At 59.6% G+C, this 230,686-nt stretch carries 186 protein-coding genes, 2 tRNA genes, 7 pseudogenes and 1 riboswitch (2 of these 196 cut by a window edge); of the genes and pseudogenes, 83 read left to right on the top strand and 112 right to left on the bottom strand.

The features are described 5' to 3' along the window. The 7 genes from urtE to ureC all read left to right on the top strand — a co-directional run. A protein-coding gene (urtE, locus tag C7534_RS08110; RefSeq protein ID WP_046033030.1) for an urea ABC transporter ATP-binding subunit UrtE crosses the window boundary here: on the top strand, window positions 1–291 show its 3' portion. The gene continues 408 nt to the left of window position 1, outside the view; 291 of the gene's 699 nt are visible here — the last part of the coding sequence; its start codon lies beyond the left edge, outside the window; it ends in the stop codon at window positions 289–291. Between the two features lie 30 nt (window positions 292–321). Continuing rightward, window positions 322–1,161, top strand: a complete 840-nt coding sequence (locus C7534_RS08105; protein ID WP_109785475.1) for an urease accessory protein UreD — start codon at window positions 322–324, stop codon at window positions 1,159–1,161. Between the two features lie 142 nt (window positions 1,162–1,303). Then, entirely contained in the window at window positions 1,304–1,606 is a 303-nt protein-coding gene (ureA, locus tag C7534_RS08100; protein ID WP_007907366.1) for an urease subunit gamma, read from the top strand. 9 nt (window positions 1,607–1,615) lie between these two features. Further along, window positions 1,616–2,149 carry a GNAT family N-acetyltransferase gene (locus C7534_RS08095; protein WP_109785474.1) on the top strand — a complete coding sequence of 178 codons (534 nt, stop codon included), beginning with the start codon at window positions 1,616–1,618 and terminating at the stop codon, window positions 2,147–2,149. Between the two features lie 6 nt (window positions 2,150–2,155). After that, window positions 2,156–2,689, top strand: coding sequence for a GNAT family N-acetyltransferase (locus C7534_RS08090; protein WP_109785473.1), 534 nt, complete (start codon window positions 2,156–2,158; stop codon window positions 2,687–2,689). Next, on the top strand, window positions 2,689–2,997 hold the full coding sequence (locus tag C7534_RS08085) for an urease subunit beta (protein WP_046033034.1): 309 nt from the start codon (window positions 2,689–2,691) through the stop codon (window positions 2,995–2,997). The genes C7534_RS08090 and C7534_RS08085 overlap by 1 nt, the downstream gene beginning before the upstream one ends. A 169-nt stretch (window positions 2,998–3,166) precedes the next feature. Further along, on the top strand, window positions 3,167–4,867 hold the full coding sequence (gene ureC, locus C7534_RS08080) for an urease subunit alpha (RefSeq protein WP_046033035.1): 1,701 nt from the start codon (window positions 3,167–3,169) through the stop codon (window positions 4,865–4,867). An 83-nt stretch (window positions 4,868–4,950) separates the two neighbouring features. Here the strand turns inward: ureC and C7534_RS08075 are convergent, their stop codons facing one another. After that, the gene (locus C7534_RS08075) at window positions 4,951–10,143 is read right to left on the bottom strand and encodes an NEL-type E3 ubiquitin ligase domain-containing protein (RefSeq protein WP_158283920.1); all 5,193 of its coding nucleotides are present in this window, start codon (window positions 10,141–10,143) and stop codon (window positions 4,951–4,953) included. After that, window positions 10,079–11,008, bottom strand: coding sequence for a dermonecrotic toxin domain-containing protein (locus tag C7534_RS08070; RefSeq protein WP_146206162.1), 930 nt, complete (start codon window positions 11,006–11,008; stop codon window positions 10,079–10,081). The genes C7534_RS08075 and C7534_RS08070 overlap by 65 nt, the downstream gene beginning before the upstream one ends. Window positions 11,009–11,252: 244 nt before the next feature. Between C7534_RS08070 and C7534_RS08060 the strand changes: the two genes are divergently transcribed. Next, a complete protein-coding gene (locus C7534_RS08060; protein WP_109785469.1) occupies window positions 11,253–12,380 on the top strand; it encodes a sensor histidine kinase in 1,128 nt (375 codons plus the stop codon). A 141-nt stretch (window positions 12,381–12,521) separates the two neighbouring features. On the opposite strand, the gene C7534_RS08055 is transcribed toward C7534_RS08060, so the two are convergent. Beyond that, on the bottom strand, window positions 12,522–12,827 hold the full coding sequence (locus tag C7534_RS08055; protein ID WP_109785468.1) for a chaperone modulator CbpM: 306 nt from the start codon (window positions 12,825–12,827) through the stop codon (window positions 12,522–12,524). 27 nt (window positions 12,828–12,854) lie between these two features. Further along, complete coding sequence (locus C7534_RS08050) at window positions 12,855–13,802, bottom strand: DnaJ C-terminal domain-containing protein (RefSeq protein WP_109785533.1); 948 nt, start codon at window positions 13,800–13,802, stop codon at window positions 12,855–12,857. A gap of 297 nt (window positions 13,803–14,099) precedes the next feature. On the opposite strand from C7534_RS08050, the gene C7534_RS08045 reads away from it, so the two are divergent. Next, window positions 14,100–15,374, top strand: coding sequence for an Hsp70 family protein (locus tag C7534_RS08045; protein ID WP_109785467.1), 1,275 nt, complete (start codon window positions 14,100–14,102; stop codon window positions 15,372–15,374). 158 nt (window positions 15,375–15,532) lie between these two features. Here the strand turns inward: C7534_RS08045 and C7534_RS08040 are convergent, their stop codons facing one another. From C7534_RS08040 to C7534_RS08030, 4 genes and pseudogenes are all read right to left on the bottom strand, one after another. Further along, on the bottom strand, window positions 15,533–16,543 hold the full coding sequence (locus C7534_RS08040) for an AI-2E family transporter (RefSeq protein WP_046033041.1): 1,011 nt from the start codon (window positions 16,541–16,543) through the stop codon (window positions 15,533–15,535). 138 nt (window positions 16,544–16,681) lie between these two features. Further along, window positions 16,682–16,774 (bottom strand): annotated as a pseudogene (locus tag C7534_RS33145) (PsiF family protein); the annotation flags it as partial. Between the two features lie 54 nt (window positions 16,775–16,828). Continuing rightward, window positions 16,829–17,134, bottom strand: a pseudogene (locus tag C7534_RS33140) (PsiF family protein); the annotation flags it as partial. Between the two features lie 72 nt (window positions 17,135–17,206). Continuing rightward, entirely contained in the window at window positions 17,207–17,995 is a 789-nt protein-coding gene (locus C7534_RS08030; protein ID WP_109785466.1) for an AraC family transcriptional regulator, read from the bottom strand. A 96-nt stretch (window positions 17,996–18,091) separates the two neighbouring features. On the opposite strand from C7534_RS08030, the gene C7534_RS08025 reads away from it, so the two are divergent. Next, the gene (locus C7534_RS08025; protein ID WP_077432391.1) at window positions 18,092–18,967 is read left to right on the top strand and encodes a DMT family transporter; all 876 of its coding nucleotides are present in this window, start codon (window positions 18,092–18,094) and stop codon (window positions 18,965–18,967) included. 42 nt (window positions 18,968–19,009) lie between these two features. Here C7534_RS08025 and C7534_RS08020 read toward each other — a convergent pair whose 3' ends face one another. The 3 genes from C7534_RS08020 to C7534_RS08010 all read right to left on the bottom strand — a co-directional run bounded on the left by C7534_RS08020 (window position 19,010) and on the right by C7534_RS08010 (window position 20,953). Beyond that, on the bottom strand, window positions 19,010–19,900 hold the full coding sequence (locus C7534_RS08020; RefSeq protein WP_109785465.1) for a lipase family alpha/beta hydrolase: 891 nt from the start codon (window positions 19,898–19,900) through the stop codon (window positions 19,010–19,012). A gap of 108 nt (window positions 19,901–20,008) precedes the next feature. Beyond that, complete coding sequence (locus tag C7534_RS08015) at window positions 20,009–20,314, bottom strand: DMT family transporter (protein ID WP_046033046.1); 306 nt, start codon at window positions 20,312–20,314, stop codon at window positions 20,009–20,011. After that, window positions 20,315–20,953 carry an FMN-dependent NADH-azoreductase gene (locus C7534_RS08010; RefSeq protein ID WP_109785464.1) on the bottom strand — a complete coding sequence of 213 codons (639 nt, stop codon included), beginning with the start codon at window positions 20,951–20,953 and terminating at the stop codon, window positions 20,315–20,317. It abuts the gene before it with no gap. Window positions 20,954–21,061: 108 nt separating this feature from the next. Here C7534_RS08010 and C7534_RS08005 point away from each other — a divergent pair, with 108 nt between their 5' ends. Continuing rightward, entirely contained in the window at window positions 21,062–21,988 is a 927-nt protein-coding gene (locus C7534_RS08005) for a LysR substrate-binding domain-containing protein (RefSeq protein ID WP_177412225.1), read from the top strand. A gap of 131 nt (window positions 21,989–22,119) precedes the next feature. Here the strand turns inward: C7534_RS08005 and C7534_RS08000 are convergent, their stop codons facing one another. Then, entirely contained in the window at window positions 22,120–24,195 is a 2,076-nt protein-coding gene (locus tag C7534_RS08000; protein ID WP_109785462.1) for an AsmA family protein, read from the bottom strand. Window positions 24,196–24,584: 389 nt separating this feature from the next. Here C7534_RS08000 and C7534_RS07995 point away from each other — a divergent pair, with 389 nt between their 5' ends. From C7534_RS07995 to C7534_RS07965, 7 genes are all read left to right on the top strand, one after another. After that, complete coding sequence (locus C7534_RS07995; RefSeq protein WP_109785461.1) at window positions 24,585–24,971, top strand: hypothetical protein; 387 nt, start codon at window positions 24,585–24,587, stop codon at window positions 24,969–24,971. Between the two features lie 157 nt (window positions 24,972–25,128). Next, window positions 25,129–25,761 (top strand): TetR family transcriptional regulator, encoded by a 633-nt coding sequence (locus C7534_RS07990; RefSeq protein WP_109785460.1) that lies wholly within the window; start codon window positions 25,129–25,131, stop codon window positions 25,759–25,761. Between the two features lie 193 nt (window positions 25,762–25,954). Further along, window positions 25,955–26,455: an urease accessory protein UreE gene (gene ureE / locus C7534_RS07985; protein ID WP_109785459.1), complete on the top strand. Its 501-nt coding sequence runs from the start codon at window positions 25,955–25,957 to the stop codon at window positions 26,453–26,455. After that, complete coding sequence (locus C7534_RS07980) at window positions 26,452–27,126, top strand: urease accessory protein UreF (RefSeq protein ID WP_046033053.1); 675 nt, start codon at window positions 26,452–26,454, stop codon at window positions 27,124–27,126. Before ureE ends, C7534_RS07980 begins: the two co-directional genes overlap by 4 nt. Before the next feature lie 23 nt (window positions 27,127–27,149). After that, window positions 27,150–27,764, top strand: coding sequence for an urease accessory protein UreG (ureG, locus tag C7534_RS07975; RefSeq protein ID WP_109785458.1), 615 nt, complete (start codon window positions 27,150–27,152; stop codon window positions 27,762–27,764). A gap of 29 nt (window positions 27,765–27,793) precedes the next feature. Then, entirely contained in the window at window positions 27,794–28,366 is a 573-nt protein-coding gene (locus C7534_RS07970; protein WP_109785457.1) for a HupE/UreJ family protein, read from the top strand. Between the two features lie 168 nt (window positions 28,367–28,534). Beyond that, window positions 28,535–29,662, top strand: coding sequence for an AGE family epimerase/isomerase (locus C7534_RS07965; protein WP_109785456.1), 1,128 nt, complete (start codon window positions 28,535–28,537; stop codon window positions 29,660–29,662). A gap of 120 nt (window positions 29,663–29,782) precedes the next feature. Here C7534_RS07965 and C7534_RS07960 read toward each other — a convergent pair whose 3' ends face one another. The 9 genes from C7534_RS07960 to amaB form a co-directional block, all read right to left on the bottom strand. After that, the gene (locus C7534_RS07960) at window positions 29,783–30,550 is read right to left on the bottom strand and encodes an SDR family oxidoreductase (protein ID WP_046028444.1); all 768 of its coding nucleotides are present in this window, start codon (window positions 30,548–30,550) and stop codon (window positions 29,783–29,785) included. Window positions 30,551–30,858: 308 nt separating this feature from the next. After that, entirely contained in the window at window positions 30,859–31,095 is a 237-nt protein-coding gene (locus C7534_RS07955) for a hypothetical protein (RefSeq protein WP_109785455.1), read from the bottom strand. A 204-nt stretch (window positions 31,096–31,299) separates the two neighbouring features. Beyond that, window positions 31,300–32,016, bottom strand: a complete 717-nt coding sequence (locus tag C7534_RS07950; RefSeq protein ID WP_109785454.1) for an ABC transporter ATP-binding protein — start codon at window positions 32,014–32,016, stop codon at window positions 31,300–31,302. Further along, window positions 32,013–32,885 carry an ABC transporter ATP-binding protein gene (locus C7534_RS07945; protein WP_046028440.1) on the bottom strand — a complete coding sequence of 291 codons (873 nt, stop codon included), beginning with the start codon at window positions 32,883–32,885 and terminating at the stop codon, window positions 32,013–32,015. Before C7534_RS07945 ends, C7534_RS07950 begins: the two co-directional genes overlap by 4 nt. Continuing rightward, complete coding sequence (livM, locus tag C7534_RS07940; protein WP_046028439.1) at window positions 32,882–34,165, bottom strand: high-affinity branched-chain amino acid ABC transporter permease LivM; 1,284 nt, start codon at window positions 34,163–34,165, stop codon at window positions 32,882–32,884. Before livM ends, C7534_RS07945 begins: the two co-directional genes overlap by 4 nt. Before the next feature lie 3 nt (window positions 34,166–34,168). Further along, the gene (locus tag C7534_RS07935) at window positions 34,169–35,083 is read right to left on the bottom strand and encodes an ABC transporter permease subunit (RefSeq protein ID WP_046028438.1); all 915 of its coding nucleotides are present in this window, start codon (window positions 35,081–35,083) and stop codon (window positions 34,169–34,171) included. 239 nt (window positions 35,084–35,322) lie between these two features. Continuing rightward, window positions 35,323–36,456: a branched-chain amino acid ABC transporter substrate-binding protein gene (locus tag C7534_RS07925; RefSeq protein ID WP_109785453.1), complete on the bottom strand. Its 1,134-nt coding sequence runs from the start codon at window positions 36,454–36,456 to the stop codon at window positions 35,323–35,325. A 364-nt stretch (window positions 36,457–36,820) separates the two neighbouring features. Continuing rightward, complete coding sequence (gene amaA, locus C7534_RS07920) at window positions 36,821–38,104, bottom strand: L-pipecolate oxidase (RefSeq protein WP_077432380.1); 1,284 nt, start codon at window positions 38,102–38,104, stop codon at window positions 36,821–36,823. Window positions 38,105–38,264: 160 nt separating this feature from the next. After that, window positions 38,265–39,755 carry an L-piperidine-6-carboxylate dehydrogenase gene (gene amaB / locus C7534_RS07915; RefSeq protein WP_109785452.1) on the bottom strand — a complete coding sequence of 497 codons (1,491 nt, stop codon included), beginning with the start codon at window positions 39,753–39,755 and terminating at the stop codon, window positions 38,265–38,267. Between the two features lie 175 nt (window positions 39,756–39,930). Between amaB and C7534_RS07910 the strand changes: the two genes are divergently transcribed. The 3 genes from C7534_RS07910 to nadE all read left to right on the top strand — a co-directional run bounded on the left by C7534_RS07910 (window position 39,931) and on the right by nadE (window position 42,968). Next, window positions 39,931–40,839, top strand: a complete 909-nt coding sequence (locus C7534_RS07910; protein ID WP_109785451.1) for a LysR family transcriptional regulator — start codon at window positions 39,931–39,933, stop codon at window positions 40,837–40,839. Window positions 40,840–40,909: 70 nt separating this feature from the next. Continuing rightward, a complete protein-coding gene (gene pncB / locus C7534_RS07905; protein WP_109785450.1) occupies window positions 40,910–42,136 on the top strand; it encodes a nicotinate phosphoribosyltransferase in 1,227 nt (408 codons plus the stop codon). Window positions 42,137–42,140: 4 nt separating this feature from the next. Beyond that, window positions 42,141–42,968: an ammonia-dependent NAD(+) synthetase gene (gene nadE, locus C7534_RS07900; RefSeq protein WP_077432378.1), complete on the top strand. Its 828-nt coding sequence runs from the start codon at window positions 42,141–42,143 to the stop codon at window positions 42,966–42,968. 648 nt (window positions 42,969–43,616) lie between these two features. Here the strand turns inward: nadE and azu are convergent. Next, a complete protein-coding gene (gene azu / locus C7534_RS07895; RefSeq protein WP_109785449.1) occupies window positions 43,617–44,063 on the bottom strand; it encodes an azurin in 447 nt (148 codons plus the stop codon). A gap of 343 nt (window positions 44,064–44,406) precedes the next feature. Here azu and C7534_RS07890 point away from each other — a divergent pair, with 343 nt between their 5' ends. Both C7534_RS07890 and C7534_RS07885 read left to right on the top strand, forming a co-directional pair. Beyond that, window positions 44,407–44,994 (top strand): TIGR00730 family Rossman fold protein, encoded by a 588-nt coding sequence (locus C7534_RS07890; protein ID WP_109785448.1) that lies wholly within the window; start codon window positions 44,407–44,409, stop codon window positions 44,992–44,994. Between the two features lie 68 nt (window positions 44,995–45,062). Further along, window positions 45,063–45,251 carry a hypothetical protein gene (locus C7534_RS07885; RefSeq protein ID WP_046028429.1) on the top strand — a complete coding sequence of 63 codons (189 nt, stop codon included), beginning with the start codon at window positions 45,063–45,065 and terminating at the stop codon, window positions 45,249–45,251. Between the two features lie 238 nt (window positions 45,252–45,489). Here C7534_RS07885 and C7534_RS07880 read toward each other — a convergent pair whose 3' ends face one another. From C7534_RS07880 to rnr, 11 genes are all read right to left on the bottom strand, one after another. Continuing rightward, the gene (locus C7534_RS07880) at window positions 45,490–46,380 is read right to left on the bottom strand and encodes a transglutaminase family protein (protein ID WP_046028428.1); all 891 of its coding nucleotides are present in this window, start codon (window positions 46,378–46,380) and stop codon (window positions 45,490–45,492) included. Next, a complete protein-coding gene (locus C7534_RS07875; RefSeq protein ID WP_046028426.1) occupies window positions 46,380–48,866 on the bottom strand; it encodes a circularly permuted type 2 ATP-grasp protein in 2,487 nt (828 codons plus the stop codon). The genes C7534_RS07880 and C7534_RS07875 overlap by 1 nt, the downstream gene beginning before the upstream one ends. 88 nt (window positions 48,867–48,954) lie before the next feature. Further along, the gene (locus tag C7534_RS07870; protein WP_109785447.1) at window positions 48,955–52,230 is read right to left on the bottom strand and encodes a transglutaminase family protein; all 3,276 of its coding nucleotides are present in this window, start codon (window positions 52,228–52,230) and stop codon (window positions 48,955–48,957) included. 308 nt (window positions 52,231–52,538) lie between these two features. Next, window positions 52,539–54,842: a YgiQ family radical SAM protein gene (locus C7534_RS07865; protein ID WP_109785532.1), complete on the bottom strand. Its 2,304-nt coding sequence runs from the start codon at window positions 54,840–54,842 to the stop codon at window positions 52,539–52,541. Between the two features lie 225 nt (window positions 54,843–55,067). Beyond that, a complete protein-coding gene (dnaB, locus tag C7534_RS07860) occupies window positions 55,068–56,462 on the bottom strand; it encodes a replicative DNA helicase (RefSeq protein ID WP_007947521.1) in 1,395 nt (464 codons plus the stop codon). 109 nt (window positions 56,463–56,571) lie between these two features. Then, window positions 56,572–57,018 carry a 50S ribosomal protein L9 gene (gene rplI, locus C7534_RS07855; protein ID WP_046028423.1) on the bottom strand — a complete coding sequence of 149 codons (447 nt, stop codon included), beginning with the start codon at window positions 57,016–57,018 and terminating at the stop codon, window positions 56,572–56,574. A 19-nt stretch (window positions 57,019–57,037) separates the two neighbouring features. Then, the gene (locus C7534_RS07850; RefSeq protein WP_109785446.1) at window positions 57,038–57,931 is read right to left on the bottom strand and encodes a hypothetical protein; all 894 of its coding nucleotides are present in this window, start codon (window positions 57,929–57,931) and stop codon (window positions 57,038–57,040) included. A gap of 36 nt (window positions 57,932–57,967) precedes the next feature. After that, window positions 57,968–58,198: a 30S ribosomal protein S18 gene (rpsR, locus tag C7534_RS07845; protein WP_002551829.1), complete on the bottom strand. Its 231-nt coding sequence runs from the start codon at window positions 58,196–58,198 to the stop codon at window positions 57,968–57,970. Window positions 58,199–58,226: 28 nt separating this feature from the next. Further along, complete coding sequence (gene rpsF / locus C7534_RS07840; protein ID WP_008035342.1) at window positions 58,227–58,649, bottom strand: 30S ribosomal protein S6; 423 nt, start codon at window positions 58,647–58,649, stop codon at window positions 58,227–58,229. Window positions 58,650–58,954: 305 nt separating this feature from the next. After that, entirely contained in the window at window positions 58,955–59,722 is a 768-nt protein-coding gene (rlmB, locus tag C7534_RS07835) for a 23S rRNA (guanosine(2251)-2'-O)-methyltransferase RlmB (RefSeq protein ID WP_109785445.1), read from the bottom strand. Next, window positions 59,719–62,355 (bottom strand): ribonuclease R, encoded by a 2,637-nt coding sequence (gene rnr / locus C7534_RS07830; protein WP_109785444.1) that lies wholly within the window; start codon window positions 62,353–62,355, stop codon window positions 59,719–59,721. The genes rlmB and rnr overlap by 4 nt, the downstream gene beginning before the upstream one ends. 226 nt (window positions 62,356–62,581) lie before the next feature. On the opposite strand from rnr, the gene C7534_RS07825 reads away from it, so the two are divergent. The 4 genes from C7534_RS07825 to C7534_RS07810 all read left to right on the top strand — a co-directional run bounded on the left by C7534_RS07825 (window position 62,582) and on the right by C7534_RS07810 (window position 65,849). Further along, window positions 62,582–62,668 (top strand) — tRNA-Leu (locus C7534_RS07825). A 166-nt stretch (window positions 62,669–62,834) separates the two neighbouring features. Then, a tRNA-Leu gene (locus C7534_RS07820) sits at window positions 62,835–62,921 on the top strand. Between the two features lie 355 nt (window positions 62,922–63,276). Then, on the top strand, window positions 63,277–64,287 hold the full coding sequence (locus C7534_RS07815) for an extracellular solute-binding protein (RefSeq protein ID WP_109785443.1): 1,011 nt from the start codon (window positions 63,277–63,279) through the stop codon (window positions 64,285–64,287). After that, complete coding sequence (locus C7534_RS07810) at window positions 64,287–65,849, top strand: ABC transporter permease (protein ID WP_109785442.1); 1,563 nt, start codon at window positions 64,287–64,289, stop codon at window positions 65,847–65,849. The genes C7534_RS07815 and C7534_RS07810 overlap by 1 nt, the downstream gene beginning before the upstream one ends. A 118-nt stretch (window positions 65,850–65,967) precedes the next feature. Here the strand turns inward: C7534_RS07810 and C7534_RS07805 are convergent, their stop codons facing one another. From C7534_RS07805 to C7534_RS07750, 12 genes are all read right to left on the bottom strand, one after another. Next, window positions 65,968–67,902 (bottom strand): methyl-accepting chemotaxis protein, encoded by a 1,935-nt coding sequence (locus C7534_RS07805; protein WP_077432373.1) that lies wholly within the window; start codon window positions 67,900–67,902, stop codon window positions 65,968–65,970. A gap of 150 nt (window positions 67,903–68,052) precedes the next feature. Continuing rightward, window positions 68,053–69,345 carry an adenylosuccinate synthase gene (locus C7534_RS07800; RefSeq protein WP_010464193.1) on the bottom strand — a complete coding sequence of 431 codons (1,293 nt, stop codon included), beginning with the start codon at window positions 69,343–69,345 and terminating at the stop codon, window positions 68,053–68,055. 53 nt (window positions 69,346–69,398) lie between these two features. Continuing rightward, on the bottom strand, window positions 69,399–70,586 hold the full coding sequence (locus C7534_RS07795) for an ATP phosphoribosyltransferase regulatory subunit (protein ID WP_109785441.1): 1,188 nt from the start codon (window positions 70,584–70,586) through the stop codon (window positions 69,399–69,401). A gap of 314 nt (window positions 70,587–70,900) precedes the next feature. After that, window positions 70,901–71,770, bottom strand: coding sequence for a protease modulator HflC (gene hflC / locus C7534_RS07790; RefSeq protein WP_046028408.1), 870 nt, complete (start codon window positions 71,768–71,770; stop codon window positions 70,901–70,903). Beyond that, a complete protein-coding gene (gene hflK / locus C7534_RS07785) occupies window positions 71,770–72,939 on the bottom strand; it encodes an FtsH protease activity modulator HflK (protein WP_109785440.1) in 1,170 nt (389 codons plus the stop codon). Before hflK ends, hflC begins: the two co-directional genes overlap by 1 nt. A gap of 96 nt (window positions 72,940–73,035) precedes the next feature. Beyond that, the gene (gene hflX / locus C7534_RS07780; protein WP_077432371.1) at window positions 73,036–74,337 is read right to left on the bottom strand and encodes a ribosome rescue GTPase HflX; all 1,302 of its coding nucleotides are present in this window, start codon (window positions 74,335–74,337) and stop codon (window positions 73,036–73,038) included. Window positions 74,338–74,349: 12 nt separating this feature from the next. Next, a complete protein-coding gene (gene hfq / locus C7534_RS07775; RefSeq protein WP_007902656.1) occupies window positions 74,350–74,610 on the bottom strand; it encodes an RNA chaperone Hfq in 261 nt (86 codons plus the stop codon). 93 nt (window positions 74,611–74,703) lie between these two features. Continuing rightward, window positions 74,704–75,675 (bottom strand): tRNA (adenosine(37)-N6)-dimethylallyltransferase MiaA, encoded by a 972-nt coding sequence (gene miaA / locus C7534_RS07770; protein ID WP_109785439.1) that lies wholly within the window; start codon window positions 75,673–75,675, stop codon window positions 74,704–74,706. Further along, entirely contained in the window at window positions 75,675–77,585 is a 1,911-nt protein-coding gene (gene mutL, locus C7534_RS07765; protein WP_109785438.1) for a DNA mismatch repair endonuclease MutL, read from the bottom strand. Before mutL ends, miaA begins: the two co-directional genes overlap by 1 nt. Then, complete coding sequence (locus C7534_RS07760) at window positions 77,582–79,024, bottom strand: N-acetylmuramoyl-L-alanine amidase (protein WP_109785437.1); 1,443 nt, start codon at window positions 79,022–79,024, stop codon at window positions 77,582–77,584. The genes mutL and C7534_RS07760 overlap by 4 nt, the downstream gene beginning before the upstream one ends. Continuing rightward, window positions 79,025–79,495 carry a tRNA (adenosine(37)-N6)-threonylcarbamoyltransferase complex ATPase subunit type 1 TsaE gene (gene tsaE, locus C7534_RS07755; RefSeq protein ID WP_109785436.1) on the bottom strand — a complete coding sequence of 157 codons (471 nt, stop codon included), beginning with the start codon at window positions 79,493–79,495 and terminating at the stop codon, window positions 79,025–79,027. Next, window positions 79,483–80,982: an NAD(P)H-hydrate dehydratase gene (locus tag C7534_RS07750; RefSeq protein ID WP_109785435.1), complete on the bottom strand. Its 1,500-nt coding sequence runs from the start codon at window positions 80,980–80,982 to the stop codon at window positions 79,483–79,485. The genes tsaE and C7534_RS07750 overlap by 13 nt, the downstream gene beginning before the upstream one ends. A gap of 63 nt (window positions 80,983–81,045) precedes the next feature. Between C7534_RS07750 and queG the strand changes: the two genes are divergently transcribed. Further along, the gene (queG, locus tag C7534_RS07745) at window positions 81,046–82,110 is read left to right on the top strand and encodes a tRNA epoxyqueuosine(34) reductase QueG (protein WP_046028396.1); all 1,065 of its coding nucleotides are present in this window, start codon (window positions 81,046–81,048) and stop codon (window positions 82,108–82,110) included. 107 nt (window positions 82,111–82,217) lie between these two features. On the opposite strand, the pseudogene C7534_RS07740 reads toward queG, so the two are convergent. Continuing rightward, window positions 82,218–82,830: pseudogene (locus C7534_RS07740) on the bottom strand (trimeric intracellular cation channel family protein). A gap of 181 nt (window positions 82,831–83,011) precedes the next feature. Then, window positions 83,012–83,554, bottom strand: coding sequence for an oligoribonuclease (gene orn / locus C7534_RS07735; RefSeq protein ID WP_046028395.1), 543 nt, complete (start codon window positions 83,552–83,554; stop codon window positions 83,012–83,014). A gap of 108 nt (window positions 83,555–83,662) precedes the next feature. Here orn and rsgA point away from each other — a divergent pair, with 108 nt between their 5' ends. The 4 genes from rsgA to C7534_RS07715 all read left to right on the top strand — a co-directional run bounded on the left by rsgA (window position 83,663) and on the right by C7534_RS07715 (window position 86,761). Then, entirely contained in the window at window positions 83,663–84,694 is a 1,032-nt protein-coding gene (gene rsgA, locus C7534_RS07730; protein ID WP_046028394.1) for a small ribosomal subunit biogenesis GTPase RsgA, read from the top strand. Window positions 84,695–84,906: 212 nt separating this feature from the next. Next, on the top strand, window positions 84,907–85,314 hold the full coding sequence (locus tag C7534_RS07725) for a TIR domain-containing protein (RefSeq protein ID WP_046028393.1): 408 nt from the start codon (window positions 84,907–84,909) through the stop codon (window positions 85,312–85,314). Between the two features lie 2 nt (window positions 85,315–85,316). After that, window positions 85,317–86,276 (top strand): caspase family protein, encoded by a 960-nt coding sequence (locus tag C7534_RS07720; protein WP_046028392.1) that lies wholly within the window; start codon window positions 85,317–85,319, stop codon window positions 86,274–86,276. Further along, window positions 86,276–86,761 (top strand): toll/interleukin-1 receptor domain-containing protein, encoded by a 486-nt coding sequence (locus C7534_RS07715; RefSeq protein WP_109785434.1) that lies wholly within the window; start codon window positions 86,276–86,278, stop codon window positions 86,759–86,761. Before C7534_RS07720 ends, C7534_RS07715 begins: the two co-directional genes overlap by 1 nt. A gap of 42 nt (window positions 86,762–86,803) precedes the next feature. Here the strand turns inward: C7534_RS07715 and motB are convergent, their stop codons facing one another. Then, window positions 86,804–87,838, bottom strand: coding sequence for a flagellar motor protein MotB (motB, locus tag C7534_RS07710; protein ID WP_109785433.1), 1,035 nt, complete (start codon window positions 87,836–87,838; stop codon window positions 86,804–86,806). 3 nt (window positions 87,839–87,841) lie between these two features. Next, entirely contained in the window at window positions 87,842–88,693 is an 852-nt protein-coding gene (gene motA / locus C7534_RS07705) for a flagellar motor stator protein MotA (protein WP_046028389.1), read from the bottom strand. A gap of 166 nt (window positions 88,694–88,859) precedes the next feature. Here motA and C7534_RS07700 point away from each other — a divergent pair, with 166 nt between their 5' ends. Genes C7534_RS07700 through asd form a run of 3 tightly spaced genes read left to right on the top strand, consistent with a single transcriptional unit; the run spans window position 88,860 to window position 92,134 of the window. Continuing rightward, on the top strand, window positions 88,860–90,398 hold the full coding sequence (locus C7534_RS07700; protein WP_046028388.1) for an HDOD domain-containing protein: 1,539 nt from the start codon (window positions 88,860–88,862) through the stop codon (window positions 90,396–90,398). 42 nt (window positions 90,399–90,440) lie between these two features. Further along, on the top strand, window positions 90,441–91,256 hold the full coding sequence (locus C7534_RS07695) for a rhodanese-like domain-containing protein (protein WP_046028386.1): 816 nt from the start codon (window positions 90,441–90,443) through the stop codon (window positions 91,254–91,256). Window positions 91,257–91,273: 17 nt separating this feature from the next. Beyond that, window positions 91,274–92,134, top strand: a complete 861-nt coding sequence (gene asd, locus C7534_RS07690) for an archaetidylserine decarboxylase (protein ID WP_046028385.1) — start codon at window positions 91,274–91,276, stop codon at window positions 92,132–92,134. Window positions 92,135–92,285: 151 nt separating this feature from the next. Here asd and serB read toward each other — a convergent pair whose 3' ends face one another. Beyond that, on the bottom strand, window positions 92,286–93,500 hold the full coding sequence (gene serB, locus C7534_RS07685; protein ID WP_046028383.1) for a phosphoserine phosphatase SerB: 1,215 nt from the start codon (window positions 93,498–93,500) through the stop codon (window positions 92,286–92,288). Between the two features lie 135 nt (window positions 93,501–93,635). On the opposite strand from serB, the gene C7534_RS07680 reads away from it, so the two are divergent. After that, window positions 93,636–95,171, top strand: a complete 1,536-nt coding sequence (locus C7534_RS07680) for an AhpA/YtjB family protein (RefSeq protein WP_109785432.1) — start codon at window positions 93,636–93,638, stop codon at window positions 95,169–95,171. Between the two features lie 305 nt (window positions 95,172–95,476). On the opposite strand, the gene C7534_RS07675 is transcribed toward C7534_RS07680, so the two are convergent. The 10 genes and pseudogenes from C7534_RS07675 to C7534_RS07625 form a co-directional block, all read right to left on the bottom strand. Next, window positions 95,477–96,190 (bottom strand): PqiC family protein, encoded by a 714-nt coding sequence (locus tag C7534_RS07675; RefSeq protein WP_046028381.1) that lies wholly within the window; start codon window positions 96,188–96,190, stop codon window positions 95,477–95,479. A gap of 176 nt (window positions 96,191–96,366) precedes the next feature. Next, window positions 96,367–98,634, bottom strand: a complete 2,268-nt coding sequence (parC, locus tag C7534_RS07670; RefSeq protein WP_109785431.1) for a DNA topoisomerase IV subunit A — start codon at window positions 98,632–98,634, stop codon at window positions 96,367–96,369. A 7-nt stretch (window positions 98,635–98,641) separates the two neighbouring features. After that, the gene (locus tag C7534_RS07665; RefSeq protein ID WP_046028379.1) at window positions 98,642–99,166 is read right to left on the bottom strand and encodes a retropepsin-like aspartic protease family protein; all 525 of its coding nucleotides are present in this window, start codon (window positions 99,164–99,166) and stop codon (window positions 98,642–98,644) included. Next, the gene (locus tag C7534_RS07660) at window positions 99,163–100,152 is read right to left on the bottom strand and encodes an esterase-like activity of phytase family protein (protein ID WP_109785430.1); all 990 of its coding nucleotides are present in this window, start codon (window positions 100,150–100,152) and stop codon (window positions 99,163–99,165) included. Before C7534_RS07660 ends, C7534_RS07665 begins: the two co-directional genes overlap by 4 nt. Next, window positions 100,152–102,056 (bottom strand): DNA topoisomerase IV subunit B, encoded by a 1,905-nt coding sequence (parE, locus tag C7534_RS07655; protein ID WP_109785429.1) that lies wholly within the window; start codon window positions 102,054–102,056, stop codon window positions 100,152–100,154. Before parE ends, C7534_RS07660 begins: the two co-directional genes overlap by 1 nt. A 41-nt stretch (window positions 102,057–102,097) precedes the next feature. Next, window positions 102,098–102,706, bottom strand: coding sequence for a YqiA/YcfP family alpha/beta fold hydrolase (locus C7534_RS07650; protein ID WP_046028375.1), 609 nt, complete (start codon window positions 102,704–102,706; stop codon window positions 102,098–102,100). A 188-nt stretch (window positions 102,707–102,894) separates the two neighbouring features. After that, window positions 102,895–103,113: pseudogene (locus C7534_RS07645) on the bottom strand (DUF6124 family protein); the annotation flags it as partial. A gap of 969 nt (window positions 103,114–104,082) precedes the next feature. Beyond that, window positions 104,083–104,898: a 3',5'-cyclic-AMP phosphodiesterase gene (gene cpdA, locus C7534_RS07635; RefSeq protein WP_109785428.1), complete on the bottom strand. Its 816-nt coding sequence runs from the start codon at window positions 104,896–104,898 to the stop codon at window positions 104,083–104,085. 99 nt (window positions 104,899–104,997) lie between these two features. Then, window positions 104,998–105,450 (bottom strand): DUF1249 domain-containing protein, encoded by a 453-nt coding sequence (locus C7534_RS07630; RefSeq protein ID WP_046028368.1) that lies wholly within the window; start codon window positions 105,448–105,450, stop codon window positions 104,998–105,000. After that, complete coding sequence (locus tag C7534_RS07625) at window positions 105,441–106,058, bottom strand: NUDIX domain-containing protein (protein ID WP_109785427.1); 618 nt, start codon at window positions 106,056–106,058, stop codon at window positions 105,441–105,443. Before C7534_RS07625 ends, C7534_RS07630 begins: the two co-directional genes overlap by 10 nt. 228 nt (window positions 106,059–106,286) lie before the next feature. On the opposite strand from C7534_RS07625, the gene C7534_RS07620 reads away from it, so the two are divergent. Continuing rightward, window positions 106,287–107,033, top strand: a complete 747-nt coding sequence (locus C7534_RS07620) for an RsiV family protein (RefSeq protein WP_109785426.1) — start codon at window positions 106,287–106,289, stop codon at window positions 107,031–107,033. Here C7534_RS07620 and cytX read toward each other — a convergent pair. Both cytX and thiC read right to left on the bottom strand, forming a co-directional pair. Beyond that, entirely contained in the window at window positions 107,002–108,294 is a 1,293-nt protein-coding gene (gene cytX / locus C7534_RS07615) for a putative hydroxymethylpyrimidine transporter CytX (protein ID WP_046028362.1), read from the bottom strand. The two genes, C7534_RS07620 and cytX, sit on opposite strands and share 32 nt — an antisense overlap. 158 nt (window positions 108,295–108,452) lie before the next feature. Continuing rightward, window positions 108,453–110,342: a phosphomethylpyrimidine synthase ThiC gene (thiC, locus tag C7534_RS07610; protein ID WP_046028360.1), complete on the bottom strand. Its 1,890-nt coding sequence runs from the start codon at window positions 110,340–110,342 to the stop codon at window positions 108,453–108,455. A gap of 163 nt (window positions 110,343–110,505) precedes the next feature. Beyond that, window positions 110,506–110,611: riboswitch (TPP riboswitch) on the bottom strand. A gap of 193 nt (window positions 110,612–110,804) precedes the next feature. Between thiC and C7534_RS07605 the strand changes: the two genes are divergently transcribed. Continuing rightward, window positions 110,805–112,247 (top strand): TolC family outer membrane protein, encoded by a 1,443-nt coding sequence (locus tag C7534_RS07605; protein ID WP_046028358.1) that lies wholly within the window; start codon window positions 110,805–110,807, stop codon window positions 112,245–112,247. A gap of 36 nt (window positions 112,248–112,283) precedes the next feature. Here C7534_RS07605 and waaA read toward each other — a convergent pair whose 3' ends face one another. Further along, complete coding sequence (gene waaA, locus C7534_RS07600; protein ID WP_109785425.1) at window positions 112,284–113,561, bottom strand: lipid IV(A) 3-deoxy-D-manno-octulosonic acid transferase; 1,278 nt, start codon at window positions 113,559–113,561, stop codon at window positions 112,284–112,286. Window positions 113,562–113,572: 11 nt separating this feature from the next. Beyond that, the gene (locus C7534_RS07595; protein ID WP_046028353.1) at window positions 113,573–114,469 is read right to left on the bottom strand and encodes a LysR family transcriptional regulator; all 897 of its coding nucleotides are present in this window, start codon (window positions 114,467–114,469) and stop codon (window positions 113,573–113,575) included. A 103-nt stretch (window positions 114,470–114,572) separates the two neighbouring features. Between C7534_RS07595 and C7534_RS07590 the strand changes: the two genes are divergently transcribed. The 4 genes from C7534_RS07590 (at window position 114,573) to C7534_RS07575 (ending at window position 118,063) form a co-directional block, all read left to right on the top strand. Beyond that, a complete protein-coding gene (locus tag C7534_RS07590) occupies window positions 114,573–114,905 on the top strand; it encodes a DMT family transporter (protein WP_008027887.1) in 333 nt (110 codons plus the stop codon). A 171-nt stretch (window positions 114,906–115,076) separates the two neighbouring features. Continuing rightward, window positions 115,077–116,252, top strand: coding sequence for an NAD(P)/FAD-dependent oxidoreductase (locus C7534_RS07585; protein ID WP_109785424.1), 1,176 nt, complete (start codon window positions 115,077–115,079; stop codon window positions 116,250–116,252). After that, window positions 116,249–117,061: an aldo/keto reductase gene (locus C7534_RS07580; protein WP_109785423.1), complete on the top strand. Its 813-nt coding sequence runs from the start codon at window positions 116,249–116,251 to the stop codon at window positions 117,059–117,061. The genes C7534_RS07585 and C7534_RS07580 overlap by 4 nt, the downstream gene beginning before the upstream one ends. 33 nt (window positions 117,062–117,094) lie before the next feature. Next, window positions 117,095–118,063 (top strand): metal ABC transporter ATPase, encoded by a 969-nt coding sequence (locus C7534_RS07575; protein ID WP_077432358.1) that lies wholly within the window; start codon window positions 117,095–117,097, stop codon window positions 118,061–118,063. Between the two features lie 37 nt (window positions 118,064–118,100). Here C7534_RS07575 and hldE read toward each other — a convergent pair whose 3' ends face one another. Next, a complete protein-coding gene (gene hldE, locus C7534_RS07570) occupies window positions 118,101–119,522 on the bottom strand; it encodes a bifunctional D-glycero-beta-D-manno-heptose-7-phosphate kinase/D-glycero-beta-D-manno-heptose 1-phosphate adenylyltransferase HldE (protein WP_046028345.1) in 1,422 nt (473 codons plus the stop codon). Window positions 119,523–119,818: 296 nt separating this feature from the next. After that, the gene (msbA, locus tag C7534_RS07565) at window positions 119,819–121,621 is read right to left on the bottom strand and encodes a lipid A export permease/ATP-binding protein MsbA (RefSeq protein WP_109785422.1); all 1,803 of its coding nucleotides are present in this window, start codon (window positions 121,619–121,621) and stop codon (window positions 119,819–119,821) included. A 156-nt stretch (window positions 121,622–121,777) separates the two neighbouring features. On the opposite strand from msbA, the gene C7534_RS07560 reads away from it, so the two are divergent. Further along, on the top strand, window positions 121,778–123,640 hold the full coding sequence (locus C7534_RS07560; protein ID WP_109785421.1) for a bifunctional O-antigen ligase/aminoglycoside phosphotransferase family protein: 1,863 nt from the start codon (window positions 121,778–121,780) through the stop codon (window positions 123,638–123,640). Then, window positions 123,640–124,863 (top strand): acyltransferase family protein, encoded by a 1,224-nt coding sequence (locus C7534_RS07555; RefSeq protein ID WP_109785420.1) that lies wholly within the window; start codon window positions 123,640–123,642, stop codon window positions 124,861–124,863. Before C7534_RS07560 ends, C7534_RS07555 begins: the two co-directional genes overlap by 1 nt. A gap of 160 nt (window positions 124,864–125,023) precedes the next feature. On the opposite strand, the gene C7534_RS07550 is transcribed toward C7534_RS07555, so the two are convergent. From C7534_RS07550 to glnE, 16 genes are all read right to left on the bottom strand, one after another. Further along, window positions 125,024–125,908 carry a glycosyltransferase gene (locus C7534_RS07550; RefSeq protein ID WP_109785419.1) on the bottom strand — a complete coding sequence of 295 codons (885 nt, stop codon included), beginning with the start codon at window positions 125,906–125,908 and terminating at the stop codon, window positions 125,024–125,026. Next, a complete protein-coding gene (locus tag C7534_RS07545) occupies window positions 125,905–127,059 on the bottom strand; it encodes a glycosyltransferase family 4 protein (RefSeq protein ID WP_109785418.1) in 1,155 nt (384 codons plus the stop codon). The genes C7534_RS07550 and C7534_RS07545 overlap by 4 nt, the downstream gene beginning before the upstream one ends. Next, entirely contained in the window at window positions 127,056–128,498 is a 1,443-nt protein-coding gene (locus tag C7534_RS07540; protein WP_109785417.1) for a PIG-L deacetylase family protein, read from the bottom strand. Before C7534_RS07540 ends, C7534_RS07545 begins: the two co-directional genes overlap by 4 nt. Before the next feature lie 8 nt (window positions 128,499–128,506). Further along, on the bottom strand, window positions 128,507–129,403 hold the full coding sequence (locus tag C7534_RS07535; RefSeq protein WP_046028338.1) for an antimicrobial resistance protein Mig-14: 897 nt from the start codon (window positions 129,401–129,403) through the stop codon (window positions 128,507–128,509). Next, window positions 129,403–130,533: a glycosyltransferase gene (locus C7534_RS07530; RefSeq protein ID WP_109785416.1), complete on the bottom strand. Its 1,131-nt coding sequence runs from the start codon at window positions 130,531–130,533 to the stop codon at window positions 129,403–129,405. Before C7534_RS07530 ends, C7534_RS07535 begins: the two co-directional genes overlap by 1 nt. Further along, a complete protein-coding gene (locus C7534_RS07525) occupies window positions 130,517–132,274 on the bottom strand; it encodes a carbamoyltransferase family protein (protein WP_046028335.1) in 1,758 nt (585 codons plus the stop codon). The genes C7534_RS07530 and C7534_RS07525 overlap by 17 nt, the downstream gene beginning before the upstream one ends. 227 nt (window positions 132,275–132,501) lie before the next feature. Continuing rightward, a complete protein-coding gene (locus C7534_RS07520; protein ID WP_109785415.1) occupies window positions 132,502–133,380 on the bottom strand; it encodes a DUF3800 domain-containing protein in 879 nt (292 codons plus the stop codon). Window positions 133,381–133,408: 28 nt separating this feature from the next. Beyond that, a complete protein-coding gene (locus C7534_RS07515; protein WP_177412224.1) occupies window positions 133,409–133,744 on the bottom strand; it encodes a YceK/YidQ family lipoprotein in 336 nt (111 codons plus the stop codon). A 188-nt stretch (window positions 133,745–133,932) separates the two neighbouring features. After that, window positions 133,933–135,384, bottom strand: coding sequence for a lipopolysaccharide kinase InaA family protein (locus C7534_RS07510; RefSeq protein ID WP_109785414.1), 1,452 nt, complete (start codon window positions 135,382–135,384; stop codon window positions 133,933–133,935). After that, window positions 135,384–136,136 carry a lipopolysaccharide kinase InaA family protein gene (locus C7534_RS07505; protein ID WP_109785413.1) on the bottom strand — a complete coding sequence of 251 codons (753 nt, stop codon included), beginning with the start codon at window positions 136,134–136,136 and terminating at the stop codon, window positions 135,384–135,386. Before C7534_RS07505 ends, C7534_RS07510 begins: the two co-directional genes overlap by 1 nt. Then, window positions 136,133–136,867 carry a lipopolysaccharide kinase InaA family protein gene (locus tag C7534_RS07500; RefSeq protein ID WP_046028331.1) on the bottom strand — a complete coding sequence of 245 codons (735 nt, stop codon included), beginning with the start codon at window positions 136,865–136,867 and terminating at the stop codon, window positions 136,133–136,135. The genes C7534_RS07505 and C7534_RS07500 overlap by 4 nt, the downstream gene beginning before the upstream one ends. After that, window positions 136,867–137,673, bottom strand: a complete 807-nt coding sequence (gene rfaP, locus C7534_RS07495) for a lipopolysaccharide core heptose(I) kinase RfaP (protein WP_046028330.1) — start codon at window positions 137,671–137,673, stop codon at window positions 136,867–136,869. Before rfaP ends, C7534_RS07500 begins: the two co-directional genes overlap by 1 nt. Next, window positions 137,670–138,794 (bottom strand): glycosyltransferase family 4 protein, encoded by a 1,125-nt coding sequence (locus C7534_RS07490; protein WP_046028328.1) that lies wholly within the window; start codon window positions 138,792–138,794, stop codon window positions 137,670–137,672. The genes rfaP and C7534_RS07490 overlap by 4 nt, the downstream gene beginning before the upstream one ends. Continuing rightward, on the bottom strand, window positions 138,794–139,855 hold the full coding sequence (gene waaC / locus C7534_RS07485; RefSeq protein WP_109785412.1) for a lipopolysaccharide heptosyltransferase I: 1,062 nt from the start codon (window positions 139,853–139,855) through the stop codon (window positions 138,794–138,796). Before waaC ends, C7534_RS07490 begins: the two co-directional genes overlap by 1 nt. Before the next feature lies 1 nt (window position 139,856). Next, the gene (waaF, locus tag C7534_RS07480) at window positions 139,857–140,891 is read right to left on the bottom strand and encodes a lipopolysaccharide heptosyltransferase II (protein WP_109785411.1); all 1,035 of its coding nucleotides are present in this window, start codon (window positions 140,889–140,891) and stop codon (window positions 139,857–139,859) included. A gap of 131 nt (window positions 140,892–141,022) precedes the next feature. Beyond that, the gene (gene glnE / locus C7534_RS07475) at window positions 141,023–143,962 is read right to left on the bottom strand and encodes a bifunctional [glutamate--ammonia ligase]-adenylyl-L-tyrosine phosphorylase/[glutamate--ammonia-ligase] adenylyltransferase (protein WP_109785410.1); all 2,940 of its coding nucleotides are present in this window, start codon (window positions 143,960–143,962) and stop codon (window positions 141,023–141,025) included. A gap of 383 nt (window positions 143,963–144,345) precedes the next feature. Here glnE and aceE point away from each other — a divergent pair, with 383 nt between their 5' ends. The 5 genes from aceE to msrA all read left to right on the top strand — a co-directional run bounded on the left by aceE (window position 144,346) and on the right by msrA (window position 154,220). Beyond that, complete coding sequence (aceE, locus tag C7534_RS07465; RefSeq protein ID WP_046028319.1) at window positions 144,346–146,991, top strand: pyruvate dehydrogenase (acetyl-transferring), homodimeric type; 2,646 nt, start codon at window positions 144,346–144,348, stop codon at window positions 146,989–146,991. Between the two features lie 11 nt (window positions 146,992–147,002). Further along, window positions 147,003–148,952, top strand: a complete 1,950-nt coding sequence (gene aceF / locus C7534_RS07460; RefSeq protein ID WP_109785409.1) for a dihydrolipoyllysine-residue acetyltransferase — start codon at window positions 147,003–147,005, stop codon at window positions 148,950–148,952. Between the two features lie 269 nt (window positions 148,953–149,221). After that, on the top strand, window positions 149,222–150,616 hold the full coding sequence (locus C7534_RS07455) for an alkaline phosphatase D family protein (RefSeq protein WP_109785408.1): 1,395 nt from the start codon (window positions 149,222–149,224) through the stop codon (window positions 150,614–150,616). Window positions 150,617–150,806: 190 nt separating this feature from the next. Further along, entirely contained in the window at window positions 150,807–153,500 is a 2,694-nt protein-coding gene (locus C7534_RS07450) for a putative bifunctional diguanylate cyclase/phosphodiesterase (RefSeq protein ID WP_109785407.1), read from the top strand. Between the two features lie 69 nt (window positions 153,501–153,569). Beyond that, complete coding sequence (msrA, locus tag C7534_RS07445) at window positions 153,570–154,220, top strand: peptide-methionine (S)-S-oxide reductase MsrA (protein ID WP_109785406.1); 651 nt, start codon at window positions 153,570–153,572, stop codon at window positions 154,218–154,220. 128 nt (window positions 154,221–154,348) lie between these two features. Here the strand turns inward: msrA and C7534_RS07440 are convergent, their stop codons facing one another. From C7534_RS07440 to putP, 7 genes and pseudogenes are all read right to left on the bottom strand, one after another. Then, window positions 154,349–155,188 carry a 23S rRNA (adenine(2030)-N(6))-methyltransferase RlmJ gene (locus C7534_RS07440; protein WP_109785405.1) on the bottom strand — a complete coding sequence of 280 codons (840 nt, stop codon included), beginning with the start codon at window positions 155,186–155,188 and terminating at the stop codon, window positions 154,349–154,351. A 262-nt stretch (window positions 155,189–155,450) separates the two neighbouring features. Further along, window positions 155,451–155,774, bottom strand: a complete 324-nt coding sequence (locus tag C7534_RS07435) for a hypothetical protein (protein WP_109785404.1) — start codon at window positions 155,772–155,774, stop codon at window positions 155,451–155,453. Window positions 155,775–156,126: 352 nt separating this feature from the next. Continuing rightward, window positions 156,127–156,852 (bottom strand): DUF4123 domain-containing protein, encoded by a 726-nt coding sequence (locus C7534_RS07430; protein WP_109785403.1) that lies wholly within the window; start codon window positions 156,850–156,852, stop codon window positions 156,127–156,129. Continuing rightward, window positions 156,842–157,336 carry a hypothetical protein gene (locus C7534_RS07425; RefSeq protein WP_109785402.1) on the bottom strand — a complete coding sequence of 165 codons (495 nt, stop codon included), beginning with the start codon at window positions 157,334–157,336 and terminating at the stop codon, window positions 156,842–156,844. Before C7534_RS07425 ends, C7534_RS07430 begins: the two co-directional genes overlap by 11 nt. 22 nt (window positions 157,337–157,358) lie before the next feature. After that, a complete protein-coding gene (locus C7534_RS07420; protein WP_109785401.1) occupies window positions 157,359–157,751 on the bottom strand; it encodes a hypothetical protein in 393 nt (130 codons plus the stop codon). Between the two features lie 1,048 nt (window positions 157,752–158,799). Beyond that, window positions 158,800–160,809 (bottom strand): annotated as a pseudogene (locus tag C7534_RS07415) (type VI secretion system Vgr family protein); the annotation flags it as partial. Window positions 160,810–161,164: 355 nt separating this feature from the next. Then, window positions 161,165–162,649, bottom strand: coding sequence for a sodium/proline symporter PutP (putP, locus tag C7534_RS07410; RefSeq protein WP_046031125.1), 1,485 nt, complete (start codon window positions 162,647–162,649; stop codon window positions 161,165–161,167). A 461-nt stretch (window positions 162,650–163,110) separates the two neighbouring features. Between putP and putA the strand changes: the two genes are divergently transcribed. Continuing rightward, window positions 163,111–167,061 (top strand): trifunctional transcriptional regulator/proline dehydrogenase/L-glutamate gamma-semialdehyde dehydrogenase, encoded by a 3,951-nt coding sequence (gene putA / locus C7534_RS07405; protein ID WP_109785400.1) that lies wholly within the window; start codon window positions 163,111–163,113, stop codon window positions 167,059–167,061. 257 nt (window positions 167,062–167,318) lie between these two features. After that, window positions 167,319–169,121: an acyl-CoA dehydrogenase gene (locus tag C7534_RS07395; RefSeq protein ID WP_109785398.1), complete on the top strand. Its 1,803-nt coding sequence runs from the start codon at window positions 167,319–167,321 to the stop codon at window positions 169,119–169,121. 106 nt (window positions 169,122–169,227) lie between these two features. On the opposite strand, the gene C7534_RS33260 is transcribed toward C7534_RS07395, so the two are convergent. From C7534_RS33260 to C7534_RS07380, 4 genes and pseudogenes are all read right to left on the bottom strand, one after another. Then, entirely contained in the window at window positions 169,228–169,959 is a 732-nt protein-coding gene (locus C7534_RS33260; RefSeq protein ID WP_408980990.1) for a methyl-accepting chemotaxis protein, read from the bottom strand. Window positions 169,960–170,091: 132 nt separating this feature from the next. Further along, a pseudogene (locus tag C7534_RS33255) lies at window positions 170,092–171,120 on the bottom strand (HAMP domain-containing protein); the annotation flags it as partial. Between the two features lie 145 nt (window positions 171,121–171,265). Beyond that, the gene (locus tag C7534_RS07385; protein WP_046031129.1) at window positions 171,266–171,568 is read right to left on the bottom strand and encodes a cell division protein ZapA; all 303 of its coding nucleotides are present in this window, start codon (window positions 171,566–171,568) and stop codon (window positions 171,266–171,268) included. Continuing rightward, window positions 171,565–171,795: a hypothetical protein gene (locus tag C7534_RS07380; protein WP_027922060.1), complete on the bottom strand. Its 231-nt coding sequence runs from the start codon at window positions 171,793–171,795 to the stop codon at window positions 171,565–171,567. The genes C7534_RS07385 and C7534_RS07380 overlap by 4 nt, the downstream gene beginning before the upstream one ends. A gap of 210 nt (window positions 171,796–172,005) precedes the next feature. Here C7534_RS07380 and C7534_RS33250 point away from each other — a divergent pair. The 6 genes and pseudogenes from C7534_RS33250 to trxC all read left to right on the top strand — a co-directional run. Beyond that, a pseudogene (locus C7534_RS33250) lies at window positions 172,006–172,842 on the top strand (MCP four helix bundle domain-containing protein); the annotation flags it as partial. Then, window positions 172,825–173,697 (top strand): methyl-accepting chemotaxis protein, encoded by an 873-nt coding sequence (locus tag C7534_RS33245; RefSeq protein ID WP_371916747.1) that lies wholly within the window; start codon window positions 172,825–172,827, stop codon window positions 173,695–173,697. The pseudogene C7534_RS33250 and the gene C7534_RS33245, both read left to right, overlap by 18 nt. 285 nt (window positions 173,698–173,982) lie before the next feature. Further along, complete coding sequence (locus tag C7534_RS07370; protein WP_109785396.1) at window positions 173,983–175,725, top strand: potassium/proton antiporter; 1,743 nt, start codon at window positions 173,983–173,985, stop codon at window positions 175,723–175,725. Window positions 175,726–175,759: 34 nt separating this feature from the next. Then, window positions 175,760–179,110: a mechanosensitive channel MscK gene (gene mscK / locus C7534_RS07365; protein ID WP_046031131.1), complete on the top strand. Its 3,351-nt coding sequence runs from the start codon at window positions 175,760–175,762 to the stop codon at window positions 179,108–179,110. A gap of 48 nt (window positions 179,111–179,158) precedes the next feature. Continuing rightward, the gene (selO, locus tag C7534_RS07360; RefSeq protein ID WP_077432335.1) at window positions 179,159–180,622 is read left to right on the top strand and encodes a protein adenylyltransferase SelO; all 1,464 of its coding nucleotides are present in this window, start codon (window positions 179,159–179,161) and stop codon (window positions 180,620–180,622) included. A gap of 402 nt (window positions 180,623–181,024) precedes the next feature. After that, window positions 181,025–181,459 (top strand): thioredoxin TrxC, encoded by a 435-nt coding sequence (trxC, locus tag C7534_RS07355; protein WP_077432334.1) that lies wholly within the window; start codon window positions 181,025–181,027, stop codon window positions 181,457–181,459. 64 nt (window positions 181,460–181,523) lie between these two features. Here trxC and C7534_RS07350 read toward each other — a convergent pair whose 3' ends face one another. Beyond that, complete coding sequence (locus C7534_RS07350; protein ID WP_046031134.1) at window positions 181,524–182,294, bottom strand: ParA family protein; 771 nt, start codon at window positions 182,292–182,294, stop codon at window positions 181,524–181,526. Between the two features lie 353 nt (window positions 182,295–182,647). On the opposite strand from C7534_RS07350, the gene C7534_RS07345 reads away from it, so the two are divergent. The 21 genes from C7534_RS07345 to queC all read left to right on the top strand — a co-directional run bounded on the left by C7534_RS07345 (window position 182,648) and on the right by queC (window position 201,769). Beyond that, window positions 182,648–183,373, top strand: coding sequence for a beta-ketoacyl synthase chain length factor (locus tag C7534_RS07345; protein ID WP_109785395.1), 726 nt, complete (start codon window positions 182,648–182,650; stop codon window positions 183,371–183,373). Continuing rightward, complete coding sequence (locus C7534_RS07340) at window positions 183,349–184,158, top strand: lysophospholipid acyltransferase family protein (RefSeq protein WP_109785394.1); 810 nt, start codon at window positions 183,349–183,351, stop codon at window positions 184,156–184,158. Before C7534_RS07345 ends, C7534_RS07340 begins: the two co-directional genes overlap by 25 nt. Continuing rightward, a complete protein-coding gene (locus C7534_RS07335; protein ID WP_046031137.1) occupies window positions 184,139–184,399 on the top strand; it encodes a phosphopantetheine-binding protein in 261 nt (86 codons plus the stop codon). The genes C7534_RS07340 and C7534_RS07335 overlap by 20 nt, the downstream gene beginning before the upstream one ends. Before the next feature lie 9 nt (window positions 184,400–184,408). Next, window positions 184,409–184,663, top strand: a complete 255-nt coding sequence (locus tag C7534_RS07330; RefSeq protein ID WP_109785393.1) for an acyl carrier protein — start codon at window positions 184,409–184,411, stop codon at window positions 184,661–184,663. After that, window positions 184,660–185,202, top strand: coding sequence for a hypothetical protein (locus C7534_RS07325; protein WP_109785392.1), 543 nt, complete (start codon window positions 184,660–184,662; stop codon window positions 185,200–185,202). The genes C7534_RS07330 and C7534_RS07325 overlap by 4 nt, the downstream gene beginning before the upstream one ends. Next, on the top strand, window positions 185,202–186,884 hold the full coding sequence (locus C7534_RS07320) for an acyl-CoA synthetase family protein (RefSeq protein ID WP_109785391.1): 1,683 nt from the start codon (window positions 185,202–185,204) through the stop codon (window positions 186,882–186,884). The genes C7534_RS07325 and C7534_RS07320 overlap by 1 nt, the downstream gene beginning before the upstream one ends. Then, the gene (locus C7534_RS07315; protein ID WP_109785390.1) at window positions 186,877–187,611 is read left to right on the top strand and encodes a glycosyltransferase family 2 protein; all 735 of its coding nucleotides are present in this window, start codon (window positions 186,877–186,879) and stop codon (window positions 187,609–187,611) included. The genes C7534_RS07320 and C7534_RS07315 overlap by 8 nt, the downstream gene beginning before the upstream one ends. Further along, window positions 187,608–188,555, top strand: coding sequence for an LpxL/LpxP family acyltransferase (locus C7534_RS07310; RefSeq protein ID WP_109785389.1), 948 nt, complete (start codon window positions 187,608–187,610; stop codon window positions 188,553–188,555). Before C7534_RS07315 ends, C7534_RS07310 begins: the two co-directional genes overlap by 4 nt. Further along, entirely contained in the window at window positions 188,536–190,080 is a 1,545-nt protein-coding gene (locus tag C7534_RS07305; RefSeq protein WP_046031142.1) for an HAL/PAL/TAL family ammonia-lyase, read from the top strand. Before C7534_RS07310 ends, C7534_RS07305 begins: the two co-directional genes overlap by 20 nt. After that, window positions 190,073–190,498: an acyl-CoA thioesterase gene (locus tag C7534_RS07300; protein ID WP_109785388.1), complete on the top strand. Its 426-nt coding sequence runs from the start codon at window positions 190,073–190,075 to the stop codon at window positions 190,496–190,498. The genes C7534_RS07305 and C7534_RS07300 overlap by 8 nt, the downstream gene beginning before the upstream one ends. A gap of 167 nt (window positions 190,499–190,665) precedes the next feature. After that, entirely contained in the window at window positions 190,666–191,244 is a 579-nt protein-coding gene (locus C7534_RS07295; protein ID WP_109785530.1) for an outer membrane lipoprotein carrier protein LolA, read from the top strand. After that, window positions 191,228–193,570: an MMPL family transporter gene (locus C7534_RS07290; protein ID WP_109785387.1), complete on the top strand. Its 2,343-nt coding sequence runs from the start codon at window positions 191,228–191,230 to the stop codon at window positions 193,568–193,570. Before C7534_RS07295 ends, C7534_RS07290 begins: the two co-directional genes overlap by 17 nt. After that, window positions 193,567–194,727 (top strand): sodium:proton antiporter, encoded by a 1,161-nt coding sequence (locus tag C7534_RS07285; protein ID WP_109785386.1) that lies wholly within the window; start codon window positions 193,567–193,569, stop codon window positions 194,725–194,727. The genes C7534_RS07290 and C7534_RS07285 overlap by 4 nt, the downstream gene beginning before the upstream one ends. After that, window positions 194,714–195,961: an NAD(P)/FAD-dependent oxidoreductase gene (locus C7534_RS07280; RefSeq protein ID WP_109785385.1), complete on the top strand. Its 1,248-nt coding sequence runs from the start codon at window positions 194,714–194,716 to the stop codon at window positions 195,959–195,961. The genes C7534_RS07285 and C7534_RS07280 overlap by 14 nt, the downstream gene beginning before the upstream one ends. Window positions 195,962–196,010: 49 nt before the next feature. Continuing rightward, a complete protein-coding gene (locus C7534_RS07275) occupies window positions 196,011–196,493 on the top strand; it encodes a hypothetical protein (RefSeq protein ID WP_046031147.1) in 483 nt (160 codons plus the stop codon). Then, on the top strand, window positions 196,490–197,686 hold the full coding sequence (locus C7534_RS07270) for a beta-ketoacyl-[acyl-carrier-protein] synthase family protein (protein ID WP_109785384.1): 1,197 nt from the start codon (window positions 196,490–196,492) through the stop codon (window positions 197,684–197,686). Before C7534_RS07275 ends, C7534_RS07270 begins: the two co-directional genes overlap by 4 nt. Next, entirely contained in the window at window positions 197,683–198,144 is a 462-nt protein-coding gene (locus C7534_RS07265; protein WP_109785383.1) for an ApeP family dehydratase, read from the top strand. Before C7534_RS07270 ends, C7534_RS07265 begins: the two co-directional genes overlap by 4 nt. Continuing rightward, window positions 198,141–198,869 (top strand): 3-oxoacyl-ACP reductase FabG, encoded by a 729-nt coding sequence (gene fabG / locus C7534_RS07260; protein WP_046031150.1) that lies wholly within the window; start codon window positions 198,141–198,143, stop codon window positions 198,867–198,869. Before C7534_RS07265 ends, fabG begins: the two co-directional genes overlap by 4 nt. After that, entirely contained in the window at window positions 198,869–200,095 is a 1,227-nt protein-coding gene (locus C7534_RS07255; RefSeq protein ID WP_046031151.1) for a beta-ketoacyl-ACP synthase, read from the top strand. The genes fabG and C7534_RS07255 overlap by 1 nt, the downstream gene beginning before the upstream one ends. 26 nt (window positions 200,096–200,121) lie before the next feature. Beyond that, window positions 200,122–200,913 carry a hypothetical protein gene (locus C7534_RS07250; protein WP_109785382.1) on the top strand — a complete coding sequence of 264 codons (792 nt, stop codon included), beginning with the start codon at window positions 200,122–200,124 and terminating at the stop codon, window positions 200,911–200,913. A gap of 160 nt (window positions 200,914–201,073) precedes the next feature. Next, a complete protein-coding gene (gene queC, locus C7534_RS07245) occupies window positions 201,074–201,769 on the top strand; it encodes a 7-cyano-7-deazaguanine synthase QueC (RefSeq protein WP_109785381.1) in 696 nt (231 codons plus the stop codon). 47 nt (window positions 201,770–201,816) lie between these two features. On the opposite strand, the gene C7534_RS07240 is transcribed toward queC, so the two are convergent. Together C7534_RS07240 and C7534_RS07235 are read right to left on the bottom strand one after the other, a co-directional pair. Continuing rightward, window positions 201,817–202,695, bottom strand: a complete 879-nt coding sequence (locus C7534_RS07240; RefSeq protein WP_256594754.1) for a queuosine precursor transporter — start codon at window positions 202,693–202,695, stop codon at window positions 201,817–201,819. Continuing rightward, on the bottom strand, window positions 202,692–203,282 hold the full coding sequence (locus tag C7534_RS07235) for a helix-turn-helix transcriptional regulator (protein ID WP_109785380.1): 591 nt from the start codon (window positions 203,280–203,282) through the stop codon (window positions 202,692–202,694). The genes C7534_RS07240 and C7534_RS07235 overlap by 4 nt, the downstream gene beginning before the upstream one ends. Window positions 203,283–203,741: 459 nt before the next feature. Here C7534_RS07235 and C7534_RS07230 point away from each other — a divergent pair, with 459 nt between their 5' ends. Next, a complete protein-coding gene (locus tag C7534_RS07230; RefSeq protein ID WP_109785379.1) occupies window positions 203,742–204,116 on the top strand; it encodes a DUF6124 family protein in 375 nt (124 codons plus the stop codon). Between the two features lie 37 nt (window positions 204,117–204,153). Then, on the top strand, window positions 204,154–204,444 hold the full coding sequence (locus C7534_RS07225) for a hypothetical protein (RefSeq protein WP_046031157.1): 291 nt from the start codon (window positions 204,154–204,156) through the stop codon (window positions 204,442–204,444). A gap of 81 nt (window positions 204,445–204,525) precedes the next feature. On the opposite strand, the gene C7534_RS07220 is transcribed toward C7534_RS07225, so the two are convergent. Continuing rightward, window positions 204,526–204,969 carry a DUF2846 domain-containing protein gene (locus C7534_RS07220; RefSeq protein WP_046031158.1) on the bottom strand — a complete coding sequence of 148 codons (444 nt, stop codon included), beginning with the start codon at window positions 204,967–204,969 and terminating at the stop codon, window positions 204,526–204,528. A gap of 305 nt (window positions 204,970–205,274) precedes the next feature. Beyond that, window positions 205,275–206,171, bottom strand: coding sequence for a LysR family transcriptional regulator (locus tag C7534_RS07215; RefSeq protein WP_109785378.1), 897 nt, complete (start codon window positions 206,169–206,171; stop codon window positions 205,275–205,277). Between the two features lie 119 nt (window positions 206,172–206,290). Between C7534_RS07215 and C7534_RS07210 the strand changes: the two genes are divergently transcribed. Beyond that, a complete protein-coding gene (locus C7534_RS07210) occupies window positions 206,291–207,565 on the top strand; it encodes an MFS transporter (RefSeq protein ID WP_109785377.1) in 1,275 nt (424 codons plus the stop codon). Between the two features lie 152 nt (window positions 207,566–207,717). On the opposite strand, the gene hemE is transcribed toward C7534_RS07210, so the two are convergent. The 11 genes from hemE to C7534_RS07150 form a co-directional block, all read right to left on the bottom strand. Continuing rightward, window positions 207,718–208,785: a uroporphyrinogen decarboxylase gene (hemE, locus tag C7534_RS07205; RefSeq protein WP_077432322.1), complete on the bottom strand. Its 1,068-nt coding sequence runs from the start codon at window positions 208,783–208,785 to the stop codon at window positions 207,718–207,720. 244 nt (window positions 208,786–209,029) lie between these two features. After that, window positions 209,030–210,448, bottom strand: a complete 1,419-nt coding sequence (locus C7534_RS07200) for an FAD-dependent oxidoreductase (protein WP_109785376.1) — start codon at window positions 210,446–210,448, stop codon at window positions 209,030–209,032. 33 nt (window positions 210,449–210,481) lie between these two features. After that, window positions 210,482–214,927: a glutamate synthase large subunit gene (gltB, locus tag C7534_RS07195; RefSeq protein ID WP_109785375.1), complete on the bottom strand. Its 4,446-nt coding sequence runs from the start codon at window positions 214,925–214,927 to the stop codon at window positions 210,482–210,484. A gap of 350 nt (window positions 214,928–215,277) precedes the next feature. After that, entirely contained in the window at window positions 215,278–216,867 is a 1,590-nt protein-coding gene (locus C7534_RS07185; RefSeq protein WP_109785374.1) for an AAA family ATPase, read from the bottom strand. Between the two features lie 10 nt (window positions 216,868–216,877). Further along, on the bottom strand, window positions 216,878–217,978 hold the full coding sequence (aroB, locus tag C7534_RS07180; protein WP_046031167.1) for a 3-dehydroquinate synthase: 1,101 nt from the start codon (window positions 217,976–217,978) through the stop codon (window positions 216,878–216,880). A 150-nt stretch (window positions 217,979–218,128) separates the two neighbouring features. Further along, window positions 218,129–218,647, bottom strand: a complete 519-nt coding sequence (gene aroK, locus C7534_RS07175) for a shikimate kinase AroK (protein WP_046031168.1) — start codon at window positions 218,645–218,647, stop codon at window positions 218,129–218,131. 4 nt (window positions 218,648–218,651) lie between these two features. Next, entirely contained in the window at window positions 218,652–220,715 is a 2,064-nt protein-coding gene (pilQ, locus tag C7534_RS07170) for a type IV pilus secretin PilQ family protein (RefSeq protein ID WP_046031169.1), read from the bottom strand. Between the two features lie 13 nt (window positions 220,716–220,728). Continuing rightward, window positions 220,729–221,256, bottom strand: coding sequence for a pilus assembly protein PilP (locus C7534_RS07165; protein ID WP_046031170.1), 528 nt, complete (start codon window positions 221,254–221,256; stop codon window positions 220,729–220,731). After that, entirely contained in the window at window positions 221,253–221,876 is a 624-nt protein-coding gene (pilO, locus tag C7534_RS07160) for a type 4a pilus biogenesis protein PilO (RefSeq protein WP_109785373.1), read from the bottom strand. The genes C7534_RS07165 and pilO overlap by 4 nt, the downstream gene beginning before the upstream one ends. Beyond that, on the bottom strand, window positions 221,873–222,439 hold the full coding sequence (locus C7534_RS07155; protein ID WP_046031172.1) for a PilN domain-containing protein: 567 nt from the start codon (window positions 222,437–222,439) through the stop codon (window positions 221,873–221,875). The genes pilO and C7534_RS07155 overlap by 4 nt, the downstream gene beginning before the upstream one ends. Beyond that, window positions 222,439–223,503: a pilus assembly protein PilM gene (locus C7534_RS07150; RefSeq protein WP_109785372.1), complete on the bottom strand. Its 1,065-nt coding sequence runs from the start codon at window positions 223,501–223,503 to the stop codon at window positions 222,439–222,441. Before C7534_RS07150 ends, C7534_RS07155 begins: the two co-directional genes overlap by 1 nt. Before the next feature lie 216 nt (window positions 223,504–223,719). On the opposite strand from C7534_RS07150, the gene C7534_RS07145 reads away from it, so the two are divergent. Next, window positions 223,720–226,161, top strand: coding sequence for a penicillin-binding protein 1A (locus tag C7534_RS07145; protein ID WP_371916746.1), 2,442 nt, complete (start codon window positions 223,720–223,722; stop codon window positions 226,159–226,161). Between the two features lie 244 nt (window positions 226,162–226,405). Here the strand turns inward: C7534_RS07145 and C7534_RS07140 are convergent, their stop codons facing one another. The 3 genes from C7534_RS07140 to rpmE form a co-directional block, all read right to left on the bottom strand. Beyond that, window positions 226,406–227,674 (bottom strand): malic enzyme-like NAD(P)-binding protein, encoded by a 1,269-nt coding sequence (locus tag C7534_RS07140; RefSeq protein ID WP_046031175.1) that lies wholly within the window; start codon window positions 227,672–227,674, stop codon window positions 226,406–226,408. 178 nt (window positions 227,675–227,852) lie between these two features. Continuing rightward, window positions 227,853–228,656 (bottom strand): thermonuclease family protein, encoded by an 804-nt coding sequence (locus C7534_RS07135; protein ID WP_109785371.1) that lies wholly within the window; start codon window positions 228,654–228,656, stop codon window positions 227,853–227,855. Window positions 228,657–228,670: 14 nt separating this feature from the next. Continuing rightward, window positions 228,671–228,901 (bottom strand): 50S ribosomal protein L31, encoded by a 231-nt coding sequence (rpmE, locus tag C7534_RS07130; RefSeq protein ID WP_007899231.1) that lies wholly within the window; start codon window positions 228,899–228,901, stop codon window positions 228,671–228,673. A gap of 201 nt (window positions 228,902–229,102) precedes the next feature. On the opposite strand from rpmE, the gene C7534_RS07125 reads away from it, so the two are divergent. Further along, a protein-coding gene (locus C7534_RS07125) for a primosomal protein N' (RefSeq protein WP_109785370.1) crosses the window boundary here: on the top strand, window positions 229,103–230,686 show its 5' portion. Its footprint extends 636 nt past the window's final position; 1,584 of the gene's 2,220 nt are visible here — the first part of the coding sequence; its start codon is at window positions 229,103–229,105; its stop codon lies beyond the right edge, outside the window.

Below are 230,686 nucleotides of genomic sequence, written 5' to 3'. Positions count from 1 at the left end.
GGGCAACAGCAGCAGCTGGCTATCGGCAGGGCCTTGGCCAGCCGCCCACGGTTACTGATTCTCGACGAGCCCACCGAAGGCATCCAGCCGTCGGTGATCAAGGAGATTGGCGCGGTGATCAAGAAACTCGCGGCCCGCGGCGACATGGCGATTTTGCTGGTGGAGCAGTTTTACGATTTCGCCGCTGAACTGGCCGATCAATATTTGGTGATGTCCCGGGGCGAGATCGTGCAACAAGGTCGCGGCGAAAATATGGAAGCCGAGGGTGTACGCGGTCTGGTTACAATCTAATCTGTAGCGTCCTAACGATAATTAGACATCATGAATTCACCTCTTCCCACTGCCCCGTTTACCCCGAGCTGGCACGCCGAACTGGAGTTGGGTTACGCCCGATTCGGCGACAGCACGCGCCCGGTTCAGCGCCGCCACAAAGGCCCGCTGCGAGTGCAAAAGCACCTGTATGCCGAAGGTCCCGAGGTGTGCCAGCACATTATCGTTCATCCGCCGGGCGGGATTGCCGGCGGTGATCGGCTGGACATTTCGGCCAGTGTCGGCACCGATGCCTGGGCGCAAATCACCAGCCCCGGCGCGGCCAAGTGGTATCGCGCGGCGGGGGCCGCCTATCAGACGCTCGACTTGAAAGTAGGCGCTGGCGCGACACTGGAATGGTTGCCGCAAGAGACGATTATCTTCAGCGATGCACAGGCCGAACTCAGCACCTCGATTGACCTGCAAGGCGACGCCCGGTTGTTCTACTGGGACGTGGTGGCGCTGGGTCGTCCGGCCAGCGGCGAGCGTTTTGACCTTGGGCATTTCCAGGCACAGCTGGACATCCGTCGCGACGGTCAGTTGCTCTGGCACGAACGCCAGCGCATTGTCGGCAATGACGGCTTGCTGGATTCACCGATCGGGCTGGACGGGCAACCGGTGTTTGCGACGTTGCTGGTGACGGGGGAGATCGACAGTGAGCTGCTGGAATCCTGTCGCTCGCTGCCCAATGCCGTGCGCGGGGATTTGACCCAGTTGCCGGGGCTTTTGGTGGCTCGGTGCCTGGCCAGTGAAGCGCTGTTGGCGCGCGGTTGGTTGATTGATTTGTGGCGACTGCTCCGGCCTGCCTTGCTTGGCCGGGAAGCGGTCCCACCGAGAATATGGAGCACCTGAAACACAATCCCCCTGTAGGAGCATGGCTTGCCCGCGATGAACGATAACGCGGTGCATCTGATACACCGCAGCGTATCAATCGCGGGCAAGCCTTGCTCCTACAGGTTGAGTGACCTTTTAACTGCCGATATGGATTCCAACGATGGACCTGACCCCACGCGAAAAAGACAAGCTGCTGATCTTCACCGCCGGCCTCGTGGCCGAGCGGCGTTTGGCGCGCGGCGTGAAACTCAATTACCCGGAAGCCATGGCCTACATCTCCGCGGCCCTGCTCGAAGGCGCCCGTGACGGCCAGACCGTGGCCGAGCTGATGCACTTCGGCACCACGCTGCTCAGCCGCGAACAAGTCATGGAAGGCATCCCGGAAATGATTCCGGAAATCCAGGTGGAAGCGACGTTCCCCGACGGCACCAAACTGGTCACCGTCCACCAACCCATCGCCTGAGGAGCCGCCATGACTTACCACATCCGCGATGCGGTATACGCCGACCTGCCGGCGATCCGCGATATCTACAACGATGCCGTGCTCAACACCACGGCGATCTGGAACGAACAAGCCGTCGACCTGGGCAACCGTCAGGCCTGGTTCAGCGCCCGGCAAGTCCAGAATTACCCGATCCTGGTGGTCGTCGACGCTGAAAACAACGTGCTCGGCTACGCTTCCTTTGGTGACTGGCGGCCATTCGACGGCTTCCGCCACACCGTCGAGCACTCGGTTTATGTGCGCAGCGACCAGCGTGGCAACGGCCTCGGTCCGCAATTGATGAGCGTACTGATCGAGCGCGCCAAGGGCTGCGACAAACACGTGATGGTTGCGGCCATCGAAAGCGGTAACGCGGCGTCCATTCGCCTGCACGAACGCGCCGGTTTCATCACCACCGGGCAGATGCCGCAAGTTGGTACCAAGTTCGGTCGCTGGCTGGACCTGACCTTCATGCAACTGACCCTCAATCCTGGCGCGGAGCCGCCTGTCGCCAGCAAGGAGTAACGCCCGATGAACGCCGCCCAACTGCGACGCGTCAATGTTGAAAGCTTTGCGCACTACCGCCAGGGTTTGATTGATCTGCTGCTCGACGCCGTCGGTTATGGCGCCAGCGTCGGCTTCATGGCGAATCTGGATGCCACCCAGGCACGCGCCTATTTCGATGACGTTCAGGAGAACCTGAACAAGGACAACGTGCTGCTGTGGGTGGTGGTCAAGGACGAACAAGTGCAGGCCAGCGTGCAGCTGACCTTGTGTCAGAAAGCCAATGGCCTGAACCGCGCCGAAGTGCAAAAACTGCTGGTGCGTGAGCACGCGCGCCGTCGCGGCTTGGGTCAGCAATTGATGAGCGCGCTTGAGGCGGCGGCCTTGCAGCACAAGCGCGGCATGCTTTACCTCGACACCGAAGCGGGGTCGCCGGCGGAAGATTTCTACAAGGCGCTGGGTTACACCCGGGCGGGGGAAATCCCCGACTACGCCTGCGATCCGAGCGGGCGCTACAAACCCACCGCCCTCTACTACAAGATTCTCCAAGGAGCCCATTGATGATCCCCGGTGAATACCAGATCCAGTCCGGCGACATCGAACTCAACGCGGGTCGTCGCACCGTCAGTTTGAAAGTGGCTAACAGCGGTGACCGGCCGATCCAGGTCGGCTCGCATTACCATTTTTTCGAAACCAACGACGCCCTGACCTTTGACCGCGCCGCCAGTCGCGGCATGCGCCTGAACATCCCGGCCGGCACCGCCGTGCGCTTCGAACCGGGGCAGAGTCGCGACGTCGAACTGGTCGACCTGGCCGGGCATCGCCGGGTGTTCGGGTTTGCCGGGCGGATCATGGGTGATCTCGACTGACATTTGCAGTGCTTTCAAAAGATCGCAGCCTCGCTTCGCTCGACAGCTCCTACAGGGACCGCGTGCGCACAGGCTGCGTGAACACCTGTAGGAGCTGTCGAGCGCAGCGAGGCTGCGATAGCGAGCTATGCAAGCGGTCTCAAAAACAATTGAATCCCAAGGCAAGCCCATGAAAATTTCTAAACAGGCCTACGCCGACATGTTCGGCCCCACCGTCGGCGACAAGGTCCGCCTGGCCGATACCGAACTGTGGATCGAGGTCGAAAAAGACTTCACCACCTACGGCGAAGAAGTGAAGTTCGGTGGCGGCAAAGTCATCCGTGACGGTCAGGGCCAGAGCCAACTGCTGGCCGCGGACGTCGTCGACACCGTGATCACCAACGCACTGATCATCGACCACTGGGGCATCGTCAAAGCTGACGTCGGTCTCAAGGACGGCCGCGTCGCGGGAATCGGCAAGGCCGGCAACCCGGACGTGCAACCCAACGTCACCATCGCCATCGGCGCCGGCACCGAAGTCATCGCCGGTGAAGGCATGATCCTCACCGCTGGCGGCATCGACACGCACATCCACTTCATCTGCCCGCAGCAGATCGAAGAAGCCCTGATGAGCGGCGTCACCACCATGATCGGCGGCGGCACCGGCCCGGCGACGGGCACCAACGCGACAACCTGCACCTCCGGGCCGTGGCACCTGGCGCGCATGCTTCAGGCCGCCGACGCGTTCCCGATGAACATCGGCCTCACCGGCAAGGGCAACGCCAGCCTGCCGGAACCGTTGATCGAACAGGTCAAGGCCGGCGCCATCGGCCTCAAGCTGCACGAGGACTGGGGCACGACCCCGGCGAGCATCGACAACTGCCTGAGCGTTGCCGACCAATACGACGTTCAGGTGGCGATCCACACCGACACGCTCAACGAATCCGGCTTCGTCGAAACCACCCTCGCCGCGTTCAAGGGCCGCACCATCCACACCTATCACACCGAAGGCGCGGGCGGCGGTCATGCACCGGACATCATCAAGGCGTGCGGCTTTGCCAACGTGCTGCCGAGTTCGACCAACCCGACCCGGCCGTTCACCCGCAACACCATCGACGAACACCTCGACATGCTGATGGTCTGCCACCACCTGGACCCGAGCATTGCCGAAGACGTGGCCTTCGCCGAAAGCCGCATCCGTCGCGAAACGATTGCCGCCGAAGACATCCTCCACGACCTCGGTGCGTTCTCGATGATCAGCTCCGACAGCCAGGCCATGGGCCGCGTTGGCGAAGTCATCACGCGCACCTGGCAAACCGCCGACAAGATGAAAAAGCAGCGCGGCCCGTTGCCCGGTGATGGCGAGGGCAACGACAACTTCCGCGCCAAACGCTACATCGCCAAGTACACCATCAACCCGGCGATCACCCATGGCATCAGCCATGAAGTGGGCTCGGTCGAAGTGGGTAAATGGGCCGACCTGGTGCTGTGGCGCCCGGCGTTTTTCGGGGTCAAGCCGACGCTGATCCTCAAGGGCGGCGCCATCGCGGCCAGCCTGATGGGCGATGCCAATGCCTCGATCCCGACACCGCAACCGGTGCACTACCGTCCAATGTTCGCCAGTTATGGCGGCTCGCTGCACGCTACCAGCCTGACCTTCATCAGCCAGGCTGCTTCGGACGCCGGGTTGCCCGAAGCCTTGGGCCTGAAGAAGAAAATCGCCGTGGTCAAAGGCTGTCGCGAGGTGCAGAAAACCGACCTGATCCACAACGACTATCTGCCGAACATTGATGTCGATCCGCAGACGTATCAGGTCAAGGCCGACGGCGTTTTGCTGTGGTGCGAACCCGCCGATGTGCTGCCGATGGCCCAGCGGTATTTCCTGTTCTGATGAGTTGAGCCGCACAAAAAAGGCCTGGATGCTCGCGCAGATCCAGGCCTTTCTTTTTATGGTTTGTCAGACATTACTGTCCGTCAGTACGGGTGTTTGGCCAACGCCTCACGAGTGAATTGCTCGATCAGTGCAGCCTCTTCAATTTGCAGTTGAGCACCCAGGTCTTCGGACTGCGTCTTGTATTGCGCCTCGGACAGCAGGCCCTTCTGCTGGCTTTCACGCAGACTGGCCAGGCGGTCCTGATAGGGTTCACGCTGCGCTTCGAATTGCGGCCGGTAGGTGTTGGTCACGTAGTCTTTCCAGAAATCTTTCGCCACCAGTGACTGGAATTCCGCGGCAGAGTCATTGAGTTTGACGACGCTATCGTAGGCCTTGTTCAGCATTGTTGGCGTGACGTTACCCAAGCCAATGAACCTGACTTGGCGAGGTTGCCCTGGCAGATCGAGCCGGTCCTTGAGACCAAACCGGTAGGCCAGTTTTATTTCGACATCTTCCAGCCGGTCGATCAGATCGGTTTTTTGCGCCGCCGACAGATCCCTCCTGGCATTGATCGCAGCGACTCGTTTGTTGATATCGGCCAGGGCGATTTTTTCGACCTCGTCCAGCCGGAACAAGCCTCTGGACAGTTTCAGCAGGGCCGCGCCCTGCTCCGCGTCCAGTGCCAGCGTGCGGGCCCGGTAGACCAGCGCCATAATCTCCAGATTACTGAATGACAATGCCGCACGATCACAACAGGCCGGTCTTCCTGCCCACTCGAACATCTCCCCTCGCAGGGCTTCGGACTCGGGGCTGCCTTCGGTGATGGTGTCGATGACTTCCCAGACGCGACGTTGCAGGTCGGCGTGACCGGCACCGGCAGCTTCGAGGTCGTTGAGCACCTGGAAAAAGCCATTGGCCCCCTCTTGCGCGGACAGGGCCTGCCACTGTGATTGCCGGGACACAGCCTGGTCAGGGGGCAGGTCCGTGACCCAGCGCTGCACGCCCGATTGTCGTTGGGCGATTCCGAGCCTGACCCGTTCAGTAGGCATGGCCGGGGCTTGATACTCGAAGAAACCCGGCCGCCTGAGCCCCCACACATCCGGACGCTCTTGCTCAAGGCGACTCCAGTAAGCGCTCAGCTGTTGTTGCGCGGCCTCGGACAACGGGTTGCCGCTGATAATCGTGAAATTGTTGCGGCGGGCCACATGCTCCAGACGTTCGGCGGAAGGCGTGATAACGGATTCCGGAAACGTTGTGATCTGGTTACTACGCAAATCGATGACGTCCAGCAGAGGTTGCGCATCCAGCCCTTGTGGCCAGGTATCAATGCCGATGGTGTTCAATTGGAGCGAGCGCATATCTGCAATCTGAGAGAAGTCCGGCGTCATACCCAGCGGGTTCTGAGACAGGTTCATCGCCCGCAGCGTCGTGCGTCGTGCCAGTATCCCGGCCGTTTCAGCCGTCAGGCGAATGCGGTTGCGTTGCAGAAACAGACGCGTCAGGCCGTTCATTTCGTCCAGCGCTGGCGGTATGGCGGTCAGTTGGTTGTTCGACATATCCAGCCAGCGCACGCCCCTGAAATGCGCAAGAAATCCCTCTGGCGAAACACTCAGCCCCATGCCGCTGAGCTTGAGCGAACCCACATGGCTGAAGTCGGCTTCCAGATCCGGCACGCTGTCGAGTGTCTGGCCACTTAAATCGAGCTCAAACCCGATCGGGCTGCCGTCGACGGCATTTCTTTGCGGAGCTTGGCGTCGCCAGCATTCGCGGATGCGGTCAGCGGCGGTGTATCGCTCTCCCCGCTCCGATACCCCCTCCGAAATCTGGCCCGCCCGAACGTAGCGTTGACGCGCGCCGCCTCCCGAAAAAGCCCACGCCGACAATTGCCGATTCAGCGACTCATACTCGCGTTCAAGGCGTTCAAGCTCCACTTCGACCCCGCTCCCATGGGTTTGCAGGAATTCGGCCACTTCAAACTCGTCGAAGGCCGGGTAGAGGTAGCGAACCCGGGTGCTCAACGTGTCCTGCCCCTTGAACGCCCCCGGCAGACTTCCTTCCAGCAGGTCGGGCCTGATCGCTTGCAGTCGCTCTCGGTAATCCATCAGCCGCTGCCTGCCCTGACGGGTAAACGGATTACCCTCCAGAAGCGTGACCCGATTGACCCTGGCGTTCGATTCGAGCTGATCGGCCTCCGTAGAGAGTAATGCCTGAGGCACTTCGGTCAGCGCGTTATCGCGCAAGTCCAGCAATTGCAGATCAGGAAGACGGTCGGTGCCGAGTGGCCACTCGTCTATGCCCGTGCCGCTGAGGTTGATTTTTTTCAGTCGAGTCATTGCACTGAAGTCCGGCGTGATCCCCAACGGAGTATTCAGCAAGTTGAGTTCCTCAAGGGCACTCAACTTTTCGAGCAGTGCGCCATTGTGAGCGTTAAACCCGATACGACTGCCCCGCAGGCTCAGGCAAGTCAGGGTCTGCATATCGGCGAATGCCTCAGGCACCTGACTCAGCCGGGACATCCCCTCCAGGCTGAGCGTTTTTAACCCGGTGAAACACTTGAGGAAGGCATTGAGATTGCGTACGCCCGACCACGTCAGCGCCAATGTCTGGACATGACTGAACTGTGCACTGAGCACTGGCAGCTCAACGGGCGAATCTATGCTCAGCTCCGAGCCGCTCTGCCGGCGCCAGCAGCGCTTGAGGGTGTCGGCTATCTGACGTTCGCGCGCGCCCGGAATTTGCCCCGCGACAACCTGGCTGCTTTCGGCGGTGACGCGGCCTTGCACCCAGGAATTCAACTCGTTTTTGAGCGTCGTGTACTCGGCTTCGGTGCGGGTCAATCCGCCGCGTACATCGTCACCCAATGAATGCAGGAACCCTTCAACCTCGGCTTCGCTGAAGTCGGGATACAGCTTGAGTACCCGTGCGCGCGGCGTTCGGAAAAAATTCGCCACCTGTTGGCCCGCGGGCAGTGAAGGGCCAACACCACCGAGCAGTTTCATGCCTGGCTCGAGGCTGGGCTTGAGCACTCGATGCCGCTGCAGTACGGCCCGGAACACCCCTCGCGACAGCGGCCGCTGTTGCACCGTTTGCTTCATTCGCTCGGCCTCTTCGAGTGTGAAGCCCATCGCCTGGCGCTCCCCGGACGACAGCGCTTGCAGGACGGATGTATAGAGACTGGAGGACGATGCCCCGGTGAACCCCGAGTTTTCATCCACCACCAGCACCGCACGCGCCGGGGTCTGCGACGGGCCGATCGCCTCCAGCAATTTGCCTTGCGGCCCGTATTCGCGCAGTTCCAGGCGCACATCCTTCGGCCAGCCAGGCAACGTTTCAAGACTGCGCAGGGCCAGGCGTTCGCTGTCGATACCCGATGAGTTCTCCAGATAGAGCCCTTCGTAGGCGTGGGTCAGCCGTCGTTCCTGGCGGGCCCATTCGGCCTGCTCGTAAACGCGCTGGGGCAATGGCCCGGGTTTACCCAGTGCCAACCGTTCCGATTGTGTCGCGCCTGCCAGAATTTGCTCCACCACCACGCTGGGCAGCGAAGGGGAAAATACCTTGATTCGGCCTACGGCACCGTCGGTACCGCCGTCCTGTTCCCGGTACAAGGATTCGAACAACGAGCGCTGTTTGATCGTTACGGTTCGAGCGATTTCCTTGCGCAACTCGCTGGCGCGTTGCTCCAGCGTCATGTCCGATGTACCCGGCACATTGTCGAGAGAGAACGGGGGGGCCTGGTAAATGTCCAGCAGTGACTTGAGCATCGTGCCGTTTGCGCCGTCCTGTTCACTCATGACGAACGCCACCCTGGAAGACTGTTTGCCGACGGCTTCGGGATCTTTCCAGATGAGCTTCGCCTTGCTGTCCAGAACATTGATCGCCGGATTGGCCGGCAACAGTTCCTGGCTGCGCATGACCCTGAACTGCATGGACACATCAGCCCTGGCGTAGACCTGCGGGTCCGGGCTGCTGATCTGTGCCTTGAAGGTTTCGAGGTTCCGGTTGAGTCGAAACCGGGTCAGGGTGTCGGTCAACTGCGCCGCGGGTGGCTGTTGGTCAACATGCAGCTGCCGCAACTGGTCGGGTTCCATGCCGCTGGCAATTCGTACCTGTTCCAGCTCGGCATCGGTGAACGCATCGGTGCGATAGCCCAACCTGCGCATCAGGATCGGCCCGTCCCAACTCAAGGGTTCTTCACCCTCGTGGCTCCAGGCACCCGCACCGTTGTGCTCCAGTTTCGGTGCATAAGCCTCTGGACGGGTCGGATGCTGGATACGGTGCTCCCCGCTGGCCGGGTCTTGTCTGACGACATAATCATTGTTGTCCAGCGTCAGGATGTCCTGACCGTTGAAACGGTGCAGCCCCAGCTCATTGGGCGGTGAGTCCGCCGGCAGCCGGACCGCGCTTTTGTACGGTTCGATATCCGGTTTCCACAGGCGCTGCTTGCCGGTCGGTAGCGTGACGGGTTTCAAGGCCTCGATCACGGGTTCGGGTTTGACAGCCCTCAGCCCGGCGACGCCCTTGCCCACGCCATGCATGACGGCAATCAGTGCCAGGTTTTCCGCAACATCGACCAGGTGCGACAGGGCCGCCCTTCGATCCCCCTCGCTCCATTCGATCGCGCCTTCGAATGCCTCGTTCAAAAGCTGACCGGCCATGACACCGATCATGATTTCACCCAGCACCGGCACGAACATCGAGACACCATTGAGCACCAGCATCCCGACACTCATTAACACGGCGATTTTCTGCGCGCGAACCTTCGCATCCACATCCGCCGTGGGCACCGCATGGGCCCGGGCATCCTTGATGATCTTATCGAGGTTCTTCTCAAACAGATGCGCCCAAAGGTCGGGGTTCGGCGCCCAAAGCCCATGGTCGCTGAAGCTTGAGGTGCTCACGTACGGATCGTCGACCGGCTCCAGTTTTGGCGGCTGCTCAGGTGGCAGCTCCTGGGGTGTGACCAGCGCCGAAAACGGGTTGAGGGCTTCAAATACTTTCGCCCCGGGGGAACGCAATGTGGCAAACGGGTCCGAAGGCGAGTCCGCCGCGGCACGGGTGAACTGGCTGAAATAATAGGGACGATCGGCATAGGCCACAAACTGACTGAAAAAGCGTTGGTACGCCGTCGGGCGGCCATCTGCGGGTTTCGCAGCCTCCCTGGCGGTGAACTGGCGCTTGAGCTCCTCGTCCATCGCCTGCCCCCTGTAGCGTTTGAACGGGTGCTGCGGATCATTGGGAACATAAAGAATGATCTCGTCGGAGTAACGATACTTTTCGCCAATAAGAAACAGCACACAGCCCGTCATTCTTTTTTTTTTTTATCAGGCCCAGGTCACGAAACCAGACCGGCTTGCCATCGACCTTGGGATTCATCTCCCCGCCGATCACCGACAGAATCATCGCGTAGTCGTTCGGCTCGATGTCTTTTTGCAACAAGGCCTGCTCGGCCGCCGCGCGCATTGCAGCTTTTTGACTGGCTACAAACCGGTGACGCAGCATGGCCACCGCAACCGGATTCGCCGGTCGCAAAAAGTCCTTGAGGTAAACCTGATACTGCGCGCCGATGTCCAGCTCCCGGCACAGGTTCAGAAGTTGCACCACGGTCAACGCCGTGGTCACTTTGCTGAATTGACCCGGCGCCGATTCAACAACGAAGCCCGACGAGGAATGAAAGTGGCCGATCGCGCACTCGTCCTCCTCGAAGTTGTGCAATGCGGCTTGCAGCAGCGGCAGTTTCAACACTTCGAAGGTACTGACCTCGACTTCAAAAACCCCCAACGCCAGAGGCTTTTTAAGCTGCACAAATGTTTTGTTGACGTCCAGGTCCACGGCGAATCGATCCTTGAGCGCCTTGACCAGCAAGGGCGCTGCAAAAGCATCGATGTCCTGCAGGCGCGCCATGGTTTTATCCAGCAGGGTCTGGGACGCCAGGCTGGCTTCAAAGCCTTCGTTCACGCACTGGCGCTGCGCCGGGGATGCCGTCAGATACCAGTTGGAAAGCCTGAACGGCGCCTGTTTGATGGCCTCTCGCCGTTCGGGCAAGGCATCCACCAGCCAGGCCGGGATGGACCCGGCAATGAATTCGGCGTGAACACCGGGTTGATCGGCGGCGGTCAATGGCGCTGCCGTTTCTTGGGGAGACGCGTTTGGGTTTCGCAAGGTACATATCCTTATGTACGACTTATTTGGACCCTCAGCTTATTCACCCCCGGCTAAAACAAAAACTCAGTAAAACTGCTGAAAAATCGCAATAAAACCGCAAACAGCATTCAACTTAAGAACCTGAAAAATAATTAAATACCACCCGCCCCCACGCAACACCTGATCCGGATTCCCGGCGGTAGTGTTTACCCCACCGCTAAAGAGGCTAAGATCCCCTGACATTCCTGGCAGGACACTGGACATGCGCCTCCCCGAATTCATCAGGCAAAACGTGGACCGCATCGTCGATGAATGGGAGCAGTTCGCCAGCACGATTACCCCGGCTGCCGACCACATGGACAGCATCACCCTGCGCGATCACGCCAAAGCGATTCTGCTGGCGGCCGCTCGGGACATGGCCACGGCGCAAACTGCCACCGAACAGGTCGCGAAGGCGAAGGGTGAAGGCGCGGAAAAAACCCCGAGTCTCGATGAGGCCGGCGCCAGCCATGGCGAGCTGCGCCATACCGTAGGGTTTGATCTGGTGCAGATGACCAGTGAGTTTCGCCATTTGCGCGCCTGTGTGATTCGGTTGTGGGTCAACAGCCTGGATTCGCCGGACCTGGCCTACTTCCAGGACATGATCCGCTTCAATGAAGCCATCGACGAAGCGCTTGCCGAGTCGACTGCAGCCTATGCCGAACAGGTCAATCACTCGCGCGATCTTTTTCTGGCGATACTCGGCCATGACCTGCGCGCCCCCTTGCAAGCCGTGACCATGTCCACCGAGTTACTGCTGCGCAAAACCAGGCTGGAGGGCGACGCATTGGCCTGCGCGATCAATATCAAGCGCGGTGCACGGCACATGGCGGTGATGGTCAGCGATTTACTGGAACTGGTTCGAAGTCGCCTGGGTAAAAGCCTGCCGATTGAACCCAAGCCGATGAACCTGGCCGATGCCGTGCAGGAAGCCATCACTCAGGCGTGCGTCGGGAACCCTGAATGTGATCCGACCTTAAGGGTCGAGGGCGATACGCAAGGCGTTTGGGATGGCGCAAGGCTTGATCAGCTATTACAGAACCTGATTGGCAATGCGTTGCAGCACGGGGCGAATAAACGGGATGTGACCGTCGTCCTCAGTGGCGAGCCCGATGCGGTTCGCCTGACGGTGCATAACTTTGGCGTGCCTATTCCCGAAGAGGCGATCGGCACAATCTTCGATCCACTGGTGCGCAGCGCCGATGAAGAACTCGGCCAGCCGTCGACCAGCCTGGGATTGGGTTTGTTTATCGTCAAGGAGGTAGTTGACGCGCACGGCGGGATGATCGAGGTCAGCTCGAATGAGACGGATGGGACGCTGTTTACGGTGATGTTGCCTCGTAGGCGGTAGATCTGGAAACCGCGTTATCGTTCTTCGCGAGCAAGCCCGCTCCCACATTCGACCGAGTTCTTCCAGTTGGAATGCAGTCGAATGTGGGAGCGGGCTTGCTCGCGAAGAGGCCTTGCCAGGCAACACAAAAACCTCAGAAAACTACTCGACCACCAACCGTCCCAACCGCTGCTTGAGCATGCGATTCTCGGCCCGCAGTTGCTGGACTTCTTCCAGCAGGTCCAGCGCCAAAGCAACGCCTTCCCATTCCAGTTCCAGGTCGCGCCGCAGCTTGGCGGCGCGCTTGGCCAGGGCCAGTTCGTAATCGTTGAAACGCCAATCCTTGGGCTGCTGGCCCTGAGGTTCGAGGATGCCGTGTTCGACGATTTCGATCACGTTGACGTCCGACAGGTCGGTCGCCTCACAGAATTCTGTCAGGTCCAGTTGAACGATCAGGGGACTGCTCATCGTCAGTAACTCCTTGGTGCCAAGCGATCAAAAATGTTCTCTGGGATCAAATGCCGCTTTTTTTGCCAGTTCCTGCCACAGGGCCTTGACGTCATCGTCCGATTTCTTCGGCATGACCGCCTTCAGTTGAACAAACAGATAACCGCGCTCACCGGCCTTGTTTAGCAAACCATGGCCCTTGGCGCGCATGCGCTGGCCGTTCTGGCTGCCTGCCGGCACCTTGAGGTTGATCTTGCCGGTCAAGGTCGGTACGGCGACTTCGGCGCCCAGCGCCAACTCCCACGGTGCCAGTGGCAAGGTGATGATCAGGTTCTCGCCTTCGACATCGAATTTAGGGTGCGGCGCAAAGCGGATGGTCAGGTACAGGTCGCCATTGGCACCGCCACCTACGCCCGGCGCCCCTTGGCCCTTGAGGCGGATGCGCTCGCCGTCGGTCACGCCGGCGGGGATCTTCACGTTCAGGCTTTTGCTGGTATTGCTGACGTGCTGGCCGGCAGCGTTGTACTGCGGCACCTGGAAGGTGACCTTCTTCGATTCGTTCGAGAGGGTTTCTTCCAGAAATACCCCGAGTTCCATTTCCACGTCTTGCCCTCGACGTCCGGTACTGCGACGCGACTGTCCACCACCAAAACCAGGGCCACGGTTGCCGAAGATCGAACTGAAAAAGTCCGAAAAATCGCCCGAGTCCTGACCACCACCGAAACCGCCTGCGCCACGCCCTTGCCACCCTGGCGGGCCCTGGAACGGCTGGCCGTGCTGGCCGTACTTGCGCAAGTCGTCATATTCGGCGCGTTTGTCGGCGCTTTTCAGTGCTTCATAGGCTTCCGAGGCGTCCTTGAACTTGGACTCGGCGTCCTTTTCCTTGCTGACATCAGGGTGGTATTTGCGCGCCAGCTTGCGATAGGCGGCCTTGATTGCCTTATCGTCAGCCGTCGGCTCCACACCGAGAATCTTGTAATAGTCTTTGAAGTCCATCGCGGGAATCACCATCCGTTATCAAAGTCGCGCCACCCGCCACAGCATGCGCTTGTTCGCAGCATTGAGGTTGACCGATCTCAAGGTTGTGACCGGGCGTCGCATCAGAAGTTTATCGGCAGCGGGCGGGGCTTCTTGCGACGGCCCCGCGGCTGTCCGGTTGATGCAGGGTAGTTTGGGGGTGATGGGGCGTCTTTCAAGACACAGGCGAGCGAGATTTAGCAGATAGTCGGCCTTCGAATATTCGCCTTCCTGACATACACTGCGCGGCCGTTTTTTAACCGGAACTTGAAAGACATGAAAAACGCATCTCCAGCCCGTGCCTGCGGTATCGACTTCGGCACGTCCAACTCCACCGTCGGCTGGCTGCGCCCCGGCATGGAAACGCTGATCGCGCTGGAGGACGACAAGATTACCCTGCCCTCGGTGGTCTTCTTCAATATGGAAGAACGCCGCCCGGTGTACGGCCGGCTGGCGCTGCACGAGTACCTGGAAGGCTACGAAGGCCGGCTGATGCGCTCGCTCAAGAGCCTGCTGGGTTCCAAGCTGATCAAGCACGACACCAGCGTCCTGGGCACGGCGATGCCGTTCAAGGACCTGCTCGGGCTGTTTATCGGGCAGTTGAAGAAGCGTGCTGAAACCACCGCCGGTCGGGAATTCGACGAAGTCGTGCTGGGCCGTCCGGTGTTTTTCGTCGATGACGATGAACTGGCCGACCAGGAAGCGGAAAACACCTTGGTCGACGTGGCTCGCGCCATTGGCTTCAAGGATGTCTCGTTCCAGTACGAACCGATTGCAGCGGCATTCGACTATGAGTCGACCATCGAAAAAGAAGAGCTGGTACTGATCGTCGACATCGGCGGTGGTACGTCTGACTTCTCGCTGGTGCGCCTGTCGCCTGAGCGCCGCAACCACGACAACCGTCACGACGACATCCTCGCCACCGGCGGCGTGCACATCGGCGGTACCGATTTCGACAAGCAGTTGAGCCTGCAAGGCCTGATGCCACTGTTCGGCTACGGCAGCCGCATGAAGAGTGGCGCCTATATGCCGACCAGTCACCACATGAACCTGGCGACCTGGCACACCATCAACTCGGTGTACTCGCAAAAGTCGACCCTGGCCTTGGGCAGCATGCGTTACGACATCGAAGACACCGGCGGCATCGATCGCCTGTTCAAGCTGATCGACCAGCGCGCCGGGCACTGGCTGGCCATGGAAGTGGAAGAAACCAAGATCCAGCTGACCCACGCCGACAGCCGTCACGTGCCGCTGGACCGTATCGAGCCGGGGCTGAGTGTGGAATTGAGCCGCGCGCTGTTTGAATCCGCCATCGAAGCACTGCTGGAGCGCGTGCGCACCAGCGTGAGCCAGATGCTCAACGACGCCGATGTGCGAGTCGATCAGGTGGATACGGTGTTCTTCACCGGCGGTTCGAGCGGGATTCCGGCGCTGCGTAACAGCGTTTCGGCGATGTTGCCCAATGCGCGGCATGTCGAAGGGAACATTTTCGGCAGCATTGGCAGCGGTTTGGCGATTGAAGCGTCCAAACGTTACGGCATGATGGACTGATCCGAAAACCCTGTGGCGAGGGAGCAAGCTCCCGATGATCGTTCCCACGCTCTGCGTGGGAATGCCGCCATGGACGCTCTGCGTCCGCTGTTGAAGCTGTGACGCGGAGCGTCACGGGATGCATTCTCACGCAGAGCGTGGGAATGATCGGGTGGTAGTTAAACCATCCCGATCTGCTTCAACTCACTCTTCAAATACGCGTAGTAAATCGGCCCCGCCACTACCCCCGGCAGGCCGAACGCGGCTTCGAACACCAGCATCGCCAGCAGCAACTCCCACGACTTGGCACTGATCTGCCCGCCGACAATGCGCGCGTTGAGGAAGTATTCGAGCTTGTGGATAAAAATCAGATAACCCAGCGCTGCCAAGGCGACCCAGATCGACAGTGACAAACCGACAATCGTGATCAGGGTGTTCGACATCAGGTTGCCGATCACCGGCAACAGGCCGAGCAGAAAGGTCAGCACGATCAGGGTTTTGGTCAGCGGCAACTTGATCCCGAACATCGGCAGCACCACCGCCAGGAATATCCCGGTGAAGAAGGTGTTGAGCAGGGAAATCTTGATCTGTGCGAACACGATGTTGCGAAAGGCCTGGACCAGCAGGTGCAACCGGTCGAACAGTGCGGCGGCAAGTGGTTTGCGCTTGGTCAGGTCGGGGATGCGTTGCAAGGCGATGATCGCCCCCAGCACCATGCCGATCAGCAGCGTCACGAACATATGCGCCGCGTCCTTGCCCACCAGTTGCAGATCACTCAGGTGTTTGCTCACCCACTCGCCGATCGCCACACGAAACTCGGCGGCACTGGCGGGCAAATAGGCGTCGATGAACGGCGGCAATTGCCCTCGCGCCCGATCAACCACGCCCATGAACTTGTCGAGGGAAGCCCCGGGGTTTTCCGCTTCGTGCAGCAGAAAACTGAAAGCACCGGCAAAAATCAGAGTCAACACGCTGACCACCAAAGTGCCCAACAGTGCGACCGCCAACCAGCGCGCACGCCGTCCTTCGATCAGACGCTGCAATTGTGGCGTGAGCATGTTGACCAGCTCGAACACCAACAAACCGGCCAACAGGCTCGGCAGCAGTCGCAGAGGGAGCACCAACAGCAAACCACCAAAAATGATGATCCAACTGGTGAACAGCAAGTGGCGTTGAGAAAACGTTGGCATACAGCCTCAAAACGAACGACGTAAAAAGGATTGGCAGTCTGCCAGCGTTCCGATGTCAGCACTAGGGATTGTGTAGGTCGACCTTAGTGGGGGCACCGGCCATTTTTTTTGCTGAGCCCCTACCCGGTTCATTGCTTGTTATTTCTTCAGGCAATTGCTCATAAACACTTTACGCGCATCACCCTTCATAGCCTGAGTGGTGGCTGTTTCATTGCAGGTTTTCATCTTCTCTTGCTGGGAGGTCATCGGTTTGGCGGCTTCGGCGGCCGGGGCGGCCGGTTCAGCTTTCAGGCAATTGCTCATAAATGCTTTGCGTTCATCGCCCTTGAGGCTTTTGGTCGTAGCGTCAGCATTGCAACGGGTCATCTTCTCTTGCTGAGGGGTCTTGGGTTTGGTCACATCGACCGCATCGGTCGCCGGCTTAGCTGACAGGCAGGTGCTCATGAATGCATTGCGTTCATCGCCCTTGAGGCTTTTGGCCGTAGCGTCGGCATTGCAGGTGGTCATTTTGTCCTGCTGCGCAGTGGCAGCGAAGCCTTGGGAGCAGAGCAGCAAACCGATCATCAAAAAAGGGACACGCAACATTGTCATGGAGTTTTCTCCTTGTTGCCGTACCGATGGGCACGGCCATGTTTTGCAGTGTAGACAATGCCTGTTACACCTTCACCGACTCTCGAGGTGACTGCGCCGGTATTGCTCCGGCGTACACCCGGCCTGGCGTTGAAACATCGCGATAAAAGCCGAGCCGGTGCTGTACCCCATGTCGAAGGCGATGTCCTGAACGCTGCGGTGACTGTCCAGCGCTTCGATCGCGGCCAGAAACCGCAAGCGCTGCCGCCACTCCCCAAAGCTCATCCCCAGCTCGCGGACACACTGGCGCGCCAGCGTGCGCTCGCTGACATGGATTTGTTCCGCCCAGTGGGCCAGTGGCCGGTTATCCCCAGGCGCGGCTTGCAAGGCGTCCAGTATTCCAAGCAAGCCCGGGCTGCTGGCGTAGGGCAAGTAACACTCTTGCACCGGCGCCTGTTGCAGTTGATGCACCAGCACTTGGGCCAGGCGCTTGTCTGCCTCTTGCTCGGGGATCTTCACATCGCGCGCGGCGAAGTCCTTGAGGATGGCTTTAAGAATGTCGCTGATGGCCAGGGTGCAGGCCTGCGCAGGCAAATCCTGGCACAGCGACGGCGCGAGACAGACCGCACGATAGTTGATCGGCTGGTTGCTGTAGAAACTGTGCTCGGTGTGCGGCGGCACCCACACCGCGTATTGCGGCGGCGACATGAAACGGCTGCTGCCGATTTCCATGTGCAAGACACCGTTGGCCGAATACTCCAGCGTGCCCCACGGATGACGGTGGGCCGAGGCGTATTCATGGGTGTTGAAATCGGCGTAGCGAAAATAGACCGGGGCCGGCAGTTCGCTGAATGCCAGCAGGTCGATGTGTTTACTGCTCATGCTGTCCGGAATCCGCAGTGTGTTGTCTGGATCAAAGTATAGGCTTGCATCCAGACAGAGGATAATTGCGCTTCATTAACGTTCTGGTTTTTCCTGATGCAATACGCTTATCCCCTGCTGGCCATTTTCATTTGGGCTGGCAACACTGTGATCACCAAAATGTCAGCCGGGGCGATCTTCCCCGCCGAGATCGGTTTCTACCGCTGGCTGCTGGCCGCCATCCTGTTCACGCCATTCATGCTCAAACCGGTGATCGCACATTGGCCGCAGATCCGCCCGAACCTGGGCAAGATTTTCGTCCTCGGCGTGCTGGGCATGGCGGTCTATCAGAGCCTCGCCTACTTCGCCGCCTCCCTGACCTCGGCCACCAACATGGGCATCATTCTGTCGCTGATGCCATTGATGTCCTTGGCCATGGCGATAATCAGCCTCGGCCAGCGCCTGACCCTGGGGGCCTTGGCCGGTGCGGTGCTGTCGTTTGCTGGGGTGGCAGTGGTGGTCTCGTCCGGCAGCCTTGGCGCGCTGCTGGAGCATGGGGTGAACCTGGGCGATGCGATGATGCTGATCGCCACGTTGGCCTACGCGATCTACAGCACCTTGTTGAAAAAATGGCAGTTGCGGCTGCCACCATTGGTGTTGCTGTATTTGCAGGTGTTGGTCGCCGTGCTGGTGCTGTTTCCGATGTTCCTCGCCTCACCGAAGATCGGCCCGACGCTGCAGAACATTCCGCTGGTGTTGTATGCCTGCCTGCTGGCCTCGATGGTTGCACCGCTGGCGTGGATGCAAGCGGTGGTGCGCCTGGGGCCGAGCCGGACCACGCTGTTTTTCAATCTTTTGCCGTTGATTACCGCACTGATTGCGGCGGTGGTGCTGCATGAACAGTTGGCGCTGTATCACTTGGTGGGCGGGGTGTTGACGCTGGGCGGGGTGATTGTTTCGGAGCGTTGGACCACCGTTTTGGGCCGCGCATAGTCCTTTGTGGTGAGGGAGCAAGCTCCCTCGCCAGAGGGCGGCTTACACGCCGGCTGCTTTTAGCCGTGCCGCATGCTCGACAAACAACCGGATCGGCTCGGCGCCCTTGCCCACCCATCCCAGCGATTGATTGACGATGTCGAAGTGGTCCAGCGGATACTCATCGCCAATCACCGTGCCCAGGTGCGAACTGTACCGCCCGACCATCCCGTCGCAATACCCGGCCTCGTTCACAAACGTTTGGGCAAATAGCCGGCAACTGCGATTGGTCCCGTCAAACAGATTGCGCCCACGATCGGTCTTGCCCGGCTGTAACGTCCCGGACCACGAGTAATAACGCACGCCGTAGACCTCCTCCGGTCCATGCCCGCCCCAGGTTTCAGGCAGGCCTTGTGGATAACGCTGATTGAACAGCGCCACGCCTTCGCAGGTGAGTGAGTGATGGGACGCAGGGATATCCACCGGCAGTTTCGGCCCGCGATAGCCGGTGTCGAGCAGGCACATCAAGGCGTTGATCAACCGCAACAGACAGCTCAACAGGCGGCCCTTTACGCTGTCGTGCGGGTAGTGCTTGTGCAGGTAATCGGCCAGTTCCGAACCGTGATTCGGCCCGGCCACCGAGGTCACCGACGCCACCAGGTCCGGTCGTTTGGCAGCAGCGTAACGTGCGGTGAGCGAACCCTGGCTGTGGCCGATCAGGTTGACCTTCGCGGCCCCGGTCTCGTGCAGGATTTGTTCGATACGCGCCAGCAGTTGCTCGCCGCGCACCTCATTGGAATTGAGCGGCGAGACCTGCACCGCAAACACGGTCGCCCCACCCTGGCGCAGGGCCGAGACGATGCCGTACCAATACGGATAGAGCACAAGTCGGATAAACCCGAGCATTCCCGGGACCAACACCAGCGGGTAGCGCGTAGCGGAACCTTGCGACATGGGCGAACGTCCTTGTGGTCGAGGAGATGAAGCAAGGCGCGAGGCAAGACGTCAGCCAAGCATCGTCACCGAACATGACAACTCGACGACCAGTTTATGACATCCACCCTACTTCAACCCCACCACGCCCGCCACGATCAGCCCGACCGACACCACTTTGATCGCCGTCAGGCTTTCGCCCAGCAGCGCAAACCCGAGAAACACCGTGCCCAGTGAACCGATGGCGGTCCAGATCGGATACGCGATGCTCACCGGCAACTCGCGCATGGCCAGGGTCAGGAAGTAAATCCCGCCCACTGCCGCCACGACTGTGATCAGCGACGGCCAGGGCCGGGTGAAACCTTCGGCGTACTTCATGCCCATCGCGAAGGTGACTTCGAACCCGGCGGCGATCAGCAGAAACAGCCAGGCCATCTAAAACTCCCTGGCCAGCGCCAGCAAACGCTGCTCGGCCTCGGCGGCAGAGACCTGGAACGTACGCGCCTCGGACTCTTCGCCCTCGGCGGCGACCACGGTGATGTCGGTAATACCGATGAATCCCAGCGCCGTGCGCAACAACGGATCGGCATGGTTCATGGCTTCCAGCTCACCGCCCGGGCCGAACCCGAAGCCGCCGCGACTGGTGACGATCAAGGCTTTTTTGCCTTGAACCAGCGGCTCGTATTGGGCCACGCCATTGTCCAGCGTGTGATTGAACGTCAACCCGAGCCGCACAATTTGATCGATCCAGGCCTTGAGGCCACTGGGTACGCTGAAGTTGTGCATCGGCGTGGAAATCACCAGCAGGTCGTGCCCGAGCAATTCGCCGACCAGTTCATCGCTGAACGCCAGGTCGGCCTGCATCGACAGCGGTCGTGCCTGGGGTTCGGGGTAAAACGCGGCGGCCACAAAGGCTTCATTGACCGGCGGAATCAGCGCCCGCCCGACTTCACGCCGGGTCAACCGGGCCTGCGGATGGTGCGCCTGCCAGGCTGCAAGAAACACTTCGGCCAAACGCCGGGAGTGAGAACGATCGCCACGGGGGCTGGCGTGAACGGCAAGAATTTTACTCATCTGAATCTCCTTGGGATTACACTCAAACGGCTTGTGGCTTGCAGCTTGATGCTCCCAGCCAACCGCTTCAAATGAGCAGAAATCAGTCGGGATGAATCCATTTCATCCATGGAGTTCTCAATGTTTGCTTCGCTGCCGTTGACCGCCCTGCGCGCCTTCGAATCCGCCTCCCGCTTGCTGAGCTTCAAGGCGGCTGCGCAAGAACTCTCGGTGACGCCGACGGCGGTGTCCCATCAAATTCGCTCGCTGGAAACCTGGCTCGGCGTGCCGCTGTTTGAACGCCTGCCACGGCAAGTGCGCCTGACCGACGGCGGTGAGCGGTTGTTCCACAGCCTGCACGGTGCTTTTCTGGACGTGGCGCAAAGCGTCGACACCTTGCGCCCGCAACACAGCGGCACACACCTGACCCTCTCCACCACCGCCGCCTTCGCCGCGTTGTGGCTGGTGCCGCGCCTCGGACGCTTTTACGCGCGCCACCCCGGCATCAGCCTGCGCCTGGACACCCATTGCGAAGTCATCGATTTGCATCAGGACGCCAGTGTCGATCTGGTCCTGCGCTACAGCCTCGACGACTACCCCAACCTGTATGGCTTGTGCCTGTTTGATGAGTCCTTCGGCGTGTATGGCTCACCCGAGCAAGTGGCGCTGGCGGCCCAGCGGACACCCGCGCTGATCAGCGTGCGTTGGCACAATTCCAAGTTGTATGCCCATGGCTGGGAGGCCTGGTGCGCCAAGTCCGGCGAAACCTGGCTGAAGGAACAACCTGCGGTGCGTGAATACGACGAAGAGCATTACGCCCTGCAAGCGGCGATTGCCGGGCAAGGGCTGGTGCTCGCGAGCAATATTCTGGTGTCAGAAAGCGTGGCCAGCGGTTTGCTGGTGCCCTACAAGGGCGACATTCAAGTCGACGGGGCCGGGTATAGCGCACTGTGTGTGCCGGGTCGCGAGCGTCATCCGCCGGTACGGGCATTTTTTGCATGGTTGCGTGAGGAAGCGTTGTTGTCCGGGCATGCGGGCATACTGAAGGACCTGTAGCGCCCGACATACCGCCATCGCGGGCAAGCCCGGCTCCCACAGGTTGTGCGGTGAAATCGACTGCTGTGATCGACTCAAATCCCTGTGGGAGCATGGCTTGCCCGCGATGACGTCTTTACAGACGCCGCAATTCACTTGGTGGGTTTGACGGTCACCGGCGCTTTCCCCGCCTTCATCTGTTCCAGCAACGGCGCACACTGGTTTGGCGCGTCACCACTGGGTGCCACCAACGCCAGCAACCCCGCCGCCGGAGCGGCGATCACGCCCAGGGCGACCATTCCCGCCCCGCGCAGCATCAGCGGCACCGCTTTCACCCCGGCATCCGGCTTGATGAACGGGCCCCGCACATACAGTGGCGAGCGCAACGAAATCAGGCGCCACCCCTTCGACTCCGGCGTGATGGTCAGGTCCAGTTGTTCCGTGGCCATGTTCGCGGTGCCATCGATATAGATGATTGCGTTCTCGGTATCGAAGACGAACAGCCGCGTGGTCGCCAACCCGGTCTTGATATCGAAGTCGGCCGCCGCGCAATTGATCTTCACTTCCTTGTCGCCAAAGATTTTGCCGACCACATAGTTACCGACGTTCAGCCCGGCCAATTCCATCAACTCGCGGCTGATCGCCCCGTCATTGATGAGCATTTTCAGATTGCCGTTGGCACTGCCCAACAGCTTGGCCACCGAGTTGCCGCGCCCCGAAATGTCGGCATCGCCATTGAGCTCGCCGAAACTGGTTTTCATCGGCTCGAACGTCGGGAACAGTTGCTTGAGTTTGAACTTGCGGGCCGTGAGTTTCGCTTGGCCTTCCAACGGTTCGGTCCGGCCATTCAAGCGAATCTGCGCCTCCAGGTTGCCCCCGGCCACGCCAAAACGCAGGGGCTCAAGTCGCAGCTCCCCGTCGGTCAGGACCAGGTGCGTATACAGGTCGTTGAACGGCAGTTTTTCGCTGTGGACGATGCGCTTGCCGGTGAATTCGACATCGGCGTCCATGTCACGCCAGCGCTCGGTCTTGAACTCTTCGACCGGCAGCACTTTGTCCGGCGGCTGTTTACTGTCGCCACCGCGCTCCTTTTGTTTGGCGTTGGAGTCGGCGCCAATCAACGGTGCAAGGTCGGCAAACAGCAATTGATTGGAGAGCAATGAACCGCTGAGTTTCGGCCGAGGCTGGCTGGCGACATAAGCCAGGCTGCCATGGATGTCGCTCTCACCGATCTTGCCGTTGAATTCTTCATAGCGGAACACTGCGCCGCTGGGCTCATGCAGCCTGGCGATCAAGTGCCCGTCGGTGGCGTAAGGCGGTGTATCCGGCAGCGTCACGCCGGTCAGCGGATACAAATTGCCCAGGCTGGTGCCAGCCAATTTCAGTCGCAGATCCAGCGCGCCGAGGTTCAGGGGATCGGTCAACGTGCCGGCCAACTCGACGCTGGTATCGGCAATTTTCACCTGGGCCTGCAGGGGAAACGGCTTGGCCGCATCCTGCAGGGCCAGCAACCCACCGATCTTGCCGGAGCCTTCGAGTTTCTGCGCGTGGTACTGGCCTTTGACCTTGAGCGCGAAGGCGTAGTCCTGTGGCGCGGCCCCCTTTTCCTGTGCGGTTTTCGCCGCTTTGTCACCGACGATGTCACTGAACGGAACGGGTTTGCCCAGCGGGTCGATCAGCACATCCAGTTGAGTCTTCAAGCTCTGATCGTCGAGGGTGACATGGCCTTTGTCGAAGCCGATCGCGCCGATGTCCACCCCCCAGTTCGAAGGTTCGGCGTTCGGGTCCTTGGGGTCGAATTTGAACGTCCAGTTGGCGCGACCATCGGCCAGGCGCTGCAGGTTGGCGTTCGGCTCGGTCAGGTCGATTCGCGGGATCACCACCCGCTGCGCCAGCAAGGCGAGCGGTGAAATACGTAGCTCTACGCGTTTGAGGGTGACCATCTGCGGCTGCTTCAACCAGTCCGGGTTGCCCAGGCTCAAGTCTTCGGCGACCACATGCGGCCACGGCACCCAGGCCCGCCAGCCAGCCTCGTCGAGCTCGCGCTGCCAGACCACCGCGAGGTTGCCATTGATGGCGAATGCTCGGTGCAGTTCTTCGGTGACTTTGTTGTTTATCGCGGGTTTGATCCGGTTCCAATCGAAGAACACGATGACCAGTACGAGTATCGCCAGCAGAACAACCAGGCTGGCAAAGATCCAGGCAACAATTTTAGGGGGGCGCGTCATTGCACAGGGCTCCTTGAAACGACTGAGCGTCCTGACCGCGACGCACGTGTGAAACGTTAGGCCAGAACCGGCCTGCCATGAAATCTAGGACTGGGAAAAGGTGCGCAGGTTTAACCGAAAAGCCAATTAACGTTCAAATAATCGGGCGCGATCAACCTGCGCGCTCTAAACGGCGTTACCCCACCCGCACTTTTGTGCGGCGCGAGTGAGTCGGAAATACCCACCTCGGTGCAAAAACACTCGCCGAAAACGCCCGGTTTAGAGGCTCTCAGCAGAACAATCAATTCTGTTGATTATTACCATTGCGGTTATGAACTTTCATATCGATTTATCGAGAGTAGCATTGCCCTCGTACCCACTTTATCGCCCCCCCCAAGGAGCAACCCATCATGAAACGCCAATTACTGCTTAGCCTGACCCTCTCGATGCTAGCCAGCACCGCTTTCGCTTTGCCAGCCGCGGATCAGGCCACTCCGCAAGTCAAAGACAACCAATCGGTGTTCAGCCAAACCGTTGCCGCCGATGGTTCCAGCCGCACCCCACAAGGCCAGACACTTGCCGAAGGCGGTAACGATCGCCTGAAAGAAAAAGGCTTGATCACCCAAGATGGTTCGGACCGTACTCCACAAGGCCAAACCCTGGCTGAAGGTGGCTCCGACCGTACCCCACAAGGCCAGACCCTGGCTGAAGGCGGTTCCGACCGCACCCCACAAGGCCAAACCCTGGCTGAAGGCGGTGGTGACCGTGTGATCGAACGCAACAGCGCTGTGAGCTAAGCCCATGGCGGCCCTGAAAAAAAGCCCAATCCCCGGATTGGGCTTTTGACTTATAGAGAAGCCATGTTTCCCCGCTTGATCCCCCGATAGTCGTTCGACGCCAGCGAAGCCGATTTGCTAGAGTGCGCCGCTGTCTTGTCCAGAAAACACCCTTGCGATGCTGCCCCGCGCCGAACAGAAACAACAGACCCGCAACGCCCTGATGGACGCTGCACGCCACCTGATGGAATGCGGCCGAGGATTCGGCAGTCTCAGCCTGCGCGAAGTAGCGAGAACCGCCGGCATCGTGCCCACCGGTTTCTACCGGCATTTCGCCGATATGGACGAACTGGGGCTGGTGCTGGTGAGCGAAGTCGGTCAGACCTTCCGTGAAACCATTCGCCTGGTGCGCCATAACGAATTCGTCATGGGCGGCATTATTGATGCGTCGGTACGGATCTTTCTCGACGTGGTCAGCGCCAATCGCTCGCAATTCCTGTTTCTGGCCCGCGAGCAGTACGGCGGATCACTGCCGGTACGCCAGGCCATCGCACGTTTGCGCGAAGACATCAGCTCGGACCTGGCAGCCGACCTGTCCTTGATGCCCAAGCTGCAACACCTCGACATTGGCGGCCTGAGCGTCATGGCTGATCTGATCGTCAAAAGTGTGTTTGCGACCTTGCCCGAGATCATTGATCCGCCGGCCGAGGCGCTGCCTGAACATTTGACACCTCAAGCGAAAATCACTCAGCAACTGCGCTTTATCTTTATCGGTTTGAAGCATTGGCAAGGACTCGGCAGCACCGAATGACCGCCTGAATTGATCGCCTCAATGGCGATCTTTTTTTGTGCGCCGCAAATTGGTGCACCACACCCCTCCTCGCACCAACTTCAACCAACTTTGCACACCACCCCCTGCACTCCGACAGGTATTTCCTACGTATTGCCCGATTGGCAAGCCCCTTGCTCTAGCCTCAGCAATGTCCATTGCTGGAAGCCTTCCGATGCTGGTGATTCATCGCAGAATCGACCCTCAACCCGTCTGGGCCGCCGAATTGCACCTGACCTTCGAAGCCCGGAGCAAAAGCCGTTTGCGCTGTTTCAGTGCCGAAGGTGAAGACGTCGGGTTGTTTTTGGAGCGCGGACAGCCGCCCCTGTATGACGGCGAATGCCTGCAAGCCGAAGACGGGCGCATCGTGCGTGTCTGCGCCCGCCCCGAACAATTGCTGCACGTTACCTGCGCCAATGCCTTCGAGCTGACTCGCGCCGCCTATCACCTCGGCAATCGCCATGTCGCCCTGCAGGTCGGTGATGGCTGGCTGCGCCTGCTCGACGATTACGTGCTCAAAGCCATGCTCGAACAGCTGGATGCCAAGGTCGAAAGCCTCGAAGCACCTTTCCAGCCGGAACACGGCGCCTATGGCGGAGGCCACCACCACTCCCGGCACGGTGACGAAGATTTCAACTATCCGCCGAAACTGCACCAGTTCGGCGTCCGCTTATGAACCCGGCCTGGGCGCTGCTGCGCCTGGCCAGCCCGCAGCTGCCGATTGGCGGCTACAGCTATTCCCAGGGTCTGGAAATGGCGGTGGAAAACGGTCGCGTAAGCAATGCGGACGGCGCACGACGCTGGATCAGTGATCAATTGCTGCTCAACCTGGCACGGTTCGAGGCGCCGCTGCTGCTTGCCCATTGCACGGCGGCGGCCGAAGAGAACTGGCCCGAATTGCTCCGACGCTGTGAACAACACCGTGCCAGTCGGGAAACCCGCGAGCTGCATCAAGAGAGCCGACAGATGGGCTATTCCTTGCAGCAACTGCTCAACGGTTTACCGGAGCTGGACGCGCCGGCTCGCGCCTTCCTCGACCAACGCCCCGAACCGCATCTGGCCCTCGGTTGGGCGCTGGCGGCACGGGCCTGGGGAATCTGTCCCCAGGATGCGCTGGCCGCGTGGCTCTGGAGCTGGCTGGAAAACCAATTGGCCGTACTGATGAAAACCCTGCCGCTGGGCCAGCAAGCCGCCCAACGCCTGACCAGTGAATTGCTGCCGCTGCTGCAACAAGCCCAGCAGGACGCCACCCGAATCAACCCCGAACACTATGGCAGCGCCGCTTTTGGCCTGTCCCTGGCGTGCATGGCCCATGAGCGCCAGTACAGCCGTCTGTTCCGTTCCTAGGGCCTTTTAGCTTGGAGAATCACATGAACACACAACCTCTACGTGTCGGTATCGGCGGCCCGGTCGGTTCCGGCAAAACCGCCCTGACCCTGGCCCTGTGCCTGGCCCTGCGCGAGCGCTACAACCTGGCGGTCGTCACCAACGACATCTACACCCGCGAAGACGCCGATTTTCTGGTGCGCAACGAAGCCCTGGCACCCGAGCGAATCATCGGCGTGGAAACCGGCGGCTGCCCGCACACGGCGATCCGCGAAGACGCCTCGATCAACCTCGAAGCCGTGGATCAACTCAACCGCCGCTTTCCGGGGCTGGACCTGATTCTGGTGGAGTCCGGTGGCGACAACCTGTCGGCAACGTTCAGCCCGGAATTGTCCGACCTGACCATCTACGTGATCGACGTGTCGGCCGGCGACAAACTCCCGCGCAAGGGCGGGCCGGGGATCTGCAAATCCGATCTGCTGATAATCAACAAGGTCGACCTCGCGCCGCTGGTGGGTGCCTCGCTGGAGATGATGGACAGCGACACAAAACGCATGCGCAACGGCAAACCGTTTGTGTTCAGCAACCAGAAAACCGGACTGGGCCTTGAAGAGATCATCGCCTTTATCGAACGCCAGGGCCTGCTGACAGCCGCCTGATCACGACTTATCAACAAGGAAGCTTATCCATGACACTGAAACGCATTCTGGGCGCCATGGCCCTGCTGTTGACCCCGGCCATCGCCTTCGCCCATCCGGGTCATGGTGACAACGGCTTGATCGCCGGCATCAGCCACCCGATTGGCGGCCTCGACCACTTGCTGGCAATGGTTGCGGTCGGCTTGTGGGCCGCTCAGCAAAAAGGTGCGGCGCGCTGGGCGCTGCCCGGCACCTTCGTCGGTACTATGCTGATCGGCGGCCTGCTGGGCTTTGAAGGGCTGAACCTGCCGGCGCTGGAAGGCGCGATTGCCGCGTCGGTGCTGGCGCTGGGGCTGGCGGTGGCGTTGGCCGTTCGTCCGCCATTGAGCGTAGCGGTGGGGGCGACGGCGCTGTTTGCGCTATTCCACGGTGTGGCGCATGGGTTGGAGTTGCCGGACATGTCGAGCCCTTGGGCCTATGCGGCAGGTTTTGTGGCGGCAACGGCGGCGTTGCATGCGACCGGGTATGCGGTCGTTCGCTTGCTGCCGCAAGCGGCTGCGCCATTGGTTCGATTGGCGGGCGCGGCTTCGGCGGCGACTGGCGTGTGGTTGTTGGCGGGCTGATTTTTTTATCGCCGGTGAAGGCCTCATCGCGAGCAAGCTCGGCTCCTACAGTGGAATGCGTGCTCTTGTAGGAGCCGAGCTTGCTCGCGATGGCGGCCTGACAGACACCGCATCTCTCAGGCCTGCTAACATGTCGCGCAATCGACCCTGCCGTGACGACGCCAGCCAATGCCACCTGTTTCCCGCTCCGCCTCCCTGCCTGAATTGACCGCCCTGTTCGCCTCGGTGCAACAGCACTTCCAGGACGTGATCGTGCCGCTCTGGCAAGGCCCCGGCTGGAATGCCGACATGGCGTTGCCCTATGAAGCACTGGACGCCGAGCATCAACCGCTGCCGCCTCAACGCTATCGGGCCATGGCCTGCGCACGGCAGTTGTATCTGTTTTCCAGCCTGATCGGCCAGGTGCCAGGCGCGCAGGAGCGCTGCGCCAAGCTGTTCCGCTCCTTGCAACAGCACTTCCACGACGCCGAACACGGTGGCTGGTTCTACAGCATCGACCCGCACGGCACGCCGCTGGATCAGCGCAAAGACCTGTATACCCACGCGTTCATTCTGTTCGCCTGCGCCCATTACTGGGACAAGTCGCGCGAACCGCTGGTGGAATCCGCGCTCAACGCGGCACTGGAAGTGATCGGTCAGCGCTTCGCCACAGGCGACGGTCTGTACGACGCCAGCCTCGATCGCGACTGGTCTTCGCTCGACTCCGGGCCGCTGCAAAACCCTCTGATGCACCTGGCCGAAGCCTTCCTCGCGACCCTGTCGGTACGCGAAGACATCGCGGTGCAACGTGCACTCGTCGCGTTATGCACAGCCATGCACAAGCGCTTCATTGACCCGCAACACAGCGTGTTGATGGAGAAACCGCTGGGAGCTGTGGATAACTGGTTCGAACCCGGGCATCAGTTCGAGTGGTATTTTTTGCTCGAATCTTCGTCGCTGCTGCGCGGTTCGCCACTTCATGCATCGCTGGACCGTGCGTTCGCATTCACCGAACAACAAGGCGTCGATGCGCAGACCGGTGCAGCACAGGCGATGCTTGATCTGGAGGGCAACGCCAAAGATGCCACCCAACGCATCTGGGCTCAGGCGGAATACTTGAGGGCGCTGACGTTGCGCCCGAACGCCGAAGCGGTGGTGCAACGCCAGCTACAAGCGCTGCAACAGCGCTTTCTGCATGCGGGCGGCTGGTATGAGTGTCGGGATGAGCTGGGCGAAGTCAGCCGCAAAGACATGCCGTCGACCACGCCTTATCACTTGGCAACCTGCTATCGCGGGTTGGCCGACTATCTGCGCTGACTGACCGATAGCTATCGCGGGCAAGCCCGGCTCCCACAGGGCTTGTAGCGCTCGCCAATTGGCGATCCAACACATTACCTGTAGGCGCCGGGCTTGCCCGCGATTGGCCGTTACGCGGTCTTAAACCTTCGCGTTCCGCTCAATCGCAAACCCGCTCCAGGTCTGGCTCACTGGCATCAGTTCCAGGCTGTTGATGTTGATGTGCGCCGGCGCGTTGAGCACCCAGAAAATGGTCTCGGCGATGTCTTGCGGCTGGATCGGCTCGGCACCGGCGTACGTCGCGTTGTAACGCTCCTGGTCACCGGCAAAACGCACCAGCGAGAACTCACTCTCACACAGACCCGGCTCGATGTTGCTGACGCGCACGCCGGTGCCTTGCAGGTCGCAGCGCAGGTTCAGGGAGAACTGTTTGACGAACGCCTTGCTCGCGCCATACACGTGGCTGCCCGGGTACGGATAATTGCCGGCGATGGAGCCGAGGTTAACGATGCCGGCACCACGACCATGAGCAATCAGGCGCGGTAACAGCAAACGAGTGCTGTACATCAGGCCCTTGATGTTGGTGTCGACCATGGTGTCCCAATCGTCGAGATCGCACTTGGGCGCCGGGTCCACACCGAGCGCCAGGCCAGCATTGTTGATCAGCCCGCGCAGCTTGGCGAAGGATGGTGGCAGGTTGGCAATCGCGTCCTCCATGGCTTTGCGGTCACGCACGTCGAGCACCAGGCCATGCACCTCGGTCTGCTTCGACAATTCGGCGCACAGGGCATTGAGGCGCTCTTCACGACGGCCTGTCAGTACCAGCTTCCAGCCTGCCTCGGCAAAACGGCGGGCACAGGCTTCACCAAAACCGGACGTCGCGCCGGTAATAAACAGGGTGTTGGACATCGTGTTCTCCTTGCTTCGGCTGACGGGCAGCCCTTGGAATAGAAAATCAGCTGGCAGCATGCCCGGCCTTGCACACAGCGGCAACCACCGCAAATCTGCTCAAAAAACGCTCAACCCTGGCAACACCATGTCCGCCGCGGCTTGTAGCCATGTGCGCGCATGTTATCCACAGGCCGGTCCACAGTTTCCGGGGGCAAGTGGAAAGGTTGAAAGCCGCTGTGTACAAGGCTTTGCGGGGAGTTTTGAAAGTTTTTTGCTTGACCCTCGGATGCTCGCAGTGTAGCCCCATGCATTTTGCACGATTTCTCCTACAGACCAGCAGTGGCGCCAAGCCAGTAACTACGGCCCTCAGCCGAGTCTTTCCAGAGTTTAATCACAGACTTATCCACAGGCTCGCCCTGTCCGTTTTGTGCTAGTTCTATCGCCAATAAAAAGATTGACAACTGCGGTTCAGAGTCGCGCAAAAACGCCTGATCAAAAAACAACCACCACGCCACAAGCCACGGCTTTAAAGGCGTCCAGTCAGCTACTCCCACGTTATTCACAGCCAGCTCCACAGCAAACGGGGACAAGTCAAAACCGTGACAAAACAACTATTTGCAGCGGCTTTATGTCGCGCTTTGCGAGCTTGTGAAGATTGTTTTCCACAATTTCAACTCACCCCACCGCCCATCGAGCTTGGTGCCGAATCAAGGATGTAAAAAAGCCCCGGCGATTGCGCGCCGGGGCTTGTGCATAACCACGCAGACTCAGTGACCGCCGAGGTAGGCGTTACGCACATCCTCGTTAACCAGCAGCTCCTTGCCGGTGCCGGTCATGCGAATCTCACCGTTGACCATCACGTACGCCCGGTCTGACAACCGAAGCGCATGGTTGGCGTTCTGCTCGACCAGGAAGATCGTCATGCCGGTTTTGGCCAGTTCCCGAAGGGTGGCGAAGATCTGTTTCACCACAATCGGCGCCAACCCCAGGCTTGGCTCGTCGAGCAACAGCAGTTTCGGCCGACTCATCAATGCGCGCGCGATGGCGAGCATTTGCTGCTCGCCGCCAGACATGGTCATCGCCCGCTGAGTGCGCCGTTCTTCGAGTCGCGGAAACAACTCGAACATGCGTTGCATGTCTTCCTTGGCGTACTTGTCACCGATCGGGATGGTGCCCATCAGCAGGTTTTCCTCGACGGTCATGTCGGGGAATACCCGCCGGCCTTCCGGCGATTGAGCGATGCCGTTCGACGCAATGTAGTGGGACGACTTGTGGGTAATGTCCACGCCCTGGTAGATGATCTGCCCGTCAGCCGCCCGCGGCTGGCCGAAGATCGACATCAGCAGCGTCGACTTGCCGGCACCGTTGGAGCCGATCAGGCTGACCGTTTCACCTTCATTGATGTGCAGCGAGACTTTTTTCAGGGCCTGGATCGGCCCGTAAAACACGTCCAGTTCCTTGAGTTCGAGGATGGGTTGCGTCATGCCACTTCCTCTTCGTCGGCGCCCAGATAGGCCGCAATCACTTTCGGATCATTACGGATCGCGTCGGGACCGCCCTCGGCGATCACTACACCGTGGTCCAGCACCACGATGTGGTCGGAAATACTCATCACCATGCCCATGTCGTGTTCAATCAGCACCACGGTCAGATCGTGCTCGTCACGCAGCAGCCGGATCATCGCGCTCAGCGCTTCGGTTTCCTGAGGGTTGAGGCCGGCGGCCGGTTCGTCGAGGCAGATAATTTGCGGACGGGTGCACATGGCCCGGGCAATTTCCAGGCGACGTTGCTGACCGTACGACAGTTCACCGGCCAGACGGTTGGCGCAATCCACCAGATCCACCACTTCCAGCCAGTAGAAGGCGTGGTCCAGCGCATCGCTTTCAGCCTTGCGGTAGCCCTTGGTATTGAGGATGCCGGCCAGCATGCTGCGGTTGACCCACATGTGCTGGGCCACCAGCAGGTTTTCCAGCACCGACATTTCCTTGAACAGGCGAATGTTCTGGAAGGTCCGCGCCAGACCGGCACGGTTCACCAGGTGGGTGCCGCCGAACGCCTTGTAGAACAGCCGACTGGCAAACGATCTAGGTGAGACGAAATCCGTCGGTTTGAATGATTCGCCGAGCAATTTGATGACGTTGGTCTGTTGCCCACGCACGTTGAGTTCGATCTTGCCGCCGGAGGCCTTGTAGAAACCGGTCAGGCAGTTGAACACGGTGGTTTTGCCGGCGCCGTTGGGGCCGATCAGGGCGAAGATCGAGTTGCGGTGCACCTTCAGGCTGACATCGTTCAGCGCCTTGATGCCGCCAAAGTGCATCATCAGCTTCTCGACCGAGAGTACGACTTCGCTCATGGCGCTACTCCTTTACGCGGGGTCACACCGGTACGGCTGATCCGGATCAGGCCGCGCGGTCGCCAGATCATCATCAACACCATCAGGATGCCGAACAGCAGCACGCGATACTCCGCGAAACCACGCAGCAGTTCCGGGGCGACGGTCAGCACGAAGGCTGCAATCACCACGCCGATGGTCGAACCCATACCGCCCAGTACCACAATGGCGAGGATCAGGGCCGATTCGAAGAAGGTGAATGAAGTGGGGTTGACGAAACCCTGGTAGGTGGCGAAGAACACACCGGCCAGACCGGCCGTCGATGCACCGATGGTGAAGGCCGAGAGCTTCACCAGCACGTGGTTCAGGCCCATGGAGCGGCAGGCGATTTCGTCTTCACGCAGGGCTTCCCAGGCGCGGCCGACCGGCATGCGGGTCAAGCGGTGCTTGATGTACAACACGGCCAGCACGACCATGAACAACACCGCATAGATGAAGTAGTACTTCACGTCGGGGTTGTAGGCGATGCCGAAGAACTCGTGGAACGGTACCCCGCCGTCTTTCGCCCGTTTGCCGAACTCCAGACCGAAGAACGTCGGCAGCGGTGCCGGCATGCCGTTCGGGCCACCGGTCAGCGACAGCCAGTTGTTGAGGATCAAGCGGATGATTTCACCGAAGCCCAACGTCACGATTGCCAGGTAGTCACCGTGCAGACGCAACACCGGGAAGCCCAGGATGCAACCGGCAAGGCCTGCCGTAATTGCCGCCAGTGGCAGCACCGTCCAGAAGCCCAGGCCGAGGTACTGGTAACCGAGCGCCAAACCGTAGGCACCGATGGCGTAGAACGCCACGTAACCCAGGTCGAGCAGGCCGGCCAGGCCGACCACGATGTTCAGCCCCAGACCGAGCAACACGTAGATCAACCCGAGGATGACCACGCCCAGCAGGTAGGAGTTGGAGAAAAACGGAAACACCACGGCAATGACGACCATCAGCGGGATGATCCAGCGCAACCGTGATTTGTAATCGGGTGGCAGTACATGAACCCCGGAGCCCGTGGTTTCAAACCCTTCGAGAATTCTCAAACCCTTGGGTGTTTGCAGGAACAGGCTCAAAGCAAAGCGGCCAGCCATGACGATGGCGACAATCCACGCCACTCGTGTTGGTTGCAGGTTGAAGCCATAGCCGTCGAGGACAATGCCAACAATCGGACCAAACACGATGAGCGCTACAAGGCCGGCAAGAATCGCGTCAACCAGGCTTCTTTTGATATCAATGGTTTTTTTAGTGGTTGAAGACATCGCTTACACCTTCGACACAAGAGGACGGCCGAGCAGGCCTTGAGGCCGAAAGACCAGAACGAGAACAAGCAGCGAGAAGCTGAAAACGTCTTTGTAGTCGGAGTTGACCAGACCGGAAAACAGCGACTCGGAGATCCCCAGAATGATCCCGCCAAGCATCGCACCCGGCAGCGAGCCGATCCCGCCCAGTACCGCTGCGGTGAACGCTTTGATGCCGATGACGAAACCTGCGTAGAAGTCGAACGTGCCGTAGTTCATGGTGATCAGCACGCCGGCCAGGGCCGCCATCGCTGCACCGATGATGAACACGTAGGAAATGACGCGGTCGGTGTTGATCCCCAGGATTGAGGCCATCTTGCGGTCTTGCTGGGTCGCGCGGCACATACGGCCGAGCTTGGTGTACTTGATGATGTAGGTCAGCAGGCCCATCCCGACAAACGCGGCGACCAGAATGAAGATCTTGGTGTAGGTGAGCTGGACGAAACCAGTCCCGACATCAACTCGCCATGCACCGGTCAGCAGTGTCGGAACGCCTTGTTGGCGGGCGCCCTGAGCGATCTGTGCATAGTTTTGCAGAATCAGGGAAATACCGATGGCGCTGATCAGCGGTGCCAGTCGGGTGGAGTTACGCAGCGGTTTGTAAGCGACTCGCTCGATGACCCAGCCATACACCGCTGTAACGACGATGGTGAAGATCAGTGTGCCGAGCATCAGCAGAGGGAAGGATTCGATACCGAAGTAAGCCAGCAGAGCCAGACTGATTGCCGCGAGGTAAGCGGAAATCATGTAAACCTCGCCGTGGGCGAAGTTGATCATGCCGATGATGCCATAGACCATTGTGTAGCCGATGGCGATCAGGCCATAGACCGACCCGAGGGTCAGGCCGTTGACCAGTTGCTGCAGGAAAATACCATCCATAACGCAATCTCACGCAATGAGAACCTGTACACCTGTGGGTGTGCGGCTCTTCTAAGGAAAATACAGATTTACGTCGGAGCAATGTCAGCCACGATCAGCCGACACCACCGCTCCCTGTAGGAGCGAGCCTGCTCGCGATGACGGTTTAACATTCAACAAATGTGTTGCCTGTCAGTCCGTCATCGCGAGCGGGCTCGCGCCTACAGGGAAACTGTGGGGTCAGCCGATTGGGTCAGCCCTTACTTCTGTTTTTCCAGCTGATGGTATTTGCCGTCCTTGTCCCACTGGTAAACCACGTAGTCGGAGACTTTCAGGTCGCCTTTGGCGTCCCAGGTCTTCTCGCCCATCACGGTTTTGACCGGGTTCTTTTTCAGCCAAGCAGCGGCGTCTTCGCCCTTGTTGGACTTGGCGCCATTGAAGCCAGCGGCCAGGGCCTGGACCGTTGCGTAAGCGTAGAGGGTGTAGCCTTCAGGCTCGGTGCCGGCCTTGCGGAATGCATCTACCACGGTCTTGCTGTCTGGCAGCAGGCGTGGGTCGGCGCCGAAGGTCATCAGCACGCCATCGACATACTGCGCGCCACCAGCGGTGGTCACCAGTTCGTCGGTCACGATGCCGTCATCGGACATGAATTTCACGTCTTTCAGGCCTTCGGTACGCAGTTGTTTAACCAATGGACCGGCTTCAGGGTGCAGACCGCCGAAGTAGACGACGTCGGCGCCAGCAGCGCGAATTTTGGTGACCAGGGCGCTGAAGTCTTTTTCGCCGCGGGTCAGGCCTTCGTAGATGACCGGAGTCACGCCACGCTTGACCAACTGAGCCTTGGTGGCATCAGCCAGACCTTGGCCGTAGGTGTCTTTGTCGTGGATGACAGCAACTTTCTTGCCCTTGAGCACGTCGACGATGTAGTCGCCGGCCACGATGCCTTGCTGATCGTCACGCCCGCACATACGGAACATGGCGCTCAAGCCGCGCTCGGTAACGGCCGGGTTGGTGGAACCTGGAGTCATTACGATGATGCCCGCTTCGTCGTAAATCTCGGAGGCCGGGATAGTCGACGAGGAGCAGAAGTGACCGACCACGCCAGCGACCTTCTGGTTGGTCAGGTCCTTGGCGACCGTCACAGCCTGTTTCGGTTCGCAGGCGTCATCGCCCTTGACCAGCACGATTTTTTCCCCGTTAACGCCGCCCGCCGCGTTGACCGCGTCGGCTGCAGCCTGTGCACCCTTCATGTACTGCTCGCCAAATGCCGCGTTGGCGCCTGTCATCGGGCCCGCCACACCGATTTTCACATCAGCTTGAGCAAACGCAGAAACACCCAACGCAGCTGCCACTGCGAGGGCCAGAAAGCCTTTCTTGTAAAACGTCTGGGACATGAGGTGGTGCTCCAAGGTTTTTTTTTAGTTGGCACTGCGACTTCACTGAATGCTCAGAGCAAGGGCCGTGCCATCGGTTTTTTATTCTGAAAAAAGTCGCTGCATTATTGTTTTTACGACTGTTTTGTTCCCATTTTCATTGGGCGTGCAACCGTCTAAACCGCGGAAGGTGAAACCATTTATTTTTAAAGGCGCAACCCGCATGCGCCATCATTGCAACCGCGGCGTCAAACGACGTGCAACCAGCCTGTAACAACGTGCGTCACCGAAGTGCACACTGCTGGTGCGGGACTGCTACAACCCGCACCATTACAGGCTAGACGCAAAGCCGAAAAGCGCCGCTTTCAGCAACAAATTTCAACAATCAGATAACGATCCGCAAGCACTGGCCTGCGTGATACAGCGAGAACCCCGCCTCGTATAGACAACTGCGCAATCCGACCCCGGCCAATGGCTGCATGGGCGCGAAGGGAATCGGCAAAGCGTGAGGATTTCCGTTACACAAGTAATCGGCAAAGGCTTTGCCGACGACCGTACCTGTCGTCACGCCCCGACCGTTGTAACCGGTGACTGCCACTAAACCGGGCGCCGGCTCGAACAGGCGCATCAAATGATCCGGCGTGAAGGCGATGCAACCGGTCCAGGTGCATTCCCACTCCACCGGTTTAAGGTAGGGAAAATAGTGTTGCTGAACACGATCGGCCCAGGCTTTCAGGAACCAGGCGGGTTTCTGGTTGCCATTGCCGAGGCTGCCGAGCAACAGGCGCCCGTCTTTGTCACGACGAATGCTGCTGAGTACCTGGCGGGTGTCCCAGGAGCCCTGGCCGCCGGGCAGAATCTGTTGCGCGGCGTCTTCGGTCAGCGGGACCGAGGCCACTTGATAGTAGTAACCGGGAAAGAAATTGCGCCGCAGTTCGGTCCAGTCGCCTTCGGTGTAGGCGTTGGAGGCGATTACGACTTTCTCGGCCATAACCGAACCCTGGGCGGTTTGCACCGACCAACGCTGGCCCTGACGTTCTAACCGGGTGACCGGAGAATGGTCGAACAATTGGCCACCGAGGCCGATGGCCGCCTTGGCCAGTCCGGTGGTGTAGGCCATCGGGTTGAGGGTGCCAGCACGGCGATCAAGCAGTGCGGCAGCGATTTTTTTAGTGCCCGTCGCCTGCTCGCAGGCTTGGCCCGTCAATAGTTCGACGGGCGCCCCGCGACGTTTCCATTGTTCTTCACGACTGCGCAAATCCGCTTCGCCACGGGCGTTGTGCGCCATGTGCAGCGTGCCTTCGCGGCGTAACTGGCAATCGATGTTGTATTTGTCCACAAGGCTGAACACCAGGGCAGGTGCCGCGCCAAGCATGCGATTGAGCTGACTGCCCACCGCTTCGCCGAACCCGGCTTCGATGTCGTCCGGTGGAATCCACATGCCAGCGTTGACCAGGCCGACATTGCGCCCCGAGCCACCGTGGCCGGCGCGATGCGCTTCCAGCACACAAACCGATTTACCTTGTTCCAGCAGATGCACCGCCGCCGACAGACCGGTGAAACCGGCACCGATGACGCAGACATCGACTGTTACTTCACCCTTGAGCGCCGCGTTGTCGGGCCTTTGCGGCGTCAGTTTTTCCCACAGACACTCTTCGCGTAACGGCATTGCCAGACTCCAACAGAAACCTAACCAACCCGATCGTTCCCACGCTCGGCGTGGGAATGCAGCCCGGGACGCTCCGCGTCCCAAGAGCGGACGCAGAGTGTCCATTGAGGCATTCCCACGCAGAGCGTGGGAACGATCAACATGAGCTCAAAAGCTGCGCTTAGTCGAACGTGATGCCCTGCGCCAACGGCAACTCCAGCGAGTAGTTCACAGTGTTGGTCTGACGGCGCATGTAGCCGCGCCATGCGTCGGAGCCCGACTCACGACCACCGCCAGTTTCTTTTTCGCCACCAAACGCGCCACCGATTTCTGCGCCGCTCGGGCCGATGTTGACGTTGGCAATCCCGCAATCGCTGCCCACCGCCGACATGAATTGCTCGGCTTCACGCACGTCGGTGGTGAAGATGCAGGACGACAGGCCCTGTGGCACGGCATTGTTCAAGCGCAAGGCTTCGTTGAAATCGTTGTAACCGATCACGTACAGAATCGGTGCAAAGGTTTCATGGCACACGACGTCACTTTGCTCCGGCATTTCAACAATGGCCGGTGCAACGTAGTAGGCATTCGGGAATTTGTCTTCCAGTTGGCGCTTGCCGCCAAACACACGGCCGCCTTCGCTCAAGGCCTGCTCCAGCGCGTCCTGCATGTTGTCGAAGCTGTGTTTATCGATCAACGGGCCGATCAGATTGCCTTCCAGTGGATGGCCGATGCGCACTTTGGAGTACGCAGCCTTGAGGCGAGTGACGATCTCTTCCTTCACCGATTCGTGCGCGATCAAACGACGCAGGGTGGTGCAACGCTGACCGGCGGTACCGACGGCGCTGAACAGGATGGCGCGAACGGCCATGTCCAGGTCGGCGCTTGGGCCGAGGATCATCGCGTTGTTGCCGCCCAGTTCCAGAATGCTGCGAGCAAAACGCGCGGCAATTTTCGGCGCCACTTCGCGGCCCATGCGGGTGCTGCCGGTGGCGCTGATCAGCGCGACACGCGGGTCATCAACCAGCGCTTCGCCGGCATCACGACCGCCAATGATCACTTGGCTCAAGTGGGGTGGCGCGTCGCTGAAATTTTTCAGTACGCGATCGAACAGCGCCTGGCAGGCCAGCGCGGTCAGCGGGGTTTTTTCCGAAGGTTTCCAGATCACCGGGTTGCCGCAGACCAGCGCCAGCGTGGTGTTCCAGGCCCAGACCGCGACCGGGAAGTTGAACGCACTGATCACGCCGACGACGCCCAGCGGGTGCCAGGTTTCGCGCATGTGGTGGCCAGGACGCTCGGACGCAATAGTCAAACCGTACAACTGACGGGACAGACCGACCGCGAAATCGCAGATGTCGATCATTTCCTGAACTTCACCCAGGCCTTCCTGAGTAATCTTGCCAGCTTCCCAGGAGACCAACTCACCGAGGTCAGCCTTATATTCACGCAGAATGTCGCCCAGTTGGCGCACCAGTTCGCCACGGCGCGGCGCCGGGACCTTGCGCCACAATTCGAACGCATGATCGGCACGACTGATGTGCTGCTCGACTTCAGCGGCGCCTTCCCAGTTCACGGCGGCAATCTGGCTGCCATCAATCGGCGAATGCACCGGCACTTTGCCGTTCTGGTACAGGGCCGGGTTCACACCAAGACGATCAAGCAATGCGGCAACCATGGGTCACTCCTCAAGCGAAAAACACAAAGGGTGCAGCCGGAATAATCACGGCTGATCAGACCTGTAGTTTTAGCTTCCCGAAGGCTACCCAACAAACGACCTTTAAGAGAGATATCATTCCGTTTATTCATGCTGCGAATTGCTGGTCAGTAAGAAACAAGAAAAAGGACTACCCATGCTGAATAAACGCTACCTGCCGTCGATCACAGCACTGCAGTGTTTCGAGGCCGTGACCCGGCATTTGAGCTTCACACGCGCCGCCGAAGAGCTGAACCTGACCCAGAGCGCCGTCAGTAAACAGGTCGCGCAACTCGAAGAGTTGTTGCAGCACTTGTTGTTCCGTCGTGTGCGCCGACGCCTGCAAATGACCCCGGCCGGTGATTTGTACCTGGTGGAAGTACGAAAAATCCTCACCCAGGTCGAAATGTCGACCCATTACCTGCGCTCCTACGGCGGTGAAACCGAAGTCTTGCGCGTCTCGACCCCACCGACCTTCGGTGCGCGCTGGCTGGTCCCACGCCTGAAAGGCTGGCGCCTGCGCCATCCGTCGATCCATCTGGACCTGTGCAGCGAGCAGGAAGCCGACGATTTGCTGCAAGGTCGCAGCGACCTGGCGTTTTACTTCGGCCAGGGTTCACGGCCCGGCACTGAATGCCTGAAGCTGTTTGGCGAGGAACTGGTGCCGGTCTGCGCACCGGGCAGCCTGCCGGACACGCCGTTCACCGATCCGACGCAACTCACCGACCTGGTCCTGCTGCAAAACGCCTCCCGCCCCCAGGCGTGGCACGACTGGTTCGACAGTCAGGGCTACCACACCGAGCACAGCTACCACGGCCCGCGTTTTGAAACCTTTTATATGTGCATCCGTGCAGCGCAAGTCGGCTGCGGCGTGGCACTGTTGCCACGGTTTCTGGTGGAAGAGGAATTGGCCGACGGCAAACTGGTCATTCCCTGGCAGCATGCAATGCCCAGCACGGATGCCTATTACCTGGCGTATCCCGAGCATTCGGCAGAAGTGCCCAAGGTGCGCGATTTTGTGAAATGGATGCTGGAGCAAGTCGACAACCCCACCTCCCCCGACTGACACAGAAATTGCTGGCAATACCCACCACCGATATGCGCCACTATCCCCATTCAATGCGGAGAACCCCGTTATGAGCGAGAGCGTGTTTGGCGATCGCATCGTGCAGAACCTGCTCGACACCGACTTCTACAAACTGACGATGATGCAGGCCGTGCTGCACAACTACCCGAACGTCGAAGTCGAATGGGAGTTTCGTTGCCGCAACAGTGAAGATTTGCGCCCGTACCTGGCGGAGATCCGTTTTCAGATCGAGCGCCTGGCCGAGTTGAGCCTGAGCCCTGATCAATTGAGTTTTCTGGAGCGAATCAGCTTCCTGAAACCGGATTTCCTGCGGTTTCTCGGATTGTTTCGCTTCAACCTGCGTTACATCCACACCGGCATTGAAAACGACGAACTGTTCATCCGTCTGCGCGGGCCGTGGTTGCACGTAATCCTGTTCGAAGTGCCGCTGCTGGCGATTGTCAGCGAAGTGCGCAACCGCTATCGCTACCGGGAAATAGTCCTGGAACAGGCACGCGAACAACTCTATCGCAAGTTCGACTGGCTGACCGCCAACGCCAGCAGTGACGAATTGTCCGAGTTGCAGGTCGCCGATTTCGGCACGCGCCGTCGCTTTTCATACCGCGTGCAGGAGGAAGTGGTGAACGTGCTCAAGCACGATTTCCCCGGACGCTTCGTCGGTACCAGCAACGTGCACCTGTCCAGGGAGCTGGACATGAAACCGCTGGGCACTATGGCCCACGAGTGGATCATGGCCCATCAACAACTCGGCCCACGACTGATCGACAGCCAGATTGCCGCGCTCGATTGCTGGGTACGCGAGTACCGCGGCCTGCTCGGTATCGCCCTGACCGATTGCATCACCATGGATGCCTTCCTCGGCGACTTCGACCTGTTTTTCGCCAAGCTCTTCGATGGCCTGCGCCACGACTCGGGTGATCCGGTGCTATGGGCCGAAAAAGCCATCGCCCATTATCACAAGCTCGGCATCGACCCGATGAGCAAGACGCTGACATTCTCCGACAGCCTGACACTGCCCAAGGCGCTGGAGATATTCCGCGCGCTGCGTGGTCGGATCAATGTCAGCTTTGGGATCGGCACTAACCTGACGTGTGATATTCCAGGTGTCGAACCCATGAGCATCGTGCTTAAAATGGCAGCCTGCAACGGCCAGCCCGTCGCGAAAATTTCCGATGAGCCTGGCAAGACTCACTGCAAAGACCCGAATTTTGTCGCCTATTTGCGACACGTGTTCAAAGTACCTGCCGCCCTATCCAGCACATCAAGCAAGGAGTGAATTCATGCAAGCCGTACAGCGTGAGATTGCTGAGCAGCTCAAGGTTCAACCGCCATTTGCCGACGAGGCCGCCCTTGAGGCAGAAGTCGCCCGGCGGGTCAGTTTCATTCAGGATTGCCTGGTCAATTCCGGTCTCAAGACCCTGGTGCTGGGCATCAGCGGTGGCGTCGATTCCCTGACCGCCGGCCTGTTGGCCCAACGAGCCATGCGTGAATTGCGTGAGCGCACCGGCGACAAGGGCTACAAATTCATCGCCGTGCGCCTGCCGTACGAGACTCAGTTCGATGAACATGACGCTCAGGCCTCAGTGGATTTCATTGCCCCGGACGAGCGCCACACCGTGAACATCGGCCCCGCGGTCAAATCGCTGGCCAACGAAGTCGCCGCCTTCGAAGGCAAGCACGCGGTCTCGGTGGATTTCGTGCTCGGCAACACCAAGGCGCGGATGCGCATGGTCGCTCAGTACACCATCGCGGGCGCAGCCCACGGCCTGGTGATCGGCACCGACCACGCAGCAGAAGCCGTGATGGGTTTTTTCACCAAGTTCGGCGATGGCGCCTGCGACCTGGCGCCACTCAGCGGCCTGGTTAAAAATCAGGTCCGCAATATCGCCCGCAGTTTCGGCGCACCGGAATCGCTGGTGGAAAAAATCCCGACAGCCGATCTGGAAGACCTCTCGCCGGGCAAACCGGACGAAGCGTCGCACGGCGTGACCTACGCCGAAATCGACGCATTCCTGCACGGCGAGCCGGTGCGTGAGGAAGCGTTCAAGATCATCTGCGACACGTACAAAAAGACTCACCACAAGCGCGTGATGCCGTTTGCACCTTGATATTTGGGGGGCAGGAGACGCCATCGCGGGTTTGCCCGCGATGGCCGATGACACGGCCAAATGCAGGACACAAAAAAAGCGTCCCAAGTGGACGCTTTTCTTTGGATCGCTCGCTCTCTGCGCTGAATGATCTCAACGTTTTTCAAAGTAACAAGACGAATAGAACGAAAGACCTTAAAACGACGTAGGGCTTTTCCCAAATCAATGGATGCCCATTGATCAAAAGAAGGCACCAGCACAGAGTCCATTTCCGCCTACTCTCCGGACTCCAGAATGGCCCTCCTACCGAACGTCATCCGACACATTGCTGCCGCGCTGACCCTCGCTTGCTGCCCTGTAGCAACCCTCGCGCAGACGCAGACGCCAGCCTCAGGCAATACTCTACTTCCCGATTTCTTTTCGTTGAGGAGCGAGACGATACGTTGCTCATGGCAAACGATGCCGACCCCGGAAGCCAGCCAGATGAGCGATTGCCTGCCACCCGGAGAAAATGCTGTCGGCCATCCACTCGAGCATGCGAATCAAAAACATTTTTTAGACAGGAACGAGGAAAGAGCCCGCATACCTTCGATCGGATTCGAACTCGACCTCGGTACGTTCAGATCTCTGGAACCTTAGTTTTAAAATCCAAGGTTCCAGAGCGCCGGATTACTTCAGCGTCACAGTGCCTTTCATCATCGCGATATGGCCCGGGAACGAGCAGAAGAAGCCATAGGCTTCGCCAGCGGCCAGCTTCGACACGTCGAAGGTCACCGAGTCCGTTTCGCCGGCACCGATGATTTTGGTGTGGGCGATGATGCGTGCATCACCTTCCGGCAGATAGTTCTTGTCGATACCAGCGGCCAGGCCAGCGCTGGCAATCGTCTGCATATCTGCTTCTTTGCTCAGCACCCAGTTATGGCCCATGACGTTCTTCGGCAGGCTGCCGGAGTGAGTCAGTTCGACAGTGAACGTTTTGCAGCTCTTGTCGATCTCAATGGCCTTCTTGTCGAAGGACATCTGATCAGTGGAGTCAACGGTGACTTTGCATTCTGCAGCCATCAATTGACTACTGGCCAGTGTCAGCAGGGATACCGCAACAAGTTTGGCAAACATGGTGAATCTCCAAGGCAGGGTTAACAAAAGTGCGAATGGACAGAAGACTGCCTGAAATCTTCGCAAGTTCCTATGACCTGAATCATAAATTGTATACAACTTTCAGGCTATGACACCTATCGACACAATCTACCAGCCAAGTGTCTGGTACGGCCCTATCATCAGGCCGTCATCACTCATCTGGAGCGCCGGTCATGTCCTTCAATAGCCTGTTGTGCAGTTTGCTCGCCGCATATGCCTGTGGCGCCAGCGGTACCTACGAAACTCCCAAACGCGAAGTTTAGACCTTGGAACGCTGCGTGCCTGCCTTTACTCTGTGGCCATCCTGACCATGGAGAAAAACATGTCTTTGAAGTCTGTTTGTGTATTTTGCGGCGCCAGCACCGGCACCAACCCGGCTTATCGTGAAGCGGCTGCCGCCCTGGGGCGAGCATTGGCTGAGCGCAAGCTGACCCTGGTGTATGGCGGCGGTGCCGTCGGCTTGATGGGGATTGTCGCCGATGCGGCATTGGCGGCCGGCGGCGAAGTGATCGGGATCATCCCGCAAAGCCTCAAGGACAAGGAAATCGGCCACAGCGGCCTGACGCGCCTGGAAGTGGTCGACGGCATGCACGCGCGAAAGGCGCGGATGGCCGAACTCAGCGACGCGTTTATCGCCCTGCCCGGCGGTCTCGGCACGCTGGAGGAACTGTTCGAAGTCTGGACCTGGGGCCAGCTCGGCTACCACGGCAAGCCGTTGGGGTTGCTCGAAGTGAACGGTTTCTACAGCAAATTGACCGGTTTTCTTGATCATATCGTCGGCGAAGGCTTCGTTCGCGCACCACACCGTGACATGCTGCAAACGAGCGAATCGCCGCAAACCCTGCTCGACGCACTGGACGCCTGGCAACCGTCGGTCCCGCCAAAATGGACCGATCAAAAACCCAGCTAACGGCTTGGCACCGATACAGGGCAGAATATGCGCCGCTCAACCTCACCTTCGACCCCAGAGGATCGCCCATGGCTAAACCTAATTATTCCTTCGCCAAACGTCAGAGAGACTTGGCCAAGGAGCAGAAGAAAGAGGAAAAGCTTCAGCGCAAGAAAGCTACAGCTGAAGAAGACGCCGCAGCACTGAACCCCGATGCCGAAGGCGACGTGGCTACAGACGAAACTGAAGCACCGAAAGATCAGGCGCCCGACGCCTGAGACCCTCAGGGCCGGATGATCTGATCGGGCCCACCGGATCTGTGTCCAGGGTCAGCAGTTACTTTGCTGACCCTCACAGTCCCCCTCTGAAATGCCCTCCAAAAAACACTGCATATTCCCTGTGGGAGCGGCGATGCGGCGATCCGACTTGCTCGCGAAGGCGGTGTATCAGCTACATAAGTAACGACTGACACTCCGTCTTCGCGAGCAAGCCCGCTCCTACATCTATGGATCTTTGTTACTCCAATGGCATCACGGTGACGCGGACTTCCGGGTCATGATTGCCGCCGCCCAGAATCACCCCACGCAACGGCGAAACATCAGAGAAATCCCGGCCCCATGCCAAGGTGATGTGTTCGAGCGCCGGTTGTATGTTGTTGGTCGGGTCAAAATCGACCCAACCCAGTACCGGGCAAAACACCGAGATCCAGGCATGCGACGCATCGGCGCCGATCAGCCGAGGCTGGCCCGGTGGCGGTTGTGTCAGCAGATAACCGCTGATGTAGCGAGCGGCCAACCCACGGGAGCGCACGCACGCCAGCATCAGGTGGGCGAAATCCTGACAGACGCCACGCCGGCGCTCCAGCACTTCCACCAACGGCGTCGCCACTTGGGTCGCTTCGGCGTCGAAAGTGAATTCGCTGAATATTTTCTCCATCAGCGCCTGTACACCCAGCAACAGTGGTCGGCCAACCGGAAAGCAGCTCTCGGAAAACTCGACGAAATTGCGCTTCAAATGCACGTAGGGTGATTCGAATCGATAACGGCACGCTTCAAGCAGGTCAGACGACATTGGCTGACTGCTGTAAGTCAGCGCGTCGCGGGTAACTTCCCAGGCGGGTGACTGAGTGAAATCCAGCGTTGGCCGGGCCAGGACTTCGACCGTGAGACTGGCATTGACCAGCAACTCATCATGCGGGCGCTCAAACGCCAACCGGGTCAGCGGATTGCCAAACACATCCAGCTCATCCCGGCGCGCGGTCGGGTCAGGACTGATCTGCAATTGTTGGGCGGTGCAGCGCTGCCAGGCACAGGGTCTCGGCCATAGATGCGCGAGCTGCTGGGCCAGCGACACCGGGCTGTCGTAGTGATAATGGGTGTCGTGGAAAATCTGGTAATGGGCACTCATCAGACGGACACCGTGCGCTGGCTGACATCATCTACATGGGCGAAATGGCGCAACGCCAGGCGATCCGACACTTGCCCACTGGCATCGGCGATTTCTTGCAGCAAATCGGCCAGACCATCGAGCGCGGCACGAACACTGGTTTCGCCAAACAACGAATTCTCCAGACACCCCAGATCAAACCGCGCCAGTCGCTCCACCAACAGCGGCAACCCTTCTTCACGAGGGGCACCAAAGTCGTCATTCAAACGTTTCAAGGTTCGAGTCACCAGCTTCAACTGGAACAGCACGGCGTGAGGGTTTTGCTCATCGAGCAGCAACAGATCGAGCACCGGCAGCAGTTGCGCCACCGCCAGGTACCGCGAACGGTAGGTGATGCTGCTGTTGCCCAACTCCAACAACCATTCCAGGCCCGCCTGATCGAAAGCCCCGGCACCGCGCAGAAACGCCGCCAGGCTGCCACTGAGAAACTGCAACCGCTCGATCCGCCGACCGATCATCAGGAAACGCCAGCCTTCGTCCCGGGTCATGTCGTCCAGCGCGAAACCTGAAAGCGCTGCCAGCGACATCACCAGGCGATTGAGGAAATCCAGCAGCTCACCGAAATCGGGCTCACGGGTTTCCAGCTCCATGGCCTCACGCTGCAACTCCACCAGCGCCTGCCAGTTTTCCCGCGAGAGTTTGCCGCGCACTTGCGAGGCGGCCCACTGCAAGCGTTGCAGATTGGAGCGCAGGCTGAAGGGCCAGTCTTCACCGAGCAACGCCGCCAACAGGCGTTCCGGCAGTTCGCCCTCATCGGGCAACAGGTTCAGCCGCTCACCGAGGTCAACGGCCGCCTGCAAGGCTTGCGGATCATCGCCGTCCACGTAGCGTGCGAGCATGATCCGCAGCAGTCGCGCACTGTCATCGCAACGTTCGCAATAGCGGCCAAACCAGAACAGGTTTTCCACCACGCGCGACGGCAGATACGGGTCTCGCCGCACCAGATCATGGACGCCAATGGTGCGTTGGGTTTTCCATTGCTCGCCGCTGGGAGGACGATCACCCAATACCCACGTGTCCTTGCTCGCACCACCGCGCTGCATTGACACCACTTCAGCATCCGCTTCGGCAGCAACCCGGGTCAGACCGCCGGGTAAAACCCGGTAGCCGTCACGGCTGGCCACTGCGTAAACACGCATGCCGATGGCTCGCGGTTGCAATTGACCGTCCTCCGCTTGCCAGACAGGCGCCTGGGACAACTGCGCCATTTCTTGCGCGACATAGGCATAAGGACGTGCCTGCATGCGTTCGGCCAGGGCTTCGCGCTGTTTTTCACTCAAATCGCCGCCAAATACAGGTGCGAAGCTTTGCGACGGGAAGGCCGGTTTGATCATCAACTCCGACAGTTTTTCCAGCGCCTGGGCCAGTACCGGCGCCTCGCCGCACCACCAGGTGGCGATGGACGGCAGGATCAGTTCTTCGCCGAACAGGAATTGATTGATCTTCGGTAGAAAGCCCAACAGTCCCGGCGACTCCAGCACACCGCTGCCGAGTGCGTTGGCCACCAAAACCCGTCCCTGCCGCACGGCTTCGAGCAATCCCGGTACACCCAGTGCGGAATCAGTGCGCAATTCCAGCGGGTCGCAGAAGTCATCGTCAAGCCGGCGCATGATCGCGTGAACCCGGCGCAAGCCGCTCAGGGTTTTCAGATAAACCGTGGCATCACGCACCGTCAGGTCGCCGCCCTCCACCAACGGATAACCGAGCTGACGCGCCAGATAAAGGTGTTCGAAATAGCTTTCGTTGAACCGCCCCGGTGTGAGCAACACGATCAGCGGCGCGTCGTCATCACTCGGTGCCTGCCTGGCGAGCGTTTCCTGAAGCGTGCGGAAGAACCCGGCCAGATGCTGCACTTTCAAATCGCGGTACAACTCGGGAAAGGCCCGGGACACGATGGTGCGGTTTTCCAGGGCATAACCGGCGCCGGACGGGGCTTGAGTGCGGTCCGCCGTGACCCACCAGCGACCATCGGGTGTGCGCGCCAGATCCACTGCGTAAAGATGCAAAAACGCCCCATCCGGGGGCGTAATGCCCTGACAGGGCCAGAGGAAATTGTTATGTCCGAACACCAGTTCCGCTGGCAGCAGTCCTTCGGCAATCAATCGCTGCGGGCCATAGAGGTCCGCCAGCACCGCATTGAGCAAACGCGCCCGCTGGGCGATACCCGCCGATAACTGCCGCCACTCATCCGCTGCGATCACATGTGGCAGCAGATCCAGTTCCCACGGCCGGTCTGCGCCTTTGGGGTCGGCGTAGACGTTGTAGGTCACGCCGTTTTCCTGGATCTGGCGGGTCAACAAGGCCTGACGCTGCACCAATTGCGAAGGCGTGCTGCGTTGCAATTGGTCGAGCAGCCGACGCCAGTGCGGGCGCACGGCGCCGCTGTCGTCGAGCAGTTCGTGGTAAGTGCCCGTTGTCAGCGGGTAGCGATCAAGCAGGTCAGGCATGGAAAGCTCGGCAGACAGCAAGGAACGGTCAGACTAGCGCAGGCACATGACGCCCGGATATACGAAAAGTCCGAGCGTCGTGTACGGTTTAGAAACGTCGCAAATCGAGTGTCATCGGCAGCTCGTCGCTCATCTCCACATTCGGTACAGGAAGTTTCCCTGGCGTGTGTCCGATGCGGAAAAACCGCGCCATTCGCCGGCTCTCGGCCTCGTTGGCGTTCACCGGCAGGCTGTCGTAGTTGCGCCCACCCGGATGGGCCACGTGGTACTGGCAGCCGCCCAGTGAACGTTGCATCCAGGTGTCGAGCAGGTCGAACACCAACGGCGCATGGACCGGGATGGTCGGGTGCAGGCAGTTGGCCGGTTGCCAGGCGCGAAAACGCACGCCGGCGACAAACTCGCCGACCCGCCCCGTGGGTTGCAACGGCACCGCAACGCCGTTGCAGGTCAGCAGATAACGTTGCGGCGCCAGCCCTGTGAGCTTGACTTGCAAGCGCTCCAGCGACGAATCCACATAGCGCACCGTGCCGCCGACCGCCCCCTCCTCGCCCAGCACATGCCAGGGCTCCAGCGCCTGACGCAATTGCAGCTCAATGCCACTGACCGCGTAATCGCCGACCTTGGGAAAACGGAACTCCAGATGCGCGGCGAACCACTCGGCCCGCACCGGGTAACCGGCCGCATTGAGATCAACGATCACATCGGCGAAATCCTGTTCGATGAAGTGCGGCAACAGGAAACGGTCGTGCAACTCCGTGCCCCAACGCGCCAGTTTCGGCGGCGCATAGGGCTCGCGCCAGAACCGCGCCACCAGTGCCCGCAATAACAACTGCTGCGCCAGGCTCATGCGTGCATGCGGCGGCATTTCAAAGGCACGCAACTCCAGCAATCCGAGGCGTCCGGTAGCACCGTCCGGCGAATAGAGTTTGTCGATGCAGAATTCGGCCCGGTGAGTGTTGCCGGTCACGTCGATCAGCAGGTTACGCAGCAGCCGATCCACCAACCACGGCGCGCACTCCTCGCCGGGGTCGGGCATCTGGGCGAATGCGATTTCCAGCTCATACAAGGCATCGTTGCGCGCCTCATCGACGCGCGGCGCCTGAGACGTCGGGCCGATGAACAACCCGGAAAACAGGTAGGACAGGGACGGATGGTTATGCCAGTAGCTGATCAGGCTACGCAGCAGATCGGGGCGACGCAGGAACGGTGAGTCCGCCGGGGTCGCGCCGCCCAACACGAAATGGTTACCGCCACCGGTTCCCGTGTGCCGGCCATCGATCATGAATTTTTCGGTGGTCAATCGGGTCTGGCGCGCTTCTTCGTACAAAAATTCGGTGCGCTCGACCAATTCATCCCAGTTCGCGGACGGTTGCACGTTGACCTCGATCACGCCGGGATCCGGGGTGATCCGGAAATTGCTCAGGCGCGGATCGCTCGGCGGCTCATAGCCTTCCAGCAACACCGGGCAATGTAATTCTTCAGCGGTAGCTTCGATGGCGCTGACCAGCTCCAGGTAATCCTCGACCCGTTCCAGCGGTGGCATGAACAAGTACAACCGCCCTTCCCGGGCCTCAGCGCAGAAGGCCGTGCGGGTCAGCCAGTCGGCGGACTCGTCAATCTTTGGCTCTCGCTCTTCGGTGACCGCGCCAGTGCCCTGGCTTTGCAGTTGTGCGGTGTCGGGCAGCGCCGGGAAATCCTGATTCGGATCCGCGGGATGAATGAACGGGTACTCCGCCGCTTTGACCCAGGGTTGCGAGCCGAGTGGCAAGCGGTAGCCCAGCGGCGAATCCCCTGGCACCAATCGGCAATGTTCCTCACGCAAATACCAGCGGCCGCTTTGCCATTGATCGCCCTTGGCAGTGCGCGCCAATGGCAGCACATGGCCGATGACTTTATCCAGGCCTTGGCTGAAGACCTTGCGCAGTCGCGCACGCTCCAACGGTTCTTCCAGTCGTGAGTCTTCGGCGCTGACGTTTTGCGGCAATGTGCCCTCACGCCAGAGGTAATAGAAATTGTCTTCGTAGGCCGCGAATACATAGCGTGTGGGAATCTTCAAGCGCTCGGCCACACTCGCCAGAAACCGTCCGGCCAGTGCGCCATCGGCGCCGTAGTCTTCCTGCTCATCGGCAATCAACGCACCGTTGTGCCAGATCGGCACGCCATCACGGCGCCAATAGCAGTTCAGTGACCAGCGCGGCAGTTGCTCGCCGGGGTACCACTTACCCTGACCGAAATGCACCAGGCCTTTGGGGGCGTAATGTTTGCGCATGCGCTGGAACAGCTCGGCGGACAGGCGACGCTTGTCCGGCCCCAGCGCAGCGGTGTTCCATTCGGCGCCGTCCGGGTCATCGATGGACACAAACGTCGGCTCGCCGCCCATGGTCAGGCGCACGTCACCCTCCAACAAGTCGGCATCGATTTGCCGACCCAATGCCTGGATCGCCTGCCATTGATCGTCGGTGTAGGGTTTTGTGACCCGTGGCGCTTCCCAGATCCGTTCAACGGACATTTCGTGGGTGAACTCGCATTCGCACGGTTCGACCAAGCCACTGATCGGCGCTGCAGAGCCAGGATCAGGACTGCACGCCAACGGAATGTGCCCTTCACCGGCAAACAGCCCTGACGTCGCATCCAGGCCGATCCAGCCGGCACCGGGCAAGTACACCTCACACCACGCGTGCAGGTCGGTGAAGTCCACTTCAGTGCCTGACGGACCGTCGAGGCTTTTGACGTCGGCGGTGAGTTGAATCAGATAGCCCGAGACGAAACGCGCCGCCAGGCCGAGGTTACGCAGCAGTTGCACCAGCAGCCATGCCGAGTCGCGGCAGGAGCCGGAGGCCTGCTCGAGGGTGTGCTCGGGCGTTTGTACGCCCGGCTCCATGCGAATCAGATAGCCAATGTCTTCGCTCAGGCGCTGGTTCAGCGCAACCAGAAAATCCACGCTGGGCAGCGGCGTGCGGTCAATGCCGTCCAGGTAGGTTTTGAACGTCGGCGTCAGGGGCAAGGTTTCCAGGTACGGCGCCAGTTCTTTGCGCTCGTCGGCGGCGTAGGCGAAAGGGATTTTCTCCGCGTAGGGCTCAAGGAAGAAGTCGAACGGATTGAAGACCGCCATTTCCGCGAGCAGATCGACTTCGATCCGCAGTTCATCGGTTTTCTCCGGGAACACCAACCGCGCCAGGTAATTACCCTGGGGGTCTTGTTGCCAGTTGATGAAGTGCTGCTCGGGCGAGACTTTCAGCGCGTAGGACAGTATCCGCGTGCGACTGTGGGCGGCCGGGCGCAGGCGAACGATCTGCGGCCCCAACTCGACAGCGCGGTCATAGCGGTAATGAGTGACGTGGTGCAATGCGACATGAATCGACACGGCGTGCCTCCTGCGAGCCCTAAGCGTATTTGAAAGCGCGCAAGACTTATGCCATCGCGGCAACGCTGGCGCTTTCTCCATTTGCTTGAGGCAGTACAGCACCAAAATCGGGCGATGCGGGAAATAGGTTGGGCGCAGTTGCACGCAAATGTTGCGAGGAAGGGGGGTGGGCGTGATCGTTCCCACGCTCCCGCGTGGGAATGTAGCCCGTGGCGCTCCGCGTCACTGGACGCGGAGCGTCCCTAGAGGCATTCCCACGCGGAGCATGGGAACGATCAGGTTGGCGTTCTGTTCAGTTCAAGCGCGACTTAGCGCGGTACGACTGGCTTGCGGGCGGGTTTAGGACCTTTGCCTTTGGCTGCGTCCTTGCGCTCCTTGGCCGCCTGCTGGTTGCGGGCGAACGCCGCAGCCTTGGCCTGTTCACGCTTGTCCCACGGGTTAGCACCATCGCTGGCACGTGGTGGCAGACCGGTGTGCTGGGTGAGGATCTTGGTGGTCTTTTCACCTGCAACCTTGTGGCTACCGGCCGGTGTCGAGTTTTTGCGACGGGCGCTCTGGTAGCTGTCGGTCGACGGCTGGTGCAGCGGGATCAACTGGTTCTTGCCCGGTCCAATCAGATCGGCGCGGCCCATACGGGTCAGCGCTTCACGCAGCATCGGCCAGCCTTTCGGGTCGTGATAACGCAAGAACGCCTTGTGCAGACGACGCTGCTCTTCGCTCTTGACGATGGTAACCGCGTCAGACTTGTAGGTGACCTTGCGCAGCGGGTTCTTGCCCGAGTGGTACATCGCGGTGGCAGTAGCCATCGGCGACGGGTAGAACGCCTGCACCTGGTCGGCACGGAAGCCGTTGCCCTTGAGCCACAGCGCCAGGTTCATCATGTCTTCATCGGTGGTGCCCGGGTGGGCGGCGATGAAGTACGGAATCAGGTACTGCTCTTTCCCGGCTTCCTTGGAGTACTTCTCGAACATGCGCTTGAACTTGTCATAGCTGCCGATGCCCGGTTTCATCATCTGGTTGAGCGGACCTTCCTCGGTGTGTTCCGGGGCGATCTTCAAGTAACCACCGACGTGGTGGGTCACCAGCTCTTTGACATATTCCGGCGACTCGACCGCGAGGTCGTAACGCAGGCCGGAAGCGATCAAAATCTTCTTCACACCCGGCAAGGCACGGGCGCTGCGATACAGCTGAATCAGCGACGAGTGGTCGGTGTTCAGGTTCGGGCAGATGCCAGGGAACACGCACGATGGCTTGCGGCACGCGGATTCGATTTCCGGGCTCTTGCAGGCGATGCGGTACATGTTCGCGGTCGGGCCGCCGAGGTCGGAAATGACGCCGGTGAAACCCGGCACCTTGTCGCGGATCTCTTCGATTTCGCGAATGATCGACTCTTCGGAGCGGTTCTGGATGATCCGGCCTTCGTGCTCGGTGATCGAACAGAAGGTGCAGCCGCCGAAGCAGCCACGCATGATATTCACCGAGAAACGGATCATGTCGTAGGCCGGGATCTTTTCCTTGCCGTACGCCGGGTGCGGTATGCGCGCATAAGGCATGCCGAACACGTAGTCCATTTCTTCGGTGGTCATCGGAATCGGCGGCGGATTGAACCAGACATCGACTTCGCCGTGCTTCTGCACCAGCGCACGGGCGTTGCCCGGGTTGGTTTCCAGGTGAAGCACACGGTTGGCGTGAGCATAAAGAACCGCGTCGCCACGGACTTTCTCAACCGACGGCAGACGAATCACAGTCTTGTCGCGGGTCATTTTCGGGCTGGCCAGGATCTGCACGACCTTGGCTTCAGTCGGATCTTCAACCGGACCTTTTTCCTGCTCGATGGCGCAGGCCTGGGTGTCCTGGGTGTTCACGTACGGGTTGATGATCTTGTCGATCTTGCCCGGACGGTCGATACGCGTGGAGTCGACTTCGTACCAGTCTTTCGGCGTATCGCGACGGATGAACGCGGTACCGCGCACATCGGTGATGTCTTCGATTTTGTGACCGTAGGACAGACGCTGGGCGACTTCGACGATGGCACGTTCGGCGTTACCGTAAAGCAGGATATCGGCGCAGGCGTCGATCAGGATCGAGTTGCGAACCCGGTCCTGCCAGTAATCGTAGTGGGCGATGCGGCGCAGGGAAGCTTCGATGCCACCGAGCACGATCGGCACGTTTTTGTAGGCTTCCTTGCAGCGCTGGCTGTAAACCAGGCTGGCGCGGTCCGGACGTTTGCCCGCCATGCCGCCAGGGGTGTAGGCGTCATCGGAACGGATTTTCTTGTCGGCGGTGTAGCGGTTGATCATCGAGTCCATGTTGCCGGCCGCGACACCGAAGAACAGGTTCGGCTCGCCGAGTTTCATGAAGTCGTCTTTGGACTGCCAGTCCGGCTGGGCAATGATCCCGACGCGGAAGCCTTGCGACTCCAGCAGCCGGCCGATAATCGCCATGCCGAACGACGGATGGTCAACGTACGCATCACCGGTGACGATGATGATGTCGCAGGAATCCCAGCCAAGCTGATCCATCTCCTCCCTGCTCATCGGCAGGAATGGCGCTGGACCGAAGCATTCGGCCCAGTACTTGGGATAGTCAAATAACGGCTTGGCTGTTTGCATGACGATGACCGGTGTTGAGATGAAAAATCGCGGGCGCGGAATATAGCACAAAAAATAACCAATTCCGACGGCTATGGTCGGAAATTGGTGTTGGCTCAAACGCGGCGCATGAACGAGGACTGCGTTATCGTTCATCGCGAGCAAGCTTTGCTCCTACAGGCGGTTTGCGAACACCTGTAGGAGCAAAGCTTGCTCGCGATGAGGCCACATCAGACGCGGAGTAACTTACTCGTCGTCGAAGTTGTAGCTACCCGGCGCCAGGTTTTCGAAGCGGGTGTATTTGCCGATGAACGCCAGGCGTGACGTGCCGATCGGACCGTTCCGCTGCTTGCCGATGATGATCTCGGCGATGCCTTTGTGCTCGGTTTCCGGGTGATACACCTCATCCCGGTACACGAACATGATCACGTCAGCATCCTGCTCGATCGCTCCGGATTCCCGGAGGTCGGAGTTGATCGGGCGTTTGTTCGGTCGTTGTTCCAGGGAACGGTTGAGCTGCGACAGCGCCACTACCGGGCAGTTGAATTCCTTGGCCAGGGCTTTCAAGGAACGGGAGATCTCGGAAATCTCGTTGGTCCGGTTGTCACCGCCGGAACCTGGGATCTGCATCAATTGCAGGTAGTCGATCATGATCAGGGCGACGTCGCCGTGCTCTCGCACCAATCGGCGAGTCCGCGCACGCATCTCCGATGGGCTGATACCGGCCGTATCGTCGATGAACAGCTTGCGATCGTTGAGCAGGTTGACCGCCGAGGTCAGGCGCGGCCAATCGTCGTCATCCAGGCGACCGGCGCGGACCTTGGTCTGGTCGATACGACCCAGGGACGACAACATACGCATGATCAGCGATTCACCTGGCATTTCCAGCGAGTAAACCAGTACGCACTTGTCGCTGCGCAACACGGCGTTTTCCACCAGGTTCATCGCAAAGGTGGTTTTACCCATGGACGGACGGCCGGCGACGATGATCAGGTCGGACGGCTGCAGGCCGCTGGTTTTCTCGTCGAGGTCGGTGTAGCCAGTGGATAGGCCGGTGATGGCGTTGTCGGTGTTGAACAGCGTATCGATGCGGTCGATGGCCTTGGTCAGCAGGTCATTCACGCTCACCGGGCCGCCGGTTTTTGGCCGGGCCTCGGCGATCTGGAAGATCTGCCGTTCGGCTTCGTCGAGAATCTCTTCAGCCGTACGGCCTTCCGGGTTGAACGCGCTGTCGGCAATTTCGGTAGCGATACCGATTAGCTGGCGCAAGGTTGCCCGAGCGCGAACGATCTGTGCGTAAGCCTTGATGTTGGCGACGGACGGCGTGTTTTTTGCCAGCTCACCCAGGTAGCCGAGGCCACCGACTTGCGATGTCTGACCTTCCTTGTCCAATTGCTCGGCAAGGGTCACGACGTCGATCGGCGAGTTCTGGTCTGCCAGCTTGGCAATCGCGCGGAAGATCAGGCGGTGGTCATGTCGATAGAAATCGCCGTCCGACACTTGATCGAGCACGCGTTCCCAGGCGTTGTTGTCCAGCATCAAGCCACCGAGCACAGCCTGTTCGGCCTCGATGGAGTGCGGAGGCACCTTCAGGGAAGCGGTTTGCAGATCATATTGCTCGGGAGCGGAGATATCGTTCATGGCCACTTGAAATTGGAGGTTTCAGAAAGACAAAGGGCACGACCTGTAAACAGGATCGTGCCCGATGTTAACCGTCTGACGGGCAAGCCGCCAGCCGATCTGGTGTTGCTTAAGCTGCTACCACGACAACGCGTACGGTGGCTTCAACTTCGGCGTGCAGGTGCACGGCTACGTCGAATTCGCCTACGTTGCGGATGGTGCCGTTCGGCAGACGAACTTCGCTTTTTGCAACTTCAACGCCAGAGGCGGTCAGTGCATCAGCGATGTCGTGGGTGCCGATCGAACCGAACAGCTTGCCTTCGTCACCAGCGGTGGCAGTGATAGTCACTTCCAGCTCAGCCAGTTGGGCGGCGCGGTTTTCAGCCGAAGTCTTACGGTCTGCTGCGGCTTTTTCCAGCTCAGCGCGACGCTCTTCGAACGCAGCCAGGTTGGCTGGGGTCGCAGCGGTAGCTTTGCCGTAAGGCAGCAGGTAGTTACGACCGTAACCAGCCTTAACGTTCACTTTGTCACCCAGGTTGCCCAGGTTGGTGACTTTTTCCAGAAGGATCAGTTGCATGTGAAAATCCTCTTAACTTTTAACCTTCACCGTTCGCGTTATCGGCATCTTTCGGTGCCGAACGACCGCGAAAATCAATCAGGCTGTCGACGATGGCCAAGACCACCAGCAACGGATAGATCAGCTGCATGAACAGCAACAGCGTGACGTACAACCCCACCAGCCAGAACCTGGCCAGTCGCTTTTGCGCCACCAGCCCGTGAATCAGGGCCAGCCCGGCGAACACCAGCGGTACGCTGCACAACGGCGTTAACATGGCCATCTGTGGACCGATGTTCGGCCCCAGAAGCATGCACGCCAGCAGCAACATCGCCGGCAAAAACGGGAAACGGATGGCGCGAAACTCGCGACCAAAACCACCCGGGTTGTACAACAACGCCTGCCAGTAGCGCCCGACAATCAGGCTCAGCACACTGACGATTTGCAACAATGCCGCAATCAGGCCGGTCAGGACCGGTGCAATCAGGGACGCAAAATGCGCTTGCTCGTCTACCGATAACTTCTCGTAGACATCACCGAGTAGCGACGGCATGACTTTTATCAACGCCTGCGCCAGCATCTCGATTTGGGGACCAAAAGTCGCCCCCAGCACCACCGAAAACACCACTCCCATCGCTATGCTGACCAGCAGCACGCGGTCCCAGGATTCGCTTGCGCGCAAAACCAACGCAAGGCTCGAAGAACCCAACAGCACCAGAAGTGCCCGAGGGTCATCCGAGTAAAGCCACCAGATCAACGCCGGCAGCATTCCCAGGGCAAGGACGCCAACGGCGTCCTTCAATCCGCGCCGCAGAAGCACAAGGCATCCTGCGGCAGCACCCAACCAATACAACAACGGCAATGTTACGCATCCAGCCACTACGAGAGTGGCCTGCATGCGGCCGCGCATGATGAACTCAGCTATGGCGCGCATGCATTCAATCCTTTGCTACGAGTCGACTGCCCGGTCTCAGCGGCCGTGGCTGTCGGTGTAGGCCAGCAGGGCCAGGAAGCGGGCGCGCTTGATAGCGGTGGCCAGCTGACGCTGATAACGTGCTTTGGTACCGGTGATGCGGCTTGGAACGATTTTGCCGGTCTCGGATACATAAGCTTTCAGAGTGTTGAGATCTTTGTAATCGATCTCTTTCACGTCTTCAGCGGTGAAGCGGCAGAATTTACGACGACGGAAGAAACGTGCCATTTGATAGGCTCCTTAAAAGGTCCGTGGATTACTCGTCAGCGTTATCGCTGTTGTCGCTGTCATCACCATCAACGCCTTCGGCGTCGGAGTGCTCAGGACGGTCGCGACGCTCACGGCGCTCACTGCGGTTTTCTTCAGCCTTGAGCATCTCGGATTGGCCGGTAACGGCTTCTTCGCGACGGATGACCAGGTTACGGATCACTGCATCGTTGTAGCGGAAGTTGTCTTCCAGCTCGGCCAGGGCCTTGCCAGTGCACTCAACGTTCAGCATCACGTAGTGAGCCTTGTGAACATTGTTGATTGCGTAGGCCAGTTGACGACGGCCCCAATCTTCCAGACGGTGGATTTTGCCGCCGTCTTCTTCGATCAGCTTGGTGTAACGCTCAACCATGCCGCCGACTTGCTCGCTTTGATCCGGGTGGACCAAAAAGATGATTTCGTAATGACGCATGAATGCTCCTTACGGGTTGTAGCCTGCCGCTCAAAAGCGGTCAGACAAGGAGTGAATGACACTTATGGACTTGCCTGCGATAGACACATGCGTGCCTGCCGTCACAGCAAGGGGCGCAATTGTAGAGAAGGGACAGAAGAGGCGCAAGGCAATTGGTGATTATTTGAACAACCATCGATCTTTGCCCAGACACAAAACACTGTGGGAGCGAGACTGCTCGCGAAGGGGGCATAACTTTCAACATTGATGCTGAATGTTACGCCGCTTTCGCGAGCAGGTTCGCTCCCACAGGGACTACAACAGGATCAGGACTTCTTGGAAGCCCCGGCAGCTTTGACGCTACGCTGACGCTGAGCCTCGAACAGACACACGCCAGTCGCCACGGAAACGTTGAGGCTGCTGACGCTGCCGGCCATCGGCAGGTGCACCAGATAATCGCAAAGATCGCGAGTCAGGCGACGCATGCCGCTGCCCTCAGCCCCCATGATCAGGATGGTCGGGCCGGTCATGTCTTGCTGATACAGACTCTGCTCGGCTTCACCCGCCGTACCGACGACCCACAAGCCACGCTGCTTGAGTTTTTCCAGGGTGCGCGCCAGGTTGGTCACGGCGACCAACGGAATCACTTCCGCCGCGCCACACGCCACTTTTCGCACCGTCGGCGTCAGCGTCGCTGATTTGTCCTTCGGCACGATCACCGCCAGCGCACCGGCCGCATCGGCCGACCGCAGGCAAGCACCCAGGTTGTGCGGGTCGGTCACACCATCGAGCACCAGCAACAGCGGTGCTCCGTCGGTGCGATCCAGCAGCTCGTCGAGCATCGCCTCACCCCAGACCTGGCTCGGACTCACGTCCGCCACCACGCCTTGGTGCACGCCTTCAACCCAGGCATCCAGCTCACGGCGCTCGGCATTGCCGACGGCCACGCGGTTTTCGGCAGCGAGCGCGATCAGCGTTTGCACACGCGGATCACTGCGACCTTCAGCCAGCCAGATTTGCTTGACGCGTTTCGGGTGGTGACGCAGCAACGCTTCTACCGCATGCACGCCGTAGATCTTTTCCAACTGACTCATGACTTCGCCTTCGGTTTACGCGCCCCGCCACTTTTGGCAGCCGGGGCCGAACCCGCTTTTGGCGGGCCTTTACGGTGTTTGCTTGGTTTTGCTGGCTTGCCGCCGGGGGCCTTGTCAGGCGCCGACCGTCCGGTCTTTCCCCCAGACGCCGCTTTACCGCCGCTTTTCGCTTCAGACAGCAACGCCTGTTTCATTTCACGACTTTTGCGCAGCTCGGCGTTTTTCGCCGCCGCATCGCTTGGGCGATAGGCTTCTGGAGCCTTTTCCTTGGCAGGACGACGACCGGTTTTCGCCGGGGCCGGCTCTGCCGCTGATTTTGCAGAGGCGGCTGGCGCTGTAGCTTCAGTACCGCGCTTCTTGCGGCCAATCGGCGCGCTGATGGTTTTTTCAGCCATCTCAAAGTCGATCTTGCGCTCGTCGAGGTCAACGCGCATCACGCGCACTTCAACGGTATCGCCGAGGCGGAAGCTGCGGCCGGTACGCTCACCGGCCAGGCGGTGATGCACAGGATCGAAGTGGTAGTAATCGCCCGGCAGCGCGGTGACGTGCACCAGGCCTTCGACATAAATGTCTGTCAGCTCGACGAACAAGCCAAAACCGGTCACGGCGGTAATCACACCCGGGAACGACTCGCCAACGCGGTCCTTCATGAACTCGCACTTGAGCCAGTTCACCACGTCGCGAGTGGCTTCGTCCGCACGGCGCTCGCTCATCGAGCACTGCTCGCCGAGTTGCTCGAGGGCCGCCTCGTCGTACGGATAGATACGCGCCTTCGGAATGCTCATCGCACCAGCACGGCGAACGTGCGGGGTATCCTGCTTGGAATGGATAACGCTGCGAATCGCCCGGTGCGTGAGCAAGTCCGGGTAGCGGCGGATCGGCGAGGTGAAGTGGGTATAGGCTTCGTAATTCAGGCCGAAGTGGCCCTGGTTATCCGCGCTATACACTGCCTGACTCAACGAACGCAGCATGACGGTCTGGATCAGGTGGAAATCCGGACGATCCTTGATACCTGCCAGCAATGCCTGGTAATCCTTAGGCGACGGGCCGTCCTTGCCTTTGTGCAGGGACAGGCCGAGTTCGCCAAGGAAGGCCCGCAGTTTTTCCAGACGCTCCGGCGGCGGACCATCGTGGACGCGGTACAGCGCCGGGATTTCGTGCTTTTTCAGGAATTCGGCGGTGGCCACGTTGGCCGCCAGCATGCATTCCTCAATCAGCTTGTGTGCATCGTTGCGAACGGTTGGACGGATTTCGGCAATCTTGCGCTCGGTCCCGAAGATGATCCGGGTTTCCTGCGTTTCGAAATCGATCGCGCCACGCACATGACGGGCCGCCAACAACACCTTGTACAGCGAGTACAGCTGCTTGAGGTGCGGCACAACGTCGGTGTACTCACCGCGCAGCTTGCGCCCCTCGGTGGCTTTCGGCGTTTCGAGCATGGCGCTGACCTTGTTGTAGGTCAGACGGGCATGGGAGTGAATAACCGCTTCGTAGAAGCAGTAGTCGGTCATTTCGCCGGACTTGGAGATGGTCATCTCGCAAACCATGGCCAAACGATCGACTTGAGGGTTCAGCGAGCACAGGCCGTTGGACAGTTGCTCTGGCAGCATCGGGATCACGCGCTCGGGGAAATACACCGAGTTACCGCGAACCTGAGCCTCTGCATCCAGTGCCGAACCGAGTTTCACATAGCTGGAAACGTCGGCAATCGCCACGTACAACTTCCAACCGCCGGAGAACAGGCGCAGCTTGCCCGGCTTGGATTCGCAGTAAACCGCGTCATCGAAGTCGCGCGCATCTTCACCGTCGATGGTCACAAACGGCAGATGGCGCAGATCGATGCGCTTCTCTTTGTCTTTTTCTTCGACTTCCGGCTTGAGCTTGGCCGCTTCTTTCAAGACCGCTTCGGGCCAGACGTGAGGAATATCGTAGGTGCGCAAGGCAACATCGATCTCCATGCCCGGCGCCATGTAATTGCCCACGACTTCGACCACGTCGCCTTGCGGCTGGAAGCGTGGGGTCGGCCAGTGAGTGATCTTCACTTCAACGAACTGACCAATCTGGGCGTTGGCATTGCGGCCCGGCGTGACCAGCACTTCCTGCTGGATCTTCGGGTTATCCGCAACCACGAAGCCGATACCGCCTTCTTCGAAGTAGCGACCCACGATGCTCTCGTGAGCACGGGAGACCACTTCGACGATCATGCCTTCACGGCGACCGCGACGGTCGAGGCCGGAAACACGGGCCAGGGCACGGTCACCATCGAACACCAGGCGCATTTGCGCCGGGCTCATGAACAGGTCGTCACTGCCGTCGTCCGGGACCAGGAAGCCGAAGCCGTCACGGTGACCGCTGATGCGGCCCAGGATCAGGTCGAGCTTGTCCACCGGCGCATACGTGCCACGACGGGTATAGATGAGTTGTGCGTCGCGCTCCATGGCGCGCAGGCGGCGGCGCAGGGCTTCGATCTGGTCTTCCGTGGTCAGACCAAACTCTTCGACCAGTTGCTCGCGGTTAGCAGGCGAACCTCGATCAGCGAGGTGCTGAAGGATCAGTTCACGGCTAGGAATAGGGTTTTCATATTTTTCCGCTTCACGAGCGGCCTCGGGATCGAGGGACTGCCAATCGGCCATTAGAGAGTTTTCACCTTGTCTATATGCGGGTTAGTTTGGCATAGGCGTAATGAAACGGGAAATTTCAGGCTATGACAGCCCATCTAAAGCCCTTTATCGACACTGCAAAGCTGATTTGAAGACCACTGGCGAAATTTTCCAGGTTTTTTTGATTCCGGGGGTTTACAGTTAAAAAGACGCTCCGTATAGTGCGCGCCATCGACGACGCAGACGCGCTGCCGATACTGCCCAGATGGTGAAATTGGTAGACACGCCAGCTTCAGGTGCTGGTGACCGCAAGGTCGTGGAAGTTCGAGTCTTCTTCTGGGCACCAATTTCGAGCTTGAGATTAGTTCAATTTCAAGGCTCACACAAAAACCCGCGAAAGCGGGTTTTTGCATTCTAAGCGTTTGATTTATTAAATCTAAATCAGGGGTTTACAGATCAAAACGCTCTCCGTATAGTGCGCCACATCAACAGCGGCAACGCTTGCGATAAATGCCCAGATGGTGAAATTGGTAGACACGCCAGCTTCAGGTGCTGGTGACCGCAAGGTCGTGGAAGTTCGAGTCTTCTTCTGGGCACCAATTCAAATTCAAGGTTACGACCTTGGATTTCACAAAAACCCGCGAAAGCGGGTTTTTGCGTTTCTGGCATCCGAAAACCTCCCCCCCCCTCAAGAAATACACGACCTGTAGCAGCTGGCGAAGCCTGCGTTCGGCTGCGAAGCAGGCGTAAATCCTGAACGCGCGGACTTCCTGGCACACCGCATCGCCTGATCTCACGACTGCTTCGCAGCCGAACGCAGGCTTCGCCAGCTGCTACAAGTGCTGAGACAGCCGCTCTAGCAGCCACTTCCCAGCACCGCAAGGCGCACTTGAGAAACAATATCGTTTATCATTGTTGCAAGATTTTGCAATGCGACAGTGAGGAACCCTGCGAATGATGTTTCAAAATACCCTGCGCCGCGGCCTGACCTTCACGCTCCTCGGCCTGGTACTCGCCTCTCCTCTCACCCAGGCTGCCGACCCGGTTTCCCTGACACTCTATAACGGCCAACACAAGGAAGTCGGTGACGCCATAGCCAAAGCGTTCGAAGCCAAGACCGGCATCCACGTCAATGTGCGCAAAGGCAGCAGCAACCAGCTCGCCAGCCAGATCATGGAAGAAGGCGATCGCTCCCCCGCCGATGTGATCTATACCGAAGAATCGCCGCCGCTGAACAAACTGGGCGAACAAGGCGTGCTCGCCAAGGCCGACGACGCCACGCTGGCGGTTTTACCCAAAGACTACGTCGCCGGCAATGGCACCTGGATTGGCATTACGGCCAGAGTCCGGGTCGTTGCCTACAACCCCAAGCTGATTGAAGAGAAGGACCTGCCAAAGTCGGTAATGGAATTCTCCAACCCGAAATGGCAAGGCAAAGTCGGCTTCGTGCCTACCAGCGGCGCCTTTCAGGAACAGGCCGTCGCGATCATCAAAGTGCACGGCATGGATGCAGCCGAAGAATGGCTGACCGGCCTGCGCGCATTTGGCAAGACCTACAGCAACAACATGGTCGCCCTGAAGGCCGTGGAGAATGGCGAAGTCGCCACCGTACTAGTGAATAACTATTACTGGTTCGCGCTGCAACGCGAGAAGGGTCAGCTCGATTCGAAACTGTATTACTTCACCGGCGGCGACGTCGGCGGGCTGATCACTGTTTCCAGCGCTGCCGTATTGAAATCCAGTAAACACCCCAAAGAAGCCCAGCAACTCCTTGCTTATATGGCCAGCGAAGAAGGTCAGCGCGTGATCACCCAGACCACCGCCGAATACCCGCTGCACAAAGGCATGGAATCGGATCGCGGCCTCAAGCCCTTCAGCGAACTGCAAGCGCCCGACGTCACGCCAGCCGATCTCGGCAACGCCGAACAGGCGCTGGACCTGGAACGCGATGTCGGCCTGAACTGATGAGCGCATCGTTATCCAGCCCCAACTCCGAGGGCTACGTGCCACGACGCAAACGGCCGTCAATCTGGCTGCTGCTACCGGTTCTGCTGCTGGTAGCGCTGAGCCTGCTGCCGCTGATGTACGTGGGACTCAAGGCCTGGCAAGCCGGTTGGGCCGAGGCGTTACATTTGCTGTGGCGGCCCTATGTGTTCGGACTGTTACGCAATACGCTGGCACTGATGGCTGGCGTGACGCTGTCATGTGGCGTGATCGGTTTGTCACTGGCCTGGTTGCTGGAACGCAGCAATCTGCGCGGGCGGCGAGTGTGGGGCGTGATTCTCTGCTTGCCGTTCGCCGTGCCGGCGTTTGTCAGCAGCTTTACCTGGGTCTCGCTGAGCGCTCACTTCGAAGGGCTGGGCGGGGCAATCCTGGTGATGACCCTGTCCAAGTATCCACTGGTATTTTTGCCGGTGGCGGCAACCTTGCGCAATCTCGACCCCGCTCTGGAGGAGTCCGCACGAACCCTGGGACAGAATCGCTGGGGGGTGTTTTTCAGAATCACCCTGCCACTGCTCTGGCCCTCGCTACTGGCGGGGGCCTTGTTGATTGCGCTGCACATGCTGGTGGAGTTCGGCGCCCTTTCAATCATTGGCCTGCAAACCTTTACCACGGCGATTTATCAGCAATTCGAGCTGGAGTTCAGCAATGCCAATGCCGCCATGCTCTCCGCCGTATTGCTGGCGCTGTGCCTGGTCTTGCTGTGGCTCGAACTGCGAGTGCGCGGCAAAGGTCGTCACGTGCGCACCGGTCAAGGCGCGGCGCGGCATGCGGAACAGGTCCGACTGGGGCGCTGGGCAGGTGCTGGACAGCTTTATTGCTTGACGCTGGCGATCATCGGCAGTGGCATTCCGCTGGGAATGCTTGCGTATTGGCTGGCGGTCGGCTCATCGGCCGCATTCCCGGTGGCGGCGATCGGCGAAGCCCTGCTCTCATCCCTGGCACTCTCTCTCGGTGGCGCCGCACTGTGCCTGATGCTGGCAGTACCGGTCGGACTGCTGGTGGTGCGCCATAAAGGGCAATTGGCAATCTGGGCCGAGCGCTTGCCGTACTTGCTGCATGCGCTGCCAGGGCTGGTGATTGCGCTGACGCTGGTGTATTTCGCCCTGCACTATGTGCCGGCGCTGTACCAGACATCGGCATTGTTGCTGATCGCTTATGCGCTGCTGTTTCTACCACTGGCTCAAGCGCCGATCCGCACGGCACTAAACAAGGCCGCACCACAACTGGAAGAAGCGGCACGCACCTTGGGGGCGTCGTCCTTCAGTGCGTTTTGTCGGGTGACCTTGCCGATTATCTTCCCGGCGCTGGGCGCGGCATTTGCGCTGGTGTTTCTGGACGCCATGAAGGAACTGACGGCGACGCTGCTGCTCAGCCCGACCGGGCTTAATACGCTGGCGACAGAGGTTTGGGCGCATACCGCGAACGTGGAGTTTGCGGCAGCGGCGCCTTATGCGGTGCTGTTGATTGTTGTGTCGGGATTGCCGGTTTATCTATTAACAACCCGGATGTATCTGAGCCGCTGAAATCGTTATCGCGGGCAAGCCCACTCCCACAGGTACTTCTGAGAACACACATGTTGTGCACAACAGATGACACCGCGGGAGCGGGCTTGCCCGCGACGGGGTCAGCCCAGACAACCCATCACGCCCTGAACTGCCCCAGGCTCGCCTTCAACTGTGCCGCCAGCCCATCCAGCACTTTGCCACTGGCCGTGGTTTCAACCACCGCTTGAGCCGCTTTCTCAGCCTGCGCATGGATGGTTTCAACTCGACCACGCACGGCCTGCGCCCCTTGCGCTTGATGGGCCGCGGCCTGAGTGGCCAGGCCAATCGCGGCATGCACCTGTTCGACTGACGCCTGCACCGACTGCTGCAACCGCGCACTGTCGCGCAACACCAGCAACCCTTCGCTGGCCTGACGCCCCGCCTGGCCAATCGCAGCCACCGCCTCACGCGCCCCCTGCTGCAAGGCAACGATGTGCGCCTGAATGTCGCCAGTCGAGCTCTGCGTTTTGCTTGCCAGCGCCCGTACTTCGTCTGCCACCACAGCAAACCCGCGACCGGTCTCGCCCGCACGCGCCGCTTCGATGGCGGCGTTCAGTGCCAGCAAATTGGTTTGCTCGGCGATCCCGTGGATTACCGTCAACACCACTTCAATCTGCTCACTCTGCTGCGCCAGCCGCTCGATGACTTTCGCACCGGTGTCGACCTGCCCGGCCAGCGCCTCGATCAGACTGCCGACTTTCGCCGAGGTCCGGGTGTTTTCATCAGTGGCCGAACGGATGTCCACCACCTGCTGCAAAGCGGCCTGCATGGCGTGACTTTCAGACTGGGCTTCATCGGCCATTTGCGACAGCGCCCGCAGGCTCTCGGCCACTTCATCGCGCTGCATGCCTGCGGCCTTGTCCGCCCCGGCGTTACGCAGGGTCATGGCGCCGATTTCCACACCGGTACGCTGAGCGACATCACCCGCCTCGCGCACAATCGGCTGCAACTTATCCACAAAGCGATTGACCGCCGAAGCCATGTCACCGATTTCATCTTTGCTGTTGATCTGCACACGCTTGGTCAGGTCACCCTCGCCCGCCGCCAGGTCATCCATGGCACTGATCAGCATCTTCAAGCGGTTGACCACCCGACGCCCGAGCACCACGGCCAGTAACAGCAGCACACCGCAACCGACCAGCGCCAGGAACATGCCGATGCGCCAGCGCAAGGTCGCTGCCGCTTCCTGCACCGTATTGGTGGTATTGGCTTTCATTTCGGAGGCGGTGGACTGAGCCGACTGCAATCGCGCACGCATGGCCGCCGCACTGTCTGCGGCCGCGCCCTTGAGGCTGTCGCCGACCAGTTGATCACTGCTGGCAATCAACGCCGAGAAGCGCTTGTCCAGGGCTGCCAGGTCGGTTTCCACCGAGGCAGTCGAAACCCCCATCACAACCTTGCCGATTTCCACGCCGTTGGGATTGATCGAGGCTTCGAGGTAGTAAACCGAAGGATCGTTCTTCGCCGCATCCAGCACCTTGTCCAGCGCCCGCTCGCCCTGCCCCTTTTCCAGCAAGGCCTTGTTGATCGGGTTTTCACGGTTGAGGTAGCGCGTCAGGTGCTGCCCCGTTGCATCGTCATAAACCACGAACAACACATTGGGATTACGCTGGGCCCGGCGGGCGAATTCAGACAGGGTTGGAACGTCGCTGTCCCACATTGCGCGGGGAGCGACCGAGGCCAGAAGCTGCGCCATGTCATTGGCGGAGTCCTTCAGATCCTTTTCCAGCGTCGCGCGCAACTGCGCCTGCTCCTCCTCCAAACGCGAGGACAAACCGGCCGTGAGACGCTGACGTGTGCTGGTCGAGAGGCTGTCGAGGCTCGACGTGACTTCACGCCCCGCCTGCTCGAGCTCGCCAGAAAGTTTTTGACTGTCGGCCCCCAGACGCACACCCAAATCGGCTTCCAGCGCGGTCACTGTGCTCCGGGTCAGGGCAACAGCCACCAGCACCTGCACCAAAAGGGCGATACCAAGGGTAACGAACACGGGCCGCAACAAACGGCTTTGTAACAGTGAGAGAACGGCTGACACTTATAATCCCTCTGCTTTGGCGCCATTAAATTGATGGCGCGCTGGAAGCGATGCTTTTAATCAACATCACAGCAAAGGTCATGCCGTCCCACAGGCAGAAACGACAAAGGGTCCTATTAAGGACCCTTTGTGTTTCACTTCAATGACTTATCAAGCAAACGGATGACGCAGAACGATGGTTTCGTTGCGGTCCGGGCCCGTCGAAATAATGTCAATCGGCGCACCGACCAACTCTTCAACGCGCTTGATGTAGTTACGAGCGGCTTGCGGCAGCTCTTCCAGCGTCTTGGCACCGACGGTGGATTCGGTCCAGCCCGGCATCTCTTCGTACACCGGCTCCAGGCCGATGTAGCTGTCGGCGTCAGTCGGTGCGTCGATCACTGCACCATCCTGGTTCTTGTAGCCAACGCAGATGTTGATGGTTTCCAGACCGTCCAGCACGTCCAGCTTGGTCAGGCACAGGCCCGAGATGCTGTTGACGTCGATAGCGCGACGCAGGATGACGGCGTCGAACCAGCCGCAACGACGGGCACGGCCGGTAGTCGCGCCGAACTCGTGACCACGCTTGGCCAGGAAAGCACCCACGTCGTCGAACAGCTCAGTCGGGAACGGACCCGAACCCACGCGAGTGGTGTAGGCCTTGGTGATGCCCAGGATGTAATCCAGGTACATCGGACCAAAACCCGAACCGGTGGCGATGCCACCTGCGGTGGTGTTGGAGCTGGTGACGTACGGGTAGGTACCGTGGTCGATGTCCAGCAGGGAGCCTTGGGCGCCTTCGAACATGATGTCTTTGCCAGCACGACGCAGTTCGTGCAGCTCAGCGGTGACGTCGAGCATCATCGGCTTGAGCAGCTCGGCGTATTCCATGCACTCGTCCAGCGTCTTCTGGAAGTCGATGGCCGGCTCTTTGTAGTAATTGACCAGTACGAAGTTGTGGTAATCCAGCAACTCGCCCAGCTTGGCGGCGAAACGCTCACGGTGGAACAAGTCACCGATGCGCAGACCGCGACGTGCCACCTTGTCTTCGTATGCCGGGCCGATGCCGCGACCGGTGGTGCCGATCTTCAGCTCGCCACGGGCCTTTTCACGGGCCTGGTCCAGCGCTACGTGGTAGGACAGGATCAGCGGGCAGGAAGGGCTGATACGCAGGCGCTCACGCACCGGCACGCCTTTCTCTTCCAGCTTGATGATTTCCCGCAGCAGAGCGTCGGGTGCAACCACCACGCCGTTACCGATCAGGCACTGCACGCCTTCGCGCAGCACGCCCGAGGGGATCAGGTGCAAGACGGTTTTCTCGCCGTCGATCACCAAGGTGTGACCAGCGTTGTGGCCACCTTGGTAGCGCACTACGGCGGCAGCATGTTCGGTCAGCAGATCAACGATCTTGCCTTTGCCCTCATCACCCCATTGGGTGCCCAGGACTACGACATTCTTACCCATAACACTTGTCCTCATTCGCGCAAACTTGGTGCCGGCAGCGCCGGCGGGAAAACTCAAGAGGCCAGTGGCGATACTTGCCAAAGCCCGTTCTGCAGAATCAATTGCCGGTCGCAGTCCGCTTCACGGGCGGCGGCCAAAGGTTGTCCAGGCAATGCCTGAACGACACGCTGACCCTCACTGCGCAACTGACAAACCTGCTGCCAGAGTGCCGTATCCGTACTGTCAGGCATCCAGATACCGCCAGACGGTAGCTCGATTTCAGCACGCCCCAGGGTCACCAGGGTTTTCAAATCAGTAGAGAAGCCAGTTGCCGGACGAGCGCGACCGAAGTCGGCGCCGATGTCGTCGTAACGACCGCCCTGGGCAATGGACTGGCCAACACCCGGTACAAATACCGCGAACACCACACCGGTGTGGTAGTGGTAACCGCGCAACTCGCCCAGGTCGAAGTACAGCGGCAGTTCCGGGAAACGCACGGACAGACGCTCGGCAATCGCCAGCAGGTCGTCCAGAGCAGCCAGAACTGGAGCCGGCGCATGCGCCAGACGCTCGCGGGCAGCGCTCAACACTTCACGGCCGCCACACAAATCAACCAGTGCACGCAGCATGCCCGACAAATCGGCAGGCAGGCCTTCGGTCAAGGTAATGACCTCATCGATGGCCTTGCGTTGCAACGCATCGAACAACTGCTGCTCGACTTCACCGGACAAACCGGCGGCGCGGGCCAGGCCACGGTAGATACCGACATGACCGAGGTCCATGTGCACATCCGGCACGTCGGCCAGTTGCAGCATAGCCAGCATCAGACTGATGACTTCCACATCGCTGCTCGGGCTGCCATCACCATACAACTCGGCACCCAACTGAATCGGGCTGCGAGAGGACGACAAGGCGCGAGGCTGAGCATGCAGCACGCTACCGGCGTAGCACAGACGGCTCGGGCCTTCACGACGCAAGGTATGCGCATCAATGCGTGCCACTTGCGGCGTGATGTCGACACGGAAACCCATCTGCCGGCCCGATTGCGGGTCGATGACCTTGAAGGTACGCAGATCGAGGTCCGAGCCCGCGCCGGTCAGCAGGGATTCCAGGTACTCGATATGGGGAGTCACGACAAACTCGTAACCCCAGCTCTGGAACAGATCCAACACCTGACGACGCGCTACTTCAATGCGCGCCGCTTCTGGTGGCAGTACTTCTTCGATGCCATCTGGCAGCAGCCAGCGGTCTACCGTCGCCATTACGCCATTCCCCTATGATCCGGGCGGCCAGCCCTCGGCCGAGCCTTGAGTGAAGCAGAAAATGATTGGCTCGTTGCACAAACCACGCGCATGAACAACGAAGCGAAAAGCCTTTTACCGGCTTCGCTAACCACTTTCCTCGAAAAATTGTCGAGCCATTCGACTCGGCGCCTGCCTAAAAACAGCAATCAAACGTGCAGACGCAAAAAAGCCGGGAATTTCCCGGCTGCCGCATCATACACACGTTTTCCCAAAGGATCACCCCGCCAGAGGCTTTAGCCGCCAGGCGGGGGACGATTCAGGTCAACGCGGTATCAAGGCTTGGCTTTTTCCAGGTAACGGAAGAAGTCGCTGCTTGGGTCCAGGACCATGACGTCGGATTTGTTCGCGAAACTTTCACGGTAGGCACGCAGGCTACGATAGAAACCGTAGAACTCCTGATCCTGGCCGTAGGCCTTGGAGTAGATCGCAGCGGCCTGGGCATCACCGTCACCGCGAACCTCTTCAGATTCACGATAGGCTTCAGCCAGCAGCACGCGGCGCTGACGATCGGCGTCGGCACGAATGCCTTCTGCCAGCTCGTTACCCTTGGCGCGATGCTCGCGAGCTTCACGCTCACGCTCGGTGCTCATACGCTCGAACACGCTGCGGTTCACTTCTTTCGGCAGATCGATGGCCTTGACCCGAACATCGACGACTTCGATACCCAGTTCTTTTTCCGCCATCTTGTTCAGCGAAGCAGTGATGTCAGCCATCAGCGCGTCACGCTCACCAGAAACCACTTCATGCAGCGTGCGCTTACCGAACTGGTCACGCAGGCCCGATTCCAGACGACGGGACAGACGCTCGTCGGCGATCTGCTTGAGGCCGGATGTTGCAGTGTAGAAGCGCTCGGCATCTTTCACGCGCCACTTGGCGAAGGCATCCACCATGACGGCTTTCTTTTCCAGCGTCAGGAAGCGTTGCGTCGGTGCATCCAGCGTCATCAGGCGTGCGTCGAATTTGCGCACCTGGTTAACGTAAGGCACTTTCACATGCAGGCCCGGCTGAACATCAGCCTGGACCACGCGACCGAACTGCAGCAACACCGCACGCTCGGTCTGAGCCACGATGTAGAAGCAGTTCCAGGCAGCGATTGCCACGACGACGCCAACAATAAGGGCGATCAGCGATTTATTGCTCATCAGCGGGTCTCCCTTGTGCGCGTTTGCGGCAGGTCAGTGACATGCGGCGTGACATCCGTGTTGCTGGAGGCTGCGGCCGAACCGGTTACCGGCGCATTACCGCCCGAACTGTTTTGAATCATCTTGTCCAGCGGCAAGTACAGCAGATTGCTTTGGCCATTCTTGTTGCCGGTCACGAGAACCTTGCTGGTGTTGCTGAAGACTTCCTGCATGGTGTCCAGGTACAGACGCTCGCGGGTGACTTCAGGGGCCTTGCGATACTCGGCAACCAGTTTGGTAAAGCGATCAGCCTCACCCTTGGCACGCGAGACGGTTTCGTCACGGTAACCATTGGCATCCTCGAGGATACGCTGGGCCTGGCCACGGGCTTCCGGCACGACGCCGTTGGCATAGGTTTCAGCCTGGTTACGCGAACGCTGCTCGTCTTCACGGGCACGGATCACGTCATCGAAGGCTTCCTGGACTTCACGCGGTGCCGCTGCGTTCTGAACGTTGACCTGCGTTACGGTGATACCGGTGCGATAGGTATCCATGAAGCGTTGCAGACGCTCCTTGATCTCGCTGGCCATCAACTCACGACCTTCAGTCAGTACCTGGTCCATGGCGGTAGAACCCACCACGTGGCGCAAGGCACTATCTGTCGCTTGCTGCAGGCTGACTTCCGGTTGATCCACATCCAGCACGAAATCCTGCAGGTTGCTGATCTTGTATTGCACGGTCAGCGGCACTTCGACGATGTTCTCGTCTTCGGTCAGCATCTGCCCCTGCTTGGTGTACGAACGCTCTCGCGTAACGTTTTCCAGGTACTTCTTGTCGATCGGCGGGAAATAGATATTCAGGCCCGGGCCGACGGTTTCGTAGTACTTGCCGAAGCGCAGCACCACGGCTTGCTCCTGCTCGTCGACGACGTAAACAGCGCTGTACAGCCACACGGCCGCCAGCACGACAAGGCCGATGCCGAGCAGGCCGCCAAAGCCGCCACTCTTGCCCGGACCACCGCCGCCATCACCACGTTTTTTACCACCACCGAACAACCCGTTCAGGCTTTCCTGCAGCTTTCGGAAGGCCTCGTCGAGATCCGGTGGTCCCTTGCGGTCGCCGTTATTACGACGCTTGCCACCCCAAGGATCCTGATTATTCGAGTTGCCACCCGGCTCATTCCAAGCCATAGCGCTCTCCATCTGATAAAGCAAAGACGCACCCACGGCGCGCCGACCAATGCTACAGAATGCCTGTCACCACGACACAACCGCTTTCTCAGGCTTTTATTGCAAAGTGTGTTGCTCGATGAAGTCATTGGGCTGCAAACCTTCGCGGCTCACCAGTCGATTCAACTCGGCTCGTGGCAAACGAACGGCCAGCAAACTGATGCCTTCGTCATCGTGTTCTTCTTTCTGTACCGCACCGAGTTCGAAAAACTGTGCCCGCAGTCGAGCAAAGCGGCTCGGCAAGCGCAAGGTACCGATAAACAATTCACTGCCGAGTAACTCGGCAATGGCTTGTTCAAGCAATTCCAGACCAGTGCCATCACGCGCCGACAGCCAGACCCGCTGGGGTTTGCCGTTTTCGTCGCGCTGGATTTGTGGCTCAACGCCTTCAAGCAAATCGAGTTTGTTATAGACCTCGAGTATCGGCAAGTCCTGGGCACCAATCTCACCCAGCACCACCATCACCTGCTCGATCTGCAACATGCGATCTGGTTCGGCCGCATCGATCACGTGCAACAACAGGTCGGAGTTGCTCGACTCTTCGAGGGTAGACCGAAATGCCTCGACCAGCTTGTGGGGCAAGTGGCGAATGAAACCTACAGTGTCCGCCAGGACAATCGGCCCCAGATCGTCTAAATCCAGACGGCGCAGGGTCGGGTCCAGCGTGGCAAACAATTGGTCAGCCGCGTAGACGTCGGATTTCGTCACGTTATTGAAGAGCGTGGATTTACCGGCGTTGGTATACCCCACCAGTGACACGGTAGGGATATCCGCACGCATGCGGCCACGTCGAGACTGTTCACGCTGGCTGCGCACTTTCTCCAGCCGGCCCTTGATCTGTCGCAGGCGAACCCGCAGCAAACGGCGGTCGGTTTCCAGTTGCGTTTCACCCGGGCCACGCATGCCGATACCGCCACCTTGGCGTTCAAGGTGGGTCCAGCCACGAACCAGCCGGGTACTCATGTGGTCAAGCTGGGCCAGTTCTACCTGGAGCTTGCCTTCATGGGTACGGGCGCGTTGGGCGAAAATATCGAGAATCAGACCGGTACGGTCGATCACGCGACACTCGAAAACACGTTCGAGGTTACGTTCCTGACTGGGCGTGAGGACGTGATTGAAAATCACCAGATCGGCCTCTTCGGCCTTGACCAGGTCGCGTAGCTCCTCGACCTTGCCGCTGCCAATCAGGAATTTGGCGGTTGGCCGATGACGCGGCACGTTAAAAAACGCAACGGTCTCGGCGCCCGCCGAATTAGCCAATTCCTGAAACTCCTGCGGATCTTCGCGCGCCTCAGGGTCCTGTCCATCCAAGTGAACGAGGATTACTCGCTCACCACCACCGTGGCGCTCAAAGAACAAAGGAGACTCCTATCAGGCGTTACCTGGCTCAGCGTCACCCGCTTCGGATTCGGTTGCGCTTGGCAGACGAATTGGACGAACCGGTACCACTGTCGAGATAGCGTGTTTGTAAACCATTTGGCTAACGGTGTTTTTCAGCAGGATAACGAACTGGTCGAAAGACTCGATCGTGCCTTGCAGTTTGATCCCGTTGACCAGGTAGATGGACACCCCAACTTTCTCTTTACGTAAAGTATTCAAGTAAGGGTCTTGTAGCGAATGCCCTTTTGACATGTGCCGCACTCCTTTAAGGATTCAATATAAAAAATAGGTAAACAGATGGCTTTAGCCGTCACACCCCCAAGGATAGACGGCAATTGCAAGGACTCAGCTCAATATGGAGATGGTCCCCAAGTATTTCAAGGCGCGCGGCAGATTGTCGCAATCGAGGCTGTCCAACCAGTGTAAATCAGCCCAACTGCGCAGCCAGGTGAACTGACGCTTTGCCAATTGGCGCGTGGCAATGATTCCACGCTCCTGCATCTCGGCTTGTGTCAGCTTGCCATCCAGGTAATCCCAGACTTGTCGGTAGCCTACCGCACGTATAGACGGCAACCCTGAATGCAGGTCACTTCTCTTACGCAGGGCTACGACCTCGTCAATGAATCCCTGTTCCAACATTAAAGTGAATCTTTGTTTAATTCGCTCGTGCAATACCTGACGATTTGCCGGTGCAATGGCCAAGTTCGCGACAGTATAGGGCAATTGTTGCAGTCCCGAGGCGGCTGCTTCAGTACTTTGCACAGATTGTCGCAACCTGAGCTCAGTCATGCTCTGACCACTGACGCGATAAACTTCCAGTGCGCGACTGAGTCGCTGCGGATCGTTTGGATGAATACGCGCAGCGGACTCGGGGTCGATGACTGCCAATTGCTCATGCAGCGCTTGCCAGCCAAGGCGTGCAGCCTCTTCTTCGATTTGCGCACGGACGTCCGGATCGGCAGCGGGCATGTCCGCAAGACCTTCCACCAACGCCTTGTAATAGAGCATGGTGCCGCCCACCAGCAGCGGAATTTTTCCGCGCGCGGTGATCTCGGCCATGGCTTGCAGGGCATCCCGGCGGAAATCAGCCGCCGAATAGCTCTCAGCCGGGTCGAGAATGTCGATCAGGCGGTGTGGGAATTCGCTCAGGATTTCTTTCGACGGTTTAGCCGTGCCAATGTCCATGCCACGGTAAACCAGCGCCGAATCGACACTGATCAACTCGCAAGGCAGGACTTTGGTCAGTTCGATGGCCAGGTCGGTCTTGCCCGCTGCGGTCGGGCCCATCAGGAAAATCGCAGGAGGGAGCTGGCTCATCAACGACCGCGCAAGAACAGTTTGTCCAGATCGTCCAGGCCCAATTGGGTCCAGGTCGGTCGGCCATGGTTGCATTGACCGCTGCGCTCGGTGTTTTCCATGTCGCGCAGCAGGCCGTTCATTTCCGGGATCGCCAGGCGTCGATTCGCCCGAACCGCGCCGTGACAGGCCATCGTCCCGAGCAGCTCGTTCAGATGCGCCTGAATCCGGTCGCTGGTGCCGTATTCCATCAGATCAGCCAAGACATCACTGACCAAGCGATTGGCTTGCGCTTGCTTGAGCAAAGCAGGAATCTGCCGGATGGCCAGGGATTCCGGCCCCAGACGCTGCAATTCGAAGCCAAGGCGCTGGAACCACGCGATGTGCTCTTCGGCACAATCGGCCTCACGCTGGCTGACGGCCAGCGATTCCGGCACCAGCAGCGGCTGGCCGCTCAGGCCTTCGCTGGCCATGGCTATTTTCAAGCGCTCGTACATGATCCGCTCATGGGCCGCGTGCATGTCCACCAGCACCAGCCCTTGAGCGTTTTCCGAAAGAATGTAGATCCCTTTGAGCTGCGCCAGTGCATAACCCAGCGGCGGAATATCGTCTTGCCCGGCCGGCAGGGCGACCGCATTGGCCTCGGGCAATGGCGCGAAAAATTCACGATAGGCAGCCTGGGCTTCCGCGACCGGCACGCCGGACTTAGGCCGTGGCGTGTATTGGTACTGATAACCGGCGCCGGCGCCCGAGCCCGCTGGGGGATTGAACGATGGCTGCGCCTGCGGCTGCTCCAGCAGCGCATTGGCGGCCAGACGCATTTCACCCTGCGGGCCGAACTCGCCGGCGTCGAGGCCGGTAGGTCGAACGATGGCCGTTTCAACCGGTGCGGCCAGATGGTCTTCCGGCCGCACATCGCCCAAGGCGCGGTGCAAAGTGCCATAGAGGAAGTCGTGAACCATGCGCCCGTCACGAAAGCGAACTTCGTGTTTGGTCGGGTGCACGTTGACGTCGACGCCCGCCGGATCCACTTCAAAAAACAGCACAAATGTCGGATGCCGGCCATTGAACAGCACGTCGCGATAGGCCTGGCGCACTGCGTGAGCCACCAGTTTATCGCGCACTGCGCGGCCATTCACAAAGAAGTACTGCAAGTCGGCCTGGCTGCGGTTGAACGTCGGCAGACCGACCCAGCCCCACAAATGCAGGCCGTTGCGCTCGATTTCGATCGGTAATGCCTGCTCCAGGAAACCCGAGCCACAAATGGCTGCCACACGCCGGGCACGGGCCGCATCGTCGTGGGCTTCGTGCAGACTGAGAATGGTCTTGCCGTTATGGCGCAGATGAAAGGCAACATCGAAACGCGCCAACGCCAGACGCTTGATCACTTCTTGCAGATGATCGAATTCGGTTTTTTCGGTCTTGAGGAATTTGCGCCGCGCCGGGGTGTTGAAGAACAGATCGCGCACTTCCACGGACGTGCCCACCGGATGGGCTGCCGGCTGCACGCGAGGCGCCATGTCCCGGCCTTCGGTTTCGACCTGCCAGGCCTGATCGGCGTCGCGGGTGCGGGACGTCAGTGTCAGGCGCGCCACGGAGCTGATCGAGGCCAGTGCTTCACCGCGAAAGCCCAGGCTCATGACCTGTTCAAGGTCTTCCAGGTTACGGATCTTGCTGGTGGCGTGTCGGGCCAGTGCCAGCGGCAGGTCATCGGCAGAAATGCCGCTACCGTCATCGCGCACCCGCAGCAGCTTGACGCCGCCCTGCTCGACATCGACATCGATGCGCTTGGCGCCGGAGTCGAGGCTGTTTTCCAGCAATTCCTTGATCACCGAAGCCGGGCGCTCAACCACTTCACCGGCGGCAATCTGGTTCGCCAGTCGCGGGCTGAGCAGTTCGATGCGAGCGCTGTTGATCACGACCTGATTCATTCTTTGGCCGCCAACTCAGTGCCAGGAATGGTCAGGTGCTGACCGATCTTGAGCTCATCACTGGACAGGTTGTTGGCGCTGCGCAGCGTGGCCGGCGAGACCTGATAGCGTACGGCGATCATCGCCAGGGTCTCACCCGGACTCACCCGGTGATCACGGGGGCCCTGGGCGATTTTGCCGGAGTCACGCAGCCAGGCAATGTAGGTGCCCGGTGGCGGATTCTGCTGGAAGAACTGGCGCACGCCGCTGCTGATCGAACGCGCCAGCGCCTGCTGATGATTCGAGGAGGCCAGTTTGGAAGCTTCGTTGGAGTTGGAGATGAACCCGGTTTCCACCAGGATCGACGGGATGTCTGGCGACTTCAGCACCATAAACCCGGCTTGTTCCACACGCTGCTTGTGCAGTGGCGTGACCCGCCCGATGTTGCTCAGGACTTTCTGGCCGACGTTCAGGCTGGACGTCAGGGACGCGGTCATCGACAGGTCAAGCAGAACGCCTGCGAGCATGCGGTCCTTGTCATCGAGGCTGACGTTGCCGGCACCGCCGATCAAGTCGGAGCGGTTTTCACTGTCCGCCAGCCAGCGGGCCGTTTCCGAAGTAGCGCCACGATCAGACAGGGCAAACACCGACGCACCGAAGGCGGCGGCCGACGGCGCGGCGTCGGCGTGGATCGAAACGAACAGGTCGGCGCCTTTCTTGCGGGCAATTTCAGTACGTCCGCGCAACGGGATGAAGTAGTCGCCGGTACGGGTCAGTTCGGCACGGAAGCCTTTCATGCCATTGACCTGACGCTGCAATTCACGGGCGATGGCCAATACCACGTCTTTTTCCTTCTGGCCGCGAGAGCCTGAAGCGCCCGGGTCTTCACCACCGTGGCCGGCGTCAATCACCACAAGGATGTCGCGCTTGCCAGCCGGTGCCGGTGGAAGCTTGATCGCAGGCTCAACCGGCGTGACTGGCACTGCCGGCATCGTGGCGACCGAAGGGGTTGGAGTCGGTGTCGGCGTGGGAGACGGCGCGGCATCGCCGGCGCTATCAAACAGATCCACCACCAGTCGGTTGCCGTACTGAGCGTTCGGTGCCAGGGAGAAGCTTTTCGGGGTCACGGCCTTTTTCAGGTCGATGACCACCCGCAAGTCGGTCGGCGTGCGTTGAGCCGAGCGCATGGCAGTGATCGGAGTATTGGAGGTGTTGACGTTCAGCGGCGCGCCGAGTGTCGCACCATTGATGTCGATTACCAGTCGATCCGGGGCAGTCAGCGTGAACACGCTGTGTTGCACGGGCCCTGTCAGGTCGAACACCAGCCGTGTGTTGTCTGGCGCCCGCCACAGGCGAACACTGTTGACCTTCGCATCGGCCAAAGCGTCGACGGTCACCGCCAAAAACAACAATCCTACGGCAGCTACCATCGCGCGAAAGCGCATACCTGACCCCATCATTTAATTGGATTCCAATGCCAAAGCGGCACACCAAATCTCGCCACGCGAGCCTTGGGATAAAATTTTCAGCGAACGCCCGCTGTCTTGCGGGCTAATGGTAATGGTCAGGTCGGGCTTTGGCAAAAAGCCTGCACCTTTATCGGGCCATTCGATCAGGCACAGGGCGTCGTCGTCGAAATAGTCGCGAATACCGAGGTACTCCAGCTCTTCCGGATCGACCAAACGGTACAAGTCGAAATGGAAGGCACGAATGTCGCCGATCTCATAGGGTTCAACCAGGGTAAAGGTCGGACTTTTCACGGCGCCTTCATGCCCCAAACCGCGAATGATGCCCCGTGACAGCGTGGTTTTCCCCGCCCCCAGGTCCCCTTCCAGAAAAATCAGACCGTGCCCTTCGGTGGTTTTTGCGATACGTGCGCCAAATGCAGTCATCGCCTCTTCATCAGCCAGGTACAGGGTTACTTCAGACACGGTGCTTGCTCCTCCAACAACTGACGAATGGCCGGGATCAGATCACTGGCCGCCAGCCCACGGCCGAATTTACCTTGTTGCTCACCCGCATTGGCATGCAACCAAACCGCCAGACAGGCGGCGTCGAACGCCTGCATGCCTTGGGCCAGCAACGCGCCCACCAGACCGGCCAGCACATCGCCCAACCCGGCGGCGGCCATCGCCGGATGCCCCTGATGACACAACGCCAAACGCCCATCGGGGCTGGCGATCAGACTGCCGGCGCCCTTGAGCACCACGGCAGCTGTATATTTTTTGCTCAACGCATGCGCCGCCGCCGGGCGATCAGCCTGCACCTGGGCGGTGCTGATCCCCAGCAATCGCGCCGCTTCGCCCGGATGCGGGGTGATCACGCAATCCTTGGGCAGTCTCACGTGCTCTTCGGCCAGAAGGTTCAACGCATCGGCGTCCCAGACTTGCGGCAACGGCGCATTGGCGGCCGCCGACAGCAAACTGCGCCCCCAGGCAACCTGCCCCAAGCCCGGACCGACCACCAGCACGGACACTTTTTGCAGCAGTTCCATCAACTGATTGGCCGACGAAGTGCCCAACACCATGGCTTCCGGAATTCTCGCCAGCGCGGCTGGCACATGTTCACTGCGGGTTGCCACCGAGACCATGCCGGCACCGCTGCGCAGCGCGGACTGCGCGCTCAGCAGGATCGCGCCACCCAAACCGCGATCACCACCGATCAGCAACACATGGCCGAATTTACCTTTATGAGAAGTCGGGGATCGGGGCGCAGGACGCGGCAGGTTACCGGCCGTCAGACGACGAGCGCTGATCGCCGCAACTTCAATGAGCTGTGGATCGGCGTGCAAATCATTGAAAACCAGGTCGCCGACCACATCCGCGGCATCGCCGGTGAACAGCCCCAGCTTTAATCCAATGAAGGTGACGGTGAGCTCGGCTTGTACTGCAATACCGAGGACGCGACCGGTATCGGCGCACAGACCGGAAGGGATATCCACCGCTGCCACCGGCAACCCACAGGCATTGATCGCCGCGATGGCGTCGGCGTAAGGCGCTCGCACCTCACCCGTCAGACCTGTGCCCAGCAATGCGTCCAGCACGATACCGCTTAGTTGGGCTTGTGCTTTCCAGGCGTCGATAGAGACGCTCTCGGACACTGCCTCGGCATGCGCCAACGCCGCATCACCCTGCAATCGCTGGGGATCACCCACCGCCAGGATGCGAACCAACCAACCCGCACGCTTGGCCAGCACCGCAACCAGATAACCATCGCCAGCGTTATTGCCGTGACCGGCCAGCACAGTGAGTTCATTGGCCGACGGCCATTGACGGACCAGCGCACGCCAGGTCGCCCGTGCGGCGCGCTGCATCAATTCGAAGCCCGGTGTGCCGGCCGCGATCAGGCTCGCATCGAGCCCTCGGACCTGCGCGGCGCTGTACAGCGCGTCGGGTAAATCATCTTTAGTGTGCGGCATGCGTCTTCAGGCTCCGATGTCTGGCAGAATTATACGCACCTCAGCTCCGGTTTCTCTCGCCTCATGCCCGCAATTACTACAGACCTGCCCGCCCTCGCCCAATCCATCAAGGACTGGGGCCGCGAGCTGGGCTTCCAGCAAGTCGGCATCAGCGGCCTCGACCTGGCCGAGCATGAGCAGCACCTGGAGCGCTGGCTCGCCGCCGGCTACCACGGCGAAATGGACTACATGGGCGCCCATGGCAGCAAACGCTCGCACCCGGAAGAGCTCGTCCCTGGCACCTTGCGCGTGGTTTCCCTGCGCATGGACTACCTGCCGGGTGACACCCAGATGGCGCAATTGCTGGGAAAACCGGAAAAAGCCTATGTGTCGCGTTATGCCTTGGGCCGCGATTACCACAAGTTGATCCGTAAACGCGTGCAACAACTGGCCGATAAAATTCAGGCCCAGATCGGCCCGTTTGGTTTCCGCGCCTTCGTCGACAGCGCCCCGGTGCTGGAAAAAGCCATCGCCGAACAGGCCGGTCTTGGCTGGATCGGCAAAAACACCCTGGTCTTGAATCGAAAGGCCGGCAGTTACTTCTTCCTCAGCGAACTCTTTGTCGATCTGCCACTGCCGGTCGATCCGCCCCATGCCACCGAACATTGCGGCCGCTGCACTGCGTGTCTCGACATCTGTCCGACCAATGCGTTCGTCGGCCCCTACGTGCTGGACGCCCGGCGCTGCATTTCCTACCTGACCATCGAACTGAAAAGCGCGATCCCGGAAGATTTACGCCCCTTGATCGGCAACCGCGTGTTCGGTTGCGATGACTGCCAGATCGTCTGCCCGTGGAACCGCTTCGCCCGCCCCTCCGGCGAAAGCGACTTCAAGCCACGGCACAACCTGGACAACGCCGAACTGGCCGAACTGTTCATGTGGGACGAAGACAAATTCCTCAGCAGCACCGAAGGCTCGCCTTTACGCCGGGCCGGTTACGAGCGCTGGCTGCGTAACCTGGCGGTGGGGTTGGGCAATGCGCCGTCGAGCATTCCGGTGCTGGAGGCACTGAAGGCGCGCAGGGATTACCCATCGGAGTTAGTGCGCGAACATGTCGAGTGGGCGCTCAAGCAACACGGACTCCTGTAGCAGCTGCCGAAGGCTGCGTCCGGCTGCGTAGCAGTCGCCTTCCCGGAAAGCGAGTCCTGCGGCCTCGGACGCAGCCTTCGGCAGCGGCTACAGGGACCGTGTAGGCCTTAAGCCTCGTCGTTGTAGACGAACTTCGGCATTTGCCCAATGAAAACGAATCGCCAGCAATCGCAGCAGGAAGCCACCAAACAGCGTGATCAAAATCGCCTGCTCACCGGGTAATTGCAGGTAGATGCAGAGCATGTAGCACCACGCTGCCGCGAACGAGACGCTGGCGTAGAGCTCGCGGCGAAAGATCAGCGGGATGTCGTTGCAGAAGATGTCGCGCAGGATGCCGCCGAACACCCCGGTAATCACGCCGCTGACCGAAGCCACCAGCATGCCGTGGCCCATTTCCAGCGCGGTCATGCAGCCGATCAGGGTGAACGCCACCAGGCCCACGGCGTCGAGCACCAGGAACAGGGAACGCAGGTGGCGCATCCAGCGCGCGGTGAACACCGTGACCATGGCCGCGACCGAGGTCAGCACCAAGTATTCCGGGTGCTTGACCCAAGTCAGCGGGTAGTGCCCGAGCAATACGTCACGCACCGAACCACCGCCCAGCGCCGTGATGCAAGCGATCAACACCACACCAAACCAGTCCATACCGCGACGGCCGGCAGACAGCGCGCCCGTCATGGCTTCGGCGGTGATGGCGATCAGGTAAAGCATCAGCAACATGGCGGCGGTCCTTGCAGAAAGGCGCGCAGTCTACTCACTTCACCGAGGCACCAAAAGAGGGCGATCATCGCGCAGGACCGCGTCGCCTGCATCGCGGGCAAGCCTTGCTCCTACAAAATCAGCGCGGACAACGCACTTGTAGGAGCAAGGCTTGCCCGCGATGGCGTCACCCGAGACTCAATCAGAACTTGATGAAGTTCTTGCGGTAGTGCTGCAACTCGGCAATCGATTCGCGGATGTCGTCCAGCGCCAAATGAGTGCTACCTTTTTTGAAGCTGTCGCGCACGTCCGGCGCCCAGCGTGCGGCCAGCTCTTTGAGGGTCGATACGTCGAGGTTGCGGTAGTGGAAGTAGCTTTCCAGGGATTTCATGTGCGTATAAAGGAAGCGGCGGTCCTGGCAGATGCTGTTGCCGCAAATCGGCGACTTGCCTTTCGGCACCCACTGTTCCAGGAAGGCGATGGTCTGGGCTTCGGCTTCAGCCATGCTGATCCGGCTGTCACGAACGCGCTGGGTCAAGCCCGAGCCGCCGTGTTGGCGGGTGTTCCACTCGTCCATGCCGGCGAGGATTTCGTCGCTGTGGTGAATGGCGATCACCGGACCTTCGGCCAAGGTGTTCAGGTCACTGTCGGTGACGATGGTGGCCATTTCGATGATGACGTCGGTATCAGGGTTCAGACCGGTCATTTCCAGGTCGATCCAGATCAGATTTTGCGAGTTTTGCATGTGTCGGCTCCTAGGCAATGCTGCGCAGTTTAGCCTAGGCAACCGGCGGGGCGTGCTAAACTCGCGGCCGTTTTACCTAATCGCTGCATTCTTTGATACGGAACACCCATGGCCAAACGCCAACTCAATCGTCGTCAAAACTGGCGCATCGAAAAGATTCAGGGCGAACGCGCTGCCCGCGCCGCCAAACGCGAGTCCTCGGCTGTCGAGGCACTTGAGGGTGGCGACCTGGGTCCGGAACAGACCGGCCTTGTGATCGCGCACTTCGGTGTGCAGGTCGAAGTCGAGGCGCTGGATGGCGAACTGGCTGGCCAGGTGTTCCGCTGTCACTTGCGTGCCAACCTCCCGGCACTGGTAACCGGCGATCAAGTGGTCTGGCGCGCCGGCAACCAAGGGATCGGCGTGATCGTGGCGCAACTGCCGCGTAAAACCGAACTCTGCCGCCCGGACAGCCGTGGTCAGCTCAAGCCTGTGGCCGCCAACGTCGACATGATCGTCATCGTCTTCGCCCCGCTGCCCGAGCCTCACGCCAACCTGATCGACCGGTACCTGGTCGCCGCCGAGCACGCCGGTATCCGGCCGTTGCTGCTGCTGAACAAATTCGACCTGATCGACGAGCAGAACGCCCCGGCGCTGAATGCCTTGCTGGCGGTCTACCGCACGCTCGGTTACCCGGTGCTGGAAGTATCGGCGCACCACGGCAATGGCATGGAGCAACTGCAGGAACAACTGGACGGACGCATCAGCGTGTTCGTCGGCCAGTCCGGTGTCGGCAAGTCGTCGCTGGTCAACAGCCTGCTGCCGGAAGTCGAAGCCCGTGTCGGCCCGCTGTCCGAGTTGTCCGGCCAAGGCACCCACACCACGACCACCGCGCGGTTGTTCCACTTCCCCGGTGGCGGTGAGTTGATCGACTCCCCGGGTATTCGTGAATTCGGCCTGGGCCACGTCAGCCGTGCCGATGTCGAAGCCGGTTTCATCGAGTTCAACGACCTGATCGGCACCTGCCGCTTCCGCGACTGCAAGCACGACCGCGAACCGGGTTGCGCGCTGCTCAAGGCCCTCGAAGAAGGCCGCGTGCAGCAGCAACGGATGAACAGCTACCGCTCGATCATCGCCAGTTTGCCTGAAACCAGTTACTAAACAGACGTATCGGCAGCCTCACGCCTGAGAGGCTGCCGATTACAAATCCCCGCCCTGCAAAACTCCCCGCGTTTTAAACGTCAGACCTTTCGGTCAGCCTGGCGCCTACCTGCTTGCAGGATGTTTCTCTTTATCCGCGCAGGTCTTGCGGGGGCAATTCAGACGCCTAAATTCGGTTCCTCTTCGCACTGTCGCGATACCGAGGGACAACCATGCAAACCTACCATTTGTTCATCAGCCATTCGTGGAACTACTCTGACGCGCACGACAATCTGGTGCGACTGCTCACTGCGCAACCATCGTTCCAATTCAAAAATTTCTCAGTTCCTCCGCACAACCCGATTGTCGGCGCACAAACCGACAAACAACTTGAAGAAGCCATCGAGAACAAGATCCGCCCCTGCTCGGCGGTGCTGATCATGGCCGGCATGTACTCCACCTATAGCAAGTGGATCAACAAGGAAATCGAGATCGCCAAGCGCATGGGCAAGGTGATTATCGCGATCAAACCATTTGGCGCCGAGCGGATCTCCACGGTGGTGCGGGACGCGGCACATGCCGAATGTGCGTGGAACACCAACAGCATCGTCAGTGCGATTCGCCTGCATACGGCGGGGTGATCATGCGCAAGGGACTGTTTATCGGCATCAATCATTACACGCATGTCGCGCCGCTCACCGGCTGTAACAATGACGCCATCGCCATGGCCTCGATATTGGAGCGGCATGCGACGGGCAAACCCAACTTCAAAAACCTGGTGCTGACATCTGCCGAGGAGTACCTGAGTCGCCAGATGCTGGAAGAGAACATCAAGCAATTGTTTTCCGGCGACTGCAATGTGGCACTGCTGTACTTCGCCGGACATGGCCACTTCGAAAGCGGTATCGATGAAGGCATGCTGATTCCCCAGGATTATCGCTGCAGCAACGATGGGATTCGCATCAGCGACATCCTTCAGTGGGCGAACGCCGCCGACAAGATCAAAAACAAAGTCATCATTCTCGATTGCTGTGAAGCGGGTGCCGCGGGCGAAATGCGCAGTCTGCGCGGGGGCGCCAGCATGATCGGCGAAGGCATGACGATATTGACCGCCTGCAAGAAAGCCCAATCAGCCCTGGAAGAATCCGGCCACGGCGTGTTCACCGGGCTGCTGCTGCAAGCGCTTCACGGCGGTGCCGCCAACGTATTGGGCCAGATTACGCCCGGCAGCCTGTATTCGTTCGTAGACAACGCGCTGGGCGCCTGGGATCAACGTCCGGTGTTTAAAACCAACGTGTCGCAATTCATCGCCCTGCGCGACGTCCCGCCGCTGATCCTGGAAGAAATACTGAGCCAGTTACCCGAATGGTTTCCCGAGGCCCAGTCTGTGTACGCCCTCGACCCCAGCTACGAGCCCACCGAAGCCACGTATGACCCGGACCACGGTCACATCTTCAAGCAGCTGCAAAAGTGCAATCGCCATAGCCTGATCGAACCGGTGGATGCCGAACACATGTACTACGCGGCCATCAACGCCACCGGATGCCGCCTCACCGCGCTCGGTGCCTATTACCGCGAACTCGCGCTCAAAGGACATTTCTGATGCCCGTGTTTATCAGCTACCGCCACACCGACCGCGCCTATGCGATGGCCATTAACACGCGCCTGACGCAAGCGAACATCAAGACCTACCTCGACGTGCTGGACCCGGAGTCGCAGACCACTGAAGACATCACCACTGTGATCACACGCAATATCACCGAATGTACGCACCTGATGGCCGTGGTCTCGGAGCAGACTGCACAGTCGTGGTGGGTGCCGTTCGAAATCGGCGAGGCCACCATCAGCAATCGAAGAATCTGCTCGTACAAGATCGGCCCCAGCGCACTGCCGCAGTACCTCGATAAATGGCCGAAATTGAGCGGCGAGAACGACATCAACTTCTTTATCGATGCCTATCGCGAGGAGTTGCTCTCCAAGCGCTCGATGGGGCTGGAGTCGTTCAGCGAATCCGTTCGCGGCACTCACCGGCGTGATGCCGAACTGTTCCATGACCAGCTCAAGAACCGCATTCGACGGGGTTTCTGACTGGCACAAAAAAGCCGACATCGCTGTCGGCTTTTTTGTGGGTCACTGCTTCGGCGGTTCCGCCGGTTTCGGTGGCGGGTTTTCGAAGAGATTCAAACGTTCGCGAAGCTCATGGGCCGGCAGCGGTTCTTTATCCGCCGGCAATGCGATTGGATCGACCGGTTTGGCCGGCACTTCGCCCGGGCCGCCCTGCCCTTGGGCTGGCGCCTGCTCTGGCGCAGGTTCTACACCTTGCGAACCTTCAATGGCCTTTTGGGCTTTCTTGGTCAGCACCACGATGTCGATCCGGCGGTTGACCGGATTGAACGGGTTTTCGCGATCGAACAGCGCCGACGAGGCATAACCGACTACCCGCGCCACTTGCTGATCGGGATAGCTGCCGGCCACCAGCGCACGGCGAGCGGCGTTGGCACGGTTGGCCGAGAGTTCCCAGTTACCGAAATCACCGGTGCCCGAGTACGGTTTGGCATCGGTGTGGCCGCTGATGCTGATCTTGTTCGGCACCGCTTTGATGGTGTCGGCCATGGCCAGCAGGATGTCTTCGAAATACGGCTTCAGGCGCGCACTGCCGGAATCAAACATCGGCCGGTTTTCGGCGTCCATGATCTGGATGCGCAAACCGTCCGGTGTGATCTCGAACAGGATCTGGTCCTTGAATTTCTGCAGCTGCGGATTTTCATCGACCTTGTTCTGCAATTCTTGCAGCAACAGTTCCAGGCGCTCCTTTTCAACCAGCTCGGCCATCCCTTCGATCTGCTCGGTGTCGACGGTGACTCTGTCTGGCTGAGGCTGGGACTTCACCTCAGGGTTGAGGGTCTTCTCCGGCGCCAGGGTGGGCGAACCACCCAGATCAATGATGAACGGGGTGCCACTTTCGGTGAAGCCGACCGGGTCCTTGAAGTAACCGGCGATGGCAATCTTCTGTTCTGGTGTTGCGGTGGAGAGCAGCCACAGCACCAGGAAGAACGCCATCATCGCCGTCGCGAAGTCCGCGAAAGCGATTTTCCAGGAGCCCCCGTGATGCCCGCTCGCGTATTTCTTGACGCGCTTGATGATGATCGGCTGGTTATTTTCCATGACTTAGCGACCGCGAACCGCTTGTTCCAGCTCAGCGAAGCTAGGACGGTGCGCCGGATACAGAACCTTGCGACCGAATTCCACGGCCAGCGATGGCGGCATGCCGGATGCCGAAGCCACCAGCGACGCCTTGATGGCCTCGTAGACGTTCAGCTCTTCCTTGGCATCGTGGGCCAGGGCGTGGGCCAACGGGCCAAAGAAACCGTACGCGGCGAGAATACCGAAGAAGGTACCGACGAGTGCCGCACCGACGTGCACACCGATCATTTTCTGATCGCTTTCGCCCAGGGAGGCCATTGTCACCACGATACCCAGTACCGCCGCCACGATACCGAAACCCGGCATGGCGTCGGCAATGCCGTTTACCGCGTGGGAAGGGTGATCCAGGTCTTCCTTGAGGCTGGTCAGTTCCATGTCGAACAGGCCTTCCAGCTCATGGGGCGCCATGTTGCCGGACGACATGATGCGCAGGTAGTCGCAGATGTACGCCGTCATGCGGTCATCTTTGAGCACCGCCGGGTACTTGGCGAAGATCGGGCTCGCCGCGGCATCTTCGATGTCGCCTTCGATGGCCATCATGCCTTCGCGGCGGCTTTTGTTGAGGATCTCGTAAATCAGCCCCAGCACTTCAAGGTAGAAGGTGTGGTTGAAACGCGAGCTGAACATCCCGAAAGCTTTCTTGAGGACGTGCTTGACCATATGGCCCGGGTTGGCCTGCAGGAATGCGCCAAGTGCCGCACCACCGATAATCATTACCTCGAAAGGCTGAATAAGGGCGGCAATCTTGCCGTGGGAGAGCACGTATCCGCCGAGCACGCTCGCGAATACGACAATGATGCCGAGAATTTTAGCCATAGGTAGGAGAGCACTTACTGAGTCGGGTTCAAGGTCATATTCGGAGGTCGAAAAATCTCTTCTTCTCCTTATCGGCAAAACTGCGCCAGACTATAGCCCGTTCAAGCGAAAAGCTAATTTAGCCTACTCCGGGCATAGGTAATGCAGACGAAGATTGCGTCCAACCATGGCTAACCAAACGAACATTCCAACGCAAAAACCGACCACGCTTGAAGGCTGGGTCAAGCTGCTCGATGGCGTGCGACTGCCGGTTCCGCAGGACAGTCACGACCGTGTGTGCAGGGCCATAACTGACAGCCGCAGCTCGCTTCGCGACATTGCGGAATTGATGCAAGACAGCCCGGCCCTGGCCTTGAGCATCATTCGTGAAGCCAATCGGCACACCCACGGCAGCATGACCGAGCCTGCGGAAAACCTTGAAGTGGCGATCAATCGCCTCGGCTTGAAACGCACCGAAGAACTGCTCGCCCGCCTGCCCGCGGAGCCGCAATCGCAGATTCCGGTTGCCTTGCGCCAACTGCAATTGATCAGCCAGCACGCGACGCAGCAGGCCAATGGTTTTTTTGCCGGTCGACTGGCGCGGCTGTGGCAGGACATTCACTGGGGCAGTCTGCTGTTTCTCTCGCCGCTGTGGCCGATGGCACTGACCCATCCGCAGTTGCTTGAAGAGTGGGAACTGCGGGTCATCCATCAAGGTGAATCGGCGCGAAAAGTCGAGAAGCAGTTGTTCGGCGTGCGTTTGCTGGAGATTTGCCAGGCACTGGTGAGCATCTGGCGCCTGCCGATCTGGGTGGAACAAGGTTATCGCCTGCTGCTGACCGAGCAGCGCGAACTGGTCCAGGTCTTGCGCATTGCCCGCGACAGCGATCATCCGTTGCGCCAGCAAAACCGCCTGGATGACGATCCGACGCTGCGCCGCTGGCTCAATCAGCCGGCCAATACCGTGCTGCTGGCCAACGGCCTGGCACTGTCGGCGCAACAGGCGTGGGACAGCCCTCACAGCGAGCGCTGGCAGTACCTGACCAGCCTTTATCTGCAAATGCCGATGGCCGAGGTGCAGCAGCAATTGCACCAACAAGCCGCCAACAGCGCCCGACTGCATGCCATGCCGGACCTGTGGCACCCCGCCGCCTCGCTGCTCTGGCCAACAGGCACGAATCGTGTCCACGCCAGGTTGCTTCCGGCAGCGGCACCGACCACCGAAGACCTGGCGAAGTGGCGCAGCCAATGTGCCGAGTTGCTGGTAGAACCCAGCCCCTTCACCAACGCCATGCACTTGACCACCTCTGCTCGGGACGCCCTCGTCGCGTGCGGGATGCGCCGAGTGATGATTTTGATGGCCGACCGCACGCACGCCAATCTGCGGGCGCATCAGATCGCCGGGTTGCCAACAGAAACGGCCGGCCTGAACCTGATGGTCAGCCAAAGCTCGGTGCTGCAACGGCTGCTCTCGCAACAGGCTCAGGTGCGCCTGACACCCGCCAATAACGCCCAGTTTTCGGCCTTGTTGCCGGCCAGCCTGCGTGCGCAATTCCGTGGCGAACACCTGTTGCTGCGCTCGCTGGTCAACAATGGGCGGGTGATCATGGTGGTGGTGGCGGATCAGGGCGGCGGGCCGTTCTCGGAAATCACCGTGCAAGCCTTCGGCAAAACCGCGCAATGCATCGAGAAAGCCTTGAACACCTTTAGCCACCGCGGCCAATGACGCTGCGCTACAATCCACACTTTTGTGCTCTGGAGACCTCACATGTCTGACTTCTCTGGCTTGCCGCTGGTGATCGAGCCGAGCGACTTGCTCCCTCGCCTCGAGGCCCGCGACCTGATTCTGGTGGACCTGACCAGCAGCGCTCGCTATGGCGAAGGGCACCTTCCCGGCGCGCGCTTTGTCGACCCCAAGCGCACGCAACTCGGCCAGGCGCCTGCGCCGGGGCTGATGCCTGCGCAAGCGGCACTCGAAGCGTTGTTTGGTGAGTTGGGACACAACCCCAATGCGGTCTACGTCGTTTATGACGACGAAGGCGGCGGCTGGGCCGGGCGTTTTATCTGGCTGCTGGATGTCATTGGCCACCGCAACTACCACTATCTGGACGGCGGACTGCCGGCCTGGCTGGCTGAAGGTTTGCCGATGTCGATCCAAATCCCGCCTTCGGTTGGCGGCCCGGTGGCATTGACCCTGCACGACGAACCTACGGCCACCCGCGAATACCTGCAAAGCCGTCTCGGCGCCGCCGACCTGGCGATCTGGGATGCGCGCGGACCGCTGGAGTACTCCGGCGAGAAAGTGCTGGCGGCCAAGGGCGGGCATATTCCCGGCGCGGTCAATTTCGAATGGACTGCGGGCATGGATAAGTCGCGCAACTTGCGCATTCGCACGGACATGCCGCAGATCCTCGAACAGCTCGGCATCACCAAAGACAAAGAAGTGATTACCCACTGCCAGACTCACCACCGTTCTGGCTTCACCTATCTGGTGGCCAAATCCCTCGGTTATCCGCGGGTCAAAGGCTACGCCGGTTCCTGGGGCGAATGGGGCAACCATCCCGACACCCCCGTAGAGATTTAAGGTTTTAAGGACAGTTAATGAATAAGCGTCTGTTTATCCTCAGCCAATACCTGCTGCCCCATCACTTGCTCTCGCGACTGGCCGGCTGCATTGCCGAATGCCGCGTGCGCTGGTTCAAAAACGCCTTTACCGCCTGGTTCGCCAAGCGTTACCAGGTGGACATGTCCCAGGCGCTGGTCGAAGACCTGACCGCCTACGAACACTTCAATGCGTTCTTCACCCGTGCCTTGAAAGACGGGGCGCGTCCACTGGACGAAACACCGGGCGCGATCCTCAGCCCGGCCGACGGTGCGGTCAGCCAACTTGGCCCGATCGAACACGGCCGCGTGTTCCAGGCCAAGGGTCACAGCTTCAGCGTGCTGGAACTGCTGGGTGGCGATGCGGCGAATGCCGCGCCGTTCATGGGCGGTGATTTCGCGACCATTTACCTGTCGCCGAAGGACTACCACCGCGTGCACATGCCGCTGGCCGGCACCTTGCGCGAGATGGTCTACATCCCGGGCCGCCTGTTCTCAGTGAATCAGACCACTGCTGAAAACGTCCCGGAACTGTTCGCCCGCAACGAGCGCGTCGCGTGCATTTTCGACACCGAGCGCGGGCCGATGGCCGTGGTACTGGTGGGCGCGATGATTGTCGCGTCGATTGAAACCGTCTGGGCAGGATTGGTCACGCCGCCGAAACGCGAGCTGAAAACCTTCCGCTACGACGAAGCCGCCCGCGCACCGATCCACCTGGAAAAAGGTGCGGAGCTGGGTCGCTTCAAACTGGGTTCGACCGCTGTTGTGCTGTTCGGGCCGGATCAAGTGCAATGGTCGGAAGAAATGACCGCTGGCGTCTCGGTGCAGATGGGCCAGGGCATGGGCCAGCCAAAGGCCTAAAGGCCAAACTGCATCCCTGTGGGAGCGGCGGTGCGGCGATCCGACTTGCCCGCGAAAGCGTCGGCACAGACAACATAGATGTTGGATGTTCCGGCCTCTTCGCGGGCAAGTCGGATCGCCGCACCGCCGCTCCCACATTTATTTGCGCTGCCTAGAGCTGACCGTCGCGATCGCGAAAACCCAACAGGTACAGCACGCCATCCAGCCCCAGGGTGGAAATCGCCTGCTTCGCCGACTGTTTCACCAGTGGCTTGGCACGGAACGCTACGCCCAACCCGGCAATCGCCAGCATCGGCAGATCGTTGGCGCCATCGCCGACCGCAATGGTCTGCTCCAGACGCAAACCTTCCTTGTGCGCCAGCTCACGCAGCAAGTCGGCCTTGCGCTGTGCATCGACAATCGGCTCGACCGCGACACCGGTGACCTTGCCGTCAACCACTTCCAGTTCGTTGGCAAACACGTAATCGATCCCCAGCTTGGCCTGCAATTGCTTGGCGAAGTAGGTGAAGCCGCCCGACAGGATTGCCGTTTTGTAGCCCAGGCGCTTGAGTTCGGCAAACAGGGTTTCGGCGCCTTCGGTCAGACGCAGCGAGGCGCCGATCGAATCCAGCACGCTGACGTCCAGGCCTTGCAGCAATGCCAGACGCTCCTTGAAGCTGGCGCGAAAATCCAGTTCGCCGGCCATGGCCCGCTCAGTGATGGCTGAAACCTGTTCACCCACGCCAGCGGCCTTGGCCAGCTCGTCGATCACTTCGGCTTCGATCAGGGTCGAGTCCATGTCGAACACCGCCAAGCGACGGTTGCGCCGGAACAGCGAATCCTCCTGGAAGGCGATATCGACGTTCAGCTCCTGAGCAACGCTCAGGAACTCGGCACGCAGTGCCTGTGGATCAGCCGCTTCGCCGCGCACCGAAAACTCGATGCAGCCCTTGCCCTTGTCGGCCGGAGTGTCCAGCGGCATGCGCCCGGACAGGCGATCAATGTGATCGATGTTCAGGCCATATTTGGCCGTGATCGAACTCACGGCCTGCAACTGTTCGGCGGTCACTTTGCGGGTCAATAGCGTCACGATGTGGCGTTTCTTGCCCTGATTGCCGACCCACTGCTGGTAATCCTCTTCGGACACCGGCGTGAAACGAACCTGTTGATCGAGCTCGTACCCCTTGAACAGGATGTCCTTGAGCACCGACTTGCCTTGCTCGGTACCGGGAATTTCAACCAGGATGCCGAACGACAGAGTGTCGTGGATCACCGCCTGACCGATGTCGAGAATGTTCACACCACCCTGGGCCAGAACGCCGGTAATGGCCGCAGTCAGACCCGGACGGTCGACTCCCGTGATGTTTATCAGGACGATTTCGCGCAAGGCGCACCCCCGCAAGTGGAAAAAAACCGCATTCTACCCACTTTCAGTGACCATCGGGCACCGTGAGCGCTTTGACGGCCTAGGGCCTGTCGCTATACTGCGCGTCAACTTCACGGACAAAAGAGCCGAGCGCAAGTGAACCGGCCCACGCCAGTAAAAACCGATAACTTCTTTCTGCTGATCTTCCGTGCACTGCGCCACCGCCGTGTACCGATTGCATTGCGCATCGCCAGCCATAACGTGATCCTGGTCGCCTTGGCCCTGGTGATCTACGCCTGTGTGATGGGTTTGCAGTTCAAGCAGGCCATGCATGAGCAGGCCGATGCGCTGGGCGAAAGCCTGACCACGCAGACGGCCACGTCCGCCACGGAGCTGTTGGTGTCCAACGACATCCTCAGCCTCAACGTGCTGCTCAACAACCTGACCAAAAACAAGCTGGTGGCCCACGCGGCCATTTATAGCGTGGATAACCGCATCCTCGCCGAAGCCGGTCAGCGTCCCAAGCACAGCCTGCTGGGCGAAGCCGAGGGCATGTACCAGAGCAAGATCACCTTCCAGGACGTGACCGCCGGGCAACTGCGCATCAGCCTGGACATGGATCAGTTCCAGCAGCCGATGACCATCAGCCTGCAAAGCATGGGCATTTTGAGTGCGATCCTGCTGGCATTGTCCCTGGCCCTTAGCCTGCGTTTGGGTCGGCATATTTCCACACCACTGCTGCAATTGCGCGTGTGGCTGCGCAACATCGACGAATACACCCCGGCCACCGAGCGTCAGGATGAGATCGGCGATCTGGCCCGTCAGCTGCACGCCAATTTCGCTCCGGAGCCCGCCGAGCCGGAACCGCAGCCCGAGCCTGAAGACGACAGCGATTACGAAGACGCGGACGACAACGAGCCGACCTTCGAAGTACGCAACCTGCGTGATCCGAGTTTCGATGAAACCAAACCGGTAGCCAGCCTCAAACCGGCGCCACGACACATTGTCAGCACCGTTGAAGACGACGATGACGATGACGATGACGCGTTCGCAGACCTGCGTGATGAGTCGGTCGCCAGCGCGCCGAAGCCGGCAGCAAAACCGGTAATTTCCAATGTGCCGCAACACAGCGCCGTCCTGGCCGTGCAACTGGGCGCTCAGGATCAACTGCGTCGCCTGCCACGCACTCGTCTGGAAGAGCTGCTCAAACGCTATCGCGACTGTCTCGACCAGGCCGCTTCGCTCTATCAGAGCGAACTGCACACCCTGAACGATGGCAGCACGCTGATGCTGTTCCACACCGAAGACAGCGGCGATGACTACCTGACCAACGCGATCTGCTGCGGCGAGCTGCTGCGGGCGCTGGGCCATCAGTTGCAAATCGAGGTCGCGGACAGCGGCATTACCCTGCAATTGCAGCTCGGGCTGACGCTGGGCGAGGAATTGTTCGGAATGAGTCAGATCGACCTGCTGCTGACCGAATCCGCCCAGGATGCCCTGGCCCTGTCGCAACACAGCCGCAACCTGCTGCTGGTGGAGCGCAAGATCAGTGACGACGTGCTGATTCGTCAACGCGCGCGGATTCGTCCGATTGCCAGCCCCGAGGGTGCTTGCTGCGTGGAGCGACTGATGGAACCTTATCCATCGATGCTGGAGCGACAACTGGCGCGGATGCATGAGCGCCGGGCGTAAGCCTTAGCCTGTAACAATGAAGCCCGCAGATGAGTGATCATCTGCGGGTTTTTTGTGGGTGCCATGTAGCAGCTGCCGAGCCTGCGAGGTTGCGTTCGCCTCGACCCGCGCTCGGGCTTGGGCTTGGGCTTGGGCTTGGGCCCAACAGGCGTAAGGGCAATGGGCTTATTCAGTCAGACTGTACTCACAGGATTTGCGAGGACTTCGTCCTCGAACGCAGCCTCGCAGGCTCGACAGCTGCTACACGCTCATTCAGAAACAACAAAGCCCGCACAGGGCGGGCTTTGCTTTGGATCAATCCAGGCTTAGAACCTGAACACTTCCATATCGGTCCGGATTGGCGATGCCATCGGGATTTTCGGCTGTTTCTCTTGCTCGGCCGCTGGAGCCACAGGCTTGGCAGCCGGTTTTTTTGGTGCTTCAGCGATTGGCGGCTGATTGGCCAATGGTTTGAGCGCCACCGACAATTGCTCGGCCAGGCGCTGCAACAACACGCCTTGGGCCTGTACCTGCGCTGCCGTACCACCCGCGTGCTGCTCTTGCAGGTGAATGATGCGGTTATCGCGAACCTGACCACGACGGTCGATCAAACGCCATTGCGCATCCAGGATGGCCGGTTGCGACGCGCCCGAATCCAGGCGAGTAATCGTCAGCAGTACCTGGACATCTGGCGTGAAACCGGTTGTGGCGGGCGCCAGCACAACACGCTGACTGTCCAGATGACCGGCGACCTGACGCAGCAACAGCTGATCAATGTCAGAGGACAAGCTACCCGCCCAACGACCATCCGTCGACGCTTGCAGACTGCCATCGGGCTGACGCTGCAACAAGGTTTCACGTTGCAGGTAATCGGCGACCGTTACCGGGCCCAACAATACCGCCATACCCGCGCTTTGCGCAGGTGCAACCGGGCTTCCGCTGTCCAGTTGATACAGCGACACCGGCTGGTGAACGCTGCAACCCGCCAGGCCAAGAACGCCGGCGAGCATCAAAATAAAAGGAAGGCGCAGAGCAGTCATCGTCCCATCCAGGTGATTGCCACAAGGCTAACCACAGTGAAAATACTCAATAAATATGAAGAACGCTCGACCACGCCGGCGCTTGAAAGGCCATATCATCCGTGAATATGCGTTCCGACTCCAGCGCCAAAGCGTCGATCTACGCGTTAAATCGTAGATCGAGGCCTCTAGGACGCTTAATTGAGGTTTTCGACGAGCAGCGCATCTACCCTCTGAAAGCCCCGTGGCAACTTGTTACCACGACGCCCACGCTCACCTTTGTAGTGTTCGAGGTCGTCCACTTTCAGTGACAAGGTACGTTTTCCAGCCTGCAGCACCAAAGTGGCACCCTCCGGCAGAACGGCGATGTCCGTCACATATTCTTCGCGATTGGCCACACGCTCACCGGTGATCCCGATGATCTTGTTGCCTTTGCCCTTCCCTAATTGTGGCAGGTCGCTGATCTTGAAGATCAGCAGGCGACCTTCGGTCGTCACCGAAGCCAGCCAGTTGTTCTCGCGATCGGCCACCGGGCGCGGAAGAATGACCTTCGAGTTGCTCGGCAGGCTCAAGAGTGCCTTGCCGGCCTTGTTCTTGGCCTGGAAGTCTTCACCTTTGACCACGAAGCCATAACCGGCGTCGGAGGCAATCACGTACAGCGAATCATCTTCCGGCATCAGCACGCATTCGAAGCTTGCGCCTGGCGGTGGCGTCAGACGACCGGTCAGCGGTTCGCCCTGGCCGCGAGCCGACGGCAGGGTGTGCGCCGCCACTGAATAACTGCGCCCGGTGGAGTCGATAAACACCGCAAACTGGTTGGAGCGACCGGCCGCCAGCGCCTTGAACCCGTCCCCGGCCTTGTAGGAAAGCCCCGTGGCGTCGATTTCGTGCCCCTTGGCCGAGCGAACCCAGCCTTTTTCCGACAGCACGACGGTCACTTTCTCGTTCGGCAGCAGATCGTGCTCGGTCAGGGCCTTGGCCTCGGTCCGCTCGACGATCGGTGAACGACGGTCGTCGCCATAGGTTTCGGCGTCCTTGATCAGCTCGGTGCGCACCAGCTTTTTCAGCTTGGTTTCGCTGCCCAGCAGGGCTTGCAGCTTGGCTTGCTCCTTGAGCAACTCATCCTGCTCGTCACGCAGCTTCATCTCTTCCAGTCGTGCCAACTGACGCAAACGGGTGTCGAGGATGTAGTCGGCCTGGATTTCGCTCAGGGCGAAACGCGCGATCAGGGCGGCTTTTGGATGCTCCTCGGTCCGGATAATGTGAATCACTTCATCCAGGTTGAGGTAGGCAATCAACAAACCGTCCAACAGGTGCAGGCGACGTTCGACCTTGTCGAGGCGGAATTGCAGGCGACGACGCACGGTCTGAACCCGGAACTCCAGCCACTCGACCAGCAGCGCGCGCAGGTTTTTCAGCTGCGGCTTGCCGTCCAGGCCGATGATGTTGATGTTGACCCGGTAGCTCGACTCCAGCTCGGTGCTGGCGAACAGGTGCTGCATCAGTGCGTCGTGGTCAAAGTTTTTGCGTGCGCCCGGAATGATCACGATCCGGCACGGGTTTTCGTGGTCGGATTCGTCGCGCAGGTCAGCGATCTGCGGCGCCTTGGACGGCTTGGCCTGCATCATCGCGGCGATCTGTTCCAGCACCTTGGCACCGGAGACCTGATGCGGCAGCGCGGTCACGATGATGTCGCCATCTTCGATGTGGTACACGGCGCGCATACGCACCGAGCCCTTGCCGGTTTCGTACATTTTCAGCAGGTCGGCGCGCGGGGTGATGATTTCCGCTTCGGTCGGGTAATCCGGGCCCTGGATGTGTTCACAGAGCTGTTCGACCGTGGCTTTGGGCTCATCGAGCAAACGCACGCAGGCTGTCGCGACTTCGCGCAGATTATGCGGCGGCACGTCAGTGGCCATGCCCACGGCGATGCCGGTGGTGCCATTGAGCAGGATGTTCGGCAAACGTGCTGGCAACACCAGCGGCTCGTCGAGGGTGCCGTCGAAGTTCGGGCCCCAGTCCGCAGTGCCCTGGCCCAGTTCGCTGAGCAGCACTTCGGAGTAACGGGACAGGCGCGCCTCGGTGTAACGCATGGCCGCGAACGACTTGGGATCATCCGGCGCACCCCAGTTACCCTGACCGTCGACCAGCGTGTAGCGGTAGCTGAACGGCTGGGCCATCAGGACCATGGCTTCGTAGCAGGCCGAGTCGCCGTGCGGGTGAAACTTGCCGAGCACGTCACCGACGGTACGCGCCGATTTCTTGTGCTTGGAATCGGCGTCCAGCCCCAACTCGCTCATCGCGTAGATGATGCGCCGCTGTACCGGTTTCAGGCCGTCGCCGATATGCGGCAAGGCACGGTCCATGATCACGTACATGGAATAATTGAGGTAGGCATTTTCGGTGAAGTCAGCCAGTGACCGGCGTTCTACACCGTCCAGGCTGAGATCAAGGGAGTCGCTCATGCGGGCCTCATCGGTTCGTTGTCTGGCGCAGCAACATGGTGCCACCGCGCTGGGTAAATTCAAGTTTGTTCAGTGCACTCATGCCGAGCAGCACCTGTTTGCCTTCCAGTCCTGGCGCGACCAGCGCGCGAACATCACGCAGCACAATATCGCCCAGTTGCAGCCGGTCGATGCGGGTGCGGTAGCCCTCGCTCAGACCATTGGCCGTGCTCAGGGTCACCCCGAAGCCTTGTTCCAGTTTCAGCCCTTCGGCCACGCTGGCCGGAATCGACACATCCGTCGCCCCGGTATCGAGCATGAAATCCACCGGGTGGCCGTTGATTGCGCCGCTGGCCACAAAATGCCCTTGGCTATTGCTGACCAGCTTTACTTCGATAAAACCTTCACCCTGTTCCGAGCTGACCACCACATTGGGGTTTTGCTGGCGCTCCTCCCATTGCCCGAAAAACCGTGTCGCCAGAAACAGCGCGGCACACCAGGCCAGCACCAACATGACCCGGCCGGCGCGTTTGCCCGGTGTTTGCTGGCTCACGGCTTGGCGCTCCAACCACCTTCAGGCGCGGCGAAGCGCCAGACCACCGGGCGACTTTCGCCATCGGCGCGAGCACCGTTGTTGTTGTCGACACCGATCCAGACACCGTCAGCGTCCACGACCAACGCTTCTTCCAGCCCATAGTTCTGTGGATAACGACGGTTGGCCTGCAGCAGTTCTGCCGCATACGACCAGCAACGCTCGACTTTCACCGTTTGCAGATCGCGGCGGCAAATCTGGTACGCGTTGCGCTCAAGGGTGAACAGTTTGCCGTTGAACAACGATATATCGGAAAAATCCCGAGATACCGGTTTGGCATTGGGAAATTGCGGCGGCTGCATTTCCATGCCCGCCTCGCTCAGCAGCACACAGCCACCGTCGCAGTCCCATACCGTTTGTTTGCGCTTGATCGTCAACAATCCGCGGCTTTGGCGCTCGGCAGCGAACCACATCTGATCACCCGCCGGATTGATCGCCAAACCCTCGAACAGTGCATTGAATTGCAACAGCATGCCACTGGCCCGCGCTTCGCGAACCAGCATCGGCGAAATGTTCAGCCAGGTCGCCGGCCCCGTGAGCGGCACTTGCAGGACGGCCGCATGGCTTTCGCTGACAATGTAGCGATTGCCGGCGCCGTCACAGGTAATGGCTTCGAAATCCAGGTCGCCGCCACGTACGAAAGACGCCGCCCAGGCCCGCGAACGCAAGCCCCAGGGCAAACCGCTGTCCGGCACCGGCGGCACACCGATGCGCACGGTTTCAGCCTGCCAGACCGTGTCGCGGGTATCGAGACGGTAGATTTGATCGTCGTCGCGATCGGAAACTGTCCACAGGTCTTTGCCGCACTGAGCCAGCCCCGACAGGTTGCCGCCGGGCATGCCGTCAATCGGATGCTCGGCGACCACGCGCAACTCTGGTGCCGGTTCGGCAGAAGCCAAAACCGGGGTCAGCAGTAACGCACACGCCAGGGCAAAGCCAAGCCGCATCAACCAAGAACCTCGGCCAGGTTGCCCTTGGATTCGAGCCAGGACTTGCGGTCACCGGCGCGTTTCTTCGCCAGCAGCATGTCCATCATTTCCGAGGTCGCCTCGAAGTCTTCCAGCGTCAGTTGCACCAGGCGCCGAGTGTTCGGGTCCATGGTGGTTTCGCGCAACTGCGGCGGGTTCATTTCACCCAGGCCTTTGAATCGGGTGACCTGCGGCTTGCCGCGTTTCTTCTCGGCGACCAGACGATCGAGAATGCCATCGCGCTCGGCTTCGTCCAGGGCGTAGTAAATCTCTTTGCCCAAGTCGATACGGTACAGCGGCGGCATCGCGACGTAGACATGGCCGGCATCGACCAGCGGGCGGAAATGCTGGACGAACAAGGCACACAGCAACGTGGCGATGTGCAGACCGTCGGAGTCGGCGTCGGCGAGAATGCAGATTTTGCCGTAACGCAGCTGGCTAATGTCTGCGGCGCCCGGATCGACGCCAATGGCCACGGCGATGTTGTGCACTTCCTGGCTGGCCAGCACTTCGCTGCCGTCGACTTCCCAGGTGTTCAGAATCTTGCCGCGCAACGGCAGGATCGCCTGAAACTCTTTGTCCCGTGCTTGCTTGGCGGAACCGCCGGCGGAGTCACCTTCCACCAGGAACAGCTCGGAACGCATCGGGTCCTGCCCAGCGCAATCGGCCAGTTTTCCCGGCAGCGCCGGCCCTGCGGTGATGCGCTTGCGTTCGACCTTCTTGCTCGCCTTGAGACGACGGCCGGCGTTGTTGATCGCCAGTTCGGCCAGCAGCATGCCGGTTTCCGGGTTGGCGTTGAGCCACAGGCTGAAGGCGTCCTTGACCACACCGGAAACGAACGCCGCCGCTTCACGGGACGACAGGCGTTCTTTGGTCTGGCCGGAAAATTGCGGTTCCTGCATTTTCATCGACAGAACGAAGGCGATGCGCTCCCACACGTCTTCCGGCGCCAGCTTCACGCCGCGCGGCAGCAGGCTGCGGAATTCGCAGAACTCACGCATCGCATCGAGCAAGCCCTGACGCAAACCGTTGACGTGGGTGCCGCCCTGGGCCGTCGGAATCAGGTTGACGTAGCTTTCCTGAACCGCGTCGCCACCTTCCGGCAGCCACAACAGCGCCCAGTCGACCGCTTCTTTATTACCGGCCAGGCTGCCGCAGAACGGTTCGTCCGGCAGGCGTTCGAATTCGCTGACGGCGTCTACCAGGTAGGAGCGCAGGCCATCTTCGTAATGCCATTCGACTTTTTCACCGGTGGCTTTGTCTTCAAAACTGACCAGCAACCCCGGGCACAGAACAGCCTTGGCCTTGAGCACGTGCTTGAGGCGGCTGATGGAGAATTTCGGCGAATCGAAGTATTTCGGGTCCGGTGCGAAGAACACGCTGGTCCCGGTGTTGCGTTTACCGACCGTGCCGATCACTTCCAGCTCGGTTTTCTTGTAACCATCGGCGAACGTCATCTGGTATTCGTTGCCGTCACGCTTCACGCGTACCCGGACTTCGGTCGACAAGGCGTTGACCACCGAAATACCCACCCCGTGCAGACCGCCGGAGAACTGGTAGTTCTTGTTGGAAAACTTGCCGCCCGCGTGCAGCTTGGTGAGGATCAGCTCGACCCCGGAAACACCCTCTTCAGGGTGAATGTCCACCGGCATGCCACGGCCGTCGTCACTGACTTCCAGGGAATGATCGGCGTGCAGGATGACTTGCACCGAGCTCGCATGCCCGGCCAAGGCTTCGTCGACGCTGTTGTCGATGACTTCCTGGGCGAGGTGGTTCGGCCGACTGGTGTCGGTGTACATGCCGGGGCGTTTGCGCACCGGGTCGAGGCCCGAGAGGACTTCGATGGCGTCTGCGTTATAAGAGCTAGCGCTGGGAGTGGCCATGGGGTCTCGTCGTCAAATGTTCGTGAAATAGAGGCGACAGTTCACAGTGCTGTGAAATCGATCGCCTGATACAAATCTGCGCCGATACCGGCAAAACTCAACATTGCCGGCAGTTGTGCGGCAAAGCCCTGGAAACTATGGTCGCCGCCGGCCTGAATGCGCAAGGCACAGGCTCGGTAATACTGCTGGGCCAGGCGATAGTCCAGCGTTTCGTCGCCGGTCTGCAACCACACCTGATACCGCTGCGGGTCTTGGGGCGCCGGCACTTCCAGCTCGGCCAGGGCCGTCACGTGGTCGTGGGTCATTTCCCAAGTCTCATCGGTATACAGGTTTTTCTGCGTTCCCAGGAACCCGTCGAACATCCGGTGCGGACTGACGGCAGGGTTGATCAGCAAAGCCTTGAGGCCATGGCGCTCGGCCAAGTGAGTGGCATAGTAGCCGCCGAGTGAGCTGCCGACCAGCAGTGGCCGCCCCAGCTCTTCAATCGCCTGCTCCAGCTGACCGATGGCTTCGCGTGGGTGGTGGTGCAAGGCCGGGACACGCAGTTGATCGCTCAAGCCCAGCCGGTCCATCACTTGCATCAACTGCGTAGCCTTTTTTGAGGCCGGCGCGCTGTTGAAACCGTGGATATAAAGGATCGAACCGGACATTTGAGCTCCCTGTGCGTCGGGTAAAGAGGCGCAGTTTACAGGGAGATGGGGGGATCGGGGATATCCTCGGGATTCGAGGTGTTTGTACTGACGCCTTCGCGAGCAAGCCCACTTCCACATTGGATTGGTGTCGTAGACAAATCCCCTGCGGGATCCTGCTCGCGAAGAACGATGACTCGGTCCAACAGTTACGTCGGGTCGACGTTATCCAGCGCCCGATTCACCGCCAGTTCGGCCAGCATGACCAGCTGCTGAATTGCCATCGCCGTATGCCGGTCAGGCCCAAGCAGACGCGCCGCAAAATCGCCGGCCATCACACTCGCCGAAGCCAGTGATTCACAGGAATGGGCCAAAAGACTTTCTGTGTCCATGTCGGGGACGATCATGTACATCGTGCTGGGTTTGCGGGTGGGGGGATTGGGAGTTGGTTTGAACATAGCAGTACTCCAGAGGAAGAGTGGAGCCACTTACAAATTACCGCGAAGCCATTTGGGTGGCAGCTGTACGCAGGTTCGCGGACCGATCCTCTGGCAACTCGGCATACCCGAAGGTATCCCGCGCACAGCCGCCATGACACGAAACGACAGACAGCCAAAAGCGCTGTCGTTAGGCGGGGGCGAATATGCCTGAGAAACGGGCCGCGAAGCCCGATCGCTGAATATGCCAGCGACAGGCAAAAGGCTAGAGATGCCACGTCCGACGGGCACCTGAAAACTTCGTGGGAAGGTTCTGAAATTTTTGCTGACCATTAAACAGCGCCGCCAGTGAGCCCGCCTTCGCGAACAGGCTCGCTCCTACAGGGAATGATGTACATCGGCTAGAAATTGGTCGGCTGTCAGGCCGCCATCGCTGGCAAGCCAAGCTCCCACAGGGGATTGGTGTACATCAGCAAGATATCGGTCGGCTGTCAGGCCGCCATCGCTGGCAAGCCCGGCTCCTACAGAGAATGGGTACATCTGCAAATGACTGGTCGGCTGTCAAGCCGCCATCGCTGGCAAGCCATGCTCCTACAGGAATGAGTACACCGGCCGCTTCTCACCACTCATCAGGCCGAGCGTTAGCTCGCCTACAGCTCTTGATCTTGATCCACCCGCCCCTTCGGGAGGCTGAGTGGAGGTGTTCATCCGGGGAGTGGCGCGCAGCGCCGTTCGACGCAGTCGAACACGCTGCATGTAGGTCGAAGCGAAGCCGACCGGAGGGCAGTGTCCCCGGATGGATACCGGAGCGAAGGAACGCCGAGCCCTAGCGAGGGGCCGGACGCTCGGGGCGAGCCTTTTTTTGCTTACTTTTTTTTGGCGTTTGAAAAAAAAGTGAGTCGCCGTAAGGGCGAAACCGCCAGCCGCCGTTACCGCAGAAACGGATATGCCCTCAAAAACTCAGTAGCCGCTGGAACCGTAATCAACCTGAAAATCAAACCCGGTGACCCGTTCGACACCGGTTTCGATCCGCCCATCCGGCAACAGCCGCAACCAGCGATACCCCGGCGCCTGTTCCCCGACCTTGAAATCATCGCTCCCCGGCTCGAACTGAATGCAGGTCGAAGGCGAGGCGATCAGCCGAACACCGTTACGCAGTTGATCGATCTCTTGATGCACATGCCCCCACAAAACCGCCCGCACCTGCGGAAAACGATCGAGCACCGCAAACAATGCCTCAGGGTTGCGCAGCCCGATCGGCTCCATCCAGGCACATCCGATCGACACCGGATGATGGTGGAAGCAGACCAGATGATGCCGATCCGGCGCCTCACTCAGTGATCGAACCAGCAACTGCAACTGCTCATCCTGCAAATAGCCCGGCACTGAACCCGGCACGGCGGAATCCAGCAGCGTGACCCGCCAATTGGCGACGTCCACCACCGGCTCCAGCAATGCGCTCTGCACTGCGGCCTCGGCCATGATCATCGGTTCATCGTGATTGCCGGGAATCCAGCGCGCCGGGGCGTCGAGTTGCCGTGTCAGGTCGCGAAATAGCTGATAAGACTCCAGCGTTCCGTCCTGGGAGAGATCGCCACTGGCAATGATCAAGTCGATATGCGACTGCTGAAGCTGCACCAATTCGATCACTTTTTGCAGGCTGTCCCGGGTGTTCATGCCCAGCAATGTCCCGTCCGCTTCGGCGAACAAATGGCTGTCGGAGAGTTGCACCAGCAACGCCGGATCGGCGGTGGTCAATGTGGATACGCTCGGCAAGGCGTTCTCCCAGGGCTGAATCACGGGGGTGGATAGGTGCCGCAATTATGCTGGGGGACGCTCAAAAGGGGAAACTTGTGAACCTGACGCAGTTCACAACTACCGCACAACAGCGTACTCGTGCCCACAGGCCAGGCAATGGCTCAGCCATTCGCCCAGAAACATATTCAACTGGGCTTTTTCGTCCGGCTGATGCATCGAGGCGTTCGGGTAAGGATAGACACCACGAAATCGCCGGGCATGTTCGGCGCTGACCACTTCGGCCATGCAGGCGTCGTGATAGACCTGCACTTCCAGTTGCGGTACCGGCAGCCAGGGCAGGCTGTGTTCCTGGCGCACTTGCAGGGTCGTGGTGTACGGACAGACCTGCACCACTTCCAGCGCCAGCACGCCGAGCATCTGTTCACCGTGAGTCACGGCAATGCGCCGCGCCGCCGGCTCGTCGCGCATGTCTGGCAACAGTCGCATCAAGCGTGCGTAGTTGGCCTCGCAGGAAGCTTGCAGCCCCGCAAGGTCCACCCGATAACGATCGCGCAGCTTGTTTACGACCATAACCCCCTCACTTCAGCGCGGTTTAAAGCTAACCATTGCAAGGCAATGATGCTGGCCGCGTTGGCAATTCGTCCGTCACGCACGGCTTGCAGGGCATCTTCGAACGCCCAGACCGTGACGCGGATATCTTCAGCTTCTTCCTCCAGCCCATGCAGGCCGCCGACCCCGGTGGTTTCGCAGCGCCCCAGGAACAGGTGCACAAACTCGTTACTGCCGCCCGGCGACGGGAAATAGTTGAGCATCGGCCAGAGCGCCCCGAACACAAGCCCAGCTTCCTCCTGCCCCTCACGGTGAGCAACTTCTTCCGGCACTTCTTCCTTATCGATCAGACCAGCGACCAGTTCGATCAGCCACGGGTTGTCGGTCTTGCCCATGGCGCCGACGCGAAACTGCTCGATCAGCACCACTTCGTCGCGCTGCGGATCGTACGGCAGTACGCATACCGCATCGTGGCGAACAAACACTTCACGATCGATTTCGCGACTCATGCCACCGGCGAACAGTTCGTGGCGCAAATGCACACGGTCGAGCTTATAAAAGCCTTCGTAGCATTTTTCGCGCCGCACGATATCCACGGCGGTCGGAATGGCGTTGGCAAAATCAGTCATGACAATCCTCTTTACTGCAAATCCGTTACGAGGTTCCTTTTTGTGACTTGCAACCTCGACTTCGCGCCATCCTAACGCGCCCGCGACATTTGATGCAGCCCCTTTCCCGTCAGCGGGATAGACGGTGAGGGCGAAACCAACTCTAATTAGCTTAGTGGCGAACTGACTGCTTCGTTGATAGTCGAAGCGGATAACTTTTTGCCTTCCCCTGTTTTACAAAGGACGCCCATGTCGCTTTTTAAAATCGCCTCCGTGGCCGCAATCGCCCTGACGCTGGGCGCCTGCCAGAGTCTGTTTCAGCCCAACTACCGGGCGCCGCTGGAAACGACCCGCGATGCCGCCGAAACCCTGAAACCGGGTTGCACCACCCCCGATTGCCCGCTGGTGAACATCGATACCGTGCACTTTCCCGCCGAACCGCAATTGGACGGCATCGTCGAAAAACGCTTGCTGCTATTGACGCGCACCTCACCGGACGCCCCGGTGGCACTGACGCTGGCAGCCTATCGCGATGAGTTTTTGCGCACGGCCAGCCCGCGCACCAGCAGCTATTTGCAAGCCAAGGTACGTGAGCAGCATGACGGCTTGGTGATCGTCGAGTTTTCCAGCTACCTGGATACCGGCGGCGCGCATGGCACGCCGGGCCGCAGCTTTATCAACTATTCACGCCAGCAGCACAAAGTGCTGACGCTGTCGGACATGCTGGTTCCGGGTCAGGAAGAGGCGTTCTGGAAGGCGGCACAAGTCGCGCATAACAGCTGGTTGATCAGCACCAAGCTCGATCAGGAACCGGAGTTCGTGAAGAGCTGGCCGTTCCAGAAAACCCAGAACGTGGCGCTGACCTACGGCGGGGTGATCCTCAAGTACGAAACCAGCACCATTGCGCCTTACGCGCTGGGCCATATCGAACTGAAGATCCCTTACCCACGCCTGAACGGCATCATCAAGCCCGAGCTGTTTCCCGGCCGTAACTGAAGGCTCGGCCCAATACCAGTTGCAGTAGCCCTGCCAGAATCAATGACGGCAGGGTTGCACCGATGTCCGGATACAGATTGGCCAGCAAATGATAGGTGCTCACCCCGCCCAGCCAGGCGAGCAACGCCGGCCAGCGCAATGCGGCTGACGCGACTTGGGCACTGCGTTTGCGCAGGATGAAGTGATCCACCAACACCACGCCGAACAGCGGCGCAAACACCGAACCGATCAACAGCAGGAAATTCTGGTACTGGGCCAGCGGCGCCAGGCAGGCGATCAGCGTGCAGATCACGCCGATGGCCAGCGCCAGATGCTCGACTTTCAAGCGCAACAGAATCCCGCTGGAAACGGCCGCCGAGTGAATATCGGCGAAGGCGTTTTCCGACTCGTCCAACAGGATAAGCAGCAGCGGAATACCCAGGCCGGCACCGGCCAACGCCAACAGCAAGGCATTCACTTCACCACTCGGCGCGAACGCCAGGGTGTAAGCCACGCCCAGGCTCATCAGCCAGAAATTACCAATAAAGAAGCCAATGGCCGTGCCACCGAACACGTTTTTCGCACGCTTGCCGAAACGCGAGTAGTCGGCAATCAGCGGTAGCCACGACAGCGGCATCGCGATAGCGATGTCGAAGCCCACGGCGAACGGCATCGAACCATCGCCGGCCTGCGCCCACAAAGCGGCCAGATCGGCTTTGGCAAACAGGTTCCAGGTCAGCCAGATGCACGCCGCCAGCAACAGCCAGATGCCCCACTTGCGCAGGATTTGCCGTACGAATGTGAGTGGCCCGCTGACCGCCAGCAAGGTCGCCAAGGCGCCGAAGAACAAAGTCCAGAGCAGTGGATTCGACAGCAGGCTGCCTTCGCTGAACGCCCGCGCACCCAACAGGCTGGCGGCGTCGCGCATGACGATGATTTCGAACGAGCCCCAACCGATCAGTTGCAGCAGGTTCAGCACGGCCGGCAGGCTCGCGCCACGCTTGCCGAGGCTGAGCTTGAGCGCGGCCATGGACGACAGGCCCGTGTCGCTGCCGATCACGCCGACCGCAGCCAGCAGCAGAACGCCGACCAGCGTGCCGAGGAAGATGGCCAGTAACGAACCGGACAGACCCAGGCCTGGCGCCAGCAGCGCACCGGTCTGGAGCACCATCAGGCCAATGCCGAGGGAGAACCACAGGGAAAACAGATCGCGCCCGCCGAAGACACGCTTGTCGGTCGGCACGGCGATATCGGGAGAATAGGTACTGGGTTGAATGCTCAAGGGTGTTATCTCAGAGGGACATTTGTTGTTGTGTTGATCATCGAACCTATAGGAGCAAGGCTTGCCCGCGATGGCGATCTCGAGGACGCCATCGCGGGCAAGCCTTGCTCCTACAAAAAAACAGCGCCAGCCTTGAGAGACCGGCACTGCCGGTCAGATCAAACCTTCTTGTACAGCTGACTGCCTTCCTGCTTGAACCGCTCAGCCTGATCCGCCAACCCTTGGGCGACGTCGGCATCAACGGTGTCGATCCGCTGGTTGGCCGCGTATTCGCGGACTTCCTGAGTGATCTTCATCGAGCAGAATTTCGGCCCGCACATGGAGCAGAAGTGCGCGACCTTGGCCGAATCCTTCGGCAGGGTTTCATCGTGATACGAACGGGCAGTGTCTGGATCAAGGCCCAGGTTGAACTGGTCTTCCCAGCGGAATTCGAAACGCGCCTTGCTCAAGGCATTGTCGCGGATCTGTGCGCCCGGATGCCCCTTCGCCAGATCGGCGGCATGCGCGGCGATCTTGTAGGTGATGATCCCGGTCTTCACGTCATCCTTGTTCGGCAGGCCCAGGTGTTCCTTCGGCGTGACGTAGCACAGCATCGCGCAACCGAACCAGCCGATCATCGCCGCACCGATACCCGAAGTGATGTGGTCATAGCCTGGTGCAATGTCGGTGGTCAGCGGGCCGAGGGTGTAGAACGGCGCCTCGTCGCAGCATTCCAGCTGCTTGTCCATGTTCTCTTTGATCAACTGCATCGGCACGTGGCCCGGGCCTTCGATCATGCACTGCACGTCGTGCTTCCAGGCGATTTTGGTCAGCTCACCGAGGGTTTCCAGCTCTCCGAATTGCGCGGCGTCGTTGGCGTCGGCAATCGAGCCCGGACGCAGGCCATCACCCAGCGAGAAGCTGACGTCGTAAGCCTTCATGATTTCGCAGATGTCTTCGAAATGGGTGTAGAGGAAGTTTTCCTTGTGGTGCGCCAGGCACCACTTGGCCATGATCGAACCGCCACGGGAAACGATGCCGGTCACACGCTTGGCGGTCAGCGGCACGTAACGCAACAGGACGCCGGCGTGGATGGTGAAGTAGTCAACGCCCTGCTCGGCCTGTTCGATCAAGGTGTCGCGGAACAGCTCCCAGGTCAGGTCTTCGGCAGCGCCGCCGACTTTTTCCAGGGCCTGGTAAATCGGCACTGTACCGATCGGCACCGGCGAGTTGCGGATGATCCACTCGCGGGTTTCGTGAATGTGTTTGCCGGTGGACAGGTCCATGACCGTGTCCGAACCCCAGCGAATGCCCCAGGTCAGTTTCGCCACTTCTTCTTCGATGGACGAACCCAAAGCGCTGTTGCCGATGTTGCCGTTGATCTTCACCAGGAAGTTACGGCCGATGATCATCGGTTCCAGTTCGGTGTGGTTGATGTTGGCCGGAATGATCGCGCGACCACGGGCGATTTCGTCACGCACGAATTCGGGAGTGATGATTTTTGGCACGCTGGCACCGAAGCTGTGGCCGGCGTGTTGCTGGTCCAGCAGGCCGGCAGCGCGAGCCACTTCCAGCTTCATGTTTTCGCGGATGGCGACGTATTCCATCTCGGCGGTGATGATGCCTTTGCGGGCGTAGTGCATCTGGCTGACGTTGGCGCCAGCCTTGGCGCGGCGCGGGTTGTTGACGTGAGCAAAACGCAGCTTGGTCAGCTCGGCATCGGCGAGGCGTTCCTGACCGAAGTTGGAGCTCAGGCCCGCCAGGCGCTCGGTGTCGCCACGGGACTCGATCCATGGCGAGCGCACATCGGCCAGGCCTTTGCGCACGTCGATGATGACGTTGGGGTCGGTGTACGGGCCCGAGGTGTCGTACACAACCACCGGCGCGTTGATCTCGCCGCCGAAGTCCGTCGGGGTCACATCAAGGCTGATTTCGCGCATCGGTACGAGGATGTCCGGACGAGAGCCCTGGACATAGATTTTTTGCGAGCGGGTAAACGGCTGAACCGATTGTTGATCGACTTGGGCCGAATCACTCAGGTTCGTTATGTTTTTTGGTTTTATCGTCATCACGGGCTCTCCGAACACATCCAGGCAGTGGATTTTTGTCGGAGCGAACCTGTAAACGAATGGACGCACGTGCGCTGGGAAAACCAGCTGTGCTGTGCTCAGTGCTCGAGGGGTGTTCGATTGTCGAACAACATCCCGGACGAAGCACAAGAGGACTCGCCGGGTGACGAGAAATCTTGTTCCCTACGCAGGCGCTAACCTGATCAGGTTCAACGGGATCCGAAATTATTCGATCTCAGCCTCATAGCAAGGCACCCCGACAAGAACCCGGCCAGTCTAGACACAACCGGCAAAGAACGCCAACACCGCTGCAAACACCATGATGAATGGCGCATACAGGATTGTTGCCGCCCTCGTGCACAACTACACTCGCTACGCCGAGCCATGCATTGACGTGGTACGAGCCGCGCCTCAGACTTGGCGCTCAAATTACTTATGTAATATTAATTCTAGGGAACGCCTATGCTGCGCAAACTTTCACTGGCCCTTGCCGTGTCTTGTGCGTCTTATGGAATGGCCTGGGCAGCAGAAGCGCCCTTATCGACCAGGAACGACCTGGTCAGCGTCTACCAGGAAGCGAAGAACAACAACGCCGACCTTGCGGCGGCCATCGCTCAATACGGCGCCCAGAAAGAAGTCGTGCCCCAGGCGCGTGCCGGCTTGCTGCCCAACCTCTCGGGCGGCGCCGACGTTGCCAATGTGCGCACGGCAATCGATCAGCCTTCGTCGACGGCCAACCGCAATGCACGCTCGTATCAGGCTACCCTGGCACAGCCGCTGTTTCGTGCCGATCGCTGGTTCCAGTTCCAGGCAGCCAAGGAAGTCAATGAACAGGCCGCCCTGCAACTCTCGGCCACCGAGCAAAACCTGATCCTGCAAACTGCTGAAAACTACTTCAATGTGTTGCGCACACAGGACAACCTGGCGTCGACCAAGGCAGAAGAAGCGGCGTTCAAACGCCAACTCGACCAGTCCAACGAGCGTTTTGACGTTGGCCTGTCGGACAAAACCGACGTGCTGAACTCACAAGCCAGCTACGACACTGCACGCGCCAACCGAATCGTTGCACAGCGTCAGGTGGATGACGCGTTTGAAGCGCTGGTCACCCTGACCAACCGTCAGTACAACTCGATCTGGGGCATCAGCCATAAACTGCCGATCCTGCCGCCGGTACCGAACGACGCCAAAGCCTGGGTCGAAACGGCGGCTCGGCAGAACCTGAATTTGCTGGCCAGCAACTACGCCGTCAGTGCCGCCGAAGAAACCCTCAAGCAGCGCAAGTCCGGTCACTTACCGACCCTCGACGCCGTGGCGAAATATGAAAAAGGCGACAACGACGCGCTGGGGTTCAGCAACCCGAACAACCTTCCCCAGGCCTACGGTGGCGACGTCGAGCAAACGACAGTGGGACTGCAACTGAGCATCCCTATCTACAGCGGCGGCCTGATCACCTCGCAAGTGCGTCAATCGTACTCACAGCTGGACCAGACCGAGCAGCAACGCGAATCCTTGCGTCGGCAAATCGTCGAAAGCACCCGCGACCTGCATCGCGCGGTGAATACTGACGTTGAGCAGGTACAGGCGCGCAAGCAGTCGATCATCTCCAACCAGAGTGCGGTGGAAGCGACCGAGATCGGTTATCAGGTGGGGACACGCAACATCGTCGACGTACTGGATGCGCAGCGCTCGCTGTACACCTCGGTGCGCGACTACAACAACACCCGCTACGACTACATCCTCGACAACCTGCGCTTGAAGCAGCAGGCCGGCACGCTGAACCCGGGGGATCTGGAAGACTTGAAACGCTTCCTCAAGGCTGACTACAACCCCGACAAGGATTTCTTGCCGCCCGACCTGGCCAAGGCCGCGGAAGAGCAACTCAAGTCACGACCGCCCACCCAGTAATACTTGCGGCGAGGGGGCATGCCCCCTCGCGACACATTAGCGGCCGATCAAACGCCCCAACCCATCCAGCAAACGCTGCAACGCGCCTTGATTGGTGCGCATCACTTTCAACCCCGCCTCTGCCATCCGCTGCGCATCGCGCGGCAACTCGAACAGCCGCTGCACCGCCAGCGCCAGACCTTCAGCATCCTCCACCTCCTGCAACGCCCCGGCATTGCGCAATTGCGCGGCGATTTCGAGGAAGTTGAACAGGTGCGGGCCACTCAGGACAGGTTTGGCCAGTGCTGCCGGCTCCAGCAGATTATGCCCGCCATTCGGCACGAGACTGCCGCCCACAAAAGCACTGTCGGCCAAGGCGTAGAGAAACAGCAACTCGCCCATGGTGTCGCCCACCAGCACCGATGTCGCCGAGGTCACCGGCTCGCCGCTGGAGCGACGCAGCGCTGTAAAGCCCTGTTGCTGACACAGGTCGAACACCGCGTTGAAACGCTCCGGGTGGCGCGGTACCAATATCAGCAAGGCATCGGGATGATTGGTCAACAGCTGACGATGAGCCGCAAGGACCACCTCGTCTTCGCCTTCATGGGTACTGGCGGCAATCCATACCGGTCGTTCCTGGGCCTGCCATTGCGTGCGTAGCTCGACGGCACGTTGCAGCAATTGCGGGTCGATGGTCAGGTCGAACTTGATCGAGCCAGTAACTTCCACGGTGTCCGGGCGGGCGCCCAACTCGCGAAAGCGCTGGGCTTCGGCCTCGGTCTGTACCGCGAACAGGCTCATCTCGGCGAGCATCGGTTGGGTCAGTTTGCTGAAACGGCCATAGCCCTTGGCTGAGCGTTCAGACAGTCGCGCATTGGCCAATGCCACGGGAATATTACGTTTGGCACATTGGTGAATGTGGTTGGGCCAGAGTTCGGTCTCCATGATCACTGCCAGCGTAGGCCGGACCCGATCAAGAAAACGCGCCGCCGCACAGGGCAAATCGTAAGGCAAATAGCAGTGCTGGATGCGCGGCTCATTGGCGAACAACGCCTGGATGCGCTCGGACCCGGTCGGGGTCATGCAAGTCACGGTAATGGGCAACTGTGGATAACGTTGCAACAGGGCGCGAATCATCGGCGCCGCGGCGATGCTTTCGCCCACCGACACCGCGTGCACCCAGATACCACCCGGCTTCATCGCTGGCAGTCCGATGGAAAAGCGCTCGCCAATGCGCTTGGCGTACGCTGGCGCCTTACGCGCTCGCAGCCACAGCCGAATTGCTACCAGTGGCAGCCCCAGATAAAACAGCGCGGTGTAGAGAGTTCTATTCATGGCGGCGGAGTTTATCGGCTTTTCTCGCCGATCGTCTGCAAGTGCACGGCAAAACGTTCCGCTAGCCAACGCGCCGCCGGGCCGAGCGGCTCATCGCGACGCCAAACCAGTTCCACCACCAGCGCCGGCGGTGTCCATTCGCTGACCAGTTCAACCATCAGGCCCTGATACGCCGGGTACTGCACCACATGCCGTGGCAACCACGCCCAACCGAGACCGCGCACCAGCCATTCGGCCATCACGTAGAAGCTGTCGGCGCGCCAGACTTGCGGACTGGCCGGTTCACTGCCGGGATAGACGCTGGACTGTGTGGACATCAACAACTGTCGATGCTGCGCCAGCGCCTGGCAATCAGCTTGAGCCTGTTTGGCGAGTGGGTGTCCGACGCCGCACACCGTGACCATCTCAACGCTGCCCAACACCCGCCGCTCAAGGGCTTCGGGGATCTGGTCGTGATAAAACAGCAAACCCAGATCGGCCCGACGCTCCACCAGTTTGCGCGCCACATCGCCTTGGGCAGCGCTGGTCAGTTGCACTTCAAGGCTGGGAAATTTTTCGGCCAGGGCTTCAAAGCTTTCGATGATCGGCTGATAGGGCATGGCCTCATCCTGGGCCACCCGCAGACGCGCCTCCTGGCCGCGCATCATGGCCAGCGCACGGCCATTGAGGCGCTCACACTGACGCAACACTTCCCGCGCCTCTTCCAACAGGGCATTGCCGGCCTCGGTGAGTTTCGGCTGACGGCCACTGCTGCGGTCGAACAGGCTGACACCCAGGTCTTCTTCCAGCAACGCAATAGAACTGCTGACCGCCGACTGCGCCCTGCGCTGAAGACGCGCCACGGCAGAAAACGAACGCTGCTCCGCTACGCTGACAAACAGTTGCAGTTGCTCAAGATTCCATTGCATAGGCCAACCCATCTTCGTGGCAGATAGGTAATGACTTTACCGCATCTCAACAGCCTCTAAAATGCCGACCATAGAAAGCAACACTTCACACGAGGATGCACCCATGACCGCTTACTACTACCTGGCCATCGCCATCTGCGCCGAAGTGATCGCGACCGTTTCGATGAAAGCCGTCAAAGGCTTCAGCACCCCACTGCCACTGATACTGGTAATCGTCGGCTACGGCATCGCCTTCTGGATGCTGACCCTGGTGGTGCGCAGCGTGCCGGTGGGCGTCGCTTACGCGGTATGGGCCGGCATGGGCATCGTGATGGTCAGCGTCGCGGCACTGTTTATCTACGGACAGAAGCTGGATGTGCCGGCGATGCTGGGGATGGCGCTGATTGTATTGGGCGTTGTGGTGATCCAGCTCTTCTCCAAGACCGCCGGCCACTGATACACCACTTTGTGTAGCAGCTGCCGAAGGCTGCGTCCGACTGCGAAGCAGTCGTAAAAACTGACCATAGACAATTCAGACAGATCGAAGGCGAGGACTTCGGCAGCTGCTACATAGCGCTTGGCATGAATCTGTATACTGCGACCTCGTCTTGAACACTGAGGTCGCCGCATGCCATCCGTTATTTCCACCGACGTTCTGATTGTCGGCGCTGGTGTCGCCGGCCTCTGGCTGAATGCGCGCCTGCGCCGCCAGGGTTTTTCGACCGTGCTGGTGGAAAGCGCCAGCCTCGGCGGCGGGCAGAGTGTGAAGTCCCAGGGCATCATCCACGGCGGCGCCAAGTACGCGTTGCATGGCGCCCTGACCGGGGCGTCGGAGGCGATTGCCGACATGCCGCGTCGCTGGCGTGAAGCGCTGGCGGGCGATGGCGAACTGGACCTGTCCGGCGTGCGCCTGTTGTCCGAAGCTCACTATCTCTGGTCCCCCGGCACGCTCGCCGGCAACCTCACCAGCTTCTTCGCCAGCAAGGCCGTGCGCGGGCGTGTCGATCAGGTCAAGGGCGATCAATTGCCACCGGCCCTGCAAGACAAACGCTTCAAGGGCAAGGTCTATCGCCTGGCCGAATTGGTGGTCGATGTGCCCAGCCTGATCCAGCGCCTGGCCGATCTGGCCGGTGATGGCCTGCTCGCCGGGCAGACCATCGAACCGCTGCTTGAAAGTGGCGTGCTGGTCGGCTTGAAGGTGGACGGCCGCGAGATTCGTGCACAACGCATCGTCCTCAGCGCCGGTGGCGGCACCGCGGCGTTGCTGGAAGCACTGGGACTGAGCCAACCCGCCATGCAGCGACGGCCGCTGCACATGATCATCGCCAAAGGCCCGGGTCTCAAACCGCTGTACGCCCATTGCCTGGGCGGCGGCACCAAACCACGCCTGACCGTGACCACTCACCCGGCGGCCGATGGTCAATGGGTCTGGTACATGGGTGGCGATATCGCCGAAGCCGAAGGCGTTGCCCGCGAACCCGCCGAGCAAATCGCCACGGCCCAGCATGAGCTCGGTCAGTTGCTGCCATGGATCGACCTGAGCACAGCGCAATGGGCCACCTTGCGCGTGGACCGCGCCGAGCCGCTGCAATCGGGGCTCATTCGTCCCGACAATGCGTTTGTCGCCGAACAAGGTCGGCTGCTGGTGGGCTGGCCAACCAAACTGGCGTTGGCGCCAGACTTCTCCGACCGGGTCATCGCCAGCCTGACGCGTGACGGCATCCAGCCAAGCCAGACCGCCCCGCTGCCGCCACTGCCAAAGCCGCCGATGGGCGTGCCGGCCTGGGAGCAACTGCTGCCATGAGCCAACCGACCCTGCACGACCTGCATCGCCCACTGGGCAGCACCGGCCTGCTGGTTTCGCCACTGGGCCTGGGCACCGTCAAACTCGGCCGCGACCAAGGCGTGAAGTACCCCAACGGCTTCCAGATCCCCGACGATGACGATGCACGCAGCCTGCTCAAGCTCGCCCGTGACATGGGCATCAACCTGATCGACACCGCCCCGGCCTATGGCCGCAGCGAAGAACGCCTTGGCCCGCTGTTGCGCGGCCAGCGTCAAGACTGGGTGATTGTCAGCAAGGTCGGCGAAGAGTTTTGTGATGGCCAGTCGAGCCATGATTTCAGCGCTGCCCACACTCGGCTGTCCGTAGAGCGCAGCCTGCAACGCCTGGAAACGGACTTTATCGACCTGGTGCTGGTGCACTCAGACGGTAACGATCTGTCGATCCTCAATGACAGTGAGGTTTATGCGACCCTCGCCGTGCTGAAGGCCGAAGGTAAAATTCGCGGTTTCGGTTTTTCCGGTAAAACCGTCGCCGGTGGTTTGAAGGCTCTGGAGCAAGGTGATTGCGCCATGGTCACCTACAATCTGAACGACCAGTACGAGAAGCCCGTCATTGACTATGCTGCTGCACACGGCAAAGCCATTCTGGTCAAAAAAGCCCTCGCCAGCGGTCATGTGTGCCTGAGTCCAGGTGTGGACCCAGTGCGCGCCAGCTTCGAGTTGTTGTTTGAACATCCGGGTGTTGCCAGTGCTATCGTCGGGACCATCAATCCGCTGCACCTCGCCCACAACGTTGCGACTGTTGCCCAGGTCCTACGTAGAAACTGATGCCGCCCCACGCGGCCTTAAGCAGGAGCCGACATGCCGCGTACGCTCATAAGAAAGAACCCGAGCAACTTCAAGACCCTGCCGTTGTACGTCGAAGCGACTCCCGAAGGCTTGAGCTATCAGAGCGTCGGAATGCCGCTCAATTTCTCCCAGACCCTGCAACGTCGCCGCCCCGTGACGGTGGCCAGCACCGAGCGATTTGCCCTGGAACTGGCCAATCTCGGTGTCTCGGTGCGCCTGACCCTGCATTGGCAGAATCGCGATTATTGGGTGTTGGTGCGTCAGCGTCGGCAAGACCGTGGCGACGTGGTGCTCAAGCTGATCTCCGGGTACGTTCCGGCCCATGAGCTGAACTTGCCGCTGCACACGGCGATCCAGGAAATTGCCGAAGAGTGCCTGCTGGAAACGCCCGAAGGCTGGCTCGGCGGACGCTTCAACAACACCTGGCTGCCGGCACCCTACGCCACGGCCCTGCATTACCGCGAGGCCCTGCCGTTCAGCCTGACGCCGTTGTCCGGCTCGGCGCGGCCCGTGCGCTGCGCCAATCTTCAATTGATTGAACGGCCGCGGGCTTACGTGCATCTGCCTACAGCGTCGCTGCAATTGATCTATGACTTGCGCCTGGACGTGCCGAAAGAAGCCAAGTCCTTGAGCCTGTTTCATGTCGATGAGCGGCTGGAAGGCGATCAACTGGTGGCCCGCCTCGATCGCAAGCGCCCCGACTTGTACCTGATGCCTTTGCAGGACGGTCAGCCGATGGCCGAGTTGTATACCTTGAAAAAAGATCAGTTGTACCCGGCGAGCACTCGCGGGTTATACCTGGCAGAGAGTTTTGCCCGGCAGGAAGGCTGGCTGGTGCGCGATGAGCGAATTCGCTGGAAGGATTGGGTGCGGCAACAGGGCTTGAGCCCGCCGGGGAAAGATTCAGGTTTGGCGCGGTTGCGTGGGAAGGCAAAGCAATTACTGAGGAAAATCGTGCCGCGTAAAAAAGTCAGCCCTTGATCGTTCCCACGCTCTGCGTGGGAACGATCAAGCCGGGTCAGTTATTGCGGATCTTCTCGACAATCGCCGTGGTCGAGCTGTTTTCCACCAGCCCCAGCACTTTCACGGTCCCGCCGTAAGCGGTCACGATGTCCGCGCCGACCACCTGGTCGATCCCATAATCACCGCCCTTGACCAGCACGTCCGGCTTGACCTCGCGCAGCAGGTTTTCCGGGGTGCCTTCCGCGAAGCTGATTACCCAATCCACCGCGCCCAAACCGGCCAATACCGCCATGCGACGGTCGACGCTGTTGATCGGACGGCCCGGCCCTTTGAGACGGCTGACCGAGGCATCGTCGTTGACGGCAACGATCAGGCGATCGCCCTGGGCCCGCGCCTGTTCGAGGTAGGTCACGTGGCCAGCATGCAGAATGTCGAAGCAGCCATTGGTGAAGACGATCTTCTCTTTGTGCGCACGCGCATCATCGACCGCCAGCAAAAGCTGCTCAAGGCCCAGTACACCGCGCTCCGAACCTTCTTCACGCTGGATGGCGCGACGCAGCTCCGGGGCGCTGATCGCCGCCGTACCGAGCTTGCCGACCACGATGCCCGCCGCCAGGTTGGCCAGGGCTACCGCGTGAGGCAGTTCTTCACCCGCGGCAATGGCGGCCGCCAGGGTAGAAATCACGGTATCGCCGGCACCGGTCACGTCGAACACTTCACGGGCACGGGCCGGCAAGTGCAACGCCGGATGATCGGGGCGCAGCAAGGTCATGCCGTGTTCGCCACGGGTTACCAGCAAGGCGCCGAGGTCCAGGTCGTGCATCAGCTGCGCGCCCTTGCTCACCAGTTCGTGCTCATCGGCGCAACCGCCCACAATGGTTTCGAACTCGCTGAGGTTCGGAGTGATCAGGCTTGCGCCACGGTAGATCGAGAAATCCTTGCCCTTGGGATCCGCCAGCACCGGAATGCCACGGGCACGGGCAGCCTGGATCAGCACCTGATGGTTTTTCAGCGCGCCTTTGCCATAGTCGGACAGCACCAGCACCTTGATGCCTTCGAGCAAATCATCGACCTGCTCGCCCAGTGCCAACGCGTCGGTGGCGAAGGGTTCTTCAAAGTCGATACGCAGCAGTTGCTGGTGACGGCTCATGACCCGCAGCTTGACGATGGTCGGCTGGTGCGCAATACGCTGGAACATCGCCCGAACGCCCGCACCCTTGAGGCTATTGGCCAGGCTGTCGGCCGCTTCGTCGTCGCCGGTCACGCCGACCAGCGAGGCCGGAGCACCGAGCGCGGCAATGTTCAACGCAACGTTGGCGGCACCGCCCGGGCGGTCCTCGATTTGCTCGACCTTGACCACCGGTACGGGTGCCTCAGGGGAAATCCGTGAGGTACCACCATGCCAGTAACGGTCGAGCATGACATCGCCGACCACCAAGACAGGGGCTTGATCGAATCGCGGCATGGACAACTTCATGGAGCAACCCACATACAAAATGAACAGGGGCGCGATATTACCACAGGGTTGGCATTGGCTTGCGCGACGGCTGCAACGGGATGATTTGACGGGAGGATTTGTTCATTTATTGAGCAGAAAATACCAAGAACTGCCAAGCAGGCGCCCGCAAATTCTGTTTCTGCGGTCGATCTTGCGAATTACGGGAGGGTTTCACGCCCGGATCAAACAAAGGCAGCGCACTCGCCGGGGATTGATCGAGAGGGAAAAGTCTGGATACAAATCATCGGGCGCGTTGCGCGCCCGGTGAGCAAACGTCAGGCGATGTCTTCAGCCGGGGCGTCAAGGCCCATGGCATTCAGGCGGGCGTAGTAACCGTTGTGCGCCAGAAGCTCGGTATGGGTGCCGCGCTCGACGATCCGGCCCTGATCCATAACGAGAATCAGGTCGGCCTTTTCGATAGTTGACAGGCGGTGAGCAATCACCAGCGTGGTCCGGCCCTTCATCACTTGATCCAGCGCGGCCTGAATATGGCGCTCGGATTCGGTGTCGAGCGCCGAGGTGGCTTCGTCGAGAATCAACAACGGGGCGTTCTTCAGCAGGGCCCGTGCAATGGCCAGGCGTTGACGCTGGCCGCCGGAGAGCAGCACGCCGTTCTCACCAACCTGAGTGTCCAGGCCTTGGGGCAACTGCGCGATGAAGTCCATTGCGTACGCATCCCTCGCGGCTTTCTCGATCGCCTCACGAGGCGCTCCAGCCAGATCGCCGTAAGCAATGTTGTTGGCCACGGTGTCACTGAACAACGTCACATGCTGAGTCACCTGGGCGATGTGTTTGCGCAGGTTCAGCAGTTTGTACTGTTCCACCTCAACACCATCGATCAGGATCTCGCCCTTATCGTGGTGGTAGAAGCGCGGAATCAGGTTGGCCAGGGTCGATTTGCCGCTGCCCGAGCGCCCGACCAGTGCCACCATTTGCCCAGGCTCGACCGAGAAACTGATGTCATCGAGCACCTGGCGATCGGTGTCCGGGTAGGTGAAGCTCAGATTACGCACGTCCAGACGACCGCTGACGGCGTCGCGCTCGACGGTACCGGTATCAACTTCAGGCTCGACATCCAGCTGTTCGAAAATACTCTCGGCACCCGCCACACCTTTCTGGATGGTCGAGCTGACTTCGGACAACTGGCGGATCGGTTTAGGCAACAGGCCGGCCAGGGTGATGTAGGCAACCATGTCACCGGCCGATGCATCGCCGCGCAGGAACAGCACCAGGAACATCAACACCGCCATGGCGCTGTAAATCACCAATTGCAGCAACGGCGTGTAAATGGCGCCTGTACGTGTCATGCGCAGTTGCTTGTCGGTGTTGCCCTGACTGGCGGCAAAGAAGCGCTTCTCTTCGTAGACTTCACCACCAAAGCTGCGCACCACGCGATAACCCTGGATGGTTTCGGACGCCACGTGGGTCACGTCACCCATGGCCACCTGAATCTTCTTGCTCTGCTTGCGGAATTTCTTGCTCGCCGTACGCACCATGATGGCGATCAGCGGCAGGATGGCAATCATCACCAGCGTCAGGCGCCAGTTCATGAACAGCAGCGAGGCAAACAGGAAGATCACGGTCATGCCTTCACGGATTACGACCTTGATCGCATCTGTGGCCGCCCCGGTGACCATCGTCACGTTGAAGGTGATACGCGAAATCAGATGCCCCGAGTTATGCTTGTCGAAGTACCGGTTGGGCAAAACCAGCAGGTTGTTGAACAGTTGCACCCGCAAGTCATGGACCAGGCCGAGGGAAACCTTGGCCAGAAAGTAATTGCCCAGATAAGATCCCAACCCCTGCCACGCGGCGATCAGAATGATCAGCAGCGGCACAGCCTGCAACAATTGCAGGTCGCGCAGGTAAGGCACGGTTGGAAACAGCGCCGCCTCGGGATTGGACAGGCCATCGACAAAGTACTTGAGGATGTAGCCGAGCATTGGCTGGGTCGAAGCGAAAATCAAAAAGCCGACGATGCTGATCAGAAACAAACTGATGTACGGCCGGACATAGCCGAGCAAACGGAAGTAGATTTTCAAGCTCGATGGGCTTGCGGAGAGACTGGAGTCGGTCATATCACGCGTTTGTCGATAAAAAGGACGCAGACTTTAGCACAGCTTCTTCAGGGTTCTGGCAATCGCATAAAGGCTGTTATTGTTAGGCGTCGGATTAAGCATCAAATAGCCATCACCCCGAAATGGCCGATCAACTTCAGGATTGAATCTCCCAGCATGCAACTAAGCGGTTTCAATAGTGTGTCAAATCGAGTCTTCGATTTCATTTGCCTCTGGATTCTTCCACTCGGCTATCTCTTGCTGCTGTGCGCACTCTTCTTCCTGCCAGGTCGAAGTGTGCACCACAAACTTTTTTATGGCCTTTTCAGCATTCCAGCGCTGATCGCCCTGTGCCTGCGCCCCCGCGAACTCAACGAATTGGTCCGCGACCCGATTTTCATCGCCGTGCTGACGTTCGCAGCCTGGGCATTGCTGAGTTTGTGCTGGGGGCCGGATAAGGAAGACATCGCCGGACAATTCAAACCACCGCTGCATACCCTGCTGCTGTTCACGGGTTGCTACTTGCTGGTGCGCTATCGCAGCGAAATCATTCAACCCTTGCTGTTTGCCGCTGCATTGGTCGGACTGATCGGCACCGCCCACGATCTGTTCATGTTCGCTCGCGTATACCAGCCTGGCCTGCGTTTGATCGGTGGCGGCGCGTTCGATAACCCGCTGCTCAGCTCTCACATGTATGGCTTTTACGCCGCCTACTGGCTCAGCATCAGCATGCTCTGCAAGCGTCGCCAAATGCTCTGGCTGAGCCTCCCGGCGCTGGCAATCATGTTTGCCGCGGTGATTGCCACCGGCTCCAGGACGCCTCTGGTTGCGCTGACGATGGCGGCACTCTGGCTTAGCTTCATTTGCTGGAACCGCCGCTCGGTCGCATTGTTGGGGGTGTTGGCTGCCAGCGGAGTCACGGTTTACGTGCTGTTTTCGCGAATGATCATCGAAAGGGGCGACTCTTACCGCTTCGAAATCTGGCAGTTGGCCGTACAGAAAATTGCTGATCACCCCTGGATCGGTCATGGCTATAACGCCCAACTGTCGATCGACCCCGGCGTCGGCTACAACTTTCAGGAACCCCACAGCTTTGTCCTGGGCGTGCTCTATTACGTGGGTGTTGTTGGCCTGCTGCCGTGGTTGTTTTTCCATGCCTGGAGCCTGTTAAGCAGTTGGCGCAATCGCCTGCAGCCCCTGTTTATCATCGCTTCGACCTGGTTGATATTTGGTATTGGTGCTGGCCTGACCGAGGGCGGCGGCATTATTTCGCGGCCCAAGGAGCACTGGTTCCTGCTGTGGATTCCGCTGGCGCTAATCGTCGCGCTGAGTGTCAATCAACGCGCCAGACGCTTGCTGACGATGCCTATCAAGACGCTGACGCCGGCGGCCCGGCAACAGTTGACCGCCAATGCGCAGGTCATCGAAGAAGATGGCCTGGGCCCCAAAGTCTTGCGCCTGCTCGATGGCAGCTTCCTCAAGCTGTTTCGCGGCCGTCGCTGGTACACCTCCGGCAGTTTCAACCCCTACTCCGAACGTTTTGCCGTCAACAGCCAGCAACTGCGCAGCATGGGGATCCCGACGCCGCCAATTCTTCACCTTTATCGCCTCCCAGACGGCAGCAGTGCTGTGCATTATTCGCCACTACCGGGCAATACACTGCGTCAGGTCTTGCAAGGCATAACCGCTCCGGCGGTGCGCCAGGCGCTGGTGCAGCGTTTTGGCAAGTTCATGGCTCAATTGCACGAGCAAGGCGTCTATTTCCGCTCGTTGCATCTGGGTAATGTGCTGGTGCTTGAAGATGGCGAGTTCGGCTTGATCGATGTGGCCGACCTGCGCATTTACCCTTCTTCATTGAGCCTTCCCCTGCGTCAGCGAAACCTGCGCCATATGCAGCGCTACACGGTGGACAAGCGCTGGCTGTTCGAAGAACACTTCGAAGCCCTGCTTCAGGGCTACGCCATGACGGCCTCGAAGTCCGCTGTTGATAACCTGCACAGGCAAGTGCTGGCCGGGAATGCCCCGGCTCGAGCTCTTTGATGACTGAAACCAACCCACTCATTGCGCTGGCAGCTTATCTGCTGGCCATCGTGACCGCCGCCCTGTTGTTGCGCGCCGTTCCGAAAATCGCCCGGCACATCGAACATTCCGGTGAAAGCCGCTATGCCAGCATTGATGGGTTACGCGGTTACCTGGCGTTCGGCGTGTTCGTGCACCACGCGATCATTACCTTGATCTTCCTGCGCACGGGCGTGATTGATTTTCCGCCGAGCAATTTGTACTCGCAGCTGGGCCAGGGCAGTGTCGCGCTGTTTTTCATGATCACCGGCTTCCTGTTCTGGAACCGATTGCTCACCCAGGAGCGTCAACACGACTGGCTGGCCTTCGCGGTATCGAGGCTGTTTCGCCTTTACCCGTTGTACTTGCCGCTGATGCTGATCGTGTTTGTCTCGGTGTTCTACCTGCAAAACTGGGAACTCAAGGACTCTGGCCTCCGTTTCGCCGGCCAGGTCCTGGCCTGGCTGACCTTCGACCGGCCGGACGTCAACCAGTACTACCAAACCGGCATGATGATCTCCAACGTCACCTGGACCTTGGGCTATGAGGTGTTTTTCTATCTGGCACTGCCCCTTGCCGCCATGGTGTTCATCTACCGGGGCAGCAGGCTGCAAGTGGTGTTGTGCCTGATCGGCATTTACGCCCTGTATGAAGTGGTCGGCCTGGAGCACTCGCTGAAAAAACACTTTCTGGCGAGTTTTCTCGGCGGCATCGGCGCTGCGTACTGGATTCGTCGGCCGCAACTGGTGGCTTGGGCTCAATCGCGAATGGCGGGGATTATCGCACTGCTGGCATTGGTGATTGCCTTCACGGCATTCAACCGTGCTTTCAGCCTGAGGCCACTGCTGCTCATGTCGTTGTTCTTTGTGATTGTGGCGTCTGGGAACACCCTGTTCGGTGCGTTGAAACCGCGCAGCATCCGCTGGCTCGGCGAAATCAGCTACAGCACCTATTTGCTGCACGGCTATGTGCTGTGGGTGTTGATCCAGCGCCTGCCGCCAATGCTTGGGCTAAACGCCGGCGACCTCTGGACCTTTCTCCCACTGCTGGCCCTGTGCAGTTGCCTGCTGATCATCATCAGCAGCCTGACGTTCCTGTATATCGAGAAACCGGGCATAACGGCCGGCAGGAAAGTATTGCAGTGGCTGCGCCAAGGCAAAGAGGCCAAGAAGAGCCTGACAGAGAAGATCGCCGGCGAAAGCTGACGCGCCTGGCGTTCTGTAGCAGCTGGCGAAGCCTGCGTCCGGCTGCGCAGCAGTCGTCAACCCGGCAGCAAGGTATGCCTGATACACCGTGTGTTCTGATTTTACGACTGCTTCGCAGCCGGACGCAGGCTTCGCCAGCTGCTACGTAGGGCGCGCTGGATCAGTCTTTTTCCAGTGGCGAGAAATACAGTCGCCCCAGACCACGCCAGGTCTTCTTGTTCCAGGCCTTTAACGGGATCTGCGCCAGCAGTTCGCGGGCCAGTTTGCGATCACGGTTGGCGGTCTTGAGGAACATCGAGCTGAGAAACCTGTAGCGAACCTCGTCATACAGCGGGTGATCGCTGAACAGCGCGTAGGTACGCAAGATGCTGTCGATCATGAAGCGATGGTTCTTGTAGGAATTGGTGGCGTGCTTGCGATAGCGCGCCATCAGCACATTCAGACCATCGATAAAGTAACCGGCGTGGGTCACCTTCAGTTCGATCAGCAGGTCTTCCAGGCGAATGGTCGGATCGAACCCGCCCACCTTGTCCAGCGCTTCCCGGCGGATCATCAGGGTCGGGGCAGGTGGATAAGGTTTGCGCTCCAGAAACATGTCATCGAAGTCCAGGCGACGGAACGGCACGTCACGGCGCTGACGCTTCTCCGGGTACAGATTGCCGTCGGCGTCGATCAGCTCGATATTGCCGGCGCAGATGCCGACCTCGGGCTTGCCCTCCATGTGCGCGACCTGGGTGGCGATGCGTTCCGGCAGCATGATGTCGTCGGAACCAAACGGCACGATCAGACTGCCGCCGGAGCGAGCAATGGCGCCGTTGAGCGTGTTGGTCAGCCCCTGATTCTCCTGAACCCGAAAATCGAATCCATATTGCGCCTGCAACACCTTGATGCGTTCGACGCTGTCGTCTTTGGAACCGTCGTCGACCACCAGCAATTCGATGTTCTTATAGGTCTGGTTGAGGACGCTGAGAATGCTTTCCTCGATGTAGCGAGCGTGGTTGTACGACGCGATGATGACCGTGACGAGAGGTTGCGCGGCGCTCATGGTTGTTCCTTGCGGGCCTGTTCCAGGCCGGATTCGATCAGGTTCAGGTATTCCTGACGGAACACCTCGATGTCATGTTGTTCCTGGAGATAACGGTAGGCCTGCTCGCCCTTGGCCTTGAGCTCGTCATCCGCCAGCCCGAGGTAATTGTCCAGCGCCGCGACCAGGCTTGGCACGTCCTTGGGGGTAATCGCCAACCCGCCAGCGCCTTCGATCAGCGGCAGCATGGCGGGCACGTTGGAGGCGATCACCGGAAGATGCCCGCTCATGCCTTCGAGCAGCGCCAGCCCGAGGCCTTCAGCCAGGGACGGCATGGTCCAGACGTCGAATGCGCGAATGTACTGCAAGGCAATCTCCTTGAAGCCCAGCAAGTGCGCACGCCCGTTCAGGCCCAGGCGCTCGATTTCGGCACTCAGGCGAGACTCTTCGCGGCCGGCACCAATGATCGCCAACTGAGTGTTCGGGTACTTGTCCTTAAGCGCGGCAAACGCCTGCAACAGATAAATGTGGCCCTTGACCGGCACCAGGCGCCCCAGCGCGCCAATCAGGCGAACCGACGGGTCGATGCCCAACAACTCGCGGGCACGCTCACGACTGTGCTGCAAACCTTCAGCCTGCTCGATGTCGATGGCGTTGGTGATGGCGTACGTGTTCTGGTCGGTGAAACCGCAATCGCAATCCAGCAGGTACTGTTTGACCGCCGGGGAGACACCGACAAAACGCCAGTGACGATCGATCAGGCGCTGGGTCTGGCGGCGTCGGTAAAACCGGTCGTACTCGCCAAAGCCATGGGAAATGCCGATGCACAGCGGCACTTTCAACCAGCGGTTAAGCGCCAGCATCATGTTCACAGGCTTGAAGCGGTTGCAGATCACCACGTCGAATTTTTCCGCGCGGCAAAACTTGTACAGCGTCCACATCGCCCGCAAACGCATGCCTTTGAGCGACTTGTCGGAAAACTCGAAATACACCGAACGGTCGGCTCGGCTGACGGCCTCGCCCGGCCCGGGCTTGCCCCGCAGGAACGCCGCCGTCACTTCATAGCGATCACTGGGCAGCGCCTTGACGATCTGCTCCGCGAGGTCGGCAAAATCATGGGCTTTGACGTTGTAGTCAGGCTGCAACTGCAGAACCTTTGACCGCTGGCTCATAACTCTCCCCGCTGCGAAACGTTTATTGGTGTGTGCTTGAGTATCCACAACAGCTCGTGACGCCGAACAGCCTTGCGAAAGAATTCGTTTTCGCCGTAGACCGGTGGCTTGCGCCCGGCCAGCAGCCGCTGGATCAACCGGCGCAGTCGGCGCTTGGCCGGCATTGGCGGTTGCAGGTCATGCATCATGCCCAATGCCATGGCTTTATCGCGCTGAAGTTCCAGCGACAACGGCAGGCAGCAAGGCTGCATCGGCGTGGCCGGTTCGAAGGCTGGCGGCAACGTGACGCCCTGACCGGCATCGCCCATTGGCCAACGGTCGTTGTCGTGCAGGTGATTAGCGTAGCCGAGCAGTGTCGTCGGCTGCCATTCGAGCCCTTGCAACGCCTCGAGGACGGCCTGCTGGGCGCAGATATGATCAGGGTGCGGATCGAGCGTCGGATGCGGCAGCACAATCACTTCAGGACGCGCGCGCAGCAGCAGTTCGCGTAAATCGGCCAACAAGTTGTTCCAGGTCGGCGCTCCGTCTGCATCGCCCGGCAGGGCAAACGGGTTCAACTGGCGAAACAGACGCGTATCGCTCAAATCCGCTTCCCGCGAAGCCACCGGTTGCGCCGGGGTAGCCTGCATCGCGGCCAGTTGCAGACAGAAATAACCCAACTGCACGCAATGTGCTTCAGGGACGCCTGCCCAACGCGGGACGGCGATACTGTCCCACGCACGCAAACGCCCCTTGAGGCGTGCGGCCTCGACCTTGTCCAGGCCCAGTTGTTGATAGTGCCCGGCTTCGATTTCACCGGCCGTCAGGGTGACGATCCAGGCTTCATCGGCTTGACTGTACAAACCATAGGCAGCCAGTTCGGCGTCGTCGGCGTGAGGCGCAATCACCATCACCCGTTGACGGCGGAAGTCGGGCTGCTCCAGCGCCCACAACACCGGCTCGCCGAGCAAGCGGCAGTGGCGCCCACGCAGGCGCAATTCACCGCGCGACAGCGCTTGCGCCTGACCGCTGAGGTTCAGGTAACGCAGGCCGTTTACGCCGCGTTCAAAGGTTTGGCGATCCGGGTTGTCACCGCCCGACAGTTCCACCACCGGGTCAAAAAAGCGCCCCAACCAGCTGCTTTTAATCCGCAGCGCCAACACCAGCGTGGCATCGTCGACCAGCATGACGCCTTCATCCAGGCGCAAACGTTCCCCCTCCAAGTGAACCTTGGGTTGCGGGGTATACGCCGGGAAGCTGTATTGGTAATCGTCCTTGGGGGAGTAAAACAAGTGATCGGCAAACCATGCTTCGTGGGCAATCCAGCCCAGGACGGCGAGCACCAGCGGCAACCACCAGGCCACCAGCACGCCGATGGCTATCAACAGCATCAGCGCGATCAGCAGGCTAATGCGTTTGTTGCGCCGATGGCGCTTGAGCAGTTGCTGTTTGCGGCTCATGGGTTCACTCACACGGTAAAAACCGGTACAGGGTTGCACCAGCGGTCCTTGTACTCGCGGTCAGCGCGGCCGAAGGAAAACCGCAATGGCTTATCCAGGGCCCGCGCGTGTTCCCAAGCGCTTTGCGTGTTGATAAAACTCAGCACGCTGCCGGGGCTGAACTCGCGGGTCTCGGGATCGACGCCACCGTTGATGTATTCGACGCTGATCCACTCGGGCGACTCGACGCGATACACCAATTGAATGGCAATCGGTGCATCGTTGAGGAAAATCACCGAACCGATCAGCAAGTCCCGCAACAGTTCGATCACCTCGCCCATACGCTCGGCACCCGTGGCCGGGAACCCCCAGCGGCGCTGGAACAGGTCGCAATAAATCGCGGCCAACTCCGAGCTGGAAAATTCGGCGACCGGTCGCACAACGCCACCGGCTTCTTCCAGCAGGCGCAATTCACGGCGCTGGTTGTAGCGGAATTTCTTCGACAGTTCTTCCGGCGTGCGCGCCATGGCCAGTTGTTCGGCTTGCAACTTGATAGCGCTGAAACGGCCCTCGCTCAGCGCCGACAAATAACGCCCGCGATGGCGCAGCGGTGCTTGAGCATCGGCGGCGGCCGGCAGGATCACCTCGGCATTGCCGAGGTCGAACAAGCCTTTTTTGCCACGGCGCTTGAGTACGTCCTTGGACAGCGCGAGGTCGCGCCCCCAGGTCGGAATGGCGGCTTTCACGTCACCGTTCTGTTCCCAGGCCAGATAGCGCACCGGAATGTCGGCCAGTTGCGCCAGGCGCTCAACCACCATGGGGTGCGTCGCGACGCTACCGCCAAATCGCTGCCAGGCCTGTGCATAAGTCGAGGCGTCGACTACCGTCCAGCCACGTTCGCGCCAGCCTTGAAATCGGTTGAGCATCAGCCCCTCGGCGCCAGTTCTGTGACGTGTGGCAAATGCCAGAAAGCATCGCGCACTGCGCGGTCGGAGAAACGCTCACGCAAGCGATCAAGCATCAACTCGGCACACTGGTGACGTTGCTGATCGTCCATCGCGGCCAGATGCTGCAGCCCTTGAGCCAGACGCTCGGCATTCCCCAACGGGAACAGGATCCCGACACCTTCAACGACTTCCTTCGCGCCACCGCAAGCGGTCGCGAGCAACGGTACGCCGGCGGCCATGGCCTCGAGCAGCACCATGCCGAACGGTTCGTGATCGGAGCTCAAGGCAAACACATCGAAGGCCCGGAAGTAGCGACGGGCATCCGGCACTTGGCCGAGGAACAGCACCCGATCGCCAATGCCCAGTTCACGGGCCAGTTCCTTGAGGTCCTGTTCCAGTCGACCGCTACCGAGAATCACCAGTTGGCTGTTGGCCGGCAACTGCGGCAATGCCAAGGCAAACCCGTGCAGCAGCGTGGTCTGGTCCTTATCCGGGTGAAGCCGTCCGACGTTGCCGACAATCCAGGCATCCGCCGACAGGCCCAAGGTTTCCCGAGCCTCGCGAACCGACACCTGGCTGGTCTGCAAGGCCGGCACATCGATGCGGTTATAGAGTGTTTGAATCCGCCCGGCCGGCCATTTCGGCAGGCAACGGCGCATGTCGTCACGCACCGCATCGGAAACACCGAGCAGGCTGAGGCGCTTGCGGAAGAGATGGGCGAAGAGTTTGCGAGAGCCGCGTTTGTAATCGTCAAACCCGTGATGCACACCGATGACCGGCAACGAAGTGCCGAGCAAGGCGATGTAGATCGGTTTGAAACGGTGGGCAATGCAGAAGCTGAAATTGCGCGAAGCGGCGATCTTGCGCAGATCGCCGATGGCGCCCAGCTTCAGGCCACGAATGGCCTTGGAGCTGTATTCCATGAACAGCACTTCATCGGAAGCACAGCCCGCGGCAACTTCGCTATCGGCGGCACCGGTCAGAAAGACCGTGGTCACTCGATAACCAGTCCCCGCGAACAGGCTGGCGTACTGCCGGGCGCAGTCCAGAAACGGGCCGTCATAGCCGTGACAGAACTGCAGCACATGGCGTTCAGCCGAGCGAGTCATAAGCGTCCGCGCCTTCTTTGACCACCAGGATGTCTTCCATGATCAGGTATTGCAGGTCAGAGCCGAAGAACATGTTCAGGGCATCGGTCGGCGAACAGATCATCGGTTCGCCACGACGGTTGAGCGAGGTGTTCAGCGACACGCCGTTGCCGGTCAGCACTTCCAGCGCCTTCATCATGTCGTAGTAGCGCGGATTGTATTCGCGCTTGAGCACCTGGGCGCGGGACGTACCGTCTTCGTGGACGACTTCCGGCACGCGGGTCTTCCACTCTTCAGCCACTTCGAAGGTGAAGGTCATGAACGGCGCCGGGTGATCGATCTTGATCATTTGCGGGGCAACGGTGTCGAGCATCGACGGGCAGAAAGGCCTCCAGCGCTCGCGGAACTTGATCTGGTGGTTGATACGGTCTGCCACGCCGACGGCGCTCGGGCAACCGATGATCGAACGACCGCCCAAGGCACGCGGACCGAACTCCATGCGCCCCTGGAACCAGGCCACCGGGTTGCCGTCGACCATGATTTTGGCGATGTTTTCCGGCATGTTGTTCAGCTTGCGCCAGACCGGTTTGCTCGGGTGACGAGCGCAGGCAGCCAGCACGTCTTCGTTGGTATACGACGGACCGAGGTAGACGTGTTCCATCTTCTCGACCGGAACGCCACGGGCGTGGGACACATACGCCGCCGCGCCGACTGCCGTGCCGGCGTCGCCGGATGCAGGCTGTACAAACAGTTCTTTGACGTCATCGCGAGCGATGATTTTCTGGTTGAGCTTGACGTTCAACGCACAGCCACCGGCATAGGCCAGTTTGCCGGTTTCCTTGAGCACGTCGCCCAGGTAGTAGTCGATCATCTGCAGCGAGATTTTTTCGAACAGCGCTTGAATGCTCGCCGCGTAGTGAATGTACGGCTCGTCGGCGATGTCACCTTCGCGCTTGGGACCCAGCCACTCGATCAGCTTCGGCGAGAAGTAGTAACCCTTGCCCTTCTCTTTGTAACGACGCAGGCCGATCACGTTGGCGTAGTCGGTGTTGATCACCAACTCGCCGTTTTCGAACGAGGCCAGGCGCGAGAAATCATATTTGCTGGCGTCGCCGTACGGCGCCATGCCCATGACTTTGAACTCGCCATCGAGCATATCGAAACCAAGGAACTCGGTGATCGCGCCGTACAGGCCGCCGAGGGAGTCTGGATCGAAGAATTCCTTGATCTTGTGGATCTTGCCGTTTTCGCCGTAACCGAAGAAGGTCGTGGCGTACTCGCCCTTGCCGTCGATCCCAAGGATCGCGGTTTTCTCTTTGAAACCGGAGCAGTGGTAGGCACTGGAGGCGTGAGCCAAGTGGTGTTCGACGGGTTCGATCTTGATTTTCTTCGGATCGAAGCCCAGTTGCTCAAGGCACCAGACGATCTTGTTGCGATAGCGCTTGTAGCGGCGGTTGCCCATCAGGATCGCGTCAAGTGCGCGGTCCGGGGCGTACCAGTAACGCTTGGCGTACTGCCAGCGAGCCTTGCCGAACAGGCTGATCGGGGCGAATGGAATCGCAACCACGTCAACGTCGGACGGCTTGATGCCCGCCTGCTCCAGGCAGAACTTTGCCGATTCGTAGGGCATGCGGTTCTTTGCATGTTTATCGCGCACAAAGCGCTCTTCTTCAGCCGCCGCGACCAGCTTGCCGTCGATGTACAAGGCTGCGGAAGGATCATGGCTAAGGGCGCCGGACAGGCCAAGAATCGTCAATGCCACAGGGGTCTAGCCTCTTTAGTCTGCATGCAGGCGACAAGCGCCTCAAAAATTAATGTGCCCTCGCAAGCGGCGAGAGACAGCTAAAGGGCGGGATTATAGCTTAAAAGCGACTGCAAACCTCTAGCGCGAAACGGCAGGCTCGCGCGTTGACAGCCGAAAGTCGTCGCCATAGACTCCTGTGCAAATGGACTGGGGGATCCCGGTCGGCGTTGCGGCCTCGGTGAGTTTCACCGGGGCTTTTCGCTTTCTGATGACGGAAAAATTTTCAAACCCCAATTTTCGAAACCTTCTCCCACATTATTACGACCACCACTGCAGTAGAACTTACGCTTTAGCACATCAAAGGCACGATTTTCTTGCCCTGACCGCAAAACGCTCATACCGATGGGTCTTGCAACAAGATCCGCCAGCTGCAGCCCCGTGGAATTCACTTGTTTAGTTGCAAAGACGATGTCGAACGGAAGCTGAATTCCCAGTCGATTTGCGCGATCACACATGCGACGAAACTCCAACTCAAGCTCGTTATCCTCCTTTTTCCCTCTTCGTTCGAAAATCACATGAGTCAACGCATTGTGATGATTCTTTTCCTGTAAAAACTCATAAAGCGTTTCCAGGCAAAAACCGAGGGCGACGTGATAGGGATTGTGCACAGCCCCCTGCTTTTCGCGAAGAGCGGCCTTGTCGATCACACAACTGATCAAAACGAAATTGCTTGCTTCGATAATGCCCGTCAGCTCATCAAGAAAGGCATGTTTGTGTTGCCTGGACATGAACAGGCTAGAGAATGCGCCCTTCTCTTTTCTAATTTCCAGCTCATGCAGACCAATCAGGTCGTGCCCCATATGATTAAATTTAAACTTCTGAAGGGCAGGTATAACTTTCTCGCAATAGTGTCTTTTATGGAAAACACAAAAAGCGAGCACAAACATTGGATAGTTTGCATCTAGCTTCTGCATCCCATGATCGCCGCTCTCATCGACATAAATTATGAAATCGCTGTATTTCCCAACAGGCGGCAAGCGCTTTTTCGCCTCTACATTTGCGTCGGCTTCAGTTTCGCTTTCAAAAAGAAAAAACTGCTGAGAGGGCAAGTCAGGGGTCGACATGAAGCTATACACCGGATTACAAAAAGAACTACCCGCGGCCTGCGCGCCAGTAAATGCTGAGATTGCCATCGACCGTCTGACGATAAACCGTATAAGGCAAGCAAACCGTGTCCAGGACACCTGACAAGGTTAAATCCAGGAGCACGAACGGTACCAGGAAGCCAGTGGGGTCAGGCGGAGCATTCAATACGCAAAAATCGTAGGCGAGGCCGCTGTAAACCCGGGGAATGGACTGACAGTAGGTTTTTTGTTTTCTGAGACCGCGAGCCGCGTCTTCATCGTCCTGGAATACCGTCATAGCGGTCCCGCAGCCGGTTAGCGCAAGTGAAACAGCACCGAACATAACAGCCATTTTTATCGTCAAAGCTTGCCCTCCGTGAACGTCAGGCAAACTAGCATCGTGGCTATTCAGGGCACAGTTCATGGGGGCTGTAGATCATGTAGGACGATTCATAAAAACTTGTCCCCTAATCTTCAGTGGCAGGTCGGACCTCATCGTCCGAATGCCACCCGGAGCCAGCTTGCTCCGGGTGGCATTCCGACGATGGCAATTCAGGCAGCGCCAGAGATATCTTTGGGCAAACGCTGATCGATGACCTTATAAAGCGCACTGCTCTCTGGCCAATTGCGCATGAACCGCGCCCGATCCCGCGCATAGGCCGGGGCAAAGCTGCCCGCCGAGCCATGCTGGCACATCGAATCCAGATCGATCAGCGCCCAGCGATCTTCCTGCCAGAACAGGTTATGGCCCTTGAAGTCACCATGGCTGATGCGCTCGCCAATCAACTCGGCGAACAAATGATCCAGCGCCAGCAGTTCCGCTTCAGGGGCGTTGCCGCTGTCGACGAAAGGCGCGAAGCGCTCGATGATGTCCGGTCCCGGCAGATACTCGGTCACCAGATACGCCCGACTGCGCAGCCAGAGAAATCGCTTCTCCAGCAACGCCAACGGTTTGGGGGTCGCAATGCCAAGGAAGGCAAGACGATTGCCTTCACGCCACGAGTGCCACGCTCGGCTCGGACGCCAGAAGCGTTTGAGCCAGTGGGCAAAGCCTTTGATGTTGTAGCGCTTGATCACCAGCGTCCGACCATCAACCTCGACTTTTCCTACGCTCGCCGCGCCGCCGGTCTTGTACAAATGACCTTCATCGAGCAACGCGTCGGCCTGCTCCAGCACCGGCAGCATCGCGGTTTCTTCTTCGCGACGGATCGCCCGCAAGCCAAACGCACCACGCTGGACGCTGAACAGCGTGCATTCGCGACCGACTTTGATCAGGAAGTCCTTCAAGCGCCAGGTGCGAACCTTATCGATCTGCTTCTGCAAGGCTTCCATCGGCAAGGCGTGCTCGCCGTTGCTCAACAGGTAATACACCAGCAGTTCTTCGGTGAACGGTTCCAGCGACTTGGGCAACTGCGCAAAAAATACACCGAGGTTTTCCAGCACCTTTTGCCGTGACAACGGCTGGCCCGGCGTCTCGGCACAGACACCGCCACCATCGATCAGGTACAACCGACCGCGCTGACGCAACAGGTTGTCCAGATGCAGGTCTTCCTGCCAGAGCCCCTTGCGGTGCATTTGGCCGATAGCGCCCAACGCTTCGGCCAGTACGGCCCCTTGCATATCCGCCAGCACCGGCAAGTGTTCGACTTGTTTCCAGGTATCCCCCAGGCTTTCGGCGCCTTCAAGGAAGTCAAACAACAGCCAGCCGCCCTCGCCTTCTTTCAAACCGTCCACCAGCAATTGCGGCGTGGTCAGCCCTTGATCGGCCAGCAAGCGCACACCGTCCAGTTCACGCTGAAAATGTCGCGCCGCTTTGCTGCCGACCAACAATTTGGCCAGCACCGGACGGCCGCGCCAGACACCGGCGCCGACATATCGCTGCCCCGGCAAGACCCGCAACAGGCTCAGCAATTGCAACTCTGCGGTCCCGGCGGCGTCGGCCAGTGAAATGTTCAGTGGCAGGCCCGGGCTGCGGCCGGCCGTTTTCAGTTCGGACAAACGCATCAGCGCGTCTCCTTGCGACTGCGCCGCGCGGTCAAGCGAGCAACCCAGTTGTCCACCAACGAGCTGTCTTGCGCCTGACCCACGTAAGCCGCCAACATCTCGCGCAATTGGCTGGCGGTCCACTCCGGCGCACGGCGCAGCAAAGGCTCCAGGTCCTTGACCCGATCACGCTGACCGAACAGCAGCGGCCGGGTTTTTTCCAGGTCGATCAACTGTGCCTGATAACCGTCGCCAGTAGCCTGCATGAAAATGTGTTTAGGGTAGAAGCAACCATGCACCTGCCGCACGCTGTGCAGCCGTCGCGCCAGTTCACCACAGGCTTTCAGGATGGCCGAATGTTGCGCATCGCTCAGGTCTGCCCAGCGCTGCAACAGCGAGTCGAGGTCATCCCAGCCGTCCAGCGCACGCGTCAACAAGACCGCACGGACTTCGCCATTAACCTTGCGCTCACCAAAAAAAACCGCCTGTAGCGCCGGAATACCGAGCGCTTGATAACGGCTGATGTTGCGAAACTCACGGGCAAAGCTCGGCTCGCCAAAGGGCGCGTGGAAGGTGCGCGTCAGGTAGTTGCTCTGACGCTTGAGATAGAAACCACGACCTTCCAGATCCAGCCGAAACACACTGCTCCAGCCACCGCCGACAGTGTTGGGTTCATCCACCGCTTCAAGCTGCTTGGCCCACAGCGCATCGAACGTGGCGAGACCATGGCGTTCAAGCAGCGCACGGTCTTCAGCAGCCAGAAAATCAGTCATTCGCGTCCCTCGAAAAATCTCACTACGTGCCGGATCCGTTTCTTGTCGGCGGCATTGAGTCGGTCCCGCTGGCGGTACTGCAGATAAAAGCGCAAGCGCTGGGTGGCCGACAGGTGGTATTTGGCCACCTTGTCCAGGCAAGCCAGGTCTTTGGTGATCCGGTACTGGAGCCAGAAGCCGCGCCAGAAATGGCCGTTGGGGCAATCGATCAGGAACAGTCGGGCTTGATCGTCGATCAGCAAATTGCGCCACTTCAAATCGTTATGAGCAAAGCGATTGTCGTGCATTACCCGGGTGTAATCCGCCAATTGCCGACTGACCGTATCGACCCAGGCACGGTCCGACAACTTGGGATCGTGCCGTTCAGCCAGTGCCGACAAGTCTTCAGTATTAGGCAGTTCGCGCGTGATCATCGCTCCGCGGTCGTACGCCGCGCCGCGCCGTTCCAGGCCCCAGGCCACGACTTCGGCGGTAGGAATACCCCACTTGGCGAAGCGTTTGAGGTTCTGCCACTCCGTCTTCACCCGGGGTTTGCCCAGATAACGGCGCAGGCCTTTGCCGGCACCGTTGTAGCGTTTGACGTAATAGTTGACGCCGTTGCGATTGACGCGGATGACCTCGGACAACAGGTCGCGGGTCAGCCGCTCACCCTGCAGCGCGAACACCGCTTCAAGGCTGCCAAAATCCTCTGCCAGCTCACTGTAAGCAGGTTCCAGTTTCCAACCCGCCATCAGAGCGCATCCCCATATCGCTGTTTACGGTCATAAAGTTTGTTGGCTTTGCCTTCCAGCCAGGCGAGCAGCGACGCTTCTTCGGCCAGAATCTGGCGCAGCGGCTGTTGAAAGTAGCCTTTGAGGAAACGCAGCTTGTCACGCCGGGTCAGGCCGATGTCCAGGGCCGAAAAGTACAGCGCCGCCAGATCTTTATTGCGCCAGCGCCGAGTGATTGCCGAACGGGTCTGGGCACGATGCAGGTCAATCACTGAGAGTTTGAAATCGTCGGCGGTCACCGGTTTATCGGTGTGCAGCAGAAAATGGCAGATGTAGCAGTCGCGGTGGTTGACCCCGGCGCGATGCATCATGCCGGTCATGCGCGCCACTTCGGCGATCAGCGCACGCTTTAGCCTGGGCTCGGGCGGATTCTTGATCCAGTCGATACTGAAGTCTTCGAGGCTGACGGTCGGCGCCAGCTCTTCGGTGACGATGAACGAGTGCTGGTCTGCCGGGTTGCTGCCCTTCTCGCCGTAGGCGACGGCGGTCATGGTTGGCACGCCGACTTCTTGTAGGCGCGCAATGGCTTTCCATTCCTGACCCGCGCCGAGGACCGGCAGCTTGGCCGTCAGCAGGTTTTTGAAGATCTCGCCCCAGCCAATGCCGCGATGGATCTTCACGAAAAAACCATTGCCGTTCACTTCAGTGCGCAAGGTCCGGCGCGCTTCCAGTTCACGGTAAACCTCGCCCTCGAGGCCTTCGACTTCGGTGAACGCATCGCGTCCGGCCCAAAGGCTCTTGAACGGTTCAGCCAGCATCAACTTCATTTAGCGCGCTCCGCCAGAATCACATCGGCCGCGTGCTGCGGCATGCTGTAGAGGTCGGCCGTCTCGGCAAAGGCCAGACCGTTGCGGCTCCAGGCCGCCCGTGCTTGAGCGTCATTCAACATACCGGTCAGGTATCGGGTCAGTTGTGCCTGCTCGAAGGGTTCGTCGAGCACCAGGCCGGCGTCGGCCTCGGCGATGTAATGGGCATAGCCACACACCGCACTCACCAATACCGGCAGCCCGGCCACCAGGGCTTCGAGCAACACGGTCCCGGTGTTTTCGTTGTACGCCGGGTGGATCAACAGGTCGGCACCGAGCAGGAAACGCGGGATATCGCTACGGCCCTTGAGGAACGTCACGTTATCGCCAAGGCCCAATGTGGCGCTCTGCATCTGGAATAATTTGGGGTCATCCTGGCCAATTACAAACAGCCGGGTGCGTTTCTTCAGATCAGCGGGCAGCGCGGCCAGTGCCTTGAGGCTGCGATCCACGCCTTTGGTCTTGAACCCGGAGCCGATTTGCACCAGCAGCAACTCATCGTCTTTGAGGTTGAATTCGGCACGGAACCCGGCGCGAATCTCAGCGGCATTGGCCGGTGCACGACGGTCTTGGGAAATGCCCGGTGGCAGCAGATGGAAACGCTCCAGCGGCGTGTCGTAATGCTTGATGAACAGCGGCTGCTGCACTTCGGAAATCATCAGCACTTCGGTCTTGGCGTCTTTGGCGAACACCGCGCGCTCGTACTCGGCGAAGTGCCGGTAGCGGCCCCAACGGCGGTACAGCGAGTTGCGCAGATTCTGCGCCTTGTCTTCAAAGCAGCCATCGGCAGCGTAGTAAACGTCCAGGCCCGGCATTTTGTTGAAGCCGATCAGCCGATCCACGGGACGCTTGGCCAGGTCGGCTTCCATCCACTCGCTGAGCTTCTCGTTGCGCCGATGATTGAACAGCGCTTTGACCGGTGCCACCAGCACTTCGAAACCCGGCGGAACGTCGCCCTCCCAGATCAACGTGTAGACACGAATCTGATGGCCGCGCTGCTGACATTCCAGGGCGATGCGCATGAAATCGCGCTGCAAGCCCCCGAACGGAAAATACTTGTACAAGACGAATGCCAATTGCATCAGCGCAGCTCCTCAGCCAGTAACAACGTGCTCAGTCGGGTCGCGACACGCTCGGGATTCAGACGCGTGAAGCACAGGGGCCACTCGCGTTTCAGGTCAAACTGACGGGCATCCTGGGCCGTCGGTTGATACGTACATTTCTTTTGCAGGCACGGGGCGCACGGGAAGTCGCTGGCGATGTGAATCTGCGCTTTGCCATAGGCACCGGTCAGGCCCGGGTTGGTCGGGCCGAACAGCGACAGGGTCGGCACATCCAGCGCGGCGGCCAGATGACCCAGGCCGGTGTCCACGGCGACACACGCCTGTGCACCGGCCAGGACCTTGCCGACGCCCGCCAGATTCAGCTTGGGCAGCACTTCGACATGACGGAACCCGGCGGCGATGCGCTCGGCCCGGGCTTTCTCTACCGGATTGCCCCACGGCAGCTTCACGCCGACGCCGAGATAACCCACGCGTTCGGCCAGCTCACGCCAGTAGGCTTCCGGCCAGTGCTTGGTGTCCCACGTGGTGCCGTGCAGGAACAGCACGTACGGATTCTTGCGCGGCAGTTCCACCAGGCGTTCGACGTTCAGGCCGTAATCGCCCAGACCCTTGGGCAAGTCGTAGCCCAATGCCAGCGCGAACAATTGACGCACCCGCTCTACCGCGTGTTGTCCACGGCCCACCGCCAGGCGACGGGAGTAAAAGCGCGCGGCCATCAGCTCGCGTGCCGAATCCTTGTCCAGCCCGGCGACCGGCGCCTTGACGTAACGCGTCAGCCAGGCGCTTTTCAGCAAGCCCTGAGCGTCGATCACCAGATCATATTTTGTGGCTCGAACGCTTTGTTTGAAGCGCTTCCACTCGCCACTCTTGATGGTTTGCCAGATGTTCTTGCGCCAGCGACGGATCGCCACCGGGATCACCTTGCCCACGGCCGGGTGCCAGGTCGGGATCTCGGCAAAGCCTTCTTCCACCACCCAGTCAAACTTGATGCCGGGGATTGCCCGGGCCGCGTCGGTCAACGCTGGCAGCGCGTGAATCACGTCGCCCAGCGAAGACGTCTTGATCAACAGAACCCGCAAACTATTTGACCTCGACCACAGTGCCCTGCAACCGCTGCAAGGCTTCGTTAACCGCTTGCGGCATGAGCTGGCGCAGGCAGTTGTAATGACCGAACCGGCACGTGCGATCGAAGCAGGGGCTGCACTCGATACCCAGGCGAACCACTTCGACATGCTCGGCCAACGGCGGGGTAAAACCTGGCGACGTCGAGCCGTAGATCGCCACCAATGGGCGGTTCAGCGCGGCGGCGACGTGCATCAGGCCGGAGTCGTTGGACACCACGGCATCGGCGCAGGACATCAAGTCGATGGCTTCGGCCAGCGAAGTGCCGCCGCTGAGGTTGACCGACTCTTCACGCAGGCCGGGAATCAGGCGCGCCCGGATGTCTTCGCCCACGGCGTGATCGTTTTTCGAACCGAACAACCAGACTTGCCAGCCTTCGCGAATCTTCGCTTCGGCGACCTTGGCGTAATGCTCGGACGGCCAGCGCTTGGCTTCACCAAACTCCGCACCGGGGCACAGGACCAACACCGGGCGGTCGAGGGCCAGGCCGAACTTGGCCAGCGTCGCTTCGCGGGTGACCGGGTCGATCTGCAAGGTCGGGCGTGGATAGGGTTTCGGCAGTTCGGCGCCGGGTTCATGGGCCAGGGCCATGAAGCGCTCGATCATCAGCGGATAACGTTCTTTATCCAGCGTGCGCACGTCATTGAGCAGGCCGTAGCGGAATTCGCCACGCCAGCCGGTGCGCTTCGGGATGCCGGCGAAGAACGGCACCAGCGCCGACTTCAGCGAATTTGGCAGCAAAATCGCCTGGTCGTACTGACCGGCCAGGGATTTGCCGATACGCCGCCGGGTCGCCAGCTCCAAAGCGCCGTGGCCGAGCGGAAAGCTCAAGGCCTGGCGTACTTCGGGCATGCGTTCCAGGATCGGCCGGCTCCACTCGGGGGCCAGGACGTCGATTTCGCATTGCGGGTGGCGTTGCTTGAGACACTGAAACAGTGTCTGCGCCATCACCATGTCACCGACCCAACTGGGCCCAACGATCAGAATTTTCATGTGGTTTCCAAAAACGAACCGGGGAGGCATACGCCTCCCCGCCTCGAGAATTCTACAAAACACTGCAGATCTTTTGTGGCAGCGAGCTCACTCACCACCACATTGGGTATTGGATGTTTCAATATCCCGCTTCAGCTTAGCCCCAGCTCACGCCAGATTCGCAACACCTGTCGCCGTTCATCCGCGAACTGGTCGCCCGGTATGACCCCGGCGTCCTTCTGCAAGGCCTGCCGGTGAGCGGCGGAGCGATAGGCTTTATAGGCCTCGCGCAACAAGCTGGCGTCTTCGGCGGGCATCAGCCCTTCGTTTGCCAGCTCTTCCAGAATGCGGAAATTATCAGACCAGCGCAGCAATGACGGGCACGCTTGGGACCACGCCAGGGCCGCGTATTGCACCATAAATTCAATATCGACGATACCTCCGGCGTCCTGCTTGAGATCAAACGGCGCCGTGGCTTCGAAGGCATTCGCCCCGGTCCCGGCCGCCGTACTCTTGGTGCCGAGGTTATCGCGCATCTTCGCGCGCATCTCACTGACCTCCTGACGCAGGGTCGCCAGGTCTCGCGGCTTGCCCAGCACCGCCGCGCGAACCCGCTCGAATTCCCGACCGACATCCGCGCTGCCCACCAGCACTCGCGCCCGAACCAGCGCCTGATGCTCCCAGGTCCAGGCCTCGCCGTGTTGATAACGGGCAAATGCACCGAGCGAACTCACCAGCAACCCCGCTGCACCCGAAGGTCGCAAGCGCATGTCCACTTCATACAGCTGACCGGAGTTGGTCTGTGCCGTCAGCAAGTGAATGATCCGTTGCCCCAGGCGGGTGAAAAACTGCGCACCATCGATTGGTTTTGGTCCGTCGGTTTCTGCCAGTGGATCGCCATCGTGGATAAACACCAGATCCAGGTCCGAAATATGCCCGAGTTCCAGCCCGCCGACTTTCCCATAACCGACAATGATGAAGTCGGGATCGCACAACCTGCCGTCAGCACGCAACGGCGTGCCGTACTTGGCCACGGTCTGGTGCCAAGCCAGGGCCAACACTTGTTCAAGAATAGCTTCGGCGAGCCAGGTCAAGTAATCGCTGACTTTCATCAACGGCAGGCTGCCGGCGATTTCCGAGGCGGCGACGCGCAAGCGGTGCGCCAGTTTGAAATGGCGCAGGGCTTCCATCTGCTGTTCGAGGTCGTCCTCGGGAATCCGCATCAGGCGCTCGCGCAATTCGGCGGCCAGCTCCGGCGCCAGTGGTGGCTTGAACAGCCGGCCTTCGTTGAGCAATTCGTCGAGCAGCAGCGGGAAGCGCGTGATTTGCTCGGCGATCCACGGGCTAGCGGCGCACAAGGTCATCAAGCGTCGCAGTGCGCCGGGGTTTTCGGTCAGCAACACCAGATAGGCGGAACGACGGGCCACGGCTTCAACCAGCGGCAGCACGCGCTCCAGCACCAGGTCGGGGTTGGCATGCTCGACGGCCTGAGCCAGCAAGCGTGGAATAAAGGCATCAAGGCGTTCACGCCCCAAACGCTGCATCGCACGAAGTTGCGGACTGCCGCGCAGTCCCGCCAAGGCTTTCAGGGCCTTGGTGGCGTCCTTGAAACCACCCTCCTCCAACTGCCGGCAAGCCGCCTCTTCGTCCTGGGCTTCTTCCCACAACGGCAGCCATTCACCGCCAACCACTACTTCGCTTTCGCCGCCTTGCTCTTCATCAGGATCGGCAATCACCTGAGCGAAATGCCAGGCCACGCGCCCACGCCAATACATCAGTTGCTCATGGAAGGCGTCCCAGTCGGCGAAGCCCATCATAAAGGCAATGCGCGCCTGGTCCTGCGCGCTATCCGGCAGCATCTGGGTCTGGCGGTCGGCAATCGCCTGAATCGCGTGTTCGGTGTAACGCAGGAATTCGTAGCCTTCGCGCAACTCGCTGATCACTGCCGGCGGCAGGTAACCCTGACCTTCCAGTGTGCTCAGTACTTTTAATAGAGGGCGTTGTTGCAGGCTCAGGTCGCGGCCGCCATGAATCAGCTGGAACGCCTGGGCGATAAACTCGACTTCACGAATGCCGCCAGAGCCGAGCTTGATGTTGTCGGCCATGCCTTTGCGCCGGACTTCCTGCTGGATCAGCTGCTTCATGGTGCGCAGCGCTTCGATGGCCGAGAAGTCCAGGTAACGCCGGTAAACGAAGGGGCGCAGCATGTCCTGCAATTGCGCACCAGTCACCTGATCACCCGCCACCACGCGCGACTTGATCATCGCGTAGCGCTCCCAGTCACGCCCCTGATCCTGGTAATACTGCTCCAGCGCATTGAAGCTCAAGACCAACGCACCTGCCGAACCGTAAGGGCGCAGGCGCATGTCGACGCGGAACACGAATCCGTCGACCGTCATCGGGTCCAGCGCCTTGATCAGGCGTTGGCCCAGACGAATGAAGAATTCCTGGTTATCCAGTGAGCGCTTCACACCGACGGTTTCGCCACCCTCGGGGTAGGCGAAGATCAGGTCGATGTCCGACGACAGGTTCAACTCCACCGCGCCGAGTTTGCCCATGCCGAGGATGACCATTTGTTGCGGCTCGCCACTGCGGCGGCCGGTCGGCACACCAAACTGCTCGCAATGACGCGAATACAACCACTGATAGGCCTGATCGATACTCGCATCGGCCATGTCCGAGAGGTCGCGGCAGGTCTGAACCAGGTCGGCCTGGCGGGTCAGGTCGCGCCAGATGATCCGCACTTGCTGGCGGGTGCGCTGACGGCGCAGGGCGCGGCCGAGTTCGTCCTCGGTTTGCGCCGCATTCACCGCTGCCGCAATCTGCCCGCACAACTCGCCGGGGGCAAAACCGCGATCCAATTCGCCGGACTCAACCAGCCCCAGCAACATCAAAGGGTCACGCACACTCTGTTCAATCACAAAGTCGCTGGCGGCCACGACGCGGGCGAATTGCGCCCAGCGTTCAGGTGTCCAGGTGGAGAGCCGATGATCGTCCTCAAGGGCCGCAACGGCGGTGCGCAGCGACTGTTCGGCGCGGGTGACAAGCGGCAGGAGAATGCCGGGCAGTTCGGCAAGCGTGGGAAGGCTCATGGTCTATCCTTGATCGGCGTACAACGGGTTGCATGTAGTGAATTTTCATATTGCACTACGTGAAGGACTGTCGAACAAAAGTTAGAAATAGCTGAAAATTCTTTATTTTTGGCAGTGAACATCAAGCTTTCACCTTTTGTGGTTGGTAAAAGACCAACCTTAACGATTATTCTCACAACGCAGCCGGAGGCCACAAGCCATTCATCTGTAGTTTTACTACTCGTATATACATTCGAAAGGCTGAAATGCCCGAAGATTTGTAGTAAAACTACACGCCGCCGGAACAACCTCTCGGCAATCCAAGAATTTATATCGTCTGCCCACAAGGCCAGTCGCAAACTCAGGCAACCGATTCTGGAAGCCTTTCCGCCCTGGAGCAAGCCATGCAAGACCTCGATCCCGTCGAAACCCAGGAATGGCTGGACGCCCTGGAATCGGTTCTCGACAAAGAAGGCGAAGACCGCGCTCACTATCTGATGACCCGTATGGGCGAACTGGCGACCCGCAGTGGCTCGCAGCTGCCTTACGCCATCACCACGCCGTACCGCAACACCATTCCCGTAACCCACGAAGCACGCATGCCTGGCGACCTGTTCATGGAACGCCGCATTCGCTCGTTGGTACGCTGGAACGCGATGGCCATGGTGATGCGTACGAACCTGAAAGATTCTGACCTGGGCGGTCACATCTCCAGCTTCGCCTCCAGCGCCACCCTGTATGACATCGGCTTCAACTACTTCTTCCAGGCCCCGACCGACGAACACGGCGGCGACCTGATCTACTTCCAGGGTCACACCTCGCCAGGCGTTTACGCCCGTGCGTTCATGGAAGGCCGCATCACCGAAGACCAGATGAACAACTTCCGCCAGGAAGTCGACGGTCAGGGCCTCTCGTCCTACCCGCACCCTTGGCTGATGCCTGATTTCTGGCAGTTCCCGACCGTATCCATGGGCCTGGGCCCGATCCAGGCGATCTACCAGGCACGTTTCATGAAGTACCTGGAAGCCCGTGGCTTCATCCCTGAAGGCAAGCAGAAAGTCTGGTGCTTCCTGGGCGACGGCGAGTGTGACGAGCCGGAATCCCTGGGCGCCATCTCGCTGGCTGGCCGCGAGAAGCTCGACAACCTGATCTTCGTCATCAACTGCAACCTGCAGCGCCTCGACGGCCCGGTTCGCGGGAATGGCAAGATCATCCAGGAACTCGAAGGCGTGTTCCGCGGTGCTCAGTGGAACGTGACCAAAGTCATCTGGGGCCGTTTCTGGGACCCACTGCTGGCCAAGGACGTCGACGGTATCCTGCAACGTCGCATGGACGAAGTCATCGACGGCGAGTACCAGAACTACAAAGCCAAAGACGGCGCGTTCGTGCGTGAACACTTCTTCAACTCGCCAGAACTCAAGGCGATGGTTGCTGATCTGTCCGACGACGAGATCTGGAAACTCAACCGAGGCGGCCACGACCCGTACAAGGTCTACGCGGCGTACCACGAAGCGGTCAACCACAAAGAACAGCCAACCGTCATCCTGGCCAAGACCATCAAAGGTTATGGCACCGGTGCCGGCGAAGCGAAGAACACCGCGCACAACACCAAGAAGGTTGATGTTGAAAGCCTGAAGCTGTTCCGCGATCGTTTCGACATCCCGGTCAAAGACGAAGAGCTGGAAAATCTGCCGTTCTTCAAGCCAGAGCCAAACAGCGCCGAAGCCCGCTACCTGAGCGAGCGCCGCACTGCACTGGGCGGTTTCGTACCACAGCGCCGCGCGAAGAGCATCAGCGTGCCAACGCCGCCACTCGATACCCTCAAGGCAATCCTTGATGGCTCGGGCGACCGCGAGATTTCCACCACCATGGCTTTCGTGCGGATCCTCGCGCAACTGGTCAAGGACAAGGAAATCGGCTCGCGCATCGTTCCGATCATCCCGGACGAAGCCCGTACCTTCGGTATGGAAGGCATGTTCCGTCAGTTGGGCATCTACTCCTCCGTCGGCCAGCTCTACGAGCCAGTCGATAAAGACCAGGTGATGTTCTACAAGGAAGACAAGAAGGGCCAGATCCTCGAAGAAGGCATCAACGAAGCAGGCGCCATGAGCTCCTTCATCGCTGCCGGTACTTCGTACTCCAGCCACAACCAGCCAATGCTGCCGTTCTACATCTTCTACTCGATGTTCGGCTTCCAGCGTATCGGCGACCTCGCCTGGGCCGCTGGCGACAGCCGTACCCGTGGCTTCCTGATCGGCGGCACCGCCGGCCGGACCACGCTCAACGGCGAAGGCCTGCAACACGAAGACGGTCACAGCCACATCCTGGCTGCCACCATCCCGAACTGCCGCACCTATGATCCGACCTACGGCTACGAGCTGGCGGTGATCATTCAGGACGGCATGAAGAAGATGACCGAAGAGCAACAGGACGTCTTCTACTACATCACCGTGATGAACGAGTCCTACCAGCAGCCAGCCATGCCGGCCGGTGCCGAAGAAGGCATCAAGAAAGGCATGTACCTGCTTGAAGAAGACACCCGCGAAGCGGCGCACCACGTTCAGCTGATGGGCTCCGGCACCATCCTGCGTGAAGTGCGTGAAGCGGCGAAGATTCTGCGTGAAGAGTTCAACGTCGGCGCTGACGTATGGAGCGTTACCAGCTTCAACGAACTGCGTCGCGACGGCCTGGCCGTAGAGCGCACCAACCGTCTGCACCCGGGCCAGAAGCCTAAACTGAGCTACGTCGAAGAATGCCTGAACGGCCGTAAAGGTCCGGTGATCGCTTCTACCGACTACATGAAGTTGTTCGCTGAGCAAATTCGTCAGTGGGTCCCGTCCAAGGAATTCAAAGTCCTGGGCACCGACGGTTTCGGCCGCAGCGACAGCCGCAAGAAACTGCGTCATTTCTTCGAAGTCGACCGTCATTTCGTGGTGTTGGCAGCCCTGGAAGCACTGGCTGACCGTGGTGACATCGAACCTAAGGTTGTGGCTGAAGCCATTACCAAGTTCGGTATCAACCCGGAAAAACGCAACCCACTGGACTGCTGAGGAGAGATTCTGTGAGCGAACTCATTCGCGTACCTGACATCGGCAGCGGTGAAGGTGAAGTAATTGAACTGTTTGTGAAGGTCGGCGACCGTATCGAAGCCGACCAGAGCATCCTGACACTTGAGTCGGACAAGGCGAGCATGGAAGTGCCTGCGCCGAAGGCCGGTATCATCAAGAGCCTGAAAGTGAAGCTGGGCGATCGCCTGAAAGAAGGCGACGAACTGCTGGAGCTGGAAGTCGAAGGTGCCGCAGCCGCGGCCCCTGCGGCTGCCGCTGCACCAGCCGCCAAGGCTGAAGCCAAACCGGCTGCTGCGCCTGCCGCTGCTCCTGTTGCTGCGCCGGCTGCTGCCAGCGTTCAGCAAGTGCACGTGCCGGACATCGGTTCGGCGGGCAAGGCCCAGATCATCGAGATCCAGGTCAAGGTCGGCGACACCGTCGCAGCTGATCAATCGCTGATCACCCTGGAGTCCGACAAGGCGAGCATGGAAATCCCGTCGCCTGCCGCTGGCGTGGTCAAGGCCATCAGCGTCAAGCTCAACGACGAAGTCGGCACTGGCGACCTGATCCTGGATCTGGAAGTGGCGGGTGCCGCGGCACCGGCTGCTGCTCCAGCCCAGGCTGCCGCTCCAGCTGCTGCCGCTGCGCCTGCTCCTGCAGCAGCCCCGGCTGCACCGGTTGCCGACAGCATTCAGGACATCCACGTTCCGGACATCGGTTCGTCGGGCAAGGCCAAGATCATCGAAGTCCTGGTCAAGGCCGGCGACACCGTTGCAGCCGACCAGTCGCTGATCACCCTGGAATCCGACAAGGCGAGCATGGAAATCCCGTCGCCTGCCGCTGGCGTGGTGGAAAGCGTTTCCATCAAGCTCGATGACGAAGTCGGCACCGGCGACCTGATCCTCACGCTCAAAGTCAAAGGCGCTGCGCCTGCCGCTGCCCCGGCTCCGGCCGTTGCTGCACCGAGCGTTCCAGCTCCTGCCGCCGCACCGGCTGCTGCTCCGGTAGCTGCTGCACCTGCCGCTGCACCGGCCAAGCCAGGCGCCAAGGTTCACGCCGGCCCGGCTGTACGCCAACTGGCCCGTGAGTTCGGCGTCGAGCTGAACGCCGTCGGCGCCAGTGGCCCGCACGGTCGCATCCTGAAAGAAGACGTGCAGGTTTACGTCAAAGCCATGATGCAGAAGGCCAAGGAAGCACCGGCCGCTGCGGCTGGCGCAACCGGCGGCGCGGGCATCCCGCCGATTCCGGTCGTGGACTTCAGCCGCTTCGGTGAAACCGAAGAAGTGCCGATGACTCGCCTGATGCAAATCGGCGCGTCGAGCCTGCACCGCAGCTGGTTGAACATTCCGCACGTGACTCAGTTCGATTCGGCTGATATCACCGACCTGGAAGCGTTCCGCAACGCTCAGAAAGCCGTTGCAGAGAAGGCTGGCGTCAAGCTGACCATCCTGCCGCTGCTGCTCAAGTCGTGCGCGCACCTGCTCAAGGAACTGCCGGACTTCAACAGTTCGCTGGCACCTAGCGGCAAAGCGATCATCCGCAAGAAGTACGTGAACATCGGCTTCGCGGTCGACACCCCTGAAGGCCTGCTGGTACCGGTCATCAAAAACGTCGATCAGAAGAGCCTGTTGCAACTGGCAGCCGAAGCCGCTGCGCTGGCCGCCAAAGCCCGCGACAAGAAGCTCACCGCTGACGACATGCAAGGCGCCTGTTTCACCATTTCCAGCCTTGGCCACATTGGCGGCACCGGCTTCACGCCGATCGTCAACGCGCCGGAAGTGGCGATCCTTGGTGTTTCCAAGGCAACCATCCAGCCAGTCTGGGACGGCAAAGCCTTCCAGCCGAAACTGATGCTACCGTTGTCGTTGTCCTACGATCACCGTGTGATCAACGGCGCCGCTGCTGCACGCTTCACCAAGCGTCTGAGCGACCTGCTGGCGGACATCCGCACCATCCTGCTGTAACACCGAACGGCCCTCTCTCACCGGAGGGCCGTTCGCGTTCCACGTTTTCCGAGCGCCACGCTCGTACCTCAACCCCGCCAATTTGGCGGGGCTTTTTTTGCCTGGCAGAAAGTTTCTTCCTACATTCGTTGCTGACGTCGGCCACAACGCCAGTCCACTTTCGCTCGATATTTTTTTTTGCGTACTAACTAGTCTTAGTTCGACAGTATTTTCTTTTAAATACTGCAACCCCTTCTACTTAGTTAGCGTCACTTCGAATGGATTCGAATATGTTTAAACCGACTGTCGGCCCTATTATTGGCCACACAACTACAAACCACGCGCGCATTTTTCTTCGCGGCAAACTTCAAGACACTTCATTGGTATTTGCGGGTGTTCGTTATCGACGCCAGGGTGAAGAGCACTGGTCCCGAGGCGAATTTGTAAAACTGATGATCGTGCGCGACATGAGCGATGTGATTGCACTCAATGAATTGGCCAGCGACACCGAGTACGAATATCAGGCCGGCTGGTTCAGCCCGATGAGCCCGGTGCATACCGTGGAGACGGTCCAGGAGCTGCCATTGCAATGGCCTCGGGATATTTATCGCTTTCGTACGCAGTCCAGCAAAATCACCACGCCGCGGGCGTATATCGTTGGCTCATGCCGCTACCTTCGAATGACCGCAGGGATACCGTCGGCCCCGCACCTGGGCGACCGGATTTTCGCTTCGATCGCACACCTTGCGCAGCGGACGGAGCCGCCCATCAGCGCCACGTTGATGACAGGCGATCAAATCTACGTCGATGACTTGAACGTTATTGCTCCCGACCGCGAGTACAAGGAAATACTCAGCAAGTACCGAATTGCTTTTTCTCAACCCAACATCAGCAAGTTAATGTCCGGCACTCCAACTTACATGATCCTCGACGACCATGAAATAGAAGACAACTGGCCTGCCAACAAAAGCAAGACGGACGATTACTTATACAAAAACGCCATCGCCGCGTATGAGTTATATCAAGCCAGCCATAGCCCTGCGCATGAATTACTTTCCGACGGACAGATAAGCAGAAAGCTCGAACAGTATTGGTATCAGTTCGCCAACGGCGATATTGAATGGTTTGTCACCGACAGCCGCACTCGACGCAATTTGTCGGTCGATGATCGCCGTATCCTTGATGAAGAACAGGAACAGGCGCTGTGCAAATGGCTGATCCACAGCCCGGCCCGGGTCAAATTTGTGGTAACCAGCGTGATGTTCTACCCCGACCGCAAAACCTTGGGCGATGACGCCTGGAAAGCCTTCCCGGAACAACGCCTGCGATTGCTGGAAACGATTCGTACGCACCGCATCAAGAACGTGATCTTCGTGTCGGGCGATGTCCACGGCTCCCTGACGAGTCGACTGACCCACAGCAAAGACCCGGACTTCGAGGTGCACACCATCGTTTCCTCGCCCCTGTGCAACAGCAAACTGCTGCCTTATGCCAAGGCCTCCACGTTCATCCTGGATCAGCCGTTGGCGAAAACGGCTGCGGGGGACTACCGTCATGAACTGACCAGCCAGGTGGTCAGCCAGGACAATTTTGCCCATCTGGTCGTTGATAGAGAGCACATTCAGGTTAATTACCACGACCGGGACGGCAAACCATTACAAGCGATCAATATCCCTCTGGCCTAGTAAAGAAGGCCAAATGCATAAGTTTTAAGCGCGCGCTGGAGAAAACTTCCCTCCTGCCGACATATTCTTATAGCACTTGGCCTTCATGTCTCTTGTCAGTCAGTGCCGCAATGATGCAACCTTGCCGCAGACAACAGTTAAGAGGGCGAGAGCCCGGCGCGATCAGCACATTCGAAGTGAGTTTCCCTCAATGAAAAGCCAACCCGATGCCGCCAGCCGAATGGTGGCCGAGGTAGTGACGCAGTTGCCTGTGCCCTCGCGGCTCGGCATGCTGCGTTTCGAACGGCTGAATGAACCTAGCTGGGCGCTGCTGTTTCTCGATCCTAATTGCGAACGTCATTTCGGTCTGCCGGCCGTGGACCTGTGTGCGTTGGTCGACTCACCCTACGCCAGCCTGATGGAGCCCGAAGCGCGCTATCAGTTGCATGACGCGGTCCAGCAGCAACTCACCGACAGTCCGAATTACCAGATCCGCTACACCTTGCACACCGCCTCTGGCGCCTTGAACCTGCTGGAACTGGGCGAAGCCTATAAACAGCACAATCGGCACTTGTTGCGCGGCTATTTGCTGGTCGTCGACGACCTGTTCAAGGACTTTCAGCTATCCCCCGCGCAGGATCTGGAGACCCAGAACTCGCGCCTGCAAATCGCCCTGGAACTCAACCAGCGCGCCCAGCAGGAACAGTTGCAGCATCTGGACCGGGTGCGCGCCCAGCAGGACCTGATCCTGTTGCTGACCCGCCAGCGCTACAGCAGCAACAATTCTCTGAAAGAAGCCGCCGAACTGATCACCCGCAGCGCCTGCGATATCTACGAAATCGACTGCGCCAGCCTGTGGAACCTCGAAGACTCGATGCTGGTGCCGATTTCGGCTTTTCACCGCGTCAGCGGGGAATATCTGCTGCCGGACCCGATCGACGTCAGCGGCTTCCCCGACTACCTCGAAGCCCTGCACAGCAGCCGCGCCATTGACGCCCATAACGCCATGCGTGATCCGCGCACCCGGGACATGGCCGAGAGCCTGCGCCCGCGCGATGTGAACGCGATGCTCGACGCCAGTATCCGCGTCGACGGTCAAGTGGTCGGCGTGCTCTGCCTGGAGCAGACGGGTGCTACCCGCGCCTGGCAGTCGGACGAAATCGCGTTTGCCGGCGAGCTGGCGGATCAGTTCGCCCAAGTCATCAACAACCACAACCGCCGCACCGCCACCAGCGCCCTGCACCTGTTCCAGCGTGCGGTCGAGCAAAGCGCCAACGCCTTTTTGCTGGTCAATTGCGACGGCGTGGTGGAATACGTCAACCCCAGCTTCACCGCGATCACCCAGTACACCACCGAAGAAGTCCACGGCCAGCGGCTGTCGGAACTGCCGGCACTGGAGAACCTCAGTGAATTGCTGTTCGACGCACCCTCGGCACTGGCCAAGAGCAACAGCTGGCAAGGCGAATTCAAGAGCCGACGAAAGAACCTCGAACCGTACTGGGGGCAGTTATCAATCTCCAAGGTGTACGGCGATAACCGCGAGTTGACGCATTACATCGGCATTTACGAAGACATCACCCAGACCAAACTCGCCCAGCAGCGCATCGAGCGCCTGGCCTACACCGACAACCTGACCAACCTCGGCAACCGCCCCGCATTCATCCGCAACCTCGATGAACGCTTCGCCCGCGACACCGATACGCCCATCTGCCTGTTGCTGGTGGACATCGACAACTTCAAGCGGATCAACGACAGCCTCGGTCACCAGACCGGCGACAAACTGTTGATCAGCCTGGCCCGACGCCTGCGCAACAGCCTGAGCCCGAGTGGCAGCCTGGCGCGCTTCGCCAGTAACGAATTCGCTGTGTTGCTGGACAACACCGATATGCGCACCGGCCTGCAGGTCGCCAATCAGTTGCTGATGACCCTCGACAAGCCGATGTTCGTCGACAACCAGTTGATCAGCGTCACCGGTTCCGTGGGCCTGGCCTGCGCGCCGCTGCATGGTCGTGACCCGCAAACCCTGATGCGCAACGCCGGCCTGGCGCTGCACAAGGCCAAGGCCAACGGCAAGCATCAGGTCCAGGTGTTCACCGAAGCGCTGAATGCCGAGGCCAGCTACAAGCTGTTCGTCGAGAACAACCTGCGCCGCGCCCTCACCCAGAACGAGCTGGACGTGTTCTATCAGCCCAAGCTGTGCTTGCGCAGTGGCCGCCTGCTGGGGATGGAAGCGTTGTTGCGCTGGAACCACCCCGACAAAGGCATGATCCGCCCGGACCAGTTCATCAGCGTCGCCGAAGAAACCGGGCTGATCATCCCGATCGGCAAATGGATCGCCCGCCAGGCCTGCCGCATGAGCAAGGCGCTGAGCGCCGCCGGCCTGGGCAATCTTCAAGTGGCGATCAACCTGTCACCCAAACAGTTCTCCGACCCGGACCTGGTGTCGTCCATCGCGACCATCCTCAAGGAAGAAGCGCTGCCAGCCCACCTGCTGGAGTTGGAACTCACCGAAGGCCTGCTGCTGGAAGCCACCGAAGACACGCACTTGCAGCTTGATCAACTCAAGCGCCTGGGCCTGACCCTGGCCATGGATGACTTCGGCACCGGATACTCGTCGCTCAGCTACCTGAAAAAATTCCCGATCGACATCATCAAGATCGATCGCAGCTTCATCCACGAAATCCCGGACAACCAGGACGACATGGAAATCACCTCCGCGGTGATCGCCATGGCCCACAACCTGAAACTCAAGGTCGTGGCCGAAGGCATCGAGACGGCCGAGCAGTTGGCCTTCTTGCGCCGTCACCGCTGCGACGTCGGCCAGGGCTACCTGTTCGACCGACCAATCCCCGGCGCCGAGCTGATCGAAAAGCTCAAGCGCTACCCGCGTGGCCCGTTCGCCTGACATCGGCGTAACACTCGGGCAAACTGCGTGTCTGACCAATTACACTCAACCTGACTGAGGGGACTGATCATGGTCTTGCGCTCGGAAATTCTGGTGAACAAAAACGTGCTTCCAACAAAAGAACAAGCTCTGCCTGGCCGCGAAACCGCGATGAACCTGCCTGAAAAGCATTTTGTTTTTACCGACACACCACTGCTGGGCCCGTTCTTCGAGGACGTCGACTTCGCGATCTTCGGCCTCGGCTGCTTCTGGGGCGCGGAACGTCGCTTCTGGCAGCGCGAAGGCGTGGTCAGCACCGTGGTGGGTTACGCCGGCGGCTACACGCCGAACCCAACGTATGAAGAAGTCTGCTCAGGCCTGACTGGCCACAGCGAAGTGGTGCTGGTGGTGTACGACAAGGCGAAAGTCAGCTACGAAGCGCTGTTGAAAATGTTCTGGGAACTGCACAACCCGACCCAAGGCATGCGTCAGGGCAACGACATCGGCACTCAGTACCGCTCGGTGATCTATGCCACCACCCAGGAGCAATTGGACGCGGCACTCAACAGCAAGGCAGTGTTCCAGACCGAACTGACCAAGGCCGGCAAAGGCGAGATCACCACCGAAATCGACCAGGCCCCGACGGTCTACTTCGCCGAGGCGTATCACCAGCAGTACCTGGCCAAGAACCCTGAAGGGTATTGCGGGATTGGCGGCACGGGCGTGACCTGCCCGATTTGATTTCAGATTGATCGTTCCCACGCTCTGCGTGGGAATGCCTCAATGGACGCTCCGCGTCCGCTGTTGGGACGCGGAGCGTCCCGGGCTGCATTCCCACGCAGAGCGTGGGAACGATCATCACCAACTGATCAACTCTCAGCAATCAACCAATCCATCTGCCACCCGCCCTGGGTTTGCCCAAGTTTCTTGGACAACCACGGCAGCAGCTCGCGCAATTCCTCTTCCAGACCCCACGGCGGATTGGCAATCGCCATCCCGGAGCCGTTCAGGCTGTTCGGCGTATCCAGCGGATGCACCAGCAACTCCACGCGCAACAGCTTCGGCGCGCCCGTGCCCGCCAGGTCCTGATAGAAACGACGCAACATGCGCTGGTCCTTCACCGGGTACCAGATCGCCGCCACGGTTTGGCGCATCCGGCCAATCGCCTCTTTGAGCGATGCCGCACAACGCTGCATCTCATCGAGCTGCTCGAACGGCGGATCGATCAACATCACCGCGCGCTTCTCCTGCACCGGCAACATCGCACGCGGCACATGCCAACCTTCGCCCAGATGCACCTTGACCCGGCGATCGCCCGCCATGTTGTCCTTGAGCAGCAAACCGTCTTCCGGATGCTTCTCGTTGAGCATTACCCGATCCTGCGGCCGCGTCAGACGCCGCGCCAGCTCAGGGGAACCCGGGTAATAGCGCAACTGGCCATCCGGGTTCATGTCATGCAGCACCTTCATATAATCGGCGGTCAATGCTGGCAGATCCGGCTGATCCCACAGACGCGCAATACCTTCCAGGTACTCACCGGTACGGCTCGCCTGATCGCCCTGAAGGTCATACAGGCCAATGCCGGCGTGAGTGTCGAGATAGGCAAACGGCTGCTCCTTGCGCGACATCAGGGCGATGAGGCGGGTCAAAGTCAGGTGTTTGAACACATCGGCGTGATTGCCGGCATGGAAGGCGTGACGATAATTCATGATTGCTCCTGCGAAGGCCGGGAAGTTTACCTTGTACCGAGGCGAACGTCAGGGCTTCGCAGCCGAGCGGGCGATTGCGGAGACTGCTGCGACAGCCCCTGCAACGCTCTTTGTAGCAGCTGGCGAAGCCTGCGTCCGGCTGCGCAGCAGTCGTAAATCCAGCTTGCAAGGAGAGCCTGAAACACCGCGAAACCTGATTTTACGACTGCTGCGCAGCCGGACGCAGGCTTCGCCAGCTGCTACAAAGCGTGTTCTGTCAGCGCTATTCCGAAGCCCGAGCCCGCAATCGCCGCCCGATAACATCCAGCACATCGCACCCATCGCGCAACGGGATGGCGCACAGCAAAGCGAAATCACTGAGGATGAACGACTCACACTCGACAGACCCACGCATGGACATGTTTTCCAGCACTTGGGTGACGGCGCGGATTCGGTAGCTGGCGGCTTCGGTTAAAACATCGAGCGGGGCGTGGGTATCGACGAACAGCGTGGGCATTTCAGTGCAGTTGCTGGTGAGTGCCATGAAGCGGCTTTTGGGGTGGGGAATGGGTTTTTCGTAGGGTGGATCCGGCGTTAACGTCGTCATTTGTAATTTCCATGAGTGAGAAATACGAGCTGCCAAACGCCCCCTCCTACAGGTTTGGGTGGCAGCCATGCGCAGGAGTAGGAGTACCGAGCACTCATGAACCTCGGTCACGCCGAAGCGTGTCCCGCGCACAGCCGCCGCGAACGATTTTATGGGCACACATTAAGTGCCGCAATCAAACGACAGAGCTGTTGCATCATGAGTGAGGGCTCCTACACCCTGCCACCACTTGCGCGGTGACAGCCAAAGACTATCGATGGAGAACATTTCAAACCAGTTCATGAAAGCCGCCACAACTTGAAGGAAACGTCCGACGACCTTGCCCAGAAATTTCGACTGGCCCTACACCCGATCATTCCAGCTCCGCCATCAAGTGCTCCAACAACTCGGCTTTCGGTCCACCAGGCAGGTCAGGCGTCGCAAGAAACATCTCGACCTTGCGTCGCAACACCCCCTCTGAAAACGCCTCGAACAGGCCCGGATGCTCCTCACTCAGCCACCGCACCAGATTGTTGATCAGGGTCGAAGCATCTTCAGCACCGAGGTGTAGCAGCAGGGATTCAGAAACCTCCCACCATGGAAAAACCTTCGATGTTTGCAACGCACTGCCACCGATATCAACCGACTGCCCATTGATCAAACACCGCTCAATCACCGGCAGCAATTCCGAGGCACTCACTTCAGCCGACTGCAAAATCGGCAGCAAGTAACGCCCATCCCAAAAACGGAAAAACACCGCTTTACCATCCGGCAGCTTGACCTGGGTGAGGCTGCGCAAATGCGCAACCACCGCCTCAAGGCTCGCCGAAGACACCGCCAACCAGCCCCAGTCTCGGGATTCAGTGGTCGGTACCCAATCCAGAAACCCACTGTCTGCGTCGACAATTCCCACATAAGGCATCACCGCATCCCACTCGGAGTAAATCGTGTCGGCCCAAATAGGGCTGGGAGCATTCGCTAACGCCTGCCAAGCCTTGAACGGCTCGGCAGCGCTAGCGTTACTGAAGATGGCGAAGAGTTGTTCCGTGCTGTTAAGGGGATGGATTTGTAGCCAGTTTTTGATGCAATCACCGCTCATAGAAACCACCTCTAACTTCAGCCATCCACCAAACCAAATAATCCAGAGTTGTTAACAGCCAATCGACCCAACTCAAAGACTCATAAATCCACTCAACGAGGATAAAACAGAAAAATACAAAGTAGATGCTGCTGCAACTACCTCTAATCAACCATCGCAAACCAATAGAAAAATCATCGTAGTCGCGCTCATTCAAATGCCCACGTTTTAGTGCCAAGTCGCGAAACGTTAAAACATACCAGATAACAAACAATGCCTCATACCTGGAGCGAAAACACTGCCCCTTAATTGGGCTGCGCAATGTCACCACTTCAGATCGGCTCATGGCGTCGAGTATTTTGTCCATTTTGAAACACGCCAAATAAAACATCACCGCTATTGACGCAACGAATAAAAAACCTACAACGGGAAATATCCGATTGAGCACGGCTTCAAATGCGTCCGGACCTGCCCAGTAAATCGCATATAAAATCAAGAAACTCATTTAACGCACCAGCGAGATAAAATCACTCAATCCAGCCCATATATTTCCCACCAAAAAAAAGCACAAACATTGCCACCCCTCCTCCAACACCAGCTGCATAAAGAAATTTTATACAACTCAAAAGCCCCCGAGGAAAACTCAAATAATCATTTTCATCTAAGTTTCCACACCTGATCGACTTAGACGGAAACATAAAAAAAGCCCCCATACAAATCAACATGAAAAAGACACCAAAAACACCATCATCCATTAAAGGCTTACGCAGTAAAACCCCACGAGAGTTACTCAAACAACCAATTATTTTTTTTAATTGAAAGCACGCCAGATACAATTGGCCCACAATAAAAATAAACCCAAGACCAAAAAACATCCCGCCAGTGACCAAGACAAATAAGACCTCATCGTCATTTCTCATCAACAGACTCCTCATAAATTATTTCACCAATTTTTTCTCCTCCGACCTCCCCTACCATTCCTCCTACGAATGTTCCCGCTCCCACTAAAAACAATGAACAGACCACACCGCCAGTACCGGCACTTAAAATACCCATTCCGACGCAAGTAGTTACACCATACGTCCCAATAACCGCCCCCAAAGCGCTGCCCCCGATAGCACCAGTTAACTTGCCTGCCTCCGTAAACCTCACCCTCCTGCAAGCCTCTTCCGTCCCGACCCGACAAGTCTCCTTAACTTTCAACCCCGAAGCAGTCGCCCCCAAACCAATCCCGACCCAGCCACCTAGCTTCATCACCTTGCCGGCCTTACTCACCCCATCAATATGCGTCGCATACCCAGGAATCCCTCCCGCTGTACCCGCCTTACTCCAATGATGCACAAGGCTGCGATTTGATATCCCCAGCGCATTTTTAAGTTTTGGGTGATCAGGGATACCCACCCCTTTGCGCACCAATGGCCCAAGACTGCTATCCAACCGTCCCATCAGCTTTTTACGCTCGGTAAAGAAATCCGCGCCCTGCAGTTTTCCGTGTTTATCGAAGGTGCGTTTGTGCAGGTTTTCAAGCTCTACAAGGGTCTCTTTCAAGTTGCCCAAGTGCTTACCGAACATCGCCGAACCAACGCCAACGCCTGTCGAGCCATGCGAAAGAAAGGATTGAATCTCCCCATGGTGACGCGCCATGAACTCAGCTTCCGCATCACTCAACGGCTCAAGTGCCGCGTCGACTTTTTGCGCAGCCTCCATCAACAGGGCTTCTTCACGAGTGCATTGCGTATTGCGTGGATCGCTCAAGACGATCAATTGCCCAGGCTTGGCGTATTGGGTGAGTTGTGGATTAAGGCTGCGAAATTTTTCCAGTACTGCCGGGGCCGGCTGTGGAAACAATATTGATTCGAGTGCAGACCGGGACATCCCCTGTTCGACAATATGGAAACCAGGTTCAACAGTTGAAGCAGGTGTAACGGATGACGCCTTGGGCGCACCGCTTAAAGTATTCGGCGTAGGGCATACCCCATCCTTGCAACGCTCACACTCCTCACAGAACGGCGCATCACTTTTCAGGCTCATGATCTGCGCAGCGCTCAACACCGCTGCCGGTGCGGCGGCGAGTTTCAGCGGTGCATCCAGCGACGCCGTTGCAGCCGCCATCGCCGGCATCAATGCCCCGCCCACCTGAATCGGCACGCTGCTGAAAATCCCCCCAGGGCCAATGTTGATCCACTGCCCACCTGCCTGAATCGTCGCGCTGGCACCACCGTCGATCACCACTTGCTGGCCGGCGCTGACGTGAAATTGCTGGCTCGCGCTAAGCGCCTGGCTGGTCACGCGGATGTGTCGGTCGCCCGCCACCACCAAATGATCATCGAGCTTCACTTCAGCCTGGCGCTGACCGTGGGTGATGCGCTGCTCGTCGGCCTTCATCTCATGGCGAGCGGTGCCGGAGACGACGATGCTGCGCTGGTTACCGACCTGCACCTGTTGATCATTCAACACGTGCTGGGTCCAGTTTCGCTGGGCGCGCAGGTAGATTTCCTCGGCGCCTTTGCGATCCTCGATGCGCAACTCGTTGTAGCCGCCGCCACCCGGACTGCTCTGGCTGCGGAAAATACTTCGGGTCTTGTCGGCGGGCAGGTCCAGCGGCACCGGGGTCGCTGCGTTGGGCAGGCAACCCATCACCAGTGGATTGTCAGCATCGGCGTCAATGAACCCGACCAGCACTTCCATGCCGACGCGCGGGATCAGCACGCTGCCATAACGGTCATGCGCCCAGCCTGTCGCAACGCGCAGCCAACAACTGGAATGCTCGTTAAGTTGACCGTTGCGGTCCCAGGCGAGCTGAACCTTGACCCGCCCGAACTCGTCGCAATGGATTTCGCTGTCGGCCGGGCCGGTGACCACGGCGGGTTGATAGCCAAGCATGCGAGGCTTTTGCGGCCCCAGCGGCGGGCGAAACGAAACGTCCCACGGCGTTGCCAGAAAGGTATTGCGATAGCCCTGGAAATCATCCGGGTCGTCGCTGGTGGCCGACTCTTCCAGCACTTGCGGCTGGCGACCACGATGTTCGATTTCGGTGATCAGCCAGAGGTCGTTCCATGCCTGACGCGGATGCTCGGCGAGGTGCAGGAAATGTCCACACACCAGCGCCGAATCGTCGCCTTTACCTTCGGCCTGGCGGAAGTCGGCGTTGTGGCGTTCGAGTGCGCGTTGGGTCAGTTGTCTGCCGTGTTCGCGATCAGTGAACTGGCCGGGAAAGTGATAATCCTCCAGCACCGGCCGCTGTTCGCTGTCGACTCGGTTATCGAGTTGCAGGCGCGGTTTCTGAAAGTCGTAATCGCGACGGGCAACCGCTGTGGTGCGGGTTTCCAGACGCACGTTGAAGCGCTTGATGGCCGGCGCATCCGCCGCCATGCCGCTGCCCGGCAGGTAGAGCGTCGGCTCGGGCAGCCGAGGAAAAACGGTCTGATCATCACCGAACACCAACAGATGCCCGTCGGCGCTGTGCTGGAAGTGGTAGTGAATACCGATCTCCGTACAAAGCCGCTGAATGAACGCCAGATCACTTTCGGCGTACTGCACGCAGTACTCGCGAGGGGCGTATTCACTGCCCAGTTGGAACTCGAAAGCATCGCGCTGGATGCCGTGGTCCTTGAGCACTTGCGCGATGATCGCCGGCACGCTTTGGTGCTGGAAGATCCGCTGATTGATGCGCTGTCCGAGGTAAGCCAGTCGTGGAACCAGGCTGATTTGGTAGCCCGTCAGACGTTTCCCGGAGTCGCTTTGGCCGACCCGAAAAATCTGACCATGAATACCGCTACCTTGCGCATCGAAACTCAGAAACGCCTGACGGTGCAGCAGGCTTTCAAGCTCGATGTCCGGTCGGTCACTGACCAGTTCCAGGTCAAAACGGTAGGGCTGGCTGATGGCTTCCTTGCCCGTGAACTCAAGGACCTTGAGCTCATTCTGGACGCCGTCGAGGGTCAACGTGAAACGCGGTTGATTGGCAGGCGCGAACATCCGATGTGTCTCTGCAGAATGAAGGCGGGCGATTCTGCATGAGCGACAAGGGGTGTTGAGGGAGGGACAAGAAAATCAGACTTTCCCTACTTTTTAAGAGATTTGTCCTTCAAAAATCAGTGCGTTTGGCTACAGACATCTCCCTCAAAACCACCACCAATCCCTGTGCGAGCTTGTTCGCGATTGCGGTTATTCATTCAACATTGATGTCAACAGACCCGACGCAATCGCGAGCAAGCTCGCTCACATTAGAACTTCGATAGCACGAGATCTGCGCCATAAAAAAACGGCCCGCCTCCAACAGGAAGCGGGCCGTTTTCAGGTGCGGCGAAAGGTCAGAGCCGAAGCTCCCCCATCACTTGTTCAGGCGGAAATCTGCCTCGGCAGCAGCGAAACGCTGCAGCATGCCGTGAGTCGGCGTGCCCAGTTTGCTGACGATGTAGATCGCCAGGCTGGCGAAGATGAAACCAGGGATGATTTCGTACAGACCCAGCAGTTCGAAGTGTTTCCAGACGATCACGGTGATCGCGCCGACCAGGATACCGGCCAGTGCGCCGTTGCGAGTCATGTCTTTCCAGATCACGGAGATCAGCACCACCGGACCGAATGCGGCACCGAAACCAGCCCAGGCGTAGCTGACCAGGCCCAGTACGCGGTTTTCCGGGTTAGCGGCCAACGCGATGGCGATCAGTGCAACCACCAGCACCATGGCGCGGCCGACCCAGACCAGTTCGAGCTGGGAAGCGGATTTGCGCAGGAAGGTTTTGTAGAAGTCTTCGGTCAGGGCGCTCGAGCACACCAGCAATTGGCAGCTCAGGGTGCTCATGACGGCAGCCAGAATGGCCGACAGCAGCACGCCGGCGATCCATGGGTTGAACAGGATTTTCGCCAGTTCGATAAACACACGCTCGTGGTTTTCAGAAACCGGCATGGCCACGGCAGGGTGCGCCGAGAAGTAGGCAATACCGAAGAAGCCCACAGCCACGGTGCCGCCCAGGCACAGGATCATCCAGGTCATGGAGATGCGACGGGCGTTAGCGATCGACTTGACCGAATCCGCCGCCATGAAACGCGCCAGGATGTGCGGTTGACCGAAGTAGCCCAGGCCCCAGCCCATCAACGAAATGATGCCGATGAAGGTGGTGTTCTTCAGCATGTCGAAGTTGCTTGGGTCCTGCGCTTCGATGGCCAGGAACGTGGTGTCGACGCCACCGGTGGCCAGCAGCACGATGATCGGCGTCAGCAGCAGGGCGAAGATCATCAGCGTGGCTTGTACGGTGTCAGTCCAGCTTACTGCCAGGAAACCGCCAACGAAGGTGTAGGCAATCGTCGCCGCAGCACCGGCCCACAGCGCTGTCTCGTAAGACATGCCGAAGGTGCTTTCGAACAGACGGGCGCCGGCCACGATGCCGGATGCGCAATAGATGGTGAAGAACACCAGAATCACGATCGCGGAGATGATCCGCAGCAGACCGCTTTTATCTTCGAAACGGCTGGCAAAGTAATCCGGCAGGGTCAGGGCATCACCGTTGTGCTCGGTCTGCACACGCAGACGGCCGGCGACGAACAGCCAGTTCAGGTACGCACCGATGATCAGGCCGATGGCGATCCAGCTTTCGGACAGACCAGACATGTAGATGGCGCCCGGCAGGCCCATCAACAACCAGCCGCTCATGTCGGAGGCGCCGGCGGACAATGCAGTCACGACGCTGCCCAGGCTGCGACCGCCCAGAATGTAGTCAGAAAGGTTGTTGGTGGAGCGATAGGCCATCAAGCCGATCAGCACCATTGCTGCGATGTAGATCACGAACGTGATCAGGGTTGGATTGCTTACGCTCATTGAGTTACGCCCTGGCTTTGTTTTTATGTAGCGGCGGTGGGTGAACCGCACGCAAACGACGACGTTTGACAGACGATCCAGGGTCCCGCGCATTTATGACTGATGTTTCCCCAGGAAAGCCATCAGCCGGTGCACCCGTATTTTTACGGGTTGCACCTTGGGGCGCGAATGCTATTCAACAAAGCAAATAAGGTGCAACCCATTTTTTGAGAATAAGTTGCACCTAGTCGGAAATATAATTAAAAGCGACGCTTTTGCTCCTTTTCGGAGCAAGCACGGACGTCGACCGCTCTAAAAAGCACCAACTGAATGCAGCACTGGCGTACCAGAATTTATTTCCTGACGAGCTGCCTATTATTCCGGCAAAAAAAGGGTTGCACCCGGTTGCACCTCAACAGTTGCACGGCTAATCTTGCCGCCAGCTGATGCCACGCGGTCGTGGCAAACATGAGGATAAAAATATGGCTACCACCACCCTTGGGGTCAAACTTGACGACCCGACACGCGAGCGCCTCAAGGCCGCCGCGTCCTCGATTGATCGCACGCCACACTGGCTGATCAAGCAGGCAATCTTTAATTACCTGGAAAAACTCGAGGGTGGTGCAACCCTGACCGAGCTGAACGGTTTGACCAAGGATTCCGACGATACCGTCGATGCGCCTCTGGATCACGCCCACCAGTGCTTCCTCGAATTCGCCGAAAGCATCCTGCCGCAATCGGTACTGCGCGCCTCGATCACCGCCGCCTACCGTCGCCCCGAGCCGGAAGTGGTGCCGATGCTGATCGAACAGGCTCGCCTGCCGGTCGCCATGGCTGAAGCTACCAACAAGCTCGCTGCCTCGATTGCCGAAAAACTGCGCAATCAGAAGAGTGCCGGTGGCCGTGCCGGCATCGTGCAGGGCCTGCTGCAAGAATTCTCGCTGTCGTCCCAGGAAGGCGTGGCGCTGATGTGCCTGGCCGAAGCGCTGCTGCGCATCCCGGACAAAGGCACTCGCGATGCGCTGATCCGCGACAAGATCAGCACCGGTAACTGGCAGCCGCACCTGGGCAACAGCCCGTCGCTGTTCGTCAACGCCGCCACCTGGGGTCTGTTGCTGACCGGCAAACTGGTCGCCACGCATAACGAAGCCGGCCTGACTTCGTCGCTGAGCCGCATCATTGGCAAGAGCGGCGAGCCGATGATCCGCAAGGGCGTCGACATGGCCATGCGCCTGATGGGCGAGCAGTTCGTCACCGGCGAAACCATCGCCGAAGCCTTGGCCAATGCCAGCAAGTTCGAAGCCAAGGGTTTCCGCTATTCCTATGACATGCTGGGTGAAGCGGCACTCACCGAACACGATGCCCAGAAGTATCTGGCCTCGTACGAACAAGCCATTCACTCGATCGGCAAAGCGTCCCACGGTCGTGGGATTTATGAAGGCCCGGGCATTTCGATCAAGCTGTCCGCTTTGCACCCGCGTTACAGCCGCGCGCAATACGAGCGCGTGATGGACGAGTTGTACCCGCGCCTGTTGTCGCTGACCTTGCTGGCCAAGCAGTACGACATCGGCCTGAACATCGATGCTGAAGAAGCTGACCGCCTCGAGCTGTCGCTGGATCTGCTGGAGCGCCTGTGCTTCGAGCCGCAACTGACCGGCTGGAACGGCATCGGTTTCGTGATCCAGGCGTACCAGAAGCGTTGCCCGTATGTGATCGACTACGTGATCGACCTGGCTCGCCGCAGCCGTCATCGCCTGATGATCCGTCTGGTAAAAGGCGCGTACTGGGACAGCGAGATCAAACGCGCCCAAGTCGAAGGCCTGGAAGGCTATCCGGTCTACACCCGCAAGGTGTACACCGACGTTTCCTACATCGCTTGCGCCCGCAAACTGCTGTCGGTACCGGAAGTCATCTACCCGCAATTCGCTACGCACAACGCCCACACGCTGTCGGCCATTTATCACATTGCCGGTCAGAACTATTACCCTGGCCAGTACGAGTTCCAATGCCTGCACGGCATGGGTGAACCGCTGTACGAACAGGTTGTAGGCAAAGTTTCCGAAGGCAAGCTGAACCGTCCGTGCCGCGTGTACGCTCCGGTCGGTACTCACGAAACACTGTTGGCGTACCTGGTACGTCGCCTGCTGGAAAACGGCGCGAACACTTCGTTCGTCAACCGTATCGCCGATCAGTCGATTTCGATTCAGGAGCTGGTGGCCGATCCAGTGGCCAGCATCGAGCAGATGGCGACGCTGGAAGGCGGCTTCGGCTTGCCACACCCGCGTATCCCGCTGCCGCGTGACCTGTACGGTGCCGAGCGCGCCAACTCCAGCGGCATCGACATGGCCAACGAACATCGCCTGGCCTCCTTGTCCTGCGCGCTGCTGGCCACCGCTCACAACCACTGGAAAGCCGCGCCGATGCTCGGTTGCGCCTCCAGCACTGAAACACCTGCACCGGTGCTGAACCCGTCCGATCTGCGTGACGTGGTTGGCCATGTTCAGGAAGCCACCGTCGATGACGTTGATAACGCGATCCAGTGCGCCCTGAACGCCGCGCCGATCTGGCAGGCCACCCCGCCCGCTGAACGCGCCGCGATTCTGGAACGTGCCGCCGACTTGATGGAAGGCGAAATCCAGCCGCTGATGGGCCTGTTGGCTCGCGAAGCCGGCAAGACCTTCGCCAACGCCATCGCCGAAGTGCGTGAGGCCGTGGACTTCCTGCGTTATTACGCGGTGCAGGCCCGCAACGATTTCACCAACGACGCCCACCGCCCACTGGGTCCGGTGGTGTGCATCAGCCCGTGGAACTTCCCGCTGGCCATCTTCAGTGGTCAAGTGGCTGCTGCGCTGGCCGCCGGTAACCCGGTACTGGCCAAGCCTGCGGAACAAACCCCGCTGGTAGCCGCTCAAGCCGTGCGTTTGCTGCTCGAAGCCGGGATTCCGGAAGGCGTGCTGCAACTGCTGCCGGGCCGTGGCGAAACTGTCGGTGCCGGCCTGGTCGGTGATGATCGCGTCAAAGGCGTGATGTTTACCGGTTCCACCGAAGTCGCTCGTTTGCTGCAACGCAATATCGCCGGTCGCCTGGACAGCCAGGGCCGTCCGATTCCGTTGATCGCCGAAACCGGCGGCCAGAACGCGATGATCGTCGACTCTTCGGCATTGACCGAACAGGTTGTGATTGATGTGGTGTCGTCGGCCTTCGACAGCGCCGGCCAACGTTGCTCGGCACTGCGCGTGCTGTGCTTGCAGGAAGATTCCGCCGACCGTGTCATCGAAATGCTCAAAGGTGCCATGGCTGAATGCCGCCTCGGCAATCCCGAGCGCCTGTCCGTGGACATCGGCCCGGTGATCGACGCCGAAGCCAAGGCTGGCATCGAGAAACACATCCAGGCCATGCGCGACAAAGGTCGCAACGTATACCAGGTGGCCATCGCCAACAGCGAAGAAGTCAAACGCGGCACCTTCGTGATGCCGACCCTGATCGAGCTGGAAAGCTTTGACGAGTTGCAGCGCGAGATCTTCGGCCCGGTACTGCACGTGGTTCGCTACAAGCGCAAAGACATCGATCAACTGATCGGTCAGATCAACGCTTCCGGCTATGGCCTGACGCTGGGCGTGCACACGCGCATCGACGAAACCATCGCCAAGGTGATCGACAACGTCAACGCCGGTAACGTCTACGTGAACCGCAACATCGTCGGTGCCGTGGTCGGCGTGCAGCCATTCGGCGGCGAAGGTTTGTCGGGCACTGGCCCGAAGGCCGGTGGTCCGCTGTACCTGTACCGTTTGCTGTCGACACGTCCTACCGATGCAATCGAACAATCCTTCGCTCGCGGTGATGCTGCCGTAGCGCCGGACGTTCGTCTGCGTGACGCCATGAGCAAGCCGCTGACTGCCTTGAAAGCCTGGGCTGACAGCAACAAGTTTGCCGACCTGAGCACCCTGTGCGTGCAGTACGCAGCACAATCGCAAAGCGGGATCACCCGCACACTGGCGGGCCCGACCGGTGAGCGCAACAGCTACGCCATCCTGCCGCGCGAACACGTGCTGTGCCTGGCGGAAGTCGAAGGCGACCTGCTGACTCAACTGGCGGCGGTACTCGCTGTCGGCGGTTCGGCGGTATGGCCGGAAACTGACCTGAGCAAGGCATTGTTCGCACGCCTGCCGAAGGAAGTTCAGGCGCGGATCAAGCTGGTGTCCGACTGGAACAAAGACGAAGTGGTGCTGGATGCGGTTCTGCATCACGGCCATTCCGATCAGCTGCGTGCGGTGTGCCAGCAAGTGGCCAAGCGTGCGGGCGCCATTGTCGGTGTTCAGGGTTTGTCTCAGGGCGAAACCAACATTGCGTTGGAGCGCCTGGTGATTGAGCGTGCGTTAAGCGTTAACACCGCTGCGGCGGGTGGTAATGCGAGCTTGATGACCATCGGCTAAAACCGATAAACCGGGCACCTGCAACGGTGTCCGGTTTAGCAATAATCCCTGTGGGAGCGGGCTTGCCCGCGATTGCGATGTATCAGTCACCATTGATATTGACTGATCTGCCGCCATCGCGGGCAAGCCCGCTCCCACAGTGGTTTTTGGCGCCAGCCCAATCGCTGTACTACTCAAACATCACCAGCATCAATCATCCTGTTCAGCCTTTATCAGCAAGCCTAGACTCGGCCCATCCCAATAAAAGGTAGGCCGCCATGTCCGAGACGTTGCTCAGTTCCCGCAATCTGGCTTTCGAGCTGTATGAAGTCCTCGATGCCGAGGGCCTGACTCAGCGTGAGCGTTTCGCCGAACACAATCGCGAAACCTTCGATGCCGCCATTGGCACCGCCCGCAGCATCGCCGAAAAGTTTTTCGCCCCGCACAACCGCAAGGGCGACGAAAACGAGCCTCGTTATGAGGACGGTCAAGCGATTCTGATTCCTGAGGTGAAACCCGCCGTCGACGCCTTCCTCGAAGCCGGTTTCCTCAACGCCGCGCGCAGTTTCGACGCCGGCGGCATGCAGCTGCCTACCTTGCTGTCCCAGGCCTGCTTCGCGCACTTCCAATCGGCCAACGCGGCGTCGACCTCGTACCCGTTCTTGACCATGGGCGCGGCGAACCTGATCGAAAGTTTCGGCACCGAGGAGCAGAAGCGCCGCTTCCTGCAACCGATGATCGATGGCCGCTTCTTCGGCACCATGGCCCTGACCGAACCGCATGCGGGCTCGTCACTGTCGGATATTCGTACCCGCGCCGAACCTGCGCCTGATGGCACCTATCGACTCAAGGGCAACAAGATCTTCATCTCCGGCGGCGATCACCCGTTGTCAGAAAACATCGTGCACATGGTGCTGGCCAAGCTGCCGGACGCACCGGCCGGGGTGAAGGGCATTTCGCTGTTTATCGTGCCCAAGTTCCTGGTCAACGATGACGGCAGCCTCGGCAAGCGCAACGACGTGTTGCTGGCCGGTCTGTTCCACAAGATGGGCTGGCGCGGCACCACCTCCACCGCATTGAATTTCGGCGATAACGGTGACTGTGTCGGCTACCTGGTGGGCAAGCCGCACCAGGGTTTGAGCTACATGTTCCAGATGATGAACGAAGCGCGGATTGGCGTCGGCATGGGCGCGGTGATGCTTGGTTACGCCGGGTATCTGTATTCGCTGGAGTATGCCCGCGAGCGTCCGCAAGGTCGCGTGCCGGACAACAAAGACCCGACCACCGCACCCGTGGCGATCATTGCCCACGCCGACGTCCGGCGCATGCTGCTGACGCAGAAGGCCTACGTCGAAGGCTCGTTCGACCTGGGGTTGTACGCCGCGCGATTGTTCGACGACACCACCACGCTCGAGACGGAAGCCGAGCGCAAGCAGGCCCATGAGCTGTTGGATTTGCTGACGCCTATCGTCAAATCCTGGCCGTCGGAGTTTTGCCTGAAGGCCAACGAACTGGCGATCCAGATTCTCGGCGGCCACGGCTATACCCGCGAATACCCGGTGGAACAGTACTACCGAGACAACCGCCTGAACCCGATTCACGAAGGCACTCACGGCATTCAATCGCTGGATTTGCTGGGGCGCAAACTGGCGCAGAACGGTGGCGCCGGGCTCAAGCAATTGATCCGCTTGATTGCCGACACCGCCGAGCGCGCACAGGCGTTTGAATCGCTTACCGCGCTGCGTGAGCCGCTGGAAAAACTGGTGGAGCGCCTGCAAACCGTGACCATCGGCCTGCTGACCGACCTGGCTCAAGGCAAGGTCAACAGCAGCCTGGCAAACTCGGCGCTGTACCTGAAAGTGTTTGGGCACACGGTGATTGGCTGGCGCTGGCTGGAACAGGCAATCCGCGCCGAGGAAGGCTTGGCCAAGGGCAACGCAGCGGATGTCAGCTTCTATAAAGGCAAGCTGCAAGCGGCGCGGTACTTCCTGACCTGGGAAGTACCGGGTTGCCACCATGAGTTGGCGTTGCTTGAGGCGCGGGATGATGTGTGCCTGGGCATGCAGGATGAGTGGTTTTAACCGGAGGCTGGTTGTGTGTAGCCCGGGACGCTCTGCGTCCCAGAAGCGGACGCGGAGCGTCCATTGAGGCATTCCCACGCGGAGCGTGGGAACGATCGGTTACGCATCACTTCAAGCGAAACCCACCCATCTGCCGTGCCAGATCATCCGCCAGGCGCTGCAGCGTCTGACAGTCTTCACGGCACGCCCTGACTTCCCCGGCGGTCGCGCGAGCCAAATCAGAAATCCCCTGCACGTTGCGGTTGATCTCTTCGGTCACCGCCGACTGCTCTTCCGTGGCAGTCGCCACCTGATGGTTCATGTCGCTGATGCGCTCCACCTGTCCGGTGATCGCCGTCAACGACGCCCCGGTGCGCTGGCTCGACTCAACACCCGTGCCCGTCGCGGCTTGCCCGGAATGCATCGATGACACCGCGTTTTCGGCGCCCTGTTTGAGGCTGCCGATCATCTGCTGAATTTCATCGGTGGAGGCCTGAGTGCGCCGCGCCAATGTGCGCACTTCATCCGCCACCACTGCAAATCCGCGGCCCATGTCACCGGCTCGCGCCGCTTCGATGGCGGCGTTAAGCGCGAGCAAATTGGTCTGTTCGGATATCCCGCGAATCACCGCCAGCACTTGATCGATAGACGCGACCTGATGGGCCAACTCGCCCACCGCGCCGGCAGCAATGCCGATTTCATCGGACATGCTTTCTATATGCCGGATAGACCCGCCGACCACTTCCCGCGCCTGCATCGCTTCGTCACGGGCATTTTGTGAGGCGACGGCGGCATTGCCAGCGTTCTGGGCAATTTCCTGCACGGTCAGGCCCATTTCATGGACGGCGGTGACAACCATGTCAGTCATTTCCTGCTGGCGCCCGGAACGTTCGGCGGTGTTGTCCACCACCCGCGCCACCTGCCCGACCGCAGTGCGCAGACGCTCGCTGGTGGTCAGCACTTCACCGATCATGTCGCGTTGACTGTCGAGAAAGCGGTTGAAGCCGCGCGCCAGATCACCCAGTTCATCGGCGCGGCTGGCATCGAGTCGGTGGGTCAAATCTCCACCACCGCTACCAATGGCAACCAGTGCCGCTGTTACCTGACGAATCGGCCGCACCAGCCCACGAGCCAGCAAAACCACCAATAACAGGCACACCAGCGCCACCGCCAGGCCGATGCCGCTGCTCATCCACATGGCACGGCGGGCTTCGGCGTAAATCTGCGATTGCGGCACTTCGGCCACCAGGGTCCAGCCCAGATCCCGCAGCGGCAGGCTTAAAGCGAGAAAGTCTTCGCCGTCCCGGGTAAAACTGTTGGTTGTGGCGGCTTTTTGACCAATGACGGCTTGCGCTGCTGACTCGCCAATCTGCTCAGCCAGCGTGCGTTTGCCGCTGAATTGCGCTTCAGGATGGACCTGGATCAAACCGTCGGAACGCACGAGATAGACCTTGCCGCGCTCACCAAAACTGAAATTGTGAATCAGCTCCGACAGCTCTTTCATGCTCAGGCCAAGCCCGGCAACGCCCACGACCTTACCGGCCTGCTCGACTTTGAAGTCGATGAAAAGCGCCAATTCTCCGGTCGCCGTGTCGTTATCGATATTGAGGGTGCGCGGCTGGTTGCTGTCGAGAAATGAGTAGAACCAGGCGTCTTTCGGATTGGAACGGCTGAGGGTCCGATCCAGGCCTTTTTCGGTGAAGTAATGGTTGGAGGCGGTGCCGACAATAATTGCGGTAAAGGCTTTGTGCTCGGCGCGAATGCCTTCGAGATAGGTCGTAAACGTGCCGGCCTGGGCACTGTCTTCACCCCCGGCCAGCCAGCCGCGCACCATGCTGTTGCTGGCGATGTCCTTGGCGGCGGTAAGGGGCTGGACGAGGATGCGCTCGATGTCGTTGCGCATCGCTTCGATGCTCGACGGCAAGGCTTGCTCGACCAGATAGTTCTGGGCCAGTCGATTGACCACCAGGGTATAGATGCCCACTACGATCAGAATACTGACCAGCAACGCGCTGCCCATACTCAGGATCAATTGCCATTGAATACTGCGTCGCCAGAACTGCATGGAGCACCCCCAAAGAATAAGAGGCTGAAACACTGCAACAGCCGTGCCGATTGTATACAACGCAAACGACAATTTATTCTTTGGTTGTGCGCAAAGCCGATCAGGCCTGATTGATCGTCTTGGAAATCACTTCAACCGTGGCGCTGACTTGCTCTTGGTAACGGTCGAGTTCCTGCTTGTGCTGCTTTTTCATTTCGATCTGCTGCGAGCACAGATTCATGGCGGCCAGTACCAACAGGCGGTCACCGATCAGCGTCGGGTACTTTCTTTTGGTGTCGGCCAAAGCAGCCTTCAACATCATTGCGGCGTCCAGCAGGGTTTGCTCTTCCCCGGCCGGCGCCTTGATCGAATAGTCCTCCCCCAGGATCGAGACGACTTTTACCCCTGCGGCGCCCACACTCATGCGCTGACTGGGCCAGCGCTGACGCGCTCAACCAGGGCCTGGATGCGTGCGGCGGTGGCGCCTTGTTTCTCTTCCTGTTCCATCAGGCTCAACTGCAGGCTTTCGTTTTCATCCTTGGCCTGAGCCAGTTCCGCGCTCAGGGTCTGGTTGGTGCCCAGCAGTGCCTGGTTCTGTTGCACCAGGTCGTTTACCAGCTGTTCCAATTGGCTTAGGGATGCTTCCAACATTTTGATTTTCCGAGCATTTTCAAAGGGCGCGTACGATAAAGAAAAGTCACCACGGATGCCAGGGTTATTCAGGCGCAAGGCCTTGATTTTCCTGGCGGGCGACCTTCCTCGCGAGCAGTAGAGACTGTGATTGGCGAATGTGGTTCCTGCACTTCGTCAATCAAGGCCTTTGTGCGACAAAAACGCGCAGGGACTCAAGACTTTAGTCGCATGACCGATAAGTCACTCATACGTCAGCTTCAGCGCCGCACGGGCGCGCTCAATTCGGTAAACGCCATGTCCCTTCGTAATATGAATATCGCGCCACGGGCGTTCCTCGGTTTTGCCTTGATTGGCGGCTTGATGCTGATCTTGGGTGTGTTCGCCTTGAACCAGATGAGCAAGATTCGTGGCGCCGCCGAGGACATCACGTCCAGCAGCGTACCGAGCATCAAAAGCCTCGACGAATTCACTCAACTGACCCTGCGCCTGCGCGTGTTGTCGTACCGCTTGCTGGTCAATCGCGAGCCGGACGTCCAGCAGAAAACCATGGAGTTGCTGGAAACCCGCAATCAGCAGATCCGTACCGCCCAGTCGACGTACGAAAAGCTCATCAGCAGCCCGCAGGAGCGTGCCGCCTACGATCAATATGTGCAGTTGCTCGGCCAGTACCGCCAGATCGAAGACCGCATGAAGAGCCTGTCGCGCAACAATCAGGTGGATGAACTGCGCACCTTGCTCAACACCGATTTGCTGACCAACTCCGAAGCAGTCAACACCGTGCTCAACCGTTTGCTGGAGATCAACACCCAGCAAACCGTCGACACCAACCAGCAAGCGGCCGACCAGTACGACTCGGCCTTCACCCTGGTGATTACATTGCTGGTCTTCGCCACTGGCCTGACTGTGCTGTTCGCCTGGCTGCTGACCCACAGCATCACCAAGCCGATCGCCAATGCCCTGAGCGCGGCCGAAGGCATTGCCGAAGGCAATCTGACTCGCCCGATCACGGTCGACGGCGAAGACGAAGCCGGCCGTTTGCTGGCCGCCATGGCGAAGATGCAAGACAAGCTGCGCGACACCCTGCAGCGGATTTCCGGCTCGGCCACTCAACTGGCGTCGGCCGCTGAAGAACTCAACAGTGTGACCGACGAAAGCGCTCGCGGCCTGACCCAGCAGAACAACGAAATCGAGCAGGCGGCCACCGCGGTCAACGAAATGACCAGTGCCGTGGAAGAAGTGGCACGCAACGCGGTGAGCACCTCCGAAGCCTCGAAAAACGCCACCACTTCGGCGGGTGACGGCCGTGACCTGGTGCAGGAAACCGTCAGCGCCATCGAACGCATGAGCGCCGATGTGCAGAGCACTGCGACACTGATCGGCGACCTGGCCAACGAATCCCGCGACATTGGCAAAGTGCTGGACGTGATTCGCGGCCTGGCGGACCAGACCAACCTGCTGGCCCTGAACGCGGCCATCGAAGCGGCACGCGCCGGTGAGGCCGGGCGTGGTTTCGCGGTGGTTGCGGATGAAGTTCGTGCCCTGGCGCATCGCACCCAGCAGTCGACCAGCGAGATCGAACGCATGATCGGCAGCATCCAGAGCGGCACCGAACACGCCGTGGATTCGATGCGTAACAGCACCGAGCGCGCCGAGTCGACGTTGAATATTGCTCGCGGTGCCGGTCTGTCGCTGGACACCATTAACAGCGCGATCGTCGAAATCAACGAACGCAACCTGGTCATCGCCAGCGCCGCTGAAGAACAGGCGCAAGTGGCCCGCGAAGTGGACCGCAACCTGGTGAACATCCGTGATTTGTCGGTGCAGTCGGCGACCGGGGCCAACCAGACGAGCGCGGCAAGTAATGAGTTGTCGCGATTGGCGCTGGACCTGAACAACATGGTTGGACGGTTTAGCCTGTAACAGCCAATACACCGCTCCTTGTAGCAGCTGGCGCAGCCTGCGTTCGGCTGCGAAGCAGTCGTGATTCTGGCTACCGGATCTGCCAGACAGACCACGAATGACCATTTGACGACTGCTGCGCAGCCGAACGCAGGCTGCGCCAGCTGCTACAGGGTTAGTCTTGCCATCGCGGCGTACCCATGCAAAAACCTTTTTGACAGCATCACATTTCAACAGGTTAGAATCGCTGGCACGCAGACTGCATGGTCAGTTTTCGCCCGCCTTTCCGTCTCTGGAGTACTGCCTTTGAATGCAATCACCATCAACAGCCTGTTTCTGATCGGCGCGTTGCTGGTAGGTGCGAGCATTCTGGTGAGTTCACTTTCGTCCCGCCTCGGCATCCCGATTCTGGTGATTATCCTGGCTGTGGGCATGGCCGCCGGTGTCGACGGTGGCGGCATTATTTTTGATAACTACCCCACGGCTTATCTGGTCGGCAACCTCGCGCTGGCGGTGATCCTGCTCGATGGTGGTTTACGAACCCGAGTCGCAAGTTTCCGCGTTGCGCTGTGGCCGGCGCTGTCGCTGGCCACCGTCGGGGTGTTAATTACCACCGCGTTGACCGGCATGGTCGCGGCCTGGCTGTTTAACCTGAGCATCATTCAGGGTCTGCTGATCGGTGCGATTGTCGGCTCGACCGATGCCGCCGCGGTGTTCTCGCTGCTGGGTGGCAAAGGCCTGAACGAGCGGGTCACCGCCAGTCTCGAAATCGAATCCGGCAGCAACGACCCGATGGCGGTGTTCCTCACCGTGACCCTGATCGACATGCTCGCCAGCGGTGAAACCGGCCTGCACTGGAGCCTGCTGGCGCACTTCGTGCGCGAGTTCGGTATCGGTGCCGTCGTCGGCCTCGGCGGCGGCTGGCTGATGCTGCAACTGGTCAACCGCATCAACCTGGCCAACGGTCTTTATCCAATTCTGGTGATTGCCGGTGGCCTGGTCGTGTTTGCCCTGACTAACGCCCTGCATGGCAGCGGCTTCCTCGCGGTTTATCTGTGTGGCCTGGTCATCGGCAACCGCCCGGTGCGCAGCCGGCACGGCATTTTGCACATGCTCGACGGTATGGCATGGCTGGCACAGATCGGCATGTTCCTGGTGTTGGGGCTGTTGGTTACACCGCATGATCTGCTGCCGATCGCCCTGCCCGCCCTGGGTCTGGCGCTGTGGATGATTCTGTTCGCCCGGCCGCTGTCGGTGCTGGTCGGTTTGCTGCCGTTCAAGGCGTTCCATGGTCGCGAAAAGGCGTTTATTTCCTGGGTCGGCTTGCGCGGCGCGGTCCCGATCATTCTGGCGGTGTTCCCGCTGATGGCCGGCCTGCCCAACGCCCAGCTCTATTTCAATCTGGCCTTCTTTATCGTGCTGGTGTCACTGCTGGTGCAGGGCACGAGCCTGCCGTGGATTGCCAAGCTGCTGAAAGTGACGGTGCCACCAGAGCCCGCACCGATCTCGCGCTCCGCTCTGGAAGTGCATGTCACCAGCGAGTGGGAGCTGTTCATTTATCGCCTCGGCGCCGAGAAATGGTGCATCGGCTCGCCCCTGCGTGAACTGAAAATGCCCGAAGGCACGCGGATCGCGGCCCTGTTTCGTGGCCAGCAATTGCTCCATCCGTCGGGTAGTACGGTGCTCGAAGTCGACGATTTGCTCTGTGTAATCGGCCATGAACACAACCTGCCGGCCCTCGGAAAACTCTTCAGCCAGGCGCCGCAGCGAGGTCTGGATTTGCGCTTCTTCGGCGACTTCGTCCTCGAAGGAGATGCCCAACTGGGCGCGGTTGCGGCGCTGTACGGGTTGAAAGTCGAAGGCATCGATCCGGGCATGTCGCTCGGCCACTTCATCGCCCAGAAAGTGGGGGGCGCGCCTGTCGTCGGTGACCAGGTGGAGTGGAACAACACCATTTGGACCGTCGCGGTCATGGAAGGGAACAAGATCGGCAAAGTGGGCGTCAGATTCCCCGAAGGAAGTCGCCCCGGTCCGGGACTCTTCCTCTAAACTCCACTCTTCGTCTCGTTTTCGATCGGTCTCTATGTCAAGCCTGCGTAACTTTTTCATCCTGGCCCTGCTGGGCCTGAGCCTCTCCATCGGCACGCTGCAAGCGGCCGAGCCGCCGACCAGCGAAGCCGTGCAAGCGAGCCTGGACAAGATCGCCGACCGCAAGCTGCCGGAAGCCGATCAAAAAGCGTTGCAAGCCACGCTGCAGAACACGCTCACCCAGCTCAACAACCGGCAAGACAACGAACAAAAACTGGCCGATTTGAAGCAACAGTTGGCTACCGCGCCAAAGCAGAACATCGAAAATCAGCGTGAACTGGCTCGTCTGAAGGCCACCAAACCGCAACCCGTGGCCCAACGCTTCGCCAACCTGTCGATCCCGCAACTCGAACAAATGCTCACTGAGCGCTCGACCCAGCAAAGCGACCTGCAAAAAGCCCTGTCCGACGCCAACAGTCTGGTCATTACCGCCCAGACACGTCCCGAACGTGCCCAAGCCGAGATTTCTGCCAGCCAGACCCGAATCCAGCAGATCAACAACATCCTCAAGGCGGGCAAGGACGCGGGCAAAACCTTGAGCGGCGAACAGCGCGACTTGCTCAATGCCGAACTCGCGGCACTGAATGCGCTGATTCCGCTGCGTCGCCAGGAACTGGCCGGCAACAGTCAGTTGCAGGACCTGGGCAACAGCCAGCACGATTTACTGTCGGAAAAATCCGATCGCCTGGATCAAGAAATCCAGGAGCTGCAAACCCTGATCAACCAGAAACGCCTGGCTCAGTCCCAGCAAACGGTGACCCAGCAATCCATCGAGGCGCAGAAATCCGGTGGCAGCAGCCTGTTGGCCAGCGAAAGCGCGGCCAACCTGAAGCTCTCCGACTACCTGCTCAAAAGCACGGACCGACTCAACGAAGTCACCCAGCAAAACCTGCAAACCAAACAGCAACTGGACAACGTAACCCAAAGCGATTCGGCCCTGGACGAGCAAATCAACGTGCTCAAGGGCAGCCTGCTGCTCTCCAAGATTCTCTACAAACAGAAGCAGTCCCTGCCGCGTTTGAGGCTCGACCGTAACCTCGCCGATCAGATCGCCGACATTCGCCTCTATCAATTTGAAGTCAGCCAACAACGCGAACTGTTGAGCAACCCGGCGACTTACGTCGATAACCTGTTGGCGAGCCAACCACCGGAACAAGTCACCCCGCAACTGCGCAAGAGCCTGCTGGAACTGGCCAACACCCGCGCCGACCTGCTGGAGCGGCTGAACCGTGAGTTGAGCGCCGTGCTCAATGAGTCCATCACCCTGCAACTCAATCAGAAACAACTGTTGAGTACCGCGCAAAGCCTGCGGGCGACGCTCGATGAGCAAATGTTCTGGATCCCCAGCAACAAGCCGCTGGATCTGGAATGGATACGCGCCGTTCCGGAGCGATTGCAGCGCCAAGTCATGACCTTGCCGTGGACGTCCAGCCTGATCGAGTTGAGCGATGGCCTGATTCAACGACCGCTGCTGTTTCTGCCGCTGGTGCTGCTGATCGGCGCCCTGTTGTGGCGACGTAAAAGCTTGTATGCCCGACTGAACAAGGTTCACAAGGACATCGGCCACTTCAAGCGCGACAGCCAGTGGCATACGCCTCAGGCCATTCTGGTCAATATTTTGCTGGCGCTGCCGGTCGCGCTCGGCCTGGCCTTGTGCGGCCTCGCCTTGCAAATCGATGCCCGCGGGCAGAACGCCAACATGGGTTCAGCGCTGTTGCAAATGGCACAGGCCTGGTTGGTGTTCTACACCGCCTACCGGATCCTCGCGCCGGGTGGCGTGGCTGAGTTGCATTTCCGCTGGGAGAAACCTCAGGTCGAATTCCTTCGGGGCTGGATCCGTCGCCTCGGTGTGGTAGTGATGGCGCTGGTGGCGGTGGTGGCGGTTGCCGAGCTGCAACCGGCAACGCTGGCGGACGACGTGCTGGGCATGCCGGTGGTGTTGATCTGCTACGCCTTGATGGCCTGGCTGCTCAGCCGCTTGCTGATGCGCAGCCCGACGCATGAAAACGCTTCGTTGTTCCGAAAACTGCTGGGGATTCTGTTCACCGCCTTGCCGGTCGCGCTGTTCGTGGCCGTGTGCTTCGGCTACTACTACACCGCGCTCAAACTCAGTGACCGATTGATCAATACCCTTTACCTGCTGATGTTCTGGCTGGTCATCGAAGCCACCTTCGTGCGCGGCCTCAGCGTTGCGGCACGCCGCCTGGCTTACCAGCGCGCCCTGACCAAACGTCAGGCCGCGAAAGAGGCCGGTGACGGCGAAGCGGTGATCGAAGAGCCGACACTGGACATCGAAAAGGTCAACGAACAATCGTTGCGACTGATCCGCCTGGCACTGCTCGGCGGCTTCATCGGGGCGTTGTACTGGGCCTGGTCCGACCTGATTTCAGTGTTCTCGTACCTGGACAACATCACCCTCTACGAATACACCAGCGGCACTGGCGCGGCCATGAGCATGGTGCCGATCAGTATCGGCGACATGCTCGGTGCGTTGATCATCATCGGCATCACCTTCGCCCTGGCGCGCAACTTGCCAGGTTTGCTGGAAGTGTTTGTGTTGTCGAAGCTGAATCTGGCTCAAGGCAGCGCCTATGCCACGACCACGCTGCTGTCCTACGTGATCGCCGGGATCGGTTTCGTCTCGACCCTGTCGACCCTCGGCGTGAGCTGGGACAAGTTGCAATGGCTGGTGGCAGCGCTTTCGGTCGGCCTGGGTTTCGGGATGCAGGAGATCTTTGCGAACTTCATCTCCGGCATCATGATCCTGTTCGAGCGCCCGGTACGGATCGGCGACACCATTACCATCGGCAACCTGTCAGGCACGGTCAGCAAGATCCGCATCCGCGCCACGACCATTACCGACTTCGACCGCAAGGACATCATTGTCCCGAACAAGACGTTCATTACCGGGCAACTGATCAACTGGTCGCTGACCGACACCATCACCCGGGTAACGCTCAAGCTCGGCGTCGATTACGGCTCGGACCTGGACCTGGTCAAGGAGCTGCTGCTCAAGGCTGCCCGCGATAATCCGCGCGTGCTCAAGGATCCGGAACCGCACGTGTACTTCCTGAACTTCGGTGAAAGCACCCTCGACCATGAATTACGCATGCACGTGCGCGACCTTGGCGACCGAAATCCTGTGCTCGACGAGGTCAACCGCTTCATCAACCGCGAGTTCAAGAAGCAGCACATCAACATCTCGTTCCGGCAGATGGAGGTTTACCTCAAGAACCTTCAGGGCCAGGAATACAAGATGGTGCCGATCGAACCGGAAGCGAAAACCATCGTGCCGCTGGTCGATGGCCAACCGCCCCAGGAACCACCGGCCGCCAAGCTCGACTAACCGGCTTATCCCTAGCAGAATGCTCGGACATTCTGCTGGAGATGGCCGTTGAAAGCCCTCGACGAACTGACCTTCGATAATCGTTTCGCCCGCTTGGGCGATACGTTTTCCGCCCATGTGCTGCCCGAGCCCATCGACAACCCGCGCCTCGTGGTTGCGAGCCCTGCGGCCATGGCGCTGCTTGATCTCGACCCGGCCGCGGCCGACACACCAGAGTTTGCCGAACTGTTCGGCGGCCATAAGCTCTGGGCTGACGCGGTGCCGAGGGCGATGGTGTATTCCGGTCATCAGTTCGGCTCCTACAACCCGCAACTGGGCGACGGTCGCGGCCTGCTGCTGGGCGAGGTGTACAACCAGGCCGGCGAGCATTGGGACCTGCACCTCAAGGGTGCCGGCCAGACGCCTTTTTCGCGCATGGGTGATGGACGAGCGGTGCTTCGCTCTTCGATCCGCGAGTTTCTCGCCTCTGAGGCGCTGCATGCCCTGAACATCCCGACCACCCGCGCGCTGTGCGTTGTTGGCTCCGACACGCCGGTCTGGCGCGAGAAACAGGAACGCGCCGCGATGGTCCTGCGCCTGGCGCCAAGCCACGTGCGCTTTGGGCATTTCGAATATTTCTACTACACCAAACGTCCCGAAATGCAGAAAGAACTCGGTGAACATGTGCTGGCCATGCATTTCGCCGAATGCCTGGAACAACCGGAACCCTACCTGGCGATGTTCCGTGAAATCGTCGAGCGCAACGCCGAACTGATCGCCAAGTGGCAGGCCTATGGCTTCTGTCACGGGGTGATGAACACCGACAACATGTCGATCCTCGGCATCACCTTCGACTTCGGCCCCTTCGCCTTCCTCGACGACTTTGATGCCAACTTCATCTGCAACCACTCCGACGACCAGGGTCGCTACTCCTTCAGCAATCAGGTGCCGATCGGTCAATGGAACCTCAGCGCGCTGGCCCAGGCCCTGACACCGTTCATCAGCGTCGAGGCCCTGCGCGAAACCCTCGGCCTGTATTTGCCGCTGTTCCAGGCCCACTATCTGGACCTGATGCGCCGCCGCCTCGGTTTCACCACCGCGCAAGACGATGACCAGAAGCTACTCGAGCACCTGCTGCAACTGATGCAGAACAGTGGCGTCGATTACACCCTGTTCTTCCGCCGCCTCGGGGAAGAGTCCCCGGAACAGGCGGTCGCCCGCTTGCGCGATGACTTCGTCGACATCAAGGGGTTCGATGCCTGGGGCGAGCGTTACGTCGCCCGGGTAGCCCGCGAAGGCGAAGCCGATCAGCAACAGCGTCGCCAAAGGATGCATGCGGTCAATCCGCTGTACATCCTGCGTAACTATCTGGCGCAGAAAGCCATTGATGCGGCAGAGAGCGGCGACTATTCAGAGGTACGTCGGCTGCACACCGTGCTGAGCAATCCGTTCGAGGAACAGCCGGGAATGGACAGTTATGCCGAACGGCCGCCGGAGTGGGGCAAGCATTTGGAGATCAGTTGTTCGTCGTGAGTCAACAAGGCTTCACGTATGGCGCTTTCCTGCTTCTGACTCTGATCGAAACTCAGATCACGCCAAACATCTTCAAGCCCCACAAAGCCTCCGTCTCGCGCAAACGCAGTCTCGACATTTAGAGTTTTGATGCGCTTGGCGTTGGTTAGGAGCTCTAGGATTGAAAAACGCTGAGGGGATCTAGCCGTCATTGGTACAAAGGACTCCAAAGTAAAATCGCCAGTTCGAAACTGCTGCGGAAAAGACTAAAGGTGTAATTTTTCGCCGTATATCAGCAGGAGAGTCAATACATGTAGTCCCTGTCCGCAACTGAAGAAAGCTAAGGACTACACGTTACAGCCTTGATAAACGCGATGCTCGACTCCAGAACTGGCACATAGACTGTCCAACTCAGAGCCAACCATGACCGACCCACTCCTCATCCCCTGCCCCCACTGCAACGGCCTCAACCGCATCCCCGCCGAGCGCCTCAACGATCATCCAAAGTGCGGTCGCTGCAAGGCCGAGGTCTTGCTGAGCAAGCCGTTTGAATTGAAGCAAGGCGATTACGCCAGCCAGATCAAAGGCGACCTGCCGTTGCTGGTTGACGTGTGGGCGGACTGGTGCGGGCCGTGCAAGTCGTTTGCGCCGGTGTTCGAGCAGGCAGCGGGGCAATTGGCAGGTAAGTGCCGGCTGGCGAAACTGGACAGCGAGGCAAACCAGCAGTTGTCGGCGCAGTTGGGGATTCGCTCGATTCCGAGCCTGATTCTGTTCAAGAACGGCCGGGAAGTGGCGCGCCAGAGCGGGGCTTTTCCGTTACCTCAATTGATGAGCTGGTTGCGTAGCCAGGGGATTTAAACCAGTTCGAATCAAATGTGGGAGCCTGCTCACGCCCACATTTGCTCGGTGGCACTAGCTGGGGTCAAGCATTTTCCAGCAGCGCGTGCAGTTCGACGAATTGCTGGGTCAGCTTGTGCCGGGGGTCGAGGTGGATCAGCGGCGTGTTGGCCTGGTGAGATTCGCGCATTCGCACTGAACTGGCCAGATACACCGGCAGGACCGGCAAGCCTTCGGCGATCAACTCGTCGAGGATTTGCTGGGGCAGGCTGGCGCGGGCCTGGAACTGGTTGACCACGATGCCTTCAACTTCCAGGCCTTCGTTGTGGTCTTCCTTCAATTCTTCGATCTCCGCCAGCAAACCGTACAACGCCTGACGCGAGAAGCTGTCGCAATCGAAAGGGATCAATACACGATCCGCGGCAATCAAGGCCGATACCGCATAAAAATTCAGTGCGGGCGGCGTATCCAGGTAGATCCGGTCGTAATCTTCCCCAAGCTCTTCAAGCAACTTACGCAGCTTGTTTATCTTGTGCTTGGCTTCAAGCTTGGGCTGCAAATCTGCCAGCTCGGCAGTGGCGGTGACCACGTGCAGGTTGTCGAACGGTGTTTCGTAGATATCGACCTGGTTTTTCTTCGAAAACGGGCCGGAGGAAAGGGTTTGCTTGAAGAAATCGGCAATGCCCATCGGGATGTCATTACCGGTGAGCCCCGTCAGGTACTGAGTGGAGTTGGCCTGGGCATCGAGATCCACCAATAGGGTGCGATAGCCCTCGCTGGCGCTGACCGCCGCCAGATTGCAGGCAATGCTGGACTTGCCCACGCCACCTTTTTGATTAAACACCACGCGCCGCATGTCAAAACCTCCGTGTATCCAGGAATGACCGAGTGTAGTAGTCCACGGCATTGCTTAGCTACCGCTTTGGCGCAAGGACTACACGGTCAGCTCCAATATCCCAATTGAAAAGCCGCAATCTCACCGTTACTCCGGGCAAAAGGCCGACAGACGTGAACATCCAGCTATGGATAATGGCGAAACGATAGCTTTTAGCGAACCGGACGGTACATTCATTGCGCAAAATGTAACCAGTATTTGCTACGCGCCCGTAGCACCGGGATAATGCGCGCCACTCGGCGCTACGCGTCACGTAAGGTCTGCCGCTGTTTTTGCGGCTCACCGCGTCAACGAAGCCCTGCAGGGCGGGATGTATGTCTGTGATTAATTTCAACATCGCCCAATGGCGCGCATGGGCTCCTGGGCTCGAAAGCGTGGACGAATGGCAGGCATGGAGCCGACAACCGGTGGTGCTTGCGAGCAGCGATGTCGCACCCGACGTGTCTTTTCTGCCCGCCATGCAGCGCCGACGACTCAGCCGTTTGGCGCGCATGGCATTCAGTGTCGGCTGGCCCTTGGCTGAGGGTCGCCAGGACTTGCCGTTGGTGTTTGTTTCCCGACATGGCGAAACACCTCGCACGTTTGAAATCCTCAGCGATCTGGCCGCCGACCAACCGCTGTCGCCGACTCAATTCAGTTTGTCCGTGCACAACGCCGTCATTGGGCTTTGGTCGATCATGCGCGGCGAAACCAGCGAAATGACCGCCCTCGCCGCCGCCGGTGACGGGCTGGAACACGGCATGCTGGAAGCCGCTGCAATGCTGGACGAAGGCGCGCCTGCCGTCCTGTTGATTATCGCCGAAGAACAACCGCCCAATGCCTATGAGACATGGATCGACGATGTCCCGTTTCCGTATGCCGTCGGTCTGTTACTGACACCCGGTACCGACTGGCAGCTGACGCTGAACAGCGCGACGGATGAGTTGTCCAACGCCCACTGGCCCCATGCCCTGAATCTGGTTCGCAACCTGCTCGGCCAGCAAACCACCTGCCAACATGCCTGGAAGAATCGTGTATGGACCTGGCATCGCACTCCGTAACGGAAAAAAACCGCGACGCCTATTACTGGCGCCTGCTGGCCACTGCCGCAAGCTTCACCCTGTTCGGGTTGGGTGGCCTGTGCCTGCGACTGGTGGTTTTTCCGTTGCTCAATTGCTTTCCCGGCGATGCGCGGACCCATCGGCTGCGCGCGCGACAGACCGTCAGTCGCTGCTTCTGGTTATTTGTTCGGTTCATGGCCCGCACCGGCGTCCTGACCTACGACATCCAGGGCGCGGAACAACTGGGTCGCCCAGGGCAAATGATTATCGCCAATCACCCCTCGCTGATTGATGTCGTGTTTCTGATCGGCCTGGTGCGTCACGCCAATTGCGTCGTGAAACAAAGCCTTTGGGAGAATCCCTTTACCCGCAGCCCGCTACGGCGCACCGAATACATCAGCAACGACGGCAGCATGGACATGCTCGACGCCGCTGCCAACGCGTTGAAAGAAGGCCAGACCTTGATCATCTTTCCCGAAGGCACGCGCACCCAGCCTGGCGAGGCGCCGGCCTTTCATCGGGGGGCCGCGGCAATCGCCTTGCGCGGTGCGAAAATCCTCACCCCTGTGATCATCAAGGTCAGCCCTACGACGTTAACCAAGGCCGAGCCGTGGTATCGGATCCCGAAACGCCGCGTGCACTTCAGTTTCTGTGTCGGGGCCGATATAGACCCACAAGCTTTCGCAGCGCTAGGCCCTGCACCTCAGGCATCGCGCAAGCTCAACGATTATTTGCATACTTACTTTATCAAGGAGCTCGCCGAAGATGAGCGATCTGCACCGTGACATCAAAGAACTGATCATCGATGCCCTCGGCCTCGAAGACATCAGTGCCGAAGATATCGACAGCCATCAGGCACTGTTCGGCGAAGGCCTGGGCCTGGATTCGGTGGACGCTCTGGAGCTCGGCCTGGCCATCCAGAAAAAATACGGCATCAAAATCGACGCCGACGCCAAAGACACCCGTGATCACTTCACTAACGTGGCGAGCCTTGCGGCGTTCGTCACTGCAAAACAGGCAGCTTGAGACCGGACCATGCAAACTCGTGACGACATTTTCAACACCCTGCGTGATGCTTTGGTCGAGCTCTTCGAGCTGGACCCTGCGCGCGTGAGCCTGGAATCGAACCTGTATCAGGATCTGGAAATCGATAGCATCGACGCCGTCGACCTGATCGATCACATCAAGCGCCAGACCGGCAAAAAAATCGCCGCCGAAGAGTTCAAATCGGTGCGTACTGTCAGCGACGTGGTCGAGGCCGTCTTTCGCCTGGTTCAACCTGCCGCATGAGCCGACTGGTCGGCCTTGGCCTGCTGCTCGCAGGCCTGTTGTACCCCTTCGCGGTGTATTTCGGCATGGAACATTTTGCTCCGTGGCAGTTCGGCCTGTTGCTCGGCAGCCTGTGGCTGGCGCGAGCGCTGCTCGGTGCACGCCGTCCCGGCAGCCTGTGGATGGCGATCACCGCAATGGTTTTTTGCCTGTTGCTGGCCCTGTTCGACAGTCCGCTGTTGCTGCGCTGGTACCCGGTGCTGATCAGCGTGTTCATGCTCGGGTTGTTTGGTTTGAGCCTCCGGTTCGGCCCGCCGATGGTCGAGCGTCTGGCACGTCTGCGTGAACCGCACCTGCCGGCCAGGGCCATTATTTATACCCGCCAGGTGACGATCGTCTGGTGTGTGTTTTTCGTCTTTAACGGATTGCTCGCCGCTGCCCTGACTCTTTGGGCGCCGCTGAGCTGGTGGATGTTGTACACCGGCCTGATTTCCTACGGGTTGATGGGCCTGCTGTTTGCCATTGAATGGCTGATACGACAACGGGTACGAGGCCACTGATGAATTGGATAACACTTGAGCAACTGTTGCTCAAGGCTCAGCCGGAACGTGCCGTCACGGCCGAACCGGCGTTGAATCACGCACAACTGTGCGAACAGGCCCTGCGCCTGGCGGCCGGCCTGCAAGCGCAAAACGTGCAGCGCATCGCCGTGCACCTTGAAGACGCCGCCGACCTCGCCATTGCCCTGCTCGGTGCCTGGCGTGCCGGCGTCAGCGTGCTACTGCCGGCCGATCTGCAACCCCAGACCCGCCAACGCTGGTCCAGTGAAGTCGATCTGTGGCTGACTGATCTGGCCGATGATGCGCACCTGAGCGATTACCGCCATCCGCCTCTCACTGCCGCCGCACTGGATCTGGACACTTGCCAACTGAGCCTTTGCACGTCTGGCTCCAGTGGCGACCCCAAGCGCATCGACAAAACCCTGCGGCAAATGGCCAATGAAGTTCAGGCACTGGAGCAACTCTGGGGCGCTGATCTGGGTCAGGCTTGCATTATTGGCAGCGTCGCCACCCAACACATCTATGGCTTGCTGTTCCGCGTGCTGTGGCCGCTGTGCGCCGGGCGGCCGTTCGTGCGCAAGCAATTGGCGTTCCCGGAAGACCTGCAGCGCACCAGTCGCGAACACCCGGTGTTCGCCTGGGTCGCCAGTCCGGCGCTGCTCAAGCGCATGGGCGATAACCTCGACTGGCCTGCCTTGAGCGCTGTGCGCCGGGTGTTTTCCTCGGGCGGCGCCTTGCCCGCCGAGGCCGCGCAAAGCCTGCACCAACGCTTGCGCCAATGGCCGACAGAAATCCTCGGCAGTTCAGAAACCGGCGGCATCGCCTGGCGTCAGGGCAGCGATCTCTGGCAGCCGTTCGCCGGTGTCGAGTTGAGCCAGGACAGCGACGGCGCGCTGTTGATCAAATCTCCCTACTTGCCGGTCGGCCACATCGAACACACCGCTGATGCGGCGCGAATCGCAGCCAATGGTCGTTTCGAATTGCTGGGACGCCTGGACCGGATCGTCAAACTGGAAGAAAAACGCATCTCGCTGCCCATGCTGGAAAAAGCGCTGATGGCGCATGAATGGGTCGCGGAGGCGCGCCTCGGTGTGGTCCAGGAAAACCGCGCCTCGCTGGGTGCACTGCTGGTGCTCAGCGAATCAGGGCTGCATTCCTTGCGCAATCAAGGTCGACGCACCCTTACAGAAGCACTGCGTCAGCACCTGAGCCAGCATTGCGAAGCCCTCGCCCTGCCCCGGCGCTGGCGATTGCTGCGACAATTGCCACTGAATGCTCAAGGCAAACTGCCGCAGGCCGACGTCGAAGCCCTGTTGCTGGCACCTCGGGTCAAAGCACCCGAAGTGCTCGAACAGGTTGAAGTCGAGGGCGAATGGAGCCTGCAACTCGCAGTCCCGCCAGACCTCGCTTACTTCAGCGGCCACTTCCCGCAAACCCCGGTATTGCCCGGTGTGGTGCAGGTGGATTGGGCGCTGAGCCTGGGTCAACAATTGATGGCCCTGCCAGCAAAATTCGCCGGCATGGAAGTGCTGAAGTTCCAGCAACTGGTGCGCCCGGGCGACGAAATCCAGTTGCACCTGCGTTTTGACCCGGAACGCAGCAAACTGTATTTCGCCTATCGCAACGAGACCGCAACCTGCTCCAGTGGGCGGATTCTGCTGGAGGCTTCCAGCGATGCATAACCCCTGCGCAATCGTCCCGGTCTACAACCACGAAACCGCGATCGGCACGGTGGTCGAGGCGCTGATTGCCAGCAACCTGCCGTGCATTCTGGTCGACGACGCCAGCAGTCCGGCGTGCGCCAGGGTGCTCGATCGACTGGCCCAGCGCGAAATGGTTTACCTGATCCGCCTGGCCGCCAACCAGGGCAAGGGCGGTGCGGTCATGACCGGCTTGCGTGAAGCTTCACGCCTGGGCTTCAGCCATGCGTTACAAGTGGACGCCGACGGCCAGCACGACCTGCAAGACGTGCCGCTGTTCATCAAAAAATCACGCGCCGAGCCTCGCGCGGTGATCTGCGGCTACCCGCAATATGACGCCAGCGTACCCAAGGGCCGCCTGTATGCCCGCTACCTGACGCACGTCATGGTCTGGATCAACACGCTGTCCTTGCAGATTCGCGATTCCATGTGCGGCTTTCGCGTCTATCCCTTGCCACCCACCCTGGCACTGATCGATTCGGCGAAGATCGGCAAGCGCATGGACTTCGACTCGGACATCCTCGTGCGCCTGGCCTGGCGCAACCAGCCGATGCAGTGGTTGCCGACCAAGGTTCACTACCCGCTGGACGGCGTCTCGCATTTCCGCCTGTTTCACGACAATGTGCTGATTTCCAGCATGCACACCCGGCTGTTCTTCGGCATGTTGCTGCGGGCCCCGGTGATCCTCTGGCGACGGTGGCGAGCATGAGCAGCAACGTAGACAAGAAACACTGGGCCGACCGCCAGGAGCGCGGCAGCTTCTGGCTGATGAAGCTCACCGCGTTCGGCGCCAAGGTACTGGGTCGGCGCCTGCTGAGTCCGTTGCTGTACGGCATCGTCCTGTACTTTTTCCTGTTCGGCCGCAGTGCCCGCCACAGCGCCTGGCAATACCAGCAACGGCTCGCCGACTGGAGCGCGCGCAACGAATTGCGCCCCACGCATTGGCGCGTGTTCGGTCAGTTCATGGCGTTCGCCGACTCCATGCTCGACAAGCTCGACGTATGGAATGGCAAGCTGAGCATCGACCAGATCGAAATCATCGACCCGGCACTGCTGCGCAATCAACTGCGTGGCAGCCGCGGGCAAATGCTGGTGGGGGCGCATCTGGGCAATCTCGAGGTCTGCCGCGCATTGGCGGAAATCGGCGAAAAAGTCACGATGAACGTCCTCGTACACACCAAGCACGCCGAGCAGTTCAACCGCTTGCTGGGCGAGGCCGGCGCGACCAATCTGCGGCTGATCCAGGTCAGTGAGCTGGACCCGGTCATCATGCTGCAATTGCATGAGCGCCTTGAGCGCGGCGAATGGCTGGCGATTGCCGGCGACCGCGTGCCACTGCACGGCGCACGCACAGTGACCGTGGACTTTCTCGGCCATCAGGCAGCATTCCCTCAAGGCCCATGGCTGCTGGCCGGTTTGCTGAAGTGCCCGATCAATCTGTTGATGTGCCTGAAGAAACCGACAGGCCAATATCGAGTGACCCTCGAACCCTTCGCCGAGGCCGTGACGTGGAAACGCAGCGACCGCGAGCAGGTCATTCATCAGTGGGCATCCCGCTACGCCGCGTGCCTGGGTCACTATTGCCTTGAAGCGCCCCAACAATGGTTCAACTTTTACCCTTTCTGGAAGACCGATGACGACGCCAATGCATGAGCCGGTAACCTTCGGCGAACTCCCTTTGCGCATCGAAGACGTGCTGGCCCTGGCCAACCGTCAGGTGCCGACGCAGTTGCAGGGCGATCCCGCGTACCGCGAGCGTATTGCCAAGGGCGCGCGATTCCTCGACTCCCTGCTGGACAAGGAAGGGGTGATCTATGGCGTGACCACCGGTTATGGCGACTCCTGCGTAGTCGCGGTGCCGCTGCATCACGTCGAGGCGTTGCCCCGTCATCTGTATACCTTCCACGGCTGCGGCCTGGGCAAATTGCTCGACGAACAGGCTACCCGCGCAGTGCTCGCCGCGCGTTTGCAGTCACTGTGCCACGGCGTATCCGGGGTTCGCGTAGAGCTGCTGGAACGCCTGCAAGCGTTCCTCGAACACGACATTCTGCCGCTGATCCCGGAGGAAGGCTCGGTGGGTGCCAGCGGTGATCTGACGCCGTTGTCCTATGTGGCTGCGACCCTGTCGGGCGAGCGCGAAGTGATGTTCCGTGGCGAACGCCGACAGGCGGCCGACGTCCACCGCGAACTCGGCTGGCAGCCGCTGGTCTTGCGCCCCAAGGAAGCCCTGGCGCTGATGAACGGCACCGCCGTGATGACCGGCCTTGCCTGCCTGGCCTTCGCCCGCGCCGACTACCTGCTGCAACTGGCGACGCGCATCACCGCGCTGAACGTCGTCGCCTTGCAGGGCAACCCGGAACACTTTGACGAGCGCCTGTTCGCCACCAAACCGCACCCGGGGCAGATGCAAGTTGCCGCGTGGCTGCGCAAGGATCTGGCGATCGACGCGCCGACCGCACCGCTGCATCGCCTGCAGGATCGCTACTCACTGCGTTGCGCCCCCCACGTCCTCGGCGTATTGGCCGACAGCCTGAACTGGCTGCGTTCGTTCATCGAAATCGAACTCAACAGCGCCAACGACAACCCGATCATCGACGCCGAAGCCGAGCGCGTGCTGCACGGCGGTCACTTCTACGGCGGCCACATCGCGTTCGCCATGGACAGCCTGAAGAACCTGGTGGCCAACGTCGCCGACCTGCTGGATCGCCAGCTCGCGCTGCTGGTGGATGAGCGATACAACCATGGCTTGCCGAGCAATCTGTCCGGCGCCAGCGCAGATCGGGCGATGCTCAATCACGGTTTCAAAGCCGTGCAGATTGGCACCAGCGCCTGGACGGCCGAAGCGCTGAAAAATACGATGCCGGCCAGCGTGTTCTCCCGTTCCACCGAATGCCACAACCAGGACAAAGTGAGCATGGGCACCATCGCCGCCCGCGATGCGATTCGCGTGCTGGAGCTGACCGAACAGGTCGCCGCTGCGACCCTGCTTGCCGCCAATCAGGGCGTCTGGCTGCGCAGCAAGGCTGAAGACGCGCGCCCGTTGCCGCCGGCCCTTGCCGCCATGCACTTCGAGCTGGCCAAAGACTTCCCGCCGGTCATCGAAGATCGCGCTCTGGAAGGCGAATTGCGCCTGTGCCTGAAACGAATTGCCGAGCAACACTGGAGGCTGCATGCGTAGCAAGGGAGTGCTTCACACCGATACGGAAATCCTCGTGCCGTTCTTTGACGTCGACACCATGCAGGTGGTCTGGCACGGCCATTACGTCAAATACCTGGAAGTGGCCCGCTGCGCACTGCTGGACAAGATCGGCCACAACTACACGGCGATGTCCGAGTCGGGTTACGCCTGGCCGGTCATCGACTTGCAACTGCGCTACGTGCGCGGCGCGGTGTTCGGGCAGAAGCTGAACGTGCGGGCGAATCTGGTGGAGTGGGAGAACCGGTTGAAGATCAACTACCTGATCAGTGACCTGGACACCGGCGAACGCCTGACCCGCGCCAGCTCCGTGCAAGTCGCCGTCGACATGGCCAGCCGCGAAATGCAATTGGCCTCGCCGAAGGTTTTCATCGACGCTGTCGAAAGGAGGCTCGCATGAACCTGCTGAAGACCCTCTGTAGCAGCCTGCGTTCGACCTGTAGCAGCTGGCGAAGCCTGCGTCCGGCTGCGCAGCAGACGCCTGGCGTTTCGCTTGATGCACCGAATGCTCAGGTTTTGCGACGGCTTCGCCGCCGGACGCAGCCTCGCGGGCTCGGCAGCTGCTACATGTTTGTGGTGGTGCTTGGCTTTTCTTCGTGGGCGCAGGCTTTCGACCTGCAACAGCTCAGCGATCAACTGGCCAGGCCCGATGTGATCCACGGCCATTTCATCCAGGAAAAACACCTGCGCGCCCTGCCCCAGCCGCTGACCAGCAAGGGCACCTTCGTACTCGCGAAAAACAATGGCCTGTTGTGGTTGTTGAAAACGCCGTTGCAGCAGGATTACCGCATCACCACCAAGGGCATAGCCCGGCGAGACGCCAACGGTTGGCAAATGCTGCCGGGCAAAAGCGCCGGTGCCGAGCAAAACCGCTTGTTCCTCGCCGTCCTGCAAGGCGACAGCAGCGGTCTGCAACGGGATTTCGAGCTGTCCCTGACTGGCGAGGCACAGAACTGGACACTGACATTGACCCCGCGCTCATTGCTGCTCAAGCAGGTGTTCAACCAGATCAACATCACTGGCGGAGAATTGGTGCACAGCATCGAACTGCTGGAAACCCAGGGCGACAGCACGCTATTGCGCATGCAGGACACCACCAGCGCCGAACCGTTGAGTACCGCGGAGCAACATGACTTTGCCGAGTGAACGCAGACTGCCATGGCTGTTCCTGATCCTGCTGCTGGCAGTGCTCGCGCTCGCCGGCTGGCAATGGCGTGGCGGCGCGCCCCTGTCGGCCAACCTGATGGACCTGGTGCCGGGCACGGCGCCGGACGCACTGGAACTGCGCGCCGAACAACGCATGCAAGAACCGCTGAACCGCGAAATGCTGATGCTGGTCGGCCACAAGGATCGCGGACACGCTATCGCCATGGCGCAGAAACTGGGTGAGCAATGGCAGGCCAGCGGATTGTTCGAGAAGGTCCAGTGGACGTTGCAGGCCGACTTGCCCGCCCTGCGTACACAACTGCTCAAAGGCCGATTGGCGATGCTGTCCGAGGCGGATCGCAAGCAACTGGTTGAGCACCCCGACACCTTCATCCAGCAGCGGGTACAAGCATTGTTCGACCCGTTCACCAGTTTCAGCCTGGTGCCGAGCCAGGATGACTGGCTGGGCCTGACCGGGCGCATCCAGAACAGCCAGCCGCAACGCGGCACCGTGCAACTGGACATCGGCAGTGGCGCCTTGATCGCCGATGCCGACGGCATGAGCTGGGTGTTGCTGCGGGCAAAAGCCACAGGCAATGCGTTTGACATGAACCTGCCGTTGCAAGTGGCAGACCTTCTCAAACACAGCCGCGAACAAGCGGCTCAGTCTGACGTGCAATTGCTGGCCGCCAGCGGATTGCTCTACGCCGCCAACGGTCAGCAACAAGCCTCCCGCGAGATGACCTGGGTCGGTGGCGGCGCCACCCTCGGCATTCTGTTGCTGCTGTTACTGGCCTTCCGGCGTTGGCGGGTGTTGCTGGCGTTCGTGCCGGTCGTGGTGGGCATGCTGTTTGGCGCGGTGGCTTGCGTGGCGCTGTTTGGCCATATGCATGTGATGACGTTGGTACTCGGCTCCAGCCTGATCGGCGTAGCCGTCGACTACCCGCTGCATTACCTGTCGAAAAGCTGGAGCCTGAAACCCTGGCACAGTTGGCCTGCATTGCGCCTGACGCTGCCGGGCCTGACATTGAGCCTGATCACCAGTTGCATCGGCTACCTCGCGTTGGCCTGGACGCCATTTCCGGCCCTGACCCAGATCGCCGTGTTTTCCGCCGCCGGCCTGCTCGGTGCTTATCTGTCCGCCGTCTGCCTGCTTCCGGCGCTGCTCAAGGGCGCGGATATCCGTCCGGCGCAATGGCCGCTACGGGTCTGTGAATTTTTGCTGAACCTGCGTGAAGCGCTACTCAAACATGCCAGCACACCCGTGTTGCTGGCCCTGCTGATTGCCTTCTGCGTGGGTGGCCTGGTGCAACTCGAAAGCCGCAATGACATCCGCCAGTGGATCGGTGCACCGCAGCAACTGACTGACGAAGCCCGGACCATTGCGCGGATCACCGGTTTTCAACCGACCAGCCAGTTTTTCCTGGTGCGCGGTGCCAATCAGCAGGAGCTGCTGGAACGCCAAACGGCGTTGAGCGAGCGCCTGGATCAGTTGGTCAGCCTGGAAAAACTCAAGGGCTACCTGTCACTGAATCAACTGGTCAGCCAGCCAAGTGACCAGCTGCAAGTGCGTGAGGCGTTGACCCGGTTGCCGCAATACTGGCAACCACTGCTCGACATCGGCGTACCGGTGCAAGCACTGCAAGAAGAGCTGACAACACTGCAGGCATTGCCCACCGAAGACATCGACGCTGCGCTGACCGGGCCGCTGGCCGAGCCCTACCGCCCACTGTGGCTGGGCGTGACCGATGACGGTGATGTGGCGGCGATGGTCAGCTTGCAAGGCCTGAACAACCCGGCGCTGCTGCGCGTGCAGGCGCTGGACTTGCCGGGGGTCGAACTGGTCGATCGTCTCGGTGAATTGAACGACGTGTTTGCGGCGACCCAGATCAGCGCCGCGGAACTCAAGCTCGCTTCCTGCGTGTTGATCGTGCTGGTATTGATCCTGCCCTTTGGTCTCGGCGGCGCCCTGCGAATCGTCGCGCTGCCGTTGCTGGCCGCGCTGTGCAGCCTGGCCAGCCTCGGCTGGTTGGGGCAACCGTTGACGCTGTTCAGCCTGTTCGGCCTGTTGCTGGTGACGGCGATCAGCGTCGATTACGCAATCCTCATGCGTGAACAGGTCGGTGGCGCAGCGGTGAGCCTGCTGGGCACCTTGCTGGCGGCGCTGACCACATGGCTGTCGTTCGGTCTGCTCGCGGTGTCCAGCACACCGGCGGTGAGCAACTTCGGGCTGGCGGTGAGCCTTGGCCTGGCGTTCAGCTTCATCCTGGCGCCGTGGGCCGGTCGCCAGGCCCACGACGTTGCGGTTGCGGAGCCGGCAGCATGATGATCGTCCTGTTTTGGCTGATGGCCCTCGTGATGTTTGCGGTGGCGACGCGTGTGGGTCGCCGTTTCGGGCTGATTCCAATCGTCAGCCAGTTGCTGCTGGCCACCTTCGGCCTGCCATTGCTGATGTATTTGTGGATCGAACCCGGTTGGCAGCTCAGCGGCGCCGAACTGATCTCGCCGGCATGGCTGAAGAATCTCTACAGCCTGAGCTTTGCCTTGCTGCTGGGGAACATTCTCAGCGACGTGATCGATCTGCGGCTGGACCGCCAGAGCCTGAAAATTGCCCTGCCGAGTTTTGCCATTCCGTTCGCTGGCGGGCTGGCGACGGCGGCATGGCTGCTGCCGGCGCAACCGTGGATCAGTTCATTGGCAGTGGGGCTGGTGTTCGCCATCACCGCGATCCCGGTGTTGTACCTTTACCTGCGGCACATCAACTACCCGCCCACGGCCACCCGGCGTCTGGTGCAGACCGCGATCCTCATCGACCTGACCTGCTGGACGTTGTTCGGTTTTGCCCAAGGCAGTCTGCACGTCAGCAGCCTGCTGCTGCCGCTGGCCGGCGCTTGCCTGCCGTTGCTGCTGCGTCTGATTGGTTTGCGCCAGCCATTGCTGCACAGCGGCGGCTTCTTTGCGCTGCTGGTGGTCGCCGAGCACTTCAAACTCAATGCGCTGATTTTCGGCATTGGCTATCTGCTGTGCATGGCCATGCTGAAAGTACCGTTGGTGTTGCCCGTCCCCGCGATCTGGATGAGCCGCCTGCAAACATGGATCGCTATTCCGCTGATCCTGACGTTCGGCATCGTGCAGATTAACGTTCACGCGGCCATGGCCAGCCTCGGCTGGGTCCAATTGGCGGCACTGTTGCTGTTGCCGATTGGCAGCAAGCTGCTGGGCAACTGGCTGGGACTCCGTTGGGCCGGCGCCTCCTTTGAGGGTGCCAGCCGCTGGCGGGAAAGCCTGCTGCTGAATATTCGCGGTTTGAGCGAGATCGTCTTTCTCAATCTGCTGCTGCAACAACAGCTCATCAGCCCGGCGCTGTACTTTGCGTTGATGGTGATGGGTCTGATCGCGACCCTGCTGCCGGCACTCGCCGGCCTGCATAGCCCCCCTTTGAATATCGCCGCCCCGGCAAGGAGCCCCCGTGCCAACAGTTGAAATGGAACGTCGACAAGTCGTCGTCATCGGCGCGGGGCCCTCAGGGGCGATCGCGGCCGCGCTGCTCAAGCGCAACGGTCACGATGTGCTGATGATCGAGCGCCAACACTTTCCCCGGTTTTCCATCGGCGAAAGTCTGTTGTCGCATTGCCTGGATTTCGTTGAAGAAGCCGGCATGCTCGATGCCGTGAACGCTGCGGGATTCCAGCTCAAGAACGGAGCCGCGTTCGCCTGGGGCGAGCAGTACAGCGCCTTTGATTTCGGCGATACGTTCAGCCACGGCAAACCGACCACGTTCCAGGTCCAGCGCGCCGATTTCGACAAGCTGCTGGCCGACCAGGCCGCACTGCAAGGCGTGGACGTTCGTTACGGCGAAGCCATCGTCAGCGTGGATTTCAGTTTGCCAAAACCGCAGCTCGACGTGCGCCGCGAGGACGGCAGCGAGTACCGCATCGAAGCCGATTTCGTGCTCGATGCCAGCGGTTACGGCCGTGTGCTTCCACGCCTGCTGGACCTTGAAGCGCCGTCGAACTTCCCGGTGCGCCAGGCCGTGTTTACCCACATCGAAGACAACATCGACAGCCCGGCCTTCGAGCGGGAAAAAATCCTCATTACCACCCACCCGATCCATCGCGACATCTGGTTCTGGACCATCCCGTTCAGCAATGGTCGTTGCTCGGTGGGGGTAGTGGCCGCCGCCGAACATTTCGAAGGGCGCATGGAGGATCTGGATGAATGCCTGCGCGGGTTCATCGCTGAAACGCCGAGCCTGGCCGGCGTGCTTGAACATGCGCGATGGGATACGCCTGCGCGCACCATCGGCGGTTACTCGGCCAACGTCAAAACCCTGCACGGCCCCGGCTTTGCGCTGCTCGGCAACGCAGCGGAGTTCCTCGACCCGGTGTTCTCTTCCGGGGTAACCATCGCCATGCGCTCGGCGAGCATGGCCGCCGGGGTTCTGCATCGCCAACTGCAAGGTGAACGCGTCGACTGGCAAACCGAGTTCGCCGAACCACTCAAGCGCGGCGTCGACACTTTCCGCTGCTACGTCGAAGGCTGGTACGCCGGGACGTTCCAGGATGTGATCTACCATCCAGGCAGCTCACCGGACATCCGCCGCATGATCAGCGCGATTCTCGCCGGTTATGCCTGGGACGAACGCAACCCGTTCGTCAGTGAACCCAAGCGCCGGCTGCGGGTGTTGTCAGAACTCTGCGCAAGAGATGTCACATGAATGACAGGACCGCTAGTGTGCGGCGCACATCCTTTGAAGGTAATGCCTGATGATCCGTTTTCTGCTCCTGGGCTGCCTGCTGTTGCTGAGTGCTTGCGCCAGCCAGGCACCGCTGCCCGAGCACATCCCGAAGCTGTCGTTGCCGCTGCAATTGCACATCCAGCGCCTGGAAGCCGCGCAACGTCAGGACTGGGTTTTGGTGATCCAGCATGAAGAAGCGGGGCTTCGCTGGTCGATGATGGATTTGCTGGGCATTCCGCAGGCGCGGCAGATATTGACCGATGGAAAGTGGCAGGCCGACGGTCTGTTGCCGCCCAACCCGGAAGCCCGGGAGTTGTTCGCCGCGTTACTGTTTGCCCTGACCCCCAAAGATGAGCTGTCGGGCAACTACCCCACCGCTTGGCAACACGGCAGGCAACGGTCCCTGCCAACACACTGGGATGTCCTTTATTCACAACCCATGACCTTTGAGTTGAACCTGCCCAAGGGGCCCCGGTATGAAGTCACGCCGCTGAGCGGGGAGGCACCATGACCGCCTATTTGAATGCCCTCGGGGTGATCTGCGCATTGGGTCGTGGCAAACGCGAAGTCGCCGCCAATCTGTTTGCCGGCGATTGCTCAGGCCTGCGCGTCGAAACCGGCTGGGTGCCAGAGCGCTCGTTGCCGGTGGCGGCGGTCAGCGGCGACTTGGCACCGATCCCCGTTGAGCTGAAAAAGCAAAACACCCGCAACAACCAATTGTTGCTGGAAGCCGCCCTGCAAATTCGCGAAGAGATCGATCAGGCGATCCAGACCTACGGCCGCGATCGTATCGGCGTGATCCTGGGCACCAGCACCTCGGGTATCGATGAGGCCAGCCGTGGGTTGGCCCATTACATCCGCGAAGACGAATTTCCCGCTGAATACGACTATCAGCAGCAAGAACTCGGCGCACCGGCCAGTTTTCTCGCCGACTGGCTGCAATTGAGTGGCCCGGCCTATGTGATTTCCACCGCCTGTACCTCCAGCGCACGGGCGCTGATGAGTGCCCAGCGTCTATTGGATCTGGGCCTGTGCGACGCGGTGTTATGCGGCGGCGTCGACAGCTTGTGCAAACTGACCCTTAACGGCTTTTCGGCCCTGGAAGCGGTGTCCGCGCAGCGCTGCAATCCGTTTTCGGTCAACCGCAACGGCATCAACATTGGCGAGGCGGCCGCGTTGTTTTTGATGAGCAAAACCGCTGGCGATGACCACGCCATCGCCCTGCTCGGCAGCGGCGCCAGTTCCGATGCCCACCACATCTCGGCGCCAGAGCCGAGCGGCCGTGGTGCGCTGCAAGCCATGAGCAAAGCCCTGAACCGCGCAAACCTGCAACCGCAGCAAATCCATTACCTGAACTTGCACGGCACCGCGACCCAGCACAACGACGCCATGGAAAGCCTTGCCGTGGCCGCGCTGTTCCCGCAAGGCGTGCCCTGCTCGTCGACCAAGCCGATGACCGGTCACACCCTCGGCGCCGCCGGTGCCCTGGAAGCCGCGTTCTGCTGGCTGAGCCTGGGCCCGGACAACCTCGACCACAGCCTGGCGCCCCACGTCTGGGACGGCCAGCCCGACCCGCTGTTGCCCGCCTTGCATTGGGTGACCCCGGTGGATCGCCTGACGTCCATTGCACCTCGCTATTTGATGAGCAATTCCTTTGCCTTCGGTGGCAACAACGTCAGCCTGATTATCGGAGACGCACCATGATTGACTGGCCGCTCGCCGAGTTGCTGCCACACGCTGGCGACATGATCCTCATCGAGCAGATCCTTGCATTCGACGAGGAGCAGATTCACACCCGCATGACCGTCAGGCCCGGCGGTCTGTTCAACCGTCCCGACGGCAGCCTGCCGGCCTGGGTCGGCATTGAAATAATGGCCCAGAGTGTCGCCGCCTATGCCGGTTGCCATGCGCGCCAGCGCGGCGATGAGGTGGAGCTGGGTTTTCTGCTCGGCAGCCGCAAATTCGAATGCAACGTCGAGCACTTCCCGGTCGGCACCGAACTGACCATCCATGGCATTCGGTCACTGGAAGACGACAACGGCATGGGCGTGTTCGAATGCCATATCAACGCCCCCGGCATCCACGCCACCGCACGCCTGAACGTGTTTCGTCCGCCTCAGGCCGCTCAATATCTTCATGAATCCCAAGGAGTCCAGTCATGACTGAATCCGTACTGGTCACCGGTTCCAGCCGCGGCATCGGCCGCGCCATCGCTTTGCGTCTGGCCCAGGCCGGGCATGACATCGTGCTGCATTGCCGAAGCGGTCTGACGGACGCTATTGCCGTCAAAGCCGAAATCGAAGCCTTGGGCCGCAACGCGCGTGTCCTGCAATTTGACGTCTCCGACCGCGCCAGCTGCAAAGCCATTCTCGAAGCCGACGTAGACACCCACGGCGCCTATTACGGCGTGGTGCTCAATGCCGGCCTGACCCGTGACGGTGCTTTTCCGGCGCTGAGCGAGGATGATTGGGACGTGGTGATGCGCACCAACCTCGATGGTTTCTACAACGTGCTGCACCCGGTAATGATGCCGATGATTCGTCGTCGCGCTGCCGGGCGGATTGTCTGCATCACTTCGGTGTCGGGGTTGATCGGCAATCGTGGCCAGGTCAACTACAGTGCCTCCAAGGCCGGTCTGATCGGTGCGGCCAAGGCGCTGGCGATTGAATTGGGCAAACGCAAAATCACCGTCAATTGCGTCGCACCCGGCCTGATCGACACCGCCATGCTCGATGAAAACGTGCCCGTGGAAGAACTGATGAAAATGATCCCCGCACAGCGCATGGGCACCCCTGAAGAGGTGGCCGGCGCGGTGAATTTCCTGATGTCGGCGGAAGCGTCGTACATCACCCGGCAGGTTCTGGCCGTCAATGGAGGCCTGTGCTGATGAAGCGCGTTGTCGTCACCGGCATGGCCGGCATCACCTCACTGGGCAGCGACTGGGCAACCATCGCCGGCAACTTCGCGGCCAACCGCAGCGGCATCCGGCGCATGGACGAATGGGATCGCTTTACCGAACTCAATACACGCCTGGCCGGCCCCATCGATGACTTCAAAGTCCCGAGCCACTGGACCCGCAAGCAACTGCGCAGCATGGGCCGTGTGTCGCGGCTTGCTGTGGGCGCTGCCGAGCAAGCACTGGCCGACGCCGGATTACTGGGCGACGAGTCGATCAAGGACGGGCGCATGGGCGTCGCTTGCGGCTCATCTACCGGCAGCACCGACGAGATCAAGGCGTTCGGCAACATGCTGCTCAACTCGGTGGCCGAAGGCCTGAACGCCAACTCCTATGTGCGGATGATGCCGCACACCACGGCTGCCAACATCAGCATCTTCTTCGGCCTCACCGGTCGGTTGATCCCGACGTCGAGCGCCTGCACCAGCGGCAGCCAGGGCATTGGTTATGCCTACGAGGCGATCAAGTTCGGCCGATTGCCACTGATGCTCGCCGGCGGCGCCGAAGAGCTGTGCCCGACCGAAGCGATGGTCTTCGACGCGCTCTACGCCACCAGCCTGAAAAACGACGCCCCGCAAACCACCCCGCGTCCTTATGACAAGGGTCGCGACGGCCTGGTGATCGGTGAAGGCGGCGGCATGCTGGTGCTGGAAGAGCTGGAACATGCCTTGGCACGCGGTGCACGCATTCATGCTGAACTCGTCGGTTTCGGCAGCAACGCCGATGGCCAACACACCACACGTCCGGAGCAACTCACCATGCGCCGGGCCATGGAACTCGCCCTCGAAGACGCCGGGCTTCAGCCTTCGGACATCGGCTACGTGAACGGTCACGGCACCGCGACAGAACAGGGCGACATCGCCGAAACACTGGCTACCAGCGCATTGTTCGGCGAGCACATGCCGATCAGTTCGCAAAAAAGCTTCCTCGGCCACACCCTGGGCGCCTGCGGTGCGCTGGAGTCCTGGTTCAGCATTGAAATGATGAACAGCGACCTGTACGCACACACTTTCAACCTCGACGAGGTCGACCCGCACTGCGGCAAACTGGATTACCTGCGAGGCGAGTTCCGGCAGATGAGCAACGAATACGTGATGAACAACAATTTCGCTTTTGGTGGCGTCAACACCTCGTTGATCTTCCGTCGCTGGCACTGACCTGAAACACGTTTGGAGTAAAAGGAATGACTCTGTCCCAGCGCATCGTCGCGTTGTTCGCCGTGGCCGTTGCGCTGGGCGGTTGCACCGGCAATCCGGTGTACACCGCCAAGGAACACTTCCCCAGTGACCGAGGCTTGACCAACGACCGCATGAGCCGCGCCATCGTCACCGCGTTGATCGAACGCCAATGGGTAGTGCAGTCGGCGCGTCCCGGCATGATCAAAGCGGCCGTCACCGTGCGTGACAAACACCACGCCGAAATCGACATCCCTTACACATCGAATTCGTTCGAAATCGACTACCGCGACAGCCGCGGCCTGGACTACCAGGACGGCCGGATCCACGGCACCTACAACCGCTGGATCACCTATCTGCGCGATGACGTGATCCAGCAACTGGCCGCCGACCCGGACCGCGACCAGCTCGTCGCCCTGCAAAATGCCTACGAACCCACCTTCCAGAACTTCCGTGAAGGCGTGAAACGCGCCACCGAGATCGGCTTGCTGGACGGCAGCGTCAAGTTCTACCTGGCAGGAGAAGCGCTACCGGCCAACGTCAGCAAGCTGAACACCGTGAGCAGCAGTCGAATCACCCATAACGAAGAAGTGTCGGATGAAGACGCCTGCTTCTGGGCACTGCAATCGACGCTGGCGACGTTGCAGAGCAAGGCGAAAAAGGCCGGGGCCAATGCGGTGATCAATATTGCGGGGGCTGGCAAACGCGATTTGAGCAGCGACAGCGGGAGCTATCAGTGTTTGCCGAAGGTGCAAGTGTCTGGCGTGGTGTTGCGTGGGGAGTTGGTGCGGATTGAGTGAGGTGGAGAATGGGCTCAACACACGTCCATTCCGAGGATAGGAATGAAATAAAGGGAAGCTGGAATACATCATTTCGGAAACGTCCCACAACCAGAATTGAGGCTTTGCGCTAGGTTCAATGCCCCGTGATATGTCGGGGCATCACAAGGACGAACGAACCATGACTAAAAAGGCCGTTATCGTTTTCAGCGGTGGGCAGGACTCCACCACCTGCTTGATCCACGCGTTGCCGCTCTACGATGAAATCCACTGCATTACGTTCGACTATGGCCAGCGCCACCGCGCGGAAATCGAGGTCGCGCAGCAGCTGTCGAAAGAGCTTGGCGTGACCGTGCACAAGGTGCTGGACACTACGTTGTTGAATGAACTGGCAAGCAGTAGTTTGACGCGCGATGACATTCCAGTACCCGGCGTGGATAGCTCAGGAGAAAGTCTGCCAAGCACCTTCGTGCCTGGCCGGAATATTCTGTTTTTAACCTTAGCTGCTATTTATGCCTATCAAGTACAGGCCGAGGCAGTCATCACAGGTGTTGGCGAAATAGATTTCTCTGGCTACCCGGATTGCCGTGATGAATTTGTCACGAGTCTGCACAAAGCCATTGAACTGGGCATGGACTACAAGCTGCGCATTGAAACGCCGCTCATGTGGTTGAACAAGGCGAAAACATGGGCGCTTGCCGAACAGCATGGAAAGCTTGAATTGGTTCAACACCAGACACTGACTTGCTACAACGGAATAATTGGAACTGGATGCGCGAATTGCGACGCGTGCAATCTCCGCGCGAAAGGGCTGAATGAGTTTCTGGAGAACAAGTCTACGGTTATGAAAAGTCTGGTAAGCAAACAAAAAAATTAAACAGCAAGAATCCAGGGGAAGCCATGCCGCTTCCCCTTTTCCACGTCTCAGACACTAACCACATACCTTTTAAATAGAGACCTGGCTCCATAGGCGGGCAAAATATTAAAAATAGCAAAACACATTTTTATGGCAATCTGGACATAAACAATATCAAGTATTTCAGCATTAGCCATCGAACCGTAAAATGCAATAAAGCAAAAAATGAAACTGTCTATTATCGACGCAAAAAACGTACTAAAAAACACCCGTAAAAATAAAAATCTGGAATTTGTAAGCTGCTTTATTTCACTCAACAAATAAGAGTTCACGTATTCTGAAAAAATAAAAGATATCGAGGATGCCACCAGCACGGACAATATATGACTCATGACCTCTCCATATGCCACATTAAGATCCCAACCTGACAAACCGGGAAGATAGATTGTAGCGCCAAGCGAAACGACAATAAAAACATTAGTTACAAAAGTAAATAAAATGGCTTTTCTCGCAAGGCCAAGCCCATAAAACTCGTTCAACATATCAACTATCAAAAATGTCAGCGGATACAGAAAAACTCCTGGAGTGACAACAATATCAAGCCAATCTATGTATACAAGTTTGGTCGCAGCAATATTTGTGAACATATACAACGCAAAAAGCAATAAATTCAAAGCAACATAAATCACCCATGATTTCTCATGCCTGTCAGTTATATCATATGCAGTCAACACCGCTCCCCGCGAGTAGAACTTTTTGTATATGCTTTTTATTTCATCCCTACTTAAGTCGTCGATGATTTCACTTCTCAATAATTCGCTTACCTTAATTTTTATAACCTTCCCCGTCCCTGTAGACGTGACCATAATAACGGCGAGATCTTTGCCTCTCTCAAACCCTAATAGTTTGTATTTTCTGTTTTCTAGATCACTATTGTCGGATTTCAAAATCTTTCCTCCACTATTTTTCCGACAACGCAGATACCTTCAGAATCAAAAGACTCCGCATCAGCTATAAATAATTTTTTTGTAGCCTTATCGTATGCCAGTATCTCTCCACCTCTATTCGACGGACCTTTCTTAACGATTAACAAATCGCCCGCCTCATTTGAACCAACAATATCAACCTCCAAAAGCACACCTATTAAATTACAGGCCTCCCCAAAATAATAAGTTAGAGGATGAGTAGTGGCCAACTCGCCGATTCTTTTATCAAGACTCCTAATTAATGAGCTTTCTTTAATTATCGGAACTGCCGCTGGATTCATATTTCCTTGCAGAGAGATACTGCTCTCTATCAGTTCCCTCTCTTCGAAATCGACACTTTCTATTTCTTTATAAGAGACCCCAAAAAAGTCCGATATTTTTCGAATGGTAGATTGCTGTACATTCACCACTCTCCCTTCCAAAATGTTATATATCGTCGTCCTGGTCAACCCACTGGAATTACATAATGAAAGCTGCGTCTCTCCTCGGCTTTTTATTAAATACTTAATGTTATTTTTCAAATTTTCTGTTTTTTCTTTCTTGTACATTCAACAGCCACCATTTTTTTACAACCCCAAAGAGCCGTATCAGAGCTGAGTATCTGCAGTCATGCCTTACTCGAAATCAGTCCTATACATCCTAGCCGCTGTAAAAATGGCAACACCGCAAAAAAGACAAACATTCGTTAGATAATGTTTCGCAGTTAAAAACCCAGCTGGACTGCTGGCATGCTAAAGAATTTTCTTACAGAAACAAGGAAGACAGTATGTGCATAGCCGGTATATCCATCGCAACCAAAATTGCAAGATTTCAACATTGTATTTTGCGAAAAGTCACGCCACCCCTAAAAGAATCATTTAATTAAGCAAATGTTTAATAGTTTGGTTAACTAATTGAAATTTATAACGAACAGCTTTACCAGTTAGTAAACTTGAGTACAGTGACCAACCAGTTCCATTTCAAACAATTGAGCCGGCACTTTCTTAAATCTTGCAGGGAGCATCATCATGAAAAAAAACAAACCTACCTCCCCGGAATCAGCAGACATTTCATCCGCCGATCTAGCCAAACTCTCCGAAACCACCGAGCGCACCGTCAGCGCCCGCCTGCGCAATCCAAACCGCCCCGACCCCGTCAGCCATGTGTTCAGCATCAACCCGAACGTCGATACAGAGTCCTTGCTCTGTCACGCCACTGAAACCCTTGCCTCGCTGAATGTGATGACCACTGACCTCGCCTGCGAGCTCGAAGGCTCGCTCCGCAACGAGGCATTGGCCATTCAGCAACTGGTCGTGCTGGCCGAGCTGATGGTCAACCGGGCCCTGGATATTCTTGACCCTCCCAGCGGGTTGTCTATGGCGTCATCCAACAGTCACCAATAAGTAATCGCGCTCTCTTACGCAATGGAGGTTTTTTGTCATGGATAGATACATGCCTATCACAGGTATCGATTGCACCATCGCTTCGCTGGTGATCGACACCGAAGCACCGCTGGACGTGTTGCACGAAACAGCGGCTTACCGCATCCGCACTGCGACTCAGCTGCTTGAGAGTTTTGCGTTTGGTGAGGGCGTTTACAGTGAGCTGGCGCGGGTGTTGGTGACGTCATTGCGTGATGGTTGTGATTTGCTGGATGTCGTCGGGCGACGATTGCAGGAGCAAGTTTCGGCGCAGCAAAGCAAATCAAGACCAGCGCCGGCCGAGTCGTAACGGCGTTAGCGGTGTGGACGGACGGGTTTCCAACACGTGTGAAAACGGCCCCTGCGCTTGGCGCAGAGGCCGTTCCAACACTTACTGAGCCTGGATCAACTTGCTTTCAGCAACGCCAGCACGACCGGTGTGGTCATCAACCACTTGCAGGCTGTTGCGTGCCTTGATGAAGCCCACTTTCACTTCCTGCCAGACAAAGTAGTTCTTGCCGGCTTCTGCGGTGAGTTTCAGTTCGGAATCGTTTTCCGCCGAGGACACCAGAGTCTGCTGACCGGCCGGAACGGCCAACATCAGGTACGACTTGGCGACGGTCTGGCCGACCGGTTTACCGTTGAGCGTCACCGGCATTTTCACCCCGGCGCCCATGCTCTCGTTGCGATAAACATAAATATTGGCTTTGTCCGGGGCGACCTGGAAGGTCTTCGCCTGAGCGTCCTGCGTGTCATCCGCCATTTTTACCGAAGCGCAACCACCGGTGAGTGCGGCTACGGCCAGCAAAGCGGTGAGGGTTAGCTGCTTGAACATCCTGTATCTCCATTGTTTGTGATGAGTCCGAAACTGTTATCGGCTGATCAGAAAAAAGGCGAAGGGATGTACCAAAAAAACATGGCAAGCCCCCAGGGCGCGAGTTTGCGCGCTATCAGAAGTGCTGAAGGCGACAGCGTCAGGGGTGGTGTTGCGTGGGGATCAGGTACAGATTGACTGAGGAGGGTCATGCTAAAACGACAAAGGGTGCCTTTCGGCGCCCCTTCACAAACAGGTCGGCTTGTCATCGCCCTGTACCAGGGTGAATCCCTAAAGCGGATCCGTTACGCGAAATGTCTTTGCTCTCAAGCCCCTTCAACCTTACGCGTCAACAACTCAACAAACGCCTTGGCCATCGGCGACTTCTGATCCTTGCGCTGCACCAGCCACACCGCCGACACCGCCGCCGGATCCAGTAACGGTCTATACACCACACCGTCGATGCGCATCCGCTGATACGACGCCGGCAGCACCGACACCCCGAGCCCTGCCGCCACCAAGCCAATAATCGTCATCGCCTCGCCCGCCTCCTGCGCAAAGTGCGGACTGAAACCGGCATCGCGGGCCAGGCTGAGCAATTGTGCGTAGAGACCGCTGCCGTAGCTGCGTGGGAAAAATACGAACGGCTCCAAGGCGAGTGCCGACAGGAACAGTCCGTCTTCGCTGTCGTTGACCAGCGGATGCTTGGAACTCAGCACTGCCACCAGTGGCTCGCGCATCAGTTCCACCACACTGAGCGAATCCGGCAACCCCAATGGCCGCATGATGCCGACCTCGATCGACTCGTCGACCAATGCTTCGGCGACCTGGGTGCTGCTCATCTCCCGCAGGTTCAGGTGCACCGCCGGGAAGCGCTGGCGGAATGAAAAAATCGCCTGGGGAATGGTCGAGTTGAACGGCGCCGATGAGGTGAAGCCGATCTTCAGTTCTCCGAGCTCACCCAGTTGCGCACGCCGCGCCACATCGGCGGCTTTGTCGACCTGCGCCAGCGCCAGCCGCGCTTCTTGCAGGAACAACCGCCCCGCTTCGCTGAGCTCGACCCGACGATTGGTTCGTTCGAACAACCGTGCGCCAACCTCTTGCTCAAGCGCCTGAATCTGCTGGCTCAGCGGTGGCTGCGAGATGCCCAACACCTGAGCGGCGCGGCCGAAGTGCAGTTCTTCGGCGACGGCAATGAAGTAGCGCAAGTGACGCAATTCCATGAAAACCCCATTAGGTCGTAAAACCTCTTAAACAGGTCGAACAATATATTGGATTGAATCATTAGCCAGCTATATGATTTTTTCACTGCCTGCCTGACTGCGCCCCTCCGAGGTCCAACGTGAAGACTGCTGTCGCTCCACTCGCCCATGAAGTTCCGCCCGCCGCAGCGGACGACGTCGTCGCCGAGCTCAAAGAGATTTACATCGAGAAAGGCACGCCGGCGTTCATGCGCACGGTGCTGGCGCTGTTTTGCGGTGGCTTCGCCACCTTCGCCCTGCTCTACTGCGTGCAGCCGATGATGCCGCTGCTGTCTCACGAGTATTCGATCAACGCGGCGCAGAGCAGCCTGATCCTGTCGGTCGCCACCGGCATGCTCGCCATTGGCCTGTTGATCACCGGGCCCATCTCCGACCGTGTCGGCCGCAAGTCGGTGATGGTCACCGCACTGTTCGCCGCGGCGCTGTGCACCGTCGCCAGTTCGATGATGCCGAGCTGGCACGGCGTGTTGCTGATGCGCGCGCTGATCGGGTTGTCGTTGAGTGGCCTGGCGGCAGTCGCGATGACGTACTTGAGCGAAGAGATCCACCCGCAGCATCTAGGCCTGGCGATGGGTTTGTACATCGGCGGCAATGCGATTGGCGGGATGTGCGGGCGCTTGATCACCGGCGTGTTGATCGACTTCGTCAGCTGGCACACGGCGATGCTGGTGATCGGCGGCCTGGCCCTGATCGCTGCAGCGGTGTTCTGGAAAATCCTTCCCGAGTCGCGCAACTTCCGCGCCCGCTCGCTGCACCCGCGCAGCTTGCTCGACGGTTTCACCATGCACTTTCGCGATGCTGGTTTGCCGTTATTGTTCCTTGAAGCCTTTGTGTTGATGGGCGCGTTCGTCACACTGTTCAACTACATCGGTTACCGCTTGCTGGCCGAGCCGTACCACATGGAACAAGCCTTCGTCGGACTGCTCTCGGTGGTGTACCTGTCGGGGATTTACAGCTCGGCGAAAATCGGTTCGCTGGCTGACAAGCTGGGTCGGCGCAAAGTGCTCTGGGCGACGATTGTGCTGATGCTCGCCGGCCTTGCCCTGACGATGTTCACACCATTGCCCCTGGTGATCATTGGCATGCTGATCTTTACCTTTGGTTTCTTTGGCGCGCATTCGGTGGCGAGCAGCTGGATCGGGCGCCGGGCGATCAAGGCCAGGGGGCAAGCGTCATCGCTTTATCTGTTCAGCTACTACGCCGGGTCGAGTATTGCCGGGACGGCGGGCGGGGTGTTCTGGCACTTGGGCGGATGGAACGGGATCGGCTTGTTTGTCGGCGGGTTGCTGGTGATTGCGCTGCTGGTGGCGTTGAAGCTGGCGAAGTTGCCGCCACTACAGGGTGTCAAGGCCTGACACAAAACCAGTGTAGGAGTGAGCCTGCTCGCGATAGCGGAGTATCAGCCAATACATTCGGCGACTGATTCACCGCTATCGCGAGCAGGCTCACTCCTACATTAAAAACAAAAACGCCCGGCATAAGCCGGGCGTTTTCTATTGGGCGACGATCACTCGTGATATTGCGCCGACAACTCATGCACCGCGCGCAGGAAGGCGCCAGCATGCTCCGGATCAACTTCCGGGGTGATGCCATGGCCGAGGTTGAACACGTGGCCACTGCCTTTGCCGTAGCTGGCGAGGATGCGGCCGACTTCGGTGCGGATGGCTTCTGGTTTGGCGTAGAGCACGGTCGGGTCCATGTTGCCTTGCAACGCGACTTTGCTGCCGACGCGATCACGGGCGCTGCCGATGTCGCAGGTCCAGTCCAGGCCCAATGCATCCGCGCCAGCGTCGGCGATGCTTTCCAGCCACAGGCCACCGTTCTTGGTGAACAGGATGACCGGAACCTTGCGGCCTTCGTGCTCGCGGATCAGGCCGCTGACGATTTTTTTCATGTAGGCCAGGGAGAATTCCTGGTACGCCGCCGCCGAGAGGCTGCCGCCCCAGCTGTCGAAGATCTGCACCGCTTGCGCGCCGGCCATGATCTGGCCGTTGAGGTAGCTGGTGACCGTCTGCGCGAGCTTGTCCAGCAGCAGGTGCAAGGCTTGCGGGTTGTCGTAGAGCATGGTTTTGGTCTTGCGGTAGTCTTTCGACGAGCCGCCTTCGACCATATAGGTGGCCAGGGTCCATGGGCTGCCGGCAAAGCCGATCAGCGGCACGCGGCCATTGAGTTCGCGGCGGATGGTGCTGACCGCGTCCATCACGTAGCCGAGGTCTTTGTGCGGATCAGGAATCGGCAAGGCTTCGATGTCGGCCATGGTGCTGACGACTTTCTTGAAGCGTGGACCTTCACCGGTTTCGAAGTACAGGCCTTGGCCCATAGCATCGGGGATGGTCAGGATGTCGGAGAACAGGATCGCCGCGTCCAGTTGTGGATAGCGGTCAAGCGGCTGCAGCGTGACTTCGCAAGCGAACTCCGGGTTCATGCACAGGCTCATGAAGTCGCCGGCCTTGGCACGGCTGGCGCGGTATTCAGGCAGGTAGCGACCGGCCTGACGCATCATCCACACAGGGGTGACGTCTACGGGTTGCTTGAGCAGGGCGCGAAGGAAACGGTCGTTCTTCAGGGCAGTCATGTCGGCATCCGGAAAAAAAGTGCGGGCATTTTCTCAGAGCCGGACGCAAAAGGCACGGCAAGTGCCGCACCTTTTGTCTATCGGGTCAATTTGTCGCGGGGGGAACCACGTCGCGAAACAACCTCAATCCCTGTAGGAGCTGAGCTTGCTCGCGATGCAGGCGCCTCGGTTAACCTGATTTCTGCGGTGATGCTATCGCGAGCAAGCTCAGCTCCTACAGGAGTGAGGTTGCCCGCGATCGGTGTTAGACGCCCAGGTAATCCAGGATCCCTTCAGCCGCATTGCGGCCTTCGAAGATCGCCGTCACCACCAGGTCAGAACCACGAACCATGTCGCCACCGGCGAAGATTTTCGGGTTGCTGGTCTGGTGCTTGTACTTACCTTGCTCCGGCGCCACAACGCGGCCCTGGCTATCGGTCTGGATGTCGAACTGTTCGAACCACGGCGCCGGGCTTGGACGGAAACCGAACGCGATGACCACGGCGTCGGCCGGGATGATCTCTTCGGAGCCCGGGATCGGCTCAGGGCTGCGACGGCCACGGGCGTCCGGTTCGCCGAGACGGGTCTCGACCACTTTCACACCTTCTACGCGGTCTTCACCAACGATGGCAATCGGCTGGCGGTTGTAGAGGAATTTCACGCCTTCTTCCTTGGCGTTCTTCACCTCTTTGCGCGAGCCCGGCATGTTCGCTTCGTCCCGACGGTACGCACAGGTCACCGACTTGGCGCCCTGACGGATAGAGGTACGGTTGCAGTCCATCGCCGTGTCGCCGCCGCCCAGTACCACGACCTTCTTGCCTTTCATGTCGACGAAATCTTCCGGCGACTTTTCAAAGCCCAGGTTGCGGTTGACGTTGGCGATCAGGAAGTCCAGCGCGTCATACACGCCCGGCAGGTCCTCACCGGCAAAACCGCCCTTCATGTAGGTGTAGGTGCCCATGCCCATGAACACGGCATCGTATTCTTCGAGCAGTTGCTCGATGGTCACGTCCTTGCCCACTTCGGTGTTCAGGCGGAACTCGATGCCCATGCCGGTGAAGACTTCGCGGCGATTGCTCAGCACGGTCTTTTCCAGCTTGAACTCGGGGATGCCGAAGGTCAGCAAGCCGCCGATTTCCGGGTTCTTGTCGAACACCACCGGGGTCACGCCACCGCGCACCAGCACGTCGGCACAACCCAGGCCCGCCGGGCCTGCGCCGATGACGGCAACACGTTTGCCGGTCGGTTTGACCTTGGACATGTCCGGGCGCCAGCCCATGGCGAATGCGGTGTCGGTGATGTACTTCTCGACCGAACCGATGGTCACCGCGCCGAAGCCGTCGTTGAGGGTGCAGGCACCCTCGCACAGACGATCTTGCGGGCACACCCGGCCGCAGACTTCCGGCAGGGTGTTGGTCTGGTGCGACAGCTCGGCGGCCTGGAGGATGTTGCCCTCGGCCACCAGTTTCAGCCAGTTGGGAATGAAGTTGTGCACCGGGCACTTCCATTCGCAATACGGGTTACCGCAACCCAGGCAGCGGTGGGCCTGGTCGGCCGACTGCTGGGGTTTGAACGGTTCGTAGATCTCCACGAACTCTTTCTTGCGTTGACGCAACAGTTTCTTCTTCGGATCTTTGCGCCCGACATCGATGAACTGGAAGTCGTTATTCAGACGTTCAGCCATTGTTAAAACCTCATCAAACTCTTCAGGCGCATATCACTGCGGGTTGGCACGAGTGCTGGAAAGCAACGATTTCAGGTTGGCAGCCTTAGGCTTGACCAACCAGAAACGACGCAGGTAGTCATCGAGGTTTTCAGCGAGGTTACGACCCCACTCGCTGTCGGTTTCCTCGACGTACTCGTTCAGCACGCGTTGCAGGTGGCTGCGATAGGCTTCCATCGCTTCGCCGCTGATCCGCTGGATTTCCACCAGTTCGTGGTTGACCCGGTCAACAAAGGTGTTGTCTTGGTCGAGCACGTAGGCGAAACCGCCGGTCATGCCAGAGCCGAAGTTGTAACCGGTCTTGCCCAATACGCAGACGAAACCACCGGTCATGTACTCGCAGCAGTGATCGCCAGTGCCTTCCACAACCGTGTGGGCACCGGAGTTACGCACGGCAAAACGCTCGCCCGCGGTGCCGGCGGCGAACAGCTTGCCGCCTGTGGCGCCGTACAGGCAGGTGTTACCGATGATCGCACTGTCCTGAGTCTTGTAGACGCTGCCCTTGGGCGGAACGATGACCAGTTTGCCGCCGGTCATGCCTTTGCCGACGTAGTCGTTGGCGTCGCCTTCCAGGTACATGTTCAGGCCGCCAGCGTTCCACACACCGAAGCTCTGACCGGCCGTCCCTTTGAAGCGGAAGGTGATCGGCGCATTCGCCATGCCCTGGTTGCCGTGTTTGCGAGCGATTTCACCGGAGATCCGCGCGCCGATCGAACGGTCGCAGTTGCAGATATCCAGGGCGAAATCGGCGCCGCTCATGTCGTTGATGGCCGAGGTGGCCAGGTCGACCATTTTCTCGGCCAGCAAGCCCTTGTCGAACGGCGGGTTGCGGTCAACCTGGCAGAATTGTGGCTTGTCTGCCGGGATGTGATCGCTGCCAAGCAACGGGGTCAGGTCCAGATGGTTTTGCTTGGCGGTCTGGCCTTCGAGGATTTCCAGCAGATCGGTACGACCGATCAGCTCTTCGAGGGAGCGCACGCCCAGCTTGGCCAGCCACTCACGGGTTTCTTCGGCGACGTAGGTGAAGAAATTCACCACCATGTCGACGGTGCCGATGTAGTGATCTTTACGCAGCTTCTCGTTTTGAGTCGCGACGCCGGTGGCGCAGTTGTTCAGGTGGCAAATACGCAGGTATTTGCAACCCAGCGCGATCATTGGCGCGGTGCCGAAACCGAAGCTTTCAGCGCCGAGGATCGCTGCCTTGATCACGTCGAGGCCGGTTTTCAGGCCGCCGTCGGTCTGCACCCGGACTTTGCCACGCAGGTCGTTGCCACGCAGGGTCTGGTGGGTTTCGGCCAGGCCGAGTTCCCACGGAGCGCCCGCGTATTTGATCGACGTCAGCGGCGATGCACCGGTGCCGCCGTCGTAGCCCGAGATGGTGATCAAGTCCGCGTAGGCCTTGGCCACACCGGCGGCGATGGTGCCGACGCCCGCTTCTGCCACCAGCTTCACCGAGACCAGCGCCTTCGGGTTGACTTGTTTCAGGTCGAAAATCAGCTGCGACAAGTCTTCGATCGAATAGATGTCGTGGTGCGGTGGCGGCGAGATCAGGGTCACACCCGGCACCGCGTAACGCAGCTTGGCGATCAGACCGTTGACCTTGCCACCTGGCAACTGACCACCTTCGCCGGGCTTGGCGCCCTGGGCGACTTTGATCTGCAGCACTTCAGCGTTGACCAGGTATTCCGGGGTCACACCGAAACGGCCAGTCGCCACTTGCTTGATTTTCGAGCTCTTGATGGTGCCGTAGCGCGCCGGGTCTTCGCCGCCTTCGCCGGAGTTGGAACGCGCACCGAGGCGGTTCATGGCTTCGGCCAGGGCTTCGTGAGCTTCCGGCGACAAGGCGCCGAGGGAAATGCCCGCGGAGTCAAAGCGCTTGAGCACCGATTCCAGCGGTTCGATCTCGCTCATGTCCAGCGGTGTGTCCAGGGTTTTGACCTTGAACATGTCACGGATCATCGACACCGGGCGGTTGTCCACCAGCGACGTGTATTCCTTGAACTTGCTGTAGTCGCCTTGCTGCACAGCGGCTTGCAGGGTGTTGACCACGTCTGGGTTGTACGCGTGATATTCGCCACCGTGGACGAACTTCAGCAGGCCGCCTTGCTGGATTGGCTTGCGCGGGCTCCAGGCTTCAGTGGCCAGGGCTTTCTGCTCGGCTTCGATGTCGACGAAACGCGCACCTTTGATGCGGCTCGGAACGCCACGGAAGCTCAGCTCGCAGACTTCTTCAGACAGGCCGATGGCCTCGAACAACTGCGCACCGCGGTACGAGGTGATGGTCGAGATGCCCATCTTCGACAGGATCTTCAGCAGACCTTTAGTGATGCCTTTACGGTAGTTCTTGAACACCTCATAGAGGTCGCCCAGTACTTCACCGGTACGGATCAGGTCGCCCAGCACTTCGTAGGCCAGGAACGGATAGACGGCGGAGGCGCCGAAACCGATCAACACGGCGAAGTGATGCGGGTCGCGAGCGGTCGCGGTTTCCACGAGGATGTTGGAGTCGCAACGCAGGCCTTTTTCGGTCAAGCGGTGGTGCACCGCGCCGGTGGCGAGCGAAGCGTGGATCGGCAACTTGCCCGGGGCAATGTGACGATCACTCAGCACGACCTGGGTACGACCGGAGCGCACGGCTTCTTCAGCCTGATCGGCGACGTTGCGGATGGCCGCTTCGAGGCCGACGCTTTCGTCGTAGTTCAGGTCAATGATCGCGCGCTCGAAGCCCGGACGATCGAGGTTCATCAGCGAGCGCCACTTGGCCGGAGAAATGACCGGCGAGCTGAGGATTACGCGCGAAGCGTGTTCCGGCGACTCCTGGAAGATGTTGCGCTCGGCACCAAGGCAGATCTCCAGCGACATGACGATGGCTTCACGCAGCGGGTCGATCGGCGGGTTGGTGACCTGCGCGAACTGCTGGCGGAAATAGTCGTACGGCGTGCGCACGCGCTGGGACAGCACGGCCATCGGCGTATCGTCGCCCATCGAGCCCACGGCTTCGTAGCCTTGCTCGCCGAGCGGACGCAGCACCTGATCACGCTCTTCGAACGTGACCTGATACATCTTCATGTACTGCTTGAGCTGGTCGACATCATAGAACGCCGATCCGTGGTCGTTGTCTTCCATGGTCGCCTGGATGCGCAGGGCATTCTTGCGCAGCCATTGCTTGTATGGATGACGGGACTTCAAGCGGTTGTCGATCGCGTCGGTGTCGAGGATCTGACCGGTTTCGGTGTCCACGGCAAAGATCTGACCCGGGCCAACGCGGCCCTTGGCAATCACGTCTTCAGGCTGGTAGTTCCAGACACCGATTTCCGAGGCCAGGGTGATGAAACCGTTCTTGGTGGTGACCCAACGCGCCGGACGCAGACCGTTACGGTCGAGCAGGCACACCGCGTAGCGACCGTCGGTCATTACCACGCCGGCCGGGCCGTCCCACGGCTCCATGTGCATCGAGTTGTACTCGTAGAACGCACGCAGGTCCGGGTCCATGGTTTCGACGTTCTGCCACGCTGGCGGAATGATCATCCGCACGCCACGGAACAGGTCGATGCCACCGGTGACCATCAGCTCCAGCATGTTGTCCATGCTCGAGGAGTCGGAACCGACGCGGTTGACCAGTGGGCCGAGTTCTTCCAGGTCCATCAAGTCGTTGGTGAACTTGGTGCGACGGGCCACGGCCCAGTTGCGGTTGCCGGTGATGGTGTTGATCTCGCCGTTGTGCGCCAGGAAGCGGAACGGTTGAGCCAGCGGCCATTTCGGCAGGGTGTTGGTGGAGAAGCGCTGGTGGAACACGCAAATCGAGGTTTGCAGGCGCTCGTCACTGAGGTCTGGATAGAAGGCGGTCAAATCCGCCGGCATCATCAGGCCTTTGTAAATGATGGTCTTGTGCGAAAAGCTGCAAACGTAGTGATCAACGTCGGCGGCGTTGGCCACGGACGAGCGACGACGGGACGTGAACAGCTTTACGGCCATGTCCTGATCGCTCAGGCCTTCACCGCCGATGAACACCTGCTCGATCTGCGGCAGGCGCTCGAGGGCCAGGCGGCCGAGGACGCTGGTGTCGATCGGCACTTTGCGCCAGCCGACGAGCTGCAGGCCAGCGGCCAGGATCTCGCGGTTCATGTTCTCGCGAGCGGCTTGGGCTTTGACCGGGTCCCGGTTGAAGAAGACCATGCCCACCGCATATTGCTTGGGCAGTTCGACGCCGAAGGTTTCCTGGGCGATCGCTCGCAGGAACACGTCCGGCTTTTGAATCAGCAGACCGCAACCGTCACCGGTCTTGCCGTCGGCGTTGATCCCACCGCGGTGGGTCATGCAGGTCAGGGCCTCGATGGCCGTTTGCAAAAGGGTATGACTGGGCTCGCCCTGCATATGGGCTATCAGGCCGAAACCGCAGTTATCCTTGAATTCATCTGGTTGGTACAGACCTGCTTTCATAGACACTTTCTCACCAGGCTGCCTCTTACCGAGGCAAATTTCTTTTCAATTCAATCAGTTACCGTCCGCGCCGAACGTATGCCAGCTTTGCGGGGGCAAAAGGGAGGTCATTGTACACACCGACACTAACGCTCACAAATTTGACGACGAAATGTCGCAAATCTATGTCGCATTTGTGAAAGGTTTAAAGCGATCTGCTGTGCTAGTCAAAACTTTTTTAATTTTGACTGCAACGACTCAAAGACTACTGTGACGCAGACACCACAAGGCACGCAGTCTGTAGAGACGGCGCGCACTTGTAGAAATTTTGAGGTGCTTGGAGAGGCGGCCTGGGTAAGGCCGCCGAATCTTCAGCGAGTTGTTGCCAGTTCCTGTTGGACGCTGGCGACAGTGCGAGGCCAAGGTTTACCAGCCTGAACCTTCGCTGGCAAGGCCTTGATAGCGGTAACGGCTGCATCGCGGTTGGCGAAGTTACCGTAGGTGATGACATACAACGGCTTGCCGTTGAGGACTTTCTTGAAATAACGGTACTCGCCACCCTGTTCTTTCACGAAGTTTTGCGCAGTCGTTTCGGAGCTGGTGCCGAGGATCTGTACCACGTAGTTGCTCGTCGGTTGCCCGGCATACCACGTGCCGCCAGCAGCCTTGGCAGCGGGGGCTGGTTTCTCGGCAGGCTTGGCGGCTACAGCGGGCTTGGCTGGCGCCGATGCCGCGGCAGGCTTGGCAACAGGCACTGGCGCAGGCTTGGCCGTTGCTACCTGGGTCGGCGCAGGCACCGGTTTGGCGGCTGGCGTCGGTGCGGGCCCTGGCTGAATGCCCGCTGGCGGGGCGACGGTGGTCACGGTTGGCGGTGTAGCGCTGGAACCCTCGACCGGCACGCCGTCGTCGCCCTCAGTGATGCCCCCGGCCGCTTCGGCCAACGGACCGCGCATGACCGGTTGCGAGTTGCCGACCAGCGGCAATGGCATCGGCTGCGAGTTACCGGCGAATTCGACGGATGGCGCACCGCCGCCAGGTTGTGGCGACCCCTGACCCAGTGGCAGTTGTGCCTGTTCGTTGGCAGGTGCGCCGGTGGTCGGTGCTTTGCTGCGGCCCGGCATCAACCAGGCGGCGGCTACCGCGACCACGACAACGGCGGAAATCGCCAACACGTGTTTCTTCGGCATGTTGAACCCCATACTTGGACGCTTCACCGCTGAGCGGCTGGCAATCATGGCTTCGATCATTGCATCGCGGGCGACCTGGTTGATGTTGCCAGGCCAACCGTCGGAGCTTTCGTGAATATCAGAGATCTGATCCGCGGTGAAAAGTTCGATACCCCGGCCGGCGCCTTCGAGGCGTTGCTCCAGGTATTCGCGGGTTTCTTCTTCGGTGTAAGGCTGCAATTCGATGACGTGAAAACGCTCTTCCTCAAGGCTCAGCGCCTCAAGTTGAGCGATCAGCGACGACTCGCCAAACAGGAAAACGTGCGGACGACCTTCCGGTGCGCCAGCGGCCAGGGCCATCAGGGCCTCCAGCGCGGACTCGTCGAGATGCTCGGCGTCATCCACCAGCAAATAGACTTCCTGGCCGGTCAACGCCAGTTGGACCACCTGCGCCAGGATTGCACCGATCTCGGCTTGCTCGACGTTCAGCGCTTGAGCCACCTGGCGCAAGATGCCCGCCGAATCGCCAGCACCGCGAGCGGAAACCACAACACTCTGCACCGACTGCTTATTGGTGCTGGCTACCAGGGCCTGGCGCAACAGGGTCTTGCCACTGCCTTGCGGACCGGTGACCACCAGCAGCAACTGGCTGTAACGCGCCAGGTGATGCAGTTGCCCCAGCACCGGTTTGCGCTGGGCCGGGAAAAATTTGAAGCCAGGCACCCGTGGAGCAAAAGGGTCATGACTTAACTGGTAATGGCCGAGGAAAGCCTCGTCGGCATGCAAACTAGTCATCGGGATCTTATTAACCTTTAAGCTGAGCCAGGGCGCGGTAATCCGCTCCCAGCGTGGCCTGTAAAATCTCTTTCGGATAATCGTCGGTCACCACCGCTTCGCCCATGTGGCGCAGCAGCACCAGGCGCAAACGACCGTCGATCACTTTCTTGTCAATTGCCATGTGTTCAAGGAAATCGGCTTCGGTCATTTCCTCAGGCGGAATGACCGGCAGTCCGGCACGCTGGAACAGGCGGATGCCACGATCACGCTCTTGCTCGCTGATCCAGCCCAGACGCGCCGACATTTCCAACGCCATTACGGTGCCAGCAGCGACCGCTTCACCGTGAAGCCAGACACCATAGCCCATATGGGTTTCGATGGCGTGACCGAACGTATGACCGAGGTTCAATGTGGCACGCACGCCGGTCTCTTTCTCGTCGGCACCGACCACCGCCGCCTTGGCCGCGCAAGAGCGCTCGATGGCGTAGGTCAGGGCGACTTGATCCAGGGCGCGCAGGCGATCAACGTTTTCTTCGAGCCAGGTCAGGAACGGCTCGTCGCAGATCAGCCCGTACTTGATGACTTCGGCAAGCCCGGCGGACAGTTCGCGGGCCGGCAGGGTATTGAGGGTCGCGGTATCGATCAGCACCACGTTCGGCTGATAGAACGCGCCGACCATGTTCTTGCCCAGCGGATGGTTGATACCGGTCTTGCCACCGACCGAAGAGTCGACTTGCGACAGCAGCGTGGTCGGCACCTGGATGAAATCGACGCCGCGCTGGTAGCAGGCGGCAGCAAAGCCGGCCATGTCACCAATCACACCGCCACCGAGCGCGATCACCGTGGTGCGGCGGTCGTGCCGTGCGGTCAGCAGACCGTCGAAAATCAGTTGCAGGGTTTCCCAGGTCTTGAAGGCTTCGCCATCGGGCAGCACCACGGAAATCACCGAGAACTGCGCCAGACTGCGGGTCAGACGCTCGAGGTAGAGCGGTGCTACGGTCTCGTTGGAGATGATCGCTACTTGCCGACCACGAATATGCGGGACCAGCAGCTCGGGTTGATCCAACAAACCTTCGCCAATGTGAATCGGGTAGCTGCGCTCGCCTAGATCGACCTTGAGTGTCTGCATGTGTCCCCACAGTGAAGATGGAATCAGGCGTCCTGCCTTGAGTTATCGAATGTCCACGGCGTCTGCTGGTGCGACGCCGTTCGGTAGCCTCCGCCACAACCTTGGGCGATCATGACAGGACGCCGAGGATAGCGCATTTCGCGCTCTGCTTTAACGGGGCGGCAGCTGCTGCAAGCGCTCGAGAATGTCGAGCACCACCATTCGCGGCGGCCGCTCATCGGTTTCAATCACCAGGTCGGCGATTTCCCGATAAAGCGGATCGCGGATCGCCAAGAGATCCCGCAGGGTCTTGGCTGGATCGGCGGTACGCAACAAGGGTCGATTGCGATCACGGGCCGTACGACCCACTTGCTGCTCGACAGAAGCATGCAAGTAGACCACCCGACCACCGGCATGCAACGCCCGACGATTGGCTTCGCGCATCACCGCGCCGCCACCGGTCGCCAACACCACGCCGTCGCAGCCGCACAGCTCGGCAATCATCGCCTGCTCGCGGTCACGAAAGCCCGGCTCGCCTTCTTTATCGAAAATCCACGGGATATTGGCGCCCGTGCGCAATTCAATTTCCTTATCGGAATCTTTGAACGGCAGGCGCAGCTCTTTGGCCAGCAACCGGCCGATGGTGCTTTTACCAGCGCCCATCGGTCCAACAAGAATCAAATTTCGCACAGAATCAATGACTCACAGCAATCGCCTGATTGTTCATGATACGCGGAGTGAGAAATACCAGCAGCTCGGATTTTTTCTCCGAAACCACGTCACGCCGGAAAAGGCGGCCAAGATACGGCACATCACCAAGAAATGGCACCTTATCTACTACCTTGCTTTGAGTATTTGAGAAAACGCCGCCAATAACGATGGTCTCGCCGTCGTTGACCAGGACCTTGGCATTGACCTCGTTTTTCTTGATCGGCGGTACATCCTGCACTTTGTTCAGGTAGTCCGGTTCGTCCTTGGTGACCTTGACCTCCATGATGATCCGGTTGTCCGGCGTGATCTGCGGTGTCACTTCCAGAGACAGCGAGGCCTCCTTGAATGACACCGAGGTCGCGCCACTGGAACTGGCCTCCTGATAGGGAATCTCCGTGCCCTTGAGGATTTTGGCGGTTTCCTTGTCGGAGGTAACAACCTTGGGCTGCGAGACAATTTCGCCGTTGCCGGTTTTCTCCATCGCCGTCAGCTCCAGATCCAGCAACACATTGTCGGTGATGAATGCGATGCCGATGCCCGACGTATTGCCAGCCGCGCCCAGGTCGACAAACGGTGAGTTGGTGCTGGGGGTAGTCGACGAACCATTGGAGACCCCGGACGTGTTCCAGTTACCCTGATTGCGCACCGAACCACCCCAGCGCGCGCCGAGGCTTTTGTCGTAATCGACGTTGGCTTCGACGATTCGCGCTTCGATCATGACCTGGCGCACCGGGATATCCAGCTGCGTAACAATGCGCCGAAGTTCATCGAGGCGATCCTGAGGCTGGTAGGCAATGATGTTGTTGGTCCGCTCATCCACCGTGATCGAGCCCCGCTCGTCGGCTTTCGCGTCGGCGCTGGTCACCGATTGAAACAGCTTGGCGATATCAGCAGCCTTGGCGTAATTGACCTGCAATAGCTCCCGACGCAACGGCGCCAGTTCGGCGATCTGCTTCTGCGATTCCAGTTCCTGACGCTCTCGGGCGGCGATTTCATCGGCAGGCGCCACCAACAGGACATTGCCGATCTTGCGTTTGTCCAGCCCCTTGGTTTTCAGCACCAGATCCAGCGCCTGGTCCCACGGCACATTCTGCAACCGCAAGGTGATACCGCCCTGCACGGTATCGCTGGCCACGAGATTGAGGTTGGTGAAGTCGGCGATCAGTTGCAGCACCGAGCGCACATCGATGTCCTGGAAGTTCAGCGAAAGTTTTTCACCGATATAGGCCATGCGCTCGGCGTTGCGTTTTTGCAGATCCTCGACGCTCATCGCCCGGATGCTGACAGTCAGCTTGTTGTCCGTCTGATAAGTTGAGTAGTCGAAGGTACCGCCGGGCTCGATGCTGATTGTGGCCCGGTCGCCGGTGGCGCTGGCGTTGACGAACTGCACCGGGGTGCCGAAATCCTTGACGTCCAACCGCACGCGCAATTGCTCGGGCAATTGGGTCCTGGCAAAACCCAGGATAATTTTGCCGTCGAGTTCCCGGATGTCTGGTGCGATGGACGGATCGGACAGATCGATAACCACATTTCCTTCGCCCTGAGTGCCGCGCTGGAAGTCGACGCCGCGAATAGCCTTGCTCGCCGGGGCGTAGGTTTTTGCCGGTGCTGGCGTTGTCATCGCAACGCGAGGGGCGCTCGCCGCCGGTTTCAATGCCTTGCTATTGGCCCCCTGCCCGACCACCACCAACAGATTGTTGCCTTCGACCTTCGCGCTATACGGCATCAACTGCGTCAGGTTAATGATGAGCCGCGTCCGGTCCTGGGCCTCCACCACCGTTGCACTGCGGGCATTGCCGCCGCCCAGGTCACGACTCTTGCTCGCCAGCTGACTGACCACGCCGGGCAGGTCCAGGGCAATCCGCGCCGGTTGTTCGGTCGTATACCCGTGGGGCGCTGGTGGCGGCCCGTCGAAAGACAACTTCAACTCGACGCGATCACCCGGTAGCGCGGCGACATCCAGCGCTTTGAGGTTGGTCGCAAGCACCATCGGCGGCAACAACGCTATCCATAGCGAAATACCGAGGGTTGAGAAAATCCTGTTCATTATTCGAGTTCCACTATGAGTGCTCTTTCAAAGGGAGGGTCCGAGGTCGTTCCAGCCAGGCACCCTCGCCATCGGGAACGATTTCGATCACATCGACTTGGGAGCCGCTGATGGCGACGATCCGTCCATCGTTACGCCCCAGGTAATCGCCGACTTTCAGCCGATGCACCCCGCCCGCCCCGCGCAACAGCGCAAAGGAGCCGGTGGCATTGGAAATCGTGCCGACCATTTCAAACTGCTCGATGTTGAAGCCTTCGAGGTACTGCTTGACCCGATTGAGGTCGGGCGTGACGTTCCGCGAGCCGCGCTTCTGGCCAGCCAGGTCCACTCTGACCTGCCGGGAAAACGGACTGCGCAGGTTGGCAGCGCTGTAGGTGAACGTTGGATAAGACCGAAACGTCGGCGTTGGTTCAATCTTGCCCGGAGCCCGCAGACGCACTTCGTTCAGGTAGGCATCCAGGTCGCCGACATCGTTGCTGTTGTCACATGCGGTCAGGCTGGCAAACAAAACAACCATCGACAAACAACGAACCGGGCTCATTTCTGTGCCCCGTTGTCGTTATAGCGATAGGTCTTGGCCAGGATGCTCATGCGCAACTTCGCACCGCCTTCGGGATTGGCCGGAGCAAGGTCGAAATCATGCAGCGTAACGATCCGGGGCAGCCCGGCCACGCCACTGACGAAGGTCGCCAGGTCGTGATAGGCACCGGTCACCGTGATCTGGATCGGCAGCTCGATGTAGAACGGCTGGGTGACTTCCGGCAACAGTTTGATCTCTTCAAACTCCAGACCACTGCCGAGCCCGGTGCGGGTGATGTCCTCCAGCAGACCCGGGACCTCGGTATCGCTGGGCAATTGCCGCAGCAGCACCCCGAAGGAGGTCTCCATTTCCTTCATTTGCTGGGTGTACAGTTCCAGATTCGCGGCCATGCGGGCTTTGGTGGCGAACTGCTCCTTGAGGGTCAGTTCTTCCTCGCGCTTGAGATGGAGCTGGTCTTGCAGGTCACTGAGGTAAAAGGTGTACCCGAGTGCCAACACCAGCAGCATCAACAGAACACCCACCAACACCTTGATCGCCGGAGGCCAGGACCCCATGTTGCTGGTGTCCAGATCGTTGAGATCAACATTGCGCAGGCCTGCAAACCATTGGGACGGACTCATTGATCGCCCTCCACGGCTGCGGGCTGCGTCTGACGAACGGTCAGTTGAAAAACGTTGGCCTGATCCAGCTGACCGGCGGTTGTCGCTTTGACCTCGGTGAGGCTTGGGGCATCGAACCAGTCGGACGCATCCAGATTGCGCATCAGATCCGACACGCGATTGTTTGACTCGGCAGCGCCGGTGATGGACAAGGTTTTGCCGACCATTTTCACTTCGGTGAAATACACGCCGTCCGGCAGCGCGCGAGCCAATTGATCGAAGATCCGGCCACTGATCGGTCGGTTGCCCTGCAGGTCCTGAATGATTCGCATGCGTTCGACCAGTTGCTGACGGCGGGCTTTGAGGTCACTGATCTGGGCGATCCGCTCGTCGACTACTGCAATCTGTTTGGCGATATACCCATTACGGGCAGCTTGCCGATCGATGGCGCCGCTAATGACCTGGTCCGCGACCAGTACCCCCCCTACGGAGCAAACCAGCACACCGACCAACGCCAGCAAAAAGCGTTTGCGACGCTCTTCTCGCTGTTCTTCGCGCCAGGGTAAAAGATTGATCCGCGCCATCAGTCGAAACTCCTGAGGGCGAGCCCGCACGCAATCATCAGGGCTGGCGCATCACTGAGCAGGGCACCGGCGTTAACTTTGCTGCTCAAGGTCATGTTCAAAAACGGGTTGGCCACCTGAGTGGAAGTGCCCAGGCGCTGCTCGATCAACCGGTCAAGCCCCGGCACCGACGCCGTGCCACCGGCCAGTAGAATGTGGTCGACCGCGTTGTACTGACCGGAGGCAAAAAAGAACTGCAACGAGCGTGAAACCTGTTGCACCAGCGCCTCGCGAAACGGTTGCAAGACTTCGCTGACGTAGTCGTCCGGCAAACCGCCCTGCTTCTTCGCCAGCCCTGCCTGCTCGACCGTCAGACCATAACGTCGCTGAATTTCCTCAGTCAGTTGCCGACCGCCGAACAATTGCTCGCGGGTATAGATGATCTTCCCGTCGTACAACACGCTGAGGGTGGTCATGGTCGCGCCGATGTCCACCACCGCGACCGTCAGGTGCTCCCGAGGGGCGGGCAGTTGCGTCGACAGCAAACTGAAAGAACGCTCCAGTGCGTAGGCCTCGACATCGACTACGCGCGCAGTCAGGCCGGCCAGGGCCAGCGCCGCTTCACGGACCTCGACGTTTTCCTTGCGGCAGGCCGCCAGCAATACACTGACGCGCTCGGGGTTACGCGCAGAGACGCCCTGGACTTCGAAGTCGATGGCGACTTCATCCAGCGGATAGGGGATGTACTGATCGGCCTCGATCTTCAGCTGGTTTTCCAACTCGTCGTCGGAAAGTCCGCCGTCCATCTCGATGGTCTTAGTGATCACCGCCGAACCGGCCACGGCCACCGCCACGCTCTTGAGGCTGGTCCGGGCCTTGAGCAGCACTCGCGAGAGCGCCAACCCGACGCCTTCGAGTTCGGCGATATTTTTCTCGACCACGGCATTGGCAGGCAACGGCTCTACCGCGTAGGCCTCGACCCGATAGCGATCGCCCTGGCGGCTGAGTTCCAGAAGCTTTACCGATGTCGAGCTGATGTCGATCCCCAACAACGAGTTGGATTTTTTATTGAAGAGTCCTAGCACTACCAATTCCCTATGACTATCCGTGTCTTACGGACTCTGTAATATCCATTGCGTTCATTCACCCCGTCTTGACAGAAGCGCCAATGACGCTCCTCGCCGAAAAATGCTTATAATGCCCAGCGTTTTTTTCCGGTTTTTACTTCAAGCGCGGGTCGTTCCCTGTTTCTGAACCCTGATGCCTAATTCATTCTTTGCCCTGGATGTCCAAAAGCCTTGATTCGTCTGCTGAAATTTTTCGGTTGGTCCATCGTCGCCGTTTTCTGCGGACTGCTTCTGGGTCTGAGTGGCGCGTATCTTTACCTTAGTCCCGGATTACCGTCCGTGGAGGCTCTCAGAAGCATCCAGTTGCAGATTCCATTGCGGGTCTACAGCAGCGACAACAAGTTGATCGCAGAATTTGGCGAAATGCGCCGCACACCGATCCGTTTCGCCGACATTCCCCCCAATTTCATTAATGCGTTACTAAGTGCTGAAGACGACAACTTCGCCAACCACTACGGCGTCGACCCCAGCAGCCTGATGCGTGCCGCCACCCAATTGGTCAAAAGCGGGCACATTCAGTCCGGCGGCAGCACCATCACCATGCAGGTGGCGAAGAACTTCTTCCTGACCAGCGAACGCAGCTTCTCGCGCAAAACCACCGAAATTCTCCTGGCCTTGCAAATCGAACGGCAGCTGACCAAGGACGAAATCCTTGAGCTGTACGTCAACAAGATCTACCTGGGCAACCGCGCCTACGGTATCGAGGCGGCGGCGCAGGTTTATTACGGAAAATCGATTCGCGATGTCAGCCTTGCCCAGATGGCAATGATCGCCGGCCTGCCGAAAGCACCGTCGCGCTTCAATCCGCTGGCCAATCCGGCCCGCAGCAAAGAGCGCCGCGACTGGATCCTGGGGCGTATGTACAAACTCGGGAAAATCACCGAAGCGGACTACACCACGGCGATCAACGAGCCGCTGAATGCCAGCTATCACGTGCCAACGCCGGAAGTGAACGCGCCGTACATCGCCGAAATGGCCCGGGCCGAAATGGTCGGTCGCTATGGCGCCGATGCTTACACCGAAGGTTTCCGCGTTACCACGACCGTGCCGAGCAACCTGCAGGAAATGGCTAACACAGCGGTCCACGAAGGCTTGATGACGTATGACCAGCGCCACGGTTATCGCGGCCCTGAGTCACGCCTGCCGGGCAAGACGCGCGAAGCCTGGGCCGCCGAGCTGACCAAACAACGCACCATCAGCGGCCTTGAGCCCGCCATCGTCACTCAGGTCGATAAAAACGGCCTGCAGGTGATGACCCGCACCGGTGACGGGCACATCAGTTGGGACAGCATGAAATGGGCGCGCCCATTCCTGAACACCAACAGCATGGGCGCCAACCCGAAACAGCCTTCGGACGTGGCTCAGGTAGGTGACTTGATTCGCGTGCAGCGTCAACCGGACAACTCGCTGAAATTCAGCCAAATCCCGCAAGCACAAGGCGCGCTGGTTTCACTGGACCCGCAGAATGGCGCCATTCGCTCGCTGGTCGGCGGTTTCGCCTTCGAACAGAGCAACTACAACCGCGCCTTGCAGGCCAAGCGTCAGCCGGGGTCGAGCTTCAAGCCCTTCGTCTACAGTGCCGCGCTGGATAGCGGCTACACCGCGTCCAGCCTGGTGAACGACGCACCGATCGTGTTTGTCGACGAATACCTGGACAAGGTCTGGCGTCCGAAGAACGACACCAACACCTTCCTCGGCCCGATCCGACTGCGCGAGGCGCTCTACAAGTCGCGCAACCTGGTGTCGATCCGCCTGTTGCAAGCGATGGGCGTTGGCAAGACCATCGACTACATCACCCGCTTTGGCTTCAACAAGCAGGACCTGCCGCCCAACTTGTCGCTGGCACTGGGCACCGCGACCCTGACGCCAATGGAGATCGCCACCGGCTGGAGCACGTTCGCCAACGGCGGCTACAAGATCACCCCGTACATCATCGACAAGATCGAAAGCCGCAACGGTGACACGCTGTTCGTCGCCAACCCGGCGAGCGTTCCAAAAGGCGATACGGCCACCGACGGTATTGCCGCACCTGCCGCGCAAACCTTCACGGTCAACGCCACCCCGGGTGAGGTTCCAGCCGCGCCAGGCACTGCGCCGCAAGCGCCAGCCGTAGCCGAACGCATCGTCGATGGCCGCACGACTTTCATCCTCAACAGCATGCTGGAGGACGTGATCAAACTCGGGACCGGCCGTCGCGCGCTGGCCCTGGGCCGTAGCGATATTGCGGGCAAGACCGGCACGACCAACGAATCCAAGGACGCGTGGTTCTCCGGCTATAACGCGGACTACGTGACCACGGTCTGGACCGGTTTCGACCAGCCTGAAAGCCTGGGCCGCAAGGAATTCGGGGGCACTGTCGCGCTGCCGATCTGGATGAACTACATGGCCGCCGCCCTCAAAGACAAGCCGCCGCATACGCAGCCAGAGCCCGAAGGCATCCTGAGCCTGCGGGTTGACCCGATCAGCGGTCGTGCGGCGACGCCAGGCACGCCAGGCGCTTACTTCGAACTGTTCAAGGCCGAGGACACACCTCCGTCGATGAATGAACTGGGTAACGGCAATGCGCCGGGCAGCCCACTGCCAGCGGACGAAGCGGCGCCGATCGATTTGTTCTGATCGCAGCGCCAACAGAAAGCCCCGCCTTCGTGAGAAGCGCGGGGCTTTTTGTTGCACTGATCGTTCCCATGCTCTGCGTGGGAATGCCGCCCAGGACGCTCCGCGTCCCATCCAGAGCCGAACGCAGAACGTCCGTAGAGGCATTCCCACGCGGAGCGTGGGAACGATCACCACGATCACCTACAGGCAAAAAAAAGCCCCGACTCTCACGAGCCAGGGCTTTCGGTTGAAGCGCTACAACGGCTTAGCCGTTGAACACGTCATCCACGCTTTTGAGCGGGTAGTTCTTCGGATACGGCAGGGTCGCTACGCCGGTCTCGATCGCAGCCTTGGCCACGGCATCGGAGATCAGGGTGATCAGACGGGCATCCATTGGTTTCGGAATGATGTACTCACGACCGAATTCCAGCTTGATGCCGCCGTAGGCGTCGCACACTTCCTGAGGCACTGGCAGTTTGGCCAGTTCGCGCAGGGCGTTGGCGGCAGCCACTTTCATTTCTTCGTTGATGCGCTTGGCGCGAACGTCCAGGGCACCACGGAAGATGAACGGGAAGCCCAGTACGTTGTTGACCTGGTTCGGGTAGTCCGAACGGCCGGTCGCCATGATCACGTCGTCACGGGTGGCATGGGCCAGTTCCGGGGAGATTTCCGGATCCGGGTTGGAGCACGCGAACACGATCGGGTTGGCCGCCATGGACTTCAGGCCTTCAGCGCTCAACAGGTTCGGGCCGGACAGGCCTACGAACACGTCAGCACCGGTCAGCGCGTCAGCCAGGGTGCGCTTGTCAGTCGCGTGAGCGAAGACAGCCTTGTACTGGTTCAGGTCGTCACGGCCGGAGTGGATCACGCCGGTACGGTCAACCATGAAGATGTTTTCGATGTTGGCACCCATGCTCACCAGCAATTTCATGCAGGAGATGGCGGCAGCACCGGCGCCCAGGCAGACGATCTTGGCGTCAGCGAGGGTTTTGCCAGCGATTTCCAGGGCGTTGATCATGCCGGCTGCGGTAACGATCGCAGTGCCGTGCTGGTCATCGTGGAACACCGGAATGTCGCACTGCTCGATCAGAGCGCGCTCGATCTCAAAGCACTCTGGTGCCTTGATGTCTTCCAGGTTGATGCCACCGAAGGTGATGGAGATACGCTTGACGGTGTCGATGAAGGCTTGCGGGCTTTCGGAATCGACTTCGATGTCGAAAACGTCGATGCCGGCGAAGCGCTTGAACAGCACGCCTTTACCTTCCATTACTGGCTTGGAAGCCAATGGGCCGAGGTTACCCAGGCCAAGAATGGCGGTGCCATCGGAAATGACTGCAACCAGGTTGCCCTTACCGGTGTATTTGTAGGCCAGTTCAGGATCGCGGGCGATTTCGCGTACTGGTTCGGCTACGCCGGGGCTGTAGGCCAGCGACAGGTCGCGGGCGGTAGCGGTGGCCTTGGTGAGCTCGACACTCAGCTTACCTGGACGAGGATGGGCATGATATTCGAGAGCGGCAGTTTTCAGATCAGACATTTTGGCATTCCGCTTTTACTGTTGGACAGACTGGTCAGCGAGGATACGCGCCTCGCAAAATCCCCACAAGACTGACCGGTCACCCCTGTCAAGCGCCCTGCCCTAAGACTTTGGGCCAAGAGCCACGGAACACAAGGGGTAGACTGTTCACAATCGCTAGAAAAAATGTCTACAATTTTTATTGTGGCGTCACTTGCAGCATCGAAGGATCCGTCAGCGGCAGAAGCCAGCGTGCTTGCCGGGGTTTCAATCCACCGCGACGCGAGCGGTCCTGGACCCAGCCACGCGCCTCAATTTGCGCGCCTTGAAGCGTTTCCAGCGCCGCGACATCGAACCTGTTGAGCATATTGGGTGCAACGCGCAATACAACCGAATCCTGCAACTCGATCCAAACCCCGCCGCGATTGCGCTGAACCTTGCTCACACGACCGCTGAGCACGGCGAACCCGGAAGCCTCGATCTGCTCCGCTTTCAGTACAGGGGATTGCCGCCATATACCAAGCCCGGCCTGACGTGCACTGCGTTCAGCAGCTTGCTGACAGCTGACCAAATCAACATTGGGTGCCACCGCCACTTGAAAACCGAGGCCTTCGGCGAGCATCTGTGCTTCGAGATTGGCACCGTCGGCGCCATAGACATGGGCCAGCGTGCGACCGTAATGGTCCTTGCTTTCTTTACCCGGCAGCAAACCGACGCGTCCATCGCTGGCAGCCACCAGCGCTTCAAGGCGTTTGCGCGCAACCACGGCAAACGGCTCGTCGGAGCGGCCCTGTTTGCCCAGCTCAGGCGTATTCAAACCAATCATGCGCACACTGCGGCCATCGCTCAGGCGCAAGGTGTCGCCATCCACGACCCGCTGTACGGTGACCGACTCCAGCTCGATCGGCGCCGGGCAGAACGCCTGGGCGCCTGACAGCCAAATCGCGGACACAAAAAAGGCGCCCGCGAGGGACGCCTTTTTCAACAGCAAGGAAAAGCCCATCGGGCCCTTCAACCTTACTCTGCAGCAGCTGGAGCTTTCTTGCCGAAAGCGCCGAAACGGTCTGCGAAGCGCTGTACACGACCGCCAGTATCCAGAGTCTTCTGCTTACCGGTGTAGAACGGGTGGCACTCGTTGCATACGTCGATCGCCAGAGGCTTGGCCAGGTTCGAACGAGTTTCGAACTTGTTGCCACAGCTGCAGGTAACTGCGGTGATTTCGTATGTTGGATGGATATCGGCTTTCATGATGATTCCTCAGGCTAGCGTGCCGCCACTCAACACTATTGTTGAATACCGCACGTAATTAGGCCGCGGATTCTACCAGACCTTTGCAATCGCGCAAGCTGTCGCTTCTACCGACCGTCTGCTAGGCTCCCGACCCATTACGCGACCCCTACAGATGTATGTACCAAGCCCTTTTTTGTTAGTTGATCGAGATCCCCCCGCGTGCCCGATGCCATTTTGCGCCTCGCCCTGCCTTCGCCCCTGCGCCGTCTGTTCGATTACCGCGCCCCGGCCGGGGTCCTGCGCGCCCAGCTGCAACCGGGCATGCGCTTGCGGGTGCCGTTCGGTCGTCGGGAAATGATCGGGATACTGGTGGAAGTTACCGACACCAGCGAAGTGCCGGTGGAAAAACTCAAACCGGCCCTGGCCTTGCTGGACGCCACGCCACCGCTACCGGCGGCGCTGTTCAAACTGTGTTTATGGACGTCCCAGTATTACCAGCACAGCCTCGGCGACACCTTGAGCTGGGCGTTGCCGGTATTGTTGCGTCAGGGTGAATTGGCCGAGGCGCGCCAGGAACGCTTCTGGTCCGCGGCGACCGGCGCCAGCCTCGATGACCCTCGCATCGCCCGCGCCCCGCGCCAACGCGAAGCCTTGGCGACACTGGCCCAGCATCCCCACGGCGTCGCCCATCAGTTGTTGAGCAAACTGATGTTGAGCAAAGACAGTCTGGACTTGCTGCTGGCCAAGGATCTGGTGCAAGTGGAGATTCGCAAGCACGCCCCCGGCGCACGCCACGAACACTGGCTGGCGCAACCGGAATTGCCGCTCAACCCGGAACAGCGCGCAGCCTATGAAGCCATTCGCGCCGGCTTCGACAGTTATCACGCCTTTCTGCTCGCCGGTGTCACGGGCAGCGGCAAGACCGAAGTCTATTTGCAGCTGATCCGCGAAACCCTCGAAGCCGGTAAACAAGCGCTGGTGCTGATCCCGGAGATCAACCTCGGCCCGCAGACCCTGGCGCGCTTCGAGCAGCGCTTCAATGCACGCATCGCGTTGATTCACTCGGCGGTCAATGATCGCGAGCGGCTCGAAGCCTGGCTCGCCGCTCGGGACGGTGACGCCGACATTATTATCGGCACGCGCTCGGCGCTGTTCACGCCGATGAAAAACCCCGGCCTGATCATCATCGACGAAGAGCACGACGGCTCCTATAAACAGCAGGAAGGCTTGCGTTATCACGCCCGTGACCTGGCGTTGGTCCGCGCCCGGCAGGAAAACATCCCTATTGTCCTTGGATCCGCCACACCTTCACTGGAAAGCCTGCACAACGCCTACACCGGCCGTTACGGCCTCCTACGCCTGAACGAGCGGGCGGGTGGTGCCAAGCAGCCGCGTTTCCTGCGCCTGGATGTAAAAAGTCGCCCGCTGGATAGCGGCATTTCCGGGCCGATGCAGCAAGCCATCGGTCAGACACTGGCAGCCGGCCAGCAAGTATTGGTGTTCCTCAACCGTCGTGGCTTTGCGCCGACTTTGTTGTGTCACGACTGCGGCTGGATGTCTGAATGCCAGCGCTGCGATGCGCGGATGACCGTGCACCAGCGCTCCGGTGAGTTGCGCTGCCACCATTGCGGCTACGTCGAACGCGTGCCCCGGCGCTGCCCGAAATGCAGCAAAGTCGATTTGCGCCCCGTGGGTGCTGGCACCGAGCGCGCCGAGGAACGCCTGGCGATTCTGTTCCCGGACTACCCGGTGCTGAGGGTCGACCGCGACAGCACGTCGCGCAAAGACGCGATGAATCAGCTA

Origin of the sequence: Pseudomonas sp. OV226 (assembly GCF_003148705.1) — a bacterium.
Classification (GTDB): Bacteria; Pseudomonadota; Gammaproteobacteria; order Pseudomonadales; family Pseudomonadaceae; genus Aquipseudomonas.
The sequence above is the reverse complement of the archived record's forward strand: the minus strand, read 5'-3'. Positions and strand labels throughout refer to the sequence as shown.

Excerpts from the sequence above, each read along its gene's own strand:
- C7534_RS08105 (WP_109785475.1), top strand. The coding sequence starts at position 322 with ATGAATTCACCTCTTCCCACTGCCCCGTTTACCCCGAGCTGGCACGCC.
- ureA (WP_007907366.1), top strand. The coding sequence starts at position 1,304 with ATGGACCTGACCCCACGCGAAAAAGACAAGCTGCTGATCTTCACCGCC.
- C7534_RS08095 (WP_109785474.1), top strand. The coding sequence starts at position 1,616 with ATGACTTACCACATCCGCGATGCGGTATACGCCGACCTGCCGGCGATC.
- C7534_RS08090 (WP_109785473.1), top strand. The coding sequence starts at position 2,156 with ATGAACGCCGCCCAACTGCGACGCGTCAATGTTGAAAGCTTTGCGCAC.
- C7534_RS08085 (WP_046033034.1), top strand. The coding sequence starts at position 2,689 with ATGATCCCCGGTGAATACCAGATCCAGTCCGGCGACATCGAACTCAAC.
- ureC (WP_046033035.1), top strand. The coding sequence starts at position 3,167 with ATGAAAATTTCTAAACAGGCCTACGCCGACATGTTCGGCCCCACCGTC.
- C7534_RS08060 (WP_109785469.1), top strand. The coding sequence starts at position 11,253 with ATGCGCCTCCCCGAATTCATCAGGCAAAACGTGGACCGCATCGTCGAT.
- C7534_RS08055 (WP_109785468.1), bottom strand. The coding sequence starts at position 12,827 with ATGAGCAGTCCCCTGATCGTTCAACTGGACCTGACAGAATTCTGTGAG.
- C7534_RS08050 (WP_109785533.1), bottom strand. The coding sequence starts at position 13,802 with ATGGACTTCAAAGACTATTACAAGATTCTCGGTGTGGAGCCGACGGCT.
- C7534_RS08045 (WP_109785467.1), top strand. The coding sequence starts at position 14,100 with ATGAAAAACGCATCTCCAGCCCGTGCCTGCGGTATCGACTTCGGCACG.
- C7534_RS08040 (WP_046033041.1), bottom strand. The coding sequence starts at position 16,543 with ATGCCAACGTTTTCTCAACGCCACTTGCTGTTCACCAGTTGGATCATC.
- C7534_RS08030 (WP_109785466.1), bottom strand. The coding sequence starts at position 17,995 with ATGAGCAGTAAACACATCGACCTGCTGGCATTCAGCGAACTGCCGGCC.
- C7534_RS08025 (WP_077432391.1), top strand. The coding sequence starts at position 18,092 with ATGCAATACGCTTATCCCCTGCTGGCCATTTTCATTTGGGCTGGCAAC.
- C7534_RS08020 (WP_109785465.1), bottom strand. The coding sequence starts at position 19,900 with ATGTCGCAAGGTTCCGCTACGCGCTACCCGCTGGTGTTGGTCCCGGGA.
- C7534_RS08015 (WP_046033046.1), bottom strand. The coding sequence starts at position 20,314 with ATGGCCTGGCTGTTTCTGCTGATCGCCGCCGGGTTCGAAGTCACCTTC.
- C7534_RS08010 (WP_109785464.1), bottom strand. The coding sequence starts at position 20,953 with ATGAGTAAAATTCTTGCCGTTCACGCCAGCCCCCGTGGCGATCGTTCT.
- C7534_RS08005 (WP_177412225.1), top strand. The coding sequence starts at position 21,062 with ATGGAGTTCTCAATGTTTGCTTCGCTGCCGTTGACCGCCCTGCGCGCC.
- C7534_RS08000 (WP_109785462.1), bottom strand. The coding sequence starts at position 24,195 with ATGACGCGCCCCCCTAAAATTGTTGCCTGGATCTTTGCCAGCCTGGTT.
- C7534_RS07995 (WP_109785461.1), top strand. The coding sequence starts at position 24,585 with ATGAAACGCCAATTACTGCTTAGCCTGACCCTCTCGATGCTAGCCAGC.
- C7534_RS07990 (WP_109785460.1), top strand. The coding sequence starts at position 25,129 with ATGCTGCCCCGCGCCGAACAGAAACAACAGACCCGCAACGCCCTGATG.
- ureE (WP_109785459.1), top strand. The coding sequence starts at position 25,955 with ATGCTGGTGATTCATCGCAGAATCGACCCTCAACCCGTCTGGGCCGCC.
- C7534_RS07980 (WP_046033053.1), top strand. The coding sequence starts at position 26,452 with ATGAACCCGGCCTGGGCGCTGCTGCGCCTGGCCAGCCCGCAGCTGCCG.
- ureG (WP_109785458.1), top strand. The coding sequence starts at position 27,150 with ATGAACACACAACCTCTACGTGTCGGTATCGGCGGCCCGGTCGGTTCC.
- C7534_RS07970 (WP_109785457.1), top strand. The coding sequence starts at position 27,794 with ATGACACTGAAACGCATTCTGGGCGCCATGGCCCTGCTGTTGACCCCG.
- C7534_RS07965 (WP_109785456.1), top strand. The coding sequence starts at position 28,535 with ATGCCACCTGTTTCCCGCTCCGCCTCCCTGCCTGAATTGACCGCCCTG.
- C7534_RS07960 (WP_046028444.1), bottom strand. The coding sequence starts at position 30,550 with ATGTCCAACACCCTGTTTATTACCGGCGCGACGTCCGGTTTTGGTGAA.
- C7534_RS07950 (WP_109785454.1), bottom strand. The coding sequence starts at position 32,016 with ATGACGCAACCCATCCTCGAACTCAAGGAACTGGACGTGTTTTACGGG.
- C7534_RS07945 (WP_046028440.1), bottom strand. The coding sequence starts at position 32,885 with ATGAGCGAAGTCGTACTCTCGGTCGAGAAGCTGATGATGCACTTTGGC.
- livM (WP_046028439.1), bottom strand. The coding sequence starts at position 34,165 with ATGTCTTCAACCACTAAAAAAACCATTGATATCAAAAGAAGCCTGGTT.
- C7534_RS07935 (WP_046028438.1), bottom strand. The coding sequence starts at position 35,083 with ATGGATGGTATTTTCCTGCAGCAACTGGTCAACGGCCTGACCCTCGGG.
- C7534_RS07925 (WP_109785453.1), bottom strand. The coding sequence starts at position 36,456 with ATGTCCCAGACGTTTTACAAGAAAGGCTTTCTGGCCCTCGCAGTGGCA.
- amaA (WP_077432380.1), bottom strand. The coding sequence starts at position 38,104 with ATGCCGTTACGCGAAGAGTGTCTGTGGGAAAAACTGACGCCGCAAAGG.
- amaB (WP_109785452.1), bottom strand. The coding sequence starts at position 39,755 with ATGGTTGCCGCATTGCTTGATCGTCTTGGTGTGAACCCGGCCCTGTAC.
- C7534_RS07910 (WP_109785451.1), top strand. The coding sequence starts at position 39,931 with ATGCTGAATAAACGCTACCTGCCGTCGATCACAGCACTGCAGTGTTTC.
- pncB (WP_109785450.1), top strand. The coding sequence starts at position 40,910 with ATGAGCGAGAGCGTGTTTGGCGATCGCATCGTGCAGAACCTGCTCGAC.
- nadE (WP_077432378.1), top strand. The coding sequence starts at position 42,141 with ATGCAAGCCGTACAGCGTGAGATTGCTGAGCAGCTCAAGGTTCAACCG.
- azu (WP_109785449.1), bottom strand. The coding sequence starts at position 44,063 with ATGTTTGCCAAACTTGTTGCGGTATCCCTGCTGACACTGGCCAGTAGT.
- C7534_RS07890 (WP_109785448.1), top strand. The coding sequence starts at position 44,407 with ATGTCTTTGAAGTCTGTTTGTGTATTTTGCGGCGCCAGCACCGGCACC.
- C7534_RS07885 (WP_046028429.1), top strand. The coding sequence starts at position 45,063 with ATGGCTAAACCTAATTATTCCTTCGCCAAACGTCAGAGAGACTTGGCC.
- C7534_RS07880 (WP_046028428.1), bottom strand. The coding sequence starts at position 46,380 with ATGAGTGCCCATTACCAGATTTTCCACGACACCCATTATCACTACGAC.
- C7534_RS07875 (WP_046028426.1), bottom strand. The coding sequence starts at position 48,866 with ATGCCTGACCTGCTTGATCGCTACCCGCTGACAACGGGCACTTACCAC.
- C7534_RS07865 (WP_109785532.1), bottom strand. The coding sequence starts at position 54,842 with ATGCAAACAGCCAAGCCGTTATTTGACTATCCCAAGTACTGGGCCGAA.
- dnaB (WP_007947521.1), bottom strand. The coding sequence starts at position 56,462 with ATGAACGATATCTCCGCTCCCGAGCAATATGATCTGCAAACCGCTTCC.
- rplI (WP_046028423.1), bottom strand. The coding sequence starts at position 57,018 with ATGCAACTGATCCTTCTGGAAAAAGTCACCAACCTGGGCAACCTGGGT.
- C7534_RS07850 (WP_109785446.1), bottom strand. The coding sequence starts at position 57,931 with ATGCGCGCCATAGCTGAGTTCATCATGCGCGGCCGCATGCAGGCCACT.
- rpsR (WP_002551829.1), bottom strand. The coding sequence starts at position 58,198 with ATGGCACGTTTCTTCCGTCGTCGTAAATTCTGCCGCTTCACCGCTGAA.
- rpsF (WP_008035342.1), bottom strand. The coding sequence starts at position 58,649 with ATGCGTCATTACGAAATCATCTTTTTGGTCCACCCGGATCAAAGCGAG.
- rlmB (WP_109785445.1), bottom strand. The coding sequence starts at position 59,722 with ATGAGTCAGTTGGAAAAGATCTACGGCGTGCATGCGGTAGAAGCGTTG.
- rnr (WP_109785444.1), bottom strand. The coding sequence starts at position 62,355 with ATGGCCGATTGGCAGTCCCTCGATCCCGAGGCCGCTCGTGAAGCGGAA.
- C7534_RS07815 (WP_109785443.1), top strand. The coding sequence starts at position 63,277 with ATGATGTTTCAAAATACCCTGCGCCGCGGCCTGACCTTCACGCTCCTC.
- C7534_RS07810 (WP_109785442.1), top strand. The coding sequence starts at position 64,287 with ATGAGCGCATCGTTATCCAGCCCCAACTCCGAGGGCTACGTGCCACGA.
- C7534_RS07800 (WP_010464193.1), bottom strand. The coding sequence starts at position 69,345 with ATGGGTAAGAATGTCGTAGTCCTGGGCACCCAATGGGGTGATGAGGGC.
- C7534_RS07795 (WP_109785441.1), bottom strand. The coding sequence starts at position 70,586 with ATGGCGACGGTAGACCGCTGGCTGCTGCCAGATGGCATCGAAGAAGTA.
- hflC (WP_046028408.1), bottom strand. The coding sequence starts at position 71,770 with ATGAGCAATAAATCGCTGATCGCCCTTATTGTTGGCGTCGTCGTGGCA.
- hflK (WP_109785440.1), bottom strand. The coding sequence starts at position 72,939 with ATGGCTTGGAATGAGCCGGGTGGCAACTCGAATAATCAGGATCCTTGG.
- hfq (WP_007902656.1), bottom strand. The coding sequence starts at position 74,610 with ATGTCAAAAGGGCATTCGCTACAAGACCCTTACTTGAATACTTTACGT.
- miaA (WP_109785439.1), bottom strand. The coding sequence starts at position 75,675 with ATGAGCCAGCTCCCTCCTGCGATTTTCCTGATGGGCCCGACCGCAGCG.
- mutL (WP_109785438.1), bottom strand. The coding sequence starts at position 77,585 with ATGAATCAGGTCGTGATCAACAGCGCTCGCATCGAACTGCTCAGCCCG.
- C7534_RS07760 (WP_109785437.1), bottom strand. The coding sequence starts at position 79,024 with ATGATGGGGTCAGGTATGCGCTTTCGCGCGATGGTAGCTGCCGTAGGA.
- C7534_RS07750 (WP_109785435.1), bottom strand. The coding sequence starts at position 80,982 with ATGCCGCACACTAAAGATGATTTACCCGACGCGCTGTACAGCGCCGCG.
- queG (WP_046028396.1), top strand. The coding sequence starts at position 81,046 with ATGCCCGCAATTACTACAGACCTGCCCGCCCTCGCCCAATCCATCAAG.
- orn (WP_046028395.1), bottom strand. The coding sequence starts at position 83,554 with ATGCAAAACTCGCAAAATCTGATCTGGATCGACCTGGAAATGACCGGT.
- rsgA (WP_046028394.1), top strand. The coding sequence starts at position 83,663 with ATGGCCAAACGCCAACTCAATCGTCGTCAAAACTGGCGCATCGAAAAG.
- C7534_RS07725 (WP_046028393.1), top strand. The coding sequence starts at position 84,907 with ATGCAAACCTACCATTTGTTCATCAGCCATTCGTGGAACTACTCTGAC.
- C7534_RS07720 (WP_046028392.1), top strand. The coding sequence starts at position 85,317 with ATGCGCAAGGGACTGTTTATCGGCATCAATCATTACACGCATGTCGCG.
- C7534_RS07715 (WP_109785434.1), top strand. The coding sequence starts at position 86,276 with ATGCCCGTGTTTATCAGCTACCGCCACACCGACCGCGCCTATGCGATG.
- motB (WP_109785433.1), bottom strand. The coding sequence starts at position 87,838 with ATGGAAAATAACCAGCCGATCATCATCAAGCGCGTCAAGAAATACGCG.
- motA (WP_046028389.1), bottom strand. The coding sequence starts at position 88,693 with ATGGCTAAAATTCTCGGCATCATTGTCGTATTCGCGAGCGTGCTCGGC.
- C7534_RS07700 (WP_046028388.1), top strand. The coding sequence starts at position 88,860 with ATGGCTAACCAAACGAACATTCCAACGCAAAAACCGACCACGCTTGAA.
- C7534_RS07695 (WP_046028386.1), top strand. The coding sequence starts at position 90,441 with ATGTCTGACTTCTCTGGCTTGCCGCTGGTGATCGAGCCGAGCGACTTG.
- asd (WP_046028385.1), top strand. The coding sequence starts at position 91,274 with ATGAATAAGCGTCTGTTTATCCTCAGCCAATACCTGCTGCCCCATCAC.
- C7534_RS07675 (WP_046028381.1), bottom strand. The coding sequence starts at position 96,190 with ATGACTGCTCTGCGCCTTCCTTTTATTTTGATGCTCGCCGGCGTTCTT.
- parC (WP_109785431.1), bottom strand. The coding sequence starts at position 98,634 with ATGAGCGACTCCCTTGATCTCAGCCTGGACGGTGTAGAACGCCGGTCA.
- C7534_RS07660 (WP_109785430.1), bottom strand. The coding sequence starts at position 100,152 with ATGCGGCTTGGCTTTGCCCTGGCGTGTGCGTTACTGCTGACCCCGGTT.
- parE (WP_109785429.1), bottom strand. The coding sequence starts at position 102,056 with ATGGCCACTCCCAGCGCTAGCTCTTATAACGCAGACGCCATCGAAGTC.
- C7534_RS07650 (WP_046028375.1), bottom strand. The coding sequence starts at position 102,706 with ATGTCCGGTTCGATCCTTTATATCCACGGTTTCAACAGCGCGCCGGCC.
- C7534_RS07630 (WP_046028368.1), bottom strand. The coding sequence starts at position 105,450 with ATGGTCGTAAACAAGCTGCGCGATCGTTATCGGGTGGACCTTGCGGGG.
- C7534_RS07625 (WP_109785427.1), bottom strand. The coding sequence starts at position 106,058 with ATGACTGATTTTGCCAACGCCATTCCGACCGCCGTGGATATCGTGCGG.
- C7534_RS07620 (WP_109785426.1), top strand. The coding sequence starts at position 106,287 with ATGTCGCTTTTTAAAATCGCCTCCGTGGCCGCAATCGCCCTGACGCTG.
- thiC (WP_046028360.1), bottom strand. The coding sequence starts at position 110,342 with ATGACGATAAAACCAAAAAACATAACGAACCTGAGTGATTCGGCCCAA.
- C7534_RS07605 (WP_046028358.1), top strand. The coding sequence starts at position 110,805 with ATGCTGCGCAAACTTTCACTGGCCCTTGCCGTGTCTTGTGCGTCTTAT.
- waaA (WP_109785425.1), bottom strand. The coding sequence starts at position 113,561 with ATGAATAGAACTCTCTACACCGCGCTGTTTTATCTGGGGCTGCCACTG.
- C7534_RS07595 (WP_046028353.1), bottom strand. The coding sequence starts at position 114,469 with ATGCAATGGAATCTTGAGCAACTGCAACTGTTTGTCAGCGTAGCGGAG.
- C7534_RS07590 (WP_008027887.1), top strand. The coding sequence starts at position 114,573 with ATGACCGCTTACTACTACCTGGCCATCGCCATCTGCGCCGAAGTGATC.
- C7534_RS07585 (WP_109785424.1), top strand. The coding sequence starts at position 115,077 with ATGCCATCCGTTATTTCCACCGACGTTCTGATTGTCGGCGCTGGTGTC.
- C7534_RS07580 (WP_109785423.1), top strand. The coding sequence starts at position 116,249 with ATGAGCCAACCGACCCTGCACGACCTGCATCGCCCACTGGGCAGCACC.
- C7534_RS07575 (WP_077432358.1), top strand. The coding sequence starts at position 117,095 with ATGCCGCGTACGCTCATAAGAAAGAACCCGAGCAACTTCAAGACCCTG.
- hldE (WP_046028345.1), bottom strand. The coding sequence starts at position 119,522 with ATGAAGTTGTCCATGCCGCGATTCGATCAAGCCCCTGTCTTGGTGGTC.
- msbA (WP_109785422.1), bottom strand. The coding sequence starts at position 121,621 with ATGACCGACTCCAGTCTCTCCGCAAGCCCATCGAGCTTGAAAATCTAC.
- C7534_RS07560 (WP_109785421.1), top strand. The coding sequence starts at position 121,778 with ATGCAACTAAGCGGTTTCAATAGTGTGTCAAATCGAGTCTTCGATTTC.
- C7534_RS07555 (WP_109785420.1), top strand. The coding sequence starts at position 123,640 with ATGACTGAAACCAACCCACTCATTGCGCTGGCAGCTTATCTGCTGGCC.
- C7534_RS07550 (WP_109785419.1), bottom strand. The coding sequence starts at position 125,908 with ATGAGCGCCGCGCAACCTCTCGTCACGGTCATCATCGCGTCGTACAAC.
- C7534_RS07545 (WP_109785418.1), bottom strand. The coding sequence starts at position 127,059 with ATGAGCCAGCGGTCAAAGGTTCTGCAGTTGCAGCCTGACTACAACGTC.
- C7534_RS07540 (WP_109785417.1), bottom strand. The coding sequence starts at position 128,498 with ATGAGCCGCAAACAGCAACTGCTCAAGCGCCATCGGCGCAACAAACGC.
- C7534_RS07535 (WP_046028338.1), bottom strand. The coding sequence starts at position 129,403 with ATGCTCAACCGATTTCAAGGCTGGCGCGAACGTGGCTGGACGGTAGTC.
- C7534_RS07530 (WP_109785416.1), bottom strand. The coding sequence starts at position 130,533 with ATGACTCGCTCGGCTGAACGCCATGTGCTGCAGTTCTGTCACGGCTAT.
- C7534_RS07520 (WP_109785415.1), bottom strand. The coding sequence starts at position 133,380 with ATGTCGACCCCTGACTTGCCCTCTCAGCAGTTTTTTCTTTTTGAAAGC.
- C7534_RS07510 (WP_109785414.1), bottom strand. The coding sequence starts at position 135,384 with ATGCGTTTGTCCGAACTGAAAACGGCCGGCCGCAGCCCGGGCCTGCCA.
- C7534_RS07505 (WP_109785413.1), bottom strand. The coding sequence starts at position 136,136 with ATGACTGATTTTCTGGCTGCTGAAGACCGTGCGCTGCTTGAACGCCAT.
- C7534_RS07500 (WP_046028331.1), bottom strand. The coding sequence starts at position 136,867 with ATGGCGGGTTGGAAACTGGAACCTGCTTACAGTGAGCTGGCAGAGGAT.
- rfaP (WP_046028330.1), bottom strand. The coding sequence starts at position 137,673 with ATGAAGTTGATGCTGGCTGAACCGTTCAAGAGCCTTTGGGCCGGACGC.
- C7534_RS07490 (WP_046028328.1), bottom strand. The coding sequence starts at position 138,794 with ATGCAATTGGCATTCGTCTTGTACAAGTATTTTCCGTTCGGGGGCTTG.
- waaF (WP_109785411.1), bottom strand. The coding sequence starts at position 140,891 with ATGAAAATTCTGATCGTTGGGCCCAGTTGGGTCGGTGACATGGTGATG.
- glnE (WP_109785410.1), bottom strand. The coding sequence starts at position 143,962 with ATGAGCCTTCCCACGCTTGCCGAACTGCCCGGCATTCTCCTGCCGCTT.
- aceE (WP_046028319.1), top strand. The coding sequence starts at position 144,346 with ATGCAAGACCTCGATCCCGTCGAAACCCAGGAATGGCTGGACGCCCTG.
- C7534_RS07455 (WP_109785408.1), top strand. The coding sequence starts at position 149,222 with ATGTTTAAACCGACTGTCGGCCCTATTATTGGCCACACAACTACAAAC.
- C7534_RS07450 (WP_109785407.1), top strand. The coding sequence starts at position 150,807 with ATGAAAAGCCAACCCGATGCCGCCAGCCGAATGGTGGCCGAGGTAGTG.
- msrA (WP_109785406.1), top strand. The coding sequence starts at position 153,570 with ATGGTCTTGCGCTCGGAAATTCTGGTGAACAAAAACGTGCTTCCAACA.
- C7534_RS07440 (WP_109785405.1), bottom strand. The coding sequence starts at position 155,188 with ATGAATTATCGTCACGCCTTCCATGCCGGCAATCACGCCGATGTGTTC.
- C7534_RS07435 (WP_109785404.1), bottom strand. The coding sequence starts at position 155,774 with ATGACGACGTTAACGCCGGATCCACCCTACGAAAAACCCATTCCCCAC.
- C7534_RS07430 (WP_109785403.1), bottom strand. The coding sequence starts at position 156,852 with ATGAGCGGTGATTGCATCAAAAACTGGCTACAAATCCATCCCCTTAAC.
- C7534_RS07425 (WP_109785402.1), bottom strand. The coding sequence starts at position 157,336 with ATGAGTTTCTTGATTTTATATGCGATTTACTGGGCAGGTCCGGACGCA.
- C7534_RS07420 (WP_109785401.1), bottom strand. The coding sequence starts at position 157,751 with ATGAGAAATGACGATGAGGTCTTATTTGTCTTGGTCACTGGCGGGATG.
- putP (WP_046031125.1), bottom strand. The coding sequence starts at position 162,649 with ATGAGCGTAAGCAATCCAACCCTGATCACGTTCGTGATCTACATCGCA.
- putA (WP_109785400.1), top strand. The coding sequence starts at position 163,111 with ATGGCTACCACCACCCTTGGGGTCAAACTTGACGACCCGACACGCGAG.
- C7534_RS07395 (WP_109785398.1), top strand. The coding sequence starts at position 167,319 with ATGTCCGAGACGTTGCTCAGTTCCCGCAATCTGGCTTTCGAGCTGTAT.
- C7534_RS33260 (WP_408980990.1), bottom strand. The coding sequence starts at position 169,959 with ATGGTTGTCACCGCCGTCCATGAAATGGGCCTGACCGTGCAGGAAATT.
- C7534_RS07385 (WP_046031129.1), bottom strand. The coding sequence starts at position 171,568 with ATGAGTGTGGGCGCCGCAGGGGTAAAAGTCGTCTCGATCCTGGGGGAG.
- C7534_RS07380 (WP_027922060.1), bottom strand. The coding sequence starts at position 171,795 with ATGTTGGAAGCATCCCTAAGCCAATTGGAACAGCTGGTAAACGACCTG.
- C7534_RS33245 (WP_371916747.1), top strand. The coding sequence starts at position 172,825 with ATGGCGAAGATGCAAGACAAGCTGCGCGACACCCTGCAGCGGATTTCC.
- mscK (WP_046031131.1), top strand. The coding sequence starts at position 175,760 with ATGTCAAGCCTGCGTAACTTTTTCATCCTGGCCCTGCTGGGCCTGAGC.
- trxC (WP_077432334.1), top strand. The coding sequence starts at position 181,025 with ATGACCGACCCACTCCTCATCCCCTGCCCCCACTGCAACGGCCTCAAC.
- C7534_RS07350 (WP_046031134.1), bottom strand. The coding sequence starts at position 182,294 with ATGCGGCGCGTGGTGTTTAATCAAAAAGGTGGCGTGGGCAAGTCCAGC.
- C7534_RS07345 (WP_109785395.1), top strand. The coding sequence starts at position 182,648 with ATGTCTGTGATTAATTTCAACATCGCCCAATGGCGCGCATGGGCTCCT.
- C7534_RS07340 (WP_109785394.1), top strand. The coding sequence starts at position 183,349 with ATGGACCTGGCATCGCACTCCGTAACGGAAAAAAACCGCGACGCCTAT.
- C7534_RS07335 (WP_046031137.1), top strand. The coding sequence starts at position 184,139 with ATGAGCGATCTGCACCGTGACATCAAAGAACTGATCATCGATGCCCTC.
- C7534_RS07330 (WP_109785393.1), top strand. The coding sequence starts at position 184,409 with ATGCAAACTCGTGACGACATTTTCAACACCCTGCGTGATGCTTTGGTC.
- C7534_RS07325 (WP_109785392.1), top strand. The coding sequence starts at position 184,660 with ATGAGCCGACTGGTCGGCCTTGGCCTGCTGCTCGCAGGCCTGTTGTAC.
- C7534_RS07320 (WP_109785391.1), top strand. The coding sequence starts at position 185,202 with ATGAATTGGATAACACTTGAGCAACTGTTGCTCAAGGCTCAGCCGGAA.
- C7534_RS07315 (WP_109785390.1), top strand. The coding sequence starts at position 186,877 with ATGCATAACCCCTGCGCAATCGTCCCGGTCTACAACCACGAAACCGCG.
- C7534_RS07310 (WP_109785389.1), top strand. The coding sequence starts at position 187,608 with ATGAGCAGCAACGTAGACAAGAAACACTGGGCCGACCGCCAGGAGCGC.
- C7534_RS07305 (WP_046031142.1), top strand. The coding sequence starts at position 188,536 with ATGACGACGCCAATGCATGAGCCGGTAACCTTCGGCGAACTCCCTTTG.
- C7534_RS07300 (WP_109785388.1), top strand. The coding sequence starts at position 190,073 with ATGCGTAGCAAGGGAGTGCTTCACACCGATACGGAAATCCTCGTGCCG.
- C7534_RS07295 (WP_109785530.1), top strand. The coding sequence starts at position 190,666 with ATGTTTGTGGTGGTGCTTGGCTTTTCTTCGTGGGCGCAGGCTTTCGAC.
- C7534_RS07290 (WP_109785387.1), top strand. The coding sequence starts at position 191,228 with ATGACTTTGCCGAGTGAACGCAGACTGCCATGGCTGTTCCTGATCCTG.
- C7534_RS07285 (WP_109785386.1), top strand. The coding sequence starts at position 193,567 with ATGATGATCGTCCTGTTTTGGCTGATGGCCCTCGTGATGTTTGCGGTG.
- C7534_RS07275 (WP_046031147.1), top strand. The coding sequence starts at position 196,011 with ATGATCCGTTTTCTGCTCCTGGGCTGCCTGCTGTTGCTGAGTGCTTGC.
- C7534_RS07270 (WP_109785384.1), top strand. The coding sequence starts at position 196,490 with ATGACCGCCTATTTGAATGCCCTCGGGGTGATCTGCGCATTGGGTCGT.
- C7534_RS07265 (WP_109785383.1), top strand. The coding sequence starts at position 197,683 with ATGATTGACTGGCCGCTCGCCGAGTTGCTGCCACACGCTGGCGACATG.
- fabG (WP_046031150.1), top strand. The coding sequence starts at position 198,141 with ATGACTGAATCCGTACTGGTCACCGGTTCCAGCCGCGGCATCGGCCGC.
- C7534_RS07255 (WP_046031151.1), top strand. The coding sequence starts at position 198,869 with ATGAAGCGCGTTGTCGTCACCGGCATGGCCGGCATCACCTCACTGGGC.
- C7534_RS07250 (WP_109785382.1), top strand. The coding sequence starts at position 200,122 with ATGACTCTGTCCCAGCGCATCGTCGCGTTGTTCGCCGTGGCCGTTGCG.
- queC (WP_109785381.1), top strand. The coding sequence starts at position 201,074 with ATGACTAAAAAGGCCGTTATCGTTTTCAGCGGTGGGCAGGACTCCACC.
- C7534_RS07235 (WP_109785380.1), bottom strand. The coding sequence starts at position 203,282 with ATGTACAAGAAAGAAAAAACAGAAAATTTGAAAAATAACATTAAGTAT.
- C7534_RS07230 (WP_109785379.1), top strand. The coding sequence starts at position 203,742 with ATGAAAAAAAACAAACCTACCTCCCCGGAATCAGCAGACATTTCATCC.
- C7534_RS07225 (WP_046031157.1), top strand. The coding sequence starts at position 204,154 with ATGGATAGATACATGCCTATCACAGGTATCGATTGCACCATCGCTTCG.
- C7534_RS07220 (WP_046031158.1), bottom strand. The coding sequence starts at position 204,969 with ATGTTCAAGCAGCTAACCCTCACCGCTTTGCTGGCCGTAGCCGCACTC.
- C7534_RS07215 (WP_109785378.1), bottom strand. The coding sequence starts at position 206,171 with ATGGAATTGCGTCACTTGCGCTACTTCATTGCCGTCGCCGAAGAACTG.
- hemE (WP_077432322.1), bottom strand. The coding sequence starts at position 208,785 with ATGACTGCCCTGAAGAACGACCGTTTCCTTCGCGCCCTGCTCAAGCAA.
- C7534_RS07200 (WP_109785376.1), bottom strand. The coding sequence starts at position 210,448 with ATGGCTGAACGTCTGAATAACGACTTCCAGTTCATCGATGTCGGGCGC.
- gltB (WP_109785375.1), bottom strand. The coding sequence starts at position 214,927 with ATGAAAGCAGGTCTGTACCAACCAGATGAATTCAAGGATAACTGCGGT.
- C7534_RS07185 (WP_109785374.1), bottom strand. The coding sequence starts at position 216,867 with ATGACTAGTTTGCATGCCGACGAGGCTTTCCTCGGCCATTACCAGTTA.
- aroB (WP_046031167.1), bottom strand. The coding sequence starts at position 217,978 with ATGCAGACACTCAAGGTCGATCTAGGCGAGCGCAGCTACCCGATTCAC.
- pilQ (WP_046031169.1), bottom strand. The coding sequence starts at position 220,715 with ATGAACAGGATTTTCTCAACCCTCGGTATTTCGCTATGGATAGCGTTG.
- C7534_RS07165 (WP_046031170.1), bottom strand. The coding sequence starts at position 221,256 with ATGAGCCCGGTTCGTTGTTTGTCGATGGTTGTTTTGTTTGCCAGCCTG.
- pilO (WP_109785373.1), bottom strand. The coding sequence starts at position 221,876 with ATGAGTCCGTCCCAATGGTTTGCAGGCCTGCGCAATGTTGATCTCAAC.
- C7534_RS07155 (WP_046031172.1), bottom strand. The coding sequence starts at position 222,439 with ATGGCGCGGATCAATCTTTTACCCTGGCGCGAAGAACAGCGAGAAGAG.
- C7534_RS07140 (WP_046031175.1), bottom strand. The coding sequence starts at position 227,674 with ATGTCTGATCTGAAAACTGCCGCTCTCGAATATCATGCCCATCCTCGT.
- C7534_RS07135 (WP_109785371.1), bottom strand. The coding sequence starts at position 228,656 with ATGGGCTTTTCCTTGCTGTTGAAAAAGGCGTCCCTCGCGGGCGCCTTT.
- rpmE (WP_007899231.1), bottom strand. The coding sequence starts at position 228,901 with ATGAAAGCCGATATCCATCCAACATACGAAATCACCGCAGTTACCTGC.